This is a genomic window from Herbaspirillum sp. Her2 (assembly GCF_057961375.1).
This window is the reverse complement of sequence record NZ_CM176331.1, coordinates 1373309-1598735: the sequence shown is the minus strand read 5'-3', so window position 1 is coordinate 1598735 and position 225427 is coordinate 1373309. Positions and strand designations below refer to the sequence as shown.

Genomic DNA, 225427 nt, shown 5'->3' with positions numbered 1-225427 from the left:
ATCAGTTCGCGCTTGCCCTGGCTCTCCTCCAGCCCCAGCCGATAGGCTTCGGCGCGCTGGCGTGCCTGTTCGCCAGCGGCGGCCAGGTCGTCGATGCGTTCGGCCACATGCACGGTGGCAGCCGCCAGCGCCGCAAAAGCCTGCAGCGAGGCCATGTCGACGCCATCGAAGCGCCCTGCACCCAACGCATCCAGCGTGACCAAGCCCCACGGGCGGCCATTGACCGAGAGCGCACAGCCCATGCAATCGTGCACTTCCAGCGCGCCGGAATGGGCGTCATTCAAGCCATCGACCAGACCGTCATAGGGATCGGGCAGGCTTGAATCGGCAGGAAAGCGTGTCGGCCCGAAATTGGCCAGCAGCACGCCGAAGCGCGGATGGTCGGCGATGCGGAAACGGCGGCCCAAGGTATCGCTGGAAAGTCCGTCGATGGCCAGCGGCACCAGCAGCTCGCCCTCCAGTCGCAGCAAGGCTGCAGCATCGCAGGGGAACAGCGTGCGCAAGGTCTGCAGCAGGCGGCGATAGCGCTCGCGGTCATCGATCTGGCGCGACAGGTCGGCTACCAGCGGGAGCAAGGCATCGAGCAGGACTTTTGAGGTCATATTGACTTCCAAAGGAAGATTGATTGGTCATTATGACACAGGTCATGAATACACCAACCGCTCGCAAGTTCCTGATTTTATTGGTATTCGAAAGTGGCACGCCTTTTGTAATAGCAAGAGGGTCCCGGACATTCCGGCACTTCCTCCACCGCTTCCAACAGAAAGGTCCCGCATGCTTACCGATGCCCAACTCGCCATCGTCAAATCCACCGTCCCCCTGCTCGAATCGGGCGGCGAGGCGCTGACCACGCACTTCTACAAGATGCTCATGCGCGACTACCCACAGGTTCATCCCCTCTTCAATCGCGCCCACCAGGCCAGCGGCGACCAGCCGCGTGCGCTGGCCAATGGCGTACTGATGTACGCGCGGCATATCGATCGCCTGGAAGAAATGGGCCCGCTGGCCGCGCAGATCATCAACAAGCACGTCGCCGTGCAGGTGCAGCCCGAGCACTACCCGATGGTCGGCGACTGCCTGCTGCGTGCCATCCGTGAAGTGCTGGGCGCGGAGATCGCCACCGATGCCGTCATCGATGCCTGGGCTGCCGCCTATGGCCAGCTGGCCGACATCCTCATCGGCGCCGAACGCCAGCAATATGACGCCAAGGCCGCCGCGCCAGGCGGCTGGCGCGGTGCGCGCAATTTCGTGGTCACGCGCAAGGTGGCCGAGAGCGAGGAGATCACCTCCTTCTACTTCATGCCCAAGGATGGCGGCGCGCTGCTGGACTTTGAGCCGGGCCAGTACATCGGCCTGCGCATGGTGGTGGACGGGCTGGAACAGCGCCGCCAGTATTCGCTGTCGGCCCCGCTGCGCCAGCAGGGGCAGCCGCTGCAATACCGCATCAGCGTCAAGCGTGAAGCCGAGGGCAAGGTCTCGCGCCATCTGCACGACGAGATCCATGTGGGCGCGGTGGTGGAACTGTTCCCGCCGGCCGGCGACTTCACGCTCACGGCCAGTGACAAGCCGCTGGTGCTCATCAGCGGCGGGGTGGGCATTACGCCGATGATGACCATGCTGGCAGCGGCGCTGCCGACCGGTCGCCCGGTGCATTTCATCCATGCGGCGCGCCATGGCGGCGTGCATGCTTTCCGCCGTCAGGTGGAAGAACTGGCGGCGCAACACCCGCAACTGCGGGCGCATTTCTGCTATGAACGGGCGCGCGCAGGCGATCCGGCCCCCTACGCCACCGGCTTCATCGATGCGGCTCTGCTGCAGCAATGGCTGCCGCAAACGCGGGACGTGGACGCCTACTTCGTCGGCCCCAAGCCGTTCATGAAAGCCATCAAGCGTGCGCTGGGCGCGCTGGGTGTACCGGCGGCTCAGAGCCGATATGAATTCTTCGGTCCGGCTGCCGCGCTGGAGTGATCCTGTCTGGCCGAAAGGCGCGCTGAAGGGGCGATGGCGGGCGATCCGCCATCGCCCTTTTGTTCCTTCTGAGCGCCATGCTGCAGCAGCGTGAAGCTCTTTGCAAAATTTACCTGCCTGGCGCTGGCAATCCCTGAAAGATTGATCTTCGACAAGTTTTCCGCGTTGCAGCAAATGCTATCCTGAGGACTCCCCTCCTCCTCCGAAAGACCGCCATGAGCGAAAAGTTGAGCGCCGAGCGCCACACTCCCGAAGAACTGACCCAGGAGCTGGAAGCACTGGACCTGGAGATCGTCCGCTGCGCCGTAATCTGCCAGGTACGCCTGTTCGATCCGGGCGTACTGAACCAGGTCATGGACAACAACGAGCAGGTCTGCGGCCAGGCCCATCCGACTGCTTTCCAGAGTCTGCGCGGACTGCTCTACCTGCATTTCGACATGCATCGGCAGCTGGCGCAGACCTATGGCGCCGACGATGCCGAACACATCATCCAGCGCGTGCATGAACACCTGCGTCCGCGCATCGGCGAGCAGCTCGGCTCGCTGTTCGACGCCGGCCGCCATGCGAGCTGATCAGGCCACCAGACGCTCGCCCAGTTGCTTGCCCGCGGCGAAATCATTCAGGTTGGCGATGGTGGTCTGCATGATCTGGCCGATGGCTTCCTCGGTGAAGAAGGCCTGGTGGCCGGTGACGATGACATTGGGGAAGGAGACCAGGCGCTGGATCACGTCATCGGTGATGATGGTCGAGGACAGGTCCTGGAAGAACAGGCTGGCCTCCTGTTCATAGACATCGATGGCCAGGCCGCGCAACTGGCCGCTCTTCAAGGCGGCAATCGCGGCTTCGGTATCGACCAGCCCGCCGCGGCTGGTGTTGACCAGGATGCAGCCGGGCTTGGCGAGGGCCAAGGTCCCGGCATTGACCAGATAGCGCGTGGCTTCAGTGAGCGGACAATGCAGCGAAATCACGTCACTGGCGGCGAAGAGCTCCTCGCGGCGCACGTAGCGTCCGCCCAGAGCCTCGAAGTCCGGATTGTGATGCACGTCGCTACCCAGCACGGTGCAGCCGAATCCGGCCATGATGCGGGCGAACAGTGCGCCGATCTTGCCGGTACCGATCACGCCCACGGTCTTGCCGTGCAGGTCGAAGCCCATCAATCCTTCCAGCTCGAAATTGCCTTCGCGGGTGCGCATGCTGGCGCGCGCGATTTTTCGGTTCACCGCCAGCAGCAGGCCCACGGCGAACTCGGCCACCGAGTAAGGTGAATAATCGGCCACGCGCGCCACCGTGATACCCAACCGCCGCGCGGCTTGGGTATCGATGTGATTGAAGCCGGTGGAGCGTGTGGTGACGAAACGCACGCCCAGAGCGGCCAGGCGTTCCAGGACGGCAGCACCCAGGTCATCGTTGACGAAGGCCGCCACGGCCTGGCAGCCGCTGGCCAGCTGTGCCGTATCGAGATCGAGACGGTCTTGCAGGAATACCAGTTCATGCGCAGCGCCGGACGCGGTATTGGCGCGCGTGAGCAGGGTCTGGTCGTAGCGGCGGGCGCTGAAGACGGCGGTTTTCATGGGAACCTTTCATGGATGAGCTGGGTTGCGTGAAGTCATGTGCAATGCCGCATTGCACCATAATTCACTTCGGATCGCCTTGACCCACCGCAGCTTGCCGCGCGAACAGCTTTTTGCGATGGAAATGCGCGCTGAAGCTTTCATCCAGCTATCGAAAAAACCGATATTTGCTTGCGCAGCGCCGCAAGTGGGTCCCATGGATCACTTTCGGGCATAGAATCGGCGGCGCAATAGCTGTCCCCACAAAAAAAGATCCTGACACAAGCTGCCGCATGGCAGTACGAGACAGGCGCAAGACCGGAATCAACACGGTCCGCCCAACAGATAACGAGGCACATATCATGACGACATCCACTTCTTCGCAATCGAAGTTTTCCACCGTGCTGCGCGTGACCAGCGGCAACTTCATGGAAATGTTCGATTTCTTCCTGTTCGGTTTCTACGCGACCCACATCTCGAAGGCCTTCTTCCCCAGCGACAACGAGTTCGCCTCGCTGATGCTGACCTTCATGACCTTCGGCGCCGGCTTCCTGATGCGCCCGCTGGGCGCCATCATCCTGGGCGCCTATGTCGACCGCGTCGGCCGCCGCCAGGGCCTGATCGTGACCCTGGCGCTGATGGCCCTGGGCACGATGCTCATCGCTTTCGTCCCCTCCTACGCCACCATCGGCGTGCTGGCCCCGATGCTGGTGCTGGTCGGCCGCCTGCTGCAAGGCTTCTCGGCCGGTGTGGAACTGGGCGGCGTGTCGGTCTACCTGGCCGAAATGGCCACGCCCGGCAACAAGGGCTTCTATGTGAGCTGGCAGTCGGCCAGCCAGCAGGTGGCCATCATCGTGGCAGCGGCCATCGGCTACATGCTCTCGACGACGCTCACTCCGGCCCAGGTCGGTGACTGGGGCTGGCGCGTGCCGTTCTTCATCGGCTGCCTGATCGTGCCGGTGCTGTTCGTGATCCGCCGCTCGCTGCAGGAAACCGAAGAGTTCATGCGCCGCAAGCATCGTCCGAGCACCGGCCAGATCTTCCGTTCCATGATCGAGAACTGGAAGCTGGTCATTGCCGGCATGATGCTGGTGTCGATGACCACCGTGTCGTTCTACCTGATCACGGTGTACACCCCGACCTTCGGCAAGAACGTACTGAAGCTCTCCACCGAAGCGAGCCTGATCGTGACCTTGTGCGTGGGCCTGTCCAACTTCATCTGGCTGCCCATCATGGGCGCGCTGTCGGACCGCATTGGCCGTCGCCCGATCCTGGTGACCTTCACCGTCCTGACCATTCTGACCGCCTACCCGGCCGTGAACTGGCTGGTGCATGACGCCAGCTTCGCCAAGATGCTGATGGTGGAACTGTGGCTGTCCTTCCTGTACGCCAGCTACAACGGCGCGATGGTGGTGGCCCTGACCGAGGTGATGCCGGCTGACGTCCGTACTGCGGGCTTCTCGCTGGCCTACAGCCTGGCTACCGCCGTCTTCGGCGGCTTCACGCCGGCCATTGCGACTGGCCTGATCGAAATGACCCACGACAAGGCAGCGCCTGGCCTCTGGATGAGCACGGCTGCAGTGTGCGGGCTGATCGCCACCCTGATCCTGTATCGCAACAAGGCGGCACGGCAGGCAGTGACGGCCTGAGACAGGTTCTTGTACTAGCTATTGGGATGGGCCGCAGAATTGCGGCCCTTTTTTATGGCCTGCCGGAGAAAATGCCGCTTGCTTAACGCACTGACGCGAGGGGCAAGAACAGCGTGAGCGGTGCATCCTGCAGGGCGATGAAACCATGGTGGCGGTAAAAGGCTGAGGCCTTCGGATCCTTGGCGTCGACCACCAAGACCGCGCCCGGAATCTCCGCCGCGACGGCCCGGCGCAGTGCATTGACCAGCAAAGCACCACCGAGGCCCCGGCCCTTGAATTCCCGGTCGACCGCAAGACGACCGAGACGGATGGCAGGAATGGCGCCATAGCGAGGCAGCTTGCGGCGCATCTCATCGGACAGGCCCACCAGCGGCACGCTGGCGCTGGCCAGCGTGTAATAGGCGGCCACCCGCTGTTCGTCGTCCACTGCGACAAAGCAGGCAGCCACGCGGCGCCGGACATCCTGTGTCACCAGTTCGCGCAAATAGCGGTTCAAGGCAGGCGTGCCGCAGTCAAAGCGGCTAAGGTCGTGAAGGGCGGGATCGAGCGCCGTCACGAGCAACGGCGGGCGCGTCATTCTTCGCTGCGCAGCAGCTTGTCATGGCGCGCCATGGCGCGCTGCAGTGCTGCCGAAGGTGGTGGGGGAGCCAGAAGCGCCTCGGCAAAGCGCTGTTGGTCCTGCAAGGACAAACGGATGACTTCGGCCTGCTCGACCGCCTTCTGCGCCGCTTCCTGGACGGCAGCGATGACAAAGTCGGTCAATGTGCGTCCTTCAATCTCGGCGGCACGTTTGAGCAATTGCTGAAGCTCCGGGCTGATCCGGGCTTCCAGTCGAGCAGTGGCGACAGCTGGCGTCATGCGTTTTCCCATGAAATGAATTGTACGGCATTTTGCCGGACACGAACAAAAAGTGTGTCCACGACAATAGCAGAGTCATGCCAAGGGATTGAGAACGGGGCAGCAATCCTTCGAAAAGCAAAAATTTCTTCAAGTCTTATATAAGAGTTGAAGCATTTCGCCCCGCTTAGGAGTAAACTACCGCTGTTTTTTGCCGCGGCCTTCTGGCAGCAGTACGCCAGCCATGCCGCCCCGGGAGACGAATTTCCGCGCAGCACAGCCGACAAGGAGGTGGCGCCAGCCCAGGCCGACAGAGCCAGGGCGGTCCATCCGGCGCTGCGGGGATCGCACCAACGCACATCAACACACCAACGCAAGGACATCATCGTGACTACTGGCAACCCGACCATCATCTATACGCTGACCGACGAGGCACCCTATCTGGCGACCCACTCGCTCTTGCCCATCGTCAAGAAGTTCACCGCCGCGGCCGGCATCGACGTCGTCGAAAGCGATATCTCGGTGGCTGCGCGTATCCTGGCTGAATTCCCTGAGTACCTCACCGATGAACAGAAAGTCCCCGACAACCTGGCCGCACTGGGCGCACTGACCCAGAGCCCCGACGCCAACATCATCAAGCTGCCCAACATCAGCGCCTCGATCCTGCAGCTGCAAGCGGCCATCCGCGAACTGCAAGCGCGCGGCTACAAGCTGCCCGACTATCCGGAAAACCCGAGCACCGAAGAAGAAAAGGCCCTGCAGAAGCGCTACGCCAAGGTCACCGGCAGCGCCGTGAACCCGGTCCTGCGCGAAGGCAACTCCGACCGCCGCGCGCCCAACGCCGTCAAGAACTACGCCCGCAAGCACCCGCACTCGATGGCCAAGTGGTCCATGGCCTCGCGTACCCACGTGGCGCACATGCACGGCGGCGACTTCTACGCCGGCGAAAAGAGCCTGACCCTGGACAAGGCCGTGGACGTCAAGATGGACCTGGTCACCAAGTCCGGCGAAACCATCGTCCTGAAACCGAAGATCTCGCTGCAAGCCGGTGAAATCATCGACAGCATGTTCATGAGCAAGAAGGCCCTGTGTGCCTACTACGAAGAGCAGATGCAGGACGCCTTCGACACCGACCTGCTGCTGTCGGTGCACGTCAAGGCCACCATGATGAAGGTCTCGCACCCGATCGTCTTCGGCCACGCCGTGCGCACCTACTACAAGGACACCTTCACCAAGCACGCCAAGCTGTTCGCCGAGATCGGCGTGAACCCCAACAACGGCATGTCCGGCGTCTACGAAAAGATCAACACCCTGCCCGAAGACAAGAAGGCCGAAGTGCTGGCCGACCTGAAGGCCGATGAAGCCAAGCGTCCGCGCCTGGCCATGGTGGACTCCGCCAAGGGCATCACCAACCTGCACGCCCCCAACGACGTGATCGTCGACGCCTCGATGCCGGCCATGATCCGTGCTGGCGGCAAGATGTGGAACGCCGCTGGCAAGACCGAAGACACCAAGGCCCTGCTGCCGGAATCGACCTTCGCCCGCATCTATCAGGAAATCATCAACTTCTGCAAGACCAACGGCGCCTTCGACCCGACCACCATGGGTACCGTGCCCAACGTCGGCCTGATGGCCCAGAAGGCAGAAGAATACGGTTCGCACGACAAGACCTTCGAAATCGCCCAGGCCGGCGTGGCGCGCATCGTCACCCTGGATGGCCAGGTGCTGCTGGAGCAGAACGTGGAAGAAGGCGACATCTGGCGCATGTGCCAGGTCAAGGACGCTGCGGTGCGTGACTGGGTCAAGCTGGCCGTGACCCGTGCCCGCCTGTCCGGCATGCCGGCCGTCTTCTGGCTGGACCCGTACCGTCCGCACGAAGCCGAACTGATCAAGAAGGTCAACACCTACCTGAAGGATCACGACCTGACCGGTGCCGACATCCAGATCATGTCGCAAGTGCGCGCCATGCGTTACACCCTGGAACGCGTCATCCGCGGCCTGGACACCATCTCGGTGACCGGCAACATCCTGCGCGACTACCTGACCGACCTGTTCCCCATCATGGAACTGGGCACCTCGGCCAAGATGCTGTCGATCGTCCCGCTGATGGCCGGTGGCGGCATGTTCGAAACCGGTGCCGGCGGCTCGGCCCCCAAGCACGTGCAACAGCTGGTCGGTGAAAACCACCTGCGCTGGGATTCGCTGGGTGAATTCCTGGCCCTGGCCGTCTCCATCGAAGACGTGGGCATCAAGACCGGCAACGCCCGCGCCAAGATCCTGGCCAAGACCCTGGACGCTGCCACCGGCAAGCTGCTGGACAACAACAAGTCGCCTTCGCCCAAGACCGGCGAGCTGGACAACCGTGGCAGCCACTTCTACCTGGCCCTGTACTGGGCCCAGGAACTGGCCGCACAGAAGGACGATGCCGAACTGGCCAAGCAGTTCGCCCCGCTGGCCAAGGCACTGTCCGAGAACGAGCAGAAGATCGTCGAAGAGCTGAACTCGGTGCAGGGCAAGGAAGTCGACATCGGCGGCTACTACCTGCCGGATCGTGAGAAGACCTTCGCCGTGATGCGTCCGAGCGCCACGCTGAACCAGGCGCTGGAATCGGTGTAAAGCGTCGATGCTGGAGGGAGGGATGCATCGCCCTCCCCGCGCAAAAAAGGAAAGGCCGCGAACGTTCGCGGCCTTTTCGTTTTATAGGCATCAGGTCGATGAGGCCTGCCGATGTACTCTCTACCGTTCGGACTGAGTAGCCGCACGCGTGCGGCGTATCGAAGGCGCAAGGACGGCGCGCCTTCGATACGCGGCACGGCCGCTACTCAGGACGAACGGTGAGTGGGGCATCAGCGGGCTGCAATGCGCAATCTCTTCATCGAGCGTCACCGAGCAAAAAGTTGCGCCGCACATCCAGTTCCTCACCCTCGCTGGCCGTCTCATCCTTCAAGGCCACGCCGGACAGAGCACGCTGGTGCGCCTGCGCCATCAGGTAATGCAGCTTGTAGGCGGCTTCCGGATAGGGCAAACCTTCCGGCCGCACATTGGAGATGCAATTGCGGCTGGCGTCGGTGAGTCCGCGCGAGGGCATCCAGGTCAGATAGAGACCCATGCTGTCCGGCGAACTCAGCCCCGGCCGCTCGCCGATCAGGATCACTACCAGCTTCACACCCAGCAACTCCCCGATTTCATCGGCAACCGCCACCCGTCCCTGCTGCACGATCACGGGCGGTGCCATCGACCATCCTTCCGGCGCAATACGCTGCATCACCTCCGCCAGGAAAGGCGCGGCATTGCGCACGATGGCCAGCGCCGACAAGCCATCGGCGATCACGAAGCCTACATCGAAGCGCCGTTGCGGCTCGGTGCCAAAACGCTCAAGCAATTGCTGGCGCGATGTTTCCGACAGCCTGCGCCCGAAGTCCGGCCGCTGCAGGTAGACCAGCCGGTCCGCTGCCGCGCTTTGCACATCGATCACCTCTTCGGCTGCGCAGACACCTTGCTGCTGCAATTGTGCCTTGAGCGCAGCCACATCCAGCGGCAGATGCACGGCATCGCGCGCCTGCGCATGCGCCAGCTGGAAAGCCAGTTGCGGCGCGGTCGGCAGGCTTACGCCACTGCGTCCCAGGGCGATGCGCGCAGCAGTAAAGCGGCGCAATGCCTCCCACGGATTGGCCGTGACGTTTTCTGCACCGGGGCTGACGTTTTCTGCACCTTGCGGTGAAATGGCTTCTTTGTCGTCCATGGTCATTGAAGGCGCAACAAGGTCTCGCGGAAACCGGGGGGCATGTCGGCATGCAGGCGGAATGCCTGCTCCTGGCCACCCGCATTGAAGATCTGCATCCTGTGCAGCCACGCCTCGAACTCCGGCGCCGGCCGCGAACCCAGTACCCGCCGCGCATACAGCGCATCGTGGAAGGAAGTGGTCTGGTAATTCAACATGATGTCATCCGAACCGGGGATGCCCATGACGAAGGTGCAGCCCGCCACGCCCAGCAAGGTCAGCAGCACATCCATGTCGTTCTGGTCCGCTTCGGCATGGTTGGTGTAGCAGACGTCACAGCCCATGGGCAGGCCCAGCAGCTTGGCGCAGAAATGGTCTTCCAGTCCGGCGCGGATGATCTGCTTGCCGTCATACAGGTATTCCGGCCCGATGAAGCCCACCACCGTATTGACCAGCAGCGGCTTGAAGGCGCGGGCCACGGCATACGCGCGCGCCTCGCAGGTCTGCTGGTCGATGCCGTGATGCGCATTGGCCGACAGCGCACTGCCCTGCCCGGTTTCGAAATACATCACGTTGTCGCCGACCGTGCCGCGCTTGAGCGACAGCGCAGCCTCACGCGCCTCGCCCAGGATGGCCAGGTCGATGCCGAAGCCGCGATTGGCCGCCTCGGTCCCGGCAATGGACTGGAACACCAGATCCACCGGCGCGCCGCGCTCGATGGCGGCAATCGTGTTGGTGACGTGGGTGAGCACGCAGGATTGCGTCGGGATCTCGTAACGCGCGATCACATCGGCCATCATGCCGACCAGCTTGACCACCTGCGGGACGTTGTCGGTAGCGGGATTGATGCCGATGACCGCATCGCCGTTGCCATACATCAGGCCATCGAGCATGCTGGCGGCGATGCCGCTGGCGTCATCCGTGGGGTGATTGGGCTGCAGGCGGGTGGACAAGCGGCCGGGCAAGCCGATGGTATTGCGAAAGGCCGTGACCACGCGGCACTTCTTGGCCACCAGGATCAGGTCCTGGTTGCGCATGATCTTGGAGACGGCCGCTGCCATCTCTGGCGTCACCCCGGGTGCCACGGCGGCCAGCACCGTGCTGTCGGTGTCATCGGCCAGCAGCCAGTTGCGGAAATCGCCCACCGTCAGGTGCGCGATCGGCGCAAAGGCGGCACGGTCGTGACTGTCGAGGATCAGCCGGGTGACTTCATCCTCTTCGTAAGGGATCAGCGGCTCGTCGAGAAAAGTCTTCAGCGGCAGGTTCGCCAGCGCCATCTGGGCAATGGCGCGCTCCTCGGCGCTGCCCGCCGCCACACCGGCCAGCAGATCGCCGGAACGCGCCGGGCTGGCCTTGGCCATCACTTCCTTGAGATCACGAAACACGTAGCTGGCGCTACCCACACTGTGCCGGAAACGGTGTTCGGCCATGATGATGCTCCTCCTTGGTCACCGCTGCCCGCTGAGGCAGCGGTGCGTCATGCCCCGCTGCTGTCCGATCAGCTGGTCAGCAGTTGCGGTGCGGTCTTGCCGTATTTGATGCTGGTTTCGGCCGGCAGCCAGTTGCCGGTCGACTCCTGGCGTCCCTGCAGCAGGAAACGCGGCTTGGCGGCACTGATCTGGTCAGCCGCGAGTTTGGACAGCTCACCGATCTTGCCGTTCTTCATGCGATTGACGATGAGGCCATAACGGGTCTCGGGGAAGTCACGCAGCATATCGTAATCGCCATCGCTGTCGCCCGCCACGAACAGCGGACCATACCCCTTTTGCGCCACCAGCACCTGCTTGATGGCGACCGTCTTGCCCGGCCCCCAGGTCAGCGGCCACTCCTTCAGATAGGCATTGCGGAAGCTCTGCCCGCTGCGCTCCAGGCGCAGGCCGATGACGTTTTCACGGGTAACGTGGTAGCCATACTTGGGGTGCGTCGCAAACACGGCCACCACATCTTCCAGCGAGGCGGTACAGACATAGACGTCGATGCCATTGCGGCGCAGGGTGTCCATCAAGGTGGCGATTTCGGTGCACAGGCGGATGCCATGGAAGTGCGACACGCTCACCACGCCCGCCTTGCCCGCACGATCGGCCGGGCTGGTGTACTTGACCTTGGTCAGCGCCGCGCCCAGCGCAGCATCGTTGGAGGCTTCGGCCAGCGCGCTCACTTCGGCCACGCTCATGTTGGCGAAGAAGTAGATCACCCACGGATAACCGACGGCTACGCCATGGGTATCGTTGACGGCTTCATAGAGGTAGTAGAGCTTGGTACGGAAGTCCTGGAACTCCGGCGTGGCGGTGATTTCTTCCAAGCTCTTGCTGCCGGCCATGCCCTTGTAGTTGGCGTACAGGAACGCATAATCCGCATCGAGGTCAGCGCAGATCGCTTCCAGATCCACGATGTTGCCTGCCGCATTCTTGAAGTCCTTGCTGAACGGACCCGGTGGCACATTCTGACGGGTGATGGCCGCGAACTCGTTTGGTGTCAGCTTGAAAGACAGCGTATTGATCTGGTACATCAACAGCGCTTCTTCGCAGTCATTCATGATGCTGGTGTTGTCCCAGTCGAACACGGCATAGGGCCGCTTGCCGCTCTGGTAACCGGATGACAGCTTGCCATGCTCGGCGATCATCTGCGCCACCATCTCGTGATTGCGGGCCGCCCATTTGGCACGGTCCAGCGCGACTTCAGCGCGGGCGGCCGCCTGGCCGGGCGTGGCGATGGTGGCCAGTGCGCCACCGGCCGCAGCCGCCAGCAGGCCGCCCAGGAAGCCACGGCGCTTGAGAGCGGGTGCGGCGGTGTCGGTCGTCGGTTTGTGATTGTTGTTCATGATGGCCCTGTCGAATGATCGGTATGGAGTTATCGGTATAAAAGTTTTATATCGTTCAGAATTCTGCAACCGCCGCCGCCCCTTCCGCACGCTGGCGTGCCGTCGCCAGGAACCAGGCATAGCCCAGTGCCAGCAAGGCGACGAAGATGCCGAAGATCAGCGGGTTGTAACAGATCATGGTGGCCATGCACACCAGCGCACCGAAGAGCGCGAAGGCCGGGAAGTACGGATACAGCGGTGCCCGGAAAGGCCGCTCCAGGCCGGCCTCGGCGCGGCGCAGGCGGAACAGCGAGAGCATCGACAGGATGTACATCAGGATGGCGCCGAATACCGACATGGTGACGATGTTGGCCGTGAGCGTCTGGCCGCCGATCTTGATGAGTTCATCGCTGTAGATGGCGGCGATCCCCACCACCCCGCCGGCCAGGATGGCGCGGTGCGGCGTCTTGAAACGCGGATGGACGCGGGCGAAATACGCCGGCAGGTAGCCTTCGCGGGCCAGCGCAAAGATCTGGCGCGAGTAGCCCAGGATGATGCCGTGGAAGGACGCCACCAGCCCGAACAGGCCCAGCCACACCAGCATGTGCAGCCAGTTGCTGTTGTCGCCGACGATCAGCTTCATGGCCTGCGGCAGCGGGTCGTTGATGTTGGCCAGCTTGGTCCAGTCGCCCGCACCGCCAGCAAAGAGCATCACCCCAATGGCCAGCACCACCAGCGTGAGGATGCCGGTGATGTAGGCGATGGGAATGGAACGCTTGGGGTCCTTGGCCTCTTCAGCCGCCATGGCCACGCCTTCGATGGCCAGGAAGAACCAGATCGCAAACGGGATCGCCGCGAACATGCCCGGCACCGCCGCCATGCTGAAGGCATCACTGCCGGACCAGCCGCCCTTGGTGAAATTGGCCAGCGAGAAGCCCGGCGCCACCACGCCCATGAACACCAGCAGCTCGAAGATCGCCAGCAGCGTGACGAACAATTCAAAGGTCGCCGCGATCTGCACGCCGACGATGTTGAGCGTCATGAACACGAGATACGCCCCCAGTGCCGCCAGCTTGGGATCGATATTGGGGAACTGCACATTCAGGTAGGCGCCGATGGCCAGTGCGATGGCCGGTGGCGCAAAGACGAATTCAATCAGCGTGGCGGCCCCGGCCAGATAGCCGCCGACCGGCCCGAAGGCGCGCTTGCTGTAGGCAAACGGCCCGCCCGCATGGGGAATCGAGGTGGTGAGTTCAGTGAAGCTGAAGATGAAGGTGGCATACATGGACGCGATGAACAGCGCCGTGACCGTGAAGCCCAGCGTGCCGGCGCTGGCCCAGCCATAACTCCAGCCGAAGTATTCGCCGGAAATCACCAACCCGACCGCAATGGCCCAGAGCTGCAGGGTGGACAGGACGGGCTTGAGCGTGTGCCCCTGCCCTGAAGAGCTTGCATTCATCGGATTCTCCCTTTGGCGCGAAGGCGGAACCGCTGCATGGCGGCCCCTGTGAAAGGACGGGCGGGCATGGCGCTTGCTTGATTTCGCGCAATGCGCTGCCCTGCCGACGCAATATAGCAACGGCGATTTCAGCGGCGTTATCGAAATTCGGCAAAACTGCGCGGCTTGCCCGCCGCCCCGTCGATCAAGGAGCCTGTCCATGCCCTCTCTCGCACTGTCCCAAGCTGACACATCTGCCACGCACAGCCAGCGGGCATTGCGCACCGCCGTTGCGCGCGACGTGGATGAGCATGCGCACAACCTGACCGATTGGGAGCAACGCTACGACCAGATCACCTGCGGCGCTTTCGAAGGCGTGCTGCAGGAATGGCAGAGCAGCGGCCTGCAGATCTTCCGCGAGGCCAGCAGCCGTGCGGTACGGCAGTCCTGCCAGGTGTGGCCGGACGCCTTCTGGTTCGGCATCGAGGTGCGCACCAGTGGCATGCGCATCAACGGCCGCCAGGTCGGCGAGGATGTGGTGATGACGCGGCCCGGTGCCTGCGAATTCGAACTGGTCACGCCGGATGCACACGAGATCTATGGCATCGTGGTCCAGCGCGATGCCCTGCAGTCCAGCGCGGCACGCCTGGGCTGCATGGCATCGCTGGACTGGAAACGTCTGGGCCAGGCAGAGTTGCTGAAAGTCGATCACCAGGGGCTGGAGGAGTGCCGCAAGCAGATCGCTGCCCTGCTGACCCTGGCCGGACAGGCCAGCGGTGCCCAAGCGCACGCCGCCCTGCAGCTGCGCCAGGAAGCAGTGCTGGTGGCGCTGCTGGCGATGCTCGATGAAGGCGAGATCGAGGCTGAAGCGGGGGCCAGCTTCCTGCGCCGCCGCCGCATCGTCAACGATGCGCGCGAGTTCGCCATGGCGCATCAGGACAGTCCGGTGACCGTGCCCATGCTGTGTGAAGCGGTCCATGTCAGCCGCCGTACTCTGCAATACTGCTTTGAGGATGTACTGGGCATCAGTCCCATGAGCTATCTGCGGTCGCTGCGCCTGAACGGCGTGCGCCGGGCCCTGTGCGAAGGTGATGGCAGCCAGGCCGTGGGCAGCATCGGCGACATCGCGGCCGCCTGGGGCTTTGCCAATTTCAGCCAGTTCTCCTGCGATTACAAGAAGCTGTTCGGGCAGACGCCGTCGGCCATGCTGCAGGCACGGACCCGGCACTGATCGCCACCCACCGGTACGATGAAACGAGAGGCATGCACGACCGGCCATGCCGCAACGAGGTATATTCTGCACATATGCATTCGCATGCAAGCCTGCACTTGAACCTATGGCACGCCGATGGTCCGCTTAGTCCCCCTGGTCCGCTCAGTCCGATTTTCTACCCTGCTCATCGCCGCCTTGTGGGCGTTGCCAGCAGCAGCCGAGTCCTCATCGTCCTCCCCGCCCGCCCCTGCGCAGGCGCGTCAGGCGCTCTCGCTGGGCAGCACGCCCTACACCATGGCCGTCTATGCCAACGCCGATCTGAACGATCTCCCCAGCCATGTCGAGCGCGCCGTCATCATCGTGCACGGGGTCAAGCGCAATGCGGTTGACTACTTTGCCCTCGGTCAACACCTGCTGCAGCAGGCAGCATTGACCTCAGGCAATACACTGCTGCTGGCACCCAACTTCATGGCCAGCAAGGATGCCGGTCTCTTGCCAGGCATGCCGATCTGGGCCGGCAACGGCTGGATGCAAGGAGCAGCCTCCATTCGAGGCGTTACGGGGATCAGCAGCTTCGCGGCACTGGATGACCTGGTGCGCTGGCTGGCAGAGCCCCGGCGCTTTCCCGACCTGCGCGAGATCGTCCTGATCGGCCATTCCGCCGGGGCCCAGCTGATGCAGCGCTACGCCTTGCTCAATCCGGTCGCGGAGACCTTGCAGGCCGCCGGGATTCAGGTACGCTACATCATTTCCAGTCCTTCGTCCTATCTCTACGTGAGCCCGGAACGTCCGCAGGCAGGCGCATTCGCGGTACCGGCAGCGGCGTCCTGCCCGCATTACGACCACTACCGTTACGGTCTCGTCGAGCCTCCCGCTTACCTGGTGCAGCAGCATCTGGAGGCGCGCCAGCTATGGGCACGCTATGCGGCTCGTGACGTGCGCTACCTGGTGGGCGGGCGTGATGTCGATCCGCAGCATCGCTTCCTCGACCGCTCCTGCGGCGCAGCGCTGCAGGGACCGACGCGGCTGGCGCGGCAACTGGCGTACCGGGACTATGAACAGTTTCTGGCCGGGCAATGGCAGATCCCGATACACCATCCGCAGCAGGTGATTCCGGACGCGGCCCACGGGGCGCCGCGCTTGTATCGTTCTCCGCTGGCGCCGGGCCTGATCTTTGCGCAGCCCGCGCAGGAGCCTCCGGCTCAGCACTAGGCTTGTGGGGGCAACGCATCTCGCAGATTGCATGGGAACAGGCTCCAAAGCACTGGCAGTGATCCCGGAGAGACGGCACAATGCCGGCAGCCCAAGCCCGACAACGAGAACACAATGACGGCCAGCCAAGACAACATTTTCTCCCTGGAAAACTTCGAGTATCTCTGTTACGCGCGCCAGCAGGAACCTGCGGCACGGGAACTGGTGCGCCTGCTGCAACTGATCGACCGCCAGTATGGCCAGCTGGCCGGCAAGTTTTCGCTGCAGGTCTCCCCGGCCGTAACCCAGGCTGAACTGGAACAGCACACGCTGACCCGCATCACCGGTGCCATCTCGGCCCTGCTGTCGGACCCCGGCTTTCACCTGAGCCCCAACGGCTTCGGTCAATTGATCCACTTCCAGCGCTGGCTGGCGGCCCTCTTCGGTGCCAGCCACTTCATCAATGCCGACCACATCCTGCGCTCGCTCAATTTCGGCGGGCCACAGGCCAAAGTGTTTGAGGTCAAGCCGCTGGACCTGGTGAAATTCTGTCTGCTGTATTCGCCCGAGTCGGAGTTGGCACTGGATGTGGAAGCCCTGTGGGCGCAAAACAAGCCGCTGGCCGCTGCCCTCTTCCTGGCGCTGATGTCACCGCGTTTTCTCGGTACGCCGGCGGCGCATTCCAAGCGTGAAGCGCTGCTGCAGTGGCTGCCTGACCGGCTGCCCGAGCTGGAATCGCTGGACGGCCTGCCAGTGGCCGTCCTGCATGATGTCTACATGCACTGCAGCTACGCCGACCTGCCGCAGCGCCATCGCATCAAGGGCGCAATCAACCAGCTGCTGCGCAGGAAGCTGGATGCTGAAGGGCTGGGCGACCTTTCGCAGACCGGCGATGCACGCGTCAATGGCAAGCCGGTGATGCTGGTCTTGCTGGAATGGTTTTCGGGCGGGCATTCGATCTATCGCACCCACTCCAAGACCCTGGAAGCGGCGCGCCGTCATTTCCACGTGGTGGCCCTGGGCTACGCGGCCAATACCGACGAACTGGGCCGTGCCGTCTTCGATGAATTCATCACGCTGGCGCAGCCGGGCAATCTGATGGCCAGCCTGCAGACGCTGCGCGAGATTGCCACGGCGCACCGACCGCGGGTGTTCTACATGCCCAGCGTGGGCATGTTCCCCATCACCATGTTCGCCGCCAATCTGCGCGTGGCGCCCTTGCAGGTGGCGGCGCTCGGGCATCCGGCGACCACCTGCTCGCCGCGCATCGACTACATCAGCGTGGAAGAGGATTTCATCGGCGACCCGGCCTGCTTCAGCGAGCAACTGCTGCGCCTGCCTGCCGACGGACAACCCTACCGGCCCTCGGCCGTGCCCTTCATCGTGCCGCAATTGCAGCGGCGCAATCAGCCGGTAGTGAACGTGGCCGTGGCCGCCACCACCATGAAACTGAACCCGCGCTTCCTGATGGCCTGCCAGCGCATCGTGGAATTGTCGGCGCAAGTGCCAGGTGGTGCGGCGCGCGAAGTGCGGCTACATTTCCTGGTGGGGCAGGCACAAGGGCTGCTCTATCCGCAGCTGCAACGGCTGATCCTGCGCTACGTTCCGAGCGCGCAAGTCTATCCGCACCAGCCTTACCAGCAGTACCTGTCGCTCTTCAACCAGTGCGACATGTTCCTGTCGCCCCTGCCCTTCGGCAATACGAATGGGATCATCGATGCCTTCACGGTAGGACTGCCGGGTGTCTGCAAGACCGGGCCGGAGGTTTTCGAACACATCGATGAGGGGCTGTTCCGCCGTATCGGACTTCCCGACTGGACCATTGCCGCCACGCTGGACGACTACATCCTGGCGGCAGTCCGCATGGCGACCGACTATGCTGCGCGCAGTGCGCTGTATGCGTTGCTGGCCGATCCGCAAGCGCTGCAACGACTGTTCGAGGGACGGCCCGAATCGCTGGGCGATGCGCTGGCCGCACTGTGCGGCGAGGCAGCGGGCGACTGAGCCTCAGGCGGTGGCGAGGGGTGCTGCCTGTTCCGGCGGCAAGGCAGCCAGCGCGGGCAGGTCCAGGGCTGCGCGTCGTTGCTGGCAGGCGGGATTGGGTTGCCCGTCGGGCTCCCAGGGAGAGAATTCACGGCAGGTGCTGGGCCGCTGCGGGTAGATGCGGCATCCCACGCCCGGTTTGCCCAGCTCCCCGACCAGTGCGATGCAGCGGCCATGGCCGTTTTCCGTGCCTTTCATGCAGGCCAGCGTGTCGTTGACCTTGCTGGTGAGTTCCACCGGCACCATGCCGCCCAATCCATCGCTGAGTTCGCCGCAATAGAACGACACCCGGAAATGCGCGCAGCAGCCACCACAGGCAGTGCAGGGATTGTCGGGTGAATCGGCCATGTCGGTGAAGAGACGGTCTTCATCGACGATCCAGTGGAGGGCGGTGTTTTTCGGCATGAAGAAACGTAAGCAAAATGTCGGGCATATTCAAATGACATGCGCCGGCAGGCGAAGACGCGACTGCTTTCAGTCGTCCTCAGGCGGCCACTGCTGCGCGCCATGAAGAAGACGAATGACTTCGATCACACGTTGACGTGGCCGATAACGATAAACAGCAATGAAGGGAGTGCCACTGATGACCAACTCGCGGGTACCGTTTATGCGTCCGGCTCGCCCCAGAAGCGGATGCGCAAGAAGATGAAGAAGTTGATCTTCAATCTTGTCGCCCTGATCAATCGCAGCGCTGAGATTATGTTGAGCGATGTAATCGATCAAAGCATCGCGGTCAAGAAACGCCCTGGGAAGCCAACGTAAAATCAATCACTTCCCCCTCTTCACCTGCCTCAACAAATTGGCCCGTTTTTCGGACCAACTTGCCTGCGCTTGCTCCTGGCTTATCCATTGGGTCGCGGGATCATCGGCTTCGGCCAATCCCTGTTCCACTTGAGCGCGGAACCAGCGATCATGTTCGACGGCTTCATTGGCGTTCTTCATGGCTGCGGCGCGATCGGGCCGTGTACGCGCCAACGGCTTGAGCTCGGGATTCCAGTTGGAAATATCAAATGTGCCTACCATCAGGCCAAGCTTGCGCAACAAGGTAATGGCAGGAAGCGGATTGGGAAACGTACGCGGTTCATCGCTGCGCGCATGCGAAAGTACGGCTTCCGCATTGTTCTTGGTCGTAATCCGGACGTAGAACCCGCCGCCTTCGGCCTGCAACCTGACGGCAGAAACTCCGCCCGCCTCCGTTGCAGTACGCAATTGCTCAAGAGTCCAGCTTTGCATGATGACACCTCGGCGCGAGACCAATAATGATTAATTGTCTGCAAGTTTAACATAAAACGTGCGAATTTTTCAAGACTGAACTTGCATAAGTTGCCTTACCATCTCTGCGATAATCGGCAGCGCGCATCACTGCACACATCGGACCGACAATCTATCCTGGCGAAACACGACGGGTTCGCCTTATTGTGATGAGCTCAACGTCCAAGGATCTGAATCGGATTTCCACATGGCAGCCAAAGCCAAAGACCCGCTCTCTGCTATTCAGAAGACGCACTCCATTCTCTGGATGAGTCTGTGTTTTACGATCATCTTTATCGTCATGGGAAGCTATTCGTACTTCGAAAAGCCAATCGGACTTCCATGCAAGTTCGCCACGAGAACAGGCATTCTCAAGAAAACGGCCAACTCGGATTTCCTGCTGGATGGCACGCATCAATACGCACTTTCCTGGCCACTCCGCCACGGCCATGGGGGTGCATGGAACGCCTTGGAAAACGCCCGCAACGGCATGCATGTCCAGTCGCAGGTATGTGGGAATGACTTGGTGCGGGTGTTCCTGGAAGGTCGTGAGGTCTTCGTCATCCACTCACGAGACACGCGGGCAGAAAACGTCGCCAGTGCCAAACTGGCGTTCGGCATGGCTTTTTTCTGCCTCGTGTTGATGACCACGATGAGGTATCGATTGAAGCATTTGCGCGCCTGAGCTCGCAACTACGTTGCAGCGGCGATCGCCACACACCATACGAAATACACCCCTGTCCGGGGTTGCCGCGTCGAATCAGCTACCCTTGCGCTCCTTGAACACCGGCACGAACATCTCATGCCACACCGCGGGCTTGGTCTTGATGGTGCCGGCTTTGCCCATGAAGATCACGTATTGCATGATGTCCACCGGGGTGCTTGTGAACTCGGTGCCCGGGTCCGCCAGCATCTGCTCCACTTCTTCCTGCGGCAGCTTCAGCTTGGAGACGCGCAGGAAGATCTCGGCTGCGCCCTTGCGGTTCTTGGCGATGTAGGCGTTGGCCTCTTCCTGCGCGGCCATGAAAGCCTGAGTCAGCTTGGGATTCTTGTCGGTGAAGGACTTCAGCGCAAAGACCACGTCAATCGTAATGTGGCCCAGCACGTCGGTGGAATTCAACACACGGGTGATGCCCGGGGCCTTGGCTTCCTGGTAGGAAAACGGCGGCGAGGTGAAGTGCGCCGTGATCTCGGTCTTGCCCGAGACCAGGGACGCCATCGCTTCCGGATGCGACAGGCTCACCGTCAACGGATCCAGCTTGGCGTAGTTCTCGATGCCGAAGGTCTTGGCCGCCGCCATCTGCAACAGCACGGCCGACAGCGAAGTCTTGATGCCGGGAATGGCGATCTTGTCCTTGGGCGTAAAGTCTTTCAGCGACTTGACGTTGGGGTTGTTGGTATTGAGCCAGAGCGGCGAAGTCGACAGCGCACCCAGTCCCACCACTTCCGAACGCGGAATGCCATGCGCCTTGGACCACAGCGTCACGAAGCCCGGTGCGCCGGTGCCGGCGATGTCGAGGTTGCCGGCCAGCATGGCGTCATTGATGACGTTGCCGCCGTCGAGCAGCACCCACTTGGTCTTGACCTCGCCCAGGCCCATGGCCTTGGCGTGCTTTTCCACCAGGTTCTGGTCGCGGATCACCATCAGCGGCAGGTACAGCAGGCCGTAGCCGTGCGAGATGCGCACTTCCTGCGCTTCCGCGCGGGCCGTGCCGGATACGGCGGACAGCGCCAGGGCGCTGGCCATCATGAGGCTGGTGAAGGTACGTCGTTGCATGCTTGTCTCCTGAAGGTCGTCAGTTTATCGGTCTTGTATGGATCGTTGCGTGTTGATGTATGGCTTGCGCGGACCTTGTATGGAGGCAAGGTCCGCAGCCCGGCAGCTCAGTGCTGCATGCCCCAGCGGCGGATGGTGCGCTTCTCGATCTGGGCGAAGATCAGGTTCTCCACCACCAGGCCGATGATGATCACGAAGAACAGGCCCGAGAAGACATTGGCCGTTTCCAGCTGGTTGCGGTTTTCGAAGATGTACCAGCCCAGGCCTCCCGCTCCCGAGGAGACGCCGAAGACCAGCTCGGCCGCGATCAGCGTACGCCAGGCGAAGGCCCAGCCCACCTTGAGGCCGGTCAGGATGCTGGGGAAAGCGGCCGGGATCAGGATCGATTTCACCAGCGAAAAGCGGCGCAATCCATAGTTCTGGCCGACCATGCGCAGCGTGTTGGACACCGCCCGGAAGCCGCCATGCGTATTGAGCGCCACCGCCCACAGCACCGAATGCACCAGCACGAAGATGATGCTGCCGGTACCGAGACCGAACCAGATCAGCGCCAGCGGCAACAGCGCAATGGCCGGCAGCGGATTGAACATCGAGGTGAGCGTTTCCAGCAGGTCATTGCCGATGCGCGAGCTGATGGCCACCGTGGTCAGCAGCCCGGCCAGCAGGATGCCCAGGCCATAGCCGACCAGCAGGGTCTGCATCGACACGGCCGCACGCTGCAGCAGCACGCCGCTGCCGATGCCGGAGAGGAAGGCTTGCACCGTCTCGCTGAAGCTGGGGAACAGCAAGGCATTGTCCAGCCAGCGGCCATAGACTTCCCAGATCAGGGCCAGCACCAGCAGGATCACGGTCTTGCGCAGCCAGCCCATGCGATACAGGGACTCGGAGGCCGACAGCGGCCGCTGCACTTCGGCAGTGGCATGGGGATTGGGGTCCACCAGGATTTCCGGGCGGACGAAGGGCAGATTGGTTTGCATGATGAAGTCTCCGGCGCGGCTCAGTGATGGGCAAACAGCATGTCGTTGATGCGGGTTTCCAGTTCGGCCTGGGCAGCCGTTCCCAGCTGGCCGGGATCGATGCTGTTGAGTTCGGCGCGGACCTGGCCCGGATGCGGTGTCAGCAGCAGGATGCGGGTGCCCACGCGGATGGCCTCTTCGATCGAGTGGGTCACGAAGAGCACCGTGAACTGGGTGTCGTCCCACAGGCGCAGCAGTTCATCCTGCATCTTGCGGCGGGTCAGTGCATCCAGCGCGGCGAAGGGTTCGTCCATCAACAGCACATCCGGCTCCATGGCCATGCCACGGGCAATCGAGACGCGCTGTTTCATGCCGCCGGAGAGCATGTGCGGATAGCTGTCGATGAACTTGGCCAGGCCGACCTTGCCGATGTAGTACTCGGCGCGTTCGGCGGCGGCCTTGCCTTGCAGGCGGCCACTGGCGTGCAGCGCGAATTCCACGTTCTGGCGCACCGTCTTCCAGGGCAGCAGCTGGTCGAATTCCTGGAACACCATCATGCGGTCCGGACCGGGCTCATGCACTTCCCGCCCTTTGAGACGAATCGCCCCCGAGGTCGGCTGCAGGTAGCCGCCGATGGCCTTCAACAGCGTCGATTTGCCGCAGCCCGAAGGACCCAGCAGGATGTAGCGGTCGCCCGGATGGACGTTGAAACTGACGTTCTGGGTAGCGGTGACCAGTGAATCGGTGGTCTTGTATTGCAGGGTGACGCGATCGATTTCCAACAGCGGACGCGATGGGTCGAGGATAGCCGCAGCTTGGGCAGGGTCGCTCATGCCAGTCTCCAAATGATTTATAAGAATTATTGATGCTGGAACGGATGCTAGGCCGCCAAGCTGTAACGAATCTGACTAAATCCTGACGTCTTCTTTTCGTGAGCGGTTCGGCCATACAATGACGACCTGCCCAAGCAGCGTCCAACAGCTGCGGCATCGAAAAACAACACTGGAGATCCCATGCGCATCCTGCTGGTCGAAGACACTGCCGACGTGGCCGAGGCCATCGTTTCCCACCTGGCCCGCATCGGCCACACGGTCGAATGGGAAAGCCACGGCGGCCACGCCGCGCGCCGCCTGGGCGAGGCCTTCGACCTGCTGATCCTGGACGTGATGCTGCCGCAGACCGATGGCTTCGCCCTGCTGGAGCAATTGCGCGCGCGCGGCCAGCACACGCCGGTGCTCATGCTCACCGCCTGCGGCGAGATCGAAGAGCGCGTGCGCGCACTGGACCTGGGGGCGGACGATTACCTGGTCAAGCCCTTCGACTTCCGCGAACTGGAGGCGCGCATCCGCGTGCTCCTGCGCCGGAGCGGCGGCGAATCGACCAACCTGCTGCACTGTGCCAACCTGTGCATCGACCGCAAGAGCCGCACCGCCACGCTGGACGGCCAGCCCATCGAGCTGACCCGGCGCGAGGTGACGCTGCTGGAAATCATTGCGGCAAGGCCGGGGCGCATCTTCAACAAGGATGAGTTGATGGATCGCCTCTTCACGGTCGACGACACGCCCAACGCCAACACGGTCGAGCAATACGTGGCGCGCCTGCGAAAGAAACTGGCCGCTGCCGCCTTCGAAATCCGCACCCTGCGCGGCCTCGGTTATCAGCTGGTGTTGCACGCCCCGGCCGCCGGTGAAGCTTCCGCGTCCACCCCGGCCGCTGCCCTGCACTGATGCTGGGCCGTTCGCCGCACGTCGTCGCCGGACGCTCGCTCTACACGCGGCTGGTGGTGCGCGTAGGCGCGGTGCTGCTGGTGAGCGCCGCCGTGCTGCTCATCGCCATCTGGATCTCGACCCAGCTGGCCGCGCGCCAGGCCTATGACCGCATCCTGGCCGGCAGTGCCTTGCAGATCGCCGAAAACACCTGGTACGACCATGGCGAGGTCAATGTCGATGTGCCGCTGGCGGCGCTGTCGATGCTGGGCACCGGGGACCATGCGATCTATGCGGTCTTCGATCCGCGTGGCCGGGTGATCGCGGGCGATGCCGAATTCCGTCCGGAGATTCCCTGGAACGAGCTGGAACAAGGCCCGCTGTTGCGCGACGGCGATTATCTGGGCACGCCGGTGCGCATGGCCATCATCGGGCGGCGCATGCCGGTCGACAGCGCCCATCCTTGGGCCGTGATCGTGCTGGCACAGACCAACAACGCGCGCATGTCCTTTGCGCAAAGCCTGGGCGGCAAGGCGCTGGTGGTGATCGTGGCCATGAGCGCCCTGACGATTTTGGCAGCGATGTTCACCCTGTACCAGGCACTGGCACCGCTCAAGCGCATCGAGGCGGCCATCCGTGAACGGGACCTGAACGATCTTTCACCCCTGTCGTTAACCGTGCCTGCCGAGACCCATGCGCTGGTCTCGGCCATCAATGCCTTCATGGAGAGGCTGGTGGTCCACCGCGCCACCATGCGCCGCGTGATCGGCGATGCCGCGCATCAATTGCGTACGCCCGTCACCGCCCTGGTGGCGCAGATGGAACTGCTGGCCACCGAGCCTAGCGAGGAGAAGCGCCAACGCCACTTGGCGCTGCTGCGCGAGCGCACGCGCCACCTGGGCGCGCTGGTGAACCAGCTCATCAATCACGCCATGGTCCAGCATCGCAATGACAGCCGCCTGCAGGAACGCATCGATCTGGCCGACCTGGTGCGCTCGCAGATGACGGAAGTGCTTTCCAATCGCGCGCGCACGCCGCACGACCTGGCGCTGGATGTGCCGCCCCTGCCCTGCCTGATCCAGGGCGACCCGATTGCGCTGGGCGAGGCCATCAAGAACATCCTCGACAACGCCGTGCAATACGGTGCGCCGGGGCTGTTGCACGTACGGCTGGACAGCGATGGCCAGCGCCATCGCCTGAGCTTCATCGATGACGGGCCGGGGATTGCTGCCGAGGATTGGGAGCGACTGCGCAAGCCCTTCGCCCCGCGCGGAGAGAACCGCATGGGGGCGAGCCTGGGCTTGTCCATCGTGGAAGAAGTCATGCGCGCGCATGCGGGCGAGATGCGCTTTGCTTACCTGCCCGACGGGCATTTTGCGGTCCTGCTGGATTTCCCGGCCTGGCAGGAGCCGGCCTGAGGCGCTGAGCGCGAATCAGCGCCCTATTTCCATTCCAGGATCGCATTGCGGCGATCCAGCCAATGTACCTTCACACTGCCGGGTGTCACCTTGCGTGCCGCGCAGGCGCTGGCCGCGAGCGCGAAGGAGGCATCGTAGTAACGTCCGCTGGCCGTCGAGCGCAACGGCGTCTGCGGCGCATTGCGGGCAATCCAGTCAGCCGCATTGGTGCGCAGGAAGATCATGCAAGCGCTGCCACTGGTCTCGGCTACCTGGCAGGCGCAGCTGTTGCCGGAGGTGGTGATGGGTTCGCTCAGCTGCGGGTTGCGATTCAGCGCATCCGGCACCGGGACAGGGACCGGTACCGGAACGGGCACCCCCTGCTGCGGACCGTAATGGCCGCCCAGATCGCGGGTGGTGACCTGGGCCGTGGCCGGCAGGAGCAGCGCACCCAACAGCAGCGGCAGGCATCGGATCATGTTCATGGATGGTGTCTCCTTGCTGGCATGAGGTGCGTTCAGGCGCGGGCGCGCAGGCGATACAGGCTGGTGGTTTCCTTGCTGCGCGCCGCATGCAGCGGATCATCGCGATCGACTGCCTTGCCGTGGCGCGGCTTGATGTCGTGCCGTGCCACCACTTCCAACCCGGCCTGGGCAATCGCCTCGGCCAGCATGCCGGGGGCGCGCAAACCCAAGTGTTCGGCGAAGTCGGAGAGAATCAGCCAGCCTTCGCCCTGCGGGGTCAGGTGATCGGACAGTCCCTTCAGGAAGCCCAGCAGCATGCGGCTGTCCGGATCGTAGACCGCGTGTTCAATCGGTGAACTGGGACGCGCCGGCAGCCAGGGCGGATTGCAGACGATCAGCGGTGCGCGGCCTGAGGGGAACAGGTCGGCCTCCTGCAATTCGACCTGCGGCAAGACCCCCAGCCCTTGCAGGTTCTCGCGTGCGCAGGCCAGCGCGCGCGGGTCCATGTCGGTGGCGATGATCTTGCGCACGCCGCGCCGGGCCAGCACGGCGGAGAGCACGCCACTGCCCACGCCGATATCGAAGGCCAGTTCGGTCGAGGGCAGCGGGGCCTTGGCCACCAGGTCCACGTACTCGCCACGCACCGGCGAGAAGACGCCATACCACGGATGGATGCGGCTACCCAGTGCGCCGATCTCGACGCCCTTCTTGCGCCACTCATGCGCACCGATCAGGCCCTGCAGCTCGCGCAGCGAGACCGCAAAGGATGTGCCCTACAGCGAGGGCGCATAGGCTTCGCGGCAGGCGGCCTGCACGTCGGGCGCACGGCGCAGCGGCACCACGAAACCGGGATCGACGGGAATGAGCAGCATGCCCAGGATGCGCGCGCGCTGCGCCTGCATCTGGCGATGATGATGGAAGGCTTGCGCCGGGCTCTCGGCGGTGGCCGCTTTGGATTTGCTCTTGGCCTGGGCGCGCTCGCGGGCGCGGTCCACACGTCGGCCCAGGGCTTGCAGCAGTTGGCGTGCATTCTGGAAGTCGCCGCGCCAAAGCAGGCCCGTTCCCTCGCAGGTCAGCTTGTAGGCGGCATCGGCAGCCATCTGGTCGTCCGCCTCGACGACGCGCTTGGGGGGCGGATTGCCGGCCTCGGAATGCCAGCGCAGTTGCTGTGAAGTGGCACCGGTGGTCCAGGTGATGAAAGCGGAAGTGTCGTCGTGTATGGTCATGAATCAGGGATCAGCGAGCGCGGCACAGGAAGCGCCGTGCAAAAACAGCCGCCAGTGTAACAAAGCATGGCCTGTGCACGGCGCTGCCGGAACTTGTGCCCCGTGGCCGAACCCAAATAGCAGAACTTGATGCCGGGCAAAAACCCGGTGCTTTTTTTGCCGGCCCGGGCGCGATGCGCCTATGATGGAGCCGGTCCATCACCGAAGGAGAATCCATGAGCGAGCCCATGCAAACCCCAGCGTTCGACCACCAGCGCCTGCTGGACATGGTCGGCCAGTTCGAGGCGGAATTGCAGAAACTGCCCGCTGGCAGCACCGAAGCCGACCAGCTGCGCGAAGACATCGCCCGTCTGCGCCAGCACCTGAGCGAACCGCAGCCGCATGCGGGACAGGTCGGCGATACCTGGCACTCCCTGCGCCGAGCCGCCGACAGCCTGGAAAACCAGGTGCTCAAAGACAGCCCCTACATCACCGAGATGGGGCGCATCATCGGGCTGATCTGATCGGTCAGCTCATGAACGGCTGCAACGGCCGATCACAAACCGCCTGTCGCTGGAATGCCGCAGGCGGTTTTGTTTTCAGGTGGTCGGTATCAATTCGATCATCTTGCATGCCTTATCCTTCAAAATCGGTGCAAATTATTCTGCCATAGCAGAATTTATCACTCACCTTCCCGAAATACGTTCCCCCGCAATGAAAAATTCTATTTTGATAGAATATTGAGTGAATTCAGCCATTGAGAAACCTGATATTCTTCTATAGCAGAATACGGAGGGCATATGGCAAAGCCAGAATATTTTGGAAAAATCAACGAAGCAGCAGGTTTCGGCGCTGCCATCCGGGCCGCACGTAAAGCAGCCGGGATGCGAATTGCCGACGTTTGCGCACTGGCGGACGTGTCCATCCAAACCCTGAGTGACATTGAATCGGGCAAGCCGACGGTAAGCATCGGCAAGATGCTTGATGTGGCGGATTGCCTGGGCGTTTCGTTCTTCTCGGTCTCGGCAGAGGAACGACACACTGCGGAGAAAGAACTCCCGCGCTTGTTCCCGGCGTGGCATCGATGAGCATGTTCCTCAACATCTGGATGAGTGGAGTGCGGGTCGGCGAGCTTTGGCACCACACCGATGAGAACCTGTTTTCCTTGCGCTACGACGATGACTGGACGCAATCCGGCCATGCCCTGTCACCGGCCCTTCCCTTGATTCGTCCCGAGGCAGAAAGCAGGGAACGTCACAGCATGGAGGTGCGCAATTTCTTCCAGAACCTGCTTCCGGAAGGAAAGGCGCTGGACGACGCTGTGGCCACTTACCATCTCTCCAAGGCGAACCTGGCGGGTCTGCTGCATGCACTCGGCCGCGAGTCGGCGGGCGCGCTGGTCTTCACCGCCAACGCCGTTACGCCCCACGACAAGGACGAGCGGCAAGCCAGGCGGCTGTCATCGGAGGAACTCTCGCAGCGCATCCGGGCCCGGCCAGAGCATCCTTTCACGGTATGGGATGGCCGGGTCAGGCTGTCCATCGCCGGTTATCAGGACAAACTGGCCGTCCTCCAGCAGGGCGATGCGTGGTTTCTGCCGGAAACGCTGCAACAGTCCTCCACCCACATCCTCAAGCCGGAGCCGGTCAGCCGGCAGCTCGCGGGCATGACCACCAACGAACTGATGTGCATGCTGCTGGCAGGCGCGGTGGGCGTCAGGGCGGCTGCGGTGAGACTGGCGCACGTACCGGAGCCGGTACTGGTGGTTGAGCGATTTGATCGTGTCCCCGCCCGGGGGGACATGCAAGCAGCGCAGGCCGACGGCGCGCAAGTCTTGCGCCGACAATGCATAGACGGCTGTCAGGCCCTGGGACTTCCGGTCGACTTCAAATACGAACGCCCCTTTGGCGATGGCGATGACGTCAAGGAGATACGCGATGGCGCCTCGCTCAAACGCTTCTTCCGCTTGCTTGGTGACCGTGACCTGATGCACTCGACCGGCCCCGCCAAGCTTGGCTTCCTGCGCTGGCTCATCTTCCAGGTATTGATCGGCAATACCGATGCGCACGCCAAAAACCTGAGTTTCTTCAGCGATGCCAATCGGCTGGTCCTGGCGCCAGCTTATGACATGGTGTCGGGATTGGCGCTCATTGACGCTCAGGTGGCCGACCAACTGGCGATGGCGGTGGGCGACAATTTTGATCCGCGCACCATTCGTGCTTTCGACTGGGCCTTGATGGCGCATGAGTGCGCCCTTGCACCGAGGCTGGTCGTCAATGCGCTCAAGGAGCTGGCCACGCTCAGCCTGAAAAAATTGCCGGACATCTGCCACGAAGTGCTGGCGCAGGGAGGAGACCCGCGCATGACGCAGCGCGTGGCGAGCGTCGTGCAATCGCAATGCGAAGCAGCCTTGGCGTGTGCGAAGGATATCCTGACCGTCAATCCAGCCTACCTTTGATCGGACAAAAAACTGCCTGTCGCCGCCAGGGCGACAGACAGTTTTCTTTTTGGATCACGGCGTATCAATGCGCCGGCAGCGGAATCCATTCAGTCTCACCGGGAATATCCGGGAATACGTTCTTGTCACGGCCATTCCACGCCAGCTTGGCCGCTTCGATCTTCTCGCGCGAGGTCGCCACGAAATTCCACCACACGAAGCGCGGACCATCCAGCGGTGCGCCGCCCAGGATCATGAACACCGTTTCTCCCACGGCCTTGAGCGCCACTGCCGCACCCGGTGCCAGAATGGCCAGGGTACCCGGTTCCATGCGCTCGCCGTCCAGCGTCACGTCACCACGGACCACGTAGACCGCGCGTTCCTGTACGTCGGCGGCAATCTCCAGCTCGGCCCCTTGCGTGGTGCTGCCGGCCACATACAGCGTCGGGCTGGCCGTGGCCACCGGCGAACTCACGCCGAACGCCGAACCCGCCAGCACATGCAGACGCGCACCGCCGATTTGCGCCTCAGGCATGTCTTCCGAGGCGTAATGACGGAACAGCGGCTCGCCCTCTTCCTGCTCGGCCGGCAACGCCACCCACATCTGCAGACCATGCACCGGCACCTTCTGCTCGCGAATATCGTCGGGGATACGCTCCGAATGGACAATGCCGCGTCCCGAAGCCATCCAGTTGACCGCGCCCGGGGTGATGCGCTGGACCACGCCCAGGCTGTCACGGTGCATCATGGCGCCCGAGAACAGGTAAGTCACGGTGGCCAGGCCGATGTGGGGATGCGGACGGACATCGCCTTCGGTGGTGCCGGCATCGAATTCCACCGGCCCCATATGATCGAAAAAGACGAAGGGACCGACCGTGCGTGCAGCCGCCGCCGGCAGCAGTCGCCGCACCGGAAAACCGATGTCGCGAGTCAGGCCGTGGATCTGGTGAAGAATGTTGCTCATGGTGCTCTCCTGTGGCGGCGGGCGCACTTGGCTGCCCGCCGCTGGGGTTCGGATGAATCAAGGGTTCAGAAACGACCGGCGCGGAAATCGTCGATGGCGGCTTCCACCTGTTCGCGGGTATTCATCACGAACGGGCCCCACTGGGCAATCGGCTCATTCAAGGGCTTGCCGGCAATCAGCAGGAAGCGGCTGCCCTGCTCTGCCCGCACCGTCACACCGGCGGCGCCCGCCACGTTGGACAGCACCGCCATGCGACCAGCCTCGGCGGCACGGGTCTCGCTGCCTGCCGCACCTACGGCCAGCTTGCCTTCATACACGTAGAGGAAGGCATTGTGCGTGGCCGGGATCGGCAGGTCCAGCGTCACGCCGGCTTCCAGCTTCAGGTCCAGATACAACGGCTCGGTGGTCTCGCGGCTGATGGCGCCAGCCACGCCGAAGGCGGTCCCGGCCAAGACGCGGACCTTCACGCCCGCTTGCGGCTCGGTCTCGGGGATACCTGCCGAGGGGATGTCCTGGTAGCCGGGATCGGTCATCTTGTCCTTGCCCGCCAGGTTCACCCACAGCTGGAAGCCGCTCATGAGGCCGTTTTCCTGTTCCGGCAACTCCGAGTGCACCAGGCCACGGCCGGCCGTCATCCATTGCATGCCGCCCGGTTCCAGCAAGCCTTCGTTACCGGCATTGTCGCGGTGGCGCATGCGGCCGGCCAGCATGTAGGTCACGGTTTCGAAGCCGCGGTGCGGGTGGTCGGGGAAACCGGCCAGGTAATCGCCGGGCTCGTCCGAGTGGAAGGCATCCAGCATCAGGAACGGGTCCAGGCGGCGCTGCAGGTCGTGGGTCAGCACGCGGGTGAGGCTCACGCCGGCACCATCCTGGGTAGGGATGCCGTTGACCAGGCGTTCGATTTGACGGGTGTAGGGGGTGCTCATGCTTGTCTCTCCTGAAGAGGCCCGCACGTCGTGGGTGCGGGCCGGTGAATCATGGTCGATGGTTGGAACGGGCGGCCATCAGGCTCAACGGTTTTCTTCCGGCTGGGCTTGCGGGTCGATCGAAGACACCAGCAGCAGTGCACCGATCAGGGCCACGTTCTTGAGGAAGTGAATCATCTGGCCTTGGGCGGCAGCGCCTTCGAGCGTCCAGAAATGATGGGCCGACAGGGTTGCGCCGACGGTGAAGAGCGCAATCACCAGCGACACCGGACGCACGCCGCGACCGGTCATCAGCAGCAAGCCGCCGCCGACTTCGACCAGGATGGTGACCAGCACGGCCAGGGTCGGTACCGGCAGGCCCAGGCTGCCGAAGTAGCCGACCGTGCCGGCAAAGCCGACGATCTTGAACATGCCCGAAATGACGAACAAGGAAGCCAGCAGGACGCGGCCAATACGGAAAGTGGTGAAGTTGGTAATCATGGTAAGCCTCTCTGATGTTGGGTGAACGACGATGTTTGAATTGTGATGCCGTGTTGCCTTGAATCTTGTTATTGCCTGACGCCAATCTCTGACCGGCTCTCGCGCTGTGCTCTGCCCGGTGATGCATTCGCTGCAGCCAGTGACGACAGAATAGGCAAGTTCGCCTTCGGCTAAAACTGATTATCTTTTTATAATCACGATCTAAATTTTAGATATAGTTGGCACTTCGTCACTTCATCGTAGCTTGAGGGGTCTATGAATATTGAGCGTCTGTCGCTGGATCAGTTGCGGGTTTTCGTGCAGGTGGCCGACAGCGGCAGCTTCCTGGCCGCCGCGCGCAAGCTGTCGCGGGCGCAGTCGGCCGTCAGCTATGCCATCGCCACGCTGGAAGATCAGCTGGGCGTGCTGCTGTTCGACCGCAGCGGCTACCGGCCACAGCTGACCAGCCCCGGCGTGGCTCTGCTGGCTGATGCCCGGCAGGTGCTGGATCACGTGGATTCGCTGCAGGTGCGGGCCAATTCCTATGCGCGCGGGCAGGAACTTGAAGTGTCACTGGCGGTGGATGTGTTTTTTCCTACCGATTGTCTGGTGGACCTCCTGCAGCGCTTTCGCGTGGCCTTCCCGGCGGTGACCGTACGACTGGAGGTGGAAGCACTGGGGGCGGTGGCCGAGCGCGTCATTGACGGACGCTCCATGCTGGGCATCCTGGGGACACTGCCGACCACGCCGCCCAACCTGCTGCGCATCACGCTGCCCAGCGTGCAACTGGTGGCGGTGGTATCACCGGACCATCCGCTGGCCAAGGTAAAGGGAAGGATTTCCGAAAAGCTCCTGCAGCAGCAAACCCAGCTGGTGCTGTCCGACCGCAGCGAACTCACTGCGCGTCAGGATTTCTCGGTGCACTCGCGGCTGACCTGGCGCATGAGTGATCTCGGCACCAAGCACGCCCTGCTGCGTGCCGGCATGGGCTGGGGCAACATGCCGCTGCACGTGGTCAAGAATGACCTGGACCGCGGCCGGCTGGTCAGCATCAGCACCATCCACCATCCGCCGCAAGGAGCGGAACTACCGATCCAGTGTGTTTACAAACCGGACCATCCGGCTGGCCCGGCCCTGTCGTGGTGGCTGGATTCGCTGGCAGCATTGACTGCATTGACGGCGCTGTCGCCAGACGACCCGACACAGCCATGATTACAAGCCAAAGCTGATAATGTTGGTTTATCGTATTTAAACGATAAATACCAAAAACAAGACATTTCTTATATTGTAATTTTATCGCTCTTACCCTATATTTTCCTCAACAGCCGCGCAGCCTGGCCATCCGCCATGCGCACCGTTGCGGCTGCATCCTTGTCTTGAGGAAAACTTCATGGCCAACGATTTTCCCATCAGCCTCTCCATCCAGTTGCGCGAGCATCTGCGTGCCTTGCGCAAGCAGCGGCACATGACCCAGGCGCAACTGGGCGAGCGCATCGGCATCAGCCAGGCGCGCATTGCCGAGATCGAAGCCAATCCGGGTGCAGTGAGCGTGGAGCAGATGCTGTTGCTCCTGTCGACACTGGGGGCCGGTCTCAAGCTGCATGTCCACGCGGCAGACAAGCCGGTCCATGCGGTCGGGGAAGCGGGAGCTGTCTACATCCCCTCACGCAAACAGGGCTCCTGGTAATGCTGCATGCCTGGATGAACGGTGAGCTGGTCGGTACCTGGAGCGTGGAACGCCAGGTGCATCGCTTCCGCTATGCGCCCACGTGGGTGCGCTCGTCGCATTTCCGTCCATTGTCGCTGTCCCTGCCGCTGACCGCCTCGGGCGAGCTGCGCGGCGACAGCGTGCGCAACTATTTCGACAACCTGCTCCCGGACAACGCAGATATTCGCGAACGGCTGCGGCAACGCTATCGCCTGCCCTCCACTGAAGTCTTCGACCTCTTGCAGGCCTTGGGACGCGACTGCGTCGGCGCCCTGCAACTGCTGCCACCGGACCAGGAACCGCAAGGCTGGCGCAGCATCCACTGCGAGCGTCTGGATGAGGCGATGCTCGAACAACTGCTGTATGCCCTGCCCTTGTCTTCGCCCCCGGCCAGCGCACAGGAAGATGCGCTGCGCATCTCGATCGCAGGTGCACAGGAAAAGACCGCTCTGACCTGGCATCGCGGCAAGTGGTGCCGTCCTCTGGGGGCCACGCCGACCACCCACATCATCAAGCTGCCGCTGGGCCTGATCGGCGGCGTGATGCAGCGGGTCGATGCGGGCGACTCGGTCTACAACGAATGGCTGTGCTCCCGCATCCTGGCAGCGATGGGTCTGCCGGTGGCCCCGGCGCGGGTGGAACATTTCGGGCGTCATACGGTGCTGGCGGTGGAGCGTTTCGACCGCGTCAGGATGAAGGAGGGCTGGATCGCCCGCCTGCCGCAGGAGGATTTCTGCCAGGCCTTCGGCCTGCCACCGACGATGAAGTATGAAAGCCAGGGCGGTCCCGGCCTGAACCAGTGCCTGGGCCTGCTCAATGCCAGCAGCCAGGGCGGCGACAAGACGTATTTCCTGCTGGCGCAACTGGCCTTCTTCCTGCTGGCGGCCACCGACGGCCATGCCAAGAATTTCTCGCTGCACCTGCATGCGGGCGGCCGTTACGAGATGACGCCGCTGTATGACGTGCTGTCGATGTGGCCCTACTTCGGCAAAGGGCCGAACCAGTTCCGCGCCCGGCAGGCCGGTCCTGCCATGCTGCTGCGCGGACGCAATCCGCATCGCCACTTCCATACCATCGAAGCCCGCCACTGGCGGCAGCTGGCCTTGCAGCACGGCGGTGAACCAGTGTGGCAGGCGATGCTGGCGCTGGTGCAAGGCGCCGAGCATGCCCTGGCGGTGGCCGAAGGCGAACTGCCGGACGACTTCCCTGCACGCTCCTGGGAGCGCATCAGCGAGGGGGTCCGCCACCACCAGGAGCGTTTCCTGCGAGGCGCAGGGCAGTAAATCACGAGGCCGCGAAGCGCTCGCGGTATTGCCCCGGGCTCACTCCCAGCTGGCGCAGGAAGACCCGCCGCAGGTTCTGTTCTTCCCCGTAGCCGGACTGGCTGGCAATGCGCTTGAGCGGCAACCGGGTTTCTTCCAGCGCCCGGCGCGCCGCCTCCAGCCGCATCAGCTCGACCGTGCGCGCCGGCGTGCGGCCGGTCTCGGCCACATACAACCGCGCGAAGGTACGCGGACTCATGTTGGCCTGGCGCGCCAGGTTCTCGACCCGAAGATCCGCTTCCAGATTGCCGGCGATCCACGCATGCAGCTCGGCAAACCGCCCCGCCCCGGTGGTCTGCGAAGCCAGCGGCGTGCTGAATTGCGATTGTCCGCCCGGACGCTTGATGAACATCACCAGCTGGCGGGCCGTCGCAATCGCAGCGGCGTGGCCCAGGTCCTGTTCCACCAGCGCCAGTGTCAGGTCGATACCGGCGGTGACGCCCGCCGAGGTCCAGATGCGGCCCTGGCGGATGTAGATGGGCTCGCCATCCACGTCCAGTGCGGGATAACGCTGCTGCAAATCTTCGGCCGAATCCCAGTGCGTCGTCACCCTCAAGCCGTCCAGCACGCCCGCCTCGGCGAGGTGGAAAGCACCGGTGCAGACCGAACAGACGCGCCGGGCCAGCGGCGCGGCCGCGCGGATCCACGCGACCAGGGCGGGATCGATGCGGAAGCTGTCCCCCACGCTGCCGCCGGCCGAAATCAAGGTGTGCAGTTCCTCAGCGCGCAGCAGCGCGTCCAGCGCAGACAGCGCTTGCGTCAACACCGGCAGGCCGGCGCTGGTGGTCACCGCGCCGCCCTCTGCCGAGGCCACATGCAGGCGATAGACTTCACGGCCTTGCAGGCGGTTGGTGGTCGCCAGCACCTGCATCGGGCCGGCAAGATCCAGCAGGTTCATGCCGCCATAAGCCAGCAGCACCACATTGCGCGGGGCCTGTGCGGCCTGCGCGGAAAGGACGGGGTTCATTGGAATCATGCTCTGATGTTAGCGCAGGCCCGTCACCAGCGCCGTGCGCGCAGTACGCTGGGCCCACATCCAGCGCAGCGTGACCAGCGCCGACACCAGCAGCACCGGCAGGATAGCCGCATTGAGCGTTTCCCAGCCGAAGCGGGCCAGCAAGGGACCGGCACCCAGCGTGGCCAGCGCCGTCGCGGCATAGCGCATCAACTCGGCCAGCCCCTGGGTCTTGGCGCGTTCCGATGGGGTATAGGACTGCGCCAGCAAGGTAGTGCCACCGACGAACATGAAATTCCAGCCCACGCCCAGCAGCAGCAAGGCAACGTAGAAAGCGGGCAGCGTGGTCGAGAGCATGGCGATGACGGCGCAGCCGAGGTTCATGCCCAGCCCCGCCAGCAGCACAGGCCCCAGGCCAAAGCGCTGGATCAGGCGTCCGGCAAAGAAGGAGGGAGCGTACATGCCCATCAGGTGCCACTGGATGATGGCCGCACCATCATCAATGCCGTGATGGCAGGCCACCGCCGCCAGGGGTGCGGCCGTCATGATGAACATCATCACCATGGAGCCGGCCACGTTGTTGGCAACCGAGGCCATGAAGACCGGCGTACGTGCAATGGCCGATAGCGGGCGCGCGGGGGCGAGGTCAGATTGCGACTGCGCAACGGCCGCCGGTTCGGCCTGATCCCGATAGAACAGCACCAGTACCAGCACCGACAACAGCCCCATGAGCGCCACCACCAGATAGGCCCCGGCAAACAATGCCGTCGGGAACCAATCCTTGCTCCAGGCCGCCAGGGCCGGGCCGACCAGGGCCGCGATGACGCCCCCGGCCAGCACGGTGGAAATGGCACGGCTCTTGGCCGCTTCGGCGACCGCATCGGCGGCCGCCAGCCGGTAATACTGCGCAAACGCCTGAAATACACCGACCAGCGCCGTGCCGACGCAGAAGAACCAGAACTGCCCATGCCAGACCGACCACACCGAGATCAGCCCGCCGACACAGCAACTGGCCGCTCCCAGCACGAAGGACCAGAGGCGACCCAGGCGCTGAATCAAGAACGCCGCAAACCAGGTCACCACGGCACCGGCCACCGTGATGAGGGCGAACGGCAAGGTTGCCAGCGCCTTGTCCGGAGCGAGTTGCCAGCCGGTCAGCGCGGTCAGGGTCAGGTCGATCGAGATGGCGCAGGTGAACAGGCCTTGGCACAAAGCCAGGATGGCGGCATTGCGGCTACCGCCATGGGAATCGGCGGACAAGGAGGCGCGCATGGATTTGCTCCGAAGGGTCAATGATGGAAAAATTGTCGGATTCCCACCCGCTTGGCGTCAATGACACAAGACCTTCAATTTCTGCCAAGCCCACATGACAGGACTTCCATGCTGATCCAGGCTCATCAATCCGCCCTGCTGGTGATCGATCCCCAGGAAAAACTCTTGCCCACCATCCACGAGGGTCAGGCGGTGCTGGCGCAGACCGTGCGCATGGCCGCCATTGCCGGCCTGCTCGGGGTGCCGGTCATCGCCACCGAACAGATGCCGGACAAGCTCGGCCACAACCATCCGGATATTGCCCGCCTGTGCGACAAGACACTCTCCAAGCAGCATTTCGATGCCTGCGCGGACGGCCTGCTGCCGGTCATACCACCGGCCGTACGGCAGCTCATCGTCGCCGGTTGCGAAGCCCACATCTGCGTGCTGCAGACTGCGCTTTCCCTGCTGCAACAGGGCTACACGGTGCTGCCCCTGCTGGAGGCCTGCGGCTCGCGCCGTCCGCTGGACCGCGACGCCGCCTTCGAGCGCATGCGCGCCGCCGGTGCCATCCCGGTCACACTGGAGATGGTGGCCTACGAATGGCTGCAGCACAGCGCGCATCCGCAGTTCCGGGCGGTCCTGAAACTGGTGAAATAACCGGGCCCGCCAAACGCAAACAGGGTGACGTAACCGAAAAGCAAGTTTCCCCTTGCTCCGATGAAAGTTTTGATTGCTCCCCCTGCGTATGCGTTTTGCAGGCAAGAACTGTGGTAAAAGTACGGGAAAAATAGCTGCGCAGCTGCATGACAATGTGGCGCATCACAAATCATCACGCCAAGACCTGGCCAGCCTACGCCGCCACAACATAGAGGAAAATCCAACGCTTATGTCCAGCTTACCTGCCCACACGCCCATTCATTCGCCGCCTCCGCTCACCCTGCACGCCCTGCGCGCCAGCTGCTCGGCCTGCAGCATGCACCAGCTGTGCCTGCCGATGGGGCTGGACCAGGGCGACATGCAGCGGCTGGAACAGGTCATCAACCGCCGCCGCAAGGTCAAGCGCGATGAAAGCCTGTACCGCCTCAACGACAAGTTCGACATGCTCTACGCCATCCGCCTGGGCCATTTCAAGACCTTCCAGGGCAATACCAATGGCGGCCAGCAGATCACCGGTTTCCAGATGGCCGGCGAATTGCTGGGCATGGATGCCATCGGCGCCGGCCACCACCTGTGCGAAGCCGTGGCACTGGAAGACAGCGAAGTCTGCGAGATTCCGTTTACGCGCCTGGAAGAATTGTTCCGCGACATGCCCACGCTGCTGCGCCAGTTCCATCGCATGATGAGCCTGGAAATTTCGCGCGAGCAACGCGTCATGCTGACCTTGGGCAGCATGACCGCGCAGCAGAAGATGGCGGCTTTCATGCTCAACCTGTCCTCGCGCTACGCCAGCCGTGGCTATTCCTCGACCCGTTTCCAGCTGCGCATGACGCGCGAGGAAATCGGCAACTACCTGGGCCTGGCCGTGGAATCCGTGAGCCGGCTGCTGACCAATTTCAAGAAAACCGGCGTCATCGAAGTCAACCACCGCGACGTCGAACTGTGCGACCTGCCTGCCCTGCGTGCCATCGCGCTGGGCAACGATCCCTGCGCCTGACCATACCGGCACCCTCCAGCCCCTTGCCGGGGCACGGGGGGCTGAGGTTAGAATGGCCGGATGACAGAACGACACTCTTCTACCTCTCCCTCCCTCCAGCGTTTCCTGCGCGCCCGCATGGCGCGCGACCACCACCTCGGACTGCCGCTCACCACAGGCCTGATGGCCGCGCTGGCCACGGTCATGCTGTTCGCGCTGATCGCCTACGAAGTCAGCAGCAAGGGCGCGCTCACGCGTCTGGATCAGCAACTGGCGGACTGGTTCAACCAGCATGCCTTCTCGCCGCTGACCGAACTGGTACTCGGCTATACGCATCTGCATGGGACCATCGGCGTGCTGGTCATGGGCGCACTGCTGCTGTGGCACATGGTCCGCAAGCAGCGTTGGGCCTGGGTTACCGACCTGCTGCTGGTGCTGCCCGGCGGCATGCTGTGCAATTTCACGCTCAAGCACATCTTCGCGCGCCTGCGTCCCAGCTTTGACGATCCCATCCTGGTGCTGCACAGCTACAGCTTTCCCAGCGGACACACGATCGGCGCCACCTTGCTCTACGCCATGCTGGCCGCCTACCTGCTCAACCAGCCGGGCGTGACGGCCGCCATCGGTGCGCGCCTGAAGACCGGCGAGCGCGGCGTGCAGGCCGCCGTCATCGGCGCAGCCCTGCTGCTGGTGGCGCTGACCGCTTTCAGCCGGGTCTACCTGGGCGCGCATTTCCTGAGCGACGTACTAGGTGCGATGCTGCTGGGCACGGCCTGGTTCGCGCTGTGGACGACCGTGGTTTTCACCTGGCAGCGGCACTATTACGCGCAGCCGCGCTCCAACGGGCTCTGAAACCACCTTCCTACTCGCCTGCGGATGACAGAACAAGACATGACCCAGGAATTGCCCGCCAGCCAGGGCCGCCCCGACGTGGTGGCCGCCATCAACGCCCGTGCCGGTGGCGGCCACGCCGAGGAACTGGCCGCGCACATCACCGAAGAGTTCGCCCGTCACGGCCTGCACGCCGTGGTGCATCTGGCGCGCAGCGGCGAAGACATGCTGGAGGCCGCCCGCGATGCCGTGCGCAACAAGATCGCGGTGGTCGCCGTGGGAGGCGGCGATGGCAGCGTCAATGCCGTGGCCTCGACCCTGCTGGCCGATCCACACTGCGAGAGCGCGCTGGGCGTGTTGCCGCTGGGCACGCTGAATCACTTTGCCAAAGACCTCAACATCCCGCTGACGCTGGACGAGGCCATCGCCAACATCGCCACCGGGCGCAAGCTGCGGGTCGACAGCGGTGAGGTCAATGGCGCGCCCTTCATCAACAATTCCAGCCTGGGTCTCTATCCCGACATCGTGCGCGAACGTGAAAAGCAGCAGGCTCGCCTGGGCCGTGGCAAATGGCTGGCCTTCACCTGGGCCGCCATGGGCGCGCTGCGGCGCTATCCCTTCCTGCGCGTGCGGCTGTCCATCGACGGCAAGGAACACTGGCGGCGCACGCCCTTCGTCTTCATCGGCAACAACGAGTACCTCATGAGCGGCCTGGACATCGGCAAGCGCTCCACCCTCACCGACGGCCAGCTGAGTCTGTACGTGTGCCACCGCACCGGCCGCCTGGGCCTGCTGCGACTGGCCCTGCATGCACTGTTCGGCCGCCTGCGTGAAGCGCATGACTTCGATGTACTGACCTGCAGCGAGATCCATATCGAGACGCACAAGAAACGCATGCGCGTGGCCACCGATGGCGAAGTCAACCTGATGCAGACTCCGTTGCACTACCGCATCCGTCCGGCCTCATTGACGGTGATCGTGCCGCAGCTCGCCACCCCGCAAGCGGCCGCCCCCCGCGAACCCGGCCTGCTCGACAAATTGCTGGGGGAAAACTGATGCGTACCCTCATCCATCTGTCGGACCTGCATTTCGGGCGCACCGATCCGGAGATCATCGAACCGTTGATCGCCCAGGTCCACGAGCTCAAGCCGGACCTGGTGGTCGTTTCGGGCGACCTCACCCAACGCGCGCGCAGCATCCAGTTCAAGCAGGCCAGGGAGTTTCTCAATGCGCTGCCGCAGCCCCAGCTGGTGGTGCCGGGCAATCATGACGTTCCGCTCTTCAACGTGGCGGCGCGCCTGCTGCAGCCGCTGCGCAAGTACAAGCGCCACATCACGGCCGATCTGCAGCCGCGCTATGTGGACGAGGAAATCGCCGTGGTCGGCATCAATACCGCACGTTCCCTGACCATCCAGGATGGCCGCGTGAACGACAGACAGATCGAACACGCGCGGCGCGAACTGGCTGGCGTGGGCGATCACCTGGTCAAGATCATCGTCACCCATCATCCCTTCGACCTGCCGCCCGGCCCGCAGCATCACGGCTTGGTCGGCCAGGCGGTACCGGCCATGCGTGCCTTCGCGCTGTGCGGCGCCGACCTGCTGCTGGCAGGTCACGTGCATACCAGTTCGGCCGTGAGCAGCGCCGGGCGCTATCACATTCCCGGTTACTCGGCGCTGGTGGTGCAGGCAGGCACGGCCACCTCCACCCGCGGGCGCGGCGAGAGCAACTCCTTCAACGTCTTGCAGGTGGAGGCGCACCAGATCGTGGTGCATCGGCTGGGCTGGAAGCCCGATGTGAAGAGTTTTGCGCTGGCCGCGTCGCAGACCTTCGTGCAACGCGGCAGCGAGTGGTTCGAGCAGACCGCCGATGGCCTGCTCAGTGAATGATCAGACCGTCGCGCGGCGTGCGCGGGAATAACGGATCACATCCACCAGCAGGAACAGCAACAAACTGGCCCCCATCAACGGCAGGCTCCAGCCCAGCAGCAGGGCCAGCACAGCCAGCGTCAGGCGTTGCAGGGGCGCCAGGCGCATCACCGCCTGCGTCAACGGAGCCAGGCTGGCACCCGCCGCCGGGCGGCGCCGCCACCACATCACGTAGCCCAGCACGATGAGCCCGGTCAGGGCCACGCCGAAGAGGGCCATCAGGATCTGGTTCGCCACGCCAAACAGCACTCCCATGTGCGCATCCACGCCCCAGCGGATCAGCTTGGCGATCAATGGAAAATCAGCGAAATCGGCCCGGCTGGTAATGGCCATGCGGTCGGCATCGATGGCCACCGTATCGACCTGGGTCGGCCAGGAGCGATCCACCTCCCGCACCACCCAAGCCTGCTGGGCCGAGCGCGGTGGGCGGATTTCGATCTCGGAAGAGTCGATGCCACCCGCGCGGGCAATCTGCTGCACCATGTCGAAACGGGCCGGGTCACTGGCCTCCGGCATGGGCATCTGCATGCCATGTGCGCCCATGTGATCGGCGTGTTCACCCATGGACATGGCCGGGGCACCGGCCTGCAATTGCGTCGAGACCGAGGGCGTGATCCAGCCCAGCTGCGTGCGCATCTGGCTCACGCGCTCACCGGCCCAGCGTGACCAGGTCAGGCCGGTAGCCGAGAAAAACACCAGCCCCAACACGATCCACAGCCCTACGAGGGCATGCAGCCGGCGCGCGTTCATGGGACGCGGCGCGCGCACCGTACTGCCAGCGCGGCGCTGGCGACCTCGCCACCACAGCCACACTCCGCCCAACGCACCCAGCCACAGCCATGAAGCGGCCAGCTCGCTGTAGTTGCGGCCGAAGTCCCCCAGCATCAGGTTGCGGTGCAGGTAATCCAGCGTAGTGCGCAAAGGCAGCACGCCGCTGGTGCCATAGACGATCAGGTCGCCCTTGACCTGCAGGCTGACCGGATCGACGAAGATGGCCCGGCTTTCCGAGTCGCCCAGGCCGGGCTGGGTGAACATCACGCGGGTATTCCATCCCTGCGCCTTGGCCGGGCGCACCGCGAACAGGCGCGCCTGCGGCCCCAGGAAGGCCTGCGCGGCCTTCACCTGTTCGGCCAGCGGCCGGGCCTCGCCCCGGCTCTGGTTGTAAAGCTGCGAGGCGTAGAGATGCGATTCGATCTGCGGGGTGAGCACGTACAGCGTACCGGTCAGCGCCGCCACCAGGATGAAGGGGCCGACGAACAGGCCGATGTAGAAATGCAGGCGCAGCAGCACGGCGTGCAAGGCGGAGCGATGGGCATCGCCAGTACGAGCGGTCGCGCTGGCGGCGTTGGCGGTGCCATCGCCGGCGGGCTGGAAGGAGGTGGTCATGAAGGCGGGCGGGGAGCGCCGAAAACGGGAACAGGCTCGCGATTGTAGGCCGTACGACGGTCCCTGCGAATGTGGCAATTTGTCGCAGCCCCAATGAAAAAGAGCCGACGGAACACATTCCGTGCGGCTCTTCCTGCCTGTGATCTGCAGCACCGTGGCAACGGCGCGCGGCGGGATCACATGGGATTTTCGTCGATCCAGTCGCCCGAAAAATCGAGGATGTAGGCGATCGCCTCGTCTTCGGTATCGAATTCATTGGTGGGCGCCTTGCGCTGATAGCGCAGCTTGCCGCTGCCATCCTTGCCCTCGTGAATCACGAAGCAAGCCATGAATTTGCCGTTGTCGAGCTTCTTGATCTCCGGGATGACGGCGTTTCCCTTGTACGGGAAGATCTGGGACATGTGATGAAACCTCCTTGTTGCGAGGCGACATGCTAGCACAAGCCGGGCTTTCCTTCCCGCGGACGCCCACTGGCAACCCCTCTCTCAGATGCGTGACCGGCGCGCACACCGCACCCACTATTTGCAACACGGTTGCATTTATGAGATATTCGCAACTCAGTTGCATTTATCTCGAAAAATCTGTCATCAGTTTCGCTGATGGCATCGCTTGCTCCTCCACCCTTACGCTGATTTCACACTCGCCATGACCTCCCTCCAACGCCAGCCCGGCGACCGCCGGCTTCCCGTGACGGTGCTCTCCGGTTTCCTCGGTGCCGGCAAGACCACCCTGCTCAACCACATCCTGCACAACCGCGAAGGCCGGCGCGTAGCGGTGATCGTCAATGACATGTCTGAAGTCAACATCGATGCCGCGCTGGTGCGTGATGGCGGTGCGGATCTGTCGCGCACGGAAGAAAAACTGGTGGAAATGAGCAATGGCTGCATCTGCTGCACCCTGCGCGAAGACCTGTTGATGGAAGTGCGCAAGCTGGCCCGCGAGCGCCGTTTCGACCAGCTGGTGATCGAATCGACCGGCATTTCCGAACCGCTGCCGGTGGCCGAGACGTTTACTTTTACCGATGAAGAGGGGGCCAGCCTGGCCGATGTGGCGCGGCTGGACACCATGGTCACGGTGGTGGACGCCTTCAATTTCCTCAAGGACTACAGCTCTCAGGACAGCCTGCAGGAGCGTGGCGAATCGATGGGCGAGGAAGACGGCCGTACCGTGGTCGACCTGCTGATCGAGCAGATCGAGTTCTGCGACGTGATCGTGCTCAACAAGCTGGACCTGGTCTCGCCGCTTGATCTGGAGCGCCTGCACGCCATCCTGCACAAGCTCAATCCGCGTGCGCGCATCGTCACATCGGAGTTTGGCAAGGTCGCGCTGGACCAGGTCCTCAACACCGGCCTGTTCGATTTCGAACAAGCCAGCCAGGCCCCGGGCTGGCTGCAGGAACTGCGTGGCGAGCACGTCCCGGAGACCGAACAGTACGGCATCACCAGCTTCGCCTGGCGCGCGCGCCGGCCCATGCATCCGCAGCGCTTCCACGATCTGGTCAACAGCGAATGGCCGGGCGTGGTGCGCTCCAAGGGTTTCTTCTGGCTCGCCACCCGCCCGGCCCATGCGGGTTCATGGTCGCAGGCCGGTGCCGTCTGCCGCCACGGGCTGGCCGGCAAATGGTGGGCCGCCGTGCCGCGCGAGAAGTGGCCGCAGGATCAGGAGTCCATCGACTTCATCCTCGAACAATGGGATGACAACGTCGGCGATGCCCGCCAGGAACTGGTGCTCATCGGCATGGACATGGATCAGGCCGCATTGACGGCCAGGCTGGAAGCCTGCCTGCTGAGCGATGCCGAGATGGCGCAAGGTCCGATGGGCTGGGCGCACATGGCCGATCCCTTCCCCGGCTGGGAGTGATCTGCATGACCCTCATCAGCAAGCGCAATTCCCTGCCCGACGTCGCCCGCGATGAACCCGCCAGCATCGCCCTGCCCCTGCAATGGGTAGGCATGTGCGGCATCGCCCTGCCGCTGCGGCTGGCCGACGGCACGCCCCTGCCGGCCAGCGCCGAAGTGGCGGTGGACCTGCCCGATCCGCAGGCCAAGGGCATCCACATGTCGCGCTTGTACCTGCTGCTGGACGCCTTCGCCGCTCGATCGCGCCTCACGCCGGCCGCTGTGCATGAACTGCTGCGCCAGATGCGCGAGAGCCACGCCGATTGCCAGTCACGCGCCGCCTTGCTGCGGCTGGACTTCGCCTTGCTGCAGCAGCGGGCCGCGCTGGTCACGCCGGAGCTGGCTGGATGGAAGAGCTATCCGGTCACGCTGACGGCGCAATTGCGCGATACCACGCTGGCGCTCCGCTTGCAGGTGCGCATCGCCTATTCCTCCACCTGCCCCTGCTCGGCCGCCCTGTCGCGACAGGCCCTGCAGGATGCCTTTGCCGCCGACTTCGCGCAGCACGAGGCCATCGGCCGCGATGCCGCGCTGGGCTGGCTCGCCCGCCATGCGAGTCTGGCCACGCCGCACAGTCAGCGCAGCGAGGCGGAGCTCAGCATTGCCATCACCGGCGATGCCGCGCAGTTCCCGCTGTTGGAATTGATCGATACCGCCGAAGCCGCACTGGGCACGGCCGTGCAGACCGCCGTGCGGCGCGCGGATGAGCAGGCCTTTGCGCTGGCCAATGGGGCCAACCTGATGTACGTGGAGGATGCTGCGCGCCGACTGCGGCAAGCACTGGAAGCGCGCTTTGCTGCCTGCTCCGTCCGTGTGTCGCACTTCGAAAGCCTGCATGCGCACGACGCCGTGGCGACTGCCGTGACACCCGGCTGGCAGGAGCTGCTGCGCTGATCCCGGGCAGCGGCGACTGGCAGCGCCGCCCGAACCGGGGTATCGTTGCCCTTTCTGCTTCCTGTACATGCCACCCGATGACGTCCGATTCCCTTCCTTCTTCCCTGCGCAGGCTGCAATATGCGGCCTTCACGCCCGGCCCGCGCCTGCTGATCCTCGGTGCCGTACACGGCAATGAAACCTGCGGCACCCAGGCCATCACCCGCCTGCAGCGTGAACTCGACAGCGGGCAACTGCGCCTGCAGCGCGGCCTGCTGACGCTGGTGCCGGTGACCAATCCGCTGGCCTATGAAAAACAGCAACGCCAGGGTGACCGTAACCTGAACCGCAACCTGCGCCCGCATCCGGCCCCCGCCAACTTCGAGGACCAGCTCTGCAACGTGCTGTGTCCGTGGATCGACGAACACGAGATCCTGCTCGACCTGCATTCCTTCCATACCGGCGGCATGCCCTTCGCCATGCTCGGCCCGGAAGACAATGACGGCGAGGTCGAACCCTTCGCGCATGCCGCCGCCGAAGCACGCATGGTCGCGCACCTGGGCTGCCAGCGCGTGGTGGAAGGATGGATGGGGGCCTATGTGCGCGGGGTGGAACGCCGCCGCCAGCAAGGCCATGCGGTCTCGCCCGACCTGCTGGACCGGCAGTATGGCGTGGGCACCACCGAATACGCGCGCAGCAAGGGTTTATACGGCGTGACCCTGGAATGCGGCCAGCATGATGATCCGCAAGCGCCGGAAGTCGCCTATCGCGCGATCCTGCAGACGCTGGCACTGCACGGCATGATCGATGCGCCCCCGCAGCCGCCAGTGGCGGATATCCAGCCGATCCGCCTGGTGGACGTGATCGACATGGAACATGCCGAGGACCGCTTCACCCGGGAATGGTCCAGTTTCGACCGCGTGCAGCAGGGTGAAGTGATCGGCCACCGGCACGATGGCCAGGCGGTGCTGGCAGCGGGCGACGGCTACATCGTCTTCCCCAATCCGCGTGCCTTGCCGGGCAATGAATGGTTCTACTTCGGGGTCGACAGCCAGCGCCGGCTGTGAGGCCGCCAGCGCTTCAGCAATCCAGTGCGTAGAAGCGGGTATCCACCACCATCACCGGGAAGGCAGGTGGCAGCGTGCTCTTCTCGATGAGCCGGAAACCGTTTTTCTCGTAGAAGCGATGCGCCGCCAGGAACTTGTCCGTGGTACCCAGGAAGATCTGGCGCACGCCCTGCGCACGCGCCCAGGCGATGGCCCCTTCCAGCAGGCGCGCGGCGGTGCCGTGCTCCTTGCCGCGATGGCTGGCCGCCACGAACATCTTGCGCAGCGCGACCTGGGCGTTGCCGATATCGAGCAGGGAAATGGTGCCGACCACCTTGCCACCATCAACCGCCACCCAGAAATTGCCGAGGCCCTTCTGGTAGAAACCGGCAATATCCTTCAGGTCGGGCTGCCCTTCCAGCGTGATGGGAATACCGAACTCTTCCTGCTGGATGGGCAGGATGACCTCGACCACGCCCTGTGCGTGTTCCGGGCGATAGACTTGAATCTCGATCATGGCAATTCTTTATAAATGATTTAAAACGTTATTTAAGTTCATTTCCGGGCGTGAGCTCCCAGCAGCGGGGGCTGTGGGCGAAACCGATATGGCTGTAGTAGTCGGTGGCATCGGGGGCGGCCAGCAACCGCAGGCGGCAGCGCGGACCGAGGCGGCTGCGGGCGGCGCGGATCAATTCCTTGCCGATGCCCCGGCGCTGGTACTGCTCATCGACGGCCAGCTCCGACATATAGCAGGCGTAGACGAAATCGGTGACGCAGCGCGCCACACCGACCAGCAGTTTGCCATCCCAGGCGGTCGCGGTCAGGCTGGCATGGGTGACCATGGCCTCCATGCATTCGCGGTCCTCGAGCGGACGGCGCGGGCCCAGCGAAGTACGGGAAAGAATGTCGATGAACTGATCGGCGGTCAGGCGAAGGTCGGTACGGTAGGCGATGGACATGGGCGCAGGCGGACGTGACGACGAAGCCGGTCACGTTAACACAAAACGCCGCAGGGCATGCAGCGCTGCGGCGTCCGTTGTGCTTGGCGAAGACCGGCGGATCAGTCCGGCCGCGCGTAGACCTTGTGCGATACGGGCTTGCCGCTGGCATCGACCCGCACCAGCACCATTTCTCCCGAGGCCACACTTTCTCCGGTCCAGCGGCCGATGTTCACGTCATGCGTGACCAGGATCAGCGCCCGGCTGCCCTTGCCCGGCAAAGCCGTGCGCAGGTACTGCTCCAGTCGCTGGTTGGCGGTCTCGCCCTGGGCCGCATCGTTGAAGAAGGAGGCCAGGCCATCCTGCACCTCGGGCGTACCGAAACCCAGCAAGCTGGCGGTCTCCTTGGTGCGGCACCAGGGGCTGCTGGCGACGATGGCGCGGCTTACGCCTTGCTGACGCAGCCAGTTGCCGATCTTGCGCGCCTGTTCGCGGCCTTCATCGTTGAGATTGCGTTGCGTGGCACAGTCATTGAGCGTGAATCCTGCAGGATCGCCAATGCCCGGCGCACGCGCGTGGCGCATGATCAGGACATGATCGGGCTGGGACAATTTGTCCGACAGTTCGGAAGCACCCGCCGCAACGGGCAGGCAGGACAACGTCAGCAGGGAGAACAGAAACGCGGCAATACGTGATGACATGGAAAGCCTCGACGGGATCGGATGGATCAAATGGATCACGTGGATCAAGGCTGCCAGTCTAGCCCAAGGCCATCGCACCACGCCCGCTCCGACGGCGCATTTGCCGCGTCAAAAACAGGTCATGGTGCACAAAACGTCAGGCCATGTGCCGAAACGTTCAGGCGTTTTTCCAGCTCGGCGCGCGCTTTTCGAGGAAGGCATTGACGCCCTCCTTCTGGTCCTGGGTATCGAAGAGATCGACGAAGAGTTCGCGTTCGGTTTGAAGGATAGTGCCCAGCGGATTGTGACGCGCCCCCTGGATCAGTTGCTTGCTGGCCGCGACAGAGGACGGGCTCTGCTTCTCAGCCTGCAAGGCCAGCGCCAGCGCACGTTCGCGCGCCTGGCCCTTGGGCACCACCTCTTCCACCAGGCCGATGCGCAGCGCGGTCTCGGCATTGACGCGTTCGCCGCACAGGATCATGCGCTTGGCCCAGCCTTCACCGACCAGCCACGGCAGGTTCTGCGTGCCGCCCGCGCAGGGCAGCAAGCCCACGGCGGCTTCCGGCAAGGCCATCTGGGCCTGCTCTTCGGCGATGCGGATGTCGCAGGCCAGGGCGCACTCCAGGCCACCGCCCATGGCGTAGCCATTGATGGCCGCAATCGAAACGCCCCGGAAGCCCGACAAGGTCTCGAAGGCTTCCCCGAAGCGGCGCGCCATCTCGCGTGCCATGGCCTTGTCGCCATCGGCGAAGAGCTTGAGGTCGGCGCCGGCGGAAAAGAATTTCTCTCCCTCGCCGGTCACCACCAGGGTGTAGATCTCACGGTCGGCGTTGAGGTCCTTGACCAGGCGCGTGAGGTCGGCCAGGGCTTCACGGGTCCAAGTGTTGGCGGGGGGATTAGACAGGGTCAGCACGGCGGTGTGGCCGCATTTTTCCAGCTTCAGGTTGGTATAGGTGCTCATGCGTTTCCTTGTGAGGGGTCAGCGGATGTCGTCCAGCGTGTCGCGGCCGAGCAGGTTGCGCGAGATGATGACGCGCATGATTTCATTGGTGCCTTCCAGGATCTGATGCACCCGCACGTCGCGGAAATAGCGTTCCAGCGGATATTCGCGGATGTAGCCATAGCCGCCATGCAATTGCAGCGCCTCATTGCAGACGCGGAAGCCCAGATCGGTCGCCAGCCGCTTGGCCATGGCGCAATAGGTGGTGGCTTCGGGCGAGCCGGCATCCAGCTTGGCCGCCGCCAGCCGCACCATCTGGCGCGCGGCCACCAGTTCGGTCTGCATGTCGGCCAACTTGAATTGCAGCGCCTGGAAGTCGGCAATCGGACGGCCGAACTGCTTGCGTTCCTTCATGTAGGCGTGGGCCGCATCCAGCGCTGCCTGCGCCGCACCGACCGAGCAAGTGGCGATGTTGATGCGCCCGCCATCGAGCCCCTTCATGGCGAAGACGAAGCCCTCGCCCTCCTCGCCCAGCAGGTTGCCCACCGGCACCTTGACGTTGTCGAAGCTGATGGTGCGCGTGGGCTGGCTGTTCCAGCCCATCTTGCTTTCCTTCTTGCCGTAGCTGATGCCGGGGGTATCGCCCGGCACCGCGATGGCCGAGACGCCGCGCGCGCCGGGGCCGCCGGTGCGCGCCATCACCACCAGCAGGTCGGTGCTGCCCGCGCCCGAGATGAAGGCCTTGGAACCATTGATGAGATAAAAGTCATCGACCCGGCGCGCCGTGGTCTTGAGCGATGCAGCATCCGATCCCGAGCCCGGCTCGGTGAGGCAGTAGGAGCCGATCTTCTGGCCGGCGGCCAGTTGCTCGCACCATTCTTCCTTCAGTTCGGCATGGCCCCAGGTGGCCACCATCCAGCTGACCATGTTGTGGATGGTGAGATAGGCTGCCGTCGAGGTACAGGCGCGCGCCAGCTCCTCGAAGACCACCGTGGCATCCAGGCGCGAGAGGCCCAGGCCGCCCACCTCTTCCGGGGTGTAGAGGCCGCAGAAGCCCAGTTCGCCGGCCTTGGCGATCACGTCCAGCGGGAAGTGCGCCTCCTCGTCCCACTTGGCGGCGAAGGGGGCCATGGCGCGCGCAGCGAAATCGCGCGCGCTTTGCTGGAAGGCCAGTTGGTCTTCGTTGAGTTCAAAATCCATGCTTGTCTCCTGTTCGTTGTTCTTGCCAGGCAATGCGGGTTGGGCGCTTGGCTTCCCGCTTTGCGCCCAAGCTTAATGGAATTCGCGCCGGACAGTTGTCACCGGCGCGACATTGGCCGATCTCGATGCCGAAGCGGTCAGGGCCGGTCAGGCTGCGGCCGGCGTTGCACTCGGGGCGGCAGGCTTCTTGCCTGCCTGCGCAAACGCTGCCAGCAATTCCGCCTGCCGCCCCTGCATGGCCTGTACCGCCTGCTCCTTGACATGACCGAAGCCGCGCACCTGTTCCGGCAACTGCGCCAGGGCGATGGCCTCGGCCAGGTTGTCCGCCGTCAACGCGGGCAGCAACTGCAGCACCATCTGGCGATATTGCACGATGAGCGCACGCTCCATGCGCCGTTCTGCGGTACGCCCGAAGAAATCGAAGACACCGCCGCGCAGCCCCTTGCAGCGCGCCAGCAGCTTGAAGGCCGTCATCATCCAGCTGCCATAGCGCGCCTTCACCAATCGCCCCTGTCCATCCTTGCGCGCAAAGATCGGCGGTGCCAGGTTGAAGCTGAGGGTGAAATCGCCCTCGAACTGCTGCGCCAGGTCCTTCTGGAACTGGCCGTTGGTGTAGAGCCGCGCCACCTCGTATTCATCCTTGTAAGCCATCAGGCGCGAGAGGCTGCGGGCGACGGCCAGGGTCAGCTTGTCGCTGCCCAGCGGCGCTTCGGCGCCACGCACGGCCGCAACCACTTCGGCGAATTGGGCGGCGTAGGAGGCATCCTGATACCCGGTCAGCAAGGCCACCCGGCGCTTGATCAGTTGGTCCAGCGACTGCGGCAGGTGTACCACCACCGGCTGGGCCGGCACCGCGATCTGCTCCACGCGGCGCAGGTCGACTGCGGCACGGCGGCCCCAGCGGAAGGCGGTCTGGTTGGCCTCGACCGCCACGCCATTGAGTTCAATCGCACGCAGCAGCGCGGCCTCGCTCAAGGGCAGTTCACCGCGCTGCCAGGCATAGCCCAGCATGAAGAGATTGGTGGCGATGGCGTCGCCCATCAGGGCCGTGGCCAGGCGTGTGGCATCGATGAAGTCGGCCTGCTGGTCGACCGATTCCAGGATCAGCGCCTTGATCTCCTCGAACGGAAATTGCCAGTCAGGATTTTTGGCGAACTGGCCCGGCGGCTGCTGGTGCAGGTTGACCACCGCCCGCGTGCGGCCGGGGCGCATCTTGGAAATGGCATCGAAAGCGCCCGCCGTGAGCATGTCGCAACCCAGCACCAGGTCAGCTTCCCCGGTGGCGATGCGCTGCGCGCGGATGGTGTCGCGCCGTGCAGCGATGCGCACGTGCGAGGTCACGGAACCGTTCTTCTGCGACATGCCGGTCATGTCCAGCACCGACGCGCCCTTGCCTTCCAGATGCGCGGCCATGCCCATGAGTGCGCCGATGGTGATGACCCCGGTACCGCCGATGCCGTTGATGAGGATGTTGAACGGCGTCTCGCAAGACGGGATGGCCGGTTCGGGCAGCGCGCCGAAATCGTCAGTCGCGCCTTTCTTGTGGACGCCGGTACGCGACTTCTTCAACTGCCCGCCGGTCACGGTGACGAAGCTGGGGCAGAAGCCCTTCACGCAGGAGTAATCCTTGTTGCAGGAAGACTGGTCGATGACGCGCTTGCGGCCCAGCTCCGTCTCCAGCGGCAGGATCGAAGTGCAGTTGGACTGCACGCCGCAATCGCCGCAACCCTCGCACACGGCCGCATTGATGAAGAGCCGTTCGTTGGGGTCAGGGAATTCTCCCTTCTTGCGGCGGCGGCGCTTTTCGGCGGCGCAGGTCTGGTCGTAGATGATGACGCTCACCCCCGGAATCTCGCGCAGCTCGCGCTGCACGGCATCCATCTCCTTGCGGTCATGCAGGCTCACCGCCGCCGGCAAACCGTTGCGGCCGGTGTAACGGCTGATGTCCTCCGACACCAGCGCGATGCGCTGCACGCCTTCAGCGGCCATCTGCTGCGCGATCATCGGCACCGAGACTGTCCCGTCCACCGGCTGTCCTCCGGTCATGGCCACGGCATCGTTGTACAGGATCTTGTAGGTCATGTTGACCCGCGCGGCCACGGCGGCGCGAATGGCGAGATAACCCGAATGGAAATAGGTGCCATCGCCCAGGTTGGCAAATACGTGCGGCACTTTGGAGAAGGGCGCTTGCCCGATCCAGGGCGCACCCTCGCCGCCCATGTGGGTGGTCAGCTTGTTGAATTCCGGATAGATGGCGGTGGCCATGACGTGACAGCCGATCCCGGCCAGCGCGAAGCTGCCCTCGGGCACGCGCGTGGAGGTGTTGTGCGGACAGCCCGAGCAATAGTAAGCCGGGCGCGGCGGCGTGTTGACGGCCTTGGTCAGCACCGCATCCTTGGCATCGAGGAAGGCCAGGCGCGCCTTGATCAGGTCACTGGTATGGAAGCGCGCAATGCGTGCGGCGATCACGCGGGCGATCTGCGCCACAGAGAAATCGGCCTTGGAAGTCAGCAGCCATTCGCCGCGCGGAGCCACCCATTCGCCCTTCTCGTCGAACTTGCCGATCACGCGCGGACGGACATCGTCGCGCCAGTTGTAAAGTTGCTCCTTCAACTGGTACTCCACCATCTGGCGCTTTTCTTCCACCACCAGGATTTCATCGAGGCCCTGCGCGAATTCGCGCACGCCATCCGGCTCCAGCGGCCAGGGCATGGAGACCTTGAACAGCCGCAATCCGATCTCGGCTGCGAAGGCTTCATCGATGCCCAGTTCCGATAAAGCTTCCAGCACATCGAGATAGGACTTGCCCGAGGCGATGATGCCCAGCCGCGCACGGGGGCTGTCGATCATCACGCGGTTGAGCCGGTTGGCGCGGGCGTAGGCCAGCGCGGCGTAGATCTTGTAATCCTGCATCAGCGCTTCCTGCTTGCGCGCCTGTACGCCCAGGGTATCGGTCGACAGCCGTGCATTGAGTCCGCCCGCAGGCATGACGAAATCGGTCGGCAGACGGATGTCGACGCGGAAAGGATCGGCATCCACCGAAGCGCTCGATTCCACCGTGTCGGCCAGCGCCTTGAAGCCCACTACGCAACCGGAATAACGCGACATGGCCCAGCCATGCAGGCCCAGGTCCAGGTATTCCTGCACGTTGCAGGGATAGAGCATCGGAATCATCGATGCCGAGAAGATGTGGTCGGACTGGTGCGGCAGGGTCGACGAATAGGCCCCATGATCGTCCCCGGCCACCAGCAGCACGCCGCCCTGGGCGGAGGTGCCGGCGTGGTTCATGTGCTTGAGCACATCGCCGCAGCGGTCCACGCCGGGGCCCTTGCCATACCACATGGCATAGACGCCGTCATAGTCGGACGGGCCGATCAGCCTGACCTGCTGCGTGCCCCAGACGGCAGTAGCAGCCATGTCTTCGTTCACGCCCGGCTGGAACTTCACGCGGTGCGCGGCCAGGTGCGCCTGGGCATGCCAGAGGGCTTCATCCAGTCCGCCCAGGGGCGAGCCGCGATAGCCCGAAATGAAACCGGCCGTATTCAGGCCCGCCGCACGGTCGCGGATCTGCTGCAGCATCGGCAGACGCACCAACGCCTGGATGCCGGAGAGGTAGATGGCACCTTCGGTGGCGGTGTATTTGTCGTCCAGACTGACAGGGGCCAGTCCGGAAGTGTCTGAAACTGGTCCGGTACGGTTACCTGTCCGGTCAGTCAAGTGTGCGGTGACGGTATGCAAGCCGTCTGTCGCGGGGGTGCCGGGTGTCTGGTCGAGGACCGGCGAGTGAGCGCTCACTGGGGTCACAGCCTGTGCGCAGTCGCGAACGCCTTCTACGGTTGGCGTCGCCGCTGCGGCAGGCTCAGCTGCCGAACGAAATTGCATTGCTTGTCTCCAAAATTTTTGTTTCAGATAGCGTCTGCCATTACTGCACCGGGTACGGCACATCACTGCCAGACACATCGACCGTGGTAGCGGTCCACACAACAATCTCCGTCTCGAAAACTGCTGTGACTGAAGTCTATCCGCAGGAGCGGGGAAGGCGGAAATACCGAATGAGGATAGGGGTATAAGGAAAAACGATAGCCCTGCACACATGGCGCGCGTCGACTTCCTGCGATTGCCCTGCAGAAACTTGAGTGGACAGCTGCACGCTTGAGCGCATTTTTTCATCGTCCTGACAGCAAGACGCGTTATGCTTGCCGGCAAATTTTTTGTGCTGCCTTGTGGCAGCATTTCCCGACAACAACTCCGTTACCACCACCTCGCGACCAGGAATCATGAGCAACTCGATCCAAGAACAGATGGAACCCGACAGCGCCGTCTACAAAACCCTGCTGGAATCAACCAAGGCGATTCCCTGGAAGATCGACTGGAGCACCATGCAATTCGCCTACATCGGCCCGCAGATCGAACAGCTGCTGGGCTGGACCCCGGAGAGCTGGAAGACGGCCGATGACTGGGCCATGCGCATCCATGCGGAAGACCGCGAGGCCGTGGTCAACTTCTGCATCTCGCAATCCAAGGCCGGTGCCGATCACGAAGCCGACTACCGCGCCCTGACCCGCGATGGTGAGCACATCTGGATCCGCGATGTGGTGCACGTGGTGCGCAATCCCGATGGCAGCCCCAATGCGCTGATCGGCTTCATGTTCGACATCACCGAACGCAAGAAGACCGAAGCGCGCCTGGTCGAGCTGCAAAAGGAACTGGAGGCGCTGTCCTATCGCGACGGCCTGACCAACGTGGCCAATCGCCGCATGTTCGATTCGGCGCTGGAAGTGGAATGGGCCAATGCGGTCAACACGCGTGCGCCGCTGTCGATGATCATGCTCGACATCGATTACTTCAAGCAGTACAACGACCATTACGGCCACATCCGGGGGGACGAGTGCCTCAGGCAAGTAGCCCAGCTGCTGAGCCAGAGCGCGACCCGCAGCCGCGATTTCTTTGCCCGCTATGGCGGCGAGGAATTCGTGCTGATCCTGCCGGATTGCGACGAGAAGGCCGCCCTGCAAGTGGCCCAGCGCTGCCGCGCGATCATCAACGAGGCCGCCATCCCGCACGCCAAGTCGCAGATCTCGACCCACGTCACCATCAGCCAGGGCGTGACCACCATCGTGCCTTCGCCGATGGACCAGCGCATCGCCTTCCTGGAACAGGCCGACCGCCGCCTGTATCGCGCCAAACAGTTGGGCCGTGACTGTATTGGCGTGGGAGACTGAACTGTACCTGTCTCGCAGTGAAGGCCGTGGCTACAATCGGCCTTCCTGCTTCTGCCGATGCGGAAGTTTTATGAACCTGCTGCGAGACCTCCATGCCTGCCACCTACGCCTATCGCCTGCTCAACGTCTTCGCCGAATCCACCTTCGGCGGCAATCCCCTGTGCGTGTTCGAGGATGCACGCGGCCTGGATGAGGCCACCATGCTGGCGCTGGCCCTGCAATTCAATCTCTCGGAAACCACCTTCATCCTGCCCTCGGCGGTGGCCGATGCGCGGGTGCGCATCTTCACCACCGGCTACGAGATGCCCTTCGCGGGCCATCCCACGCTGGGCACGGCGCAGGTGGTGCGTGATCTGCTGGGAACGGGTGACTCGCTGCGCCTGGAGTTCAAGGCCGGCGTGGTTCCGGTGCATGCCCAAGGGGATGTCTGGACCTTCACCGCCCCCTGCCCCGGCGGCCCGCGCACCGCGCCATCGCCGCTTTCGCGTGCCGAAGTGGCCGCCCTGCTGGCGCTGGAGGAAAGCGACCTGGCAGCCGATCCGATATGGGTCGATACCGGCGCCGACCAGTTCCTGATCCCCCTGCGTTCGCCCGCAGCGGTGCGCCGTGCCCGGCCCGACAGCGGGCTGCTGGAGCGCTGGCCGGTGAGCAGTCTGGGACGCAAGACGGCCTATGTGTTCGCCTTCGATGAAGACGCACCAGGCCAGGTGCTGGCCCGCTATTTCTTCACCAAGCAAGGCGGCGGAGTGGCCGAAGATCCGGGCACCGGCTCGGCCTGCGCCAATCTGGGCGGCTGGCTCATTGCCACCGGTGCCACCCTGCCCGCCCACTACGCCATCGACCAGGGCGCGGCGGTCGATCGACCCTCGCGGCTGCGCCTGACCGTCAATGCGGATGGGGCAATCCAGGTCGGCGGACGCGTCATCGAGATCGGACGCGGCACGGTCACCATCGATCCGGCCGGACAGACCATGCTGGCCTGAGCGGGCAGCTCAGCTTGTGAGGCCGCCCTCCTGCGTGAGCGGAAAGATCAGCGCATGCAGCCAGTCCATGAACTCCGCCAGCCGTGCCGGTACATGGCGCCGGCTGGCGTAAAGCAGGTTGATCGGCATGGGCGCCGGACGATATTGCGACAACACTTCCACCAGCTTGCCGCCGTCGAGCATCTTGCGTTTCTGCGCGCCCACCAGCGGCAGCTGGATCAGGCCCAGGCCGGCCTGGCAAGCGGCGTAATAGGTCTCCGTACTGTTGACCGTGACGCTGCCGGCCATGGGCAGCATACGGGTCTGGGTGCCGTCGAACCACTCCCATCCCGGTGAACGTCCGCCCAGCACCTGGCGGTAGTGCACCAGTTGGTGATGGGCCAGATCCTCCAGGGTGCGCGGTGTGCCGTGCCGTTTCAGGTAGGCCGCGCTGGCGCAGTTGATCTGCACCAGATGGCCGATGGGCCGCGCCACCAGCGAGGAATCGTCCAGCGTGCCGGTACGCAGCACGCAATCAAATCCTTCAGCCACCAGATCGACACGACGATCGCTGGCTGACAGCTCGATCTCCAGTTGCGGATGCTGCGCCAAAAAAGTCGGCAAGGCCGGCAGCACCACTTCACGCGCCATGGCACTGGACATGTCGACCCGTAGCTTGCCGCTCAAGGGCTGCCCGCCCGCGCGGAACATGCCGCGCAGGGATTCGAATTCATCCAGCAACTCCTGGCTGCGCCGGTAGAAGGCTTCGCCATCGGCGGTCAGCTGCACGCGCCGCGTGGTGCGCTGGAGCAGGCGCGTGCCCAGCATCTGTTCCAGCTGCTGCACCGCCAGCGAGACGCTGGCATTGGGCAGGCCGAGCTGGCGCGCCGCACCGCTGAAACTGGCCAGTTCGGCCACGCGCTGGAAGATCTTGAGGGTGTCCAACTGGTTCATGTGCCCGCCTGATTATTATTCAATTCTGAAAAGTCTAATAGTAAATCCGAAATTTATTCTGGAATTTCTTCTCAATATACTGGGCTCCGTGGTCTTGCAACATCCCCTGCATTGCTTTCCTCAACGACTTCAGGAGCCTCACATGAACGCAGCAACCGCTTCCAGCAACACTACTCCCCGCATCGCCCTGATCACCGGCGGCAGCCGCGGCCTGGGCAAGAACGCCGCCCTGCACCTGGCCCGCGAAGGCGTGGGTATCCTCCTGACATATGTCGGCAACCGTACTGCTGCCGATGCCACGGTGTCAGAAATCGAAGCCCTGGGTGTACCGGCGGTGGCCCTGCAACTGGACTTGGCCGACAGCGCAAGTGTGCCGGCCTTCGCACAACAAGTGTCCGATGCACTGTACCGGGTGTGGCAGGTCCGCCAATTCAACTATCTGGTCAACAACGGCGGCATGGGCATCTATGGCCCGATCGCCGAGACCAGCGAAGCGGACTTCGATGCGCTCTACAAGGTGCATCTCAAGGGGCCGTTCTTCCTGACCCAGGCGCTCCTGCCGCTGCTGGCCGATGGTGGCCGCATCATCAACATTTCCAGCGGGCTGGCCCGCTTCACCCTGCCGGGCTATGCGGCCTATGCCGCCATGAAGGGCGGCGTGGAAGTGATGACGCGCTACATGGCCAAGGAATTCGGCGCGCGTGGCATCGCCGTCAACACCGTGGCACCGGGCGCCATCGAGACCGATTTCGGCGGTGGCCGCGTACGTGACAATGCCGAACTGAACGCTTTCATCGCCGGCCAGACCGCGCTGGGCCGGGTCGGCGTGCCGGATGACATCGGCGCGGCAATCGCTTCACTGCTGCGTGAGAACAATGGCTGGATCAACGCCCAGCGCGTAGAGGTCTCGGGCGGCATGTTCATCTGAACGGAACAATGCTTCAAGCGATGTCCCTGTCATCCCGACATCAGACATCGTGATCTCCCGAAATCCTCACAGACAGACCGGTGTTTCCATGGCGGAAACTCCGGTTTTTTTGTGCATGACACCCGGCTTTCCTGTCAGCTCATCCATGCCTTTCTGCACTCCCGTGCACATGGCGCGCGGCCGCATCCAGCCTGCCGCAGCAGCGGCGGATGCATTCTGTTGCGCAATGGAATCTGCTCGGGTAACATCGCTCGGCATTTGGTGCAGTGCCGTTTCTGCTGGCGTCTCCAGCATGTCAGCAGAGCTGGTGATCACACCACCGTCTCCACGGACGGCAGAGTCAAAACTACAGGACAGGACACCGCTCTCATGCGGTGATTTCAGGGAAGGACGACACGGCAGTGCGTCGGGCGCGAGATCGCGAAGTTCGCGCCACGCTCGTATTGCTTCGTCCATAGGGTGGCGTCTACATAGGGGGCAGTATTTTCAGTCGACTCTTTCGCAATCGCGCAGTGCGTGCCTGTGCGAATGTGGCCACACTTTTCACTGCCCTGCTGGCTTGTTCCCCTTCCCACGCTGCCGGTCCCGATTGCTCGCGTCCCTATACGCTGGCGCTGCACGATCACGGCCTGCTCTACTCGGCGGCCACCGATACCGGCATCGACAAGGATTTCGCCGATGAGCTGATCCGCCGCAGCGGCTGCAAGGTCAATGTCAGCCTGATGTCGCGTGCGCGCATCTGGCAGCTGATCGAATCGGGGGCACTCGATTTCAGCCTGTCCGGCATTACCAATCCGGAACGCGACAAGTTCGCCGCCTTCGCCTGGTACTTCAGCAACAAGTACTACCTGCTGGTGCGCAAGGATGCCGGCATCACTCAGCTGGCCGACGTCGCGCGCAATGATCGTTTCCAGCTCGGCGTCATCCGCGGCTTCCGCTACAGCAGCAATGCCAACCGCATGGTGGACCAGCTTACGGCTGCCAATCGCGTTACCCTGGCCGGTGGCCTGGAACCGCTTTATGAAGCGCTGCTGCAGAACCGCATCCAGGGCATGATCATGGAGCCCTTCGATTACCCGGTCGTGGAAGAGAAACGCATTCGCGAGGCCACCACCATCATCAGCTTCGAGGATCCTTCCGTACCGCACGGTCTGATCATGTCGCGCAAGGCGCTTGCGCCGGCCGAGCTGGACAAGTGGCGCGCCCTGGTCAACGGCATGCTGGCAGACGGCACGGTGCTGCGCATCTTCCGCAAGTACTTCAATCCTGAACTGGCGGCAGCCATGGTCGAATTCCAGAGCAAGCCGTGAACTGGATACGCCAGATCCTGCTCCCCGTCATCATCCTGGCCACAGGATTGGGCGTCACCTGGACCGCATGGGACCACGAGCGCGAAGCCGCCGCCAAGGAAGTCCACACGCAGTTCGCCTCAGTGCTGCGCGAGACGGTCAGCCGCATCGAGCAGCGCATGGCGTCCTACGAACAGATGCTGCATGGGGTGCAGGGCCTGATCTCGGCCACCGGCAACATCGACCGCAACCAGTTCCGCGATTACGTTGACGCGCTCAACCTGGACGCCAATTTCTCCGGTATCCAGGCCATCGCCATCGAGGAATGGGTACCGGCTGCGCAGCTCGACGCGCATCTGGCCCGCATGGCGCGCCAGGGTATGGCCGATTACAAGATCCGTCCGAGCGGCAGCCGCACTGCCTATGCCCCGACCATCCTGCGCGAGCCCTATGTAGGCCGCAACCGCATCGCCTTCGGCAATGACCAGTGGGCCGATCCGGTGCGGCGCGCCGCCATGGAAAAGGCGCGCGACTCCGGCATGGCGACCGTCTCCGGCAAGATTGAACTGAGTACTGAAGGGCCGGCAGCACCCGCCTTCATGATGTACCTGCCGCTGTACGAGCGCAGCAAACCGCAGTCCACCATTGCCGAGCGCCGCGCCAGCCTGATCGGCTGGGTGCATGCCGTTTTTCGCATGAGCGACGTGATCGCCAGCCTGTATGGCGAAAACAGCCGCACCATTGCCTTCACCCTCTATGACGGCGTGACCCAGGAAGCGCAAGCCCTGCTCTACCAATCGCCGCTGGCCAGCGGACCGATGCATCGCCCGCGCCTGCAGGCCGATGAATACCTGGTGGTGGCCAACCACAACTGGACGCTCTCCATGAGCACCACCGATGCCTTCACCGCCCAGTTCGGGCGCAATGCCGAGCAGCTCATCGCCGTCACCGGCATCGCCATGAGCGTTACGCTGGCGCTGCTGGCCTGGCTCATGATGTCCAGCCGCAAGCGCGCGGTACGCCTGGCGCAGAAGATGACCGTCGAGCTGCGCGCCAGCGAAGAGCAGTTCCGCGCCATCGCCGATTGCACCGTCAACTGGGAAGTCTGGTGGGGCCTGGATGGCCGTCCGCGCTGGATCAATCACGCGGTGCGCGACTACACCGGCTATACCGTGGAGGAATGCCTCTCCATGCCGGACTTCATCGGCAGCATCGTCCATCCGGATGACGAGCGCCGCATCCGCGCCGAACTGGCGCGCTGCATGGATGGCCAGAAGCGCGAAGACGTGGAATTCCGCTGCGTACGCAAGGATGGCACGGTGTTCTGGCTCTCGCTGTCGTCGGCCCCGATTGCCGATGCTCAGGGCAGCTTCACGGGCTTCCGCACCAGCGCGCGCGACATTACCGACCGCAAGCAGATTGAAGCCGAACTGCGCATCTCGGCGGTGGCCTTCGATTCGCGCGAAGGCATGCTCATCACCGACGCCAACAGCAAGATCCTGCGCGTGAACAAGGCCTTCACGGAGATCACCGGCTATACCGCCGAGGAAATCGTCGGCAAGCACCCCAACCTGCTGCGCTCGGACCGCCACGGGCCGGCCTTCTTCCAGGAGATGCGCGAGAGTGTCCGGCGCTTCGGCAAGTGGCAGGGCGAAATCTGGGACCGCCGCAAGAACGGCGAGGTCTACCCCGAATGGCTGACCATCTCCGCCGTCAAGAACAAGGACAACCAGGTCACCCACTACGTCAGCACGCATCACGACATCAGCGACCGCAAGCTGGCCGAGGAACGCATTCGTGAGCTGGCCTTCTTCGATGCCCTGACCCGCCTGCCCAACCGCACCCTGCTGCTGGACCGCCTCAAGCAGGCCATCGCGCTGTCGCTGCGCACGCGCACCTGCGGCGCCTTGCTGTTCATCGATCTGGATCACTTCAAGACGCTCAACGACACGGTCGGCCACGAAAAGGGCGACACCCTGTTGAAACAAGTGGCGCAGCGCCTGCTGGCCAATGTCCGTGAAAATGATACGGTGGCGCGCGTGGGGGGTGACGAATTCGTGGTGGTGCTGGAGGGGCTCAACGACACCCAGCAGGAAGCCGCGACCCAGACCCGCACCATCGGCGAGAAAATCCTGGCAGCACTGGGCCAAACCTACCAGCTCGACGAGGTGGAATACCGCACCACCGCCAGCATCGGCGCCACCGTCTTCCTGGGCCGTGCGGCCTCGGTGGATGAGCTCATGAAGCAGGCCGACCTGGCCATGTACAAGGCCAAGGAAACCGGCCGCAATGCGCTGCGCTTCTTCGATCCCGCCATGCAGACGGCCGTGCTGGAACGCGCCACGCTGGAAGCCGGCCTGCGCAAGGCCATCGAGGGCAACCAGCTGCTGCTGCATTACCAGCCGCAGGTGGTCGAAGGCGGCCGCGTCACGGGTGCCGAAGTGCTGGTGCGCTGGCAGCATCCGCAGCGCGGTATGGTGCCACCGGGCGACTTCATTCCGCTGGCCGAAGAAACCGGGCTGATCCTGTCACTGGGCAACTGGGTGCTGGAGACCGCCTGCACGCAGCTGGCCACCTGGGCCAAGCGGCCGCACATGGCCGAGCTCAGCATCGCCGTGAACGTCAGCGCGCCGCAATTGCGCGAGCATGATTTCGTGCAGACCGTGCTGGACATCATCGACCGTACCGGTGCCAATCCGCGCCGCCTGAAACTGGAGCTGACCGAGAGCCTGCTGGTGGACAACGTCGAAGACATCATCCAGAAGATGTTTGCCTTGAAGGCTTACGGCGTGGAGTTTTCGCTGGATGACTTCGGTACCGGTTACTCGTCCCTGTCCTACCTCAAGCGGCTGCCGCTGAATCAGCTTAAAATCGACCAGTCTTTCGTGCGCGATGTCCTGATCGATCCCAACGACGCCTCGATAGCCAAGACCATCGTCAACCTGGCGCAGAGCCTGGGGCTGGGGGTGATCGCCGAGGGCGTGGAAACCGATGCCCAGCGCTCCTTCCTTGCCGATGCCGGCTGCCACGCCTACCAGGGCTACTACTTCTGCCGGCCGGTGACGGTCGAGGCCTTCGAAAAATTCGCTCAGGACCGCGATCTCCACATATCCGTTGCCTAGGAGTCCGATCTCATGAGTCACGCTTTGTCCGCCTTCGCCATCAATCAAAAATGGCCGGCGCAACATCCCGACCGCATCCAGCTGTATTCGCTGCCCACGCCCAATGGCGTGAAGGTCTCGATCATGCTGGAAGAAACCGGCCTGCCCTACGAAGCTCACCTGGTCAGCTTCGAGACCAATGACCAGCTGTCGCCGGAATTCCTGTCGCTCAATCCGAACAACAAGATCCCCGCCATCATCGACCCCAACGGTCCCAATGGTGCGCCGCTGCCGCTGTTCGAATCGGGCGCCATCCTGCTCTATCTGGCCGAGAAGACCGGCCAGTTCCTGCCGGCCGATCCCGCTGCGCGCTATCAGGTGATCCAGTGGGTGATGTTCCAGATGGGCGGCGTCGGTCCGATGTTCGGCCAGCTCGGCTTCTTCCACCGCTTTGCCGGCAAGGAATACGAAGACAAGCGTCCGCGCGACCGCTACGTCAACGAATCCAAACGCCTGCTGGGCGTGATGGACAAGCGCCTGAGCCAGAGCCAGTGGCTGGCTGGCGATGCGTATTCCATCGCCGATATCGCCACCTTCCCGTGGATCCGCAATCTGATCGGCTTCTACGAAGCGGCCGAGCTGGTCGGCTTCCAGGACTTCCCCCATGTGGCCCGTGCGCTGGAAGCCTTCGTGGCCCGTCCGGCCGTGGTGCGCGGTCTCAACATCCCGGCGCGCGGCTGACCGGCCCTACGTTGATGGCCAGGTCCGAGGCGCAGGGTGTAAATCGCTTTGCGCCACCGTGGCCTGCACGTTAACATGGCGTCCATTCCCGCGACCGCATCCTGCCTGCCATGACGAACCGCTTTCCGTCTCGCCCACCTGATCGCGCCCGCCGCTTGCGCCGCCACTTGCTGGCAGCGCTGTGCGCACTGTGCGCACAGCCGCTGCTGGCCAGCCTGCCGGCACAGGCGATCGATCTTTCCTTGAAGACGATCCGCGTCGGCAATCTCTCACGCGCCTATTTTTCCGAACGCAATGCCGTCGGTGAACCGCAGCCGCTGATCGTCGCACTGCACGCCAGCGGTTCCAGCGGCTCGCTGATGGCGCGCGCTACCGGACTGACCGAGATTGCCGAGGCGGCGGGCTACATGATCGTTTACCCCAACGGCACCGGGCTGGCCATCGACGCCCGTACCTGGAATTCCGGCGGATGCTGCGGTTACGCGCAGATGCACAAGGTGGATGATGTGGCCTTCCTCCGCGCCCTGATCGACAAGCTGGTCAAGGATGGGCTGGCCGATCCGCAGCGCATCTACCTGGTGGGCGTGTCCAATGGCGGCATGATGGCCTATCGCATGGCCGCCGAAGCGCCTGAACTGTTCAAGGCAGTGGCGGTGGTCAGCGCGGTGCTGGATGTGCCGCCCGAGGCCGTCAAAGCCCCCATGCCGCTGCTGCACATCCATGGCAGCGATGATCCCTTCATTCCCTTCCTGGGCGGCATCGGCAAGCAGGAAGTCTCGCAGTTGCCGCGCATCTCGGTGGCGCGCAGCATCGAAGCCTTCGTCAAGGCCGATGGTGCCAACCCGCGCCCGACGGTCACTGACATTCCCGATACCGCCAACGATGGCACCACCATCCGCCAGTACACCTATGCCAGCAAGAGCGACCCGCAGGCCGTGGTGCTCTACGAGGTCAAGGGGGGTGGCCACGCCTGGCCGGGTGGCGTAGTGCCCATCGTCAATGGCGGCAAGTCTTCGCAGAACCTCGATACCTCGCGCACCGTCATCAACTTCTTCAATGCCCACGGCGGTGGCCGCCAGAACGAGCAGGTCGATGAAAACCTGCCACCGGGAGCAACGCCGCTGCCCGCCGCCGCGCCTGCGACCACGGTCACGCCGACGGGCGCTGCTCCGGCCAAGCCTCCTGTGCCGGCTGCCCCGGCACCGACACGGCCCGGCATGAAGGGCCTGTCGCCCGGCTGATGCGCCATCGCAGGTCAAACCGCACTATCATAGGCCCCAGCGTTCAACCCTCCCGCCAAGACAATGAAAAGACTCCTGACCAGCATCCTGATCGCCATCGTCCTGTATTTCCTGCTGCCGTGGATCGGCAAGCTGATTCCGCACTACCGCCTGGCGGTCATCTGCATTACGGCGGGCATCGTTTCCTTTGCGGTCTCGGCGCTGATGGAAAAGATCTGATCCCGTCCGCCTCAGCGCAACCCGCCAACGACAACGGCCGCAACGTTTTCACGTTGCGGCCGTTTCGTTTCATCACTTCAATTCAAATCAAAACCGGCGAGCTTCAGCACTCACCCTTGCGCGCATGGCCCGGCGGGCAGTCGCGCCCGCGTCCCGGACCACGGTGGTCGTCATCGCCATCATCATGACGCGGACCCCTTCCCGGCGGCGGACCACCGCGCCAGCCACCGCGATCCAGTTCCCAGCCGCGCGGTCCCTGGCGCCAGACCGGCTGCGCATAGACGTAGCCGGGACGCTCGCGCACCCAGTGGCCTTCGCGCCAGATGTGGCGGTAGCCATCCCAATCCCAGAAGCCGGGCGCCCAGACATAGCCATGGCGCGGGGGTGGCAGCGGTTCAGCGCGCGGCGGCGGCGGTGCGCCGATGTTGATGTTCACGGAGACTTGCGCTTGGGCAACCGGCAGCACGGCTGCCGACGCGCCCAGCGCGATGAGGCTGGCGAATATTATTTTTTTCATCATATAGAACAGTCAGGGGGTGAAGAATGTTGTATGACACACGCCAGGCCGATGCAGTTCCAGCCTTTACACCGGCCCGGCGCGCGGCCTTCAGCCGCCCTTGGCGTTCTTGAACATGGTCTTGATGCCACGGATGGCCTGGCGGATGCGCGATTCATTCTCGATCAGGGCAAAGCGCACGTACTCGTCGCCATATTCACCAAAACCGATGCCGGGCGAGACGCAGACCTTGGCCTGTTCCAGCAGGATGCGCGAGAATTCGAGCGAACCGAACTGGCGATACGGTTCCGGGATGCGCGCCCAGATGTACATCGAGGCCTTGGGCACATCGACCATCCAGCCCGCCTCATGCAGGCCCTTGACCAGCACGTTGCGGCGTTTTTCGTAATTGGCGCGGATCTCCTCCACGCAGGACTGGTCGCCTTCCAGCGCCGCAATGGCTGCCACCTGCACCGGGGTGAAGCTGCCATAGTCGTGATAGCTCTTGATGCGCGCCAGCGCCGCCACCAGGCGCGCATTGCCGACCATGAAGCCGATGCGCCAGCCGGCCATGTTGTAGCTCTTGGAGAGCGTGAAGAATTCCACCGCGACCTCCCGCGCACCCGGCACCTGCATGATGGACGGCGCTTTCCAGCCATCGAAGGTGATGTCGGCATAGGCCAGGTCATGCACCACCAGGATCTGGTGTTCGCGCGCCAGCTTGACCACCCGCTCGAAGAATTCCAGCTCCACGCATTGCGCGGTCGGATTGGAGGGAAAGCCCAGGATCATCATCTTGGGCTTGGGATAGCTCTCCCGCACCGCGCGTTCGAGTTCATCGAAGAAATCCACGCCCGGGCTCATGCGCACCGAGCGAATGTTGGCACCGGCAATCACCGCACCATAGATGTGGATGGGGTAGCTGGGATTGGGCACCAGCACGGTATCGCCCTTGTCGAGGGTGGCCAGCATCAGGTGCGCCAGGCCTTCCTTGGAACCGATGGTGACGATGGCTTCGCTGTCGGGATCGAAGTCGACTTCGTAGCGGCTGCGATACCAGTGCGCAATCGCCCGGCGCAGGCGCGGGATGCCCTTGGAGGAGGAATAACCGTGGGTATCGGGCCGCTGCGCCACTTCCACCAGCTTCTCGACGATGTGCGGCGGCGTGGGGCCATCGGGATTGCCCATCGACATGTCGATGATGTCCTCGCCCCGGCGACGCGCGGCCATCTTGAGTTCGGCAGTGATGTTGAAGACGTAGGGCGGCAGGCGTTCGATGCGCGGGAAGCTCACCGGGAAGGCGTCCGGGGAAGTAGCAGGAGAAGAGGATACTGCAGGCGTGCGCGAGGGATCGCGCGAATCGGCGGATTGCGTCATGGGTGTCTTTCACGTCAGCGCCCGGAACCGTCCGAGCGACGTTGGAACCAATGTTCCGTTGCCGATTTTATGCGCGAAGCTTCACGTGCACAAGCGCAAATCGCCCGGCATGTTCGATCCCCTGCAAACTCCTTCACCTATTCGTATTTGCGGGCGTCCTCAATGACCTTGCCATCGTTGGGCAAAGTCCCCGGCGCCACCAGCAACACATCCCCTCGCAGCTTGGTCACCTCGCGCAGGCTACCGGCCAGCGCATTGACATCGATGGCCGGATCTTCCGGGTCCCCCACTTCGCAATGCAGGGTCATGATGTCATTGGCCATCTCGCCCGACACCACCAGCCGCGCCCGCAAGACATCGCCATGGCGGCGCAGTACGTCCGCCACCTGCGAGGGATGGACGAACATGCCGCGCACCTTGGTGGTCTGGTCGGCGCGCCCCATCCAGCCCTTGATGCGGGTATTGGTGCGGCCGCAGGGAGATATGCCCTGCACCACCGCCGACAGATCCCCGGTCCCGAAGCGGATGAGCGGATAGTCGGGATTGAAGGACGTCACCACCACCTCGCCGACCTCGCCCGCGGCCACCGGATCGCCGGTGCCGGGCCGCACGATTTCCAGGATAAGCGATTCATCCAGCACCATGCCGGGATGCACCGCGCCCTCGCTCATGGTCTCGTAGGCGATGTTGCCGATGTCGGCCGAGGCATACAGCTGCAGCACCTGCGGCACGCCGTGTTCATGGAACCAGCTGCGCAGCGAAGGCGGCAGCGCTTCGGCGCTGACCAGGGCGCGCTGCACGCTGCTGATATTGGCGCCCATCTCGCGCGCCTTCTCGATGATGATCTTCAGGAACGAGGGCGTGCCGACATAGGCATCCGGCTTCAGCGCTACCATCGCATTGACCTGCAATTCGGTCTGGCCGATGCCGGCCGGGATCACCGCACAGCCCAGCCGCGCCGCCGCGCCCTCGACCATGAAGGCCGCCGGCGTGAAGTGATAGGCGAAGCAGTTCTGCAGGATGTGCCCGCCCTGCAATCCCAGCGCCTTCATGGGACTGGCAAAACGCCACCAGTCCGGCCCCTGCCCCTCGGGATCGAAGATCGGGCCGGGCGACACGAAGAGCCGCCGCAACTGCCGCGCCGGGGTCGTGTTCAGACCGCCGAAGGGGCTCTCGCGGGTCTGCAGTTCCTTGAGGTCGGACTTGCGCGTCACCGGCAGTTGCGCCAGCGCCGCGCGCGAGGTGATCGCCGCCGCGTCCACGCCAGCGAGAATGCGCGCCCAGCCCGGCGCACTTTGCGCGCGCGCCACCAGTTGCGGCAAGGCGCGCATGAGTGCTTGCTCGCGCTGCTGCGGATCGCGCCGCTCCAGCGCATCCAGTTCGGCCAGTACCTGTGTCGGATCGGACATGATGCCCTCCCCTTACGCCAGCCAGCGCTTGCGGCGGCGATAGAACTTCATGTCGCGGAAATTCTTGCGGCCGCCACCGGAGACGCCCAGATAAAATTCCTTCACATCTTCGTTATCGGCCAGTTCACTGGCCGCACCTTCCATCACCACGCGGCCGTTTTCGAGGATGTAGCCGAAGTCGGCATAGCGCAGCGCCACCATGGTGTTCTGCTCGGCCAGCAGGAAGGAGACTTTCTCCTTGCTGTTCAAATCCTTGACGATCTCGAAGATCTCTTCGACGATCTGCGGCGCCAGCCCCATCGAGGGTTCATCCAGCAGGATCATGGAAGGCTTGGCCATCATGGCGCGGCCAATGGCCGTCATCTGCTGCTCGCCGCCCGAGGTATAGCCGGACTGCGATTTGCGGCGCACCTTCAGGCGCGGGAAATAATCGTAAATCTTTTCCAGTTCGTGCTTCACTTCGGCGTTGCTGATGCCGCGCGTGTAGGCACCGGTCAGCAGGTTCTCTTCCACCGTCAGGTGACCGAAGCAATGCCGTCCTTCCATCACCTGGATCACCCCGCGCTTGACCAGGTCATTGGGCGTCATGCGGTCCACGCGCTCGCCCCGGAATTCGATGCTGCCCTTGGTGACGTCGCCACGCTCGGCGTGCAGCAGGTTGGAGATGGCCTTCAGGGTGGTGCTCTTGCCGGCGCCGTTGGCCCCGAGCAGCGCCACGATCTTGCCTTCCGGCACGTCCAGCGAGACGCCCTTCAGGACCAGGATCACGTGGTCATAGATCACTTCGATGTTGTTGATGGCCAGCGCCTTGGCCACCGCTGCCGTAGCGGCGGAAGGCGCGGCACTGGTCTGGATCGGTGTGGCATTCATGGTCGTTCGCATTCCCAAAAAAGCACCGGCGGCCGTGGGAGACGTGCAGAGCCGCCGGCGCAAGCGCCTACTTCATGCAGGCAGGAGTGATGCCTTTTTCTTTTGCGTATTTCGCGGCCGAGGCCTTGAAGAGCGGGTGGATCAGGTTCTTGTTGCCCTCGATCCAGTCCGACACCAGCACCCACTTCGTGCCATCCCATTGCTGGATCTTGACCTTGCCCGAGCCCTCATGGTTGTCGCACGAGGTCTTGATTTCAGGCAGCAGGCCGGTCGCTCCCAAGGCCTTCAGACGGGCATCGGTGATGTTGAGGTTTTCAAAGCCCCAGCGCACCTGCTCGCCGCTCATGACCTTGCCCTTGCCGTATTTGTCCTGGGCCGTGCGCACCGCTTCCACGGTGGCAATGGCCGCCGAGACGCCCCGGTTGTAGAGGATGGAGCCGAGCTTGTTCTTATCCTGCATGTTGCCCTTGCCCGCGCCATAGACCACCTTGTCGATGTCGGCAATCACGGGGACATCCTTGCCGGCCACGTTCCAGGTGGCCGACAGGTAGCCCTTTGCGGCGTCACCGGCGGGGATGGTGTCTTCTTCCGAACCAGCCCACCAGGAACCGACGATCTTGTCACGCGGATAGCCGACCTTCTGCGCGGCCTTCAGTGCGGTCTGGTTCATCACGCCCCAACCCCAGAAGATCACGTAGTCCGGGTTCTCCTGGCGGATGCGCAGCCACTGTGCGCCCTGCTCGTTGCCGGGGTGGGCCACCGGGATTTCCACCAGCTTGAACTTGCCGATGGAGGACTCCGCCTGCAGCGCCACGATGGGTTCCTTGCCATAGGCCGAGTCGTGATACAGGAACACGATCTTCTTGCCCGCCAGCGAACCATTGTTCTTGCCGGCCAGGTATTTCACGATGGCCGAGACCTGCATCTGGTAGGTGGTCACCAGCGGGAAGGCATACGGGAACACCGAGCCATCCACCGCATCGGTACGGCCGTAGCCGATCATCACCAGGGGTACCTTGTCCTCGGCGGTCTTGTCGATGAGCGCATAGGAGATGCCGGTGGCCATGGGGTTGATGGCGGTGCCGCGCGTGACCTGGTTCTTGTTCTTCATGCGCTCGTAGCACTCCACGCCCTTGGCGTTGTTGTACTCGGTCTCGCACTCTTCCCAGGACAGCTTGACGCCGTTGACGCCGCCTTCCTTGAGGTTGATGTAGTTGAGGTAATCGACATAGCCGCCGTAATACGACTGGCCATTGGTGCCATACGGCCCGACCCGGTAGCTGGGGATGGCGATGAACTGGTCGCTGGCCTGCGCCAGGACCGGCGCCGCCGGGGCCAGCAGGCTGGCGGCGCAGGCGGTGGCCAGCAGCCACTGCCGCAGATGCTTCATGGTTTTCATGGTCTCGTCTCCTTGTTGTTGTCGTTGCCGACTTTGATCGGAGACCGGTGTTCCGGTCTCCGCCTACCTCAATCCGGTCCTTGCGGCGCTCAGTGCGGGAACGGCCACAAGCGCAGTTTTTCCTTGGCGATCTGCCACAGCCGCGCCAGCCCGTGCGGCTCGGCGATCAGGAAGAAGATGATCAGGGCACCGAAGACCATCATCTGGATATGCGAGACCGTCGCGTTGGTGAACGGCAGGTGCAACAGCGACGCCAGCGGCGGCAATGCGTTGTCCAGGAAGATCGGCAGCAGCAGGATGAAGGCCGAGCCCAGGAAGGAACCGAGGATGCTGCCCACGCCGCCGATGATGATCATGAAGAGGATGCGGAAAGACAGGTCCAGCGAGAAACCGTCCGGCTCCACCGAGCCCAGGTAGCAGAAGGCATACAGGGCACCGGCCACGCCGCAGTAGAAGGAACTCACGGCAAAGGCGGTCAGCTTGGTGCGCATGAGCGGGATGCCGATCACTTCGGCCGCCACGTCCATGTCGCGCACGGCCATCCAGGCGCGTCCCGTGGAGGAGCGCACCAGGTTCTTGGCCACCAGCGCCAGCACACTCACCACGGCCAGCACGAAGAGGTATTTGCGCACCGGAGTATCGATGGCGATGCCGAAGAAATCGATCTTGGGCGTGCTGATCACGCCGGATGAAGAATTGTTGGAGAACCAGGGAAACTTGGTCAGTGCCCACACCACGAAGAACTGCGCCGCCAGCGTGGCCACGGCCAGGTAGAAGCCCTTGATGCGCAGCGAGGGCAGCCCGAAGAGCACACCCACCATGGCCGCACAGGCCCCCGAGAGCAGCAGCGTGGCAACGATGGGAATACCCTCGACGCGCAACTGGAAGTTGTAGGCCGCATAGGCGCCCACGGCCATGAAGGCCGCCGACCCCAGTGAAAGCTGGCCGGCGTAACCGGTCAGCACGTTCAGGCCCAGTGCGGCCAGCGCAAACACCAGGAACGGCACCAGGATGGCCGAGAACCAGTATTCACTGCCCAACAGCGGCACGCCCACGAAGGCGAACACCATGAAGAGCGTGAAGATGATGCGATCCTGGCGGATCGGGAAGATCTGGCTGTCGGCGATGTAGCTTGTCTTGAATTGTCCTGCTTCACGGTACAGCATTGCGTTCTCCTTGTTCCTGCATGACACCCGTGGCGACATATCGCCAACCTTGGAATCAGCAGATTGTCATACGCGGTCGATATGGCGCTCGCCAAACAGTCCCTCCGGTCGCACCAGCAGGAACAGCAGCGCGAACACGTAAGGGAACCAGCCTTCGATGCCACCGAAGTTGCCGCCGAAGGCATCCTGCATGACCGGCGGGATATAGATCTCGGCCAGTTTCTCGGAAGCACCGATGATGAGCCCGCCCACGATCGCCCCGGGAATCGAGGTGAAGCCCCCGAGGATCAGCACCGGCAGTGCCTTCAGGGCCGTCATGGTCAGCGCGAACTGCACGCCATTGCGCGAGCCCCACAGCAAGCCTGCAATCAGCGCCACGAAGCCGGCCACGCCCCACACCACGGCCCAGATGTGCTGCAGCGGAATGCCCAGTGACAGCGCCGCCTGGTGATCATCGGCCACCGCGCGCAGGGCGCGGCCGACCTTGGTCTTCTGGAAGAACAGCGCCAGTGCCGCCACCAGCGCCACTACCATGCCGGAGGCGAAGAGGTCGAACTTGGAAATGCCGATACCGATGCTGTCCATCACCGACTGGATCGGTTCATCGACGATGCCCAGGTCGATGGGCCGCACCTCACTGCCGAACAGCAAGGGCCCCAGCCCTTCGAGGAAGAAGGTCAGGCCGATGGTGGCCATGAACAGCGTGATGGGCGGCTGGTTGACCAGCTTGCGCAAGACGAAGCGCTCGGTGGCCAGACCCACCAGGATCATCACCACGAAGGCGCCGATGATGGCCGCCCACATCGGCATGCCCTTCTCCATCAGCCCCACCACCGCCAGCGCGGCGAAATACACCATCGCGCCCTGGGCGAAATTGAAGACGCCGGAAGCCTTGTAGATCAGTACGAAACCCAGCGCCACCAGGGAATACATCAGCCCCGAGAGCAAACCGCTCAGGGTGACTTCGAGGAAGAATTGCATGTCGTCTCCTTGCCTGCCATTTCCATATTGTTTTTATTATTTATATTGTTTTCACATTCAGTGGGAAGTCCCGAGATAAGCCTTGATGACTTCCGGATTGCTCATCACCTCATCGGGCGTGCCGTCGCCGATCTTCTTGCCGTAGTCCAGTACCACGACGCGGTCGGAGATATCCATGACCACGCCCATGTCGTGTTCGATCAGGACGATGGTGGTGCCGAACTGGTCATTGACGTCGAGGATGAAGCGGCACATGTCCTGTTTTTCTTCCACGTTCATGCCGGCCATGGGTTCATCCAGCAGCAGCATGTGCGGCTCGGCCGCCAGGGCGCGCGCCAGTTCCACGCGCTTTTGCAGGCCGTACGGCAGGCGTCCCACCGGGGTTTTGCGGATGTGCTGAATTTCAAGGAAATCGATCACTTCTTCGACTTTCCGCCGATGTTCGATTTCCTCGTTGCGGGCCGCGCCCCACCACAGCGCATTGGAAAACAGCCCCGAGCGCATCTTGGTGTTGCGGCCGGTCATGATGTTGTCCAGCACGGTCATGCCCTTGAAGAGCGCGATGTTCTGGAAGGTCCGGGCGATGCCCTGGCGTGCGATGCTGCTGGGATGCATGCCCAGGCGCGGCTGGCCGCGATAGAGGATGCTGCCCTTCTGCGGATGGTAGACGCCGTTGATGACGTTGATCATCGAGCTCTTGCCGGCGCCGTTGGGTCCGATGATGGCGCGGATCTCATGCTCGCGCACATCGAAGGAAATATCGGTGAGCGCCTTCACCCCGCCGAAGGACAGCGAAATGTTCTGCAGGTCGAGGATGACCTCGCCGATACGGCGGCCATTGGCGGCAACCGCAGGGGCTTCGTCATCGGGGCTGGTCACGGGCGGCAGGCCCGCGGGCAGGATTTCGGAAGACAGGTGTCGTTTCATGGTCGGATTCATTCAGCAGTGGTCTGGTCGGGCTACGCTGCAAGCCGGCAGCGATGAAGCCGCCGGGACGGGACTGCGTGCTGCTCAGGCGGCGCTTTGCAGCGTCTTGAAGGTCTTGGCGTCGGCAATCCTGAGGTCGGCCGAGATCATGCCCTGGCGGCCATCCTCGAACTTGACCTGGGTCTCGATGTACTGCGACGCATGGCCCGCATAGAGCGCCTCGATCAGGACCGCATACTTGTCGGCGATGAAGCCGCGCCGGACCTTGCGGGTGCGGGTCAGCTCCTCGTCATCGGGATCGAGTTCCTTGTGCAGGATCAGGAAGCGATGGATCTGCGAATCGGCCAGCAAAGGATCGGCCACCAGGTCGGCGTTGACCTTTTCCACGCATTCACGCACCAGGTCGTAGACCGCCGGATTGGCGGCCAGGTCGGTATAGCCGCTGTAGGGAAGATTGCGGCGCTCGGCCCAGTTGCCCACGGCATCCATGTCGATGTTGATGAAGGCCATGCATTGTTCGCGGCCATTGCCGAAGGTCACCGCTTCCTTGATGAAGGGGAAGAACTTCAGCTTGTTCTCGATGTACTTGGGCGCGAACATGCTGCCGCAGGCCATCTTGCCGACATCCTTGGCGCGGTCGATGATTTTCAGGTGGCCGTCGCTGTCGAAGAAACCTGCATCTCCCGTGTGGAAGTAGCCGTCCTGGTCGATGGCTTCGGCGGTGGCATCGGGCCGCTTGAAATATTCCTTCATCAGGCCCGGAGAGCGCACCAGTACTTCGCCATTGGCATCGATGCGCACTTCCACGCCCTTCATGGGGCGGCCCACGCTATCGAGCTTGACGTCGCCCGAGGGCTGCATGCACACCGTCACGCAGGTCTCGGTCATGCCATAGAGCTGCTTGAGGTTGATGCCCAGCGAACGATAGAAGTCGAACAGGTCCGGCCCGATGGCCTCGCCGCCGGTATAGGCCACGCGCAGGCGCGACATGCCGAGCACGTTCTTGAGCGGTCCATACACCAGCAGGTCGCCGATGGCGTATTGCAGGCGATCCACCAGCGACACGCCCGGCTTGCCATCGAGGATGCGCATGCCGACCCGGCGCGCCACCTTCATGAAACCATGGAACATCTTGCGCTTGATCCAGCCGGCGTCCTCAATGCGGATCATCACCTGCGTGAGGATGTTTTCGTACACGCGCGGAGGCGCAAAATAATACGTCGGGCCGATCTCGCGCAGGTCCGTCATCACCGTATTGGGCGACTCCGGGCAATTGAGGCAGAAGCCGGCCACGTGCTGCTGGGCGAAGGAGTACAGGAAGTCACCGACCCAGGCCAGCGGCAGATAGCAGAGGATATCGTCGTTCTCATCGAGATGATCGAACTCCACCAGCGTGGTGGCCGTGGTGATCATCGCGCGGTGCGAGTGGCACACGCCCTTGGGCTTGCCGGTGGTGCCGGAAGTGTAGAGGATGATGGCCACGTCATCGGGCGAACCCGCCGCCACCTCCTGCTCGAAGTAACCCGGATGCGCACGTTCGTAAGCGCGGCCCAGTTCCTGCACGCGGGCGAAGGACAGCAGCTCGGGCTGGTGGTAGTTGCGCATGCCGCGTTCGTCGTCATAGATGACGTGGGCGATGCGGGGCAGGTTTTCCTTGATCTCGAAGACCTTGTCGACCTGCTCCTGGTCTTCGGCCATGACGAAGTCGACGTTGGCGTCGGCCAGCACGTAGGCCATGTCGGCCGCAGGCGCATCCTGGTACAGCGGCACCGGCATGCCACCCAGCGCCTGGGCCGCGCTCATGGCCCAGTACAGGCGCGGGCAGTTGTTGCCGATGATGGCCAGGCTCATGCCGCGCTTGAATCCCAGGGCCGCCAGGCCGCAGGCAAAGCTGCGCACCTCGTCGGCCACCTGGCGCCAGGTCGTGGTCTGCCAGATGCCCAGGTCCTTCTCGCGGAAGGCCGCCCGTTCGGGCCGTCGTTGGGCATGCGCCAGCAGCAGCCGCGGAAAGGTCGCGGCTTCCTTGTCTTGTCTCGTCTCCACCATTTCCCACCTTCTTGTGCAGGTTCGAAAGATCCGTTTCCTTCATGGGATTGCATGAGGATACGAACCCGGTGTCGGATCAGTCTGTGCTGCCCGGCTTACGCTGCTCTTACTGCGGCAGTCATTGTGTCGGGCATGCCAGCTGTCCTGTCTCTATGATTGGCCAGACTTTTGCCTGGGCCTTTTTTGCGATGATAGTAGAGGCAGTGGTTGCCAGTGGATGTCATCTCACCGACAATTGACAAAACTTTCGATATTGCGACGCATCATCATGGAGACATCAATTCGACGCATGCTGACCAAGAGCATCTGGGCGCAGGCGCTGACCGAAGAACAGCTGGCCCGGGTGGAAGCCGAGGTGGTCAGCCGCAAGATCCCGGCCGGGGGCTACGTCTGCCGCAAGGGCGATCCGGTGGCGCACTGGATCGGCGTGCACGAGGGCTTGCTGAAGATGAGCAGCGTCTCGCCCGAAGGCAAGACCGTCTCCTTCGCCGGCATGGCCAACGGCGGCTGGCTGGGTGAAGGCTCGCTGCTCAAGGACGAACCGCGCAAGTACGACGTGGTGGCCCTGCGCGAAAGTGAACTGCTCTACATGCCCAAGGCCACCTATCTCTGGCTGCTGGACAACAGCATTCCCTTCAACCGCTTTCTCGTGACGCAATTGAACGAGCGCCTGGCGCTTTTCATTTCGCTGGTGGAATACGACCGCATGCTGGAGCCGGATGCCCGCGTGGCCCGCTGCCTGGCGGCGCTGTTCAATCCCTATCTGAATCCCGGCATCGGGCTGAACCTGCAGATCTCGCAGGAAGAAGTCGGCAACCTCTCCGGCACCTCGCGCCAGCGCGCCAACCAGGCCTTGCAGGTGCTGGAAAAGGCCGGGCTGCTGAAGGTCGACTACGGCAGCATCACCATCAATGACCTGGAAGGGCTGCGGCAATTTCCGGGATGAAACGCTGCTGCGGTCCGGAACCTGAGGACATGAAAAAAGCGCGGCCTGGCCGCGCTTTTTCGTTGGGGTAGCGTCGCTCTCAGGGCGTGGACCGGGCGGGCTCATCCCCGCGCGCCGGACGATTGCGGTTGCGCCAGTAAATGCCGGTATCGGCCACCGTGCCCATGAATTCCTTGGGATCCGTGGATTTGACCACGTAGCCATTGGCACCGAGTTCGTAGCTCTGGTTGATGTCGCGCTGGTCGTCGGAAGAAGAGAACATCACCACCGGAATGTGCGAGGTGGCGGCGTTGGACTTGATGATCTTCAGGAAATCGTGACCGCTCATCAGCGGCAGGTTCAGGTCCAGCAGGATCAGGTAGGGATGCAGATCCTTGCGGCTCGCATATTCCCCCTGGAAAAAGAATTCCTCCGCCAGCTCCGCATCGGCAAACCAGGTCAGCTTGTCAGCCAGCTTGCGGCTGCCCAGCGCCAGGCGTGTCAACTCAGCCACTTCCGGGCTGTCGTCGACGAGGATGATGTCATATTGCTCGATATCCATGGATGGATCGCTTTCTTCAATTAATTTCAAGCTGGAACACTTCTTGTCTGGATGACCACATCCCGGCCACCCTGCATCGCGTTGCTGCCGCCTGCCCCGTCCATCCCCGACGCAGCTGCGGGCAGTGCATTTCACTGCTGCCACTGCCCTGCGGCCTGGTTCCAGCCTCGGCGGTCTGCTTGAAACCAGTACCGACGCCGATCTCCGTACTGTCAGGGGATTATTGCACAGGCATTTTCAAAAAAAATCAGAAATTTCCTGAATGTGAAGATCTCTTCACTCAGGTTTTTTGTCACTTGTCCGGCGTGGCAATGCCGGTACGAATCGCATAGCGCACCAGGCCGGGCACGTCGCGGATGTCCAGGCGCTCCATCAGCTGCGCCCGGTGGGTCTCGATGGTCTTGGCGCTGACGTTCAACTGGTAGGCGATCTCCTTGGTATTGTTGCCTTCGGCAATCAATTGCAGGATTTCGCGCTGGCGCGGGGTGAGCACTTCGACCGGCGTGCCGTTTTGTGCAACACGCTTCATATAGTTATCGAGCGCCTCGCGCGAGATGTGCGAATCCAGGTACTGGCGCCCATGTTTTACTTCATACAGGGCTTTTTCCAGCTCGGTGGCGGCCGAATCCTTGAAGAGATAGCCGTTGGCGCCGGCATTCAAGGCCTGCATGACGTATTCCTCGCTGCCGTACATGGACAGCATCAGGAAGCGGATGGTCGGATACTCGCCCCGCAGGCGGCGCAGCGCTTCCAGGCCGTTCATGCCCTTCATGGCGATGTCCAGCAGCACCAGGTCGGGTTTCAGCTGCGGGATCATCTCGATGACTTCGGCACCGTCGGACGCCTCGCCCACCACCTCCACACCCGGCATGGCGGTCAGCAGTGCCTTGATGCCGCTGCGCACCAGCGCGTGGTCGTCGGCCAGCATGATTCGGGTCAGCATTTACATTCTCCTTACGATGGGGGCGACCGGCAGGTGCATGACGATTTCCGTCCCTGCGCCGGGCGCCGAAGTGATGTCCATGGAACCGCCTACCAGCACCGCCCGCTCTTCCATGTTGAGCAGGCCGAAACTGGTACCGGAAATGGCATTGCTGCGGGCACGCTCGATGTCGAAGCCTTTGCCGTCATCGCGAATGCTCAGGTACACCTGGTCCTGCTGGCGGTCGATCTTGACCCAGATGTTCTGGCACTTTGCGTGGCGCAGGATGTTGGTGACGGCTTCCTGCACGATGCGAAAGGCGGTGTTCTCGATGTCGTGGTGCAATTCTTCATCATGCCCGCTGCTCTCGAACCAGCCGTTCACGTTGGCCAGCTTGGACTTCTGTTCCACGTAGGAACGCAGGGCGGCAATCAGGCCCAGATTGTCCAGCTGCGGCGGGCGCAGATCCAGCGACAGGCTGCGTACCTGGGCCAGCACGGCGGTGACGATGTCGATGCCGTTCTGCAGCGACGGGCCTTCCAGCGAGCCGGTCTTCTTGATGGTTTCCAGGTTGATCTTCAGGGCGGTCAACGACTGCCCGACGTCGTCATGCAAGCCGCGCGCCAGGTGCTGGCGTTCGCGCTCCTGCACCTCGATCACGCGCGAGGACAGCAGTTGCTGGCGCTGGATCGCCAGTTCCAGTTCGCGCCGCGACTGTTCGCGCTCGGTGACGTCGATGGCCAGGCCGGCCACCATGTCGCCCTTGCCTTCCCCACTGATCGGGAAACGCACCACGTCGAGGATGCGCGCATTGTGGTTGTGGTCGAACACGGTTTCCTGGGTGTGCAGCTCGCACTTTTCTTCCAGCACCTTACGATCGTACTCACGCGAGGCTTCGGCCCCGCCCGTGGTCATCAGCTCGGCATCGGTCATGCCATCCATGTCGTGCGGGGTCATGCCGTAGAAGGCCGACTGCGCCGGATTGACGTAGCTGTAGCGCAGCTGCGCATCCTTGATCCAGGTCGGCATGGGAGCCGCATTCATGAAGGCATTGAAGCGCGCCTGCATCTCGCGCAGGGCCTGGGCACTGGCGCGCTGCTTGCGCCGCGCCTGGGCGTCGCGCAGTTCGCGGTCGACCGCGTGCGGCAGGCGGGCGATGGCGCTTTTCAGGAAGTAATCCTGAGCCCCCGCCTTCATCACCTCCACTGCCGTCTGCTCGCCGATCACGCCGGAGACGATGATGAAGGGCGTCTGGTCATTGTCGGCCTTGACCAGCTTCAAGGCTTCGACGCCGGAGAACATCGGCATCGAGTAATCCGAGATGACGATGTCCCAGCGCTGCGCCTGCAGCGCCGCCAGCAGGGCCTGTTCGTCGTCGACCCGTTCCCAGGTCGGATCGAAGCCGCCGCGCTTGAGCTCACGCACCATCAGCACGGCATCTTCTTCCATGTCTTCGACGAACAGTACGCGTAGCGGAATGCTCATGGGACCTTGTTCTCCTTCAGGCTCACGGTTGAGTCGGTTCAATTCTCATCGGACGATCGGCGGGCTTCGCCCAGGCTGGGCAGCACGCCCTTGCGCGGCAACGCGAAGTAGAAGCTGGCCCCTTCCCTGGGCTTGCTCTCGGCCCAGACCCGGCCGGTGTGGCGCACCACGATGCGCTGTACCAGCGCCAGGCCAATGCCGGTGCCGGCATATTCCTCCTGACGATGCAATCGCTGGAAGGTGCCGAACAGCTTGTGCGCATAGCGCATGTCGAAGCCGACGCCGTTGTCATGGACGCCGTAGACGTATTCGTCCGCATTGGCCTGCATGGTCACGCACACGCGCGGCTGCTCGCTCTTGCTGCTGAACTTGACGGCATTGGACAGCAGGTTTTCCCATACTTGCGCGATCAGCCCGCGATTGGCGACCGCACCTTCCAGACGCGGCACGTCGAAGATCACGCCGGGGTTTTCCTGCTGCAGACCAGCGACCACCTGTGCCACCAGTTCGTCCATCGAGAAGCGCTGCAAGGTCAGTTCACCGGTGGTGGACTTGGCCAGCTTGAGCAGGTCGTTGATCAGCGCATCCATCTTGCGCACGTTGCGGCGGATCACCTGCAGCTGCTCGCGTCCTTTCTCGTCGATGGCGTGGGCGTAGTCCTCTTCGAGGATCATGGCATAGCCGGAGATGGCACGCAGCGGCGCGCGCAAGTCATGCGAGACCGAATAGGAAAAACTCTCCAGCTCCTTGTTCACGTTGTGCAGGTGCTGGGCCTGGCGCTCCAGGTCGGCATTGAGGGCCTCGATCTCTTCCTCGGCGCGCTTGCGTTCGGAGATGTCGTAGATCACGGTGCGGCTGATGAGCTTGCTGTTGTCGCGGCTGGGAATGGCGGTGGCATTGACCAGCGCGGTGAATTCGCTGCCATCGGCGCGGCGGAAGTTGAGGTCGATGCCGCTGATCTCGCGCCTGAGCAGGAACTGGGGTTGCAGCTCGCGCTCGTAGCGCGCGGCGCTGGCCGGGGCCAGCAGGTCGGCCTGGGTCATGCGGCCCACCACCTGTTCGCGCGTGTAGCCCAGCCATTTCAGTTCGGTGTCGTTGATCTTGATGATGCGCTTGTCGGTCTCGTCGACCGAGTGATAGCCGCAGGGCGCGTTGTTGTAGAGATCCTCGATCTCGTCCGAATAGGCTTGTGCGCGCTGCTGGGCCTCGACCCGGCGCGACATTTCCTTGCGCAGCTTGCGATAAACCAGCAGCAGCAAGGCAATGCTGAGCAGGCTGCCGCTGATGACCATGAAAATGGTCAGATTGGCGCTCATGGCCGTGTCATGCGCGCGCGTGGCCAGCAATGCGTTCTCGTTGCCCTTCATCTGCTCGAAGCCGCCGCGGATCCGCTCCCCCAGTTCCCTGCCTTCCAGCACGCGCGCGCGGCCCTCTTCCTGGCTCAGTTCCATCAGCTGGCGCGACAGCGTCAGGCGCTGCATCACCAGGTCTTCGGTCTGACTGAGCAAAACAGCCTGCCGCGGGTTGTCGCTCAGCAGGCGGCGCAGATCCTGCAGCAGTGCGTTGACATGACGCACCCCGGTCTCGAAATTGTTGCGGTATTCCTGCTCACCCGAAAGCGCAAAGCCGCGCGAACTGCTGACTGCGTCGCGCAGGGTCGAGTTGGCTTCTTCCAGCTTGTTGAGCACCGTGTAGCTATGCTGCAGCCAGACGGCACGCCGCTCGAAGTCACGCACGCTGTGGTACGAAAAAGCTGCCACGCCCAGTGAGAGCAACAGGGCCAGCAGAAAGAAAATGCCGGTGCTGGCGCGGGCCAGTCCGCTTTGTCTGGTTATCGGCATGGTTCACGTTTCATTGGTCTGCCAGTCACGCTTCCGGCTTGCGAGCCGGTTACCCGACCACCTGCCCGAATGCAGCACGCCTTGAGCAGGCTGCTCGGGTATTCATACTGTGTGTTGCCGGGAACCGCGCATGCACACGCACCTGGATGCGGCGTAGCCATTCCCCCCCGCAGCAGCCCGGCCATCCTGTCTGCGCCAGGGTGGTGAGGGGGCGGCTGAAGTGTCTCCTTGCTGCCTGTCCCGATACCGGAATACGGCCTATCCGATATCAACTGTTTTCTTTCTGTCAGCAAATGGAACCAACATCTTCAAATTCGTGGAAAACGCTGTTGCGCAAATGCGCCATGCGATGCGCATCAAGCCCAGCTATCCGGCATTTTCCTATTGTTTATTCGAATTAATTCTATAATAGATTCCGACATTTACCCGTTTTTTCCGGGCTTGGGCCCGAGCTCTGCCGGCGCGTATTTCGATGAAAAATTCACATTCCCTGCTTCTGGCTGCCGGCCTCCTGAGTTGCATCAATCTGGATGCACTGGCTGTTTCCTCCACCGGCAACCTGGAAATTTCCGCCATCGTCCCCTCGCAATGCGCGGTCCAGAGCGCCGCCCTGCCCTTCGGCAGCTATGCAGCCAGCGCCCTGCAGCAGAATGCGCAGATCGGCGTGGCTTGTTCCAACGGCACCAGCTACACCGTGAGCCTGGATGCCGGCACCGGCAGCGGTGCCAACGTCGCCACGCGCAAGCTGAGCACTGCCGATGGCGTCAATACCCTCAACTACGGCCTGTATCAGGATGCTGCGCGCACCCGTTCCTGGGGCAACAGCACTGGCAGCGATACGGTGGCCGGGGTGGGCAACGGCAGCAACCAGAACATCCCGGTCTACGGCTACATCCCGGGTGGCCAGACCGCCCGTGCGGGCAGCTACAGCGACGTGGTGGCCATCACCCTGTCCTATTGATTCGGAGAACGCCGGCGCAGCGCCGGCAGGCCAACACAATGGCGCGGACTCCTCACGGAGACGCGCCATTTTTCTTGCCCGCAGCGCTGTCGCTGGCGCCACCAAGTTACTGATGAGCAAATTTTTTGTTGATTGTTGATCACATTCTGTGGCTGGCTTGCAACTTTCTTCACACTTTTTGACCAGTTTCGTTTTAATCTAGCAAAAAACTGACAACGATCTGACAACCAGAGTGGAGATGTCGCAGCGTGACGAGATCAGCATCCATAGGGGGGCAGCTGGTGCGCGTAATGGCGCTGGCTTGCCTGGCAAGTGCGGGGGGATGGCAGGCGGCCCACGCGTCCAATTTCGAGATCGCTCCGGTGGTGCTGGAGCTGTCGTCCTCGCGCACGGCCGGCGTGATCAAGATCGTCAACAACGACAATCACAATGTCTCCCTGCAACTGCGCGCCTATGACTGGCAGCAGGCCGACAGCAAGGATGAGCTGCAACCCACGCAGAACCTGATCCTCAGTCCCCCCGTGTTCAATCTGGCCCCCGGTGCCTCGCAGGTGATCCGGGTGGTGGCCAAGCAGCCGGCCGCACCGACCGAGATCGCCTATCGCCTGCTGATCGATGAAATCCCCGCCGCCACCGAGGGAGCCACCATCAATTTCAAATTCCGCATTTCCATGCCGGTGTTCATCGCACCGTCCGCCGCGCCCAAGGCCCAGCTGGAGTATCAGCTGCGCGCCGGCAAGCCCTTGCGCCTGCTGGTCGAAAACAGCGGCAACCGCCGCGCACGCCTGCTGGACCTGGCGCTGACGCTGCCCAATGGCAAGAAGCTGAGCGCGCCGGGCGGGGGCAATCCCTACACCCTGGCCGGCATCACCCGGCAATACCTGATCGAGAGCGACACCCCGCTTGCCGTGGGCAGCCGAGTCAAGCTGACTGCCAACAGCGATGCCGGGCCGATTGATGCCGAAATCACCGTGGCACCTTGATTCGCGCGACACGCTGGCTTGCTTCCCTCATCCTGGTCTGCTGCCTGGCCATGGTGGCGCTGGCGCGGGCCGCAGAGCCGGGTGACGAGATCCTGTTGCTGGAGGTTTCCATCAACGGACGCAACACCAGCCTGGTAGCGCAGTTCACGCGCCGCCAGCAGGCACTGTATGCCACGGCATCGGAACTGCGCAGCCTCAAGCTGCGCGTCGATGGCGCGGATGAGGAGCTGATCGCCCTGCGCGCCCTCACGACGGCAGTCGACCTCGACGAGGCCGGTGCCAAGATCAACCTGATGGTCCCGGCCCGTTTCATGAACACCACCGACATCGACGCCGCCAGCATCGCCAGCAAGGTCCCCCTGTCACCCGGCGGACAGGGGCTGGTGCTGAACTACGACCTGCTGGCATCCAGCAGCCAGAACCAGCACGCGCTGGGCGGACTGTTCGATGCGCGCTGGTTCTCCGGTAGCAGCGTGTTCAGCTCTACCGGGCTGGGCTATACCGGCAATAGCGGCGGGGTGTCGGCCCGGCTGGAATCGACCTACACCTATTCGGACCCGGCCACGCTCACCCGCTATCGCCTGGGCGATGTCATCAACAGCAGCCTGGCCTGGAGCCGCTCGGTGCGTCTGGGCGGTTTCCAGTACGCATCGGATTTCAACCTGCGGCCGGACCTGGTGCGTTTTCCCACGCCGTCGCTGGGCGGCGAAACGGTAGTCCCTTCGACCGTCGACCTGTTCGTCAACGGCGTGCGCCAGCTCTCGCAGCCGGTGCCGCCCGGTCCCTTCGAGATCCGCCAGCCGCCCATCGCCAGCGGAGCCGGCCAGATCGCCGTGGCGGTGACTGACGAACTGGGTCGCCAGACCTTCCGCACCATCAACTTCTACGCCACCGACCGGCTGCTGAAACCGGGCCTGTCGTCCTATTCGGCCGAAGGCGGCTGGGTGCGGCGCAATTACGGTCTGCGCAGCAATGACTATGGACAGTTCGCTCTCTCCGGCACGGCCCGCCATGGGATGAGCGACTGGCTCACCCTGGAAGGGCATGCCGAAGCCATGCGCAGTCTCAAGCTGGCCGGCGGCGGCGCGGTCTTCAACCTGGGCAATCGCGCGGTGTTGGCCAGCTCGCTGGCGGCCAGCAGCAGCGAGGGCAATTCCGGCCAGCAAGTCTCGCTGGCCATCGAGCGCAATGCCGATCCGGTCAGCCTGTCGCTGTCGCGCACGCAATCCACGCGGGGCTATCAGGATATCGGTGCGCTGCAGGGGGCCCCGGTCTCGCGCAGCGCCACGCTGGCGACGCTGGGCCTGAACCTGCGTGAATATGGCTCGCTGAGCATGGCCTATGCACGCAGCAAGAGTCCGCTGCTGTTCACCGACCTCGGCACCAGCAATCTGGCAGACAGCGAGACCGTGACGGTGACCTGGTTCAAATCGGTCGGCAACACGTCCAATTTCTATCTCACGGCCTATCGCGACTTTCGCAGCAGCGGCTACGGTGCCACCATCGGGCTGATCATCCCCTTCGGCGGCCGCGACGTGGCCGGGGCCAGCGTGAGCAACAATAACGGTCAGCGCACCAGCACGCTGCAAGCCAGCCGCTCGACGGTGGCCATCGGCGATCTCGGCTGGCAATTGCAGGATACCGAGGGCAGCTATCGGCAGCGCATCGGCCAGCTCAACTACAAGAGCCGCTACGGCAGCGTCAGCGCGGCAGCCTCGCAATCGAACGGTGCCACCAGCCAGCGCCTGGGTGCGCGCGGTGCGCTGGCCTTCATGGATGGCAGCGCCTTCGCCACCGACTGGATCGAGGACAGCTTCGCGGTGGTCAATGCCAGCGGGGTCAAGAATGTCGGCATCTACAACGAAAACCGCTACGCCGGCCGCACCGACGACAACGGCCAATTGCTGCTGACCGACCTGCGTGCCTATGACGTCAACAAGATCTCGGTGGACGTGCTGGACCTGCCGCTGACCCTGCAACTGGACCAGTCAGACCAGTACGTGAAGCCGCGCGACCGCTCCGGTGTGGTGGTGCATTTCAACGCCCGGCGCGCCTCGGACGTGACCATCATCCTCAAAGACGCCGCGGGGGAATTCATTCCGCTCGGCTCCTCCATCCGCGTGCGCGAGAGCGGCCTGCAGGCACCGGTCGGCTATGACGGCGTGAGCTATCTGCAGGAACTGGGGCCGGTCAACACGCTGGACGTACTGCTGCCATCCGGAGCCCGCTGCCAGGCCATGCTGACGCCGCCGGCACGCAGCGAAGGTGGCATGAGCGATGAAATCGTGACCTGCCGTTGAAGGGCGGCCTGCATCGTGGAGAGCACATGAAGAACACTATCCATTCCGTGTCCCTGGCTGCGCTGGCGCTGCTCATCGCATTGGCCGCTGGTCCGGCGCAGGCCCAGCAACTCTGCTCGGCGGCGTCCAATCCGGTGTCCTTCGGCCTCTACGACCCGCAATCCAGCAGCAACCTCGACAACACCGGCAACATCACCATCACCTGCCAGGCGACTGCATCGCTGCTGATCGCCTATACCGTCAAGCTCAGCGCAGGCAGCAGCGGTACCTATGCCCAGCGCAAGATGCTCAGCGGCGCCAACAGCCTCAACTACCAGGCGTATCGCGACGCCGCGCACACCTCCGTGTGGGGCGATGGTTCCTCCAGCACCAGTTTCGTCAGCGACGGCTACCTGCTGCAGGTCCTCACGCCGGTGAGCAGGTCCTACACCGTCTACGGGCGCGTACCGGGCAGCCAGAACGTCAAGGCTGGCAGCTATCTGGATACGCTGACGGTGCTCATCACCTACTGAGCGGAACCGACAAAGCAGGTGGAGAATTGCTGATGTGCTTGATAAACGTTCTCGTTGCGATTCAGGTTTTCCCTGACGAAAATTGACAGGGTGATAGGGAATAGCCGGATGTCTGATCCGGGCTCCAGAAACTAAAGTATCTCCATACCAACGCTGCACAGGGAAGTTCTTGCAAGGGGCGAGGACGGGGCAGCCAGACCAGGAGAAACAAAATGTTCTTCATCAAGAAAAATCGCATCGTCGCTGCTTCCATCGCTGCTGTCGTGCTGGCTTCCAGCGCACCGGCTTCCTTCGCCGCCACTGCCAGTGGCACGCTGACCATCAGCGCCTCGGTGGTCGCCGCCTGCACCGTGGTCGGTTCGGCCATCGCCTTCGGCGCCTACACCCAGAGCGTGGTCAACCAGTCCGGCACCATCACCGTGCTGTGCACCAACGGCACGGCCTACAACGTTGGTCTGGACGCCGGTACCGGCACCGGTGCCAGCGTGAGCAACCGCAAGATGAGCGCAGCCGGCGGCGGCACCCTGAACTATGCGCTGTACCGCGATTCGGCCCGCAGCAACAACTGGGGTTCGACCATCGGCACGGATACCCTGACCGGCACCGGTTCCGGCCTGACCCAGACCCTGACCGTCTACGGCCAGATCCCGGCGGCCCAGACGCCGCTGGCCGGTTCCTACTCGGATACCGTGACCGTGACGCTGACCTACTGAACGACGGAAGTATTCAAGGATTCAAGGATTGAACGCTGACAGGATGGCCTGACGCGCTTTTGACACAAGGATTGCACTGCAAGCATTGCGCTGCAGCTTGACGATCCTGCAAGGCGCGGACTACAACATCAGCTGCGATGCATACCGGGGAAACCGGAGGGGGTGGGCGGTGTACTTCATGATGAAGTACACCGTTTTTTTTCATCCGCCGAGGCTTGGCTTGGCGCGTAGGCCTGATGCGTTCATGCAGGGAATACGGACTGCACCAGCGCCGCCTGCTGGGCATAGTGGCGCGCCTTGGACGCCGTCGGACCGGCATCGGTATCCGGCCGTGTTACGGCCCGCAGACGCACCTGCAACGGCAAGGCCGCTTCGATGGCATCCCGTACGCACAGCCAGGCCCCCTGCTTGCGCTCTTCCTCCTGTACCCAGATCACTTCCTCCAGCTGCGGATAGCTGCGCAAGACAGCACCCAGCGTGTCTTCGGGGAAGGGATGCAGCTGCTCCACGGTCAGCAGGACAGTGCGCGTGTCGCCCGCCTTGCGGCGGCCGTCGGCCAGGTCGTAGCAAACCTTGCCACTGCACAAGACCACCCGCTGCACCTGTGCGGCCGGCGGCGCATCGGCATCCTCCACCAGCGGCTGGAAGTCCCCCTGCAACAGGGCCGACAAGGGCGACTGCGAACGCACTTCGCCATGCAGCACCGATTTGGGCGTGAAGACCACCAGCGGACGGTCGCCCTGCAGTGCCTGCTGACGCAGCAGGTGGAACCACTGCGCCGAACTGGACGGATACGCCACGCGCATGTTCTCCTGCGCGCACAGCAGCAGCATCCGGCTGAGGTAGCCGGTCGAGTGCTCCGGCCCCACGCCTTCATAGCCGTGCGGCAGCAGCACGGTCAGCGCCGAGGGGTAGCCCCATTTGCCGCGACCGGAGGCGATGAACTGGTCGATCATGATCTGGGCACCGTTGACGAAGTCGCCGAACTGGGCCTCCCAGATGACCATCGTACCGGGCCCCGCCTGTACGCTGAATCCATATTCGAAGCCAACCACTGCCTCTTCACTCAGCGGTGAATTGACCACCTCCAGCGCCGTACCGGGCGCAGCCACCTGGCGCAAAGGCCAGAAGGCCTGCTGCACGCCTTGCGCCGCGTCGATCGCATGCCAGACGGCGTGGCGCTGCATGAAGGTGCCGCGTTGCACATCCATACCGGAAATGCGCAGCCCCTGCCCTTCCCACAGCAAGGAGGCATAGGCCATGTTTTCAGCGAAATTCCAGCTGCACGCGTGATCGCTGGAGCTGACGCTGTCCTGCCACTGCGCAACCAGCCGCGTGACTGCAGGATGTGCAGCAAAGCCTTCCGGCAAGCGCGTCATGCGTTCCACGAACTGGCGCAGGCGCAGCAGGTCCGGCGCGTCGGGCTTGACGGCCAAGGCGGGCGCCCTCCGTTGCGCCGCCGGGGCGGATGGACGACTGTTGCGGAAGCTTGCGAGCACTTGCTGGCTGCTCACCGCCAGCAACGTCGCGCCGTCGTCCGAACCGGGCCACCCGGCCTGGGCATAGAGCTGCGTGACCGGCGGATGCTTGTCGATGAAACCGTGCAGCAGGGGCTGGGTCACGGTCGCCGTATCCTGTTCCGCATGCCCCCAGCGACGATAGCCGACCAGGTCGATCACCACATCGGCGCCAAACTGCATGCGATAGTCGAAAGCGATCCGCGCAGCACGCAGTACCGTCTCCGGCTGGTCGGCGTTGACGTGCAGCACTGGCGCGCCGACGATGCGGGCGATGTCGGTGCAGTAGCCATGATTGAGGGGATCAAGCGGATTGGGCGTGGTGAAGCCGATCTGGTTGTTGACGATCACGTGGACCGTGCCGCCCACGCTGTAACCCGGATACAGGGACAGCTTGAGCGACTCCATCACCACGCCCTGGCCGCAGAAGGCAGCATCGCCATGGATCACCACCGAGGCCGGCATGGGTGATTGCGGATGCGCACTGCGGTAGCCGCGCACCATGCCCAACAGCACCGGATAGGCGCTTTCCAGATGGGAGGGATTGTGCGCCATGAACAGACCTAGCTGACCATGGGCGGTGGTGCGCACGGTCTCGGCCCCCAGATGGTAAGGCAGATCCACTGCGCCGGCTGCTGCTGCGGTCGTGCTCGCCGCGTCGAAATACGCCACGATATCGGCCGCCGGCATCTGCATCAGGTTCACCAGCAGGTTGAGACGGCCGCGATGCGGCATGGCCAGGAACAATTGCTCCAGCTGATAGAAACTGCTGCGCTCGGCCAGCGCATCCATCAGTACCAGCAGCGCTTCGCAGCCTTCCAGCGAAAAGCGCTTGGCGTGCGGATAATCTTGCTGCAGGTAGTGCTCCCACTGTTCGGCGGCAGCCAGCCGGGCCAGGATGGCGGCGCGCTCGGCAGTTGCAGGATCGGCACCCGGGTCGCACGCGGCCAGGCGTGCAAACAGCCACTGGCGGCGGGACTCATCACGTACGCCACTGGCATCGAGGCCGAGCGGGCCGCAATACAGCCGACTCAGAAAATGCGTCAATTCCTTCACATTGGTGAGGCCCAGCCCCTCCAGAAAGCGGTGCTGGCCCAGCGCCAGGTCCTCATCCTTCAGATCGTGATGTTGGGGCAGCAAGGCGGGGATCTCGGGCACCGAGAGCGTGCCCAGAGGATCGATGTCAGCGATCCGGTAACCCTCATGGCGATAGGCCTCGATGAAGGATTGTATGCGGGCGTGGGCCAGGGCCTGGCGCGCATCGGACATCTGCTCGGTGCTGCCGGCGTGGGAATGGTGGAGCGTCATGGCTAACCTTTCGGGGCTGGGTCGGGGGCGGACTGCGTGCAGCGCCCTGAGCAGCGGCGACGCACGCAACGGACGTGTCCACTCCTGCCAGCCGGCTGCCAGGCCTTTTCAGGCCGGGTGCGGCAGCAGCGTGCAGGGGGACACTTTGTTGTTGTCGCGCCCGGCGTGACGAAGCGGGCGCGGTCTCCTCGCAGATACCGGTTCAGGCGGCAGGCACGCCGCCCGGGTGAAGCATCAGCCCTGGATCAGCGACAGTTCGGGCTGGATGACCTTTTCGCGCGGACCTTTGCGCGAGGAAGCGGCATGGCCGCCAGCTTGGCCGTTGGCCAGCAACTCGCTGAGCCGGAAGCGGCCCATCAGCGCCGACAGCTGCTCGGCCTGGGATTGCAGTGCCTGGGAGGCGGCCGCATTCTGTTCCACCAGGGCCGAGTTTTCCTGGGTCATCTGGTCCATCTGGCTGATGGCCTGGTTGATCTGCTCGATGCCCTCGCTTTGCTCCTTGCTGGAGGCGCTGATATCGGTGATGAGGTCGGTGGCGTGCTTGATGCTGGCGATGACTTCATCGATGGTGGCGACGGTCTGCTCGACGATGCTGCTGCCGGCCTTCACATGACCGACCGAGCCTTCGATGAGCGACTTGATTTCCTTGGCGGCCACGGCACTGCGCTGTGCCAGGCCGCGTACTTCGCTGGCCACCACCGCAAAGCCACGTCCGTGCTCGCCGGCGCGGGCCGCTTCCACGGCCGCGTTCAGCGCCAGCAGGTTGGTCTGGAAGGCGATGCCATCGATGACCGTGATGATGTCGGCGATCTTGCCGGAAGAGGTGCTGATGGCGGTCATGATGTTGACCACCTGCTCCACCGAGGCACCACCGCGTACCGCGACATCCGAGGCGGAGACTGCCAGTTCGCTGGCCTGGCGGGCATTGTCGGCATTCTGGCGCACGGCCGAGGTCAGCTGCTCCATGGCGGAAGCGGTTTCTTCCAGCGAGCTGGCCTGCTGTTCGGTGCGATCCGACAGGCTCAGGTTGCCTTGCGCCAGTTCGCGCGCGGCCATGTCGATGGCGGAGGTGCCGTTGCGCACGTTGGAGACGGTATCGTGCAGGTTATCGCTCATGTGCTGCAGCGCCTGCAGCAGGCGGCTGATCTCGTCCTTGCCGGCAGCATTGAGGCGATAGGACAGGTCGCCCTGGGCCACCGCTTCGGCCAGCACCACGGCGTGGCGCACGGGGGCGGTGATGGAGCGCGTGATGAGCACGCCGATCACCGACGCCAGTACCACGGCCACGGCGGCCAGCACGATCATCTGGATCACGGCCAGGTGGCCGTCCTCAGCGACCTGGCGGGAATCTTCGACCATTTCCTGGGCCAGCGAATTGACCATCTTGTCGACCATGACGAAGTACTCCGTCTGCAGGCGCGCCAGATCGCCCTGGAAGAGCGTGGTCGCCTCGGCGCGTTCGCCGGTCTTCATCAATTCGAAGAACTTGCGCACGGCTACGCCGTAGGCCGAGCGGGCGGTGGTCTGCTCGGCGTAGAGCGCTTTGGTCTTGTCGGAATCGAGCATGCCTTCGAGCTGCTTGTAGGCCTCGGTGTTGGCCTTTCGCAGGCCGGCGTACTCATCCATGTACTTCGCCGAAGCCTCAGGCGTGGTCGCCAGCAGGATGTTGGACAGCACCGCATTGGCCTTGTAGCCATTGTTCTTGATCTGGTTGCTCAAGGCGATGAGCTGGTACTTCTCGTTGACGATGCTGTTGATTTCAGCGTTGTTGGAAGACTGGTTCCTGACGCCGACCATGGCCGTCACCATGATCAGCAGCAAGACTACTGCAAAAGCGCCGCCCAGGCGGACGCCAATGTTGAAATTGGCGAGCTTCATCGCTACCCCCTTGTTTGTCCCATTTGATGCCCACGTGCAGGCCCTGGCTGAACGACTTTGTCCCGAGTCGTCGCTGATTGCCCTGCGTGCCCATGACACTGCACCACTTTGCGAATCCGCAATGCGTCTCTTGGGTTCTCTTCACATCTTTGGGGAGCGGCTTGTGCCCTTCTTCCTCGGCCTGCTTGCAGGGGCCGGGTTCCCTCAAAAACATTGTTTGCCCCGGCTGTGCCGGTCTCCTGTTTTTTGAGAAATTGCAAATTCCGCTTCAGTGTAAACATTTCCGTGGAGAAAAGTACTTGAAACTCACATTTATTTGATACGTGTCGCGTAATTTTGTCAGGAGAGACAAATGATGCCACCGGGTGGGAATTGATGAGTGGAGTGAAGCTTTTTGCTGCGCAAAAACAAAAACGCCCCGTTCTTGCGAACGAGGCGTTTTATTTGGCGGAGCGGACGGGGCTCGAACCCGCGACCCCCGGCGTGACAGGCCGGTATTCTAACCAACTGAACTACCGCTCCTAAACTGGTGCTGACTGCAAGATGCTGGTGGGCGCTGAGAGGCTCGAACTCCCGACCTAAGCCTTGTAAGGGCTCCGCTCTACCAACTGAGCTAAGCGCCCCGGCAAACTTGTCAGTCTCGTTGCTTTGTTACCTCAGCAACGAAAGAACATTATTTTATAGCATCTTTTAAAGCTTTGCCAGCTTTAAATTTAGGAACCTTCGATGCCTTGATTTTCAGCGCGGCGCCCGTCTGAGGATTGCGGCCCGTACGCGCCGCACGCTTGCCCACTGCAAAAGTTCCAAAACCCACCAGGGTGACCGTGCCGTTCTTCTTCAGCGTGGTCTTCACTGCACCAATGAATGCGTCTACTGCTCGTCCTGCTGCTGCCTTGGAGATGTCTGCCTCGCCGGCAATGTGCTCAATCAGTTCGCCTTTATTCACTTACGCCCCTCGAACAAGTTTCTGGTTTGTTTGATTTCAAACGACGGTGCTTCGGCTCCAACACAGCGCGACAGAGCCCCCCTCACCATCGCTTGCCTGACGGAAATTTTCCGCAGCGGCTATTAAACAAGTCCATCAGCAGCACTGTCAAGCCAAGGTGCAACCATGACGCGATTTTCAGTGAGATTTTTTTATTTCATTCCCATAGCCCGATACATGAATCCTTTTGGGACATAAAAAAGGCACCTCAACTGAGGTGCCTTTCAATGCGGATGACTCCCGCAGGATCAATGCTTCACAACCGGATCCGTCGCGCCTTCCTTCGGCTTCACGGCTGCTTCGACGATCGCTTCCTCTTCCGTCAGCGGCACCGGCTGGCGTTCCAGTGCCACTTCCAGGACCTTGTCGATCCAGCGCACCGGAATGATCTCCAGCTTGTTCTTGACGTTGTCCGGGATCTCGGCCAGATCCTTCACATTCTGCTCAGGAATCAGCACGGTCTTGATGCCGCCGCGATGCGCCGCCAGCAGCTTTTCCTTCAGACCGCCGATGGGCAGCACCTCGCCGCGCAGCGTGATTTCACCGGTCATCGCCACATCAGCACGCACCGGAATGCCGCTGAAGATGGACACCAGCGCCGTGGTCATCGCAATACCGGCCGACGGACCATCCTTGGGCGTCGCACCTTCCGGCACGTGGATGTGGATGTCGCTCTTCTCGAACACCTCATTCTTGATGCCCAGCTTGCGGGCACGGCTGCGAACCACGGTACGTGCGGCCTCGATCGATTCCTTCATCACGTCGCCCAGGGTACCGGTGCGGATGATCTGGCCCTTGCCGGGCATGTTCACCGCTTCGATGGTCAGCAGGTCGCCGCCGACTTCGGTCCAGGCCAGGCCGACCACCTGGCCGATCTGGTTTTCCTTCTCGGCCATGCCGAAATCATAACGACGCACGCCCAGGAACTTGTCCAGGTTGCGCGAGGTGACGGTGACCTTCTTCTCCTGCTTCTTCAGCAGCAGCAGCTTGACCACCTTGCGGCAGATCTTCGAGACTTCGCGTTCCAGCGAACGCACACCGGCTTCACGAGTGTAGTAGCGGATGATGTCGCGGATGGCCGACTCGGCCACGCTGATCTCGCCTTCCTTCAGGCCGTTGTTCTTGATCTGCTTGGGCAGCAGGTAACGCTGCGCAATGCTGGTCTTCTCGTCCTCGGTGTAACCCGACAGGCGGATCACTTCCATCCGGTCCAGCAGCGCCGGCGGGATGTTGAAGGAATTCGAAGTCGCCACGAACATCACGTCCGACAAGTCGAAATCAACTTCGATGTAGTGGTCGGAAAAGGTGTGGTTCTGCTCCGGATCCAGCACTTCCAGCAGGGCCGACGAAGGATCGCCACGGAAATCCATCCCCAGCTTGTCGATTTCATCCAGCAGGAACAGCGGGTTGCGCACGCCGACCTTGGACAGGCTCTGCAGAATCTTGCCCGGCATGGAACCGATGTAGGTGCGGCGGTGGCCACGGATCTCGGCTTCATCACGCACGCCACCCAGGGCCATGCGCACGAACTTGCGGTTCGTTGCGCGGGCGATGGATTGGCCCAGCGAGGTCTTGCCCACGCCCGGGGGACCGACGAAGCACAGGATCGGTGCCTTCAGCTTGTCCACGCGCTGTTGCACGGCGAGGTATTCCAGAATGCGTTCCTTGACCTTCTCCAGGCCATAGTGATCGCCTTCCAGCACCTTCTCGGCATTGGTCAGGTCGTTGTTGACCTTGGACTTCTTCTTCCACGGCAAGGCCACCAGCGTGTCAATGTAGTTGCGCACCACGGTCGCTTCGGCCGACATGGGCGACATGAGCTTGAGCTTCTTCAGCTCGGATTGCGCCTTTTCCAGAGCTTCCTTGGGCATCTTGGCAGCGGCGATCTTCTTTTCCAGCTCTTCCAGATCGGCACCGTCTTCGCCTTCGCCCAGTTCCTTCTGGATGGCCTTGACCTGTTCGTTCAGGTAGTACTCGCGCTGAGACTTTTCCATCTGGCGCTTGACGCGCCCACGGATGCGCTTTTCCACCTGCAGGATATCGAGTTCGCCTTCCAGCTGCCCCAGCAGATGCTCGTAGCGCTTGGTGACGTTGAAGATCTCCAGGATCACCTGCTTCTGCTCCAGCTTCAGCGGCAGATGCGCGGCGATGGTGTCGGCCAGGCGGCCGGCGTCATCAATACCGGCCAGCGAGGTCAGGATCTCGGGAGGGATCTTCTTGTTAAGCTTCACGTACTGGTCGAACTGCTGCACGATGGTACGGCGCATGGCTTCGACTTCGGCCTCGTCGCCCTGCTCGGATTCGACCGGGGTCAGGTCGGCGACGAAGTGGGTTTCCAGTTCGCTGATGTGATGGATGCGGGCACGCTGCGCGCCTTCGACCAGCACCTTGACGGTACCGTCAGGCAGCTTCAGCATCTGCAGGATATTGGCCACGCAGCCAATTTCATAAATGTCTTCGGCCGAAGGCTCATCCTTGGCGGCGGCCTTCTGGGCTGCCAGCATGATGCTCTTGCCCTGCTCCATGGCCGCTTCCAGCGCCTTGATCGACTTCGGGCGGCCGACGAAGAGCGGAATCACCATATGCGGGAAGACAACCACATCCCGTAAGGGCAACAGCGGCAATTGCGATTGTTCTGTGAGTATAGGAGTCGTCATGGCGGGCCTTATCAATAAGTACTGTGAATGATGTTGGCACGAGTGACCAAAACACAAGTCCGGTGGAAGAAATATTCACCAGCTGCGCGTTGTCATGATCGCAACAAAATAAAAAAGCCACACGCGAAGCTAGCTCCGGGTGGCTTTTCGATGGAAGCCAGTTATGTGCGCCGGTTTATTTTACCGTGTTTGCGGTGACCGGACTTCGTGGTGGCTTCTTGCTTCCGGAAGGCCCCACTCGAGGACCTTCCTTTTACTGCTCTTTACATCACTTGCCGGGCAATCAGCCGCCCGAGACCTTGGGTTGGTCGTGATAGATCAACAGCGGTTTGGCACCATTGGTGATGGTGTTCTCGTCGACCACCACCTTGGCGACGTTCTGCTCGCTAGGAAGTTCATACATCACATCCAGCAAGGCGTGCTCCAGGATGGACCGCAGGCCGCGTGCGCCGGTCTTGCGCGCCAGGGCCTTCTTGGCGATGGCATGCATGGCGGCCGGACGGATTTCCAGCTCGGCGCCTTCCATCTGCAACAGCTTGGCGTACTGCTTGATGAGCGCGTTCTTGGGCTCGATCAGGATCTGGATCAGGGCTTCTTCATCCAGCTCGTTCAAGGTTGCGATCACCGGCAGACGGCCCACCAGTTCCGGGATCAGGCCGAACTTGACCAGGTCTTCAGGCTCGGCATTCAACAGCACTTCCGAATTGCTCTTCTGGGTCTGGCTCTTCACGCTGGCCGAGAAACCGATGCCGCTCTTTTCGGAACGGTCGGAAATGATCTTGGCCAGGCCATCGAAGGCGCCGCCGCAGATGAACATGATGTTGGTCGTGTCGATCTGCACGAAGTCCTGGTTCGGATGCTTGCGGCCACCCTGCGGCGGCACCGATGCCATGGTGCCTTCGATCAACTTCAGCAGGGCCTGCTGCACACCTTCGCCGGACACGTCGCGGGTGATGGACGGGTTATCCGATTTGCGGGAAATCTTGTCGATCTCGTCGATGTAGACGATGCCCTTCTGGGCTTTCTCGACTTCGTAATTGCAGTTCTGCAGCAGCTTCTGGATGATGTTCTCGACGTCCTCGCCGACATAGCCGGCTTCGGTCAGCGTGGTCGCATCCGCGATCACGAACGGGACGTTGAGCATGCGTGCCAGAGTCTGTGCCAGCAAGGTCTTGCCGGAACCGGTCGGGCCCACCAGCAGGATGTTGCTCTTGGCCAGCTCGACGTCATCCTTTTTGCCGAGGTGCTTCAGGCGCTTGTAGTGGTTGTAGACCGCCACCGACAGGATACGCTTGGCGGTAGCCTGTCCGATCACGTACTGGTCCAGCAGGTCGGTGATTTCCTGCGGGGTCGGCAGATCCGACTTGGTGCCGGTGACGCTTTCCACGCTGGCGGCTTCATCACGGATGATGTCGTTGCACAGGTCGATGCATTCGTCGCAGATGAAGACCGAAGGACCGGCGATGAGCTTCTTCACTTCGTGCTGGCTTTTGCCGCAGAAGGAGCAATAAAGCAGTTTTTCGCCGCTGGAAGATTTTTTCTCGGACATAGAGCTACTAGAGTAAAAGTTACGACCCGATCATACCCGCGAAATCCGGATTCGTCACGGCTTGGTCATTTTTGCTGTCCCAAATTGCTTCACAGGACTGCCGTATGACCGTTATATGTCAGCCCAGGTGCCATTTATCAAGCAAATAGAACCCGAAAAGCCGCTCTGTGCCAATTTCGTCAAAATTTGGCCAAAAAAAATGCCCGAACCGTATTACGTTCGGGCATTTTTCGCGTTGGATCGTCGCCAATGCGATGACGCAAACTCAAGCGCGCTGGGTCAGCACCTGGTCGATCAGGCCATATTCCGCGGCGGCCTCGGCCGACATGAAATTGTCGCGATCGGTATCCTTGCTGATCTGCTCGACGCTACGGCCGGTCTTCTCAGCGAGGATGGTGTTGAGACGTTCACGCAGGTACAGGATTTCACGTGCCTGGATCTCGATATCCGATGCCTGGCCCTGGGCGCCGCCCAGAGGCTGGTGAATCATGATGCGCGAGTTCGGCAGCGAGAAACGCTTGCCCTTGGCACCAGCAGCCAGCAGGAAAGCGCCCATGGAGGCAGCCAGACCCGTGCACAGCGTCGACACTTGCGGCTTGATGAACTGCATCGTGTCGAAGATCGCCATGCCGGCCGATACCGAACCGCCAGGCGAATTGATGTACAGGGAAATGTCCTTGTCCGGGTTTTCGCTTTCCAGGAACAGCAGCTGGGCCACGATCAGGTTGGCCATCGCATCATTGACCGGTCCGACCAGGAAAATGATGCGTTCCTTCAGCAGGCGCGAATAGATGTCGTAAGCGCGTTCGCCACGGCCACTCTGTTCGATCACCATCGGCACCATGCCGAGCATTTGGGTATCCAGTGCAGATTGCTTCATCAGACCTGTCATGTATGCATCCTTAAGCGTAAGAGTTTTCTGATACTACTAGAGAAAACCGGATTACGCTTGCGCCTGATTACCCATCAGTTCGTCGAACGAAACCGGCTTTTCCGAGACCTTGGCCTTGCCGAGAACGTAGTTGACGACGTTTTCTTCCAAAACAAGAGCTTCGACTTCGGCCAGACGGCGACGGTCGGAGAAGTAGTACTTCAGCACTTGTTGCGGATCTTCGTAGCTCTGGGCGAAGTCTTCGATCTGGGCCTTGACCTGCTCTTCGGTGGCTTCCAGCTTGTTCTGCTTGACCACTTCAGCCAGGATCAGGCCCAGGCGCACGCGGCGCTCGGCTTGGGCGGTGAAGAGTTCCTTGGGCAGTTGCATGACCTTCGGGTCCATGCCGCGCTGGGCCATGTCCTGACGGGCCATTTCGGACAGGCGCTCGACGTCCTGGTCGATCAGGGCCTTGGGCACTTCCAGTTCCGACGCCTTGATCAGGGCGTTCATGACGCTGTCCTTGGTCTTGGCCTTGGTGCGGGCGGTGACTTCACGCTCCAGGTTCTTCTTGATGTCTTCGCGCATCTTGGTCAGATCGCCGTCTTCGATGCCCAGGGATTGAGCGAAGACTGCATCGACTTCAGGCATGTGCGCCCATTCGATCTTCTTGACGGTGATGGTGAATTCAGCGGTCTTGCCGGCCACGTCCTTGCCGTGATAGTCCTCGGGAAAAGCCAGCGGGAAGGACTTCGACTCGCCGACCTTCAGGCCGATGGTGGCTGCTTCGAATTCCGGCAGCATGCGGCCTTCGCCCAGCACGAACGGGAAGGCATCGGCCTTGCCGCCCTGGAATTCGACGCCGTCGATCTTGCCGACGAAGTCCACGGTCACGCGGTCGCCGTTCTGGGCCGACTGGTCGGCACCGCCGTCGCCGTGCGCGCCTTGCTCGCCCTTGACGTGGTAGTGCACGCGCTGCTTGCGCAGGATGTCGATGGTCTTGTCGATTTCGGCGTCGGAGACGGCCGCGGTGGTCTTCTCGACTTCAGCGCCGGACAGGTCGCCCAGGGTGACTTCCGGATAGACTTCGAAGGTAGCGTCGAAGGCCAGCTTGCCTTCGCCGGCTTCTTCGCTGGTCTTGGGTTCGATGCGGGGGAAACCTGCCACGCGCAGGTTGTTTTCGACGGCGGCGTCGTTGAATGCGCGACCGACCTTGTCGTTCAGGACTTCGGTTTCGACCTGGTAGCCGAACTGGGCGGCAACCATCTTCATCGGCACTTTACCCGGACGGAAACCCGGTGCCTTGGCGGTACGGGCGCGCACCTTCAGGCGCTTTTCCACTTCAGCCTGAACATCGGCCAGCGGGAAAGACAGGGTCATACGACGTTCGAGTTTGCTCAGGGTTTCGACTGCAGTTGCCATTTAAATCGTCCAAATGTTAAGAATTCCGTAAGCCGGAGCATGCTGTCTTTCATCCCGATCATCAGACTGCAGACGAAAAGCGCCCTGCCCGGCCGCGCTAAAGCTCGCTATTTTATACGCAAAAAGCGCCGATAGTCCAAAAATGGGCTTGCCACGCTGCAAACAGCCGCAAATCCCCTCCAAAGCCCGCCGGGCCAGCCCCGGCGCGGCCCGCCAACGCATCACCGCCGCCGACGGCTTACCGGCCAGCAAAGTTCCGCGTAAAGATTTTAGAGAATTTCCCTCATTTCACCGGAATCGGCGTGGAAGGTGCCACCGGCACGGCGGTGACGGCATTCATCGGGCTGCCATCGATGAGCTTGTCCGAATAGGTCAGGTAGACCAGCGTATTGCGCTTGGCATCGACCACCCGCACCACGTGCAGGCGTTTGAAGAGAATGGACATGCGCTCGCTGAAGACGTCTTCCTGGACCGGCAGCTTGTCCTGGAATTGCAGGGTCGGCGCCACCTGGCGGCAGGCGATGGAGGCTTCCGACTTGTCCTCGGCCAGGCCGACCGTGCCCTTGACGCCACCGGTGCGGGCACGCGAGACGTAACAGGTCACGCCCTGCACCTTGGGATCATCATAGGCTTCGATGACCACGCGGTCGTTCTTGCCCAGCCAGCGGAAGGCGGTGCTGACATCGGCCAGTTCTTCGGCCGAGGCCACATGGGGAATGGTGGCGGCAAGGGCGAACACGGAGAAGATCGCCCCGGCCAGGACGCGTGCTTGATGTTTCATGAGGATGCCCGAATAAGGTGAATTGAATTTATGAAGGAGTGAAGTAGACCGTCATGCGCGCGCATTGTTCAGCTTGCATCGGCCAGCGACGCGGTTTTGCATCGAATCGCAGCAGCCACCCGTAGCTACGGGCAGGATCAGTCCTCAATCTTTTCGAAACGCGGCACATGCTTGCCATCGACCTCGACCGTTTCGAAGAAGACATCGCGCGGACGCAGCCAAAGGCGGCCATCGGCGGCGCGGTAGATGATCATGGGCGTGAGGTCGGCTTCGAGGATGGCCTCGTCGATATAGTCATAGATGCCGCCCTTGTAGTGACGATAGCGTGTCATGGTAAACCTGCTGGCTGGAAGAAGATGCGGCATGGTACTACCGATCAGCGGCGGCACAAAAATGTCCGCACAGAAAAACGCCCACAGTGACAACACCTTGCAGTACAATGGCGCGCTTTGACAAATTGCTACCTGCATCGGTAGCGGCAGGTCTGCGGCGCAAGCCCTGCCAGACTGCTATCGCACCGGTGCCCGACCCCCTTCAGCGAGGATGGCGAAATTGGTAGACGCACCAGGTTTAGGTCCTGACGCCAGCAATGGTGTGGGGGTTCGAGTCCCCCTCCTCGCACCATGAATTCCCTTTAAAATCAATCACTTAATATCATGACGCTGTCATTATTTTGGGTGTTTTGGGGCTGTTTTGGCTTGAGAATGCCAACATAATGACAACCATATCTCCGGCACCATGATCCTTTACAAATACCTGTCTCTCAGTGCTGGGCTGTTGATGCTCAAACACAGAACGCTGGCGTTCGCTCAGATTCATTCCTTCAACGACCCAACCGAATCCACTGCTGCGGGCTACGACGGAGAGGTACTTGGGATCGGAGGATCCTTTTGGTTGCCACGCAAACTGATGCTTAACGAGTCCTACGGGATTTGCTGCCTCACCAGAACCGCAAAGAACGCGATCATGTGGGCCCATTATGGCGAGCGACATCGTGGCTTAGTTATTGGCATTGACACCAACGAGGCCGGGTTAGAGCAAAGCGACTTCTGCGTGCTGCCGGCGCGTTACGGCTCGATAATATACACAGCATCAAAGCCCAAACATCCTTACGAGTTATCTGAATCGGATGCGATCCGGCGCGGAAAACTAGCAAGCTTCGACGCACAATATCTTGAGGCACTCCAGAGAGCGTTCCTTCATAAAAGTAGCGAGTGGGCCTACGAAGAGGAAGTACGTATTGTTAAGAAACTCGAATATCTGCGAGTTGACGACGCAAATGCGGTCCAGTGGCAGGAGCTGGCCAACGCCGGAATTTTCCTTCAACAGATTCCTGTGACAGCGATCAGATCGGTTCATTTTGGAACGCAAACTCTTTCATTCGGTTGCGACGACACGCTAGATCTTCTGAATCAAATCACGACCGCAGTGCCAAATGCGGAACTACGAAGATGTGAGTTCGCAAAAGACAGTTGGGACCTTGAAGATATCCCTTTCTCAAATTGGAGACGAGAAATTCCGGAGTGGCACAACCCCACGTCCTGATGATGCATTGGTTCTTTTACCCAGCACCAGCGGCACGCTAAATAAAAAGCTACGCCAAAAGTTACGCCGTACGAGAGCTGCTCCAAATGGCAACGGCTCGACTAGTTAGGTCAGCAGCCGAGCCGTCTATATCGATGGTTGCAGCGCAGGATTTGTTCGTAATCTAGTGATCCGATTCGCTAACGCCATTCCTGCCGATATTTCCTAAAAATGGCTGTCCTTGCGCAGTAGCTATGCGCGACGGCTCCTCACGACACGTAGGACAAAAGATCGTCCGGGACTGCATAGGATAGTTGCTCTTCTAAAGCAGGGAAAATATCCAACATCGCAAAACGTCGCCAGGCTTTACGAATGTGTGGCTCTACCGTACTTCGCAGCTGTTCCTTAACCAGCTTTCGCATTTTCAACCCAGGCAACCCAGCCTCTATAAGTCTATCGACGAGGCGCTCCTGTCTCTCAACCCTCGTTCGGCCCTTATTCTGCACTTCGAGGAAATTGCGGATCCCGGCCCAGAAAAAGGTCACTGACAATGCGGAGAAAAATTTTACGCCCAGTTCCTCCGCCTTTGTCAGCATTGCCTGCTTGGCCGGCTGATAGCTTCGAGAGACAAACAACACGGAATAAAAAGTGCCGAATATTTCGCGGCAGTACTCAGCAGAGAGGGGAGTTTCCGGCGCATTTACGCCGAAGACAGGAGCTCTGTCGGAGGGGTTAATAAACGTAATTGACCAAGCGGCTGAACAGGCACCAAAGTTAAGCAACAACCGATTGCCGAGAGCGACGTTTAGCGGTCGCAATATCGCCCAAAAATCGGACCAAGTGAGCATCTCCCCTGCGATATAAATAGCGTTTTCATCAGAATGCGCGTCCACATGAAGAAGAAAAAAGTCACTGGACACAGCGTTTCCCCACCGGAGGATCTCGCTGATAATCAGCTCTTCCAATTGGTCGCGACGCTGCAATTCCATGTAACGGAAGTTGAGCCGTACCTCCGCAGCCAAAAGGTCATCTCTCACAGCATCTGCAGCACGCCTGGCATACCCAACGTCGTCCCCCGTCAGAAAATTCAAGTACAGCAATTCCTGCATACCGCCCCCAATTAATAAATAGTCAACCATTTTAGCGCGCTGCGGTACGCTCGGTTCAGTCTAAAAAGGGGGGCCAGGGTCGATTCGCCCAAATGCGATTTGCCAGGTCTGCCAATAAGCAACGGCTGGACCGTCAACACCGCCGAGTCGCTCGATGCCATAGATGACCATCCCCCGCTCATCAAGCCAGAGGATCTCCGGATTTAACAGACACATCAGCCTAGCGGGAAAGTACCGAAGATGCGGGTCCAGCTGATCATTGAAGCTTAAGAGTTCCGCGATGGATTGAAATTCAGCCCTGTGATGAACCCGCGAGATCTTCAGCTCACCGACCACCGGCACTGCCTGGCGCCGCTGAACAACAGAGAGGTTCACCCCGCGCTCTTTGAGGCATCGCACCGTTACCAGCACTCCGCGGCGTGGCGCCCGGCACATCTGCGCTCCATGACCAGGCCCGGGCGGAGCAGTTAGACCCATATCGTCCGACTGCGGATGTGGGTCCATGTGATCGAAGCTGATGGCCATTGCTCTTCATTTTTACTGTATATATGTACAGGTGCGACCTGAAAGTCGCGGATTCAACCGTTCCACACCAAAACATCGGTGATGGAACCTGCTGTTCTGCCAGCAGTAGCCTACTTAGACGTGCGTAGCTGGTAACGGCTGGGTGCGGAGCTCTGAGGATAAAGTACCGCGGTCGTAAGACCTAAGCCATGCCGTGAGGCGGGTGACATCGGCGAGCATAGCGCGGATGGCTGGGCTTGGCTCGAATGGAAGACGGTTAACACATGTGAACCTTTGCAAGCGTCGTGAATACAGTCCAGCCAAATATGCTGAAAGGCCAACACCAGCGCCGGCACCGTCGCGGCAGGCGTCTCGGTGCGCAGCCTGACGCCGGCACGCGCTACCGCTGAGAGGTGAGCATTCACGGCCTGTCGCGCTGCATCGAGCGTGTCATAGTGGCTCAAGGGGGAATACAGGGCGTACTGGAACACTGCTTCAGCCAGGTCATCACTGGCGGCCGCAATGTCATCAGCAACCGGGACCTCTGCTGGCGTCGTCACGGTGGCCGCCTGCATATCCAAGCTAGGCGTCGTGCTTGCCGTGACAGCCGGTGCCGGAATTGGAACAGCCGCGGCATCGAGCATGCCGTTATAGGTCGCAGCATCCTGCATCAATCCCACCAGGGCGCTCTGCACACCCTGTGCATCCTGCCCACCGGAGACAGGGGCTTGGGCGAGCGCGGTGATCGCCGCTCCGCTGCTCGACACCGAGCTACTGGAACTGCCGAAACTGCTAAACGGCCGTTCCAGATCTGCCAGCGCCGAGAAGACCGTCGCTCCAAAGGAAGACGGAGCGTTCATCAGAGAATCGACCATGGCAGAGGTGGAAGAGAACAGCGAAGACAACGGCTTGATGTAGTTATTGACCGCTCCGTACACGGCCGCCACGTTCGCCTGGATGGCCGCCACCTTCACCCTGGCCATGTTCACCGCCGCCATCGCTTCGGAGAAGCGGCTAAGTGCAGAATCCTTGACTGACTTTGCAGACGTCTGCACCTGCTGCGCGGTATTGGCCGTCGCGATCGGGAAACCGAGTTCACCGGCTTCGACAAAGACCAGCTCGAAGCGCACCACGCCACCCTCGTCCCAGCTATGGCTTGCCGTACAGTCGCTAGTGGCCGTCACCTTCATTCGCCCGTACCAAGGGTGGATGAGCTCCCCCTCGCCCGGCTTGTCCAGTGCGGTCAGCAGGGCGTCGCGCTCGTCCAGGCAAGCTGGGCCGATCACGAAGGCAACAAAGCGGATGGTCCGGGTCTTGCGTCCCATATCCTCCACGCGGGGCTTATCCTTGCCTGGATACTCGAACACCACCACATCCCGGCCGACCGGCGAGGTCTCCGTATTGACACGGAATGGGACGCCTCGAAAGGAGGCCGGCTTGAGCCGCTTTTTCCAATCACTCATTAGTTCCGTCCCAATGTTCTATAGCCGACCTTCGGCGTGATGTTCAGACCTGGCTGGTTGGACTGGCCGCTGTCGGCGCGCATGCCCGCTGGTGCATCTTCGAACCGCACCACCATTTCACCCTTCATGTTCGCGGTCGCACCGGCACGCCCAGCACCAGCGATGAGCTGCTGGCGCCATCCTGCGGGGCCGCCACCTGCGAGCGAAGGTGTATCGCCGGAGCCAGCGCCATCGCCCGCAGCCGTCACCCTCGGGAAAACACCAGGCGCACCAGAGGAAGCAGTACCAGGGCCACCGGCCGCGACCGGCACCTTGCGGCTGAACACGAAATTGAAGCCGTCGATCAAGGGCTGTACATAGGGCCGAATGCGATCCCACATCTTCCGGAACCAGTCGACAATGGGCTCCCAGTTCTTGATGATCATGCCCAGGGGCGTGAAGCTGAACACCGTCTTGATGAATTCCCATCCTGCAGCGAAGCCCGATTTGACGACATCCCACATCTGGCTGAAGAACGGCCCGACCGACCGCCAATTGGCAATCAGGAAGCCGACCGCCAAGGCGATGAGACGCACGGCGATGCCGATAGGCGTCAGGTTCGAGACGGCCAAGAACAGCTTCGTGGCCATCGTTGCACCCAGCACCGCGATACGCAGACCGATGAAACCAATCGCGGCCCCTACCAGCCCTTTGATCAGCCAGGGATTGGCTGCTGCCATCGAGGCGATCCCATCAGTGATCGGGCCGGCGACCGCCAGCAGGCTATTGAGCGGTGGCAGCATCACATTGCCGACATTAATTCCGAGCGCAATCACCCGATTGGTGAACAGCTGGATGTTGTTCGCCGTGGTCGCTGCCCGCGCCGCATACTCCTGATTCATGGAGTTGGCGAACTTGGTGGCGTCGGTGACCTTGTCCAGGTTCTCCTTCAGCTTGTCCAGGTTCGTCAACATCGGCGCAATGGCCTCAATCGACTCTCGCCCGAAGAGCTGCTGCAGCACGGACGCCTGCTTCGGCTTGTCGACTTTGCTCACCGCCGTCAGCACCCGCAGCATCGTTCCCTGGGCGTCCTTCTGCATGTCGACGGCCAGCTTCTTGGCATCGAGCCGCAAGGCCTTGAAGGTCTGCTGCTGTTGCTTAGTAGCCGAGGCCCCGGCCGTCAAGGTCAGGAAGAAGTTCTTCATGCCCGTGGCCGCCACATCCTCCTGGATGCCGACACCCGCCAGCGTGGCCCCCATGGCGGCGATCTGTCCCGAGGCCAGGCCCGCCACCTCGGCCAGCCGCTGCAACGGGCTCGCTGGCCACGCGCTTCACCAGCGATGCACGCTCCAGCTCGGCCGCCACGGCTTCGGGAATGGTGGCCTCCTGCCCCTTACGCAGATCGAGGCGGCCATGCATGAGCGACTGACGCGCAATAACTTTCACATCCATTGAATTCTCCTAAGCCGGCACCTGACGGCACCGGCCTTACGTTGAGCGATAGATCAGCAGCGATCAGGCAACCGGCGTCAGGTCACCCTTCACGAAGGCTTCCGGACGATAGTCCGCCAGCGCCAGGCGCTCTTCGGCCAGGATCGTGACCAGGTTCTTCACGAAGTCGTCTTCGTTCTGCGTGGCGATGGTGACGCTGGCCTGCTCGCGGTCGAAGATCTGCGCCCCCATCTTGAAGGCACCGACCAGGAACTCGTCGACGGTCATGGACTTGGTCGTGACCACCGGGCGGCCCCACAGACCAGGCTGCGCCGTGGACTGCGGATTGGCGAAGATGTAGGCACCCGTGGAGTCCTTCTGCAGTTCGATGGCGGTCCAGTCGGCCGGGTTCAGCACGATGCCAGTGGACGGGTATTCCGCCAGCTCGGCCTGCAGCAGCGCCAGGCGCAGCACATCGATGCGCGTGGGATTGTTGATCACGATGGGCGCGGCGTACTGGCTGGCCTGGGTATAGATGCCGTTCAGGTTGTTGCCCACGCCGGAGCCCTTCAGCAGCTGGGCTTCTTCGATCAACGCCAGGCCATAGCGCAGGCGCGTATCGATGATCGACTGCAGCGCCGGGAAGTCGTTCATGATTTCCGACGAGGCCTTGATGAAGTGGGCAATCTTGGCCACCACCGATTGTGCCTCGGTCATGGTGATGCTCGACTCGGGCTTCTTCGTACCCTCGGCGACCATCGCCGCATTGTTCACGAAGCCGGTTTCCTTGATGTACTGGATCAGGTTCGAGGAAGTACGGCCAGGCGATAGCAGATCGCGCACGGTGAGGCGCTGTTGCGGCAGGGTCACGATGCCCGCCAGGCGATCTGGCGCCACGGCAGCACCGACACTGTTGGCAGCGCTGGTGACGGCCTTCACCTGGATGGTGATGCTCTTCTTGAAGTTGCCTTCCTTGACGTATTCCTTCAGTTCATCGGACTCGACCACCTGGCCGCCGATGGACTTGAATTCGACCGATGCCGGGCCAGTGGTGTGCTTATCGAGCTTCTGCTCGACTTCCTGCAGTCGGGCCTGCAGCTCGCCCTGCTTGAGGAGCAGCTCGTCAGCCGCCTTCTTCGTGTCCTGCGACACCTGGCCGGCCTTCTCGGCTTCCTTCAGCGCCTTCTCGCCCACTTCCTTCACCTGATCGCCGATGCGCTTGAGTTCCTTCATGATCGGTTCGGGGTCGCCTTCGAACAGAATGCCACCGGTGCGCACCATGTAGATGAACAGATAGGCGTGCAGGAACTCGCCGGTATAGGTGATTGCTGCGGCCATCTTCTTGGAGATCGCCGCGTAGATTGCGCGAACTTGATTCATAGTTTTCCTCATGGATTGATATTGAAGGCTTGCAGCGAAGCCAGGATGCCGCCGTCGGTGCCACCGGACTCACTCCGGTCAAGCAGGGTTTTCAGGCCACGACTGGCGACAATCGTGGCCTGACTCTTCGAGAACCCTGCCTCACGCAAGATGCCCTCGAATTCGGGGAGGCTCGGCAGCTTCCCGCCATGCAGGCGGGACTTCACGCTATCGATCAGCGCCTCGGTATTCATGGGGAAGGTCACCGCGCTCACCTCCAGGAGGTCAAGCTCCTTCAGCGAGCGGGTACGCTCCTTCTCGTTCCAGCTGTCGTCCAGGACGTAGTAGCCGATGGACAGGCCTTTGACGATACGGCGCTTCATCAGGGAATGGGCCTGCGCGGCCAGAGGGATATCGTCCTTCAGCAGGAAGCCCTTCACGCGCAGGCCGCGTTCATCCTCCTCCAGCTCGTCATAGCCGCCGATGGGCTGCGTCTCATCGTGCTGCCACAACAGGGGCAGCGGATCGCCCGAGGCTTTCAGCCTTGCGAGGCTCTTAGTGAAAGCACCGGGCAGCACGATGTCTCGGCCGAGATCCACATTGCCGAAGATCGAGGCATAGCCACTGAAGGTGCCGTCGTCCTTCACTTCGTCCGCAATGAAGGGAACGCGCTTGCGCGCCATAGTCTTGAAGCTCATTGTTCTGTCACCTTGTCTTGTGAAAGCCAGGCGTTGAGCGCCTGGCGAACTTGGGTAGCGCCATCGGCACCCAGACCCAGCTGGTCGATAGGAAGAAGATTCGATTGCACGGTCAGTGCATCGGCCTGGCCACCATGGACCGGCAGGTTCTCAAGTCGCCGGCACTCGTCGCGGGTCATGATCCCGTTCTGCACCATCTGGCTGTAGAAGGCGGCTCGTGCCTTGCTGTCACCGCGCAGCAGGCCTTCCAGGGAGATTTCCGCGTAGTAGCGGCGCTTCTCCTCCGGCCGGAGCAGATCCTTGCGAATGGCCTGCTCCAGCTTGACCGCCCATGGCCGCATCGCCAGCGTCACTAACCAGGTCATCTTCTCTTCCAGGCCAGTGCCCCAGTTGCTGTCCTTCCCACCGTGACCGACCAGCGAGGGGTCGACGCGATACCAACGGCAGATCTCCTCGATGTTGAATTTGCGGGTGGACAGCAACTCAGCGTCCTGCGGGTTCATCTGCAGCTGCTGGAACCCGGCACCCTTCTCCATCACCATGACGCTGCCGGTCTTCTGCACCTTGTCCACGTGCTGGCGGATGTCTTCCCGCTGGTCGGGCTTCAGCACCGAATCCATCATCACCAGGCCCGGCGACTTGAGCCCATTGGTGAATGTCTCGGCGCTTGCCTTGTCGGCGGCCAGTGCGGCACCGAATACGTTGGTACCGAAGGCAATCGGCGACAGGCCGTCGACGCCATTCAAGGTGAACGCCGGCACCTCCCACTGATTGGCCGGGGCGATGACGCGCGACGTTCCGAGAATCGGGTCGTTGTAGTGCCACTCGTAGACGCCCGGCGCAATCCGCCGCCGCGAGATGCACTCCGGGACCAGTGGAATCAGCGAGGTGATCGTGCGCCCTGCCATCCGCTTCTCGACCCTGGCCACCCCGTGTAGCAACATGCTCGCCATGAACACCTGCCAAAACGTCGAGGCGGTCATATCGGCATTCGGCTGGGTATGGATCAGGTAATACAGCTGATGATCACTGGCTGCGATGGGCGTGCCGTTCTTGTCCTTCTCATACAGGCCGAAGGGCAGCGTCGAGATCACCTCGGACAGCAGGCGAACGCATGCCATTGCCGTGCTCAGCTGCAGCGTAGAGTTCACCGTCACGCGCTGACCTGAGAAGTTGTTGCCCAACCAGCCGCGCAAGAAGTCGCCATCCGTCAACTGGATCTCTCGACCAAGCCAGCCAGAGACCGCGCCGGCCACCGCCGACTTCATGCGGCGTGGCCAAGTTTGCTTATCTGTTTTCATGCAATGATCGGATTCTTCAAAAAGTCGTCCAGGTCGCCGGAGTCCTCGGGTTCTCCGAGCGTCCCGCCAACCGCCATGACCGCCGCGACCATGCCATCGACACGGCCCGTCGCCCTCTCCTTTGCGATCTTTCGATTGCCCGCTGGATCGGTCAGCAGAACCGCATTCGCCGCGCACCAGGTCATCACGGGATTGCCGTCATGGCGCAGGCGCTGATCGAGCAACATCCGTTCGAACTCATCGATGGCCGGTGCCATGTCCTTGAAGCCCTGCCCAAACGGCAGAAGGGGTGGCAATGCCACCCCTTCTCGGTTGATCAGATGCTGGAAGTCTTCCAAGCGCCAGCGATCGCAATGGATCGCCCGCAAGTCGAATGATGCTGTCAGTGCAGCGGCCCGATTAAGCACCGCGAGACGGTCCACCGCCCGACCGGGCAACGCTTCCAGGTAACCGGCATCGCGCCACACCAGATAAGGCACCCGATCCTTCTCGGCTTTCACGTGCAGCCCATCACCCGGCAACCAGAAATACGGAATGATCCGAGTGACCGGATCTTCCGGCGTGGGGTCCAGCGCCAGCACGAGTGCAGTCAAGTCCTGCGTGCTGGACAAGTCGAGGCCGGCCACGCCGGCCCGGCCGTAGTATGCTTCCAGCGGAAGCTTCTCTTCGTCTTGGCAGGCGAACCACACATCAGCCGAGATCCAGGGACTATCAGCCTCGGTCCACTGGCAGAAGTTGAGGCGACGGACAATGGCCTCTTTCGAGGGCATGCCGCGCGCATCAGTCACCTGCTCGCGCAGGTATTTCAAGCCAGGGATGCCCACCGATAGACTCGGATTTGCCTTTTCCCAGCAGCTCTCATCCTGGAACGGATCGTCGCCAGGATCGAGCGAGCAAATGAAGGCGAACAGACTGTCGTTCTCTTCCGTTCCCGCCGAGACCTTGCAGCCGTATTCGTGATAGCTCCAGCAGACCGACCGCTTGTCGGTACCGGAATTGGTGATCATGAAGATCAGCGCCTGCTTCCGGCTCTTCGTGCCGGCGCGCATCATCTCGATCACCAGCGGCGACTTGTGCTCATGCACTTCATCGATCAGGGCCATGTGTGGCCGTGGGCCGGACTGTCCGTCGTCCGCGCTGATGGTGCGGAAGAAACTGGACGTGGCGTGGTACGCCAGGTTGAATTCCTTCCCTTTGCTTCCCGACGTCACCAGCCGTGCCGCAAGCTGGGGCGACTGCTCGTACATCGCAATCGCGTCCCGGAACAGGATCTGCGCCTGCTCTTTCTTGGTCGCCGCCGCGTACACCTCGGCGCGCTGCTCCCGGTCGGCAGTCAGGCCGAAGAGACCGACGCCCGCCGCTAGCGGTGACTTGCCGCTGCCCTTGGCCGTCTCAATATAGGCCACGCGAAAGCGGCGCAGACCATCCGGCCCCATCCAGCCAAACAGGCTACCCACCACAAAGCATTGCCAGCCGATCAGCAGGAACGGGCTTCCCTCGAAGACGCCACCATTCAGGCAGAGCACCTCCTCGAAGAAGGCGATGGCGTGATTGGCCGCCTCCAGATCCCAGCGCAGGCCACGCTTCTTCCCTTCCTTCAGGTCACGCAAGTGCCTCTTGCAGGCATTGCGCACGTCGGGACCGGCCACCAGCGTGCCTTTAACAACAGCACGCGCGTAGGCGGTCGCTCGATCAGTCGCTGAAGAACTTGTTCGCGGTTTCCTTGGGCTCATTGGGGAAGAGCTCCCCTTGAGGAGCGTTGACGTTCAGGCGCATGCGCGCCGATGGGTTCAGGCCGAACGATGCGCCGGCGGTCCGCATCCGATCCTCGGCGCGGTTCGAGATCTGCATCCAAACAGACATTTGCTTGTAACCGCTGGGCGTCATCTCGGAAAAACCTTGCTCACCCAGCTCGGTGATCTTCTCGCGGGCGCGCTTCCAGTCGCCCCAAGCCTGGCAGTACACCGCCAGTTCGGCCCGGTCGACACGGGACAGCAGCCCCATCACTAGCAGGTCCGCGACGATTCGATTCCATTCTTCGCGCGCATCCTCTGAGAGGAACGCGGGACACTCGGGCGGCGCAGCCGGCGCAACGACGGGGCGGCCCGCGCCAGCCAGTTCAGCCGCGCTTTTTTTACTACGATTGCCGCCAATCAGATGCAGTGCTGCTGGCATCGGCTTGCGGCCAGAGTTCGAATTGCCAGCCATGCTGACCTCCTATGTCGAGATACCCCCCTCCCATATTTCCCGCTCTGAAAAAAAACGGGAGGCGAGCGGTGTGGAAGAGGCGCGGCCGGAACTTTCGACCGGCCCCCGCCTGCTTTTGTTGTGAAAATGCAATATTTAGGAACAAAGGGAGCAACCCCAGGCGGGGCGCGCCTTCCCGGTGGTTGCCCTAGCCTTCAGCAACGTCCAGCGTGACGGCGCACCTAATGCGCCTTTGTTGCCCGGATGGGTGGCGAAATTCATTTGCGGTTCCAGTGATGGTTACGATCCAGAGGCAAACCAGATTCATCGCAGCCGCGCATGACGCCGCTCTTCTCCATCTGCTGCTTGATTGAGTCATGGCATGGCTTACACAAAGACTGCAAGTTCTCGGGATCGTAAAACTTCGCTTCATCGCCACGGTGTGGCTCGATGTGGTCAACGATGGTCGCGGCGGTCACGCGCTTCTGCTCTAAGCAGAAGCGACATAGCGGCTCCTTTTGCAACTGGTGGTGACGTAAGCGAAACCACTGCTTCGTGCCGTACAACCGCTTGTAATCGACCGCCATGCGTTTACAACATCAAATAAAAAAGCCGCGACGATGCGCGGCGAAGCTTCCGATCCAGCCTTCAAAATCGGAAGAAGAAGTTACTAACGATGTTTGCACTACATTTGCAATTCAGAAAAAAATGCCCCGCGAATGCGAGGCATTGAGAATAATCTTTATTTACTCAAACCGAACTAGCTCTTGAACCCAGTGCTGCAGTACGAAACAGAGTAGATGTCTCTTTGCTGCGGGGTACGTTTCTCTGCCTACCTCTCCAAGCGGAGGCATACGCTCAACACCAATCAACTCACCGACATTCGAGATTACGACGGACCAAAGATGCTTGGACGCTTCACCGCGCCCCAATAGCCGAAAGTCATATCGCCCAGCGTATCGTTCCACCCCATCTATGTTTGCCTTGCCAAACTCAAACTCGGCACGAATCGTTCCGAAGACACCAGAGAGATCAAAGTCATGGTCTTCACCCACCCGAGAGAATCCGACAGCTGCAGCCCACGGATCATCCGCCACCACCGAAAAAATCTCCTTCAACACTGCAGCGTGAGCATCAATACGCTCACGCTGTCGAAGAGCACTCTGGATTTCACCCAAGTCGTACATATCCCCTCCTAAGTGGTTGAAGAGCAGATAATGCCTTCACCAACATAGCGGGGCAACAAAAAAACCCCGAAAAATTTCTTTTTCAGGGCTTTGAACGTAAATGCGTCGAGTTTGGCGAAAATATAATTTAACTGTCCCAAATACGTCAACGGTTTTTTTCGATAGTGGATAACTCCTTGGGCAACGGGATAATCCCTTGCTCAACAAAGTGACGCGTCAGTCGCTGATGCGCCGCTGCTTCTAGCTGGCGAACATGATTGCGCACTACTGCGCTCGCCCGATGATATGTGGACTTCGAACACCCAAAGGCCGCCGCGAGGTCACGTACTGAAACTTTGGTCTTCACGTGATTCGCAAACTGACGCGCAAGTAATCCATCTACTGCCATGGCCGGCACGTTCTGCAGAACCGGACGCAGCCAGTCAGAGAGCTCCCTTATCGCTGCAGCTCGTTCATGCGAGAAAGCGTACCGTCGAACGCCATGCACATCTTCATATTCCGTCGAACCAAAACGTGCACGCACAACCATCGCCTCAATCCTAGGCAGGTGGTGATTCACAGAGGCCACGATCATCGCGCACTGCGCACGTATCTCATCGTCAGTTAGCCCGGAGAAATCGATGCTACCTGACGGCGAACCCTTCAATTCCGAGAACCATTCTGCTTGCCCAGGAGTCAACTGGCGCCCCGGCGCTTCAAGATCAATGGTCGTCATCATCTGCAGCAGCATGGAACGCGTCACACATCCTTGACGCGGCTCATTCGAGATCACCAGGAACGCAGTATGTAGTGCGTGGCCGACATCACGAAAAATCGCCCCCTTATTTGCCTCAATTGCTACCAGCATAGTTTTTCCTCACTTATCACTGTTGTTGCCGGTCGATGCCGGCGACTGCTGCTTGTCAGGCCACCGATTCATGACGCACAGCTCTTTGCTGCTCGATTCGATGACGATTTCGATGTAGACGGGAGGCAGCACAATCTCACGCTCCTGGCTAATTCCACGGTCGTCCCAGTAGATCTCAACGGTCCCACGCTTCTGTGGAGTTCCAATGTGCAAGCCATTCTCCTGAGCGTAAAAGACCGACTCTCCCCGGAGCGACCGTCGTATCTGGCGATCCACCGGAAGCAGGCCATACTCCCTTCGCAGCTCGTCGATCATGCTGGCGACCACTGGCATTTCCTGACGCAGATCGCTCATCCGAGCGCCCCCGAAGACTGGGCCGGCGATGAGCAATTCCAGGGCGGCTACTGGATGCTGGTGGAGATCGACCTGTCGCGCGTCAATACCAAGGCCGTGCGGCTCAATGTGAGCTTGCCCCAGGGCCTGCTGGCACGTATTGACGCGGTGGCACAGGCGCGCAGGATGTCACGCTCGGCGTTCCTGGCGTTGGCTGCTGAGCATGAAATGCAAGCAACAGACCGCTAAGCCGCACATCCGGCACAGGCCGCACCGGCATGAAAAAAATATCATGCCCCCTCCCCGCCTCCCCCTCTTCCAGTCCTCACTGCCACCGCTTTGAACGACCATCAGTCCCCTCACGTTGGCATTTCCGTTCCAGCCAGCTCTTGTCAACCGGCCAATGGCACTTTTGTGCGATTTACCGAAGCATTTCAATCCGATTGAATCGCCCCGGGACAACAAAATTCATATAGCAAGCTTGCTGCACCGTGCCAGCCCGGCGCTGGCACCTTCCGGCCAGCGTCAGGGCCAGGCGGCATGGCAGGCAACACGTCCCCGGGGAAAGACGCAGCATGCGCAGACTCTCCCCGAACGCCTTCGCCTTTACCGGCGTAATTGAAAGGGAACCCGTGTCAACCACCACCTCGCAGGATCAACCCAAGGCAGCATCGTCGCTTTCGCATCCGGTCATCACCCGTATCGACAAGCGCTTCGTCCAGATCAAGACCGGCAGCGTCACCAAAATCATCTTTGCGCCGATCTCTCCCGACATCAAGCTCTTCGATCCACCGGAAAAGACCGCCGCCACACCACCGGCCACCAAGCAGCCAGCCATTGCGAGCAAGCCCGTCGTCGCGCCGCCCTTGGCCAGCCCCACCAAACCGGCAGCAGCCAAGCCGTCGCCCATCCAAACGCCGGTCAACGTCAAACCGGATATCGCACCGCCACCCATCACCAGCAAGCCCGCAAGCAACAAGCCCGTCAGCGTCGACGCGCCCGCCAGCCTCCAAAAGCCCGTGACTCCTGACAAGTCCATCAGCCTCGACAAGCCGGTCAGCCCCGCCAAACCTGCCGTTACCCCAACATTGGCCCCGGTTTCGCCGCCGCCGGTGGTGATCCCACCCAGCGCCCATGCCAACCCTCCTGCAGCCGTCGGCAGCAAGCCTGCCCCCGCTGCGCCGGCACCAGCCGCCCTGCAGATACCAGCGCCCGCCAACCTCAAGCCGACCACCCCGGAAAAACTGCCAGTCCCCACGACCATGCCAGCCCAGCGCGACAAGATCGACGGCAAGGACGTGCTGGTCTACGGCAACCCGAAGTCCTATGTAGACCTGGACTATGCCCAGGGCGATGCCGTCCCGGGCTACATGGGTACCTGCTCGGAAACCAGCATCGCCAACCTGCTCATGATCGCCGGTCGGGATGTGACCGAAAAGGACGTCGTCCAGAGAGCCATCGACAACGGCTGGTGTGACACCGTCAGCTCCAATCCCGGCCAGCGCGGTGGTACCGTCGCCGGGCTGCAACGCCTGCAGCTGGAAAGCTTTGGCATGCCCGTCGAGGCCATCACGGATTACGATCCCAACAAACTGGCCGCCCTCATCAAGGAGGGCAGAGGTGTGCTCATGGGCGTGAACGGCTATGAGCTGTGGGGTGCCGATCTGGACAAGAATTTGCTGGAACTGATCAACGTCAATCACATGATCAACCTGACCGGCGCCGTCTATGCGGCCGACACCGGTGCCCTGCAAGGCTTCTATATTGTCGACTCGGGACGCGGACGGTCCGGCGATGCCGCACGCTACGTTTCACTGAGCGAACTGGACAAGGCCGCGCACTTCCAGTCCGGTTGCTCGGGTTTCTATACTGTCGATCCGATCAAGAAGCTGGCGCTGCCCGAGGATCCCAGGATGGCCGACCCGGCCAAACCGCAACACAAGCTCATCACCGGCCCGGATGTGCTGACTTATGGCAATCCCTTTGCCTTCTCCCATGATCTCGACTACCACCAGGGGGATGCGGTCGCCCGCTATGAAGGGACGTCGGGCGAGGTCTGCATCGCCAACCTGGCCACCATCGCCGGCATGTCCGTAACGGAAAAGGACGTCGTCAACAAGGCCATCGCCGAAAAACTGTGCGATACCACCAGCAAATCCACCACCAAGCGCGGCACCATCAGTGCGGAAAACGAACTGATCCTGCTCAAGGAATTTGGCCTGACCTCGACATTGACTCAGGGTTTCGACGAAAACGCTGTGGCACGCGACATCCTCGCGGGCAAAGGCGTCATCGTCACGGTCAATGGCAGCAACCTCTGGGCCAAGAACATTCCGGAAAACGTCGGCATGACCGATCACATGATCGCCATCATCGGCGTGGGCTACGGCGCGCAAACCGGCGCGGTGGACGGTTTCTACATCACCGATTCCGGCCGGGGGCGCGATACCGACACCTGCCGCTACGTCAGTTTGCAGACGTTGCGCGATTGCACCAACGCCAGCGGCTCCGTCACCATCACCACCAATGACGCCATCAAGCCCTTCAACAGGGCCAATGGCGGGGCCGGCACCGCCCTGGATCAAGCCGCAGCCGATGGCAAACTGCCCCCCCAGACCGGGCTGACCGCACCGGCAAAGCCTGCTGCATCCGGCGGCAATGCACTGGCAGCGCACTACCTGGACAGCTTCACCGCCCCCGCCCCGTTCGGCGACGACGAAGGCTCGCAACACAAACTGCCCGGCGTCAAGGTCAGGAAGCACATCGCCCTGGCCAGCGACAAACAGGACCTGGCACTGGAAGCCGACAACCTCGATGCCACCGGCAATGCGCAGAACAACCGGCTCACCGGCAACGACCGCAACAACATCCTCGATGGCCTGGGCGGTGCCGACACCATGACCGGCGGCAAGGGCGACGACAGCTATTACGTCGACAACAGCGGCGACCGCGTGGTCGAGAAGGCGGGCGAAGGCATCGATACGGTCTATGCGACGGCCAGCACCACGCTTGCCGACAATGTCGAGAACCTGGTCCTGATCGATGCCACCAAGCCGCAGAGCGCGGTGATCAATGGCGTCAACGTGCTGGTGTACGGCATGCCGAAGTCCTACCAGCTGGACTACGCGCAGGGCGATGCCGTCCCCGATTTCCTGGGTACCTGCGGCGAGACGGTCGTGGCCAACATGAGCGTGCTGGCCGGTCGGCCGCTCACGGAAAAGGAAGTGGTCACCCGCGCCATCGACGAAATGCTCTGCGACGTCATCGCCCCCTTGCCAGAGCACCGGGGCGGCACCTACACGGAGGGCCAGCAAGCCCTGCTCAAGGATTTCGGTATTGACGCTACCATCACGCATGGTTTCGATGAAATGGCAGTCGCCCGGAGCATCAAGGAGGGCAAGGCGGTCGGCCTGAGCGTCAATGCCAGCCGGCTCTGGGACATGCCCATGGCCAGCAACAACCGCAGCAACCACTGCATCACGGTTACCGGGGTGGCCTACGCCGTCGATACCGAGCAGATTGCCGGCTTCTTCATTGCCGACTCCGGACGCGGCAGAGCGGACGACATGAGCCGTTACGTCACGCTGCGGCAATTGCGCTACGCCACCGATGTCACCTCGGCCGACACCCTGACCACCGACCAGGCGGTCAAGCTCTTTGGGCAGAACGTGAATGCCACCGGCAACGGCCTTGACAACATCCTGGCCGGCAACGGCGGCGACAATGTCCTCACAGGCGGCAAGGGCAATGACCTGCTCATCGGCGGGGCTGGCAACGACAGCTATCGCTTCGCCAAGGGCGACGGCCAGGATGCGGTTTACGACCACGATGCCACCAAGGGCAATGTCGACACGCTCAGCTTCACCGACGCCCGGCAGGACAACCTGTGGTTCAGCAAGACCGGCCAGGACCTGCGCATCAAGGTGCTGGGCACGACCGACCAGGTGACGGTGAAGGACTGGTATGCCGGCGCTGCCGGGACGACCGACAACCACATCGAGCGCATCAAGACCGCCGACGGCAAATCCTTGCTGGACACTGATGTCGAGAAGCTCGTGCAAGCCATGGCCAGCTTCGCTCCGCCGGCAGCGACCCAGACTACCTGGGCGCAGGCACAAGGAGGCGACGGCAAGGTCTTGCTGGCGGTCAGCCATTGATGGAGGGACCGATTGGGGCCATTGCGCATTGAACGGCAGGCCCCAGGCAAGCCGGTAGCGAATCAGACCTCGCTGCCGGCTTCCGTTTTTTTGCAAATTGCTTCACCAGCTCTGTAGGCTGCTGCCCCCGGCGGGCGGCGGCAAGGGGCTCCCGGAGAAAACTTCATTTCCCGGCTTTTTTTTCACGATCCACGTGCCCCGGGGCCGATTGCACACCGCCTGCGCGCAGCGGCGTGCTGAACTGCTACAATCCGCGCCTTTGCTGGCTGGTGCGCGAACCTTTCCTGCACCAGCCGCGCCATCCAGCGAGGACCCGCCATGCCCACCCAGGAAGAATTCGACGCACTCAAGCAAAGCCACAACGCCTTGCTCAACAAGTTCATCGAGAACAATACCGCTGACCAGATCCTGTTCTCCACCCTCTTCACGGCAGCGGCCGTGCTGTCCAAGGATGGCAAGCAGTTCACCGAAGGCGCCATGGGCATCGCCCGCTCGCTGGCCGCGCAGTTGAATGCCGGTGGCACCATGCCCAAGGCCCTGCTGGAGACGGTCGAAACCCGCATCGCCACCATCGAGGCGCTGCTCAAGGACAAGTTCGACTGAGTCGCGCGCCCCATGGCCGTCGATCACTACGAGAACTTCCCCGTTGCCTCGCTGCTGCTGCCGGCGCGCCTGCGCCCGGCCGTCACCGCCATCTATGCCTTCGCCCGCAGCGCCGACGACATCGCCGATGAAGGCGACGCCCGGCCCGAAGAGCGGCTGGCCGCGCTGCATGCCTACGACGCGCAGCTCGACCTGATCCAGCAGCAGTTGCCCTGCACCCATCCGATCTTCAAGCGGCTGCAGCAGACCATCGTCGACCATGCCCTGCCGTTGCAACCCTTCCGCGACCTGCTCTCAGCCTTCCGCCAGGATGTGGTGACCACCCGTTACCCCCGCTATACGGACCTGCTGGACTACTGCCGCCGGTCTGCGAACCCGGTAGGAAGCCTGATGCTTCACCTGTACGGTGAGGCAAATGAAGAAAATCTCCAGGATTCGGATGCCATCTGCAGCGCCTTGCAGCTCATCAACTTCTGGCAAGACGTCGCCATTGACTGGGAAAAGACGCGCATCTACCTGCCACTCGAGGACCTGGAGCGCTTCGAAATCAATGAAAACGACATCGCCCAAGCCCGCAGCGACCAGCGCTGGCAGCAACTGATGCAGTTCGAGGTCACGCGGGCGCGGGAACTGATGCTTTCCGGTGCCCCGCTGGCGCGCCGCCTGCCGGGCCGTATCGGACTGGAACTGCGCATGGTGGTACAAGGCGCACTGCGCATCCTGGAGCGCATCGAGGCGGTGCAAGGCGATGTCTTCCGCCAGCGCCCCAAGCTGGGCAAGCCGGACTGGCTTATCATCGGCTGGCGCGGCCTGACCCGATAAACCGCAGCCGGAATGAAAAAGCCCCGCCCGGCACATTGGCCAGGCAGGGCTTCAAGAAGAAGCGGTCGCGTACTGGTTCAGACCAGCAAGGCAGCGGTCAGGGTGCGGATCTGCTCTTCGGAATCATCCAGCATCTCGCGCAGCGAACGGTCCCCGATGTAATCATCCACCAGGTTCTCGCCACCGATGCCGGCTTCGGCCACCACGGTGCGTTGCAGCGGCGAGGGCACCGGCGACAGTTCCTTGGCCAGCAGCAGCACGTCGCCGATGGTCTGCGGCGGCAGCACCCGCACGCCGTGCCACAGGGATTCGATGGCATCGACCACCGGCTGCGGCACGCCCAACTTCTTGAGCACGGCGCGGCCGATCATCTTCTCCCCGTATTCCATCCAGTCCTCGGTGCCGCCGTCGAGCAGCCCGGGGAAGTCATCCGTGCGCGAAAGCAGGTAGAAGCCACCCACTTCATGCACGATGCCGGCAAACATCGCCGTCTCCGGATCGGCCTTGGTCAGCTTGGAGGTCAGCACATAGGCGGTGGCCGCCACGTGGGCGCAGTGCTCCCACAGCTGGGCCGACTTGATGCGCATGCCGGGATTGTTGATGGTCCGCCCCAGCTGGCGCACGATCACCGAGGTGGTGATGGTGTTGAGGGTGCGGAAGCCCAGCCGCATCACGGCCGCCCGCACGTTGTTGATCTCGCCGCCGGAACGGTTGTAGGCCGCCGAATTGGCAATGGCCACGGTACGCGCCGACACCAGCGGCTCGGCCATCACCAGCTTGGCGGCCAGCTCCAGGTGGCATTCCGGGTCGGCCAGGGCCTTTTGCAGCTTCAGCGAAGCGCTGACGTTGGCCGGGAACACCAGCTCGCCGCGACCAGCCTGCGAGGCGATGTTGCGAAAGATTTCCAGTCTGTCCATATTGTCTCCAGCCTCCAGGGGGCCATCGTCGATGGCCGGGGTTGCCGATGTGCCGCGCTGCAAGCGGGGTTGACCACTGCAGCGCCACGTCTGGTTAGATTAACGGCAGAATTCATCCGGATTTGATGTCATGTGAATTTGTTTTTCCGGAATGCGCTTGACCCGAGCTTAATGGACAACGCCGGGGGCCGCAATAGACGGGTTTCAGGCCCCGTTTCAACGCCGGGTCAACGGCAGCCGGCATTTGCCCTGCCGGGCGCACTCGGCTAGCATAGCGCCTTTGCCGCAGGGGGCCGTCAGGCTACCTGCCCCATGCTTCAACCGCCCGCCACGCATCCATGTCTCCAGACGAATACTGCCAGCAGAAGGCCGCCGCCAGCGGTTCCAGTTTTTATTACAGCTTCCTGTTCCTGCCGCCGCAGCGCCGGCTGGCGATCACGGCGCTGTACGCCTTTTGCCGCGAGGTCGACGATACCGTCGACGAAATCGAAGACGCCATGGTGGCCCGCACCAAGCTCATGTGGTGGCGCAAGGAAATCGCCGCCATGCTCGAAGGCCAGCCCACGCACCCGGTCACCAAGGCCCTGCATCCGCACGTGGCGACCTACCAGCTCAAGGGAGAACACCTGCAAGCCATCATCGATGGCATGGAAATGGACCTGGACCAGACCCGCTACCTCGACTATCCCGGCCTGCAGCGCTACTGCTGGCACGTGGCCGGGGTGGTCGGGGTGCTCTCGGCCAGCATCTTCGGCCATACCCAGCCCGGCACCCTGCTCTTTGCCGAAAAGCTGGGGCTGGCCTTCCAGCTCACCAACATCATCCGCGATGTCGGCGAGGATGGCCGCAAGGGCCGCATCTACCTGCCCGTCAATGAATTGCAGCAATTCAACGTCACCGCCGCCGACATCCTCAACGCCCGCCACAGCGAGCGCTTCGAGGCACTGATGAAGTTCCAGGTCGAGCGCGCCCAGGCGGTCTATGACGAAGCCTTCGCCCTGCTGCCCAAAGAGGACCGCCGCGCCCAGCGCCCCGGCCTGATGATGGCCGCCATCTATCGCACCCTGCTGGACGAGATCACGCGCGACGGCTACCACGTGCTCAACCAGCGCATCTCGCTCACCCCCATCCGCAAGCTCTGGCTGGCCTGGAAGACCTATGTCTTCGGCTGAACAGGTGTTTTCCCGATGAACGCCCCGCGTCACTACGCCGTCATCGGTGCCGGCTGGGCCGGGTGCGCTGCTGCCGTGGCGCTGGCCGCCGGCGGCCATCGCGTGAGCCTGTTCGAAGCTGCCCGTACGCTGGGCGGCCGCGCGCGCCGGGTAGAACTGGACGAGCGCACGCTCGACAATGGCCAGCACATCCTGCTGGGGGCCTATCGCTCGACATTGGCGCTGATGAAGCAGGTCGGCGTCGATCCGGCCAGCGCCTTGCTGCGCCTGCCCTTGCAGATGCGCTATCCGCTGGCCACGGGGGCCGAGGGCATGGATTTCGTGGCACCCCGCCTGCCGGCCCCCTGGCATGTGGCCGTGGCGCTGCTGCGGGCCAAAGGGCTGGCGCATGAAGACAAGATGGCGCTGGCGCGCTTTTCCACCACGGCGCGCTGGATGGGCTGGCAGCTGCATCAGGATTGCAGCGTGGCCGAGCTGCTGGAACGTTATGAGCAGACCGCGCGCCTGATCCGGCTGATGTGGCGTCCGCTGTGCATCGCCGCGCTCAATACCGCGCCGGAACGGGCTTCGGCGCAAGTCTTCCTGAACGTGCTGCGTGACAGCCTGGGCGCGCGCCGCGCCGCCTCCGACATGCTGATCCCCCGCGTTGACCTGAGCGCATTGCTACCCAATGCGGCGGCGGCCTATCTGGGCAAGCGCGGCGGTCTGGTGCAGGCAGGCGTGGCCGTGGCACGCCTGCTGCCGGGCAATGACGAGGGCAGCTGGCGGCTGGAAGACCGCGCCGCTGAAAGCCTGGGCGAATTCGCCGGGGTGGTGCTGGCCACCGGCCCCGACGCCGTCGCCCAGTTGCTGGATGGTCTGCATGACACGGCGCTCCTGCAAGCACTGGAACACGAACCGATCACCACCTGCTACCTGCAATACCCGTCTGGCGTGCGCCTGTCCGCCCCGTTCCTGGCGCTGGCCGATGATCCGCAGCGCCAGGCCTGGGGCCAGTTCGTCTTTGATCGCGGACAACTGGGCGGTGAGGCAGGCTTGCTGGCCGTCGTCGTCAGCGCTGCCGGCCAGGCCATCGCCGAGGGCCACGCGGCACTGACTGCAGGCATCACACGCCAACTGGCCAGCGACTTCGGCGACGCGGCCCTGGCCACGCCCGGCTGGAGCCGCGTCATCACCGAAAAGCGCGCCACCTTCGCCTGCACACCCGGCCTGCAGCGGCCCGACAATACCGGCATGCCCGCCGGACTGGCACTGGCCGGGGATTATGTGGCAGGTGACTACCCTGCCACGCTGGAAGGCGCGGTGCGCAGCGGCATGGCGGCGGCGCGGCTGCTGGCGGCCTGACCGTAAAATTTTCATGGATGGCGGCAAAGGGATTCACCCCAAGCCCAGCGGGTATGCACTAGCATAACGGGCATTCTGCAGTCCTTTTGTCCGCAGCCCGATTCCGGTTCGTGTCTGCAAGCCCAACACAAGGCGGCCCTCGCCGCCCACCATAACAACGGAGAAAACACCATGCCGGTCATGACCTGTGTCGAAGACTTCCGCCTGCTGGCCAAGAAGCGCGTTCCCAAGGCTTTTTACGATTACGCCGACAGCGGCTCCTACACCGAGAGCACCTATCGCGCCAACACCAAGGATCTGGCCGCCTTGAAGCTGCGCCAGCGCGTTGCCATCAATGTCGATGAGCGCAGCACCCGCAGCACCATGATCGGCCACGACGTGACCATGCCGGTGGCCATCGCCCCGACCGGCCTGACCGGCATGCAATGGGCCAATGGCGAGATGCTGGGTGCCATCGCGGCCGAGAAATTCGGAATCCCCTTCACCCTCTCCACGATGAGCATCTGCTCCATCGAGGACGTGGCCAGCGTGACCACGAAACCCTTCTGGTTCCAGCTCTACGTGATGCGCGACCGTGGCTTCGTGCAGTCCCTGATCGACCGCGCCAAGGCCGCCAAGTGCTCGGCCCTGGTACTGACGCTGGACTTGCAGATCCTCGGCCAGCGTCACAAGGACCTGAAAAACGGCATGTCCGTGCCCCCCAAGCTGACCCTCGACACCCTGCTCGACCTGGCCAGCAAGCCCGGCTGGGCGCTGCGTGCACTGGGCGGCCGCAAGACCTTCGGCAACCTGGCCGGCCACATCAAGGGCGGTGAAGGTGCCGGCGGCGTGCAGACACTGTCCAAGTGGACCGCCAGCCAGTTCGACCCGACCCTGAACTGGGAAGATGTCGCCTGGATCAAGCAGCAATGGGGCGGCAAGCTGATTCTGAAGGGCATCCTCGATGTGGAAGATGCCAAACTGGCCGTGCAAAGCGGTGCCGATGCCATCGTGGTCTCGAACCACGGTGGCCGCCAGCTGGATGGGGCCATGTCCTCCATCGAAGCCCTGCCCGCCATTGCCGAAGCCGTGGGCGACCAGATCGAAGTCTGGTTCGACGGCGGCATCCGCTCCGGCCAGGATGTGTTGAAGGCGGTCGCCCTGGGCGCACGCGGCACCATGATCGGCCGCGCCTTCCTCTACAGCCTGGGCGCCATGGGCGGCGATGGCGTGTCGCAGATGCTGGAAATCATGCGCAAGGAACTCGACGTCAGCATGGCCCTGACCGGTACCAAGGACATCAAGGACGTCGGTCCGCAGATCCTGGTGCGCTGAAGCAGCCGACCATGTAAAACGTCCCGGTCCACCGTGAGGTGGCCGGGACGTTTCCTTTTGCGGGACCGAATGTGCGGCTTACTGGCGCGGTTTGACGTTGAGCACGTCGATCACGCCCTCCTGCCCGTAGCGGCGGGCCAGGTCCATGGCAGTCAAGCCATCCTTGTTCTTGAGCGTGAGGTCAGCGCCGTTGTCGCGCAGCACTTCCACTGCCGCAACGCGGCCGCGCATGGCGGCCAGCATGACGGGCGTCATTTTGTCATCGGGGGACTCGGCATCGACATAGGCCGAGGCATCCAGCAGCAGCTTGACGATCTCGGAGCTGCCATTGATGGCGGCGTAATGCAGGGCGGTCCAGCCGGGACGGTTGACTTCGACCTCACGCGCCAGCAACAGCTTGACCACCGGAATATTGCCGTAGAAGGAGGCCAGCATCAGCGGCGTGTCACCGTTGGTGGCCTGGGCTTCCAGGTTCACATCGGGCGCATTGACCAGCACGTCGAAAGCCTTCATCGAATCTTCGCGGATGGCCAGCATCAGGCCAGTATAGCCGCGCTTGGGCTCGATCAGGTTGGGCCCCATGCCACGCTGCATCAACTGCTTGAGGAAATAGACGTTGTCCATGCGGATGGCCTGGAAATAATCTTCATACGCCCCCGCACGGGCGGCTCCCGGCAACAGCAGCGAGGTATAGAGGACGATACGGCCGATGCCGCCGAAGCGGGCGCGCAGCTTTTCCAGCAGGGTCATGGCTTGATTCCGAACAGCTTGAAGAAATTGTCAGAGGTCTGGCGCGCCACTTCGGCCGCGCTGATGCCGCGCAGGTCGGCGATGAATTCACCGACATGGCGCACGTAACCTGGCTCGTTGGTCTTGCCCCGGAACGGAACCGGTGCCAGGTAGGGCGAATCGGTTTCGATCAGCATGCGCTCCAGCGGAATGGTGCGGGCGACTTGCTGCAGGTCCTTGGCCGACTTGAAGGTGACGATGCCGGAGAAGGAAATGTAGAAACCCAGTTCAATGGCCGCATCGGCCACCGCCTGTGATTCCGTGAAGCAATGCATGACCCCGGCCACGCCGCCCGCCTTCGGGCTGGCACCTTCTTCCTGCAGGATGCGGATGGTGTCTTCCGACGCTGAGCGGGTGTGGATGATGAGCGGCTTGCCAGTCGCCCGAGAGGCGCGGATATGGGTGCGGAAGCGTTCACGCTGCCACTCCAGGTCACCCTGAAGGCGGTAGTAATCCAGCCCGGTTTCACCGATGGCCACGATGCGCGGATGGTCCGCCAGGCGGATCAGCTCGTCGAGCGTCGGCTCGGGGGTGTCTTCGTAGTCCGGATGCACGCCGACCGAGGCGTAGACGTTGGGATATTGTTCGGCCAGGGCCAGCACCTGCGGGAAATCCGGCAGGTCCACCGAGACGCACAGGGCATGGCTGACCTGGTTGTCGGCCATCTTGCCGAAGATCTCGGGCAAGCGCGCCGCCAGGTCGGGAAAATTGATGTGGCAATGGGAATCGATATACATGGCCGCTATTGTAAAGCCATGCCGACAGGCTGTCGCCCCTGCTTGCCGGGCGCTTACCTTTCGTTACAGAGCCCCGCGATGTCGGCTCAGCGTGCTACCGGCCGCTTGGCCAGCTTGCGCTGCAGGGTGCGGCGGTGCATGTTCAGCGCCCGTGCGGTGGAGGAAATATTGCCTTCATGCTCGGCCAGCACGCGCTGGATGTGCTCCCATTCCAGACGTTCCAGCGACAATGGCGATGCCTCTTCCACCGGCAATACGGGCTCATCGACTGCCTCGCCTTCGGCCACGTACGACAGCGCCGAGAGGATGGAATCCACATTGGCCGGCTTGGCCAGGTAGTTATCTGCGCCGGACTTGATGGCCTGCACCGTGGTGGCGATGCTGGCATAGCCGGTCAGCACCAGCAGGCGCGCCTCCGGCAGCGCCTGGCGCAGCGGCCCGACCCATTGCAGGCCGGAATCCTTTTCCAGCTGCAGGTCAATGGTGACGTAGTCGAAACGCTCGCGGCGCGCGGCATCCAGGGCCTCTTCGCCGGTATGGGCGACGACGGCACGAAAGCCGCGCCGTGCCAGCGAACGTGCCAGCGTGCTGGCAAAGACGTCATTGTCATCGAGGATCAGGAAGGCGGCACTCATGGGGATATCCGTAAAACCAGAAGAATGAAGGATGGCGGTTCAGACCAGGGGGAAGCGCAACTGCGCGACCGTGCCCTGCCCCGGCGACGAGCGCAGCTTCAGCTTGCCGCCCAGGTGGGTGGCGCTGGCCGTGGCCAGCATCAGTCCGATGCCGGAACCGCCCGAACTGCTGGCCACCGGCCCGTGGCCCAGGCGCTGCAACAGTTCCGGGCTGATGCCTGCGCCATTGTCGGAGACCTCGATGATCGCCATGGTGCGCCCCGGCTTGCCGGAGGCGGCAGATCCGCCCTCGCCCGCCTCGGCCGGTGCCAGGCGGATGCGGATTTCGCCCTGGTGGCCGAGGCCGCGCACGGCATGGGCCGCATTGTCCAGCAAGGTCAGCAGGATCTGCGACAGGTCCTGCAACTGGCTGGCCTTCCAGCCCGGCTGATGCACCTCAGCTACCAGCAGCACGGCAGGATGGCGCAGCCGCCAGCCTTCCAGCAGGCTGGTGAGCCAGGGTGTGATGGGCGCGCTGTCTTCATTGCGCAACTGGGCATCGGCGTCGAGCCGCATGTTTTCCAATGCGGCCTTGCAGACGGCAATCTGTTCCTCGACCACCCGCACGTCTTCCTCATAGGCCGCCAGCGCGGGATTGCTGGCCATGTCGCGGCGCATTTCGCCAGCGATCACTGCTACCGTGGACAGCGGTGTATTGAGCGCATGGGCGGCACCGGCAGCCTGGGTGCCGAGAGCGACGATGCGATGACTCTGCAGCTGGCGCTCGCGGGCCTGTGCCAGCTGGCCGTCGCGCAAGCGCACGGCCGCTGCGATGCGGCTGACGAACCAGGTGATGAGCAAGGCCGAGATCGAGAAGTTGATCCACATCCCGGCCAGGTGATAGGCCATCGCCTGCCCGTGGTCGTGGATGTGCAGCGGCTGGTAAAAGTACACCAGCCCCGAATAGCATCCCAGCGCACACAGGGCCAGCAGCAAGGCATAGGGCCAGGCCAGCGTGGCAGCGCCTGCCGCCAGTGCCGGCAGGTAGAAGGAAACGAAGGGGTTGGTCGAACCGCCCGAAAAATACAGCAGCGCCGTCAATACCGCCACATCCAGCAGCAATTGAATGAACAGTTCGACCTGCTCGGCCGGCCGCGCCCAGCGCATGCGCAGCCAGGTGGCAGCGTTGATGAGGGCCTGCAGGCCGATCAAGGCCAGCAGCGCCGGCAAGGGCAAGGCGATATGCAGCCAGGCATGCGCCCCGGCCAGCACCAGCAGCTCGCCCGCCACCATGGCCCAGCGCAGCCAGAACAGCCGCGACAGAAGCAGGTGCTGCGGCTGGTTCATCTGCTCGGAGACGGGAATGAAGAAGGAGGTCAGCGACATCATGCCGGAATTATACGGTCCGGCACGCCGCTTCCCCCCAGGCGCGGCGATTTGCCGCAGGCCCGGCCTGGTCGACGCGGCGTCAATCGAACAAGCGCGCGTAATCGATCAGCATTTCCTCAATGAACAGCTTGGCCGACAAGGGATGATCCGCAATGGCGCGGCGATCGCCCATGCCGCGCAAGGCCTTGGACACGGCCAGCGCATCGACCCGTTCGGCCAGACGCCCCAGTTCCTTGCCATACCGCGGGTAGTAGCGCACCACCCCGGCCGACTTCAGCGACAGCAAATCATACAGCCAGCGCTGTACCCAGCCGACCAGGTCGGCGGCCGGCGTTTTCTGCAGTTTGTCGGCAGCGCGCAAGGCGCCGTCCACGCCGGGCTGGGCCAGGTGGCGCAGCAATTCATCCAGGGCATCACGGCCCTCGCCCTGGGCGGCTTCCAGCGCGGCCAGCGGTGCCCCGCCCTGCTCGGCCAGCCAGGCATCGGCATCCTTGACGCCCTGCTGCTTGAGCCAGGCCAGCGCTCCGTCATGGCCGGGTGCGGTCAGGGCGAACTTGCGGCATCGCGACAGAATGGTCGGCAGCAGGCGGTCCAGGCGATTGGACAGCAGCAGGAACATGGTGCCCGGCGGCGGTTCTTCCAGCGTCTTGAGGAGCGCATTGGCGGCCGCCGTGTTGAGCGCTTCGGCCGGATACAGCATCACCACCCGCAAGCCCGAGCGGTGGGTGGAAACGTTCATGAAATCGGCCAGCGCACGGATCTGGTCGATCTTGATGTCCTTGGAGGGGGCCTTGCTGGCCTTGGCGGTTTTCTTTTCTTCACCTGCCTCGTCTTCGGCGGTCTCATCGTCCAGTACTTCAGGGCGCACGCGCCGGTAGTCAGGATGATTGGATTGCGAGAACCAGTTGCAGGAGGCACATACGCCGCAGGCATGGGCCTCTGGCGTGGGCGATTCGCACAGCAGGGACTTGGCGAAGGCTTCGACGAACTGCGTCTTGCCGGTGCCGGCCGCGCCATAGAACAGCAGCGCATGCGGCAGGCGTTCACGCAGCTGCTGCAACTGGCGCCAACTCTCGCCCTGCCAGGGCAGCAATATCTCGGAAACGGTCACGGACATGCAGCCTCCCTCACAGCTTTGCCACAATGGCGCGCAGTTCTTCCTGGATCACCGGGATGGGACGCGTGGAATCGATCAGGCGGAAACGCTGCGGGAACTGCGCGGCGCGGCGCAGGTATTCGGCGCGGGTGTTGGCGAAGAAATCGGCCTTTTCCTGCTCGAACTTGTCCAGCGTGCGTTCGGCATCCAGCCGCGCCCGCGCCACTTCCAGCGGCACATCGAAGAGCAGCGTCAGATCCGGTTGCAGATGGGGATGGACCCACTGTTCGAGGCTGTCCAGCTTGTCCAGCGCCAGCTTGCGGCCGCCGCCCTGGTAGGCGAAGGTGGCATCGGTAAAACGATCCGAGATGACCCAGTCGCCGCGCGCCAGGGCCGGCTCGATGACCTGGGCCAGATGCTCGCGGCGCGAGGCGAACATCAGCAGGGCTTCGGTTTCCAGATGCATCTTGTGATGCAGGACCAGCTCGCGCAGGCGTTCGCCCAGGTCGGTGCCGCCGGGTTCACGGGTGGCGACCACAGTCATGCCGCGCTCGCGCAGCAGCTGGGTCACGAAAGGAATGTGGGTCGACTTGCCAGCGCCGTCGATGCCTTCGAAGGTGATGAATTTGCCTGATGCCATGAAGGTATCGCTACTCAATGAATAAAACGGTAAAAGGAAGACCGGCTCAACGCTGGTAGCGGTTCACGGCCTGGTTGTGTTCGTTCAGGTTGCTGGAGAAATGGCTGGTGCCATCCCCGCGCGCCACGAAGTATAAGGCCTCGGTCTTGTCCGGGTTCAAGGCGGCCGCCAACGAAGCGGCGCCGGGCAAGGCAATCGGCGTGGGCGGCAGACCGGCGCGCGTGTAGGTGTTGTACGGGGTGTCGGTGAGCAGGTCGACTTTGCGGATCTTGCCCTGGTAACGGTCGCCCATGCCATAAATCACGGTCGGATCGGTCTGCAGCAGCATGCCGGTGCGCAGGCGATTGACGAAAACCCCGGCCACCATGCCGCGCTCCGATTTCTGCCCGGTCTCCTTCTCGACGATGGAAGCCATGGTCAGCGCCTCATAAGGCGTACGGTAAGGCAGCGACAGGTCGCGCCGCGCCCAGGCTTCGTTGAGCTTCTTGCTCATGAGGGCGAAGGCCTGTTTGTAGACCTGCATATCGCTGGCCCCCTTGGCGAAGAGGTAGGTATCGGGAAAGAACAGTCCTTCCGGATAGGTGTATTCGTTGGTCAGCTTGGCCAGGATCTGCTGGTCGGTCCAGGTGGCGGTATCGTGCTTGAGAGCGGGCTGGTCGGCGATGGCTTTGCGCATCTGCTTGAAGGTCCAGCCTTCGATGACGGTCAGCGCTTCCTGGGCAAATTCCCCGCGCACCAGTTGCAGCAGCAGGCGCTGCGGCGTGTAGCCGGGCTTGATTTCATAGCTGCCGGCCTTGATCCGGCCGCCTTCGCCGGACAGGCGCGCATACAGCGCAAACAGGTCCGGATTGACCGGCACCCCGGCCGCGGCAATCTGCTGGGCAGCGCCGTTGACGCCTGCGCCCGGCGTGATGGTGAAGGCAATCACTTGTCCGTTCGGCTCCACGATGGGCTGCTTGGACCAATAGACGCCTGCCCCCGCCACCAAGGCTGCCAGCACCAGCAATGTCACAAATAACTTCTTCATACCAGAGGCGAAATCCTTGTTGCTCCGACGCGATTTTTCGGAGATCACTATAATCGAGGCATCAATGATAATCGCTGGCACGACAGTTGCCTAATTTGCCGGACCGACCGACCCGGCAAGACGTAATCCGTAAAAGATTTCCTTTATGACAGACATGACTTCTTCGCCCTCCGGCTGGCGTGACTTTCTGGCGCAACAAGGCGCCCAGTTCGACGCCGAGAGTGGCGACATCACGGGCTTTGGCCCGACCGCCCCGGCACCGCAAAGCCTGGAAAGCTTCATGGCCCCGCTCACCAGCCTGGGCCTGATCACAGCCACCGGCGAGGACGCCGCCAGCTTCCTGCATGGGCAGCTCACCAATGATGTGCAACAGCTCGACAGCAGTGCGGCCCGCCTGGCCGGCTATTGCTCGCCCAAGGGCCGTCTGCTGGCGACTTTCCTGATGTGGCGCGACGAGCAGGCCATCTGGCTGCAACTGCCGCGCAGCCTGCAGCCCGCGATCCAGAAGCGTTTGCAGATGTTCGTGATGCGTGCCAAGGCAAAACTGGCCGATGCCAGTGCCGAACGTGCCGTGCTTGGCCTGGTCGGCCCGGCCACGGCCAATGCCCTTGCTGAATGGTTTCCGGTCTTGCCGGCGGCCCCCTACGCCAAGATCGACAACAGCCACGGCACCCTGATCCGCCTGGCCGATGCCGCCGGCAGCCCGCGCTACCAGTGGATCGCGCCGGTCGACATCCTCACCGCCGCCTGGCCCAAGCTGGCCCAGCATCTGACCCCGACGGCCAGCCTGGCCTGGCGGCTGTCGGAGATCCGTGCGGGCGTGCCTGGGATCGTGCAAGCCACGCAGGAGCAGTTTGTACCGCAGATGATCAATTTCGAACTGATCGGCGGCGTCAACTTCAAGAAGGGCTGCTATCCCGGCCAGGAAATCGTGGCGCGCAGCCAGTACCTGGGCAAGCTCAAGCGCCGTACCATGCTGGCCACCATTGCCAGCGCCGAGGCACGCGCCGGGCAAGAAGTCTTCGCTGCCGCCGATCCGGGGCAGCCCTGCGGCATGGTGGTCAACGCCGAAGCGCTGGATGCGGAGCACGCACTGGCTTTGGTGGAAATGAAACTGGCCGCTGCCGAGGATGCCGTGCATCTTGGTGCCGCCGATGGCCCGGCCCTGCATTTCCACGCCCTTCCCTATGAGCTGGCCGATCCGCAATAAGCGGCGCGCCGCCTGAGCCACACCGCAGCCATAGGGACGCATCCATGGATCTCTACATTTACTATCGGGTCGACAGTGCGAACGCGACTACCCTGTTCGGCAAGATCAAAGGCGTGCAAGCCATGCTGCAAGCGCGCCTGGGCATCGCCGGCGCGCTCAAGCGTCGTCCCGGCGAACAAGACGGCCTGCAGACCTGGATGGAAATCTACCAGGGCATCCTGCCCGCTTCCGCTGAGGACTTCACCCGGACCCTGGACCGCGCGCTGGCAGATTCCGGCGCAGCGGCGCTCATCAGCGGCGAACGCCACGTCGAGCACTTCGAGGATGTCGCGCCATGTGCCTGATCATCTTCGCCTGGAAAGTGATCCCCGGCATGCCGCTGATCCTGGCGGCCAACCGGGACGAGTTCTATGCCCGCCCCGCCGCCGATGCCGGCTGGTGGAACGACCATCCCCACATTTACGCCGGGCGCGATCTGCAAGGCGGCGGTACCTGGCTGGGCGTGACCCGGGACGGACGTTTTGCGGCGCTCACCAATGTGCGCGCACCTTCGGAGCGACGGGCCGATGCGCCCACACGCGGGCAACTGGTGGCCGACTATCTGGCCGGAGACCTTGATCCGCAAGCCTACTTGCGCCAGATCGAACCGCAAGCGCAACGCTACAACGGCTTCAACCTGCTGCTGGGCAACCGGGAAACGATGGTGTGGTATTCCAACCGGGGGCAGGAGGATCCGCGCAACGGACAGCCTTTGGAGTATGGCGTCTACGGCGTTTCCAACGCCTTGCTCGACACTCCCTGGCCCAAGCTCACCCGTGCCAAAGCCCAGTTCGCCAGCCTGCTGTGCCAAGGCGCGCCGGAAGAGACCTTCTTCGAGATGCTCACCGATGGCACTCGCGCCAATGATTGCCGCTTGCCCGATACCGGGGTGGGGCTGGAGAAGGAGCGCATGCTCTCGCCCATCTTCATTCGCTCTCCGGACTACGGTACCCGCTGCTCGACGGTGATGCGCGTGCCCATCGTCGGTGAGCCGGTGCTGACCGAGCACGTGGTCGATCCTATGGCGATGCAATATAGTGCCGAGCCGGCCACGGACAAGGCTTGCAAGATTCCGTGCAAACCACGTGTGCAGGAAGCTTCACCAGAAGACGGGCTGCAGGGTGAAACCACACGCCCGGCGTGATGATTCGGCTTCACATGAGCCCATCGAGAAATAAGCAAATCGAATATCTGATATACGAAAGATAAATTGGCTGAATTTGGTGCGGAGCAGTAAAGTTGCACCTGTCTCCTCCAATTTCCTCCTAAAGAATTGGATTGAAGCCCACACCGCAAGGTCGTGGGCTTTTTTTTCGTCCATACCTGGCGATACCGGTCCAACGGGATTGCTCCCGCCGCCCGGTGCCGCTCTCAACGCAACTTCTTGCGCTTCAACCACGCCAGCAATCGCTGCGGTTCATCGGTCTGGATAATGCTCACCCCGCTGGCGATGAGCTTGCCCCACACTTGCTCGGGATGAACCACCGCCACCGTATCGAGGTAAGGTCCGGCCAGATCCATGGGCCGGCCGCTGTCGATGTCGATCGCCATGGTGTTGACCAGCAGGCGTACCGGCCTGCGCCCGATCGCCTGAACTGCCTCGCCGACTACGGCGGGATCACGGAAAATGATCTGCAACACCGTCGGCTCCTGTCGGGCCATGGTTTGCAATTGCCCGCTGCGCGCTGACGCTCCGGTCTTTTCATCGAAATACAGCGTCTGCACGGCAATGCCCAGCGAACGGGCCCAGGCCACCTGCTGCGCATCGACACCTGCATTGATGTTCAGCAGCACGTCGCGCGCGGTATCCGTCTCCAGGATCGCCGCCACCATCGGCCCGATGTCCGCCGCCTTCACATCCAGATTGAGCAGGATGCGCCCGCGCGCCGCAGCCAACGCTTCTTGCAGCGTAGGCACCCGGCGCGCGGTCAGGGACGCGCCTTTGCCACCGCCGCGCGCATACAGCCGCAGGGCCTGAATCTCGGCCAGCGTAAGGTCGGCCACCGCGCCATGTCCGTTGGTCGTGCGATCCACGGTCTCATCGTGCATCAGCACCAACGCGCCATCGCGCGTGGTGCGGACATCGATTTCTCCGATATCGATGCCCTCGGCGATGCAGCGACGGATGCCATCGAGCGAATTCTCCGAGGTTTCAGTCCAGCAGCTGCGGTGCGAGGACACCAGCACCGGGCCGGTCGCGGTGGTCAGCGCCGACTGACGCCAGGCAAGGGGTGCTGCTTGTGCGAGAGCTTGATCCATGAGCAGGCAAAAGGTACAGGTGAGGAGAAAACGGCCAAGAGAATGCATGAAAACTTCCTGGTAGATGAATGAATGTAAAAATGGGCTGTCCTGAAATGACCCATGAAGAAATGACTAGGTGACGAAAAAGGACGGACGCCCGGTCTCCACATGGCCCGCCAGGCGGCGCGCAAAACCCGGCCTGTCCTCGCTCTGAACCAGCAGGTCGTACCAGTGGTGACTGTTTTGCAGCGGCCATCGCAGCGTGGCCGACTGCCCCGGTGCCAGCGCAGCCGTACGCGCAGGCTGCCCGTAGGCCTGATCCCGCAGCACCAGGCGCACGGCTTGCGCACCCGGATTGGTCAAGGCCAGTACCAGCTCGCCACGCTCGCCATCATGGCGCACCTGCACTACCGGCCCGGCATCGCCGCCAGCGTCCAGGCTGCCTCGCAGCTCGCGCAGGAAACCGTTGGGGCCGTACACCTTCAGGTCGTAGACGCCCGCCGGCCCGACGCCGCGCCATTGCGCCGTCAGTGCCTTGCCCGGCTGTACGGTGAAGGTCTGGTAGCGTTCGCTCTCCTGACGGGCATACACCTGATAGACCACACCCGCCTTGCCGGGGTTGAGGAACTCCAGCTGCAGAGCGCCCCCTTGTGGCAGCGGCCGGTCATCCACCGCCAGCACATACGGCAAGGCCCGCGCCGGCCGCATGCCGCGCTCCTGCTGCGGCATCATCGGACTGGCAGGCGCAACGGGTGCGGGCAGGCGGGCCTGCGCATCCGACAGCGCGCGATAGGCCGAGGTGTCGGGCAAGACCGGACTGGCCACGTCGCGGCGACTGAAATCGAAGGCCGAGGTCAGATCCCCGCACACCGCGCGCCGCCATGGGCTGATGTTGGGTTCGTGCACATCGAAGATCTGCTCCAGGAAACGGATGACCGAGGTATGGTCGAACACTTCCGAGCACACATAGCCGCCCTTGGACCAGGGCGAGATCACCATCATCGGCACCCGCGCCCCCAGCCCGGCGGGCAGGTCATCGGCCGGGTTGACGTAGTCGCCCAGCCGATGGAATTCGCCGCTGACCTCTACCGTGGACTGCCCCTGCCCCGCATGCAGCGGCGGCGTGGGCGGTGCCACGTGGTCGAAGAAGCCATCGTTCTCGTCGTAGTTCACCAGCAGTACGGTGCTGCTCCACAGCGCCGGATTGGCGGTGAGGATGTCCAGCACCTGGCTGATGTAATGCGCGCCGTAGCCGGGAGTGCGGTCGGGATGCTCGCAACTGAGCTTGGGCGGCATCAGCCAGGATACCTGCGGTAGCGTGCCGCCGTTGACATCTCGCGCCAGGTCGGCCAGCGTGAACTTGCTGCAGGCCTTCTGCCACAACGGCGAATCGGGCGCGGCATTCTGGTACTGCGTGAAAAAATACTGCAGCACGTTGAAGTCGCTCGGATAGTCGCCGTGGTCCTTGTGCAGGTCATCGGTCCCCTGATACACCTTCCACGACACGCCATGCTGCTCCAGCCGCTCCGGATAGGTGGTCCAGCGGAAGCTGTCGGCACCGTTGCGGCGCTCGCCCGGCACCCCGGACCAGCTGCCGGTACGCGGCTGGAAGGTCATGGGTCCACCTGCCCTGCCCTGCAGGTCGATGCCGCCGCTCATCATGTGAAAGCGATTGGGATTGGTCGACCCCAGCACCGAGCAGTGATAGGCATCGCAAATGGTGAAGGCATCGGCCAGCGCGTAGTGGAAAGGCAGGTCTTCGCGCGTGAAGTAGGCCATGGTCACGGTGTCCTTCTTGGCCTCGATCCACTTGTCATAGTCGCCGCGGTTCCAGGCCGCGTGCTGATCCTTCCAGGCATGCGGCAGATTGCCGCCGGCGCGCCCGGCACTGGTGGTGGCCATCTCCATGCGATACGGCAGCACCAGCCGGCCCTGCGGATCGCGCTGGTGGAACACCGGACTGCCGTCCGGCAAGGGACGCGGGATAGGATCAGCGAAGCCGCGCACGCCCTTCAAGCAGCCGAAATAATGATCGAAGGACCGGTTCTCCTGCATCAGGATCACCACGTGTTTCACATCCTTGATGGTGCCGGTCGGTGACGAGGGGGCCACTGCCAGCGCCTTGCGGATGCTGGCTGGCAAGGCCGTCAGTGCCAGCGCCGCGCTGCCGGTGCGGGCAGCACTCTTGAGGAAATGGCGGCGGCCGGGGGATTTTCTGTTCATCGGCGAATCTCGCAATCTTCGTATTGTTACGCTCAGTTCAGACTGAAGCGCAGTTCGACCTCACCCAGCACCGGCTCATCGGTACGTGAGAACTTCCATTGCATCAACGCCTTGGTCGCGGCCTGGTCGAACAGCTTGGGCGGCTGCGCGCGCACGATCTGCACGGCGCTGACCGAGCCATCCTTCTCGATGGTCAGGTGGGCCACCACCACACCTTCGGTATTGCTGGCCAGGGCTTTGGGCGGGTAGTCCGGCTCAACCCGCTTCAGCGGCACCAGACCGCGCCGTACCTCGCCGGGCAGGGCCTTGGGCGCAGGCGCCGCCGGTGCCGGCGGCGTACTGGGCGCAGCGGCAGCAGGGGCAGGCTGACTGGGAGACACCGGGGCCGGCGCCTCCTGAGACGGCGCGCTCGGTGCGGGCACCACCGGAGCCGGCTTCGGCGTGGGCGCTGGCTTGGGCGGGACCGGTTTGGGCGGCGGCCTGGGCGTCGGAGGTACCGGTGTCGGCGGTGTGGGCGCAGGCAACGGCGGTGCCTCGGCAATGCTCACCAGCTTCATCACCTTGACCGGTTCGGGTGGAGGTTCGGGCACCTGTGCCTTGGGCCAGGCCAGCAGCACGATGGCGCACTCGACCGCCACCGCCACGCCGACCGCCAGCGGCCAGCGCAGGGCGCTGCCGGCGGGTACGGCGGGTGGCTGATCCTGCCAGGAAGATGACGGCGCGGCGGACCGCGGCAGGGTCATGGAATGACGCATATCCACCTCAATGCTTGGCCGCAATGCCGATGTCTTCGACCCCGGCAGCGCGGGCCACATCCATCACGTGCAGCAGGTTTTCCAGCGATACATCCTTGTCGCCCGCCACCAGCACTTCCAGCTTGGCGGTCCGGGCGCGCTCTTTCAGTTGGTCAACCAGCGCATCATGCTCGACCGGCTTGCCTTCGAAGAACATGGCCCCCGTCTTGTCCACCACGATGGTGAGCGACTTGCTGGGCAGCGTGGCGGCACTGGCGGCTTGCGGAACGTTGATCTTGAGTCCGCTCACATCGATCATCTTGAGCATCGTCACCATGAAGAAAATGAGCAGGAACATCATGATGTCGATCATCGGGATGATCTCGATATGCGGCTCATCCGACTGCAGGTAGCGGGTGCGGCTCATGATGCGGCTCCGGCATAGACGACCTCGGCGGCGCGCTTGATGACGGGCTTGCCCTGCCCGGCGGCTGGCGACTCTCCGGCCTGACGCACCACGATGGATTCTTCCAGCAGACAGTGCTGCTTGATGAAGACCAGTTTGATCAGATCCAGCTCCAGCAGCGCCAGGCGCACTCGCTTGGAGAAGTAACTATTGGCCGCCACCCCGGCGATGGCCACCAGCAAGCCGCAGCCCGTGGCCAGCAAGGAGTGGCCGATCCCGTTGGTGACCGCCCCGCTGCTGCTGCCGGCGGTGCCCAGCACGTTGAAGGATTCGGTGATGCCGATGATGGTACCGAGCAGGCCGATCAGCGGGCCCAGCGTAATGGCCGCACCCAGCAGCCACAGTGCGCGGTCCAGTTCGGGCATGGTCCGTACGATGGCCTCGTCGATGTAACGATCCATGGCCTCGCCCGAGGCCAGTGCACGCGACTCCACGGCCGCATGCAGGGTCGGGCCGAAGACCGTGTTGCGATAGCGCTGGGCGATCTCCTGCAAGGCGGCGTCGCTGCGGTGATCGGCGCGCAGCAGCGCCTGGTCGATCTGCTTGCCCGACGGCAGGCAGCGGGCAAAGAAGATGAAGCGCTCGACCGAGACGGCCAGCACGACCAGCAGCAACAGGGCCAGGACGGGAATGATGCCCATCGATTGGCGGCTCAGTTCCAGGAGTTGTTCAAGATTGGACATGGCGTTTCCTTACAGGGGGAGGTACAAAGGGTGAGTCAAACGAAACAGGGCATCACAGGTTCTTGGGGCTGTAGTTCACCCCGAGCCAGATCATCCGGCCCATGGAGAAGGTGTCCTTGAGCTGGTCCTTGTTGGGACCAGTGACGCTGGTCACCGGCGAATTGGTCAGGTTGGCCACCTCGGCAAAGGCGCGCCAGCCACCGCCCAGGTCGTAACGGGCCTGCAGGTCGATCTGCTTGCGGGCCTGCCAGTAGACATCCTGGCTGGGCAGGCTGGCGTCGACCAGGCGCAGGCTGCGGCCGGTCCAGTTGTAGGCGGCCGAAAGATCCAGCTTCTGGTAGTTGTAGAACACGGTAAGGTTGCGGATCTGGTCGGGCTGGTTGACCAGGTTCTGGATGGTGCGCGTACCGCCACTGCTGGTGGCGGCGTTGAGCCGGCCGTCCAGGAAACTCAGGTTGGCGCTGAAGCCCAGGCCTTGCAGGGCCGGGCTGATCCAGCCCAGCGAACTCTGCACGTAACTCAGTTCCACGCCGTTGATACGCGAGCTGGAGGCATTGACCGGCTGGGTGATCGAGGCCGCACGGGTCGCGCCGTTGTAGAACAGAGTGCCCTGGCTGGAAAGGGTGTAGATCTCGTTCTTGATCTTCTTGTTGAACACCGCCAGCGACACCAGGCTGGAATTGGGCAGGTACCACTCGGCCGATGCATCGAGATTGGTCGATTCGCGCGGCTTGATGTCCGGATTGCCCTGGGTCACGGTGACCGAGCCATCGGTGTTCTGGCTGATCGTGGTGTTGGGTGCATAGGCATCGTAGTTGGGACGGCCAATGGTCTGGCTCGCCGCCAGCTTCAGCTTGACGGCATCGGTGGCGCTGAAGACCAGCGACGCCGCCGGCAGCAGATAGTTGTAGCTGGAATCCTTGGTCTGCGACACCCAGGTGGTGCTGCCATTGCTGACGTTGCGCACGTTACCGGTGGTGGAAAGATTCGTATTGTCCTGGCGCAGGCCGAACAATGCGCTCCAGCGATCGGTCCGGTAGGACCCCATCGCATACAGCGCGGCGGTCTGTTCACTGTGCGAGTAATTGCTCTGCAGGCTGTTGACGCTGTTGGCGCTGCTGGCGGCGATCTGTCCCTGGTTGGCCGCGAACTGCTGCCAGGCCTGGGCACCGTTGACCAGGATGAAGGGCAAGCCGCCGCTGTAGGGCATGATGGTGCCGGATACCGAACCATTGCCGGCCAGCGTCAGCCCGCCCGAGGTCGGGAAGTACTGGTTGTTGACGTAGTCATAGCTGTGCTCCAGGCGGCGATAATCGACGCCCACGCCGGCACCCAGGCCGCGGGCATCCTGATCCATGTTCCAGCGGTAATCCAGCTTCACGTCGCCGACCTGATCATCGATGCTGACCATCTCCTTGCGCCAGTAATAAGCCTGCCAGTTGTTCAGGTTGGTGAAGTTGGAAGGATTGTTCAGTGCGACCGAAGGCTCGAAACCGGAGGTGTTGTAGCTCATGGCCAGCGCATTGGTACCGCTCAGGACCGGTGCCGATCCCCCCCCCGGATAGGAGAAATTGGCGAAGATGTACTTGGCCAGCTCGCGCGGCTCGCGGTGCTGGGCTTGCGAGTAGGAAGAACGCAGCGAGAGCACTTGGCTGTCGTCCAGCTTCCAGTCCAGACCGCCCTGCAGGGCCGATGTGGTGCGCTTGATGGTGGAGGCAGCATAGCCGGCTTCGGCCTCGCCGCGCGCGAACTGCCCGCTGGTGGCGGTCTGGTTCAGGACCGGATTGTTGCCGGTGCTGCGGCTGTCGTCGATGAAGGTTTCATTGCGCAGGATGTGGGTGGAATCGCTGTTGTAGCCAAAACCCAGGAAGCCGTAGACATCCGGGGTGAAGCGCCCTTCCAGCTTGGCATTGAAGCCGCTGGTCTCGCTGTTCTTGAGGTGCTGCCAATACTTGAACTGCTGCGGCACCGGGAAACCGTTGCCGGTGTTGGGCCCACCGGATGCCGCCGGATTGGCGATGCTGCCGTTGGCGTTGTAATAGTTGTAGAAGATGTTGTCGGTGGTCATGTGACCGATCGAAACCGTATTTTCCTTCTCGAAATTGGCCGAGATCACGTAGCCGAAGCGATTGTCCGGACCAAAGGTGTTGCTGAAGGTGACATCCGACTTCTTGGCCAGACCCTCCGCGCCCGAAGCGACCTTGCCGCTGCCGCCGGCGTGGCCGAGGGCACCGGTGGCGCTGAACATGGGTTTGCCGCCGTTATCGAAGGCGCTGCGGCTGACGATGTTGACCGAGCCGCCGACCGCATTGGGATCCATGTCGGGAGTCCAGGTCTTGAAGACCTGCACTTCCTTGACCATCGAGGCCGGCAGCATGTTGGTACGGGCGCTGCGGGTGGTCTGGTCGACCGAGGCCAGCGGCGCACCGTTGATGGTGACGTTGTTGTAGCTGCCATCGAGACCGCGAATGGCGATGAACTGGGCCTTGTCACGACCGTTCACATTATCCTGGTTGAAACTGACCGATACGCCAGCCACGCGCTTGACCACATCGGTCACCGTGGAATCCGGCAGACGCTCCACCTGCTCGCGGGTCACGCTGTCCATCACACGCTCTTCCACCTGCTTGCCGGCCACTGCTGCACTGGTCTGGCTGCGCTTGCGCGTGACCACCACGCTGTCAAGGCGCTTGACGCTCCCATCCTGGGCTGCCGGCACGCCATCGGCCTGGGCCGTGGTAGCGGGCGGGGCGGCGTCATCGGCTGCCCGCGCCAGCAGCGGCAGCACCGACAGCATCGCCAGGCTCATCAAAGACAAACGTCGGTACTGCGGACTTCCACTGCGGTAAGACATGGTATTCCCCTGAAAAACAAGTCATGGCGAGAAGGCGTGCGCATCCGGATCAGCCACGGCGGCGGGATGCGAAGCGGGCTATCATTTATAGAACGTTCTAATTTCAGAAAGAAAAAAATGGCAGTCTTTACAATAAGCCCCTGCCATTATTCTTTTTTAGCAACTTTATTTCAGTTGCTTTACATTAGAACGTTCCAATAGACTCGTATTTTCTCGAAGATTTGTGACCTCGTGATTACATCCGATGCCCTTGTCGCAAAAACATTTTTGGCGGAGAGCCGGTCCGGTTGTGCATGGCGTCATATATGATTGCGCAGCGCGGCACGCTCTTGCGCCGCCGCAACCCGACGCCGACCTGACATGACTTGCCTGCTCCGCTCCTCCCCGTCCTCGCTGCGCTTGCGCCAACCGCTCCGTTCATGAGTCGCCTCACCATCAAGGATGTCGCCAAGGCGGCCGGTGTCAGTTTCCAGACCGTCTCGCTGGTGCTGAACCACCCGGAGAAAGTCGCCCCGAGGACGCGCGAGCTGGTGCAAGCGGCCATCGATTCGCTCAATTTCATCCCCAACGTGGCCGCCCGCTCGCTGCGCAACATTTCCACGCGCACGCTGGCCTGCGTGATGTTCAATGGTTCGTCCTACGACGAACGCTCCGAGCGCACCCAGGACACCCACTACCACAACGTGGTGCAGACCCTCACCCGCGCAGCCGATCGCGCCGGCTATACGCTCCTGCAACGCAATCTGATGCGCGAAGACGAAGCCTCGCTGGTCTATGTGCGCGACCTGTTCCTGGCCGGACGCATCGACGGCATGATTGCAATGGTCAATCGCGCCGGCAATCCGGTGGTGAATGAATTGCATCGGCTGGGCTACCCCTGCGTGGTCTATGGCATGGCCGACCCGGCTTGTCACCACGTCGTGCAATCGGACCGGCAGGCCGGGCTGGCCGTGGTCGAACACCTCTATCGCACCGGCTGCCGCCGCATCGCCCTGGTGACCGGGCCGCACAAGGATCATGAACAGGGAAAATCGCGCGAGGACGGCGTACCGACTTCCAGCGAAGCGCGCTATTTCGGTTATCTCGACGGACTGGAAAAGTGCGGCCTGACGCCGCGCCCGGAATGGATAGTGACCGGAGACTGGTCGCTGGAAAGCGGCTATCGCGCGGCCGCCCAGCTCTGTCACCAGTCCGAGCGTCCGGACGCCATCTTCCTCGGCAATGACCGCATGGCGCTGGGCGCGCTCAAGGCGCTCTACGACCTTGGCGTGAAGGTGCCGCAAGAGATCAGCGTGGTGGGCTTCGACAACATGCGCTATGCCGACTTCAGCATCCCGTCCCTCACCAGCGTGGACGCGCCCATGCTGGAGATGTGCGAGTTTGCCGTGAAGCTGCTGCTGGAACGCATCGAGCTGCGCCAGGAGCAACGCAACCAGTCCGGTGATGCGGCCGCCGCCCAGGCGGCCCTGGTGCAGAAGATGTTCTCGACGCACCTGGTGATCCGCGACAGTACCCGCCCGGTGATGTGAAACATCCTGCACGTCAAGGCCGCGCAGGCTGCCGCCTCTCCCTCTTACGGCACGGCATGGCATTGCTGCTGGTCCTGGCGGCGGCGCGCGCGCAGTCGGCCAGCTTCGAATTCTGGAGCAGTCACAGCGGTCCCATGGCGCAGGCCGTGCGGCAACTATGCGCCGACTTCAATGCCGCCCAAAAGCAGCATCAGGTACGTTGTGTCACGCCCGGCTCCTATGAGCAGACCATGCAGAAGACCATCGCCGCCTATCGCGCCGCGCAACAACCTGCGCTGGTGGAAATCTACGATGTCGGCACGCTGGACATGATGCTGAGCGGAGCCATCGTGCCGGTCCACCAGTTGATGGCCGCGCATGGCTACCACGTGGACTGGCAGGATTACCTGCCCGCGATCCGCAGCTATTACACCGATGCCAAGGGGCAGTTTGATTCCCTGCCCTTCAATGTCTCCACCGCTGTTCTGTACCTGAACACTGCCAGGCTGCAGCAGGCCGGCATCAACACCCTGCCCGCCACCTGGAGTGAACTGGAGCAGGCCGCACGGCAGTTGCGCGCGGCTGGCCAGACCTGTCCGCTGGTGAGCGACTTCAATCCCTGGATCCTGCTGGAGCAGGTCAGCACCATCGAGGGCGCACCGCTGGCCGACCAAGACAACGGCCACCGGAGCCTGGCCACCCACTATCTGTTCGACCAGGGACTGCATCTGCGCTTCATGCAGCAGGTACAGCGCTGGCATCAACAGCATCTGCTGGTGGAAGCCGCCGCCACCCGCACCGGGCGTCATACCCTGGCCTTCACTACCGGGGAATGCGCCATGCTGCTCGACTCCACCAGCGCCTGGCATGCCGTGGCGCGCAGCGGCCTGCCCGGACTGGCAGTACTGCCGCTGCCGGTGCATGCCGGGAGCGCGCGCCACAACAGCGTACCCGGCGGCGCCTCGCTGTGGGTGATGAAGGGATTTGACGACCAGGTCTATGCGGCCGTGGCGGCCTTCATCGCTTATCTGCAGCAACCGCAGAACCAGCGTCTGCTGGTGCGGCAGACCGGTTATCTGCCCGTTACCCGCCAGGTGGCAGCCCAGATCATGGACGACGCGGGGCACTATCCGGCGTCGGTGGTGGCGGGCATTCATTCGCTGGATGCGAACGCTGGCCAGCCAGGAGTCGGACCGCGCCTGGGCTTCTTCCCGCAGCTGCGGCTGGCCTGGACCGAGCAGGTGCAGACCGCACTGGCCGGCCAGCAGGACATGGCGAGTGCCCTGGCCAAGGCGCGCCGCCGGGGGGATGCCTTGCTGCAGCGTTTCCGCCTCACCTATGCCCCCGCCGATTCCCCTGCACCGCGGCGCTAGCACACATCATGGATACCCGCCCCGCCTTCCCTGCCCGCTGGTTCCCCCTGCTGCTGGCCGCGCCGCAGATGCTGATCGTGTTTGTATTCTTCCTGTGGCCGGCCGTCAAGGCGATCGCCTGGTCCTTCTATCTGGTACGTCCCTTCGGCAACGGTTCGCGCTTCGTCGGACTGGACAACTACCTGCGCATCCTCACCGATGACGGCTTCTATGCCTCCCTGCGCGCCACGCTGGTCTTCACGGCCGGCAGCACCCTGCTCGCCGTGACCCTCGCCCTGGCACTGGCGGCCTGCCTGGAACTGGATGTGCGCGCCAAGCGCCTGCTGCGCAGCATCTTCATCTGGCCCTATGCCGTGGCCGGGGTAGTGGTCGGTATCGTGCTGAAGGTCTTGATCAATCCGGTTACCGGTTTGCTGGCTTTTCTCAACCACCTCTGGCCGGGCCTGTGGGCACCCCATCTGGCTGGCCAGCAAGCCATGCTGGTACTGATCGCGGCCTTCGCCTGGACCCAGGTGCCGCTGAACTTCATCCTGTTTTCTGCCGCCTTGCAGCGGATTCCTGCCGATCTGACGGGAGCCGCCGCCATCGATGGGGCTGGCCCGTGGCGGCGCTTCGTGGATATCCAGTTGCCGATGATCGCACCGGCACTGCTGCTGGCCGGTGTCCTGAACGTGATAGAGGCCTTTACCCACGGCTTCGGGCTGGTGGACGCACTGACCCAAGGCGGACCCGGCCGCAGCACGGCGATCCTGGCCTATCAGATCTATTCGGATGGCTTCATCGGGCTGGACCTCTCGGGCTCATCGGCCTTGTCGGTGATCCTGATGCTGTTCATCGTGGCGCTCACGGTGTTGCAGCTGCGCTTCTTCCGCCAGGGAGCAGGACGATGGTAGAGCGCCATCCGCGCATGACCGCGCTGGCCTACTGCATCCTGGGGCTGGGCGTAGTGCTGGCCTTGGGGCCGCTGTACCTGATTCTGTGCTCGGCCAGCGTCTCCAGCCAGCAGTGGATCAGCCAGGGCATGCCGCTCATGCCAGGCACCGCGCTGCCGGACAATCTGCGCGAAGTGGGGCAGCGCATCGACCTGTGGCGCCATCTCTTCAACAGTCTGCTGGTGGCCGCCCTGGTGGTGACCGGCAAGCTGCTGCTGTCCTCGGTCACGGCTTTTGCAGTGACCTACTTCCAGCCGCGCTGCCGGGGCCTGATCCTGGCCTTGCTGTTCAGTGCCCTGCTGCTGCCGCTGGAAGTACGCATCGTCCCGACCTATGCAGCGGCCTCCGACTTGTTCGAACCGCTGCGCAGCCTCTTGCAGGCGCTGGGCCTGAGCGGACAGCATGCGGTGCCGTCGATCAGCCTGATCAATACCTATGCAGGCCTGTCCTTGCCGCTGGTGGCGTCCGCCACGGGAACCTTCCTGTTTCTGCAGTTCTACCGCACCATCCCGCCCGAACTGGTGGAAGCGGCGCGCATCGACGGGACCGGGCCGTGGCGCTTTTACGTAGATATCCTCCTGCCGCTGTCGAAAACCAATTTTGCGGCGCTGGGATCCATCGTCTTCATCAATACCTGGAAAGACTACATGTGGCCCCTGGTCATCACCAGCCATGACCAGATGCGCACCATCACCCTCGCGCTGGCCAGCTTCCTGCCGGTGGAAAGCGGGCAGATGCCGCAGTGGAACCTGCTGATGGCGGCGGCCCTGGTGGCCATCGTGATCCCCGCCGTGTTCGTGGTGGCGGCGCAGCGCTGGTTCGTCAAGGGCATCGTCGGCACGGAAAAATAAAGGCCCGCCCCGCATGGGACGAGCCTTTCAACCAGCAGACGACAGGAAAAATCAGGCACCCAGTTCCAGCGCTTCCAACAACATTTCAGCCACGCGCTCGGAAGACTGCGGATTCTGGCCGGTGATCAGCTGGCCGTCACGGATGGCAAACACCTGCCAGTTGTCGGTCCCCTCAAAGACGGCACCCAGTTCACGCAGACGGCTCTCCAGCAGGAAGGGCACGACCTCGGCCAGTCCCACTTCGCGCTCTTCGGCATCTGTGAAGGAATTGACACGCTTGCCAGCCACCATCGGCTTGCCATCGGCCTTCACGGCCGACACCAGGCCAGCGGCACCGTGGCAGACTGAAGCAATGAACTTGCCGGCGGCATAGGCGCTCTCGACGGTCTTCTTGACGTTGGCATCGGTGGGCAGGTCCCACATGGTGCCATGGCCGCCGGGGAAGAACACCGCATCAAACGCGCCGACTTCGATCTCGCCCAGCGCACGCGTGGCCGCGATGCGCTGCTGCAGTTCCGCATCGGCCAGCATGCGTTCGACGATGGCATCGTTCTGGCCTTGCGGCTTGAGGCTGCCCGGATCGATCGGCGTCTTGCCACCGGCGGTGGAGGCGATGACGACCGAGGCACCGGCATCCACCAGGGCGTAGTACGGGGCTGCCAGTTCTTCGGCCCACAGGCCGGTGGGCTTGTCGGTGTCACCCATGCGGCTGCTGGAGGTGACGATCATCAGGATGTTGGGCTTCTTCATGGTGTTCCTTTCTTCACGAGGGAGGGACGGCATCTGCAGCAAAGCGGCATTGCCAGACTGCCGATCACTGTATTCCCATCACAAACAAAGATAAACTCCATTCCTCTCAATTCATTCATTACATCATTGAACAAATGCGCAACTTCGATCCCGTCCAGTTAGGCAGCATCGAACTGTTCTGCAAAGCCGCCGAACTGGGCAGCTTCACGGCCGCCGCCGAGGCGCTGGGCCTGACGCCGGCCTCGGTGAGCCGTTCCATCAGCCGGCTGGAAGCTCGTCTGGGCGTACGGCTGTTCGCCCGGACCACGCGCCAGATCCGGCTGACCCGCGAGGGCGAGCTGTATCACGAGCAGTGCCGCCAGGCGCTGGAACAGATCGCCGAGGCCGAACGCATCCTCACCGGCCAGCAGAAAGTGCCCAGCGGCCCGCTGCGCATCAGCGTCGGCACGCCTTATGCGCACTATCGGCTGCTGCCGTTGCTGCCGCGTTTCCAGGCGGCGTTTCCGCAGATCGAGGTGGAATTGAGCATTACGAACCGCGTCATCGATTTCGTCGAAGAGGGTTATGACCTGGCGATCCGCCTGGGCGTGCCGCAGGATTCGCGACTGATCGCGCACACGCTGGAGGATGCCACGCTGGGCGTCTTTGCGGCGCCCTCCTATCTGGCCCGGCGCGGCACGCCCGGCGACGTGGAAGCGCTGAAACAGCACGACTGCATCCAGTTCATCCTGCCCAGTACCGGACGCGCGATGCCGTGGATCTTCAAGGACGGACAAGGACGCGACATGGATTTTCATTTCCGGAGCCGGCAGCGCATCCATGACGACGTACTGGGCTGCGTCAACTGGGCCATTGCGGGCGGGGGCCTGTTCCAGATCTATCACTTCATCGCGCAAGCCGCCGTGCAACGGGGCGAGCTGGTGGAAGTACTGCAGTCGGCCGGGCATCGTACCCGGCGTTTCTCCATCTTGTATCCGCACAATCGCCATCTGTCGGCGCGGGTACGGGCGTTCGTGGATTTCGTGATGCAGGCGGTGCGGCCATAAAACATCGGCCCCATCGCCACGCCAACTAAGACGCGAGGATGGGGCCGACGAGGCAATGGGTGCGGGAATGCTTCCCGCCTCCCTGCTTAGTGATGCATCTTGGCTTCGGTACGATCCAGGACGGCTTCAGGGGCTTGCGCGTCTTCCACGGTCTCGTTGTTCAAGACCTTGGTCAGGCGTTCGCTGTCCAGTTCACCGCTCCACTTGGCGACCACCAGGGTGGCCACGCCGTTGCCGATGGTGTTGGTCAGTGCGCGAGCTTCCGACATGAAGCGGTCGATACCCAGGATCAGCGCCAGACCGGCCACCGGCACGTGGCCCACGGCCGACAGCGTCGCCGCCAGCACGATGAAGCCCGAACCCGTGATGCCGGCTGCCCCCTTGGAGGTCAGCAGCAGCACGCCCAGAAGCGTCAGTTCCTGCACGAAGGTCATGGGGGTGTTGGTCGCCTGGGCGATGAACACGGCGGCCATGGTCAGGTAGATCGCGGTACCGTCCAGGTTGAAGGAGTAACCCGTCGGGATCACCAGGCCGACCACGGTCTTCTTGGCACCGGCGTTTTCCATCTTGGCCAGCATGCGCGGCAGCACCGATTCCGAGGACGAGGTACCCAGCACGATCAGCAGTTCTTCCTTGATGTACTTGACGAACTTCCAGATCGAGAAGCCGTGCAGGCGGGTGATGATGCCCAGCACCACGAAGATGAACAGCAGGCAGGTCAGGTAGAAGGTGCCCATCAGCTTGGCCAGCGAGAACAGCGAACCGACGCCGTACTTGCCGATGGTGAAGGACATTGCGCCGAAGGCTCCGATCGGGGCTACCTTCATGATCGCGCCCACCACCGAGAACAGCACGTGCGAGATCTTTTCGATGAAATCGAACACCAGCGTGCCGCGGCCACCGAACTTGTGCAGCGCGAAGCCGAACAGCACTGCCACCAGCAGCACCTGCAGCACGTCACCCTTGGCAAAGGCGTCCACCATGCTGGTGGGGATGATGCCCAGCACGAAGTCGGTCACCGAACCCATCTTGCCCGGGGCGGTGTAGGCGGCGATGCTCTTGGTATCCAGCGAAGCCGGATCGACGTTCATGCCCACGCCCGGTTGCAGGAAGTTCACCAGCAACAGGCCGATGATCAGTGCCACGGTGCTGACGATTTCGAAATACAGCAGGGCCAGGCCGCCGGTTTTGCCGACCTTCTTCATGTCTTCCATGCCGGCGATGCCGATGACGACGGTACAGAAGATGACCGGCGCGATGATCATCTTGATCAGCTTGACGAAGCCATCGCCCAGCGGCTTCATGGCTTCACCGGTAGACGGATAGAAGTGACCCAGCGCGATACCGATCACGATGGCACACAGGACCTGGAAATACAGGGATTTGTAAAGGGGCGGTTTTTGCGCCGACATAGTGCTTTCTCCTTGAAACATGGATGACCGGCGGGTCCGTGGAGACCTGCCGCCTGCCGTTGTCGGATCGTCGTCCGTTCTGGCGGGTACTTATTGTTTGTCCGGGAGAACTCCCCCTCCCCGGTTCGGCCGCAAGTATCTCGCAGTCATTTCCGGGCGGGTATTGTGGGAAACCACATAGCGTCACTAAAGAGGCACGCAAACTGCTTTATTCTTCATTCTGCATAGCAACAAAATTCGCTATATTCTGTGCCGGACTGAACGGTTCATTCTTTCTCCGGATGCAGTCGGCACTTACAAGGAAAACATCGTGCAACGAAAACTGACGGTCACCGCCCGCCTGGCGATCCTGGTGGCGGTACTGTGCGGCAGCGTAGTCCTGCTGGCCTGGCGCGACATACAGGGCATGGCATCCAGCAACGACAAGCTGCGCTACGTCTATGAAGACCGCACCATGGCGCTGATCCACATCGCCCGGGTGCGCGACGCGCTCTACCTGAACCGCGACGTCATGGGCCGCGCCCTGATGATCGCCAACCTGCCCGCTCCGGCCATTGACGACAGCAACGGCACCAGCAGCGATCGCATCAAACCCCTGCTGGAACGCATCCCGGCGCTGGATGCGACCTTTGAGCAAGGCTGGCAAGCTTACCGGGCGACGCGGCTGGAACCTCAGGAACAGACCGAGGCGGAACGCTTCGAGCAGAGCTGGCGGCGCTACGTTGCCGAGCGCGCCGTGGTGCTGGACCTGTTGCGCAGCAACGAGCCGCTGCAGGCCAACCGCCGCTGGACCCCGCTGACCAGCGAGCTGGCCGGCCTGGCGACGCAGCTGGCCACCCTGGGCCAGTTGCAGGAAAGTTTTACGCGCACCTCTTATGAGGCGGCGTTGCAGGACTATCGGCAACTGCGCACCCACAACCTGCAGATCGCCGGACTGGCGCTGGCCATCGGCGTGTCCATTGCGCTGTGGATCATGATCAGCCTGCGCCGCCAGCTCGGTGGAGAGCCGGATTACGCCGCCCACATCGTGCATCAGATCGCCGAAGGCAATCTGGGCGTGGCGGTCACCCTGCGCCGCCGGGACCGCAGCAGCCTGCTGTACGCGATGCAAGGCATGCGCGAACGGCTCACCGACATCCTGCGCGGCGTCACGCTTCTGACGCAGGCCCTGGGCGACTCTGCCCGCCAGCTCAATGCCACTGCCCAGGACCTGGCGAGCGCTTCCAACGAGCAGGCGGCCGCCGTGGAAGAAGTACACAGCGCCATCAGCAACATCAGCCTGGCCATCCAGCAGACCGGAGAACATGCCCGCCGCACCGACCAGATCGCCCTGAACGCTGCTGCCGATGCCGACCAGAGCGGCGCGGCCGTCCAGAGCACGGTGGCGGCCATGCGCGGCATCGCGCGCCAGGTCGGCGTAATCGACGACATCGCCTACCAGACCAATCTGCTGGCCTTGAACGCCGCCATCGAGGCGGCGCGCGCGGGAGAACACGGACGCGGATTCTCCGTGGTGGCGGCTGAAATCCGCAAGCTGGCCGAGCGCAGCCAGGGCAGCGCGCAGGAGATCAGCGTGATTGCCCAGCAAAGCGTGGAATTGGCCGAGGCCACCAGCCAGCGCCTGGCCGCCGGTACGCTCAACGGCATCCGTGAAGCCTCGCAGCAGATCAACCAGATCACGCTGTCGGCGCGCCTGCAGGAGGAAGGGGTGCAAGAAATCGGTTCGGCGGTGATGCAGCTCAATGACACTACTCAGCGCAACGCGGCCGCCTCCGAGGAACTGGCCACCACTGCGGAAATGGTGGCCGAACGGGCGCGCGAACTGACCGCCCAGCTGTGCTACTTCAGACTGGACGAGAGCCGTCCGGCGATGCCGCCGCCGGCCTCGCAAGCTTGAGCAGGACGATCAAGCGGCCGACCCTTGCAGTCGCGCGCGCATGGTGATGTGGGGGATGCCGGCTTCCATGAATTGCTCACCCTCGCGGGCAAAACCATGGCGCTGGTAGAAGCCCTCGGCATGCACCTGGGCATTGAGGATGACTTCGGCGTCACCGCGTGCACGAGCCGCGGCAATCAAGGCCTGCAAGACGGCGCCGCCCACGCCTTGGCCGCGCCCGGCCTTGCGCACGGCCATGCGGCCGATGTGCCCGTCCGGCAGCAAGCGGCCGGTCGCCAGCGGCTGGCCAGCATCGTCATAGGCCACGGCGTGTACGCAATGCGGGTCCATCTCATCGAGCTCGATCTCGGCGGGCACCTTCTGTTCATCGACAAAGACCTCGAAGCGAATCGGCTGGGCCTGCGCACGCAGCTGCTCCCAGCTGCCGGTGGTGATTTTCATGGTGGATTTCCTGCAAAAAAAGAACAGCGTGCTCCGCTCACTCCTGATCCAGCTTGCGCGAGATATCCAGGCGGCGAATCAGCTTGAAGGTGCCCATGGCCTTGGCCACCAGGCGATCGCCGTTGAACAGTTCGGCCTGGCAGAAGCACATGGTGGTGGAGCGGTGATAAGTGTGGCCGCGCGCGATGATGGTGTCCCCTGCGTGCCCGGCCGGCTGCAGGAAACTGGTGCTCATCTCGACGGTCGCGGAGGATTTGGCATCGGGAGCGCCGGCGCGGGCCGACAGGCCCATGGCAACGTCCAGCAAGGTCATGCTGATGCCACCCTGGGCCACATGCCAGCTGTTCATGAACTCGGGCTTGAGCTTCAGTGCCATGACGGCGCGGTCATTGCCGTATTCCAGCACCACCACGCCCAGTGCTTCCAGATACGGATTCCCCTGCGGGAAGATGTCAGTAATGGACAGACTCATGCCGGCCTCAGAACGCATGATTCACGTAGTGATGCACCTGGCGCAGCAGCGTGGTGGCCGGATCGGCGCTTTCTGCATGATCCTTCAGTGTCAACATGGCGATGGGCTTGATCACGGTCGCGCTTCCTGGTCAGAAAATGAACAATCCGTAATGATAAGCCAAAGCCTCCGCGACAGTGGCCGCGGTGTCAGGCGCGCTGGGCGATCTTCATGAAGGAACCGACCAGGCGCCCTTCGCGGCGCTCGGCCAGGCAATAGACGTAGGTATGCGTGGACACCGGATCCCCCGCGATGCGCACCATCCGGAAACGTTCATCTGGAATGAACTCTGCCTCGGACACGGCCCCCAAGCCCAGGCCCCGCGCCACCGCCTCGCGCAACGCTTCACGACTGCCGATTTCCATGACCACCTGCGGCTGCGCATCGGCCTGCTGCAAGGCCTGCTCCAGCGCCAGCCGCGTGGTAGAACCTTGCTCCCGCATGATCAGCGGCTGCTGGTCCAGTTCGGCCAACGACACCGCCTCGCGCTGGTAGAACGGATGGCTGCGATGGGCGAACAGCACCACCGCGTGATCAGCATAAGGAACAGAATGAAAGCGCGCATCATCATTGAAGCTGGCCAGCACCGCCACATCGGTCACGTAATTGGCCAGGTCGGCCAGCGACTGCGCCGAATTGCCCAGCTTGATCGACAGTTCGACCTTGGGATAGCGGGCGCGATAGGCATCGACCATCTCGATCACGTGGAAAGGACCGACTGCACCGATGCGCAGATGGCCTACGTGCAGCGCGCCCGAATTGACCAGCAGGTTCAACGCATCGAGTTCCAGTTCTGCGATGTTCTGGGCGATCGGCAACAGTCGCTGTGCGGTTTCGGACAGATCCACGCGCCGGCCCCGGCGGAAAAACAGCTCCACGTTGTGCTCGCGCTCCAGCGATTGCACCTGGGTCGTCAGCGTGGGCTGACTCACGCCCAGCGCCCGGGCCGCCGCCGAAAAGCCGCGATGGCGCGCCACGGCCAGGAAAGCGCGTAGTTGGGAGGGTGTCATCTATAGATCCTATCAATAGTATCAAGCAATTTCATGGATTATATCGATAACAAGCCCGTCACAAACAGGGGTTAAGCTCTTCTCCATCCCGGCGGCCACCTTCACAGGCCTGCCTTGCCTGCTTGTCCGCCATCGTCACTGCATTTCCAAGGAGAATCCATGATCCCCGCCTCCGGCCCCGGCCGCACCTTGCAAGCCGTCATCTTCGACTGGGCGGGCACACTGGTCGATTTCGGTTCGCTGGCGCCGACGCAGATCTTCGTGGATGCCTTCCAGAGCTTCGGCATCGCGCTGACGCTGCAACAGGCGCGGGGGCCCATGGGATTATCCAAGTGGCAACACATCCGTCTGCTGCTGGAGGAGCCTTCGCTGGCGGCGCAATGGCAGCAACGCACTGGCCATGCCCCTACGGAGGCGGATATCGATGCCATCTATGCCCGCTTCATGCCGATGCAGATCGCCAAGGTCGGCCAGTATTCGCAGCCCATCGCGGGCGCGGCGCAGGTGCTGGCCTGGCTGCGCGGCCAGGGTCTCAAAATCGGTTCCTGCTCCGGCTATCCGCGCCAGGTGCTGAATGTGCTGCTGCCGATGGCGGCCGAGGAAGGCCTGCGCCCCGACCACGTGGTGGCCGGCGACGAACTGGAGGCCGGTGGCCGTCCGGGCCCCTACATGGCGCTGGCCAACGTACTGGCGCTGCAGATCGATGACGTGGCCTGTTGCATCAAGGTCGACGATACGGTGCCGGGAATTGAGGAAGGTATTCGCGCCGGCATGTGGAGCGTTGGCCTCTCCCTTTCGGGCAATGAAGTGGGGCTTACGCGTGCCGAACTGGACGCCTCGCCGACCGAGGAAATCGAGCGCCTCAAGACACACGCCGAAACACGCCTGCTCGCCGCCGGCGCGCACTACGTGATCGATTCGGTGGCCGACTTGCCGCAGATCGTGGCCCACGTCCGGGCACGTCTGGCAAGGGGTGAACGCCCCTGAAAACAGGCGAGATCGGCTGCCGCGCCCCCTTTTGCGGTCGTTGACAAGCCCGTCGCCGGGCTCATAGAATTGCCCGGCAGATAATTCACACAAGAGACCATCTGCAAGATGGTCTCTTCACGCGCGCAGTGCGCAGGCCTCTTGCAGTCAACTTCAGGAGAGCCCTGTGCACACCGCAGTCCCCTCGCGCGACATCGACGATGTCGCCGCCTTGATTGACTCCCGCCCCTACCGCTCCGGCCACGCCACCGCCAGCAGTGCGCCCGTTCCTGTCGACAGAAGCCGCCATGAAAAGCCGTGACGGGATCCTCGCCATCGACGCCGGCAGCTCCAGCACCCGCGCGGCGATCGTGACGGCCGATGGCCTGGTCTCCTGCCTGCAACGACGCCCCTTGCGCACGCACTCCGCGCGCAGCGGCGTGGTGGAACAGGATGCGGCCCTGATCTGGCAGCAGACCCTCACCGCGTGCCGCGCCAGCCTGCAGCAGGCGCGCCAGAAGGGGCTGCGGGTGCGCGCCATCGGCCTGTGCAACCAGCGCGCCAGCGCCGTGGTGTGGGATACCGTGAGCGGAGAACCGCTGGCACCGGCACTGTCCTGGCAGGACAGCCGGCACGCGGCCGAACTGGCGGCACTGGCACCGCACTGGGATCAGCGGCTGCGACCGCGTCTGGGGCGACCGGTCGGCAGCCGCTCGCCCTACCTCTGGGCGGCCCATCTGCTGCGCCATCAGCCGCGCGTGGCGCGTGCCTGGGCGCAAGGACGGCTGGGCTTTGGCGGCATTGACACCTGGCTGCTGTGGCAACTGAGCGGCCGCCGCCTGCTGGCTACCAGCGCGACCAATGCCACGGCCTGCAATGCCTATGTGCTGGACGCGCATGCGTATGCGCTGGACTGGCTGGAGGCGCTCGGCTTCCCCGCCACGCTGCTGCCAGCGCTGTGCCAGGATGCCGACGACTACGGCCGCAGCGACGCTGCCCTACTCGGTACCGCCCTGCCGATTCGCGCCTGCGCCGGAGATCAACTGGCCGCTGCCATCGGGCAGGGTTGCCTGGAACCCGGCCAAGCGCTGTGTCAGCACGGCACCGGCAGCTTCATCGACGTGCTGGTCGGCCCGCGCGTTGCACTCGCCCCCGCCGACAGCACCGCCGAGGGCAGCGTAGTAGTCACCGCCAGGCGTCAGAACGGCGTCTCCCACTTCGCCCTCGAAAGCTACACCGCCACCACCGGTGCCGCCCTCACCTGGGCCTGCCAGCGCCTGCGCTGGTTTCCGGATGCGCGCCAGCTGCTGGCCCTGGCGGCCAGCGTGAGCTCGGCCGGCGGCGTCAGCTTCCTGCCGGCGCTGGCCGGGATGCAGTCACCGCAACGCCAACCCGCAGCGCGAGCAGCCCTGCAGGGGATGTCGCTGGCCACGGGCCGCGCCGAAGTGGCACATGCGCTGGTGGAGGGAATCGCGCAATCGGTGACCGCGTGCGTCAGTGCCAGCGCCGACACGGCCGGACTACCGGTCTCGCGGATCATGAGCGGCGGCACGCTGGCCAGCAGCGACCTGCTGCTGCAGTTGCAAGCCGACCTGTCGGGCGTAACCACCTGCCGCACCCACCAGAGTGCGCACGCCAGCCTGCGCGGCATCGCTTTCCTGGCCGGCAGCCATGGCCTGCTGTGGGATGACTTGCACCAGGCCTGCGCCCGGACCCGGTTGCAGGCCGTCTTCAAGCCACGCATCGACTACGCCGAGCGTGCCTGCCGCCGTGCCCGGTGGCAGGCACGGCTGTGTGCCGAACTGGACCATGTGCGCCAGGAAACCGCACCTTAGCCACGCGTTTTCCATTCGCCTTTCTTTCTTGCTTCTCATTTTTTACTCTGGAACCTTGCATGCGCTCTCCCTCTCCCCCTCGTTCCCCGGCACGCGCCGCCGCCGCGCCGGCCTTCCCGCCCGCCTCCTCTGACGACCGCTCCCTGCAAGCCAGGCTCAGGCGGCATCCGGTCATGGCAGCGGTCTATGGAACCCAGCACCTGCCTGCCTTTCTCGCCAGCGACGCTGAAGTCGGCATCGTTGCCAACGTGGAGTTGCGTGAGTTGCAGGCGCTCAGCACCCGTGTCCGGGATGCGGGCAAGTTCCTGATGCTCAATGTGGATACCTGTGAAGGACTGGCGCAGGACAAGGCCGCCATCGATTATCTGGTCGCCCTGGGCGTACCGTCGCTGGTGTCAACGCGGGTGGCCACGCTGCTGCGGGCCAGCCGGGCCGGCATGATCACCATGCAGAAGGTTTTCGTGACCGATCGCACCACCTGGCCGCGCAGCCTGAAGGCGCTCGAACAGAGCGAACCCAACCTGGTGCAACTGATGCCGGCACCGATGCTCACGCAACTCAAGCCGGCGGACCGCGCCGTGCTTCCGCCCATCGTCGCGTCGGGCTTCGTCTGCAATGCAGACGATGCGCGTGCGGCATTGGCGGGTGGCGCGGTGGCCTTGTCCACCAGCGAGCAGGCCATGTGGAACCTGCCCGCCGGGACTTTCGGCAAGCCATGACGACCATCCGACCGGGGCAACGTGAACCCCGGCCTTGAGCATTTCAACTGCGCTTGGAGCGCGTGCGCGCCGGTGTGCCGCTCCGGGTGGTCTTGACGGTCCCCGTGGCTTTGGCGACAGGCGCAGACTTCGTTGTCTTGGCAGAGGTCTTGGCCTTGGCGCTGGCAGGCTTGGCCGAAGGCGCGCTGTTGACCGGCTTTCGCGGCGCACTCGCCTTGGCCGGCTTGGCCACGGGCGCAGGCGCGCGTGCCGCCCGCTTGCGCGGTGCGGCCGCCGGTCGCGCCGGTTCCTCGTCGGACGACGGCAAGGTCAGCGCATCACCGTCTTCACCAATGGCCTTGGTCAGCTTGCGGGCCAGCGCAATCACGCGATCGGGATCAACCTCCAACGTTCCGACCAGCAGTTCAATGATTTCCGAGCGCGGATTGGCCAGCGTCGGTTCGATCATCATCACAGCCGCTGCCAGCGCCAGCGCGCGCTCGCGCGAGGCCGCATCGGGCAGCATCTGCCCGAGTGCATTGAGCGCCTCCACCGGGGCCACCGCCGTAATACGCGCTTGCTCCTTCAACAGTTGCACCCAGTTGGTCTGGGGCGACACGCTGGCATGCATGTTCGGCAGTTGCGCCAGCAGCCTGGCCAGACGCAGGCTGCGCCGTTCGAACGCACCGATGGAGACCATGCCGGCGATGACGATCCGGCAAACCGCTTCGGCAAAACCGCCGTCGGCTATCTGGCCAATGACCGTATCACGGTAGCTTCCCAGCTCCTGCTGCGCCCAGCGCTGGGCCAGATCGGCATCCGGCTCGCGCGGCGGCAGCCAGGCACCCAGTCCGGTCGGACCGAACAGCTGGCGCGTCATCCGTACCGTGCGGGCATCGCGCTGGTCGCGCCAGGCATTGAGCTCGTCGGTGATCTTCTGCGCCATGCGGCGTTCGTATTGCTTCAGCGGATGGTCGGGGTCGAGTTGTACCCGGTGCGTGCGCGCGGCAGCAGCTTGCTGGCGAATGAAGGCGGCGGCCGGATGCTTGTCCGAGAACAGTTGCCGCTGCATGCGCAAGGGATTCATTCGCATCAGCGTATTGGCGCTGTCGCGGGTCGCCGTCATGCGCACCCAGGGCCGGACCCAGGTCTTGTACCACTGCGCATTGAGCTGCGACCACTGGCTGATGGTCGAGAACAGCGACTCTTCCTCGCGGCCCTCGGGATTGAGCTTGCGCAGGTCTTCCATGGTGCGGTGCTCGTAGTGCACCGTGTAATCGCCAGGCTCCAGCGCATCCCAGCGCTGGGCAGTGCGGCCATCCTTGCGTTCCAGCTTCATTTCGTAGAGACCTGGCGGCAGGCTCTCGATCACGTCCAGCGAGCTGACCAGCTGGTCATGCTCCTTCAGGGCCACCGAGCCACCCACGAAGATGCCCAGATGGCCCACGCTCTCGTGCAGCACATAGATGATGGTGCGGCCGGCGGCGGCGATGGCGCGCTCGTCGCCCCAGACATCGATGATCCAGTTCAACGCCTGCGGCGGCGGCGTGATGTTGTCCCCCCAGGAGGCGAAGACCACGATGGGCGCAGTGATGTCGCGCAGATTGACTGCCCTGCCCTTGACCTCCAGCTCTCCGCGCGCCAGCTTGTTGCCCACGAACAGATTCTCGGTGATGGCCTCGATCTCGGCCCCGGTCATGCGGAAGAAACCGCCCCACCAGCGTTCGAATTCCAGGAAACGCGCTGCCTCCTGGTCGACTCCGGCCCAGAGGTTGTAATACTTGCTCCAGAAGGTATTGGCCGGATTGAGCTTCTCGAAGTTCTCGACCAAGTAGGCGCCATCGAAGCGGTCAGCCCCGAGATCGGCGGCCAGCGAGGCCAGCCAGGTCCCGCCGAGGTTGGCACCGCTGTAACGCATGGGATTGAGCGTGGAGCTGCCGGCCCAGTAGGAGGCCGGGGCACCGACCATCATCAGCGGCCCGAACAGCTCGGGCCGCACGGCATCAAGCGTCATCATGGCCCAGCCGGCCTGGCAATTGCCGATCACTACCGGCTTGGCCGGGCATTGCGGATGGCGGCGTATCACTTCTTCGAGGAAGCGCGCCTCCGCATCCATCACGGTGACCAGCGTCTGGCCCTCCTCGGGCTCGGGCCGGAAAGTGACGAAATACACGGTATGCCCGGCCTTCATCGCCATGCCCACTTCCGAATCGAACTTGAAGCCGCCAATACCGGGGCCGTGTCCGGCGCGCGGATCGACCACCACCACCGGTCGTGCCTGCGGATCGACCGGCAGGCCCGGCGGCGGTTGCAGGCGCAGCAAGGCGTAGTTGCTGGGCTGCGGCAGGTCGTGACCGTCCAGCACCAGTTCGTGATCGAATTTCAGGAGCGGCGGCGTGCCCTGCTCCAGATGCTCCAGGTAATCATTGCCACGGTCGAGCAAGGTATCGAGGAAAAGGAAACTGCGCTGTACGCAATCCTGCACATAATTCGGTACATCTCCCCACGCCCCGGCGGGCGTGACGGGCTGCTCGGGAGGATGCGGGTCGGACGTCTTGCGGCTTGCCATGGGTGCACTCCGGTCAAGTGAGACTTCCATCATACTGACCTGGATCGTCAGCAAATCGTCCGAACTCTGCGACAATGGAACCGCAATTCCCGGAATTGCCTGCAAAAACCACACAAACCATTGCATGGAGGAACTGTCATGGAGCTCAAGAGCCTGGTAGACCAGCCCGGCAAGCTGCCGACCATCCCCAAGGTCGTGCAGCAGCTGATGACCAGCTTCAACAGCGAGGAAGTCTCGGCCCAGGATATCGCCCACCAGATCGCGGCCGACCCGACGCTCACCGCCAAACTGCTGCGACTGGCAAACTCGGCGTTCTTCCACGCTTCGCGCACCATCGGCACGGTCGATGATGCGCTGCGCATGCTGGGTTTCATCATGGTGCGCAATCTGGTGCTGGGCAATGGCATGGTGGCGGCTTTCAAGAGCACGCGCGGCATGGAGCTGCCGCAGTTCTGGCGACATACCCTCTACACCGCCGTGGCAGCGCGCTGGCTGTCCATGCACGCCGGCATCCACGGCGAAGACAATGGCGACGCTGTCTTCACCGTCGGCATGATGCATGGCATCGGCCAGTTGCAACTGCATGCGGTGGCCGCCGCGACAGTCGCCCCGCTGGACAAGCAATGCAACGTGCTCGACGCCGACCGCGCCGAACGGGAAAAGCAGACCTGGGGCTTTCACTACGCCGATGTCTCGGCCGAACTGGCGGCGATCTGGAATTTCCCTGAAGCGCTGGTCACGGCACTGCGCTCGGTGCCTGATCCGCTGGCGGCAGGCCGGCTCGACCGCGCCGCTGCCTGGGTACACCTGGGCGCGTGGGCCGCGCGCGTGACCGTGCTGTCACTGGATGACGAAGCCGCACTGGCCACCTATCCGGTGGCCGTGGGCAAGAAGCTGGGGGTGGATCCGGCCTGGATGCCGGTGCTGGTGAAGCGCAATCCCGACAAGGCCGAGCGTGCCATGCCCTCGCTCACCGAACTGGCGGCGGGCCTGGACGCCATGCTGGAGTAACTGGCGCAATCCGGCCGGCCTCAGGTCGCGCAGATGCTGCAGCTGTGTCCCTTGCAGTTGTGCAGCACGCTGCTGCGGCCTGCCCCTGCATGGGTGCCCGGCCCGGTCGCCCCCTGCCCGGCCAGTTGCTCGGCACCGTTGCGCGGCTGCCAGCGATGCTTGACCTGCAAGCCGACATGACCGCCCGTGGGCATGGGTGAGGCGGCCGTCTCCTCTTTGCAATAGGGACAGCAAGTCTGGCCGTGCAATCCCTGCAAGGGGATCAGGCGTTCGAAGATGCCTTCGCAATGGCTGCAACGAATGTCATACAAGGGCATGGGGACTCCTTCACCAATCCGTTATCACGAAAAAACCCGGCCAGGCCTGCGCCCGGCCGGGAACACACACGTCACTGCGTTGTTGGCTAGCCCTTGCGGCCCCAATAGGATTTGTCGTTGAGCATGCCCTTGGGCGTGATGTCCTGATCGAAGATGGAGGTCGGCAAGGCCACCGTGCAGGCGCAATTGGGAATGTCGACGATGCCGCCGATGCGCCCTTCCACCGGCGCGGCCGTCAGCAGCATGTAGGCCTGGCTGCCGGTGTAGCCGAAGTGGGTCAGGTAGTCGATGGCCTTCAGGCAGGCTTGACGATAGGCCACGGTGGCGTCGAGATAGTAGTTCACACCGTTTTCCACGCTGATGCCTTCGAAGGTCAGCCACTGCTCGTAATGCGGCTTGACGATGCTGGGCATGAAGATGGGCGAGGTGATGTTGTACTTGGCCATGCCGCCCTTGATGAGATCGAAGCCGACGTGGCTCACGCCATCCATCTCGATGGCGCCGCAGAAACCGATCTCGCCGTCACCCTGCGAGAAGTGCAAATCCCCCATCGAGAAGCCTGCGCCCTTCACGTACACCGGGAAGAAGATGCGGGTGCCCGCCGACAGGTCTTTGATGTCGGTGTTGCCGCCATGCTCGCGCGGCGGCACGGTGCGGGCGGCGACCTTGGCCATCTCGTCGAACTTGGCACCGGTCAGGCCGCGCAGCACGGCGGTGCTGGGGTTGGGCGGCTGCGCCAGGCCCTTGGCGGCCAGTGGCGCTTCGCGGCGGTTCCATTCGGCCAACAGGTCATGCGAAGGCAGGCAACCCATCAGACCAGGGTGAGTCAGGCCTGCGATGCGCACGCCCGGAATATGGCGCGAGGTGGCATACAAGCCTTTCAGGTCCCAGATGGCCTTGTCGGCTTCGGGGAAATAGTCGGCCAGGAAGCCACCGCCGTTTTCCTTGGCAAACACGCCCGAGAAACCGACCGGTGTGACCGGCTTGATGTCCAGCAGGTCGATCACCAGCAGGTCACCCGGCTCTGCGCCCTCGACATGGAAGGGACCGGTCAGCGGATGGGCGCGGGTGAGGTCGACGTTCTTGACGTCGGAGACATCGTCGGTGTCCTGGATCTGCGCGTCGAGGAAGTCCAGCGACTCGATCAGGATGGATTCACCCGGCTTGACCGAGGCCAGGAACGGCAGGTCCGGGTGCCAGCGATTGTGACCCAGTTCAGCCTGCTCTGCCAGCGGGACGCCGGGCTTGATCTTGAAGTGTTGCATGCGATCTCCTTGGTGGTGGATGTGTGATGAGGCCTTGCGCCTTCGGCCTCAGGCTGCCGGCTCGGTGGGAATCCCCGGCATCGGGCATTCGGGCGTACCGGCACTGTTGCGCGTCAATGCCTCGACCTGGGCGCGCGCAGCCTGCGGGTCGTTGACCCAGGTGCGATAGAAGTCGAAAGGACACTCGGCCACGCCCGCCGGCGATTCGCCCGAATTGATCTTGCCGGTGTAGCCGCGATGCAGGAGCTTGTAGAGGTGGTTTTGCGACTGCCAGTTGCGGCGTGCATCGCGGATGGCCGAGACCGACAGTTCGGCATACTGGATGCCCATCTCCTCGGTCCCGCACTCGCCCAGCGTGCGGCCATCGAAACCGACGATGGCCGAATGGCCGAAGTAGGAATAGACGCCATCGAACCCTGATGCATTGGCCACGGCCACATACAGGTTGTTCATCCAGGCCATGGCCTTGGAGACCATGATCTGCTGTTCCTTGGCCGGATACATGTAGCCCTGGCAGCGCACCACCAGTTCCGCACCCTTCATGGCGCAGTCGCGCCAGATCTCGGGATAGTTGCCGTCATCACAGATGATGAGGCTGATCTTCAAGCCCTTGGGACCGTCGCAGACGTAGGTGGTATCGCCCGGATACCAGCCCTCGATGGGCGTCCACGGCATGATCTTGCGATACTTCTGCACGATCTCGCCCTGGTCGTTGATGAGGATGAGCGTGTTGTAGGGCACCTTGCGCGGATGCTCCTCATGGCGCTCGCCGGTGAGCGAAAAGACGCCCCACACGCCGGCGATGCGGCAGGCTTCCGAAAAGATGGCGGTCTCGTCGCCGGGGATGGTGGCGGCGGTCTCGAACATTTCTTCACGGTCATACATGATGCCGTGGGTGGAATACTCCGGGAACACCACCAGGTCCAGCCCCGGCAATCCCTGCTTCATGCCGACCAGCATGGCGGCGATCTTCCTGGCGTTCTCCAGTACCTCGCCGCGCGTGTGCAGGCGCGGCATCTTGTAGTTCACCACGGCCACGCCGACGGCGTCGCGGCTGGCTGAAATGTCTCCGTGTCGCATGGGCTTGCTCCTCTGAAAAGACGGTCGGATCAGACCGACAGATACTTGCTGATGGTGGGCGCATCGACGTTCTCGCGCGTGTCCTCGTAGACGAAGCGGCCCTTGTCGATGACCAGGAAACGGTCCGCAATCTCCAGCGTGAAGCTCAGCACCTGCTCCGAGACCACGATGGTGAGCGCACGGATCTTGCGGATTTCCTTGAGGCTTTTGGCGATGTCCTTGATGATGGAAGGCTGTATCCCTTCGGTCGGTTCATCCAGCAGCAGCACGCGCGGGTTGGTCGCCAGTGCGCGCGCAATGGCCAGTTGCTGCTGCTGCCCGCCGGACAGATTGCCGCCCTTGCGGGTGCGCATGTCATACAGCACCGGGAACAGCGAATACAGTTCATCGGGCACCTTGCCCTTGGCCGATGCGGGCAAGCCGGTCTGGATGTTTTCCAGCACCGTCATGTGCGAAAAGATCATGCGCCCCTGCGGCACGTAGGCCACGCCGCGCTCGACGCGCTGGTGGCTTTCCAGGCCACCGAGTTCGATGCCATCGATGCTGATGCTGCCGCCGCGCAGCGGCAGGATACCCATCAGGGTCTTGAACAGCGTGGTCTTGCCCATGCCGTTGCGGCCCATGACGGCGACGATTTCTTCCTTGGCCACCGACAGATCGACATCGTGGATGACCTTGCTCTGGCCGTAGCCGGAGGCGAGTTGCGAGACTTTGAACATGGCAGGCTCCGAGGGTGAGGAAAGTTCAGTGACCGAGATAGACATCGATCACCTTGGGATCGGACTGCACCTTCTCCATGCTGCCTTCAGCCAGGATTTTTCCCTGGTGCAGCACGGTGACCTTGTGGGCGATGCTCTTGACGAAATCCATGTCGTGCTCGATCACTACCACCGAGCGGCCCTGGCTGATGCGGCCCAGCAGCTCGGCGGTCTTTTCGCGTTCGGACACGCTCATGCCGGCCACCGGTTCATCTAGCATCAAGAGCTCCGGCTCCTGCATCAGCAGCATGCCGATCTCCAGCCACTGCTTCTGGCCGTGCGAGAGCAGGTCGGCTTGCGTATGCAGCTGTTCGTCCAGGAAGATCTCTGCGGCCACCGCTTCCACCCGCGCCACCACATCCGGCGAACGCTTGAAAGTCAGCGCGCCGAACACCTTGCGGCCACGCGGGAAGGACATCTCCAGGTTCTCGAAGACGGACAGGTTCTCGTAGATGGAAGGGGTCTGGAACTTGCGTCCCACGCCTACCCGCACGATGGCGTGCTCGCTCATCTTCGTCAGTTCGTGATTGTTGAACTTGATGCTGCCGGAGGTAGCGCGGGTCTTGCCGCAGATCAAGTCCAGCACCGTGGTCTTGCCCGCACCGTTGGGGCCGATCACCACGCGCACCTCATTGCGCTGCACGTAGAGATTGAGCTTGTCGACTGCCTTGAACCCATCGAAAGACACGGTCAGGTCTTCGATGGCCAGGACCGGATGGGCATCCGATTCGAAACCGATGGCGTTCTCGCTCATTTGCTGGCCTCCAGGGTGGCGCCCGGCTCGATGCCATCGCGCTTGGGTTCAGGGGTAGCTGCTCGGGAAACCGGCTTGGCGGCTTCTGCAGCAACAGGTGCTACCGGCTTGGATTGACCGCGCAGCTTGTCCATCAGGCGCTTGCCCTGGGTCTGCCAGAGACCGGCCAGGCCATTGGGGAAATACATCACCACCGCGATGAAGAGACCGCCCATCAGGAACAGCCACAGTTCGGGGAAGGTTTCGGAGAAGTAGGTTTTGCCAAAGTTCACCAGCAGCGTTCCATACACCGCGCCCAGCAGCGACATGCGGCCACCCACTGCAGCAAAGATCACCATTTCGATGGAGGGCACGATACCGACGAAGGACGGCGACATGAAACCCACCTGCAGCGTGAACATGGCCCCGCCGATAGCCGAGAACATGGCCGCCGCACAGAAGACGAAGACCTTGAAGCTGGCCACGTCATAGCCGGAGAAGCGCACCCGTTCTTCCTTGTCACGCATGGCCACCAGCAGGCGGCCCAGCTTGGACCCGAGCACGTAACGGCCGAACAGGATGCAGCCGAACAGCAGTCCCGCATTGACGAAATACAGCACCAGCTTGGCATGGTCGGTGCGGATATCCCAGCCCATCAAAGTCTTGAGGTCGGTGATGCCATTGACGCCGCCGGTCAGCCCCTGCTGGCCGATGATGAGGATGGACAGGATGGCCGCAATGGCTTGCGTGACGATGGAGAAATACACATCCCCCACGCGGCGCTTGAACATCGCCAGCCCGATCAGCATGGCCAGCGCGGTCGGCACCACCAGCACGGCAAGAATCGTGAAGGCAAAACTATGGAAAGGCTCCCACATGGCCGGCAAGGCGGTGATCTGGTTCCAGTCCATGAAGTCGGGGATGCCCGGCGTGGACTGGATTTTGGTGCTGATGGGGTCAGAGGCTTCGAGCTTGAGGAACATGGCCATGCAATAGCCGCCCAGGCCGAAGAACACGCCCTGCCCCAGGCTGAGGATGCCGCCGTAGCCCCAGCACAGCACCAGGCCCACGGCCACGAAGGCGTAGGACAGGTATTTGCCCACCAGGTTGAGACGGAACATGTCCATCGTCAGCGGGAACACCACCAGCAGCAGTACCGCCATCACCAGCAGGCCAAGCGCACCGGAGCGCCCGCCCAGCAGTTTTTCACAGGCTGCATTCATCATCGGACCTCGCTCATGTAGTTGGATCGGGAGTGGCCATCTTTCAGATTCATTTGCGCACCTTCGCCGAGAACAGCCCTTGCGGACGCAACATCAGGATCAGGATCACCGCCGACAAGGTCAGCACCTTGGCCATGGAACCGGTCAGGAAGAATTCCGCCGTGGACTGCGTCTGTGCAATCGAGAAGGCCGAGGCGATGGTGCCGATGAGGCTTTGCGCGCCACCGAAGACCACCACCAGGAAGGTATCGACGATGTAGAGCGATCCGCTGGTCGGGCCGGTGGAGCCGATGGTCGTGAAAGCCGCACCGGCCACGCCGGCGACCCCGCAACCGAGTGCAAAGGTGGTGCGGTCGACCTTGCGGGTATTGATGCCCACGGCCCCGCTCATGACACGGTTCTGCATGGTTGCCCGCACCTGCAAGCCCCAGCGTGAACGGAACAGCAATACGAAGATGGCACCGGTGAGCAGCACCGTGAGGCCCATCATGAAGAGACCGTTCAAGGGGATGTCGATGGCATCGGTCGGCTTGAAGGAACCCATGAGCCAGTCCGGCAAGGTGGCGCTGACTTCCTTGGCGCCGAAGATGGAACGGAAGGTCTGCTGCATCGCCAGCGACAGGCCCCAGGTCGCCAGCAAAGTATCGAGCGGACGCTTGTAGAGGCGGCTGATGAGCAGCAGCTCGGTGAGATAACCCACGCCATAGGCCACGGCGAAGGACAGCACGATGGCCACGAAGAAATAGAACGGCTGCAAGGCCGGCGCATAGGTGGTGGTCAGGTGCGACAGCAGGTAGGTGATGTAGGCGCCGATGGTGAGGAATTCACCGTGGGCCATGTTGATCACGCCCATCTGCCCGAAGATGATGGCCAGGCCCAGCGCCATCAGCAGCAGCACGCAGAAAACCGAGAGGCCATTGAAGCCCTGCATGGCGAAGATGGCGCCGAATTCGGATAGAGAAACCATGATGACTCCCGACGGGGCAGAGTTGCCGATTGGAGAAATGGGCGGCAGCGCCCGCATGTCACTACAGACGCCGCCGCTTTGCTGCACGAAGGGCCGGTGCGGCACCGGCCGGACCGCCTTACTGGTAGCCCTTGGGGAAGGGATTCGGCTCGATCAGCTCGGACTCGTAGACCACCTTGAATTGGCCATCCTTCTGCGCCTCGCCGATGCGGGTCTTGCTCCACAGGTGATGGTTTTCGTGGACCTTGACGTAGCCTTCGGGCGCGGTCTTGAGTTCGATGCCGGGCGAAGCGGCCACCACCTTGTCGACATCGAAGCTGCCGGCCTTTTCCACGGCAGCCTTCCACAGCCAGGGGCCAAGATAGGCTGCTTGGGTGACGTCGCCGATGACCGAATTGGCACCGAACTTGGCCTTGAATTCGGCCACGAATTTCTTGTTGTTGGCGTTGTCGAGACTCTGGAAATACTTCATCGAGGCAAAGAAGCCTTCCACGTTCTCGCCGCCGATGCCCAGCATTTCATCCTCGGTCACCGAGATGGTCAGCAGGTTCTGGGTCTTGGCGGTGACGCCCGCGGCCTTCAACTGCTTGTAGAAAGCGACGTTGGAGCCACCGACCACGTCGGCAAAGATCACGTCGGGCTTTTTCAACTTGATCTTGTTGATGAGCGAACCGAATTGCGTGTTGCCCAGCGGGTAGTATTCCTCGCCCACCACCGAACCCTTGAGCACGTTCTCGATGTGCTTGCGGGCGATCTTGTTGGAAGTACGCGGCCAGATGTAGTCCGAGCCGACCAGGAAGAAGGTCTTGGCCTTCTTTTCCTTGGCCACCCAGTTCAGGCCTGCCAGCACCTGTTGCGTCGCCTCCTGCCCGGTATAGAACACGTTCTTGGATTGCTCCAGGCCTTCATAGAAGGTCGGGTAATACAGCAGGCCGTTGTCCTTCTCGAACACCGGCAGCACGGCCTTGCGGGAGGCCGACGTCCAGCAGCCGAAGACGGCGGCCACGCGGTCGTTTTCCAGCAGCTTCTTGGCCTTTTCGGCGAAGGTAGGCCAGTCGCTGGCACCGTCTTCCTGGATGATCTTGATCTTGCGGCCGAGGATGCCGCCCATGGCATTGATCTGGTCGATGGCCAGGCGCTCGGCCTGGATCGAACCGGTTTCGCTGATGGCCATGGTGCCGGTGGCCGAGTGCAGCTGGCCGACCGTGACTTCAGTGTCGGTGATGGCCAGCTTGGTGGTGTTGACCTTGGCGGTCGGATACTGCTGGGCCGAGGCCATGCCCGGCAGGGCCGCTGCTGCCGCCCCGGCGGCCAGGCCCATGAGGATCTTGCGGCGCGGGAGCGAGGGAGGATTGGAAGACGAGGAATGCGACATGCGGTACTCCTTTCGGGCGTTGTTGTTGGACTCGGTCTGGGCCATCGTGGCGTCATGCAAGCGGTGAAACGAAGACCGGACAAGTCACTGCCCCGGCAGTGGCGCAGCTCGGGAAACCCCTTCCATCACACGATTCCGGCGCTTCGTTCTGAGGCGCAGAATAGGTTCGCAGGTGCAGCGCAACAATACGTTGTTTGACGTAAGCCCCCTGCTGGTGCGGCCTGCCGGCCTGCACAGCTTTTGCTCATGGCTTGCCTGCTGTTGGTGCGCACTTTGCGTGCGGGGCGTCGGGATGCGGCGACGGCGTTCATGCCGGCTGCCTTTTCTTGGTGAATTCTCATGTCATGCAGACAGGCATCTACGTCATTTGACGTATGCCCTCTTGCCCCGAATGGTTTGAAAATTGCTTGGACATAAACACGAGCCAGGCAGCCCGTCTGCGCTGCAGCACACTGACAGAATGCTGACGGACATGAGCCACCGGAACCCCCGACCCCACCAAGAGCCAACGTGACCCATCCCGCCACACAACGCATCGTCAAGGTCAGGCGCGACTACAACACCTGGGTCGCCAACGAGACGCTGGAAGACTACGCGCTGCGCTACACGCCGCTGTCCTTTCGCCGCTGGTCCGAATTTCGCCTGGCCAACACGGCGCTGGGGGCCACCTCCTTCCTGGCGCTGGAAGCCATCAGCGGGGCCATCACCCTGAGCTATGGCTTCACCAATGCCTTCTGGGCCATCATCTGCGTGATGGTGCTGTTCTTCGCGACCGGCCTGCCCATCAGCTATTACGCGGCGCGCTACGGGGTGGACATGGACCTGCTCACGCGCGGCGCCGGCTTCGGCTACATCGGCTCGACCATCACCTCGCTGATCTATGCCAGCTTCACCTTCATCTTCTTCGCGCTGGAAGCGGCGATCATGGCGCAGGCCATCGAGATCTATTTCGGCCTCCCGCTGGTGTATGGCTATGTGCTCTGTTCGCTCATCATCATCCCCATGGTGGCCTACGGCATCACCCTCATCAATCGCCTGCAGATGTGGACCCAGCCCCTGTGGCTGGTGCTGCTGGTGCTGCCCTATGCCTGCGTGCTGTACAAGGAACCGGAGGCACTGTCGAACCTGATGAGCTTCGCGGGCCGTGCCGAAGAAGGCAGCTCCTTCAACCTCACGCTCTTCGGCGCTGCCGCCACGGTGGCCTTCTCGCTCATTGCGCAAGTGGGCGAACAGGTGGACTTCCTGCGCTTCCTGCCGCAGAAGACCGCCGCCAATCGCGGCCGCTGGTGGAGTGCCCTGCTGCTGGCCGGACCCGGCTGGATCCTGCTGGGCGGGGCCAAGATGCTGGGCGGCACGCTGCTGGCATTCCTCGCCATCCAGCATGAAGTGCCGATGGCACGTGCCGTGGAACCGACCCAAATGTACCTGATCGGCTATCAGTACGTGTTCGGCAATCCGGCCTTTGCGCTGGGGGCGGTGGTGCTGTTCGTGGTGGTGTCGCAGATCAAGATCAATGTCACCAACGCCTATGCCGGCTCGCTGGCCTGGTCCAACTTCTTTGCGCGCCTCACGCACAGCCATCCGGGGCGCGTGGTGTGGCTGGTCTTCAACGTGCTGATCGCGGTGCTGCTCATGGAGCTGGGGGTGTTCAATGCGCTGGAACACGTGCTGGCGCTCTACAGCCTGGTGGCCATCTCCTGGATCGGGGCCGTGGTGGCCGATCTGGTCATCAACAAGCCGCTGCGCCTGAGCCCGGCGCACATTGAATTCAAGCGCGCTCACCTGTATGACGTGAATCCCGTTGGTGTCGGTTCAATGGTGATTGCCACCCTGCTCTCCACACTGGCCATGTCGGGCGTGATGGGCAAGACCATTGCCGCGATGGCCCCCTTCATCGCATTGGGGACGGCGCTGGTGACGGCGCCGCTGATCGCGCTGGCCACCGGCAGCCGCTACTACATCGCGCGGCGCGATACGCTGTGCGAGCAGAACTATCGGCCCGTCACACCCGGACAGGCGCACTCGGTACTGGATTGCGTGATCTGTGGCAATGCGTTCGAGACGCCGGACATGGCGCATTGTCCAGCCTACCAGGGGGCCATCTGTTCGCTGTGCTGTTCACTCGATGCACGCTGCAAGGACCGCTGCAAGACGCCCCGCGCACGCCTGCCCAACCAGATTCTTCATACGCTGCGCCAGCTGATCCCTGCGCGCTTCGCACTCAAGCTCAATACGCGTATCGGGCATTACCTGAGTGTCTTCGGGCTGCTGGCAGGCGGGCTGGCCATCGTGTTGTGGATGCTGTATTTCCAGCAGATGGCCGATCTCTCCGGGCTGAGCTTATCTGCACCGGATTCGTTGCGGGGCGTCTTCATCAAGCTGTTCTGCCTGCTGCTGGTAGTGGTTGGCGTCGGTGCCTGGTGGCTGGTGCTCACCAATGAAAGCCGCGCCGTGGCCCAGGAAGAATCGGAGCGCCAGACCAACCTGCTGCTGCAGGAAATCGAAGCCCACAAGCAGACCGATGCCGAACTGCAGCGCGCCAAGGAAGCCGCCGAATCGGCCAACCTGGCCAAGAGCCGCTTCGTGGCCGGCATGAGCCACGAACTGCGCACGCCCTTGAACAGCATCCTCGGCTATGCACAGATCCTGCACGTGGACGCCACCATCCCGCCGGCCCGCAAGGAAGCCATCGCCATCATCCGCCGCAGTGGAGAACATTTGCTGAGCCTCATCGATGGCCTGCTCGACATCGCCAAGATCGAAGCCGGCAAGATGCGGCTGGCCTCGGACGAGCTGGCGCTGGAAGCCTTCCTGGAACAGATCGTCGGCATGTTCGCGCCACAGGCCGAACAGAAGGGCCTGCACTTCCGCTTCGAGAAATCCGGACGCCTGCCGCAGATCGTGCACGCGGACCAGAAGCGGCTGCGCCAGATCCTCATCAACCTGCTGGGCAATGCGGTGAAATTCACCGATCACGGCGGCGTCACGCTCAAGCTGCGCTACGCCCGCGAGATCGCGTATTTCGATGTGATCGACAGCGGCATCGGCATTGCCGACGAGGACCTGGAACGCATCTTCCTGCCCTTCGAGCGCAGCAGCGCCGCCAATCTGCGCGAAGACATCGGCACCGGCCTGGGCTTGGCCATCAGCCGCATGCTGGTGCACATCATGGGCGGCGAACTGAGCGTGCAGAGCAGGGTCGGCCACGGCAGCAGTTTCCATCTCAAGATCTACCTGCCTGAAATACACGTCCCGCGCCCGCGCATCAAGCTGGAAGACCAGATGTCGGGCTACACGGGTCCTTCTCGCCACATCCTGGTGGTGGACGACCAGGCCTCGCAACGTCGCCTGCTCAGGGACATGCTCATGCCCCTGGGATTCGTGGTGAGCGAAGCCGACAGCGGACTGGCCTGCATGGAGCGTCTGGGACGCGAAGTCCCGGACCTGATCCTGCTGGATATCGCCATGCCGCAGATGGATGGCTGGACGGTGGCCCGCGCCATCCGCGCACGCGGGCTCACGCAGCTGCCCATCCTGCTGGTCTCGGCCAATGCCTTCGAGAACCTGCATGAGCGCAACGAACCGCCGCTGGTCAATGACTTCGTAGTCAAGCCGGTCTCGTATCACGAATTGCTGGGCAAGATCCGCCAGCATCTGCAACTGGATTGGGTGGCGAGCATCCTTCCTGCTGTGCCGGCAGAAGTGCCGCCGACACCTGCGGCGCCACAGGCCCTGATGCTGGTGCCACCGCAAGACAAGCTGGCCACCCTGCTGGAACTGGGCAGCATCGGCTACGCCAAGGAAATCCTGCGCCAGCTCGACGCCATGGAGCGCCAGCAGCCGGCCTACCTGCCCTTCACCACCGAGCTGCGGCAGCTGGTCAAGCAATTCCGACTGAACGAATACGTCACCCGCATCAAGGAGCTGATCCGACATGATCTCAACGACGTTCGATAGACACGTGGTACTGATCGTCGATGACATGCCCGACAACCTGGCCATGTTGTCCGACGCGCTCGATGAGAGCGGCCACATCGTGCTGGTCGCCACCGACGGCCTGGCGGCGCTGGAGCGGCTGGATCACATCACGCCCGACCTGATCCTGCTGGATGCGATGATGCCCGGCATCGATGGCTTCGAGACCTGTCGCCGCATCAAGCAGGTCAAGCGCGTGGCGCATGTCCCGGTGGTGTTCATGACGGGCCTGTCGGAGACCGAGCACGTGGTGCGCGGCTTCGAGGTCGGCGGCATCGACTACGTGACCAAGCCGATCCGTCCGCAGGAGGTAGTGGCGCGCATTGGTGCGCATATCCGTACTGCGCGCATGATGACGCAGACGCGCGGCATGCTGGAACATGCGGCAAATGCAGTGATCGTTCTGGGCGGCAATGGCTTGCCAATGTGGCAGACCAGCAAGGCCTCACAGTGGCTGGAAAAATACTATGGTCCGGCGGCACCGGCCAGTCACAAGCTGCCCGGGCCCTTGCAGGTCTGGCTCAACGAGCAGCTGGTACGGCAGCGCCAGGGCGAGAGCCTGGATCACGTACCGCCGTTGATCGTGCGCCAGCAACAGGATGAACTGCACATCACCCTCTCCGGTCCGGGCCAGGGTCATGGCGTGAGCCTGGTGCTGGAGGAGAAGATAGCCGGCTCGGCGCATCGCGGCGAAGAGCTCATGGTCCTGCCGGCCACTCTGGAAGGCGCACGCCTGACGCCGCGCGAAAGCGACGTGCTGCTCTGGCTGGGCAAGGGCAAGACCAACCGCGACATCGCCGAGATCCTCGGCATGAGTCCGCGTACCGTCAACAAGCACCTGGAACATATCTTCGTGAAGCTGGGGGTGGAGACGAGATCGGCGGCGGCGGTGCTGGCCAGCAGTATCGCGGCGGCCAGCGGTACCAGCAGCGGCAGCCAGTTGCTGCAATGAACCCGGCCCAATAAAAGTGCGCACGCATGGCCGGTTTGGCCTATCCTTGCACAGGGCACTCACGCCCATCATTACCGAAGCAAAGGAGTCAACATGCCCAAGAAAGAGAAACTGGACCCGGAAACCGAAGCCCTGATCCAATGGTGTACCGAAGTCGAGCAATTCCTGGTCAAGGGCGGTGCCACGCTGGACCAGGCACAAGAGCACATCGAGGAACAGGTCGAATGGTTCACTGACCTCTACTACGATGGCCTCACCCCGGAAGAAGCCGCCAAGGAAGCCCTCGCCTGATTCTTATCCGCCACTCCCCCAACCGCATCCCGGCCCGCAAGGCCGGGATTTTCTTTGGCTGACACGCCGCACCGTGACACCGGGGCCGCCGGGGCAGGCCACCATTCACAGGACAAGGCAAGTGAAACGTCTGTGATCTGAGCTGAACCCGGCCAACGTAACGCAGTCAGAGGACGAGCCTGGTTCAGTGATGCCAGGCTTTGCAGGACACTCCACTATCGCCCCTTCACGCGCACACCATGCTGACAATTTTCTTGCAGACCACCCGAACCACACTGCGTACCGCCTTGCTTTGCCTGTGCGCGGGATGCACGCCGCTGGCGCTGGCCGAAGGCAGCGCCTTCGTTCATCCGGGCGGCCTGCACACCACCGCCGATTTCACCCGGATCAAGACCCGCCTGGCCGCCATGGACCAGCCCTGGACTGCAGGCTGGCAGCGCCTCACCGGCAACCGCCACGCCGGCCTCGACTGGCAGCCGGCGGCGGTCCCCGTGATCTATCGCGGCAAGGATGGAGCCGGACATGCAGAAAACTACAGCCGCCTCTTCAACGATGCGGCCGCAGCCTATGCCCTGGCCCTGCGCTGGAAAATCAGCGGCGACGATCGCTATGCCGCGCGCGCGACGCTCCTGCTTGACGCATGGGCCAGCACCTTGCAAGCCATCGACGGCAGTTCGGACCGTTTTTTGGCATCGGGCATCTATGGCTACCAGCTGGCCAACGCGGGAGAACTCCTGCGCGACTATCCACATTGGCCGGGCGGCGGCTTCAACGCGTTCAAGGACATGATGCTGCGGGTCTTCTACCCGATGAATCACGACTTCCTCACCCGCCACAATGGAGCCCGCATCGATCACTACTGGGCCAACTGGGACCTCGCCAACATGAGTTCGATGATGGCGATCGGGATCCTGGCCGATCGCCACGATCTCTACCAGGAAGCCGTCCGCTACTTCAAGCAGGGAGCCGGCAATGGTGCCATCAACAATCTGGTCTGGACGCTCTATCCCGACGGTCTTGGCCAGATCCAGGAAAGCGGTCGCGACCAGGGACACAGCCTGCTGGACCTGGCCCTTGCCGGCGCGTTCTGCCAGATGGCCTGGAACCAGGGTGATGACCTGTTCGGCTACGAGAATAACCGGCTGCTGCGCGGTGCCGAATATGTGGCGCGCTACAACCTGGGCGATACCGTTCCCTTCACGCCTTATCACAACAGCGACGTGACGCAGGAGACCATCTCACCCGCAGGCCGTGGCGAACTGCGTCCGATCTGGGAACTGCTGTACCAGCACTATGTGGTGCTCAAAGGCCTGCCCGCGCCCGCCGTGCAACGCTTCGCCGAGAAGGTGCGGCCAGAGGGAGGCGGCGGCGACTACGGACCCAACAGTGGTGGTTACGATCAGACCGGCTATGGCACCCTGATGTACACCTTGCGTTAGCAAGCCGCCCTTCCGGCAGCGCCAGGCAATCAGACGTGCGTCTGGCCTGCCGTATTACTTCAGCGCAAACCGCGTCGGCACCCGCTGCAGGGCGTCATACAAGGGCCGGCAGGACTCGGCCAGACGCTCCAGGCTGGCCTCGCGCAGCGCGTCCAGATCCACCGGCGCCGTTCCCGCCAGTCCGGCCCAGGCCAGCAGCGCACCGAAGGCTTGCGGCGTATCGAACATGCCATGCAGGTAGCTGCCCAGGATCTGACCATCTTCCGATTGCGCACCCTCGCCGCGCCCGTCGATCACGAACGCAGGACGCCCCAGCGCCGGGCCGGAGGACACGCCCATGTGGATCTCGTAGCCACTGACCGTTGCAGCCGTCTCTCCGAAGGCACACTGGCCGCTGACCTGCAGCAGTTTCTTCTCACGCGTCAGTTCGGTACGCATGGGCAGCAAGCCGAGGCCGGCACTGCTGCCGGGCGCACCTTCCACACCATGCGGATCGTCCACGCTCTCCCCTAACATCTGGAAGCCGCCACAAATGCCGATGAGCTTGCCGCCATAGCGCAGGTGCCGTGCGATGGCCGTGTCCCAGCCATGTTCCCGCAGCCAGCGCAGGTCGCCGCGCGTGTTCTTGCTGCCGGGCAAGATGATGAGATCGGCGGGCGGCACCGGCTGACCCGGCCCGATGAAACACAGGTCCACACCGGGATGGGCACGCAGCGCGTCAAAGTCGGTGTGGTTGCTGATGCGCGGAAAGACCGGCACCACAATGCGGAAATCGCCCTTGACTTCCTGCGTGGCCGCCACGGCATCCTCGGCATCGAGATGCAGTCCGTGCAGGTAAGGCAGCACCGCCAGCACGGGCTTGCCGGTGCGGGCTTCGAGCCAATCCAGGCCGCCCTGCAAGAGACTGATATCGCCCCGAAAACGATTGATGACGAAGCCGATCACGCGCTCGCGCTCACTCTCGGAAAGGCAATCGAGCGTGCCGGTCAGATGGGCGAAGACGCCGCCCCGGTCGATGTCGGCCACGATGATGACCGGACAATCGACCGCTTCCGCAAAGCCCATGTTGGCGATGTCACGCGCGCGCAGGTTGATCTCGGCCGGACTGCCCGCGCCCTCCACGATCACGCAGGCATATTGCGTGCGCAGGCGCTCGTAGGATTGCAGCACGGCCTGCATGGCTTCGGTCTTGTAGCGGTGATAGTCACGGGCGTTCATATCCGCGCGCACCTTGCCATGCACGATGACCTGAGCGCCGGTATCGCTGGAAGGTTTCAGCAGCACCGGATTCATATCGGTGTGGGGCGCGATGCCGGCGGCCTGGGCCTGCAGGGCCTGGGCCCGTCCGATCTCGCCGCCATCCCTGGTGACGGCGCTGTTCAGGGCCATGTTCTGCGGCTTGAAGGGGGCGACGCCGATGCCATCCTTCTTCAGCAGGCGACACAGCGCAGCGGCCAGGGTGCTCTTGCCGGCATCCGACGTGGTGCCCTGAATCATCAAGGTGTGAAAGGGAAAATCAGCCACGTTGGCTCCATGTGTTCAAGGCATCTTGCAGACGCGTCCAGCCCGCTTCATCCGGCGGCAGGCCGAGCCGGATGCCACCGGCACCGCGCGTGAAGAGGCGCACCCAGATGCCGGCACGCGCCATCGCTTCATGAAACGCCTGCGCCCTGGACTCGGGCCACCACTGGAACAGCGCCGTACCACTGGCGCGGATGCCGTGCTGCGCCAGCAGCGCATGCAGGCGTTCGCCTTCGGCCAGCAAGGTCCGCAACGTGGCCGCCTGCCACGGTCGATCACACAGCGCGGCGCTGCCGATCTGCTGCGCCGGGCCGCTGATGGACCAGGGACCGAGCCAGTCGGCCAGCGCCTCCAGCACGGCGGGCGCAGCCCCCACGAAACCCAGCCGCAAACCGGCCAGGCCAAAAAACTTGCCGACCGACCGCAGCACGATCAGGCCAGGCTGGTCGCTGTGGGCGGCCACGCTGTGGCCCTGCACGGTGTCGCCAAAAGCCTCATCCACCACCAGCCAGCCACCGCGTGCGGCCAGCAGCGTCGACCAGCGTAATACATCCTCCGGTGCCGCCATGGCACCGGTCGGGTTGTTGGGATTGCACAGCACCAGCACCTCGCAGCGCGACTCACGGACCGCCTCATCCAGATCGTCATACGGCACCTCCCGCACGGCATGCCCTGCACGCCGCCAGCAGTGGGCGTGTTCGGCATAGATGGGGGCCGCGACCACCACCTGTGCCGGTCGGCCTTGCTGTTGCAGGCGCAGTTGCGGCAATGCCTGTATCGCCGCTTGCGTGCCCGCCACGGCCAGCAGGCGGGGCGCGCCGTAATACGCGCAGGCGGCCTGTTCCAGCGCGTGCGAGGGCTCGGGCAGGCGATGCCATGCATCGGGCGCAGGTGCAGGGGCCGGGTAAGGACGCGGATTGATGCCGGTGGAGAGGTCCAGCCAGTCACTGCGCGGACGGCCATAATGGCGTGCCGCGTCGTTGAGATTGCCGCCGTGTTCAAGCATGGTGCGCTCCCATTCCGGTAGCCAAACTCAGCAGCGCCAGCGCACAGACCACGGCCACCCACAGCGCCGTGCTCATCGCCACCAGACGCCAGGCACGCACGATGTCCGGCCCTTGCGGCGGCAGGCCGCGTCCCAGCGGAGGGCGCTCTTCCACTTCACCGTCGTAGATGGCAGGTCCGCCCAGGGCCAGGCCCAGTGCGCCTGCTCCGGCAGCCATCACGGGGCCGGCATTGGGGCTGCTCCATGCGGGTGCCTGTGCTTTCCAGCAATCCAAAGCCTGGCGGCGCTGGCCCAGCCACGCGTAGGAGAACGCGGTCAGGCGGGCGGGCAGCCAGTTGAGGGCATCATCGATGCGGGCGGCAGACCAGCCAAAATACCGGAAACGCGCATTGCGATAGCCCCACATGGCATCCAGCGTATTGGCCAGCCGGAACAACAACGCCCCCGGACCGCCCGCCACCAGAAACCAGAACAAGGTGCCGAAGACGGCATCGTTGCCATTCTCCAGCAGGGATTCAACGCCCGCCTTGGCCAGCTCGCCCTCGCAGGACTCACGCGTATCACGGCTGACGATGTACGAGGTCAGCCGCCGTGCCAGTGGCAGATCGCCTTGCGCCAGCGCCTGCGCAATCGGCAGCGTATGTTCGCGCAGGCTGCGCAGGCCGATGCAGAAATACAGCAGCGCCGCATGCGCCAGCGCGGCCAGCCATCCCGGCAATACGGAGAGCAGCCAAGCGCAAGCCAGCACCGGCGGCAACACCGCCAGGCACCAGGCCAGCACGCCGCGCAGACGCAGCGCGGGAGCGTGATTGAGCCTGCCCTCGATGCACTTGGCCAGGTTGCCGAAGCCGACCAGCGGATGCCAGCGCCGCGCCTCGCCCAGCAGCAGGTCCAGCGCGATGCCCAGCGCCATCAATGCGCCCAGCGCGGGCCACGACAGCCCGCTCAACATGGATGGTCCTTGAAGGTCAGCGGCAGGCCGGCCGCCACCCATTGCACGCGTTCGCACAGGGCCGCTACAGCCTGGTTCAGGCGCCCTGCCTCATCGACGAACCAGCGCGAGATCGCCCCCTGCGGCACGATGCCCATACCCACTTCATTGGAGACCAGGATCACGCTACCCTGCGCGTCCTGCAAGGCGCGCAGGAAATCCGCGCGCTGCTGCGTAAAGGCCAGCGGCGGCGTGATCGGCCCTACCTCCGGATAGTCCACGCCCTCGGCGAAGAGCAGGTTGGCCAGCCAGACGGTGAGACAGTCGACCAGCACCACGGACTCGGGCCGGCTCAGGCTGCGCAGCGCCTGACCCAATGCCAGCGGTTCTTCCACGGTGCTCCAGTGGCCGCCCAGCGCGCGGCGGCGCCGCTGGTGATGGGCGATGCGTTCCTGCATCTCGGCATCGTCGCGGCTGGCGGCGCGATTGGCGGTGGCCAGATAGACGATCTCCTGCGGACCGGACTGCGCCGCCGCCAGGGCCAGGCGTTCCGCGTGGGCACTCTTGCCGCTGCGGGCGCCGCCGAAGATGAGGCTGCGATGTCGGGTTGAGATTGGGGAAGTCATGCTTGTGATGCTCCTTGCGCGGGCCAGCGGTCTTCAAAGACCAGGTCCTGCAGACGTTGGCGGGTCGCCCATTGCTCCTGCTCCAGCATGGGCTTGTCATAGAAAGCGGGCACGTGGCCCAGGCACAGCACCGCCACCGGTTCGGCGCCTTCCGGCAGATGCAGCAATTGCGCCAGTGCCACCGGATCGAAGAGCGACACCCAACCCATCCCCAGCCCTTCGGCACGGGCGGCCAGCCACATGTTCTGCAGCGCGCAGGACAGCGAAGCCAGGTCCATCTGCGGCAGGGTGCGGCGGCCGAAGATATGGGCCTCGCGCTGGTCCATCAGGGCTGCGACCAGCACCTCGCCACACTCGCGGATGCCTTCCACCTTCAGTCGCATGAATTCGTCTTCGCGCTGATCCAGTGCGCGGGCAGTGGCGATGCGTTCCCGCTCCACCAGGGCATGGATCTGCTGGCGCAGCGCCTGGCTGCGGATGCGAATGAAACGCCACGGCTGCATGAAGCCCACACTGGGACCGTGATGGGCCGCCTGCAGCAGGCGTTCCAGCAGTTCAGGCGCGACCGCATCGGGCAGGAAATGGCGCATGTCGCGCCGCTCGCGAATGACACGGTAGACCGCATCGATCTGCGCCTGCGGATAGCGGTGAGAGACGCCCTCGCTCATGAGGCCGCCCCTCCCAGCAGCGCCGCCACCGTGCGCGGCGCCGAACGGAAATAGGCGTGCAGATAGCTGGCGGTGACCTGGCCACGGCGATAGACCACTTCCCCTTCGGAAGAATCAAAGAGACGCTCGCCGCGTGCGATGAATTCCGCCCCGACCACCGCACGCGAATAGTGGAAGGTATGGCAGCGCAGATGCTCGCCGACTGCGCCGGGCAGGTTCAGTTGCAAGGTCTGGTAACCGAGTCCCTGCAGGCGCGGCTGCACCGTGGCCTGGCCGGGCAGGATGCCGCACAGCTGGCCGCTGCTGCCGTCACCGGCAATGACCGTCTCCAGCAGGAACAGCATGCCGCCGCATTCCGCATAGAGCGGCTTGCCGGCCCCGGCATGCGCGCGCAGGCAGGACTGGGTACGTTGCGCGGCCTGCAGGGCTGGCAGGTGCAGTTCCGGATAACCGCCCGGCAGCCAAACCGCGTCGCACTCCGGGACCGCTTCATCGGCCAGCGGCGAGAAGAAGGTCACGGTGGCGCCCATGAGCGCCAGCAGATCGAGGTTGGCGGGGTAAATGAAGGAAAACGCCAGATCGCGCGCCACGGCGATGGTCTTGCCCTCCAGCAGGCGCGGGAATGCGCGTTCCGGCGGGGGCGTGCCGAAGTCCACTTCCGGAGGCAGATTGGCCAGTGAAGTAGCGGACATTCTTTCGGCCACGGCATCCAGGCGCGCATCCAGATCGGCGATCTCGGGCGCAGCCACCAGGCCCAGGTGGCGCTCCGGCAAGGCGAATTGCATGTCGCGCTGCAAGCCGGTCAGCAGCGGCACTGAAGGCCGTGCATTCTGCAGGCCCTGGCGCAGCATCTGCGCATGGCGCGGACTTGCCACGCCATTGGCCAGCACCCCCGCGAACTTGAGCTCGGGACGATAGGCCAGCAAGCCTTGCGCCAGCGCGCCGATGGTCTGGCCCATACCGCGCGCATTGATGACGGCCACGATGGGAATGCCCAGCAACTGCGCCAGATCGGCACTGCTGGGCTCGCCATCGAAGAGGCCCATCACGCCTTCCACCAGCAATACATCGGATTCGGCGGCGGCCAGTGCCACCTGGCGGCGGCAGTGATCCTCCCCGCCCAGCCACAGGTCGAGGTTGGCCACCGGCTGGCCGCTGGCCTGCTGCAACACCATCGGATCGAGGAAATCCGGTCCGGTCTTGAACACCCGCACCCGCTTGCCCTGGTGCCGGTACAGGCGTGCCAGGGCGGCGGTGATGGTGGTCTTGCCGTGGCCCGAGGCCGGGGCCGAGATGAACAGGGCCGGGCAACGATATTGCGGGGCAGACATCAGAACTCCACGCCTTTCTGCGCCTTCACCCCCTGCTCCTTGTAGGGATGTTTCAGCGGGCGCATCTCGCTGACCAGGTCGGCCTGTTCAATCAAGGCCTCCGGCGCATGGCGGCCGGTGACGACGATGTGCAGCATCTCGCGGCGTGCCGCGAAGACACTCAGCACTTCCTCCAGATCGAGGTACTGGTATTTCAGGACGATGTTGAGTTCATCCAGGATCACCATGTCGTAGCTCGGATCCCCGATCATGCGCACGGCCTCGTCCCAGCCGCGCGCGGCGGTGCGCATGTCGGCGTCGCGGTCCTGGGTATCCCAGGTGTAGCCTTCGCCGACGACGTGGAAGTCACAGTTGGCGTGCCCGCCCAGGAAGTCGCGCTCGGCGCTGTAGAGCGCGCCCTTGATGAACTGCACCACGCCCAGCTTCATGCCGTGGCCGAGGATGCGCATGCCCATGCCGAAGGCGGCACTGGACTTGCCCTTGCCGGTACCGGTGTTGACGATCAGCAGACCCTTTTCCTTCTGGGCGGCGGCCTTCTTCTTTTCGAAGCCCTCCTTGTGACGCTGGGTCATGCGCTTGTGCGATTCGGGATCGGTTTTCATGGTGAGGTTCTTTCCTGGTACTGCAACAAATTCAAATCCATTCGGTGCCGGTCAGCGACGACAGCAACTGCGCCACACGCGTGCGACTGGGGTGGTAGCCAATGAAGACCAGTTCCGATCGTCCCGCGCTCTTGCCGCCCTGCGCGCCGGCCACGACGGCCCGCGCACGCACGGCTTGCAGCAATTGCGTGCTGCCCTCGGCAGTGGCGATGAAACCCTTGGTGCGCAGGATGGGCTGGTCCAGCGCCACGGCCACCACGGCACGGCGCAGGGACTCCGGCTCCTGCGCTGCCTGGCTGCGCAGCGTAAAGGATTGCCAGCCGGGATCCTGCTCATGGAAATGCTTGTGGGTGGACAAGCCATGGCTGTGCGCGCCCAGCCCGGAGTGTGCATGGCCATTGAAGCGCCACTGGTCCGCTGCCACGGTGGAGCGTTCGCCCGGCATGCCCACCGGCGTGTAATGGTGATGCACGGTGCTGCCTGCCTGGTGCAGGCGCAAGCCGAGTGCGAGACGGATGTCCAGCCTCGCTCCATAGGCCAGCTCCAGGAAACGCACGTTCGGTGCCAATGCGCGCACGGTCTCCTCAGCCTGCAGCAGCGGCGCTTCTTCCATGCCATCGATCTTGTTCAACACCACCACGTCAGCGCATTCCAGCTGCTGGCGGAACAGCTGCGCCGTCGCATCGCGCACGGCGTCGCCGCTGGCAAAGGCTTCTTCCAGCAGCAGCGGCGTGTCGACCACGGCCAGCGTGGCATCGAGCACGAAGTGCGGGGCCAGTTCCGGCGATTGCAGCACTTCCATGACGGCACTGGGCAGGGCCAGGCCGGAGGTCTCGATGAGCACGTGATCGATCTGTGCCCGCCGTGCGGCCAGGGCCAGCATGGCGGGGACGAAATGTTCATCGTCGCCATAGGCGATGAGGCCATGGGCAAAATCCTGGATCTGTACATGACCCTGCGCATCTCCTTCGGCACGCAGCAGGTCGCCATCGATGGCGACCTCACCGAATTCATTGATGAGCAAGGCCAGGCGGCGCGACTGGCGACGCTGGACCAGGCCGCGCAGCAAAGTGGTCTTGCCGGCACCGAGGAAACCCGTCACCACTGTTACTGGTATCGGCGGCAATGGTGGCGGCAAGGAAGGTAAGACGCTGGCCATCTTCAGCCCCCGGCCAGTGCCGCCAGTTGCGCCTGCAGGGCCGGCACATCATGGGCCACCTGCGGATAGGCCAGCGCTGGCCGGCGCACCGTCAACAGCGGGATGCCCAAGGCGCGCGCCGCCTCCAACTTGGCCCGATAGCCACCGGCCTCGCCCGAATCCTTGGTGACCACGCAGTCGATGCCCCAATCCCGCCACAGCGCTTCATTGAAGGCCTGCGAGAACGGTCCCTGCATGGCGCACAGGTGGGCGCGCGGCAAGCCCAGTTCCAGCGCGCGCTTGATGAAGTCCGGATCGGCGGTGACGCGGGCGAACCATTGCTTGTCGGCCGCACCGGGCGCCTGCAGGAAGCTGCCCAGGTCCTTGGAGCCGGTGGCCAGGAAGATGCGGCGGCCCATGGCGATGGCGCGGGTGGCGGCTTCTTCCATGTCGGCGCAGGCGTGCGGATCATCGGCGGCCAGGTCGCTAGCACGTTCGTAGCGCAGATACGGTATCGCCAACTCCTTGGCCAGTGTCATGAGTTGCTGCGACATCTGCACCGCAAACGGATGCGTGGCATCCACCAGCACGCGCGCCTGACTCTCGCGCAAGGCCTGGCGACGCGCTTCCACGCCCTGGCGGCCGGACCAGACGTGAGCCCCCGGACAATCCTGGCTGGCCAGTTCGCCGCCATAAGCGGTCGCCGTGGAGATCACCACCCGCTCGCCCTGCCCGGCCAGCTCGCGTGCCACCAGATTGCCATCGCTGGTACCGGCAAAGACCCACACCGCCTGCGGCGGCAGTTGCGCCACTTCAGCGGCCTGTGATTCTTCGCTCCAGTCGTTGTAGCCGCGCGGCGTAAAGATCCAGTCGCGCTTGCGCTGGGTAAAGCGGTTGCCGATGACGATCGAGGTCAGCATGTCGAACTGCAGGCCCGGCAATTCATCCAGGCGATGAATGGACACCTGCTGGCCCGGACGATAGGCGTTGCGCACGACCCCGCACAGGGTATGCGGAGCCTTGTGTTGCAGCATCAGCTGCAGGATGCGATAGACGCCCTCCTGCCGCCCGGCACTCTGCACGTTGTAGAGCACGCAGGCCAGGTCGGCCTGGGCGATGTGGCTGGCGCGCTGTTCGATCCAGGACCACGGGCACAGCAGATTCGACAGCGACAGCGTGGCGAAGTCATGCGACAGCGGCGACCCCAGCAGCGAAGCGCAGGCATTGGCCGAGGTCACGCCGGGAATGACGTTGACCTCATAGGTATCGTCCTCGCGCATGTCGTCGAAGGCCAGCGCGGCCATGGCGTAGATGCCGATGTCACCGCTGGAGATGAGCGCCACGCGGCGCCCGGCGCGGGCCTGCTCGATGGCCAGCAAGGCGCGCTCGCGCTCTTGCGTGAGGGGCGGCGTGTGGATTTCCTTGCCTTCGATGTGCGATGCGATCCAGCGCAGGTACAACTCGTAGGCGACGATGACCTCGCTGTCGCGCAAGGCCTCGATGGCGCGCGGGATGATCATCTCTTCAAAACCGGGGCCTACGGAGACCAGGTTCAATACGCCTTTTTTCTTGACGACTTCCATCTGCATACTTTCCATGTTTTACAGCTTGTCTTTGAATGTCCGCCAAGCATCGGCGTCATCCACCACGGCCACGGTCACCCCGTCCAGCGCGGTCTTGCCCAGCAACAGACGGCCACGCGGGCTGGCGATCAAGGCCGCCGGTTCGCAGACGCCGTCCACGCCGACATTCTGGCGCACCCACTCCGAGGGCTTGCCGACCCAGGCGCGCTGGGCGATCTGCTCGCGTGCAATCACGCGCAGCGGCAAGTCATGGGTGGCGCAAAAGGCCAGCAGGCCGGGCTCTTGCGCCTTGATGTCGATGGTGGCCACTTCGCGCACCTGGGCCAGCAAGGTGCCGGGGCACAGGTCCAGCGCCTGCGCCACGGCAAGGGCAATCTGTTCCGCCGAGGCCAGCTTGCGGCAACCGATGCCCAGTACCAGCGGCTTGACCGCTTCCGTGGCGGTCGTCACCACCGGCTGCGCCCCCGTCAGTTGCGCTACGCGGTAGGCCAGTCCGTTGGCCCCGCCTTCATGTCCGGCCAGCAAGGCGATGGCAAAACGGGCCACCTCATCGACCACCACCAGCGCCGGATCGCTGTGCTTGTCCTGCGGCAGGCCGTCCAGGAAGCGCACGGCAATGCCGGTGGCGCCGATCATGATCCATTGACGATGGCGGCGATAGGCCAGCGCAAACTGCTGCCGCTGCGACAGTCCGCCCTCGGCCTGCAGCCACGGCTGATACAGCTCGCCGCCCAGCCTGTCCTGCAGGTAAAGAGCCAGCGCCGCCGCCTCGGCACGCACCGGCCACAGGCCGAGTTCAGCCGGGGCGACGGGGGGATTCATGCGGCGTCCTTGTTCTTCTTGACCACGCGGAAGAGGTGCGTGAAGTCCTTGGAGTAGAGACTGGATTCGGCGACCTGCTCCTTGTTCAGGGCGGCACCCACCAGCATCATGGTGGTCAGGTTCCACTCGCCGCGCTTGTTCTCTTCCAGCACCTTGTCGAGCGAGCCCTGATAGATGCGCTGCTCCGGCCATGTCGCACGATAGACCAGGGTCACGGGCGTTTCCGGCGGATAGTGCAGCAGCAGGTCGTTGACGATCTTCTTGAGGTGCGGACCGGAAAGGAAGATGCACATGGTGGCCCGATGTGCCGCCAGCGAAGCGATCGACTCCGATTCCGGCACGGCTGAAGCACGTCCCGACACCCGCGTCAGGATCACGCTCTGCGACACCTCCGGCTTGGTCAGTTCAGCCGACACCGCCGCTGCCGCAGCGGTGAAGGACGACACGCCCGGCACCACTTCATAGGCAATGCCCAGCGCATCAAGGCGGCGCATCTGCTCGGCAGTCGCGCCGTAGATGGCAGGGTCACCTGAATGCAGGCGCACAACGTCAATGCCCTGCTCCTGCGCACGCACGTAGCAGGCTTGCTGCTGCTCCAGATCGAGGGCGGCGGTATCGATGATCTCGGCCTCGGGGTGGCAATGTTCCAGCAAGGCGGTCGGCACCAGCGAACCGGCATACAGCACCATGCGCACCTGGCCCAGCAGGCGCGCACCGCGCAGGGTGATGAGGTCGGCCGCACCGGGGCCGGCCCCGACGAAATAAACTTTCATGCATTTCCTTTCGAATTCTCTTGGGGCGCACGATGGCGCTGCGCCTGCGCCGTCTTGCGGATCAGCAGCACGGCGAGATAGCCGCTCGCTTCTGCCGCATCCAGCGCGGTGAGGTCACTGGCCAGCACTTCGCCCTCCAGACCGATGCGACGGGCGAAGCCGCAGTGCTGCGCAATGCCCATCTCCCGCAGCAAGGCCAGCACCCAAGGCAGGCGCGCGCCGACTTTCATCAGCACGACGATGTCATGGCCTTCGATCTCGGCGCGCAGGGTGGCGGCGTCTTCCGGACAGGGCAGGATCAACGTGCGCTCCTTGCCCACCCCCAGCGGCCATTCCAGCGCGGCAGCAGCAGCGGCATAGCTGGTGATGCCGGGCAGCGTCACGCAATCACACCCGGGATACAGGTCACGCACGGCCGCCAGCACATAGCCGTAGGTCGAATAGGTCAGCGCATCACCGATGGTGAGATACACCACCTGCAGCCCCTCACGCAGTTGCGCCGCCAGTTGCTGGCCCAGTTGCGCGTAATGTTCCTGCAGGACCTGGCGGTCCGGGTCCATGTTGAATTCGATCTCGCACAGGCGGCTGCGGTCGAACTCCACGCCTTCCAGGCATTGCAGGGCCACCGACAAGTCCGCGCCACGCGCACGCGGAATGTAGATCACATCGGCCGACCGCAACGCTGTGAGCGCCGCCAGCGGCAGATAGCCGGCCGGACCGGGACCGACACCGATCCCCGTGAGACGCCCGCTCATGCGCCCTCTCCCAGTTGCCGTCCGTCCAGATCGAACAGCCGCACCACGATGCGTTCAACCGCCGGCACGCGCGCCTGGGTGAGCGCCGCAATGCGGGCTTCGATCTCGCACCAGAGGCGGCGCGACAACGCGGCATCCTGCTGGCGCACCAGTTCTATGATTGCTTCCACCGTATTGGCTTCCTTCATCTGCTGCAGCAGGGCGGCGTCAAAGCAGACGCCCTGCCCCGCCGCGTTCATTTCTTCGGCCACGCGGGCCACGCCCTGCATGGCCATGTTGCTCTTGCTGGAGTGCGTATCCCATACACCATCCAGCACCTTGGCCAGTTTGCCCGGATGCCCCGCCAGCCACAGCAGCGGCAGCGTGCGTCCCTCTTCGGCCAGCGCCTTTTGCGTGAAGTCCAACGCATCGCCGAGGAAATTGGCGATCTGCACGCTGCGCTTGTCGGGCAGGCCCAGCGTCTGTGCCACGAAGACACGGCCGATCTTGCCCGGCAGGTAGGCCACCGCATCGCCCGGCGCACAGGCGGCCAGGGCGACGCGGATGTAGACCTCGATGGAGGCAATCCAAGAGGCCATCGACATCGGCTCCACGATGCCCGAGGTGCCCAGGATGGAAATGCCACCGACGATGCCCAGCTTGGGATTGAAGGTTTTGGGCGCAATCGAGAGACCTTCGCGACAGCCGATGGTGAGGTCGAATCCCCAAGAGCTTGCCTCAGGCTGCAGCTCCGCCAGCACCTCCGTCACGGCCGCGCGCATCATGGCACGCGGCACCGGGTTGATGGCCGGCTCACCGACCGCTACGCGCAGGCCGGGCATGGTGGCCGTGCCGACGCCCTCGCCCGCGAAGAAGCGGATCTCGCCCCCGGCATTGCGCCGCACCTGCGCCACAATGGTCGCACCGTGCGTGTTGTCGGGATCATCGCCACCGTCCTTGAGCACTTCCGCCTGCGCGGTATCGGCATCGATCATGCTCACGGACTGGATCGGCACACTCAGGTAATGCAAGCCATCCGGCAGGCTCACTTCGGTCTGCTGTACCGTCATGCCTGCCAGCAGACGATACAAGGCCGCACGCACCGCAGCGGTGGCGCAACTGCCGGTACTGCGTCCGCGCCGCAGGCCATTGGGCGCCAGCACGGACAGGTCGTACTCGGCACGCTGCAGCTCGCCGCTGGCCTCCTTCACTGCACGCCTTCGCTCTGCGCTTCCTGCGCGACCAGCCAGGCGATGGCATCGATCATCAGTGCATTGACCACGCTGGCCGCCCAGGGCGAGCCGCCGCGCGTACCGCTGTTGGTGATGCGCGGCACCTGCAGGCAGCGGCGCAGTTCATCCTTGCTCTCGCGCGTGCCGACAAAGCCGACCGGCAGGCCGATCACCAGTTGCGGCCGCCAGCCGTGTTCGCGGATCAGGCGCACCGCCTCGGTGATGGCTGTCGGCGCATCACCGATGGCCAGCACCATGTCGTTGCCAAACTTCTGCCAGGCGCGGCGGATACCGGCGGCCGAGCGGGTCATGCCGAGGTTCTGCGCCATCAGGTGCGATTCGGGATCGTGCACGCCGCACCAGGTTTCCACGCCCAGCTGTTCCAGCACGGCGCGCTTGAGGCCGGTCTGGACCATGGTCACATCCGTTACTACCCGCTTGGTGCGCAGCAAGGCCTTCATGCCGGCCTGTACGGCACCGGCGGAAAAATAGATTTCATCGGCCACGGCGAAGTCGCCGCTGGTGTGGACCAGGCGCTGCAAGACCGTCAGGTGATCGGGCGGGAAGCCGCTCCAGTCGCGTCCGGCCTGGATGATCTCCATGCTTTCCGCTTCGATGGGATGGGGCACGTAAGGGGCCGTGCCTGCCGTGGCCTGCGCCAGCTGCTCGCGCGCGGACAGATCGCGCACCTGCAGGTGATGCGCGCGCTGCGGCTCGCCGACCTGCTGCTCGAAGCCGACGATCTGCACCCGGTACTTGCAGAGCGTGCAGTTCATGGCGGCACGGCCTTCAGCGGCATCACGCGCGCGTTCCAGCATCACATCGGCCACGTGCGCATGCACGCCCAGATAGGCGGCCTTGAGCACTTCCACGCCTCGCTCGCGCTGTGCCAGTTCATCGGCAGCAGCGTAGATACGCTTGACCAGCACGCCATCGAAGAGGAAGAACGGCAACACCACCAGACGCTGCCAGCCTTCGCCAGCGGCCTGGGACAAGCCGTCCCGCACCAGCGGCGTGGCCGTGCCCGAGAAGCAGACCTTGACGCCGCCAAAGCCCATGCCTTCCTGCACCATGCGCGCCAGCTTGGCGATCTCGCCATTGGCGTCCGGGTCGGTGGTACCACGGCCGACCAGCACCAGGCAGGCATCCTGGCGATGGATGATTTCTTCCGAACCGGCTTCGGCTTCCACCACGCGCTGCTGCACCAGTTGCAGCAGCAGCGGGTGCAGGTCCATGGGCGCGCCGAAATGGAAATCGACCTGCGGATAATCGCGGGCCAGGGCCAGCAGTTCGGCCGGCATGTCGTTCTTGGCATGGCGTGCGCCCAGCAGCACGCCGGGCACCACCGCCACTTCGGTGGCACCGTCGGCCACGCAGGCAGCGGCCGCTTCCGAGATCGTGGGGGCCGCAAATTCCAGATAGCCATGGCGCACGATGCGGCCCTCGGCACGATCCCGCACCAGCGCGACCAATGCCTCGAATTCTCGCAGGGCATCGGGATCGCGGCTGCCGTGGCCGGCGATCACGACAGCCGATTGGCGCGTGGCGCTCATGCCGGGGCTCCCGCTGCCACCTTCTCCGGCGGCGGTTCGATCTGGCTGTCCATGGGCGTCAAGGTACGGATGAGCATGATGCTCATGTCGCTGAATTCCTTGTCGGCACAATCGGCCAGCTTGCCGTGCCACTCGGCGTCGCCCCGGGTCAGGTTTTCCCAGACTTCCGTGGGATGTTCGGGATTGACGCCCTGCTGCAGCAGATAAGTCGCAATGTGACGCGGCATGAAGGAGCGCGCCGCATCCCACGGACAAGGGATGACGATGGCATTGCGTCCATCGTTCAATACGTTCACCAGATGGCGCTTGAAAGGCTCCAGATCGCCGCGCCGGTGGAAGGTAATGAAGGTCGTTTCATCAAAGCACACGCGCGCCCGGGAAGCGAGGATCTGCGCCGAGGAAATGCCCGGCAACGTCTCCACGCGATGGCCGCAGGCACGCTCCACGCGCTCCAGGTACTGGAAACCGCTGAAATGGATATCGCCCATGAAGACCACTACGCAGCGCTTGCCCGCGTGATGCAGGGCGGCGACTTCGTCGAGTTTGGCAACCTGGTCGCGATAACCCATCAGCACGACCTGCGCGCTGGCGGGGATGAGGTCCTTGACCACATCGACCACGGCATTGAAGCCGGCCACCACGTCAGCATTGCGGATCAGTTCCGCGCCGCGCATCGTCAGGTAGGAATGGTCGCCGGGTCCGGCACCGATGCAGATGATCATGTGTTTTCCTTGTTCAGCGCACGCCCAGTTGCGCACGCACGGTCAACGCCAGGGCGTCGCCGGTCAATTGTTCGAGGGTCAGGCAAGGCGCACCCAGCGCCTCGGCCAACTGGGCCGCACGGCCCAGGCGCAGGTAACCGGCTTCGGTGTCCAGCACCAGGGCCGGCACACCCTGTGCGGCCAGCGTCTGTGCAGCTTGCAGGGTTTCGGTCCAGGGGTCGCCGCTGCTGCCGGGCAGGCTGACGTTGGCCTTGCCGTCGGAGAGGATCACCAGCAGCGGCGGTGCTTCCTGCGCGCTCTGTTGGGCGGCTTGCTGCAGCACTTGCGCCGCCAGTTGCAGCGCATGCGGCAAGGGCGTGCGGCCGCCGGTCGGCAGTTCACGCAAGCCTTGCTCGGCCAGATCGGCGCTGCGCGTCGGGGCCAGCAGCAATTGTGCCTGCTCGCCACGGAAGGCGATCACGGCCAGTTGATCGCGGCGCTGATAAGCATCGGTCAGCAGCGCAAGCACCGCGCCCTTGACCGCTTCCATGCGCCGTTGTGCGGCCATGGAGCCGGACGCATCGACCACGAAGACGATCAGGTTGGCACCGCGCCCGCTGCGGACCTGGCGATGCAGGTCATCACGCGTGACGGTGAGGGGCCCATCCGTCTCGCCCGCCAGCGCGCCGCGCACGGCGGCACTGCGCAGAGTAGCACCGATGGCCAGGCGGTCAGGATTCGCGTCGGGCACGGCGCGCACGGCGTTGCCCCGGTTGGCATCGGCGACTGCGCTGCGGCGGCCGCTGGCTGCATTGGCGGCCGATTGCGGCGTCGCAGCCACGCTGATTCTGCGGGCCGTACCCGCTGCAGCAACGGCGAAGGTCTGTTGTCCGCCCTCGCCTTCCTGCTCCTGTTCCTGCTGCGGCTCATCGGAGGGAGGCGTCTCTGCCGCATCTTCGCCTCGGGTATCGCCATGTTCAGCTTGCGGCGGCGGCTCGGGCTGGCGCGCCTGATCGACCAGGTCATCCAGCTTGTCCTCGTCCATGCCGGTCTGCTCGAAGGGCTTGCGGCGGCGACGATGCGGCAGCACCAGCAAGGCGGCTTCGCGTACATCGTCCGGTGTGACCCGCGTGCGGGCCTGCAGGGCAGCGATGGCACGTGCGGTCTTGTGCATGACGATATCGGCCCGCAGGCTGGCCACTTCGAACTCGCAGCAGAGATGGCTGATCAGCTCCAGCATGGCATCGTCCAGCACCACGTCCGGGAGCAGGCGCTGAGCCTCGGCCACCTGCGCAAGCAAGGCGTCCTGCTGCGGCTGCCAGCGCTGCGCAAAGGCGGCGGGATCGGTCTCGAAGGCGATGCGTCGGCGTACCACCTCGGCGCGCACGGTCTTGTCGGTCGGTGCGCTCACTTCCACCATGAGGCCGAAGCGGTCCAGCAATTGCGGCCGCAGATCGCCCTCTTCCAGGTTCATGGTGCCGATCAGCGTGAAGCGCGCCGGATGGCTGATCGAGATGCCCTCGCGCTGCACTGAATTGACGCCCATGGCGGCCACATCGAGCAGCACATCGACCAAGTGGTCGGCCAGCAAATTGACTTCATCGATGTAGAGGATGCCGCGATGGGCCGCAGCCAGCAGGCCGGGCTGGAACGCGCGCTGGCCACCTTGGAGCGCCTGCTGCAGGTCGAGCGAACCAAGCACGCGGTCTTCGGTGGCGCCAAGTGGCAAGGTCACGAAGGGCACGGTGTCCTGGCGCTGTACCGGGTCTGTATTGCAAACTGTACAGGCACTGGCCGGCTGGCCCGGTGCGCACTGGAATGCACAGCCTTCGGTCAGGGTGATCGGTGGCAGTACCTGGGTCAGCCCACGGGCAGCGGTACTCTTGGCCGTGCCCTTGTCGCCGCGCACCAGCACGCCACCGATGCCGGGATCGACCGCGCACAGCAGCAGCGCCTGCTTCAGCAGGGGCTGGCCGACGATGGCCGCGAAGGGATAGGCATTGAACGCCGTCATTGCATGTCCTTGGTGTGTTCGCTGCCGCGCACGGTTTCACCGCGTGCTTCCAGCAGGGCTTCACTGTGCAGGTACAGTGAGCGCAACTGTTCGATGGTCTGTACTGCAGGTGTCTGCCACATGCCACGGCTGGCGGCTTCCAGCAGACGCTCGGCGATGGCGTTCTGGGCCCAGGGATTGGCCTGTTCCAGGAACTCGCGCATGGCCGGGTCGAAACCATAGGTCTCGGCCAGTTGCTGATACATCCAGTCTTCCATCACTTGCGCGGTGGCATCGTAGCCGAACAGGTAATCGACGGTGGCCGTCAACTCGAGGCCGCCCTTGTAGCCATGGCGGCGGATGCTGGCCAGCCACTTGGGGTTGACCACGCGGGCGCGGAAGACGCGCAAGGTTTCTTCCTTCAGGTCGCGCACGGCGGCGCGCTGCGGGTCGTGGCTGTCACCGAAATAGTGGCGCGGCTGCTGGCCGGACAAGGCGCGGATGGTGGCGATCATGCCGCCGTGATATTGCAGGTAGTCGTCACTGTCGAAGATGTCGTGTTCGCGGTTGTCCTGGTTGTGCAAGGCCACTTGCACACCGGAGAGACGCTGGCGGAAGGCCTCGCGCTGGTCCGCGCCCTGCACCTTGCGGCCGTAGGCGTAGCCGCCCCAGTTGATGTAGGCCTCGGCAAAATCGGCCTGGTCCTGCCAGTTCTTTTCCTGGATCAGCGGCAGGATGCCGGCGCCGTAGCTGCCGGGCTTGGCCCCGAAGACGCGATAGGCCGCCTGCGCCGCCGCCTCGGCCTGGCCCAGTCCGCCTTGCATGGCCTGCTGCAGATCGCGCAGGTAGTGCTTGCGCACGAAGTTCAGGTCTTCCGGCTCGTCGGCGGCGATGGCCAGCTGCACAGCATCGTCGATCAGTTCGATCAGCTGCGGGAAGGCATCGCGGAAGAAGCCGCTGATGCGCGTGGTCACGTCGATGCGCGGACGCTGCAATTGATCCAGCGGGATCAGTTCGACCCCGGCCACCTGCCGGTTGCCTTCGCGCCAGACCGGCTGCGCGCCCATCAATGACAGGATCTGCGCCACATCGTCGCCATGGGTCCGCATGGCGCTGGTGCCCCAGATGCTGATGGCCACGCTCTCGGGATAGTCGCCGCTCTCGCGGTGATGGCGCTCCAGCACTTCGTGCGCCAGTTGCTGGCCCACGCGCCAGGCCGATTGCGAGGGCACGCTGCGCGGATCGACCGAGTAAAAATTGCGCCCGGTCGGGAGAATATGCGCCATGCCGCGCGTGGGCGAACCGCTGGGTCCGGCCGGAATGTAGCCGCCGCGCAGGCCGTTGAGCAGGTTGCTGATTTCTTCATCGGTGCGCTGCAGGCGCGGTACCAGTTGCTCGCAGGCGAAGCTGAGGATGCGGCGTACTGCGCTGGTGTCGGTAGCCTTGATCGGAGCAGCCGGTGCTGCGCGCTTGACCGGCGCAGCCGGTCGCGCCATGGCACGCATGCCGCCGAGCACGCTGCCCGCACTTTTTTGCAGGGTCGGTTGCAGGCGCGGTTTTTCTTCGGCCGGGGCGCTGAACAACGGCGCGAACAAGGCCTGGATCACGGCCTCGATGGCAGGCACTGCAAAGCCGTGCTGCTGCAGGGCCTGCATCAGCGACAGGCACAGCGCATCGATGGCTTCGAGCGCGTCGGCGCGGGTGACGATGGCGCGCCCGGCCGTGCGAGCCAAGGCATCGTCGATGTTGAGGCGGCGGCCCTTGTGTTCCAGCAGCATATCCAGCGACAGGCCGAAGAGCCGCGCCACTTCTTCCTGCAGGCCCGGCAGGTCCTGGTTGGGCAGGCGCGTCAGGGCCACCAGCATGTCCGGCAGTTGCTGCGCATCGGGCATGCGGCCGAGGATGTGCAGGCCGTCGCGGATCTGGGCGGCACCCAGTTCGCACAGGTAGCCGTCGAGATCCTCGATCAGGTGCGCCACACCGGCACCATCCAGTTCGCTCAGCGCGTGCGGCAGCGCGCCGTCGTCGTGCGCATGGTCATGGTCGTGATGATGGTCATGGTCATCGTGATGATGATGTCCGTGATGATGGTGATGCCCATGGTCGTGCCCGTGCTCATGGTCATGATCGTGGTCATGATGCAGCAGCTTGTATTGCAGGTCCGTATCCAGATTGGTCTGCCGCACCAGCTCCCAGATCTGCTGCTGCAGCAGAGGCAGCTTGGCCGGATCGAGCACCTCGACCTGGTAATACTCGTCCACGAGCTGCGTGAGCTGGGCCAGCGCGCCGTAGCTGTCGGCGGTGGTCATGGGCGGCGTCAGGTGGTCCACCACCACGGCATGGGCGCGGCGCTTGGCCTGCGAGCCTTCGCCGGGATCGTTGATGATGAAGGGATAGAACAGTGGCACGTCGCCCAGCAAGGCATCCGGGAAGCATTCTTCAGACAGGCCCACGCCCTTGCCCGGCAACCACTCCAGGGTGCCGTGCTTGCCGACGTGGACGATGGCATCCGCGCCCCATTCTTCATCCAGCCAGCGGTACAGGGCGTAGTAGTGATGCGTGGGCGGCAGGTCGGGCTGGTGATAGATGGCGTCCGGATCCATGCCGTAGCCGCGCGGCGGTTGCAGGGCCACGAAGGCATTGCCGAGGTCGAGCCCGGCGATCACCAGATGCTGGTCGTGCACGTAAGCCTCGCCGGGCGCGGCGCCCCATTGGCGCTGCATCCTGGCCTGCAAGGCGGCGGGCAAGGCGGCGAACCATTGCGCATAGCGCGCCGCCGGGATGCGCGCGGCAGCACGGCGCAGCTGGTCTTCGGTGAGCAGGATGTCGTCGTAGGAGCAGTGGTCCACCAGTTCGTGGATCAGGGCCGTACCGGTGTCGGGCAGATCGCCGATGGCATAGCCATCTGCTGCCAGCGCGCGCAGCACGGCCATGAGCGACTCGGGCGCATCCAGCCCCACGGCATTGCCGATCTGCGCGGCCTTGCTGCTGGAATTGGTGAAGATGAAGGCGATGCGCTTTTGCGCATTGGGCGTGCAGCGCAGGCGCACCAGCCGCTGCGCCAGCCCGGCGATGCGGCGCACGCGGTCCGGCAGGGCCTGGTACTGCACCACGCCCGCTTCACTGGTGTGCTTGAAGGACAGCGGCACACCGATGATGCGGCCGTCGAATTCGGGCAGGACCACGTTCATGGCCGCATCCAGCGGATTCATGCCGCGCGTGGAATGCTGCCACTGGTCCTGCGTCATGCCGCTGGTGATGGCCTGCAGTACCGGGCGGTTCAACTGTTCCAGCACCGAGACCGACCAGCCCGCCGGCGTGATGCCGCCTGCCGTAATCTCGCCCATGGCGAAGCTGGTGGTGTTGATGATGAGATCGACCCGGCCCTCGGCGAAATACGCCAGCGCAGGCGGCAGCGTTGCCCCACTGCTGGCCGACACCCGCAGCGAGGAAGTAAACACTGGCAGCACATCCATGCCGCGCGCCTCCAGCGCCGCCACCAGCGCATCGATGAAGGCGGTATTGCCCGAGAGCCAGTGCGCCCGGTAGAAGATGATGCCCACCGCCGGCTTGCCCGCCGGGGCCTGTGCGCGCAGGGCCAGCCAGTCGTCGAGGCGGGCATCCTGTTCGAGGTCGGGATGGTAGAGGCCGTGTTCGGGCAAGGCCTGCGCGGGCTCGTAGCCGTAGCCGCTCAGCAGCAGGCGATCCGACAGGCAGCGCAGCAGCTGCGCCAGGTTGACGCTGCCGCCGCCGTTGAAATACGCCAGCGCCTGCTGTTGCACGTCAGGTGCGGCAGTGGAAGCCGCGGCCAGTTCGGCATCGGGCTCGCCGGTACCCGACAGCACGATCAGCTGCCGCCCTTCGGCGCGCGCGGCCCGCAGCAATTCAGGAAAACCGGCCACTGCACCCAGCCGTCCGAGTACGCGTAGCACGATCACCTGCGCGCTGGCCAGCTCCGCGCGCAGCAGGGTCGCCAGCGTGCGCAGCGGCTGACCCTGCTCATCGGTGCCGGATTGCAGGGCTTGCAGGTCGTAGCCCGCCACGGCGGGGAATTCCGCCGGCAACTGCGCGCGTGCAGCAGCCAGCAGCGCCAGGTCGGTCGGGGCGTGCGTCAGCAGGACGATGCGGGCCATGGGATCAGGCATCGGAGACCTCCGCTTCCGGCAACACATCGCCGCTGCCCAGGCGATGGAAGACCAGGTCACTCACTTCGCGTCCGCCTTCCAGATGCTCCTCCACCACGCGCTCGATGGCGGCGGCATCCTCGCAGCGATACCACACGCCCTCGGGATAGACCACCACCACCGGGGCCTGCGCCTTGCAGGCCACCATGCAGTGGGTACGGGTACGCTTGACGCGCAGCTCGGGGCGAGCGTCGATCTGTTCGCCCAGCACGCCGAACATGGCTTCGGCCAGCACGCCGTTTTCGGTACAACGCGGACCCACGCACATGAGCACGTGACGATGATGAGTTCTCATGGCTTTGATGCTTTACTTTCCCCGGCGCAGCAACGCCGGACAGGGGCCCGTCAGGGCCGGCCCATCAGCCGAAGCGGCGATAGAAGAAACCGGTCAACCCGCCCAGCGCCAGCCAGAACACCGCATTGGCTGCCGCCGTGGCGCGGATGAAGGCCTGTGCCAGTTCTTCCGGGGCCACGCTGCCATGCACTTCCGGCTGCGGAGCGCCGATGAAATGCGGCACCACCAGCAGCATGACGCCAGCCAGCTTCCACAGCCAGCCACGGGTGAAGACGAACAAGCCCAGGCTGGCCGCCGTCATGGCGGCGGTCATCACCCACCAGAGCTGGCGCGCCTGCAGCGGTGCGGCCAGGGTACCGGGGACTTCCGGCGGCAAGCCCAGCGAGGGCGCGACGAAAAACACGCCATAACCGGCCAGGCCCCACAGCAGACCGCTGCGCCAGCTGATCTGGCGTCCGCTCAGGGCAAAGGCCGCCACCAGCATCAGGGCGAAACCGACCGCCATGCTGACATTGGCCAGCACGGTGTAGCCGGTGCGCTCGGCGCCGTCGGCCGGCTCCCAGGCATTGGCGTCATGCGCGTGTTCGTGCTCATGTGCGTTCGCATGCGAGTGCTCGTGCGCAGCCGCCTGGGCGGCGGGTTCGTGGGCGTGGTCATCGGCCGCGGGGGCCGCCGATTCGCCGGCCTTTTCATATTCCTCTGCCTTGAGGATGATCTTTTCGACCTGGAATTGCTGCACGCCCGACAGCAGCACGCCCGATAAAGCGCCCGCCACCACCACTGCCGACGCCATGCGCCGGAACACGGTCCAGTTCATCGTCCGCTCCTCAGTGGCAGGGGAAACCGGCCGAGTGGCGGCCATCGTGAGCGGCATTGTGCAGCTCGACCTTGGAGGCGAAGCCGGCGCCGTAGATCAGCGCCACGCCCAGCGCGAAGGCCAGCAGCGAGGGCGCGATGCGGTCGCGCCAGACCTGGCTGCCGGCGTGGCTGGAAGAGGAAGAATCAGCGGTGTGACGGGCGTCGAGACCGGAGGGAGTGGACATGCGCTTTCCTTGGCAGGTGGATGAAACGAAGGAAGCCACACGGCGAGCGCCCAAGCACAATCCCGCCGTCGGCTGACGGCACCGGTTCACACCAGCGGGAAATGATGGAAGCTTTCCGCATGATCGCCCTCCGCGATGCATTCAAGAACTTGCCTCGGGCCGGTCTCCGGGCTGGCGAGGGGAAGCCTGGGGCTTCGGGACAGGCGCCTTCCCATGCGCGGGGCACAGTGGCGTAGTGCGTGTCCTTCCTCGCTTACCGTTGCGGGGGCAGCGCCGGCTTTGGCCCGATGCTGTGGCACCGGCCGCACCGGCTTCCCGTTTCAATCCCGGGCGCGGGTGCGCACGGAATACCAGAAGCAATGCTAAGGGGCGAAGTATAAAGGCGGGGGCGGGCTTGGGCAACCTGCATTGTCAGCCTGTACGGGGCTGGCGGCAACTTCAGCGGGGCAAGGCGGGCTGGAGCGGTGAGGAGGATGAGGGGGAAGCACTGGAGGAAGCAGCCGGCAGTTGCGGCAAGGCAGGCGAAGCGGCCAGCTTGTAATACAGGCTCATTTCCGCCCCCATGCGGGTGGGAATGCGCGCCACGTACACCGAGCGCTGGCCGGACCGGGGACCGTGCCCGTGCACTTCCATCAGGCACAGGTAGCGTTCCCCCAGGAAGCCCAGCACGGCAAACGAGGCCTTTTGCGGGCGGGACAGCCGGGGGGCGCGCTCCGGTGACAGGCCGATGGCCCGGTCAAGGTAGCCGCGATGGGAATTGACGAACAGATAGTCACGTCCGGGGGGCTTGCCGCTGGCATAACCGATGCGCCACTGGCGATTGTCGCCATCGGGCAGATACAGGCTGTAGGGGGATGCCGGGCCGCTTTCCATCACCTCGACCCGCCCTGCGACCGGATCGATGCTGACCCGGCTGAGGGGAAAATGGTCTACGGCCAGGCAACTGGCCAGCACTTCTTCGGGCGGCGAAGGCGGACCGGGCAGCGCCGCCAGACAGACGAACAGCAGGACCAAGGGCAGGCAGCGCAGCGCGCTCTTCTTCCAGGGAGAGGCATGGGCAAGGAAGCAAATCATTGACAGCTCCTTCAACAGACGGCGGATCAGATCGGCTGCAGCAGAAACACAACCGGCCACCATGGTTGCAGAAGGGCAATGCCATGGATATCAGAAAACTCTCAATGAGCAGGAACAAGTCACTTGCCATGGACGGCGTGCGCCCTGTTGTGCGCCCGGTGCCAATGCCGGAAGGCCGATGTCGCCTCGCGACGGCCTCAGCGCGGCCCGGCGACCATCTCGGCAAGAAAATCGAGGGCGACGAAGTGCCATTGCGCCGATTCGGCGTCATACAGCGCGATCTGGTTGATTTCCCGGCCCGGTTCAGTGCGGCCCGGGATGCGCTCCATGGCCCGCTCGGCATGCCGGTGGCGCTGCTGCGGGTTCAGTTGTTCCAGCCGGGCCGCTGTCTCCGCATGGGCGTAGAGACCGGCGCACTCCCATAGCCGGGCGTGGCATTCGAGATCGGCCAGTCCAATGTCCAGCGGGATGCTGTCGATGCTCGCCGACACCTGGGCCACGCGCGCCGACGACAGCCGCACCGGGTCGCCCTGCGCGCGCACGGCGATGCGGCCATCGTGCGCGCCCCATGCCAGATGCAGGCAGTACGGCAAGTGGCCCTGATGACGCGCCACCAGTTCATCGGGGGAAAAGGACGCCACCGGCAGTACCTGGTAATCCTCCACGGCCAGACCCAGCCAGAGCGCATCGAGATGCGCATCAAAGGGAGACAGGTAGAGCACCATGGCCTGCGCACCGGCAGCCGGCCCGGCCTTGACCGGCTCGCACAGCACCCGGGCGGTGCTGCTGCCGCTTGGCTGCAGGCGTACCAGCACATGCAGGGGAAGCGCCGCCAGCACGGTGTGGCGGCGGCCAGCGGGAAAACCCATGGACTGCGGAGGATAGGGATACAAGGTGCCACTCCTGACAAGGACGGCGGAGGTGGCAGTCCTGCTCAATTCATCTGCGGTCTCCGCAAAAAGCAGATGCTTTCACAAATGCAAAGCGGCTTGAACGAGAAAAGTCTCAATCAACGCGAAAGAATCGCAGGCGGGATGGAACACTGCAGCGGTGTCAGTGAGGGCCGGAATCACGGCGGTTTCGGGGCGATATGAAAGAAAAGGACAGTGCGCAGTCGCAATGGCCGCGCAACGGCAGGTTGCACGCTCAATAGCTGGCAAGAGATGAACGAAAAAGCAAAAAGCAAGGTCGCGACCGGCGGCAGGAAGCGTACCGGAGAACGGCGCGCCTGCCTCGCAAGCGCTGTCTGCCGCTCTGCAACAGTTACCTACATACGCAAAGGCTTGTCGGAAGGCCGAGGATTGTCGGGCGGATCTTGCACCGGTACCGGCTCATCATCGGGCAGTGCCGGCGGCGGCAGGTTGGGCTCGTTGACCGGCGGGGTTTCTTGCGGGGTGTGCAGGGAATGATTCAAACAGACCTCCTCGGGCAAGGCAATCCTGGTGGCAGATCCGGCAGGCAAGCTCAACCCTGGCCGGCCATCGGGTTCTGATGGGGAATCGGGTCCTGGGGCGGCGTCGGATCCAGCGGCGGAACCTCGACCGGCGGGGTGTCTTGGGGCTTGTGCATGGTGTTCTCCTCTGAGGGTAAAGGGGTCGGGTGGTCGCCGGGCCGTGCCGGCAGCATGGGCAGCAAGCCATCATCGGCATTGGCCAGCGGGTCTTCGGTGCCGTCGGGCTCAACGACATGGCCGGGATCGGCCACGATGTGATCCGGCACGGGCGCGCCTGACGGCGCAGGCGGCGTGCCGGGTGGACGCAGCAGTGCGGCTGCCGGGGTTTCCGGTGGTCGCGCGCCCTGCGCTGCAGCGGACTCTGCAGCGAGATCCGGACGAGGCAGGTTCATGGCGGTCCTCCTGACAAGGTGGCAAACAATACCTCATCTTACGAAGCCCCTGCCCTGCCCTCAGCCAGACATCGGCCCATTCGCCTGTAGGAAGGCCGGAAAAAAAACGCCGCCAGCCCCAAGGGGTGGCGGCGTCATCGGCATGCGCAATGCAGGACGTCAGCGCATTCAGCTGGCCTTGAGCGCGCGCGTCACGATTTCTTGCGCTTCGGCGAAAATGCGGTCCAGATGCGCCTGGTCGCGGAAGCTCTCGCCATAGATCTTGTAGATGCTCTCGGTGCCGGAAGGACGGGCCGCGAACCAGCCATTGTCGGTGACGATCTTCAGGCCGCCGAAGGGCTTGCCGTTGGCCGGTGCGATCGTCATCACCTCGCGGATGGTCTCGCCGGCCAGCTCGGTCGACGTCACATCCTGCGGCGACAGTTTGGACAGGCGCGCCTTCTGCTCCGGCGTGGCGGCGGCTTCCTTGCGGCCATTGACGGGCGCACCCAGCTGGCGGGTCAGGTCCTGGTAGATCTGGCCGGGATCATTGCCGGTGCGGGCGGTCATCTCGGCGGCCAGCAAGGCGGCGGTGATGCCGTCCTTGTCGGTGCTCCAGGGCTGGCCGTCGAAACGCACGAAGGAGGCGCCAGCGCTTTCCTCGCAACCGAAGCCCAGGCTGCCGTCGTACAGGCCATCGACGAACCACTTGAAACCGACCGGCATCTCCAGCAGCTTGCGGCCCAGGTGATCGGCCACGCGATTGATCATCTGGCTCGACACCAGGGTCTTGCCCACGGCCGCATCGGCACGCCAGGCCGGACGATGGCGGAACAGGTAATACACCGCCACCGACAGGTAGTCGTTGGCCGGCAGCAGGCCGGTGCTTTTGGCGACGATGCCGTGGCGGTCATGGTCGGTGTCGCAGGCCATGGCGACGTCGAAGCGGTCCTTCAGGGCGATCAGCTCGCTCATGGCATAGGGCGAGGACGGATCCATGCGGATCTGCGCATCCCAGTCCAGCGGCACGAAGCGGAAGCTGGCATCGACATCGGTGTTGACCACTTCCAGGTTGAGCTTGTAGCGATCGGCGATGGCCGACCAGTAATGCAGGCCGGCACCGCCCAGCGGATCCACCCCGATCTTGACGTTGGCCGCCGAGATGGCACCCAGGTCGATGATGTTGGGCAGGTCGCCCACGTAGTTGTCGAGATAGTCGTAGCGGCGCGTGGTCTCGGCCTTCAGGGCCTTCTCGAAGCTGATGCGGCGCACGCCTTCCAGCTTCTGCTCCAGATAGCCATTGGCGCGCTTCTCGATCCAGCTGGTGACGTTGGAATCCGAGGGGCCGCCATTGGGCATGTTGTACTTGAAACCGCCATTGTCCGGCGGGTTGTGCGAGGGCGTGACCACGATGCCATCGGCCAGCTTGTCACGGTGTACGCGGTTGTGCGTGAGGATCGCGTGCGAGACGGCTGGCGTGGGCGCATAGGGGCTGCCCGCAGCCAGCATGGTCACCACTTCATTGGCGGCCAGCACTTCCAGTGCGCTGTGCCAGGCCGGTTCCGACAGGGCGTGCGTATCGATGCCCAGGAACAGCGGCCCCTTGAAACCCTGCTCCTTGCGGTAGTCGCAGATGGCCTGGGTGATGGCCAGCACATGCCATTCATTGAAGCTGTGCAGATTGGCATTGCCGCGATGGCCGGAGGTACCGAAAGCCACACGGTGGCTGGCTTCGGCCACATCAGGACGCAGGCTGTAGTAGTTCGACAGCAGCACCGGCAGGTTCACCAGGGCTGAGGGTGCGGCACGCTTGCCGGCGAGGGGATTGACGCTACTCATAGGTTTGTTCTGGATGAATGGATATCTGAGGAAACGAGGTGGCACGGCCACTTCGCTACTTGATCTTTTTTCAACGTCCCGGACATTGTAACGCCAGGATGGCGCGCTGCAGCATCGATATGAAGATTCTTGCAGAAAGCTTGCCGCGAGGCACTGTTCACGGGGCTTTGCGGGCCACGGCGATGCGCGGGTGCCGCTGACGCATGAAGCTTCTTGCCGAAAAGCAAAACGCGTCCGGGCCAAGGCACGGACGCATTCGGTCAGGGCAGAAACACCGGCCGCGCCCCTTCAGGCGTGGCCGCGTGCAGGCATGGTCAGGCTCGCCGGAAGGCGCGCACGATCACCAGCAGCACGATCGCACCCAACGTCGCCGTGACGATGGAGGCCAGGATGCCGCCACCCACGGCGATGCCCAGCAGGCCGGCGAGCCAGCCACCGATGACGGCACCGACGATACCGATGAGGATGTCAGCCAGCAGACCGAAGCCGCCACCCTTGACCAGCACACCGGCCAGCCAGCCGGCAACGGCACCAATGATCAGCCATGCGATGAGTCCGTGTTCCATGATGTTCCCTTTCAATCGTTCTGTCGTTCTTGGGTTGATGTCGGAAACCGTGCAATGCAGGGGCTTCCTCTTGCTTCCACTTCTCTGCAAGCGCTCTGCGCAACAGATGAGGTGATGATAGAAAAGCGCGCGTGGGCAAGGTATCGGACAGCGGCCCATTTCCTTGTAGGACAAGCCCGGCATGTGGCGCTCTTGAGCCGATCAGCGCCAGGCCACGCTGGTTTGCGGCGCGCAAAGCGGTCACGGCCGTGCCTTCCTCTTTTCCTACATCGCAAAAGGCGGCATTCCTATAGAGAGGAAGCGCGAGTTTTTTTACTCTTGCTGCACATAAGCGCAGTGCAGCATCGAACCCAGCCTCCATCGCTTGCCGCCGCGCCTGCCCAATACCGCATTCGCCAGCCCGATTTCCAAGAGAGCCGCCATCATGTCCGCCACCGAAACCAGTGCCCGTCCGTCACCCGTTTTTGCCAATGCCTTCGCGCTGAACACCTTCGGCACTGCACCGCAGGCCGCCGAGGGCGCTGATTTCGTCGAACACTATGCCCGCTACGCCCGCGAATCGGCCGAGATGCTGCATCAGATTTCGATGAAGGCACCACAGCTGGCTTCGGTGCTGGACCAACTCAACGAAGGCAGCCTGCCGCAGCGCATCGCGCTGGTCGATGAGCAGGCAGCGGCCGCTGTACCGGCAACGCGCCGTCAGCCGCGCGCTTCCCTTCTGGAGACTGCGGCGCATGCATTGAGCCACGCCTTCCCCGGCGTCGCGCCCCTGTTTCAGGGATGCCGCGCGTTTTTGCAAATGAAGATGATCAAGAACAACAGACAGGCGTGAGGAGGCGCGAGTCGCTAGCAAGCCTGCATTGTGTGCCTTTGGGTGTCACGCCCTTCACTCAACCAAAACTGGACTTACCATGAAAAAAATCACCAAAGCCGTTTTCCCCGTCGCTGGCCTCGGCAGCCGCTTCCTTCCCGCCACCAAGGCACAGCCCAAGGAAATGCTGCCCATCGTCGACAAGCCGCTGATCCAGTACGCCGTTGAAGAAGCGGTGGAAGCGGGCATTACCGAAATGATCTTCATCACCGGCCGCAACAAGCGCGCCATCGAAGACCACTTCGACAAGGCCTATGAGCTGGAATCCGAACTGGAAGCCGCCGGCAAGGTGAAGCTGCTGGAAACCATCCGCAACGTCATTCCCAAGCACATCAACTGCGTCTACGTTCGCCAGGCCGAGCCGCTGGGCCTGGGCCACGCCGTGCTGCTGGCCAAGCCGCTGGTGGGTGACGAGCCCTTCGCCGTGCTGCTGGCTGACGATTTCATGGATGCCGCTCCCGGCCAGAAAAACGTGATGGCACAGATGACCGAACTGTACGAACGTGAAGGCAAGAGCCTGCTGGCCGTGCAGGACGTACCGCGTCCAGAAACCCGCCAATACGGCATCGTCAGCGGCACTGCACACGGCGAGCGTACCGAGCTGCTGAGCGGCATCGTCGAAAAGCCGTCGCCGGAAGACGCACCGTCGACCCTCGCCGTCGTGGGCCGCTATGTGCTGACCCCGGCCATCTTCGAGCGCCTGGAAAACATCGGCACCGGTGCCGGTGGCGAAATCCAGCTGACCGATGCCATCTCTGCCCTGCTGGAACAGGAACAGATCCTGGCCTATCGCTACGAAGGCCAGCGTTTCGACTGCGGCTCCAAGCTGGGCTACCTGAAGGCAGCCGTCGCCATGGGCTTCAAGCACAAGGAAGTCGGCACCGGCTTCGCCCAGTTCCTGCAGGAATTCACCAGCCAGAACGATCTGGCGCAGGCTGCCCAGCCCAAGGGCCCGGCCACCGTGACCCCACTGAAGACTGCTGCCGGCAACCAGCCTGGCAGCACACCGGTCTCCAGCGATAAGTTGCCAGCCGTCGCCAACAGCATCATGTAAGTCCCCGGTAGAGAGCGTTGTTGATTGCAGTCCGTCCGCAAGGCCGGGCTGCTTTTTTTTGTGGCTTTGCGCTTCGTATAAATTGTTTTGACCTTTGTCACAGAGTTTTAACCTGGACTTGCTAGCATCGCGGCCATGAATCTGGAGAAGTTCATTTCGCCCGGGACAAGTAATTCGCCGCAATACGGCCAGGCGCGTATGCTGTGGTCACCGCACCCCTGAAAACGTTTGCAACATCGAAATACGACGATGAAATCGTTGCCAGGCGGCAGGAATGTTGCGGCAAAGGCGCAAAAAATATATATTGTTTATATCAATTTTCAGAGGAGCGTTCATGGCCACCAGAGTTCAAGCCGCAGCAGCAACCGAAACCAAGAAACCTGTCGCCAAGCCGGCAGCCCCCAAGCCCGCCGCGGTGAAGAAACCAGCCGTCAAGCCCGCCACCCGCGCAGCCGCCAAGCCGGCCGCTGCAGCAGCTGCACCGGCAGCCCCCAAGGCCGACAAGAAGGTCGAGAAAGTCGCCAAGCCTGAAAAGGCCGACAAGCCGGTCAAGGCCGAGAAGGTAGAGAAGGTAGAAAAAGTCGAGAAAGCCCCCAAGGCCAAGAAGGTCAAGCAAGTGCGCGACAGCTTCACCATGCCCGAGAACGAGTACGCCGTGCTGGCCCAGGTCAAGAAGACCTGCCTGAAGTCCGGTGTCGAGATCAAGAAGAGCGACCTGCTGCGTATCGGCGTGTCGCTGATCAAGAACCTCAAGATCAACGAATTGAAGGACATCCTCGGCAGCCTGACCCCGCTGAAGGTGGGACGTCCCAAGAAGTAAGCCCCCCCTGCTCTTCGCAAACAGCAATGCCGCCCGGTTCATCCGGGCGTCATTGTTTTTGGCAGCGACAATGTTCTTCGAATTCTTCGATCGCCCTCAACTCCTGTCCGGATTGCCGATGCTGCGCACGACGCGCCACCGTCCGCCACTGACGCGATACAAGGTAAATACGGGATCGCGCAAGTTGCCTTGGGCATCGAAGGCGATCGTGCCGGAAATCCCCTTGTATCGAATCCGGTGCAGACTGGCCGTGACCTTGGCCGGCTCCACCGAATCGGCCTCGCGCATGGCGGCCGCGATGACGCGCACGGCATCATAGGCAAAGGGCGCATAGAGATAGATCTCGTCCTGATAACGCGCCTTCCAGGCTTGTTCGAAATGGCTCCACTGCGGGCCCTTGTAGGAAGGCAGTCCCGGTTCCACCACGCTCACCCCCTCCCCGGCGGCACCGGCCAGCTTGAGGAAGGTCGGCCCCACCAGTCCACCGATCCCCACCAGCGGGGCGCGGATCTGCAGACGCCGCAGGTCCTGTACCAGTTGCGCGGCCTGGGCATCGAGTCCGGCGAAGAAGACCACGTCGGGATGGCTGTCGCGGATGCTGCGCAGGATGCTGTTGAAGTCGGAGGTCTTGCTGCTCACCGCATAGCGTCCCGTGACCCTGCCCTGCAAGGCCGTCAGCGACTTGACGAATTCATCGGCGTAAGTGGAGCCAAACACCGTGCTGTCATCGATCACGGCGACGTTGACGCCTTTCAGTTCGCGCACCACATAGTCCGCAGTCAGGCGCGCGCCCTCGCCGTCGTGCGGCACGATGCGAAAGGCACTGGCGTCGCCCTGCTGCGTGTAAGCCGGGGCCGTTACGGCGGGGGCCACGTGCGGAATGCCGGCAGCAGCATAGATGCGTGCAGCGGGGATGCCCACGCCACTGTTCCAGTGACCGACTACGGCGGCCACCTTGCTCTTGACGAAGTAATCGGCGATCAGCTCGCCCGTGCGCGGATCGGCCCGGTCGTCCTGCGGCAGCAGCTTGAACAGCACCGGCTCGCCGGCGATGACGGGCTTGCTGTTGTTAAGGTCGTCCACCGCCAGTTGGGCGGCGCGTTCCAGGCTCACGCCCGTGCTGCCGGACGGGCCGCTCATGGGCGCGGCCAGGCCGATCAGCACGGTACGTGCCTGGGCCCCAGCGCTGCCGCTGGCAAAAAAGCACCCCGTGCCCGCCAGAGCCAGGGTGAGCAGGAGGGATTGTCGCAATGCCTTGATCATCTTGTTCCTTGCTGCGGTACTGCCGAGATGGCTTGAGTCTGGATTGAGATTGACGGGGCTACCCGCCGGGACGCTCAGAAATTCAGTTCCCACTCGCAGGCTTGGCCGACCTCGATCACGCCGCCCTCCCCGCCGATCACGATGGCGTTCTGGCCGAAGGTGAGACCGCCATTCACCCTGGCATTGGCACGATAGGTGGCCAGCGTGTCCATGGGTTCATTGGGCCACTGCGGATCGCGCTGGCCGCTGTGCTGGTCGATGCCGGGGATCGGACATCTAGCACAAGGCTTCACCAGCTTCAGTTGTACCGGACGGTCTTCACTGCCCAGGCGCACGGTATCGATGAAGTCTTCTTCATAGGCCTCCCAACCGGCGATCACCAGGTTGGGACGGAAGCGATCCATGGGCAAGGCCGGTGCGCCCTTGGCGGCGAGCCGGGCGTTGAGGTCATCCAGCGAAGCCTGGCCGATCACCAGCAGCGGATAGCCATCCGAAAACTGCGTCGTGGCCCGATGCTCGCCGGTCCAGCGGGTACTGCAGGCGCGCTTGACGGCCGGATTGAAGCGCACCAGGCGGGCGTCATCCTGCAGGTAGGCGGAGAACCACTCGCGCGCCTGCTCCCCTTGGTCGAGCGCTTCGACCCGGCTGTCCCAGACCTTGACGGCGAGCGTGGCACCATCCTGGCCGGCGGCGGCCAGCTGCAGCGCGGGCATGCCGGGCGCACGCAGCACCAGGGCATCGCCCTCGAAAGCGGGCGTGATGCAGGCCATCGCCGGATGCGTGCGCTGGGTCAGGAACTGGCCCTGGCGGTCCACCAGCATCCAGTGGCGGTCCAGCGCCAGGCCCAGCGGACTGATCTCGGCGCGGCTCAGGGAGAGCGCGCCGCAGGATTTGATCGGATAGAAGAAGATGGCACTGAGCGTGGTGCCGCTGAAGCTCGTATTCGACATGGTGTGACCGTCCCCCCGGATGGCGGCGCAAAAAAGCGCCCGATGAGTGAGTAGTATTGGTGATGAAGTTTCTGCAAGACATTACCACAAGCTGGCGGTTTCGCCCGGCTGACGATACGCCGTGTTCCCACTCATGCGACAATGCGCCACGGATGCATATGAACTTTTCTGACGGGAGCGCCATGCTGTTTGCCAAATTCTTCCATCTGCTGGGCCTGACGATCTGGGTCGGCGGCATGTTCTTCGCCCACATGGCCCTGCGCCCCGCGCTGGGCGTGCTGCATCCGGAGCAGCGGCTGAGCCTGATGGCGGCCGTGCTGGCCAATTTCTTCATCTGGGTCTGGGTCGCCATCGCACTGGTGCTGGGCAGCGGCCTGCACATGATGGCCATGATGGGCGCTGGCGCTGCCAAGTTGCCGCCCTATGTCCACGCCATGACTGGCATCGGCATCGTGATGATGCTGATCTTCGCCCACATCTTCTTCGCCCCCTTCCGCCGACTCAAGCTGGCGGCCGCCCAGCAAGACTGGGACCGCGCCTCGCGCGCACTGCGCCAGGTGCGCATGCTGGTAGGCATCAACCTGTGCCTGGGCCTGCTGACCATCGCCATCGGCGCACTCGGCCCCTTGAGCGTCTGAACACAAGCCTTCATTTTGGGGAGACCGCCGTGCTGACCGATTCACAATGCCAGGAAGCCGCCGACCAGCTGTGGGACTGCTGGGCGCACAACCGCCGCATCCCGCAATTGCCGGCGCATCTGCAGCCGGGGGACCGGCGTCAGGCCTATGACATCCAGCGCCGCCTGGAAGCGCGCAGCTTCGCGCCGCTGGCCGGCTGGAAGAACGCCGCCACCGGTCCCGGCGGACAGCAATTGCTCAAGGTCGACGCGCCACTGGCTGGCCGCCTGCTGGCCGAGCGCATTCACCGCAGCGGTGCCCGCATCACGCTGGGCGACAACCTGATGCGCGTGGCCGAGGTGGAAGTGGCCTTCCGCATGGGCAGCACGCTCGCGCCACGCAATACGCCTTACACGCAGGAAGAAGTGATGGCGGCCGTCGCCACGGTGCATCCGGCCATCGAGATTCCCGATACCCGGTATGACCTGTTCCGCGAAGTGGGCGCAGCGCAGCTGATCGCCGACAACAGCTGTGCCGACCAGTTCGTGCTGGGCGCACCGGCCAGCATCGACTGGCGCAGCCTGGACCTGTCCACGCTGGCGACCTCGGCCACCATCGAAGGCGGTGAAAGGCGCACCGGCAGTGGTGCCCAGGTGCTGGGCGATCCGCGCGTGGCGCTGACCTGGCTGGCCAATGAATTGCGCGAGTACGGCCTGACGCTGGCGGCCGGACAGCTGGTTGCCACCGGCTCCACCATCGTGCCCATGCCGGTGCGGGCAGGACAGACTGTGCTGGCCGAGCTGGGCGTGCTTGGCTCGGTAGTGGTGCATCTGGACTGAGCGCCAGTCCGGCCGGAATCAAAAAAGGGGATGAGCACAGGCTCATCCCCTTTTACATTGCGCGATCCGAAAGGCTCAGTTGGCCTTGTCCGTGCCGGGCTTGACTTCCTCGTAGCGGCGCGCCAGTTCCTGGCGCAGCGACTTGCGGATCACGGCGGCGTCAAAGCGGCGCTTTTCTTCCTGCGAGAAGGGTCGCAGCGGCGGCACCGGGATCGGCTTGCGCTGGTCGTCCACGGCCACCATGGTGAAGAAGCAGCTGTTGACGTGGCGCGTTTCCTGGGTGCGGATGTTCTCGGCCACCACCTTGATGCCGATTTCCATGGACGACTTGCCGGTGTGGTTGACGCTGGCCAGGAAGGTCACCAGCTCGCCCACGTGGATGGGCTGGCGGAACATCACCTGGTCCACCGACAGGGTCACCACGTACTGGCCGGCGTAGCGGCTGCCGCAGGCATAGGCCACCTGGTCAAGCAGCTTGAGGATGGTGCCCCCGTGCACGTTGCCGGCGAAGTTGGCCATGTCCGGGGTCATCAGGACCGTCATGGTGAGTTGGTGAGATGGCAGATCCATGGTGCGTGGCTCTCTCTGTAGTGTGATGGCGATGGGTTGATCTTGGAATGAAATGACACCGGGGTGCCGTGCGCCGGCACGCTCCCCCGAGCGCGCGCAGGCGACCGGCCGGGACGCTCTCGTGGAGGAAAGCACCCCGGCCGCGGCCGACATTATCGGCCAGCCAGCCCGGCTATGGCAAAAAAACTCGCGTCAGCTGTCGCGCAGCCGCCCGCTCAGGCCCGCACCACCGGCTCGGCTGCCGCGAAATGCTCCTCGCAATTGCGCAGGAACTGGCGCACGGAGGCACTGATGGCTTCCGGCGACCAGCCGGCGATGTGCGGCGTCAGGACCACATTGGGCAGGCCGATCAGGGCGGCCGGCGGCTTGGGCTCGCCTTCGTAGACATCCAGCCCGGCGCCGGCCAGGCGGCCGGCCGACAGGGCCGCGGCCAGGGCCTCGGTATCGACGATGCTGCCACGGCCGATGTTGACCAGGTAGCCCTTGGGACCGAGTTCTTCCAGCACGCGTGCATTGATGAGGTGATGGGTCTGGGCGCCGCCGGGCGCTGCCACGATCAGGCAGTCGGCCCAGCCGGCCAGTTGGGCCACGTCCGGGAAGTAGTGGAAATCGACGTCATCACGCTTCTTGCGGTTGCAATAAGCGATCTCGGCATCGAAGGCGGCAGCGCGGCGGGCGATCTTCTTGCCGATATTGCCCATGCCGACGATGCCTACCCGCTTGCCCGCCAGCTGCGGTTGCAGGGGGATGGTCTCGCGCCAGCCGCCGTCGCGGGTGTAGCGGTCCAGCACCGGGATGTTGCGCAGGATGGCCAGCAGCAGGCCCAGCGTATGGTCGGCCACGCAGTCCTCGTTGGTACCGGCACCGGTGGCGATCTCGATGCCATGCGCCTTGGCGTGGGCGGCATCGATGTTTTCAAAGCCGGCGCCCAGGGCACACACCAGCTGCAGATGCGGCAAGGCGCGCATTTCGTCGGCAGTCAGGCCGGTGGAGCCGTTGGTCAGCACCACCGCCACCTTTTTGGCCGGGCCGGCGATCATCGCGTCACGGCGCTGGCGATCCGGCGCGTAAAGGATGTCGTAGTGGGCGGCGATGGTGGCAGTGCTTTCTTCGGAAAGATGAATCAGGACGAGCAGAGGCGGTTTCATGAGGGGGACCTGGCCGGACGAGGAAAAGGAAGACGTGAAGGAAAATGCAATCAACGCCATTTTATTGCGAAACAGCAGAGTGAGCAGCCTGCCACTCATCAGCCGCTGCCGTCAGCATGCGAATTCCATGCCATCAGCGTCCAATCAATGCGAAGAAGCCCGATGCGCCAACAGGCGGATCGGGCTTCTTTAGTGGGAAACGGCGGTCAATGCCGCGCTGTCTGCTTCTCCAGCAGGTCATGCGCAGCCTGACGCGCGCCCTCCTCGGCCGCCTTTTCATCGGCGAAGGTCTGGTCCGGCAGCACGCGCTGCACCGGGAACACCGGATTGCGATGCATGGGATTGGTGGAATGGCCGAAGATGGCCACCTGGGCCACCCATTCGTCGCCGCCGATGAGGCGCACGCCAGCGTATTCCACTTCGTAATCGCCTACTTGTTCAGTGGGCATGATGGTCTCCTCTGCGGATGGGCCGATAGCCTGGGGTCTCAGGCCGCGCCGTCGCCGCTGCGTTGGTCCAGATGGGTGATGGCGTAGCCTTTCTCGCCGATCTGCATGAAGGCATCTTCCGGCTCCAGCGTGAAATGCCGCTTGCCGTCGCGCTCAAAGTCCACGTTTTGCTCGTGGAGCTGCCAGTCGGTATTGGTCACCTCTTCCGGCATCGGCTTTTCGTGGGGCAGGACGAGGTAGGAAAACAAACCGTCGCCGTCCGGGCGCTTGTACACATCGACTTTCATCTTGGGGCCTCCTGGTCGGGTTGAACATGGGCACTGCTTCAAGATGCGACTGAGGGTTCGGGCATTGGTTCGCCGCCGCGATGGACTGAACTGCACAAAGCGGGTTGCGCTGTCAGCCGGATCCGACAGGCGCATGGACAATCGAAGAATTCTTCATTTCACGATAGCACCAGCATGGCGCAGAAGCCAGCCGAGGGCGGACCGCGCGCCGATTCAGTCAGTTTGCCGACGCAGCCATGCCAGCGCGCCCGAGAGGCTGCGGAAGTCCGCCAGCGAACGGCAGGCCATCTGCGGATGGCGCTCGCGCAGCATGCGCGACAGTGCCGCGCCAGGCCCCAATTCCAACGCGACCGTCACGCCACGCTCAGCCATGGCATCCATGCAGCCGGCCCACTGGATGGGCGCGACCAACTGTCGCACCAGCAGTGTCCGCGCCTGCGCTGCATCGGCAATCGCCTGCCCGGTGACACCCGCCAGCAAGGCCGGACCGGGCGAGCGCAGCTGGAGTGCGGCAAGCTCTGCCGCAAACAAGTCCGTGGCCGCCTGCATCAATGGGGTGTGCGAGGCCAGCCCGACGGGCAGGGATGAAGTCCGCGCACCGGCGGCAGCAAGCTCATCCGCAGCGGCTTGCAGGGCCTTCCCGGTGCCACCGGCGATGAGCGTGTCTTCGCCAGTGACGATGGCCACGTAACCACCATGCCGCGCCAGGCATTCCTGCGCCACGGCAAGCGGCAGTCCACCAATGGCCATCAAGCCTTGTTCCGGTTGCACGCTGGCCGCCTCGGTCATCGCTGCAGCGCGTCGTGCAGCCAGCGCGACGGACTGCGCGGGATCGAGGACCCCGGCCACCGCATAGGCGGCCAGTTCGCCCACGCTGTAACCCGCCACCACCAAAGGCGCACCCGCGAAGGCTGACAACGGCTCCCGCAACGCTTGCCATGCGGCGAGTTGCGCCGCGACGATCAGCGGTTGGGCGTTGCGATTGGCGTACAGCTGCGCAGGATCGTTGAGCACCGTTTCCACCGGCGCTTGCAGATGCGACGACAGATCGCTTTGCGTCAGGAAAGCGCTGGCCACGGGATCCTCGCGCAGCAGATCGAACATGCCCGCATGCTGCGCGCCCTGCCCCGGACACAGGATAGCCAGGCGCAGACTCATAAGTTGCAAACCTCATGGACCAGGCAAGCCGCCGCCAGCAGATCGGCCGCGCCGCCCGGCGACAGGCGGCGGGTGACGAACTCGCGATGGCAGTCCAGCGCACGCGCTTCCCAATTGGCAAGCGCAGTACCGCCCGCCGCCAGGAAGGCCGCACTGCGACTGCGAACCAGGTCAGCGCCCTCGGCCCCGCCGCGATGGTAGACATTGGTATCGCTGAGATGCGCCATCAGCGCAAAGAGCGCATCGATACGGGCGTGATACAGATCGCGTCCGGTCGCCAGCGTGGCCTGCAATTGCGGCAAGGCCACCTCGAACACCGCCGGGAAGCCCAGCGCGCCCTCCTCTCGCGCCCCGCCCACGGCATGCTCGGCGGCCACGCGCTGGCCATGGCTGTGCTGGCCGCACGGCATCGCTGCCGCGCTATGGCGGGCCAGTGCATCGCCCCACTGGATCAGCAAGGTGGCGCGGATAGTGGCGGGTTGCAGGGGCATGTGACGGCCCCGCGCATATCCGATGGCCGCGCACAGCATGCCCAGCGCGAAGATCGCGCCGCGATGCGTGTTGATGCCGTTGGTGGCGCGCATCATGCGCTCTTCGGCACGAATCGCCAGAGTCTGCAGGGTGGGGAAAGACGCGCCGTCGAGGCCTGCGGCGGCGATCTGGAAAAAGTAATGGCGCAGCGCGAACAGACTGCGCAGGAAGGTCTCGGCCGTCATGTCGGTGTGACTGCCATTGTCCACGCGCGAGACCAGGCCCGGCTTGGGATAGAGCACCAGTTCCTGGTACAGGCTGCGCACCGCCAGGCGCGCCAGCTGGCGACAGAAGGCCTGGTTCTCGCGGGCGGCCCGGCGCTTCTGCGTGTGGTGCAGCGGCCGGGCCAGCGTATCGGGATGCTGCATCAGGCGGCGCACGTTTGCTCCTGCGGCAGGCTGGCTCGCAGTGCGCCCACGCGTTCGAGCGCTACGCTGGACGGCCGCTTGACCAGCACCTGGCCTTCGGGATGGCTGCCCAGCACCGCGACCTGTCGCCATTCCTTCCACGACACGGCGGCCCCGTCGGGAAACACGATTTCTCCATCCAGCGGCAGGAACATCGCCTGCCAGGCCAGCAGCCTTACGCCTGCTTCCAGCTGGGCCTGGCTGCGCGGCTGGAACAGCAGGTCGATGTCGGAACTGCTGCGCAGATAAACTTGCGCCGTCACCGCCTGCCAGGCCAGAGAACCGAATACGGAGAGAGCAATACCGGCGCGCTCCATGTGCTCCTGCAACTCCGCCAGCCCAGCCTGCCACGCGGCTGGCAGACCGGCCAGACGTGCAGCGACTATGTCGCGCAGCAGGAAAGGTGCGCGGCTTGACGCCACTTCATCGGCCCTGACCCGCAGCGCGATGCGCGGCTTGTTGCCCTGCGCATCGGGCGGCAAGGCGATGCCGACACAGATCTCTTCGTCCTTGGCCTCCACGTCGCGGCGACGCACGATCAGCGGCCAGCGCATGCGCTGCCAGCGCTGCAGCGTGGCCTGCTGGCGTGCATCACTGCCACCGGCCAGCAGGCGCGACCAACCCGCCTCGCTCAGCCAGAGCAGGTGATGACGCGAGTCGGCCAGAGCGAACGCGGACGGCATGCTCATCCGCTCAAGGGCGTATCGTTGGCGACCGCATCGATGACGCGTTGCGCCCACTTGCGCCCGCCCCGTTCGAGACCCGTGGCCGCACGGGTGTCGGCACTGCGGTCCTGGGACAGCGCATCGGCCAGCGCCTTGGCGGGGTCGCCATTCCAGATCTCGGCAACGCCGCCCATGCGCAAATAATTTTCAGGTCCGGGCGCAAACACCGGATTGCTCTTGGCCAGCTCGGTCAGCCGTTCTTCCGGCACCTTGGTAATGCGTGCCATCGCGGGCAGGCCCATGACGCGAATGGTCGCCTCCGGCAAGGCATAGCAGGCATCGGCGATCAGGCCGCTGGTGATGAAGCCGCCCGAAAGCGCCTGGTCATACACCAGGCCGACCACGCGATGGCCCTGGCGGCGCGCCAGTTCCACGCATTTGCCCAGATGCGCCATATAGCTGTTGATGCCCAGCATTTCATCGCGGTGGCGCAGGCGCTGGCCCTGGGTATCGACCAGGATCACGATGGGCCGGCCGGGATGTTCACGCACCGTCTGCAGGATCGCACTGGCCTGGGCCAAGGCAATCTCGATGCCGATGGGCGTATGCCCGGTGGTACCGACCACCGTGACGGTACGGCCATCCACCTGCGCCGTACCGGAGAGGAAGTGATCCTGCTCGGTGATCGCATGGCCTTGCGGGAACAGGTCCTGCGCCAGTGCGCGCCAGTCGACCTGGGGTTGAGTAACAGTCTGGTTCATGAATTCCTCTCAGGCCTTGGAGACGATGCGCAGGCGCTCGGCCATGGCGGTAAAGGCAGCGGCTTCCAGCATCGGTACCGTTTCCGGTCGGGCCACGCCCAGCTCGGCCCAGATATCCATCGGGTCCTCGGCATGGCCGAAAGTGGCGATGCGACGGCGCAGCATCTCCTGCTCGGCTTCCAGCCCGGCCAGCGTGAGCTTCGCGTCGCTGACGGCGGACAACGCGGCGATGGCTGCCGTGCGGAAGGCGTCAATGTCGTCGCTCACCAGTTGCTGGCCATCGCCGATCAGGTAGCGATGCTTGCCGCCGGTGGTACGCCAGACCAGGGCACGGTCGCGCGAATCGAATTCCTCGACGCCATTGGCAGTCTCGATCACTTCCGGACCGGACATGGCCAGCCGCCCTTCCTCGGACATGATGATGGTATTGGCACAGCGCGCCACAATGCCCATGCCGCCGAAACAGCCATTGGCGCCACCGATCAGCACGATCACCGGGATGCCAGCGGCACGGGCTTCCAGCACTGCACGCATCACTTCGGAGACGGCGATGAGCCCGGCATTGGCTTCATGCAGGCGCACGCCGCCGGTTTCCAGCAGCAGGATCACGCCTGCGGCCTGCCTGGCCATGGCGCGCTTGAGCAGGCCCACCAGCTTGGCACCATGCACCTCGCCCACGGCCCCGCCCATGAATCCGCCTTCCTGCGCGGCGGCCATCACGGCGCTTCCACCCAGCAGGCCTTCGCCGATGATGACGCCATCATCGAAGGAGACCGGTGCATCGAGCTGACCCAAATGGGGGCTGACTACGCGCTGCGCGGGCGGCAGCAGTTCCTTGAAGCTGCCGGCGTCGAGCACCGCCAGGATGCGCTCGCGCGCCGTGGCTTCCAGATAGCTCGCACTCATGCGCCCTCCTCCACCATGGCTTCCACGGCCTGGTCCAGGCGCAGGCTGACCACGGCCGGCGTGGCCCCCATGTCGTTGATGGAGATGCGGGTATCGGCCAGTTGCCAGCGTTGCTGGAAGTCGGTCATCACCGCTTCCCAGATGGTGCCGAAGCCGCGCGCAGCGGTCTTGACCTCGATGGCGCAGGCACCGTTGAGCGCCGCATGCTCGATCAGTACTTCCAGATTGCCCGAGCTGACCACGCCGACCAGTTCAGGCGTGGCCTTGAGGCGACGCTGGCCGTGCTCGAAGCGAAAAGTCAAAGTTTCCATAGTGTCGCTTTCATTGCGGGAAAATCACCAGTTGCGGAAGCGCTTGGGCGGGTTGTACAACCCGCCGGAGGCCCGCACCAGGTCCTTCATGTTCTTGGCCGCCAGCAGGTCGCGGGTGGCCATGCGCTTGTCGATGCCCAGGTCTTCGGCGCGGCGGATGATGCCACGGTCGCGCAGGTTTTCCACCATGCGCTTGTCGCGGCCCATGCCGACGGCCGTATAACCGGCCACGCCGCGGATGGCCTGCTCGCGCTCTTCTTCGGTACGGCACAGCAGCAGGTTGGCGATGCCCTCTTCAGTGAGGATGTGGGTGACATCGTCGCCATAGATCATCACGGGAGGAATCGGCATCTTGGCCTGCTCGCCCAGCTGCCACGCGTCCAGCTTCTCGACGAAGGCCGGCTGCATGTGCTCGCGGAATGTCTCCACCGTCTGCACCACCAGCTTCTGCCCGCGCGGAATGGTATTGCGTCCGGCGCGCGCCTGCTGGCCGGCCTTGAGCCAGGCTTCGCTGGCATGGCGGCGTCCGCGTGCATCCGCGCCCATGTTGGGGGCACCGCCAAACCCGGCGATGCGGCCCAGCGTGGCCGTGGAGGAATTGCCCTGCAAGTCGATCTGCAAGGTCGATCCGATGAACATGTCACAGCCATAGTGGCCGGCCGTCTGCGAGAAGGCGCGGTTGCTGCGCATGGAGCCATCGGGTCCGACGAAGAAGACATCGGGCCGTGCGCGAATGTAATCTTCCATGCCCAGCTCGGAGCCGAAGGAGTGCACGGATTCCACAAACCCGGCCTCGATGGCAGGAATGAGTGCAGGGTGCGGATTGAGTGCCCAGTGCTTGCAGATCTTGCCGCGCAGGCCCAGCGATTCGGCATAGGTGGGCAGGATCAGCTCGATGGCGGCGGTATCGAAACCGATGCCGTGATTCAAGCGCTGCACGCCGTATTCGGCATAGATGCCCTTGATGGCCATCATCGCCATGAGCACCTGGATCTCGGAAATCTGCGCCGGGTCGCGCGTGAAGAGCGGTTCGATGTAATGGGGCGTGGGGGCCTTGATGGCAAAGCTCACCCAGTCGGCCGGGATGTCCACGCGCGGCAGCTCATCGACGATTTCGTTCACCTGCGCAATGACGATGCCGCTGGAGAAGGCCGTCGCTTCGGCAATGGCGGGCGTATCTTCCGTATTGGGCCCGGTATAGAGATTGCCGTGGCGGTCGGCCGCCTGCGCCGCCACCAGCGCCACGCGCGGCGTCAGGTCGACGAAGTAGCGACCAAACAGCTCCAGGTAAGTATGGATGGCACCGATGTTGAGCTTGCCGGCCGAGGCCAGTTTGGCCAGGCGGCCGGCCTGCGGACCGGAGAAGGAAAAATCGAGCCGGTCGGCAATGCCCTTCTCGAACACGTCCAGATGTTCCGGCAAGGCCAGCACCGAGAACAGCATGTGCAAGCCGTTGACCCGCGCCGGATCGAGTGCCGCCAGGCCCTTGGCCAGGAAATCGGCCTGCTTCTGGTTGTTGCCCTCGACACAGACCCGGTCGCCGCTTTCCAGCACCGCATAGAGCAGCTCTGCCAGCTTGTCCGCAGGCGCGATCTTGCCCTGCAACTGGCTACCCAATGCGGCGGTGACGCGCGCCAGCCGCTGTTCACGGTTCTTCTGGCGCGCATTCCACACGCGTTCGCTACTACTCATTTACTTGGCTCCCATCAACAGATCAGGCAATACGGTCGCGATGCCCGGGAACATGCACAAGAGCAGGACCGCGAGAAACATCAGCGCCAGGAAAGGAATCGTACCCTTGATGACATCGCCTAGCGCGATATCGGGTGCGATGTTCTTGATCACGAACAGATTCAGCCCCACCGGCGGGTGAATCAGGCCCATCTCCATCACCACCGTCATGACGATGCCGAACCAGATCAGGTCGAAACCGGCGGCCTTGAGCGGCGGCAGGATGATGGGCGCGGTCATGAGGATGATCGACACCGGCGGCAGGAAGAAGCCCAGCACGATCACCATGCCCAGGATCACGGCCAGCAGCAGCCACTTCGACAAGTGCAGGTCGACCACCCATTGCGCCGCCGACTGGCTGATGTGCAGGTAGCTCATCACGTAGGAATACAGCAGCGACATGCCGATGATGAGCAGCAGCATCCCCGATTCCTTGATGGTGGAACTGAGGAAGGGCGCGATCTCTTTGGGCTTGTAGATGCGATAGACCACCGCGATCAGCACCAGCGCCAGCAGCGCGCCCAGGCCAGCAGTTTCGGAAGGTGTGGCCAGTCCGCCATAGAGAGCGACCATCACGCCGATCAGCAAGATCAGGAAAGGCAGCACGCGCGGCAGCATTTCCACTTTCTGGGCCAGCGTGAAATGTTCGTCATCCAGATAGGCCGACTTGGCCCCACCGGCGGTGTAGACGGCATGCGCCAGCTTGTATTCCTTGCGCGCCCGGAAGACCGCATAACCCGCAAACAGGATCACCAGCAGCACGCCCGGCCCGATACCGGCCAGGAACAGGCGTCCCAGCGACTGCTCGGCAGCCACGGCATACAGGATCATGGTGATGGACGGCGGCAACAGGATGCCCAGCGTGCCACCGGCGGCGATGATGCCCGCGGCAAACCCCGGTGAATAGCCGCGACGGCGCATCTCGGGAATGCCCGCCGAGCCGATGGCCGAGCAGGTCGCCGGCGATGAACCGGCCATGGCGGCAAAGAGCGCGCAGGCAAACACGTTGGCGATGCCCAGCCCGCCCGGCACCTTGTTCAACCAGGCGTGGATGGCCGAATACAAGTCCTTGCCCGCAGGAGATTTGCCGATGGCCGCCCCCTTCAGGATGAAGAGCGGAATCGACAGCAGCGTGATGGAAGCGATTTCTTCATAAACGTTTTGCGTGATGGTATCCAGCGACGATTCCGGCATGAAGAAATACATGAAACCGGTCGCCACCACGCCCAGCGCAAAGGCGATCGGCATGCCCGAACACATCACCAGGATGGTGACCACGCCATAGAGCACACCCAGGGTCAGCGGACTCATTGCGCACCTCCGGACGTTGCCGCAGGCACGGTGCCGGTGATGCGCGTGAGCACCTGCACCAGCAATTGCAGCGTCAGCATGCTCATGCCCAGCGCCATCAGGGAATACGGAATCCACAGCGGCGGCGCAAAGGTGGACGACGTGGTCTGCCCCTCCACCCAGGCTTCATGGAACAGCGTCCACGACTTCCAGGTGAAGAAGGCGCAGAACAGGAAGGACACCACATCCACGATGAACATGCGCACCTTGTTGGCCAGCGGCGAGAGCAAGCCGGCCAGCGCCTCGATGCCGATGTGCCCGCGCAGCGACTGCACATAAGCCGAGCACAGGAAGATCACGCCAACCAGCATGAAGACCGAGGCTTCATCCTGCCAGTCGGTCGGCTGATGGAAGAAGTAACGCACCACCACCGAATAGGTGAGGATGCAGGAGGTCACCAGCAGCGCAATCATTCCCAGGAACACGGCCACGCGGTGGTAGCCCTGCAGGAAGGCCGCCAGCCAGGCCACCGGGGCGCTGGCCGGCACGGCCGGGCGCGTGGCCGCCGCGCCGGGCATCTCGAAGCCGTGGCTCATACGGTCTTCTCCGCCAGGGCCAGCAGCTTGGCGCAGTTGGCATTGCGGGCCGCGAAGTCCTTCCAGGCGGTATTGCGGGCGATGTCCTGCCACTTCTTGACGACCTCGGCGTTGAGGTCAACCACCTTGGCACCGGCCTTCTGGTAGACCTGGGCCACGGCGATGTCGTCGGCCTGGGCAGCCTTGGTGGCGAACTGTTCCATGTCTGCACCGACGGACATGATGACGGCCTGCTGGTCCTTGGGCAGACGTTCGAACACGGCCTTGGACATCATCAGCGGCTCGAACATGTACCAGTAAGCCTTGTCGCGCCCGGTAGTGAGGGACTTGGCCACCTCCTCCAGGCGGAAGGACATGAAGGAAGTCGACGAAGTCATCGCCGCATCCATCGCGCCGGTCTGCATGGCGGCGTAGATCTCATTGGAAGGCAGGGTCACCACGGCGGCCCCCGCTTCCTTCAGGATCAGGTCCATCTCGCGCGAACCGCCGCGCACCTTCATGCCCTTGGCATCGGCCGGATCGACGATGGGCTTGCCGCGCGAGGCCACGCCGCCCGCCTGCCAGATCCAGCTGACGATGACCACGCCCTTCTCGCCCAGGATGCGGGCCAGTTCCTTGCCCACTTCGGCATTCTTCCAGGCGGCGCCCTGCTGGTAGGAGGTCACCAGGCCGGGCATGAGGCCGATGTTGGTTTCCGGGACTTCCCCGCCTGCATAGTTCAGCGGTACCAGCGACATGTCCAGTGCGCCCTTGCGCAGGGCGGAGAACTGGGCATTGGTCTTCATCAGCGACGAGCCGGGATAGATCTCGAACTTCAAGGCCCCTTTGGTCTTTTCGTTCACCTGCTGGGCGAACATGCGCACCAGGCGGTCACGGAAGTCGCCTTCTGTCAGGGTGCCACCGGGAAACTGGTGAGAAATCTTCAGGCTGGCCGTTTGCGCCCAGGCGGCGGGCAGGGCGGCGGCAAGCGGTGCAGCGGCCAGGGTGCCAAGGAAATGGCGACGGGTAAATGCGGTCATGCTGGTATCTCCTCCAGGAATTGATGGAACTACTGTGTTTTTATGCTCTCATCGTGTATACAATTTCAGGCGAAACGCATACATTGTCAAGCATTAATCCCGTGGAGGCTCTTCCCTTTACAATGCTTGTTTTAGAGGCAACACACCATGGACACGCCAAAGACCCGTTCTGAAACCCTGCGCGAATCGATTGAAGAGCTGATCGCCGTCGGCAAGCTGGCGCCGGGCCAGCATCTGGATGAAACCTCGCTGGCCGAGGAATTCGGTGTTTCGCGCACGCCCATCCGGGAGGCGCTGATCCAGCTGGCCTCGATGGGCATCGTCGAGATGCGGCCGCGCCGGGGGGCCATCGTGGCCGAGATCGGCCCGCAGCATTTGATCGAGATGTTTGAAGTGATGGCCGAATTCGAAGCCATGTGCGGCCGCCTGGCGGCGCGCCGCATGACGCCGGCCGAGCATGCCGAGCTGCTGGCGGCGCACCAGGCCTGCCAGGCGGCGCGCGATGCCAGCGATCCGGATGCCTATTTTTACCTGAACGAAGCCTTCCACGACCACATCTATGCCGGCAGCCACAATGGCTTCCTGGCCGAGCAGGCGCGCGCCCTGCACCGCCGCCTGCGGCCGTATCGCCGCCTGCAGTTGCGGGTGCGGGATCGTCTCAGGATGTCCTATGACGAACACCAGGCCGTGGTGGATGCCATCATCGCCGGCGACCCGGAACGCACCGTCGAGGTGCTGCGCCAGCACATCATGATCCAGGGACAGCGCTTTGCTGACCTGGTGGCATCCCTGCATCAGCTCAAGTCGGCCGCCTGATCGGCGTTACCGCATCGGCTACAGGCTGCGCTGGCTGACGAAATGCCGCTCGCTGCCATCGAGCGGATCGATGAAGAACAGGGAACGGGCCAGCAGTTTGAGGGGCTTGTCCAGATCATCGGCCACGCCCACGGGCACGGCGTGCGGATAGAACAGATCGTTGAGGATGGGAATGCCCAGCGAGGCCATGTGCACCCGCAACTGGTGACGCCGTCCGGTGACCGGTTCCAGCTGGTAGAGGCCGAATTTTCCCCGCTGCTCCAGCAGGGAAATGTGGGTTTCCGAATTGGGCGTACCTTCGGCCTCATGCATCTTGAAGAACTGTTCAGGGATCTCTTCCACCCGGCTGCGGTGCACCCGTGGCAACGCCAGATCCGCCCGCAGCGGGGCAATCGCTTCATAGACCTTGAACATGGACCGTTGCTGGAACATGGACTGATACTTGCCCCGGCTGGCAGGCTGATGCGAAAAGACGATCACCCCGGCCGTCTCCCGGTCCAGGCGGTGGATGGGGACCAGGTCCTGCAGGCCGGTGGCCTTCTTGAGCCGTACCAGCAGGGTTTCCTGCACGAAGCGGCCAGTCGGGATCACCGGCAGGAAATGCGGTTTATCGGCTACCAACAAATGGTCGTCCAGATGCAGAATCTTCTCTTCCACCGGAATGCGCGCTTCACCCTCGGGTAATTCGCGGTAGTAGAAAATGCAATCGCCGCTGCGATAGGGTGACTCCGGGCGCAATGCTTCACCCTGCTGGTTGCGCACCTCCCCCCGCAGCAGGCGCTCGCGCCAGATCGATTCGGGGACGGCCGTAAAGCGCTCGCCCAGGAAGGACAGCATGTCGCGCCAGGGCCCAGGTTGCAGCCACAGGTAGCTGGGCGACAAGCCCTCGCGCATGGGCAGGGTGGGCGTGGGCCTCATGCGCCCTCCGCGCTGGCAGGCTTCCTGCGCGCGGCGCGGCGGCGCCAGGCGGCCACGCTGGCATTGGCCTCCAGATGCGCCAGCAGCTTGCCTCGCTGTGCGTCGGTGAAGGGCAGGCTCTCAATCAGGGCCGGCCATTGCGTCATGGCGCGTTCCACCGTGTCCACCAGCACCGCCTGCAAGCGTGGCTCCGGTAGCCGCCACAGGTTGGCGAGCTGGCGCAGGATGGCGGGCGTGAGCAATTGCTTGCCCTTCTGTCCCGGTACGAAGGCCAGCGCATGGCCATCGCCACCCACGTAAGCGGCGTAGGCAACGATGTCATAGGCCGGCGACAGCGCGGCCTGCTGGGGCGTGTGGTACAGCAGGCTGAAATTCTTCAGGTGCGCATCGAAATTGCCGAGCAGCTCGTTGACCTTGATCCGCCGCAGCAATTCGTAGACATCCTCGGCACCGCGCGTACTGCGCTCCAACAGCACCACGCCGATGGCCGCATAGGTGCCGACATACTTGGCCGCCGGCGCGGTACCGGTGACCTGGGCGAAATCTTCCATGTGCAAGCGTCCGGTCGGCGTGGGTGCATCGCGATCAAAGCGCTGCACCAGCAGGAAACGGCTGGCGTCGTTGCGCAGGCCGAACGGCAGATGATCGCCGATGGCCGACAGCGGCTCCAGGCTGAACCGGCAAGTCTGCACGCCAGCGGCAGCGGCCAGGGTGAGCGAGGCAAACTCCACCTGCGGCATGTTGGAATAGTCGGTAGCCGGCAGCTTGGCGATGAAATGGCTGCCCTGGCTATCCTTGGAACGCATGACGTAGCGCCCCCCGCTCTCCCGCACCAGCGCCAGCTTGGGCTGCACGCCGGAGAGCGATTCCCCGCCGGGTACCGGCAACTGGCCGGAACTCATCTCGTAGCTGTCATGACCCTGCCCTAGCAGGCGGCCGAGACCGCGTTCATCCAGTTCTTCGGCCAGCGCCGAGACATCGCCGGGCAGATCGCGTCCGCAGTAGGCCAGCAGGCCAAATTCATCGTCCGGAGCGAGACCGGCGCGCTGGATCAGGTGTTTGCGCAACTGCCCTTCGGGCAGGAGATTCTGGAAGAAGGGAGGCAATCCGCCACGGCCATCCCCCCGGTTGGCCGCCAGCGTGGGATCGAGCAACTGGGCGCGGGTACGCTCTTCAGTGGAGGCCAGATAAAGCTGCGAGAGGACGGGACGATCGTCCCCCTGCAAGGCATAGGCGTCATCGAAACGGAAATAGCAGCGCCCGTCATCCAGGGCGAACAAGGAGCCGACCTCGGTCTGCCCGAGGCGGAGGCGCAGGGAACGCAGCATGCTCATGCCTCGCCTCCTTCGCCCATGAGCGCTTGCAGCCGCGCCCCCAGTTCGGTCTGGCTGCCAGCGCCTTGCGCCTCGGCGGCGCGCAGCGGCGCTGCTTGGCGCGGCAACAGCAGCAGGTCCAGCTCCAGCTCCTCGCACAGGGCCAGCAGCTTGACCAGTTCGATGTTGCCGCGCCCGGTTTCCAGCGCCAGCAAGGTGTTGCGGTGCATTCCGGCCAGCGCGGCCAGCGCGACAGCCGTCATCCCCCGTGCCTTACGCGCGGTGCGGATGCGGCGGCCGATGTCTTGCAGATTGGTCATCAGAAGATCCAATTAAATGGTTCTTTTTACATATAACCATTATATTAGACATCCGCACGAAATCAAGAATAATAGATTATGCATTTAATTAAACGAACAATATATTGTTCTTTTGAAGAATTGGCAGAGGCGGCGATCCGACGATGCGCACAAAAAAAATCGCAGTCCGGCGAGGACTGCGATTTCAAGAGGACGGTGTTCAGGCAGTGGTATTGACGTTGCGCCCGATGTTCGGGTTGGCCGGCAACGGCGGCAATGCCTGCAACAGGCCCACGGCAGCAGAAGCCTGGCTGTCGAGCGCTTTCTTCAGCATCAGTACGTTGACCGAATCCGAAGTCTTCGCCGCAGCCATGCTGGTGGCCAGTGATGCGATTTGATTGACATCCATGGTGCTCTCCTTTTGGGGGATACCGGGAAACAGGATGCGTCGCCCGGTGCCTTGATTACGGCATTGGACGCTGTTTCTTTACATCAATCAAGAAAAATTTCGAGATACTCACACGCGAACGTCGACTCGTATCAAGGTTGTTCGAGAACTTCCCATTAAAAATCGCAGCCAGCTAGCCATTTACCTGAACAGGTATAGCCTGCTACGATGTTTATCAATGAGAAACCACTCGAATGGATCGCGAGCAGCTACAAGGATCTGCTGGCATTGCCAGCGGAAGTCCGCCAACGTTTCGGCTTCGCATTGTCGCTGGCGCAAATGGGCGAGCGCTATGAAAAAACCAAGATATTGAACGGTTTCAGCGGTGCCGGCGTGCTGGAGATTCTGGAAGACCATATTGGCGACACCTTCCGGGCTGTCTACACCGTGAAGTTCGAAGAAGCCGTGTTCGTACTGCACTGCTTTCAGAAGAAAAGCAAAAGCGGAATAGCCACACCCCAGCCGGACATGGAAATCATCCGGACCAGACTCAAGATCGCTACTGCCAGAGCCGAGGAGCTACGTCATCATGCAAAAAACAATCGTTGAGGGAACCGACATCCTCCGCAGCAGCGGCAATGTCTTCGCCGATCTTGGTCTGCCGGATGCCGACAAGCTGCGCATCAAGACTGGTCTGGTCATCGAAATCCGCAAGGCGATGCGTTCACTGGGACTGAGTCAACAGGCGGCGGCGCAACGCATGGGGATTCCACAACCAAAAGTGTCGGGCATGATGCGCGGCGACTTCAGCAACCTGTCCGAGCGCAAGCTGATGGACTGTCTGACACGGCTGGGCTACGACATCGAGATCCAGGTGCGGCCTGCAGCCGCCTCCCTCGGATGCCTGACCTTGACCGTAGCCTGAAAAGCCCCCAAAGCCCGCACAAAAAAAATCGCACCCCGAAGGGTGCGATCAAGCGAACGCCAAGGCAGCAAGCCCTGGCCACCTAGACGATGGTATTGATGATGCGTCCAATGTTGACATTGGCCGGCAGGCGCGCCACAGTCGTCGCGACACCTACCACATCATCCACTGCCGCCTTGGCGACCTTGCCCAGATCGATGCCGACGGACTGCGCCGCCTTGTCGACCAGCCAGGCCGTTGCTGCACCGCTGGCGATAGTTGCTA

General features: G+C 63.3%; 212 protein-coding genes, 3 tRNA genes, 1 pseudogene and 1 riboswitch (2 of these 217 cut by a window edge). Of the genes and pseudogenes, 73 read left to right on the top strand and 143 right to left on the bottom strand.

From position 1 onward, the window contains the following. Nucleotides 1–602: the 5' end (the start) of a nitric oxide reductase transcriptional regulator NorR gene (gene norR, locus ACWHXP_RS07330; RefSeq protein ID WP_489634136.1), read on the bottom strand. Its footprint begins 976 nt before the window's first position; only the first 602 of its 1578 coding nucleotides appear in the window; its start codon is at nt 600–602; the stop codon falls past the left edge of the window. 172 nt (nt 603–774) lie between these two features. Between norR and hmpA the strand changes: the two genes are divergently transcribed. Next, complete coding sequence (hmpA, locus tag ACWHXP_RS07325; RefSeq protein ID WP_489634137.1) at nt 775–1968, top strand: NO-inducible flavohemoprotein; 1194 nt, start codon at nt 775–777, stop codon at nt 1966–1968. Nucleotides 1969–2183: 215 nt separating this feature from the next. Beyond that, nucleotides 2184–2540 carry a hypothetical protein gene (locus ACWHXP_RS07320; protein ID WP_489634138.1) on the top strand — a complete coding sequence of 119 codons (357 nt, stop codon included), beginning with the start codon at nt 2184–2186 and terminating at the stop codon, nt 2538–2540. Here the strand turns inward: ACWHXP_RS07320 and ACWHXP_RS07315 are convergent, their stop codons facing one another. Then, nucleotides 2541–3539 carry a 2-hydroxyacid dehydrogenase gene (locus tag ACWHXP_RS07315; RefSeq protein ID WP_121045610.1) on the bottom strand — a complete coding sequence of 333 codons (999 nt, stop codon included), beginning with the start codon at nt 3537–3539 and terminating at the stop codon, nt 2541–2543. Between the two features lie 341 nt (nt 3540–3880). Here ACWHXP_RS07315 and ACWHXP_RS07310 point away from each other — a divergent pair, with 341 nt between their 5' ends. Further along, the gene (locus ACWHXP_RS07310; RefSeq protein ID WP_121045611.1) at nt 3881–5167 is read left to right on the top strand and encodes an MFS transporter; all 1287 of its coding nucleotides are present in this window, start codon (nt 3881–3883) and stop codon (nt 5165–5167) included. Between the two features lie 82 nt (nt 5168–5249). Here ACWHXP_RS07310 and ACWHXP_RS07305 read toward each other — a convergent pair whose 3' ends face one another. Both ACWHXP_RS07305 and ACWHXP_RS07300 read right to left on the bottom strand, forming a co-directional pair. Beyond that, complete coding sequence (locus tag ACWHXP_RS07305; protein WP_489634139.1) at nt 5250–5744, bottom strand: GNAT family N-acetyltransferase; 495 nt, start codon at nt 5742–5744, stop codon at nt 5250–5252. After that, the gene (locus ACWHXP_RS07300) at nt 5741–6025 is read right to left on the bottom strand and encodes a type II toxin-antitoxin system TacA family antitoxin (RefSeq protein WP_209582272.1); all 285 of its coding nucleotides are present in this window, start codon (nt 6023–6025) and stop codon (nt 5741–5743) included. The genes ACWHXP_RS07305 and ACWHXP_RS07300 overlap by 4 nt, the downstream gene beginning before the upstream one ends. 366 nt (nt 6026–6391) lie before the next feature. Here ACWHXP_RS07300 and ACWHXP_RS07295 point away from each other — a divergent pair, with 366 nt between their 5' ends. Continuing rightward, entirely contained in the window at nt 6392–8620 is a 2229-nt protein-coding gene (locus ACWHXP_RS07295) for an NADP-dependent isocitrate dehydrogenase (protein ID WP_121045616.1), read from the top strand. Between the two features lie 256 nt (nt 8621–8876). On the opposite strand, the gene eutC is transcribed toward ACWHXP_RS07295, so the two are convergent. The 4 genes from eutC to eat all read right to left on the bottom strand — a co-directional run bounded on the left by eutC (nt 8877) and on the right by eat (nt 13984). Continuing rightward, on the bottom strand, nt 8877–9752 hold the full coding sequence (gene eutC / locus ACWHXP_RS07290) for an ethanolamine ammonia-lyase subunit EutC (protein WP_489634140.1): 876 nt from the start codon (nt 9750–9752) through the stop codon (nt 8877–8879). Continuing rightward, nucleotides 9749–11155 carry an ethanolamine ammonia-lyase subunit EutB gene (locus ACWHXP_RS07285; RefSeq protein WP_034330614.1) on the bottom strand — a complete coding sequence of 469 codons (1407 nt, stop codon included), beginning with the start codon at nt 11153–11155 and terminating at the stop codon, nt 9749–9751. The genes eutC and ACWHXP_RS07285 overlap by 4 nt, the downstream gene beginning before the upstream one ends. A gap of 68 nt (nt 11156–11223) precedes the next feature. Continuing rightward, complete coding sequence (locus ACWHXP_RS07280; protein ID WP_489622967.1) at nt 11224–12546, bottom strand: HAD family hydrolase; 1323 nt, start codon at nt 12544–12546, stop codon at nt 11224–11226. A gap of 55 nt (nt 12547–12601) precedes the next feature. Continuing rightward, complete coding sequence (gene eat, locus ACWHXP_RS07275; RefSeq protein WP_489634141.1) at nt 12602–13984, bottom strand: ethanolamine permease; 1383 nt, start codon at nt 13982–13984, stop codon at nt 12602–12604. A gap of 199 nt (nt 13985–14183) precedes the next feature. On the opposite strand from eat, the gene ACWHXP_RS07270 reads away from it, so the two are divergent. From ACWHXP_RS07270 to ACWHXP_RS07260, 3 genes are all read left to right on the top strand, one after another. Beyond that, nucleotides 14184–15194: a helix-turn-helix domain-containing protein gene (locus ACWHXP_RS07270; RefSeq protein WP_489634142.1), complete on the top strand. Its 1011-nt coding sequence runs from the start codon at nt 14184–14186 to the stop codon at nt 15192–15194. A 117-nt stretch (nt 15195–15311) separates the two neighbouring features. Next, entirely contained in the window at nt 15312–16388 is a 1077-nt protein-coding gene (locus ACWHXP_RS07265; RefSeq protein WP_489634143.1) for an alpha/beta fold hydrolase, read from the top strand. A gap of 114 nt (nt 16389–16502) precedes the next feature. Next, nucleotides 16503–18371 carry a peptide transporter gene (locus ACWHXP_RS07260; RefSeq protein WP_489634144.1) on the top strand — a complete coding sequence of 623 codons (1869 nt, stop codon included), beginning with the start codon at nt 16503–16505 and terminating at the stop codon, nt 18369–18371. A 3-nt stretch (nt 18372–18374) separates the two neighbouring features. On the opposite strand, the gene ACWHXP_RS07255 is transcribed toward ACWHXP_RS07260, so the two are convergent. From ACWHXP_RS07255 to ACWHXP_RS07245, 3 genes are all read right to left on the bottom strand, one after another. Next, the gene (locus ACWHXP_RS07255) at nt 18375–18815 is read right to left on the bottom strand and encodes a YkgJ family cysteine cluster protein (RefSeq protein ID WP_489622972.1); all 441 of its coding nucleotides are present in this window, start codon (nt 18813–18815) and stop codon (nt 18375–18377) included. Between the two features lie 69 nt (nt 18816–18884). Then, on the bottom strand, nt 18885–19178 hold the full coding sequence (locus tag ACWHXP_RS07250; protein WP_083859711.1) for a type II toxin-antitoxin system RelE/ParE family toxin: 294 nt from the start codon (nt 19176–19178) through the stop codon (nt 18885–18887). Beyond that, on the bottom strand, nt 19179–19643 hold the full coding sequence (locus ACWHXP_RS07245) for a hypothetical protein (protein WP_034335887.1): 465 nt from the start codon (nt 19641–19643) through the stop codon (nt 19179–19181). A gap of 226 nt (nt 19644–19869) precedes the next feature. Here ACWHXP_RS07245 and ACWHXP_RS07240 point away from each other — a divergent pair, with 226 nt between their 5' ends. Next, entirely contained in the window at nt 19870–20346 is a 477-nt protein-coding gene (locus ACWHXP_RS07240; protein WP_134136470.1) for a hypothetical protein, read from the top strand. 75 nt (nt 20347–20421) lie between these two features. On the opposite strand, the gene ACWHXP_RS07235 is transcribed toward ACWHXP_RS07240, so the two are convergent. The 3 genes from ACWHXP_RS07235 to ACWHXP_RS07225 all read right to left on the bottom strand — a co-directional run bounded on the left by ACWHXP_RS07235 (nt 20422) and on the right by ACWHXP_RS07225 (nt 23227). Then, nucleotides 20422–21438 (bottom strand): ABC transporter substrate-binding protein, encoded by a 1017-nt coding sequence (locus ACWHXP_RS07235; RefSeq protein ID WP_310837699.1) that lies wholly within the window; start codon nt 21436–21438, stop codon nt 20422–20424. Between the two features lie 107 nt (nt 21439–21545). Beyond that, nucleotides 21546–22415: an ABC transporter permease gene (locus tag ACWHXP_RS07230; RefSeq protein WP_489634145.1), complete on the bottom strand. Its 870-nt coding sequence runs from the start codon at nt 22413–22415 to the stop codon at nt 21546–21548. Nucleotides 22416–22435: 20 nt separating this feature from the next. Further along, a complete protein-coding gene (locus ACWHXP_RS07225; protein WP_134136471.1) occupies nt 22436–23227 on the bottom strand; it encodes an ABC transporter ATP-binding protein in 792 nt (263 codons plus the stop codon). 180 nt (nt 23228–23407) lie between these two features. Here ACWHXP_RS07225 and ACWHXP_RS07220 point away from each other — a divergent pair, with 180 nt between their 5' ends. Beyond that, nucleotides 23408–24121 (top strand): response regulator transcription factor, encoded by a 714-nt coding sequence (locus tag ACWHXP_RS07220; RefSeq protein WP_134136473.1) that lies wholly within the window; start codon nt 23408–23410, stop codon nt 24119–24121. Continuing rightward, nucleotides 24121–25518, top strand: a complete 1398-nt coding sequence (locus ACWHXP_RS07215) for a sensor histidine kinase (protein WP_489622974.1) — start codon at nt 24121–24123, stop codon at nt 25516–25518. Before ACWHXP_RS07220 ends, ACWHXP_RS07215 begins: the two co-directional genes overlap by 1 nt. A gap of 23 nt (nt 25519–25541) precedes the next feature. On the opposite strand, the gene ACWHXP_RS07210 is transcribed toward ACWHXP_RS07215, so the two are convergent. Both ACWHXP_RS07210 and ACWHXP_RS07205 read right to left on the bottom strand, forming a co-directional pair. Next, nucleotides 25542–25982, bottom strand: a complete 441-nt coding sequence (locus tag ACWHXP_RS07210; RefSeq protein ID WP_489634146.1) for a hypothetical protein — start codon at nt 25980–25982, stop codon at nt 25542–25544. A gap of 32 nt (nt 25983–26014) precedes the next feature. Then, a pseudogene (locus ACWHXP_RS07205) lies at nt 26015–27187 on the bottom strand (50S ribosomal protein L11 methyltransferase). Nucleotides 27188–27402: 215 nt separating this feature from the next. Here ACWHXP_RS07205 and ACWHXP_RS07200 point away from each other — a divergent pair. The 3 genes from ACWHXP_RS07200 (at nt 27403) to ACWHXP_RS07190 (ending at nt 29624) form a co-directional block, all read left to right on the top strand. Beyond that, nucleotides 27403–27690, top strand: a complete 288-nt coding sequence (locus ACWHXP_RS07200; RefSeq protein WP_034335895.1) for a hypothetical protein — start codon at nt 27403–27405, stop codon at nt 27688–27690. Nucleotides 27691–27966: 276 nt separating this feature from the next. Beyond that, complete coding sequence (locus ACWHXP_RS07195; protein WP_121045632.1) at nt 27967–28254, top strand: helix-turn-helix domain-containing protein; 288 nt, start codon at nt 27967–27969, stop codon at nt 28252–28254. After that, nucleotides 28251–29624, top strand: coding sequence for a HipA domain-containing protein (locus ACWHXP_RS07190; protein ID WP_489634147.1), 1374 nt, complete (start codon nt 28251–28253; stop codon nt 29622–29624). Before ACWHXP_RS07195 ends, ACWHXP_RS07190 begins: the two co-directional genes overlap by 4 nt. A gap of 64 nt (nt 29625–29688) precedes the next feature. On the opposite strand, the gene ACWHXP_RS07185 is transcribed toward ACWHXP_RS07190, so the two are convergent. From ACWHXP_RS07185 to ACWHXP_RS07175, 3 genes are all read right to left on the bottom strand, one after another. Further along, nucleotides 29689–30567 carry a pirin family protein gene (locus ACWHXP_RS07185; protein ID WP_489634148.1) on the bottom strand — a complete coding sequence of 293 codons (879 nt, stop codon included), beginning with the start codon at nt 30565–30567 and terminating at the stop codon, nt 29689–29691. Nucleotides 30568–30632: 65 nt separating this feature from the next. After that, complete coding sequence (locus ACWHXP_RS07180; RefSeq protein ID WP_489622978.1) at nt 30633–31493, bottom strand: pirin family protein; 861 nt, start codon at nt 31491–31493, stop codon at nt 30633–30635. A gap of 84 nt (nt 31494–31577) precedes the next feature. Then, nucleotides 31578–31973 carry a DoxX family protein gene (locus tag ACWHXP_RS07175; protein ID WP_489634149.1) on the bottom strand — a complete coding sequence of 132 codons (396 nt, stop codon included), beginning with the start codon at nt 31971–31973 and terminating at the stop codon, nt 31578–31580. 255 nt (nt 31974–32228) lie between these two features. On the opposite strand from ACWHXP_RS07175, the gene ACWHXP_RS07170 reads away from it, so the two are divergent. The 3 genes from ACWHXP_RS07170 to ACWHXP_RS07160 all read left to right on the top strand — a co-directional run bounded on the left by ACWHXP_RS07170 (nt 32229) and on the right by ACWHXP_RS07160 (nt 34943). After that, entirely contained in the window at nt 32229–33164 is a 936-nt protein-coding gene (locus tag ACWHXP_RS07170; protein ID WP_121045637.1) for a LysR family transcriptional regulator, read from the top strand. 178 nt (nt 33165–33342) lie between these two features. Next, a complete protein-coding gene (locus tag ACWHXP_RS07165) occupies nt 33343–33639 on the top strand; it encodes a helix-turn-helix transcriptional regulator (protein ID WP_489622979.1) in 297 nt (98 codons plus the stop codon). Continuing rightward, nucleotides 33633–34943, top strand: a complete 1311-nt coding sequence (locus tag ACWHXP_RS07160; RefSeq protein ID WP_489635869.1) for a HipA domain-containing protein — start codon at nt 33633–33635, stop codon at nt 34941–34943. The genes ACWHXP_RS07165 and ACWHXP_RS07160 overlap by 7 nt, the downstream gene beginning before the upstream one ends. Before the next feature lies 1 nt (nt 34944). On the opposite strand, the gene ACWHXP_RS07155 is transcribed toward ACWHXP_RS07160, so the two are convergent. Beyond that, the gene (locus tag ACWHXP_RS07155; RefSeq protein WP_489634150.1) at nt 34945–35949 is read right to left on the bottom strand and encodes a GlxA family transcriptional regulator; all 1005 of its coding nucleotides are present in this window, start codon (nt 35947–35949) and stop codon (nt 34945–34947) included. 18 nt (nt 35950–35967) lie between these two features. Then, the gene (locus tag ACWHXP_RS07150) at nt 35968–37209 is read right to left on the bottom strand and encodes an MFS transporter (RefSeq protein ID WP_489634151.1); all 1242 of its coding nucleotides are present in this window, start codon (nt 37207–37209) and stop codon (nt 35968–35970) included. Nucleotides 37210–37317: 108 nt separating this feature from the next. On the opposite strand from ACWHXP_RS07150, the gene ACWHXP_RS07145 reads away from it, so the two are divergent. The 5 genes from ACWHXP_RS07145 (at nt 37318) to ACWHXP_RS07125 (ending at nt 41544) form a co-directional block, all read left to right on the top strand. After that, nucleotides 37318–37848: an isochorismatase family protein gene (locus ACWHXP_RS07145; protein ID WP_489634152.1), complete on the top strand. Its 531-nt coding sequence runs from the start codon at nt 37318–37320 to the stop codon at nt 37846–37848. Nucleotides 37849–38077: 229 nt separating this feature from the next. Next, nucleotides 38078–38845: a fumarate/nitrate reduction transcriptional regulator Fnr gene (gene fnr / locus ACWHXP_RS07140; RefSeq protein ID WP_121045643.1), complete on the top strand. Its 768-nt coding sequence runs from the start codon at nt 38078–38080 to the stop codon at nt 38843–38845. Nucleotides 38846–38905: 60 nt separating this feature from the next. Further along, the gene (locus tag ACWHXP_RS07135) at nt 38906–39676 is read left to right on the top strand and encodes a phosphatase PAP2 family protein (protein WP_489622981.1); all 771 of its coding nucleotides are present in this window, start codon (nt 38906–38908) and stop codon (nt 39674–39676) included. 39 nt (nt 39677–39715) lie between these two features. Continuing rightward, nucleotides 39716–40711, top strand: a complete 996-nt coding sequence (locus tag ACWHXP_RS07130; RefSeq protein ID WP_489634153.1) for a diacylglycerol/lipid kinase family protein — start codon at nt 39716–39718, stop codon at nt 40709–40711. Next, nucleotides 40711–41544, top strand: a complete 834-nt coding sequence (locus ACWHXP_RS07125; protein ID WP_402708319.1) for a metallophosphoesterase family protein — start codon at nt 40711–40713, stop codon at nt 41542–41544. Before ACWHXP_RS07130 ends, ACWHXP_RS07125 begins: the two co-directional genes overlap by 1 nt. On the opposite strand, the gene ACWHXP_RS07120 is transcribed toward ACWHXP_RS07125, so the two are convergent. Both ACWHXP_RS07120 and ACWHXP_RS07115 read right to left on the bottom strand, forming a co-directional pair. Then, nucleotides 41545–42969 carry a PepSY-associated TM helix domain-containing protein gene (locus ACWHXP_RS07120; protein ID WP_489634154.1) on the bottom strand — a complete coding sequence of 475 codons (1425 nt, stop codon included), beginning with the start codon at nt 42967–42969 and terminating at the stop codon, nt 41545–41547. 176 nt (nt 42970–43145) lie between these two features. After that, nucleotides 43146–43370 carry a hypothetical protein gene (locus ACWHXP_RS07115; protein WP_034331366.1) on the bottom strand — a complete coding sequence of 75 codons (225 nt, stop codon included), beginning with the start codon at nt 43368–43370 and terminating at the stop codon, nt 43146–43148. 244 nt (nt 43371–43614) lie between these two features. On the opposite strand from ACWHXP_RS07115, the gene zigA reads away from it, so the two are divergent. The 3 genes from zigA (at nt 43615) to ACWHXP_RS07100 (ending at nt 46807) form a co-directional block, all read left to right on the top strand. Beyond that, nucleotides 43615–44829, top strand: a complete 1215-nt coding sequence (gene zigA / locus ACWHXP_RS07110; protein WP_489634155.1) for a zinc metallochaperone GTPase ZigA — start codon at nt 43615–43617, stop codon at nt 44827–44829. 5 nt (nt 44830–44834) lie between these two features. Further along, nucleotides 44835–45761, top strand: a complete 927-nt coding sequence (gene folE2 / locus ACWHXP_RS07105) for a GTP cyclohydrolase FolE2 (protein WP_199725147.1) — start codon at nt 44835–44837, stop codon at nt 45759–45761. 77 nt (nt 45762–45838) lie between these two features. Beyond that, nucleotides 45839–46807 (top strand): M14 family metallopeptidase, encoded by a 969-nt coding sequence (locus ACWHXP_RS07100; protein ID WP_489634156.1) that lies wholly within the window; start codon nt 45839–45841, stop codon nt 46805–46807. 13 nt (nt 46808–46820) lie between these two features. On the opposite strand, the gene ACWHXP_RS07095 is transcribed toward ACWHXP_RS07100, so the two are convergent. The 6 genes from ACWHXP_RS07095 to ACWHXP_RS07070 form a co-directional block, all read right to left on the bottom strand. Next, complete coding sequence (locus tag ACWHXP_RS07095; RefSeq protein ID WP_121045650.1) at nt 46821–47303, bottom strand: GNAT family N-acetyltransferase; 483 nt, start codon at nt 47301–47303, stop codon at nt 46821–46823. 28 nt (nt 47304–47331) lie between these two features. After that, on the bottom strand, nt 47332–47745 hold the full coding sequence (locus ACWHXP_RS07090; protein ID WP_489634157.1) for a GNAT family N-acetyltransferase: 414 nt from the start codon (nt 47743–47745) through the stop codon (nt 47332–47334). A gap of 101 nt (nt 47746–47846) precedes the next feature. After that, complete coding sequence (locus ACWHXP_RS07085) at nt 47847–48425, bottom strand: histidine phosphatase family protein (RefSeq protein WP_489634158.1); 579 nt, start codon at nt 48423–48425, stop codon at nt 47847–47849. Nucleotides 48426–48582: 157 nt separating this feature from the next. Further along, entirely contained in the window at nt 48583–49365 is a 783-nt protein-coding gene (locus ACWHXP_RS07080) for an enoyl-CoA hydratase (RefSeq protein ID WP_039787174.1), read from the bottom strand. An 18-nt stretch (nt 49366–49383) separates the two neighbouring features. Beyond that, nucleotides 49384–50544, bottom strand: coding sequence for an acyl-CoA dehydrogenase family protein (locus ACWHXP_RS07075; protein ID WP_121045654.1), 1161 nt, complete (start codon nt 50542–50544; stop codon nt 49384–49386). A 147-nt stretch (nt 50545–50691) separates the two neighbouring features. Further along, nucleotides 50692–54282 (bottom strand): indolepyruvate ferredoxin oxidoreductase family protein, encoded by a 3591-nt coding sequence (locus ACWHXP_RS07070; protein ID WP_489635870.1) that lies wholly within the window; start codon nt 54280–54282, stop codon nt 50692–50694. Between the two features lie 563 nt (nt 54283–54845). Between ACWHXP_RS07070 and ACWHXP_RS07065 the strand changes: the two genes are divergently transcribed. Then, entirely contained in the window at nt 54846–55766 is a 921-nt protein-coding gene (locus ACWHXP_RS07065) for a GGDEF domain-containing protein (protein ID WP_134136537.1), read from the top strand. Nucleotides 55767–55858: 92 nt separating this feature from the next. Next, nucleotides 55859–56749, top strand: coding sequence for a PhzF family phenazine biosynthesis protein (locus tag ACWHXP_RS07060; protein WP_489634159.1), 891 nt, complete (start codon nt 55859–55861; stop codon nt 56747–56749). Nucleotides 56750–56758: 9 nt separating this feature from the next. Here the strand turns inward: ACWHXP_RS07060 and ACWHXP_RS07055 are convergent, their stop codons facing one another. After that, nucleotides 56759–57682 (bottom strand): LysR family transcriptional regulator, encoded by a 924-nt coding sequence (locus tag ACWHXP_RS07055; RefSeq protein ID WP_489634160.1) that lies wholly within the window; start codon nt 57680–57682, stop codon nt 56759–56761. A 142-nt stretch (nt 57683–57824) separates the two neighbouring features. On the opposite strand from ACWHXP_RS07055, the gene ACWHXP_RS07050 reads away from it, so the two are divergent. After that, nucleotides 57825–58610: an SDR family NAD(P)-dependent oxidoreductase gene (locus ACWHXP_RS07050; protein ID WP_489622991.1), complete on the top strand. Its 786-nt coding sequence runs from the start codon at nt 57825–57827 to the stop codon at nt 58608–58610. A 66-nt stretch (nt 58611–58676) separates the two neighbouring features. On the opposite strand, the gene ACWHXP_RS07045 is transcribed toward ACWHXP_RS07050, so the two are convergent. Beyond that, nucleotides 58677–58925, bottom strand: a complete 249-nt coding sequence (locus ACWHXP_RS07045; protein ID WP_489622992.1) for a hypothetical protein — start codon at nt 58923–58925, stop codon at nt 58677–58679. Nucleotides 58926–59140: 215 nt separating this feature from the next. Here ACWHXP_RS07045 and ACWHXP_RS07040 point away from each other — a divergent pair, with 215 nt between their 5' ends. The 5 genes from ACWHXP_RS07040 (at nt 59141) to ACWHXP_RS07020 (ending at nt 65201) form a co-directional block, all read left to right on the top strand. After that, nucleotides 59141–59920: a substrate-binding periplasmic protein gene (locus ACWHXP_RS07040; RefSeq protein ID WP_240733717.1), complete on the top strand. Its 780-nt coding sequence runs from the start codon at nt 59141–59143 to the stop codon at nt 59918–59920. After that, nucleotides 59917–63021 (top strand): bifunctional diguanylate cyclase/phosphodiesterase, encoded by a 3105-nt coding sequence (locus ACWHXP_RS07035; protein WP_489634161.1) that lies wholly within the window; start codon nt 59917–59919, stop codon nt 63019–63021. Before ACWHXP_RS07040 ends, ACWHXP_RS07035 begins: the two co-directional genes overlap by 4 nt. Before the next feature lie 12 nt (nt 63022–63033). Continuing rightward, nucleotides 63034–63741: a glutathione S-transferase N-terminal domain-containing protein gene (locus tag ACWHXP_RS07030; protein WP_039787184.1), complete on the top strand. Its 708-nt coding sequence runs from the start codon at nt 63034–63036 to the stop codon at nt 63739–63741. A gap of 110 nt (nt 63742–63851) precedes the next feature. Then, nucleotides 63852–64982 carry a CE1 family esterase gene (locus ACWHXP_RS07025; protein ID WP_489622994.1) on the top strand — a complete coding sequence of 377 codons (1131 nt, stop codon included), beginning with the start codon at nt 63852–63854 and terminating at the stop codon, nt 64980–64982. Between the two features lie 63 nt (nt 64983–65045). Next, the gene (locus tag ACWHXP_RS07020; RefSeq protein ID WP_166675069.1) at nt 65046–65201 is read left to right on the top strand and encodes a hypothetical protein; all 156 of its coding nucleotides are present in this window, start codon (nt 65046–65048) and stop codon (nt 65199–65201) included. A 103-nt stretch (nt 65202–65304) separates the two neighbouring features. On the opposite strand, the gene ACWHXP_RS07015 is transcribed toward ACWHXP_RS07020, so the two are convergent. The 9 genes from ACWHXP_RS07015 to ACWHXP_RS06975 all read right to left on the bottom strand — a co-directional run bounded on the left by ACWHXP_RS07015 (nt 65305) and on the right by ACWHXP_RS06975 (nt 75872). Further along, nucleotides 65305–65718, bottom strand: a complete 414-nt coding sequence (locus ACWHXP_RS07015) for a YXWGXW repeat-containing protein (RefSeq protein WP_371925459.1) — start codon at nt 65716–65718, stop codon at nt 65305–65307. A gap of 90 nt (nt 65719–65808) precedes the next feature. Continuing rightward, nucleotides 65809–67074 (bottom strand): alanine transaminase, encoded by a 1266-nt coding sequence (alaC, locus tag ACWHXP_RS07010; RefSeq protein ID WP_034331604.1) that lies wholly within the window; start codon nt 67072–67074, stop codon nt 65809–65811. A gap of 137 nt (nt 67075–67211) precedes the next feature. Continuing rightward, nucleotides 67212–68483 carry a phenylacetate--CoA ligase family protein gene (locus ACWHXP_RS07005; RefSeq protein WP_489634162.1) on the bottom strand — a complete coding sequence of 424 codons (1272 nt, stop codon included), beginning with the start codon at nt 68481–68483 and terminating at the stop codon, nt 67212–67214. Nucleotides 68484–68495: 12 nt separating this feature from the next. Continuing rightward, the gene (locus ACWHXP_RS07000; RefSeq protein WP_187697641.1) at nt 68496–69353 is read right to left on the bottom strand and encodes an ABC transporter ATP-binding protein; all 858 of its coding nucleotides are present in this window, start codon (nt 69351–69353) and stop codon (nt 68496–68498) included. Between the two features lie 67 nt (nt 69354–69420). Continuing rightward, on the bottom strand, nt 69421–70752 hold the full coding sequence (locus ACWHXP_RS06995) for an ABC transporter substrate-binding protein (protein WP_204726489.1): 1332 nt from the start codon (nt 70750–70752) through the stop codon (nt 69421–69423). Nucleotides 70753–70841: 89 nt separating this feature from the next. Next, entirely contained in the window at nt 70842–71918 is a 1077-nt protein-coding gene (locus tag ACWHXP_RS06990) for a branched-chain amino acid ABC transporter permease (RefSeq protein ID WP_039787190.1), read from the bottom strand. A gap of 66 nt (nt 71919–71984) precedes the next feature. Beyond that, the gene (locus ACWHXP_RS06985) at nt 71985–72899 is read right to left on the bottom strand and encodes a branched-chain amino acid ABC transporter permease (protein ID WP_013234543.1); all 915 of its coding nucleotides are present in this window, start codon (nt 72897–72899) and stop codon (nt 71985–71987) included. A 57-nt stretch (nt 72900–72956) separates the two neighbouring features. Further along, complete coding sequence (locus tag ACWHXP_RS06980) at nt 72957–73838, bottom strand: ABC transporter ATP-binding protein (RefSeq protein ID WP_034334319.1); 882 nt, start codon at nt 73836–73838, stop codon at nt 72957–72959. 72 nt (nt 73839–73910) lie between these two features. Then, complete coding sequence (locus tag ACWHXP_RS06975) at nt 73911–75872, bottom strand: AMP-dependent synthetase/ligase (RefSeq protein WP_489622996.1); 1962 nt, start codon at nt 75870–75872, stop codon at nt 73911–73913. 289 nt (nt 75873–76161) lie between these two features. On the opposite strand from ACWHXP_RS06975, the gene ACWHXP_RS06970 reads away from it, so the two are divergent. After that, nucleotides 76162–76818, top strand: a complete 657-nt coding sequence (locus tag ACWHXP_RS06970; protein WP_489622997.1) for a Crp/Fnr family transcriptional regulator — start codon at nt 76162–76164, stop codon at nt 76816–76818. A 79-nt stretch (nt 76819–76897) separates the two neighbouring features. Here ACWHXP_RS06970 and ACWHXP_RS06965 read toward each other — a convergent pair whose 3' ends face one another. The 4 genes from ACWHXP_RS06965 to ACWHXP_RS06950 form a co-directional block, all read right to left on the bottom strand. Next, the gene (locus tag ACWHXP_RS06965) at nt 76898–77359 is read right to left on the bottom strand and encodes a response regulator (RefSeq protein WP_134222571.1); all 462 of its coding nucleotides are present in this window, start codon (nt 77357–77359) and stop codon (nt 76898–76900) included. A gap of 292 nt (nt 77360–77651) precedes the next feature. Next, on the bottom strand, nt 77652–78302 hold the full coding sequence (locus tag ACWHXP_RS06960; protein WP_008329401.1) for a response regulator: 651 nt from the start codon (nt 78300–78302) through the stop codon (nt 77652–77654). Further along, nucleotides 78303–79766 (bottom strand): hybrid sensor histidine kinase/response regulator, encoded by a 1464-nt coding sequence (locus ACWHXP_RS06955; protein ID WP_034334328.1) that lies wholly within the window; start codon nt 79764–79766, stop codon nt 78303–78305. A 38-nt stretch (nt 79767–79804) separates the two neighbouring features. Continuing rightward, a complete protein-coding gene (locus tag ACWHXP_RS06950) occupies nt 79805–81607 on the bottom strand; it encodes a sensor histidine kinase (RefSeq protein ID WP_489634163.1) in 1803 nt (600 codons plus the stop codon). A gap of 472 nt (nt 81608–82079) precedes the next feature. On the opposite strand from ACWHXP_RS06950, the gene ACWHXP_RS06945 reads away from it, so the two are divergent. The 5 genes from ACWHXP_RS06945 (at nt 82080) to ACWHXP_RS06925 (ending at nt 87076) form a co-directional block, all read left to right on the top strand. Beyond that, nucleotides 82080–82568, top strand: a complete 489-nt coding sequence (locus ACWHXP_RS06945) for a Csu type fimbrial protein (protein ID WP_204726493.1) — start codon at nt 82080–82082, stop codon at nt 82566–82568. A 248-nt stretch (nt 82569–82816) separates the two neighbouring features. Further along, nucleotides 82817–83551, top strand: coding sequence for a fimbrial biogenesis chaperone (locus ACWHXP_RS06940; protein ID WP_489622999.1), 735 nt, complete (start codon nt 82817–82819; stop codon nt 83549–83551). After that, complete coding sequence (locus ACWHXP_RS06935; protein WP_489623000.1) at nt 83548–85851, top strand: fimbria/pilus outer membrane usher protein; 2304 nt, start codon at nt 83548–83550, stop codon at nt 85849–85851. The genes ACWHXP_RS06940 and ACWHXP_RS06935 overlap by 4 nt, the downstream gene beginning before the upstream one ends. Nucleotides 85852–85877: 26 nt before the next feature. Then, nucleotides 85878–86363, top strand: a complete 486-nt coding sequence (locus ACWHXP_RS06930) for a Csu type fimbrial protein (RefSeq protein WP_489634164.1) — start codon at nt 85878–85880, stop codon at nt 86361–86363. Nucleotides 86364–86575: 212 nt separating this feature from the next. After that, nucleotides 86576–87076: a Csu type fimbrial protein gene (locus tag ACWHXP_RS06925; RefSeq protein WP_039787206.1), complete on the top strand. Its 501-nt coding sequence runs from the start codon at nt 86576–86578 to the stop codon at nt 87074–87076. Nucleotides 87077–87318: 242 nt separating this feature from the next. Here the strand turns inward: ACWHXP_RS06925 and ACWHXP_RS06920 are convergent, their stop codons facing one another. The 11 genes from ACWHXP_RS06920 to ACWHXP_RS06870 all read right to left on the bottom strand — a co-directional run bounded on the left by ACWHXP_RS06920 (nt 87319) and on the right by ACWHXP_RS06870 (nt 100376). Further along, entirely contained in the window at nt 87319–89901 is a 2583-nt protein-coding gene (locus ACWHXP_RS06920; protein WP_489634165.1) for a 2-oxoglutarate dehydrogenase E1 component, read from the bottom strand. A gap of 234 nt (nt 89902–90135) precedes the next feature. Continuing rightward, nucleotides 90136–91779: a methyl-accepting chemotaxis protein gene (locus ACWHXP_RS06915; RefSeq protein WP_489623003.1), complete on the bottom strand. Its 1644-nt coding sequence runs from the start codon at nt 91777–91779 to the stop codon at nt 90136–90138. Between the two features lie 445 nt (nt 91780–92224). Further along, nucleotides 92225–92301: transfer RNA gene (locus ACWHXP_RS06910), tRNA-Asp, on the bottom strand. A gap of 25 nt (nt 92302–92326) precedes the next feature. Further along, nucleotides 92327–92402, bottom strand: a tRNA-Val gene (locus tag ACWHXP_RS06905). Nucleotides 92403–92452: 50 nt separating this feature from the next. Continuing rightward, nucleotides 92453–92725, bottom strand: coding sequence for an HU family DNA-binding protein (locus ACWHXP_RS06900; RefSeq protein WP_008329418.1), 273 nt, complete (start codon nt 92723–92725; stop codon nt 92453–92455). A gap of 287 nt (nt 92726–93012) precedes the next feature. Further along, nucleotides 93013–95421 carry an endopeptidase La gene (gene lon / locus ACWHXP_RS06895; RefSeq protein ID WP_134222577.1) on the bottom strand — a complete coding sequence of 803 codons (2409 nt, stop codon included), beginning with the start codon at nt 95419–95421 and terminating at the stop codon, nt 93013–93015. Nucleotides 95422–95704: 283 nt separating this feature from the next. Next, nucleotides 95705–96970: an ATP-dependent Clp protease ATP-binding subunit ClpX gene (gene clpX / locus ACWHXP_RS06890; protein WP_121045673.1), complete on the bottom strand. Its 1266-nt coding sequence runs from the start codon at nt 96968–96970 to the stop codon at nt 95705–95707. Between the two features lie 265 nt (nt 96971–97235). Next, nucleotides 97236–97862 (bottom strand): ATP-dependent Clp endopeptidase proteolytic subunit ClpP, encoded by a 627-nt coding sequence (gene clpP / locus ACWHXP_RS06885; RefSeq protein WP_034341328.1) that lies wholly within the window; start codon nt 97860–97862, stop codon nt 97236–97238. Nucleotides 97863–97913: 51 nt separating this feature from the next. Then, nucleotides 97914–99263 (bottom strand): trigger factor, encoded by a 1350-nt coding sequence (gene tig / locus ACWHXP_RS06880; protein WP_034350407.1) that lies wholly within the window; start codon nt 99261–99263, stop codon nt 97914–97916. Between the two features lie 283 nt (nt 99264–99546). Further along, nucleotides 99547–100044, bottom strand: coding sequence for a CreA family protein (locus ACWHXP_RS06875; protein ID WP_489623004.1), 498 nt, complete (start codon nt 100042–100044; stop codon nt 99547–99549). Between the two features lie 137 nt (nt 100045–100181). Next, nucleotides 100182–100376 (bottom strand): DUF1653 domain-containing protein, encoded by a 195-nt coding sequence (locus tag ACWHXP_RS06870; protein WP_489634166.1) that lies wholly within the window; start codon nt 100374–100376, stop codon nt 100182–100184. A 205-nt stretch (nt 100377–100581) separates the two neighbouring features. On the opposite strand from ACWHXP_RS06870, the gene ACWHXP_RS06865 reads away from it, so the two are divergent. Then, nucleotides 100582–100668: transfer RNA gene (locus ACWHXP_RS06865), tRNA-Leu, on the top strand. Between the two features lie 114 nt (nt 100669–100782). Then, nucleotides 100783–101589, top strand: a complete 807-nt coding sequence (locus ACWHXP_RS06860) for a DUF2971 domain-containing protein (protein ID WP_489634167.1) — start codon at nt 100783–100785, stop codon at nt 101587–101589. A gap of 248 nt (nt 101590–101837) precedes the next feature. Here the strand turns inward: ACWHXP_RS06860 and ACWHXP_RS06855 are convergent, their stop codons facing one another. The 9 genes from ACWHXP_RS06855 to ACWHXP_RS06815 form a co-directional block, all read right to left on the bottom strand. Further along, nucleotides 101838–102707 (bottom strand): hypothetical protein, encoded by an 870-nt coding sequence (locus ACWHXP_RS06855; RefSeq protein WP_489634168.1) that lies wholly within the window; start codon nt 102705–102707, stop codon nt 101838–101840. 30 nt (nt 102708–102737) lie between these two features. After that, on the bottom strand, nt 102738–103202 hold the full coding sequence (locus ACWHXP_RS06850) for a hypothetical protein (protein ID WP_489634169.1): 465 nt from the start codon (nt 103200–103202) through the stop codon (nt 102738–102740). 110 nt (nt 103203–103312) lie between these two features. Then, nucleotides 103313–104644 carry a DNA circularization protein gene (locus ACWHXP_RS06845; protein ID WP_489634170.1) on the bottom strand — a complete coding sequence of 444 codons (1332 nt, stop codon included), beginning with the start codon at nt 104642–104644 and terminating at the stop codon, nt 103313–103315. After that, nucleotides 104644–105933: a phage tail tape measure protein gene (locus ACWHXP_RS06840; RefSeq protein WP_489634171.1), complete on the bottom strand. Its 1290-nt coding sequence runs from the start codon at nt 105931–105933 to the stop codon at nt 104644–104646. Before ACWHXP_RS06840 ends, ACWHXP_RS06845 begins: the two co-directional genes overlap by 1 nt. Nucleotides 105934–106138: 205 nt before the next feature. Beyond that, on the bottom strand, nt 106139–107434 hold the full coding sequence (locus tag ACWHXP_RS06835) for a phage major capsid protein (protein WP_489634172.1): 1296 nt from the start codon (nt 107432–107434) through the stop codon (nt 106139–106141). A gap of 8 nt (nt 107435–107442) precedes the next feature. Beyond that, the gene (locus ACWHXP_RS06830) at nt 107443–108111 is read right to left on the bottom strand and encodes an HK97 family phage prohead protease (RefSeq protein WP_039784712.1); all 669 of its coding nucleotides are present in this window, start codon (nt 108109–108111) and stop codon (nt 107443–107445) included. Beyond that, entirely contained in the window at nt 108108–109412 is a 1305-nt protein-coding gene (locus ACWHXP_RS06825) for a phage portal protein (RefSeq protein ID WP_489634173.1), read from the bottom strand. Before ACWHXP_RS06825 ends, ACWHXP_RS06830 begins: the two co-directional genes overlap by 4 nt. Beyond that, nucleotides 109409–111022 carry a terminase large subunit gene (locus tag ACWHXP_RS06820; RefSeq protein WP_489634174.1) on the bottom strand — a complete coding sequence of 538 codons (1614 nt, stop codon included), beginning with the start codon at nt 111020–111022 and terminating at the stop codon, nt 109409–109411. The genes ACWHXP_RS06825 and ACWHXP_RS06820 overlap by 4 nt, the downstream gene beginning before the upstream one ends. Nucleotides 111023–111104: 82 nt before the next feature. Continuing rightward, nucleotides 111105–111620: a phage terminase small subunit P27 family gene (locus ACWHXP_RS06815; protein WP_039784710.1), complete on the bottom strand. Its 516-nt coding sequence runs from the start codon at nt 111618–111620 to the stop codon at nt 111105–111107. On the opposite strand from ACWHXP_RS06815, the gene ACWHXP_RS06810 reads away from it, so the two are divergent. Next, complete coding sequence (locus ACWHXP_RS06810) at nt 111619–111744, top strand: hypothetical protein (RefSeq protein ID WP_489634175.1); 126 nt, start codon at nt 111619–111621, stop codon at nt 111742–111744. The genes ACWHXP_RS06815 and ACWHXP_RS06810 overlap by 2 nt on opposite strands. A 133-nt stretch (nt 111745–111877) precedes the next feature. Here ACWHXP_RS06810 and ACWHXP_RS06805 read toward each other — a convergent pair whose 3' ends face one another. The 4 genes from ACWHXP_RS06805 to ACWHXP_RS06790 all read right to left on the bottom strand — a co-directional run bounded on the left by ACWHXP_RS06805 (nt 111878) and on the right by ACWHXP_RS06790 (nt 113846). Then, entirely contained in the window at nt 111878–112186 is a 309-nt protein-coding gene (locus tag ACWHXP_RS06805; protein ID WP_489634176.1) for an HNH endonuclease, read from the bottom strand. 159 nt (nt 112187–112345) lie between these two features. After that, nucleotides 112346–112786 (bottom strand): hypothetical protein, encoded by a 441-nt coding sequence (locus ACWHXP_RS06800; protein ID WP_489634177.1) that lies wholly within the window; start codon nt 112784–112786, stop codon nt 112346–112348. A gap of 145 nt (nt 112787–112931) precedes the next feature. Next, a complete protein-coding gene (locus tag ACWHXP_RS06795) occupies nt 112932–113633 on the bottom strand; it encodes a hypothetical protein (RefSeq protein ID WP_489634178.1) in 702 nt (233 codons plus the stop codon). A 9-nt stretch (nt 113634–113642) separates the two neighbouring features. After that, nucleotides 113643–113846 (bottom strand): hypothetical protein, encoded by a 204-nt coding sequence (locus ACWHXP_RS06790; RefSeq protein WP_489634179.1) that lies wholly within the window; start codon nt 113844–113846, stop codon nt 113643–113645. Between ACWHXP_RS06790 and ACWHXP_RS06785 the strand changes: the two genes are divergently transcribed. The 4 genes from ACWHXP_RS06785 (at nt 113841) to hpnC (ending at nt 119548) form a co-directional block, all read left to right on the top strand. Continuing rightward, nucleotides 113841–114215, top strand: a complete 375-nt coding sequence (locus ACWHXP_RS06785) for a type II toxin-antitoxin system HicB family antitoxin (protein WP_489634180.1) — start codon at nt 113841–113843, stop codon at nt 114213–114215. The two genes, ACWHXP_RS06790 and ACWHXP_RS06785, sit on opposite strands and share 6 nt — an antisense overlap. A 383-nt stretch (nt 114216–114598) precedes the next feature. Then, complete coding sequence (locus ACWHXP_RS06780; protein WP_489634181.1) at nt 114599–118123, top strand: calcium-binding protein; 3525 nt, start codon at nt 114599–114601, stop codon at nt 118121–118123. Between the two features lie 318 nt (nt 118124–118441). Next, nucleotides 118442–118726, top strand: a complete 285-nt coding sequence (locus tag ACWHXP_RS06775) for a hypothetical protein (protein WP_006463927.1) — start codon at nt 118442–118444, stop codon at nt 118724–118726. Nucleotides 118727–118738: 12 nt separating this feature from the next. Continuing rightward, a complete protein-coding gene (gene hpnC, locus ACWHXP_RS06770; RefSeq protein ID WP_489634182.1) occupies nt 118739–119548 on the top strand; it encodes a squalene synthase HpnC in 810 nt (269 codons plus the stop codon). A 77-nt stretch (nt 119549–119625) separates the two neighbouring features. Here hpnC and ACWHXP_RS06765 read toward each other — a convergent pair whose 3' ends face one another. Beyond that, nucleotides 119626–120465, bottom strand: coding sequence for an HDOD domain-containing protein (locus ACWHXP_RS06765; protein WP_489634183.1), 840 nt, complete (start codon nt 120463–120465; stop codon nt 119626–119628). A 338-nt stretch (nt 120466–120803) separates the two neighbouring features. Here ACWHXP_RS06765 and hpnD point away from each other — a divergent pair, with 338 nt between their 5' ends. The 3 genes from hpnD to ACWHXP_RS06750 all read left to right on the top strand — a co-directional run bounded on the left by hpnD (nt 120804) and on the right by ACWHXP_RS06750 (nt 124295). Further along, nucleotides 120804–121637 carry a presqualene diphosphate synthase HpnD gene (gene hpnD / locus ACWHXP_RS06760; RefSeq protein ID WP_034331572.1) on the top strand — a complete coding sequence of 278 codons (834 nt, stop codon included), beginning with the start codon at nt 120804–120806 and terminating at the stop codon, nt 121635–121637. 15 nt (nt 121638–121652) lie between these two features. Continuing rightward, on the top strand, nt 121653–122981 hold the full coding sequence (gene hpnE, locus ACWHXP_RS06755) for a hydroxysqualene dehydroxylase HpnE (RefSeq protein ID WP_489634184.1): 1329 nt from the start codon (nt 121653–121655) through the stop codon (nt 122979–122981). A gap of 171 nt (nt 122982–123152) precedes the next feature. Further along, complete coding sequence (locus ACWHXP_RS06750; protein ID WP_034331575.1) at nt 123153–124295, top strand: alpha-hydroxy acid oxidase; 1143 nt, start codon at nt 123153–123155, stop codon at nt 124293–124295. A gap of 78 nt (nt 124296–124373) precedes the next feature. On the opposite strand, the gene ACWHXP_RS06745 is transcribed toward ACWHXP_RS06750, so the two are convergent. From ACWHXP_RS06745 to mltG, 7 genes are all read right to left on the bottom strand, one after another. Further along, a complete protein-coding gene (locus ACWHXP_RS06745) occupies nt 124374–125045 on the bottom strand; it encodes an ankyrin repeat domain-containing protein (RefSeq protein WP_034331576.1) in 672 nt (223 codons plus the stop codon). Next, complete coding sequence (locus ACWHXP_RS06740) at nt 125042–125821, bottom strand: TatD family hydrolase (protein ID WP_134222583.1); 780 nt, start codon at nt 125819–125821, stop codon at nt 125042–125044. The genes ACWHXP_RS06745 and ACWHXP_RS06740 overlap by 4 nt, the downstream gene beginning before the upstream one ends. 86 nt (nt 125822–125907) lie before the next feature. Next, nucleotides 125908–126456: a response regulator transcription factor gene (locus ACWHXP_RS06735; protein ID WP_034331579.1), complete on the bottom strand. Its 549-nt coding sequence runs from the start codon at nt 126454–126456 to the stop codon at nt 125908–125910. A 39-nt stretch (nt 126457–126495) separates the two neighbouring features. After that, nucleotides 126496–127824: an ATP-binding protein gene (locus tag ACWHXP_RS06730; RefSeq protein WP_489623009.1), complete on the bottom strand. Its 1329-nt coding sequence runs from the start codon at nt 127822–127824 to the stop codon at nt 126496–126498. Nucleotides 127825–127903: 79 nt separating this feature from the next. Beyond that, a complete protein-coding gene (locus ACWHXP_RS06725) occupies nt 127904–128941 on the bottom strand; it encodes a DNA polymerase III subunit delta' (RefSeq protein WP_489634185.1) in 1038 nt (345 codons plus the stop codon). A 10-nt stretch (nt 128942–128951) separates the two neighbouring features. Next, nucleotides 128952–129560 (bottom strand): dTMP kinase, encoded by a 609-nt coding sequence (tmk, locus tag ACWHXP_RS06720; RefSeq protein ID WP_489634186.1) that lies wholly within the window; start codon nt 129558–129560, stop codon nt 128952–128954. Between the two features lie 46 nt (nt 129561–129606). Then, the gene (gene mltG, locus ACWHXP_RS06715; RefSeq protein ID WP_039787874.1) at nt 129607–130587 is read right to left on the bottom strand and encodes an endolytic transglycosylase MltG; all 981 of its coding nucleotides are present in this window, start codon (nt 130585–130587) and stop codon (nt 129607–129609) included. A gap of 145 nt (nt 130588–130732) precedes the next feature. Between mltG and ygfZ the strand changes: the two genes are divergently transcribed. The 3 genes from ygfZ to ACWHXP_RS06700 are packed head-to-tail and all read left to right on the top strand — an operon-like array spanning nt 130733 to nt 132980. Continuing rightward, nucleotides 130733–131797 carry a CAF17-like 4Fe-4S cluster assembly/insertion protein YgfZ gene (gene ygfZ / locus ACWHXP_RS06710; RefSeq protein WP_121041465.1) on the top strand — a complete coding sequence of 355 codons (1065 nt, stop codon included), beginning with the start codon at nt 130733–130735 and terminating at the stop codon, nt 131795–131797. Between the two features lie 44 nt (nt 131798–131841). Continuing rightward, nucleotides 131842–132141 (top strand): DUF4936 family protein, encoded by a 300-nt coding sequence (locus tag ACWHXP_RS06705; RefSeq protein WP_489623013.1) that lies wholly within the window; start codon nt 131842–131844, stop codon nt 132139–132141. Beyond that, entirely contained in the window at nt 132132–132980 is an 849-nt protein-coding gene (locus ACWHXP_RS06700; RefSeq protein ID WP_489623014.1) for an NRDE family protein, read from the top strand. The genes ACWHXP_RS06705 and ACWHXP_RS06700 overlap by 10 nt, the downstream gene beginning before the upstream one ends. 227 nt (nt 132981–133207) lie before the next feature. On the opposite strand, the gene ACWHXP_RS06695 is transcribed toward ACWHXP_RS06700, so the two are convergent. The 6 genes from ACWHXP_RS06695 to ACWHXP_RS06670 form a co-directional block, all read right to left on the bottom strand. Beyond that, entirely contained in the window at nt 133208–134095 is an 888-nt protein-coding gene (locus tag ACWHXP_RS06695; RefSeq protein ID WP_134135800.1) for a glycerophosphodiester phosphodiesterase family protein, read from the bottom strand. Nucleotides 134096–134209: 114 nt separating this feature from the next. Further along, entirely contained in the window at nt 134210–136300 is a 2091-nt protein-coding gene (locus ACWHXP_RS06690) for a phosphocholine-specific phospholipase C (protein WP_489634187.1), read from the bottom strand. 32 nt (nt 136301–136332) lie between these two features. After that, nucleotides 136333–137043 (bottom strand): energy transducer TonB, encoded by a 711-nt coding sequence (locus ACWHXP_RS06685; protein WP_489634188.1) that lies wholly within the window; start codon nt 137041–137043, stop codon nt 136333–136335. A 19-nt stretch (nt 137044–137062) separates the two neighbouring features. Beyond that, on the bottom strand, nt 137063–137461 hold the full coding sequence (locus ACWHXP_RS06680; RefSeq protein ID WP_134222592.1) for an ExbD/TolR family protein: 399 nt from the start codon (nt 137459–137461) through the stop codon (nt 137063–137065). Continuing rightward, nucleotides 137458–138183: a MotA/TolQ/ExbB proton channel family protein gene (locus tag ACWHXP_RS06675; protein WP_039787888.1), complete on the bottom strand. Its 726-nt coding sequence runs from the start codon at nt 138181–138183 to the stop codon at nt 137458–137460. Before ACWHXP_RS06675 ends, ACWHXP_RS06680 begins: the two co-directional genes overlap by 4 nt. Before the next feature lie 52 nt (nt 138184–138235). Continuing rightward, nucleotides 138236–141037, bottom strand: coding sequence for a TonB-dependent receptor (locus ACWHXP_RS06670; protein ID WP_489634189.1), 2802 nt, complete (start codon nt 141035–141037; stop codon nt 138236–138238). 419 nt (nt 141038–141456) lie between these two features. On the opposite strand from ACWHXP_RS06670, the gene ACWHXP_RS06665 reads away from it, so the two are divergent. The 4 genes from ACWHXP_RS06665 to ACWHXP_RS06650 are packed head-to-tail and all read left to right on the top strand — an operon-like array spanning nt 141457 to nt 145701. After that, the gene (locus tag ACWHXP_RS06665; protein WP_121041483.1) at nt 141457–142566 is read left to right on the top strand and encodes a LacI family DNA-binding transcriptional regulator; all 1110 of its coding nucleotides are present in this window, start codon (nt 141457–141459) and stop codon (nt 142564–142566) included. A gap of 56 nt (nt 142567–142622) precedes the next feature. After that, the gene (locus tag ACWHXP_RS06660; RefSeq protein WP_489634190.1) at nt 142623–143918 is read left to right on the top strand and encodes an extracellular solute-binding protein; all 1296 of its coding nucleotides are present in this window, start codon (nt 142623–142625) and stop codon (nt 143916–143918) included. Nucleotides 143919–143926: 8 nt separating this feature from the next. Then, nucleotides 143927–144811 (top strand): carbohydrate ABC transporter permease, encoded by an 885-nt coding sequence (locus ACWHXP_RS06655; protein WP_489634191.1) that lies wholly within the window; start codon nt 143927–143929, stop codon nt 144809–144811. Then, the gene (locus tag ACWHXP_RS06650; protein WP_489623021.1) at nt 144805–145701 is read left to right on the top strand and encodes an ABC transporter permease subunit; all 897 of its coding nucleotides are present in this window, start codon (nt 144805–144807) and stop codon (nt 145699–145701) included. Before ACWHXP_RS06655 ends, ACWHXP_RS06650 begins: the two co-directional genes overlap by 7 nt. Nucleotides 145702–145752: 51 nt before the next feature. Here ACWHXP_RS06650 and ACWHXP_RS06645 read toward each other — a convergent pair whose 3' ends face one another. Next, a complete protein-coding gene (locus tag ACWHXP_RS06645) occupies nt 145753–146451 on the bottom strand; it encodes a type 1 glutamine amidotransferase domain-containing protein (RefSeq protein WP_034329554.1) in 699 nt (232 codons plus the stop codon). A gap of 134 nt (nt 146452–146585) precedes the next feature. Between ACWHXP_RS06645 and ACWHXP_RS06640 the strand changes: the two genes are divergently transcribed. Then, on the top strand, nt 146586–147497 hold the full coding sequence (locus ACWHXP_RS06640) for a LysR family transcriptional regulator (protein ID WP_489634192.1): 912 nt from the start codon (nt 146586–146588) through the stop codon (nt 147495–147497). Nucleotides 147498–147583: 86 nt separating this feature from the next. On the opposite strand, the gene ACWHXP_RS06635 is transcribed toward ACWHXP_RS06640, so the two are convergent. Then, nucleotides 147584–148909, bottom strand: a complete 1326-nt coding sequence (locus tag ACWHXP_RS06635) for a dicarboxylate/amino acid:cation symporter (RefSeq protein ID WP_121041495.1) — start codon at nt 148907–148909, stop codon at nt 147584–147586. Nucleotides 148910–149219: 310 nt separating this feature from the next. On the opposite strand from ACWHXP_RS06635, the gene ACWHXP_RS06630 reads away from it, so the two are divergent. Beyond that, a complete protein-coding gene (locus ACWHXP_RS06630) occupies nt 149220–150806 on the top strand; it encodes a methyl-accepting chemotaxis protein (protein WP_489634193.1) in 1587 nt (528 codons plus the stop codon). A gap of 9 nt (nt 150807–150815) precedes the next feature. Here the strand turns inward: ACWHXP_RS06630 and ACWHXP_RS06625 are convergent, their stop codons facing one another. The 3 genes from ACWHXP_RS06625 to ACWHXP_RS06615 all read right to left on the bottom strand — a co-directional run bounded on the left by ACWHXP_RS06625 (nt 150816) and on the right by ACWHXP_RS06615 (nt 152768). Beyond that, nucleotides 150816–151247 carry a GNAT family N-acetyltransferase gene (locus tag ACWHXP_RS06625; protein WP_134222603.1) on the bottom strand — a complete coding sequence of 144 codons (432 nt, stop codon included), beginning with the start codon at nt 151245–151247 and terminating at the stop codon, nt 150816–150818. Nucleotides 151248–151284: 37 nt separating this feature from the next. Next, entirely contained in the window at nt 151285–151719 is a 435-nt protein-coding gene (locus ACWHXP_RS06620; RefSeq protein ID WP_489623024.1) for a PaaI family thioesterase, read from the bottom strand. Nucleotides 151720–151907: 188 nt separating this feature from the next. Then, a complete protein-coding gene (locus ACWHXP_RS06615) occupies nt 151908–152768 on the bottom strand; it encodes a LysR substrate-binding domain-containing protein (protein WP_489623025.1) in 861 nt (286 codons plus the stop codon). 159 nt (nt 152769–152927) lie between these two features. On the opposite strand from ACWHXP_RS06615, the gene phnX reads away from it, so the two are divergent. The 3 genes from phnX to ACWHXP_RS06600 all read left to right on the top strand — a co-directional run bounded on the left by phnX (nt 152928) and on the right by ACWHXP_RS06600 (nt 156288). Next, a complete protein-coding gene (phnX, locus tag ACWHXP_RS06610; protein WP_489623026.1) occupies nt 152928–153755 on the top strand; it encodes a phosphonoacetaldehyde hydrolase in 828 nt (275 codons plus the stop codon). A gap of 287 nt (nt 153756–154042) precedes the next feature. Next, nucleotides 154043–155569 carry an FGGY family carbohydrate kinase gene (locus ACWHXP_RS06605; protein WP_489634194.1) on the top strand — a complete coding sequence of 509 codons (1527 nt, stop codon included), beginning with the start codon at nt 154043–154045 and terminating at the stop codon, nt 155567–155569. A 173-nt stretch (nt 155570–155742) separates the two neighbouring features. Next, nucleotides 155743–156288, top strand: coding sequence for a glycerol-3-phosphate responsive antiterminator (locus tag ACWHXP_RS06600; RefSeq protein WP_489635871.1), 546 nt, complete (start codon nt 155743–155745; stop codon nt 156286–156288). Between the two features lie 43 nt (nt 156289–156331). On the opposite strand, the gene ACWHXP_RS06595 is transcribed toward ACWHXP_RS06600, so the two are convergent. After that, nucleotides 156332–158836, bottom strand: coding sequence for a DUF3141 domain-containing protein (locus ACWHXP_RS06595; RefSeq protein ID WP_489634195.1), 2505 nt, complete (start codon nt 158834–158836; stop codon nt 156332–156334). Nucleotides 158837–158974: 138 nt separating this feature from the next. On the opposite strand from ACWHXP_RS06595, the gene ACWHXP_RS06590 reads away from it, so the two are divergent. Beyond that, complete coding sequence (locus ACWHXP_RS06590; protein ID WP_489634196.1) at nt 158975–159847, top strand: HDOD domain-containing protein; 873 nt, start codon at nt 158975–158977, stop codon at nt 159845–159847. Nucleotides 159848–159867: 20 nt separating this feature from the next. Here the strand turns inward: ACWHXP_RS06590 and ACWHXP_RS06585 are convergent, their stop codons facing one another. From ACWHXP_RS06585 to urtA, 8 genes are all read right to left on the bottom strand, one after another. Next, complete coding sequence (locus tag ACWHXP_RS06585) at nt 159868–160164, bottom strand: FmdB family zinc ribbon protein (RefSeq protein ID WP_034333572.1); 297 nt, start codon at nt 160162–160164, stop codon at nt 159868–159870. 86 nt (nt 160165–160250) lie between these two features. Continuing rightward, nucleotides 160251–161429: a formamidase gene (fmdA, locus tag ACWHXP_RS06580; RefSeq protein WP_013234603.1), complete on the bottom strand. Its 1179-nt coding sequence runs from the start codon at nt 161427–161429 to the stop codon at nt 160251–160253. A 48-nt stretch (nt 161430–161477) separates the two neighbouring features. After that, complete coding sequence (locus ACWHXP_RS06575) at nt 161478–162509, bottom strand: aliphatic amidase (protein WP_209534742.1); 1032 nt, start codon at nt 162507–162509, stop codon at nt 161478–161480. Between the two features lie 29 nt (nt 162510–162538). Next, nucleotides 162539–163228 (bottom strand): urea ABC transporter ATP-binding subunit UrtE, encoded by a 690-nt coding sequence (gene urtE, locus ACWHXP_RS06570; protein WP_489634197.1) that lies wholly within the window; start codon nt 163226–163228, stop codon nt 162539–162541. A 25-nt stretch (nt 163229–163253) separates the two neighbouring features. Beyond that, nucleotides 163254–164021, bottom strand: coding sequence for an urea ABC transporter ATP-binding protein UrtD (gene urtD / locus ACWHXP_RS06565; protein WP_034332310.1), 768 nt, complete (start codon nt 164019–164021; stop codon nt 163254–163256). Then, nucleotides 164018–165223 carry an urea ABC transporter permease subunit UrtC gene (urtC, locus tag ACWHXP_RS06560; RefSeq protein ID WP_489625565.1) on the bottom strand — a complete coding sequence of 402 codons (1206 nt, stop codon included), beginning with the start codon at nt 165221–165223 and terminating at the stop codon, nt 164018–164020. The genes urtD and urtC overlap by 4 nt, the downstream gene beginning before the upstream one ends. A 49-nt stretch (nt 165224–165272) precedes the next feature. After that, the gene (urtB, locus tag ACWHXP_RS06555) at nt 165273–166190 is read right to left on the bottom strand and encodes an urea ABC transporter permease subunit UrtB (RefSeq protein WP_039787923.1); all 918 of its coding nucleotides are present in this window, start codon (nt 166188–166190) and stop codon (nt 165273–165275) included. A 118-nt stretch (nt 166191–166308) separates the two neighbouring features. Next, entirely contained in the window at nt 166309–167565 is a 1257-nt protein-coding gene (gene urtA, locus ACWHXP_RS06550; protein ID WP_039788032.1) for an urea ABC transporter substrate-binding protein, read from the bottom strand. 510 nt (nt 167566–168075) lie between these two features. On the opposite strand from urtA, the gene ACWHXP_RS06545 reads away from it, so the two are divergent. The 4 genes from ACWHXP_RS06545 (at nt 168076) to ACWHXP_RS06530 (ending at nt 174222) form a co-directional block, all read left to right on the top strand. Continuing rightward, nucleotides 168076–171522, top strand: a complete 3447-nt coding sequence (locus tag ACWHXP_RS06545; protein WP_489634198.1) for a hybrid sensor histidine kinase/response regulator — start codon at nt 168076–168078, stop codon at nt 171520–171522. Continuing rightward, nucleotides 171500–172492, top strand: a complete 993-nt coding sequence (locus tag ACWHXP_RS06540) for a response regulator (protein ID WP_489634199.1) — start codon at nt 171500–171502, stop codon at nt 172490–172492. The genes ACWHXP_RS06545 and ACWHXP_RS06540 overlap by 23 nt, the downstream gene beginning before the upstream one ends. A gap of 93 nt (nt 172493–172585) precedes the next feature. Further along, nucleotides 172586–172783 (top strand): hypothetical protein, encoded by a 198-nt coding sequence (locus tag ACWHXP_RS06535; RefSeq protein WP_008329502.1) that lies wholly within the window; start codon nt 172586–172588, stop codon nt 172781–172783. A 239-nt stretch (nt 172784–173022) separates the two neighbouring features. Then, on the top strand, nt 173023–174222 hold the full coding sequence (locus ACWHXP_RS06530; protein ID WP_489634200.1) for an alginate lyase family protein: 1200 nt from the start codon (nt 173023–173025) through the stop codon (nt 174220–174222). Between the two features lie 54 nt (nt 174223–174276). Here the strand turns inward: ACWHXP_RS06530 and ACWHXP_RS06525 are convergent, their stop codons facing one another. The 26 genes from ACWHXP_RS06525 to ACWHXP_RS06400 form a co-directional block, all read right to left on the bottom strand. Further along, nucleotides 174277–175746 carry a cobyric acid synthase gene (locus ACWHXP_RS06525; RefSeq protein WP_489634201.1) on the bottom strand — a complete coding sequence of 490 codons (1470 nt, stop codon included), beginning with the start codon at nt 175744–175746 and terminating at the stop codon, nt 174277–174279. Beyond that, nucleotides 175739–176749, bottom strand: coding sequence for a threonine-phosphate decarboxylase CobD (gene cobD / locus ACWHXP_RS06520; protein WP_489634202.1), 1011 nt, complete (start codon nt 176747–176749; stop codon nt 175739–175741). Before cobD ends, ACWHXP_RS06525 begins: the two co-directional genes overlap by 8 nt. Continuing rightward, entirely contained in the window at nt 176742–177701 is a 960-nt protein-coding gene (gene cbiB / locus ACWHXP_RS06515) for an adenosylcobinamide-phosphate synthase CbiB (protein WP_489634203.1), read from the bottom strand. Before cbiB ends, cobD begins: the two co-directional genes overlap by 8 nt. Further along, nucleotides 177695–178306, bottom strand: a complete 612-nt coding sequence (cobU, locus tag ACWHXP_RS06510; RefSeq protein WP_489634204.1) for a bifunctional adenosylcobinamide kinase/adenosylcobinamide-phosphate guanylyltransferase — start codon at nt 178304–178306, stop codon at nt 177695–177697. Before cobU ends, cbiB begins: the two co-directional genes overlap by 7 nt. Beyond that, entirely contained in the window at nt 178303–178974 is a 672-nt protein-coding gene (gene bluB, locus ACWHXP_RS06505) for a 5,6-dimethylbenzimidazole synthase (RefSeq protein WP_489623042.1), read from the bottom strand. Before bluB ends, cobU begins: the two co-directional genes overlap by 4 nt. After that, on the bottom strand, nt 178971–180305 hold the full coding sequence (locus ACWHXP_RS06500) for a cobyrinic acid a,c-diamide synthase CobB (protein ID WP_489634205.1): 1335 nt from the start codon (nt 180303–180305) through the stop codon (nt 178971–178973). The genes bluB and ACWHXP_RS06500 overlap by 4 nt, the downstream gene beginning before the upstream one ends. Next, nucleotides 180305–180907, bottom strand: coding sequence for a cob(I)yrinic acid a,c-diamide adenosyltransferase (gene cobO, locus ACWHXP_RS06495; protein ID WP_489623043.1), 603 nt, complete (start codon nt 180905–180907; stop codon nt 180305–180307). Before cobO ends, ACWHXP_RS06500 begins: the two co-directional genes overlap by 1 nt. Nucleotides 180908–180938: 31 nt before the next feature. Continuing rightward, on the bottom strand, nt 180939–182066 hold the full coding sequence (locus ACWHXP_RS06490; protein WP_121041546.1) for a CobW family GTP-binding protein: 1128 nt from the start codon (nt 182064–182066) through the stop codon (nt 180939–180941). 2 nt (nt 182067–182068) lie between these two features. After that, complete coding sequence (gene cobJ / locus ACWHXP_RS06485; protein WP_489635872.1) at nt 182069–183628, bottom strand: precorrin-3B C(17)-methyltransferase; 1560 nt, start codon at nt 183626–183628, stop codon at nt 182069–182071. 18 nt (nt 183629–183646) lie between these two features. Next, nucleotides 183647–184450, bottom strand: a complete 804-nt coding sequence (locus ACWHXP_RS06480) for a cobalamin biosynthesis protein (RefSeq protein WP_489623044.1) — start codon at nt 184448–184450, stop codon at nt 183647–183649. Further along, nucleotides 184447–185223, bottom strand: coding sequence for a precorrin-4 C(11)-methyltransferase (gene cobM, locus ACWHXP_RS06475; RefSeq protein WP_034339136.1), 777 nt, complete (start codon nt 185221–185223; stop codon nt 184447–184449). Before cobM ends, ACWHXP_RS06480 begins: the two co-directional genes overlap by 4 nt. After that, entirely contained in the window at nt 185220–185978 is a 759-nt protein-coding gene (gene cobI, locus ACWHXP_RS06470; RefSeq protein WP_489634206.1) for a precorrin-2 C(20)-methyltransferase, read from the bottom strand. Before cobI ends, cobM begins: the two co-directional genes overlap by 4 nt. Continuing rightward, on the bottom strand, nt 185975–187168 hold the full coding sequence (cbiD, locus tag ACWHXP_RS06465) for a cobalt-precorrin-5B (C(1))-methyltransferase CbiD (protein WP_489634207.1): 1194 nt from the start codon (nt 187166–187168) through the stop codon (nt 185975–185977). The genes cobI and cbiD overlap by 4 nt, the downstream gene beginning before the upstream one ends. Beyond that, the gene (locus ACWHXP_RS06460; protein ID WP_209534714.1) at nt 187165–188742 is read right to left on the bottom strand and encodes a precorrin-8X methylmutase; all 1578 of its coding nucleotides are present in this window, start codon (nt 188740–188742) and stop codon (nt 187165–187167) included. The genes cbiD and ACWHXP_RS06460 overlap by 4 nt, the downstream gene beginning before the upstream one ends. Then, a complete protein-coding gene (locus ACWHXP_RS06455; RefSeq protein ID WP_252695857.1) occupies nt 188739–189464 on the bottom strand; it encodes a cobalt-precorrin-7 (C(5))-methyltransferase in 726 nt (241 codons plus the stop codon). Before ACWHXP_RS06455 ends, ACWHXP_RS06460 begins: the two co-directional genes overlap by 4 nt. 13 nt (nt 189465–189477) lie before the next feature. Continuing rightward, nucleotides 189478–191457, bottom strand: a complete 1980-nt coding sequence (locus tag ACWHXP_RS06450) for a putative cobaltochelatase (protein ID WP_489634208.1) — start codon at nt 191455–191457, stop codon at nt 189478–189480. Beyond that, nucleotides 191454–195581: a cobaltochelatase subunit CobN gene (locus ACWHXP_RS06445; RefSeq protein WP_489634209.1), complete on the bottom strand. Its 4128-nt coding sequence runs from the start codon at nt 195579–195581 to the stop codon at nt 191454–191456. Before ACWHXP_RS06445 ends, ACWHXP_RS06450 begins: the two co-directional genes overlap by 4 nt. Continuing rightward, on the bottom strand, nt 195574–195915 hold the full coding sequence (locus tag ACWHXP_RS06440) for a (2Fe-2S) ferredoxin domain-containing protein (RefSeq protein ID WP_489634210.1): 342 nt from the start codon (nt 195913–195915) through the stop codon (nt 195574–195576). The genes ACWHXP_RS06445 and ACWHXP_RS06440 overlap by 8 nt, the downstream gene beginning before the upstream one ends. A 64-nt stretch (nt 195916–195979) precedes the next feature. After that, complete coding sequence (locus tag ACWHXP_RS06435; protein ID WP_489634211.1) at nt 195980–196732, bottom strand: CbtA family protein; 753 nt, start codon at nt 196730–196732, stop codon at nt 195980–195982. A 10-nt stretch (nt 196733–196742) separates the two neighbouring features. Next, nucleotides 196743–196958, bottom strand: a complete 216-nt coding sequence (locus ACWHXP_RS06430) for a CbtB domain-containing protein (protein ID WP_134222638.1) — start codon at nt 196956–196958, stop codon at nt 196743–196745. 140 nt (nt 196959–197098) lie between these two features. Beyond that, nucleotides 197099–197328: riboswitch (cobalamin riboswitch) on the bottom strand. A 68-nt stretch (nt 197329–197396) separates the two neighbouring features. Then, on the bottom strand, nt 197397–198032 hold the full coding sequence (locus tag ACWHXP_RS06425) for a hypothetical protein (RefSeq protein WP_310839648.1): 636 nt from the start codon (nt 198030–198032) through the stop codon (nt 197397–197399). 197 nt (nt 198033–198229) lie between these two features. Next, nucleotides 198230–198925, bottom strand: coding sequence for a hypothetical protein (locus tag ACWHXP_RS06420; RefSeq protein ID WP_199725068.1), 696 nt, complete (start codon nt 198923–198925; stop codon nt 198230–198232). Nucleotides 198926–199299: 374 nt separating this feature from the next. After that, nucleotides 199300–199446, bottom strand: coding sequence for a hypothetical protein (locus ACWHXP_RS06415; RefSeq protein WP_489634212.1), 147 nt, complete (start codon nt 199444–199446; stop codon nt 199300–199302). 50 nt (nt 199447–199496) lie between these two features. After that, nucleotides 199497–199877 (bottom strand): hypothetical protein, encoded by a 381-nt coding sequence (locus ACWHXP_RS06410; protein WP_489634213.1) that lies wholly within the window; start codon nt 199875–199877, stop codon nt 199497–199499. Nucleotides 199878–200045: 168 nt separating this feature from the next. Next, nucleotides 200046–201695, bottom strand: coding sequence for a phosphoglucomutase (alpha-D-glucose-1,6-bisphosphate-dependent) (pgm, locus tag ACWHXP_RS06405; protein WP_489634214.1), 1650 nt, complete (start codon nt 201693–201695; stop codon nt 200046–200048). A 314-nt stretch (nt 201696–202009) separates the two neighbouring features. Further along, the gene (locus tag ACWHXP_RS06400; RefSeq protein WP_017450312.1) at nt 202010–202261 is read right to left on the bottom strand and encodes a GlsB/YeaQ/YmgE family stress response membrane protein; all 252 of its coding nucleotides are present in this window, start codon (nt 202259–202261) and stop codon (nt 202010–202012) included. 424 nt (nt 202262–202685) lie between these two features. On the opposite strand from ACWHXP_RS06400, the gene ACWHXP_RS06395 reads away from it, so the two are divergent. The 3 genes from ACWHXP_RS06395 (at nt 202686) to ACWHXP_RS06385 (ending at nt 205006) form a co-directional block, all read left to right on the top strand. Further along, the gene (locus tag ACWHXP_RS06395) at nt 202686–203093 is read left to right on the top strand and encodes a hypothetical protein (protein WP_198516508.1); all 408 of its coding nucleotides are present in this window, start codon (nt 202686–202688) and stop codon (nt 203091–203093) included. 79 nt (nt 203094–203172) lie between these two features. Beyond that, on the top strand, nt 203173–204186 hold the full coding sequence (galU, locus tag ACWHXP_RS06390) for a UTP--glucose-1-phosphate uridylyltransferase GalU (RefSeq protein ID WP_121041574.1): 1014 nt from the start codon (nt 203173–203175) through the stop codon (nt 204184–204186). 334 nt (nt 204187–204520) lie between these two features. After that, nucleotides 204521–205006 carry a hypothetical protein gene (locus tag ACWHXP_RS06385; protein WP_489634215.1) on the top strand — a complete coding sequence of 162 codons (486 nt, stop codon included), beginning with the start codon at nt 204521–204523 and terminating at the stop codon, nt 205004–205006. A 96-nt stretch (nt 205007–205102) separates the two neighbouring features. On the opposite strand, the gene ACWHXP_RS06380 is transcribed toward ACWHXP_RS06385, so the two are convergent. Together ACWHXP_RS06380 and ACWHXP_RS06375 are read right to left on the bottom strand one after the other, a co-directional pair. Continuing rightward, a complete protein-coding gene (locus tag ACWHXP_RS06380; protein WP_489634216.1) occupies nt 205103–206269 on the bottom strand; it encodes a branched-chain amino acid ABC transporter substrate-binding protein in 1167 nt (388 codons plus the stop codon). Between the two features lie 74 nt (nt 206270–206343). Next, nucleotides 206344–207219, bottom strand: coding sequence for an MOSC domain-containing protein (locus ACWHXP_RS06375; protein ID WP_134222643.1), 876 nt, complete (start codon nt 207217–207219; stop codon nt 206344–206346). A gap of 182 nt (nt 207220–207401) precedes the next feature. Between ACWHXP_RS06375 and ACWHXP_RS06370 the strand changes: the two genes are divergently transcribed. Together ACWHXP_RS06370 and ACWHXP_RS06365 are read left to right on the top strand one after the other, a co-directional pair. After that, nucleotides 207402–207857 (top strand): CopD family protein, encoded by a 456-nt coding sequence (locus ACWHXP_RS06370; RefSeq protein WP_134222644.1) that lies wholly within the window; start codon nt 207402–207404, stop codon nt 207855–207857. Nucleotides 207858–207886: 29 nt separating this feature from the next. Further along, nucleotides 207887–208675: a 2-keto-4-pentenoate hydratase gene (locus ACWHXP_RS06365; RefSeq protein ID WP_489634217.1), complete on the top strand. Its 789-nt coding sequence runs from the start codon at nt 207887–207889 to the stop codon at nt 208673–208675. A gap of 75 nt (nt 208676–208750) precedes the next feature. On the opposite strand, the gene ACWHXP_RS06360 is transcribed toward ACWHXP_RS06365, so the two are convergent. The 14 genes from ACWHXP_RS06360 to dctP all read right to left on the bottom strand — a co-directional run bounded on the left by ACWHXP_RS06360 (nt 208751) and on the right by dctP (nt 220504). Beyond that, complete coding sequence (locus tag ACWHXP_RS06360; RefSeq protein ID WP_034334157.1) at nt 208751–209245, bottom strand: acyl-CoA thioesterase; 495 nt, start codon at nt 209243–209245, stop codon at nt 208751–208753. 215 nt (nt 209246–209460) lie between these two features. Further along, the gene (locus tag ACWHXP_RS06355) at nt 209461–210393 is read right to left on the bottom strand and encodes a 2-hydroxyacid dehydrogenase (RefSeq protein ID WP_121042316.1); all 933 of its coding nucleotides are present in this window, start codon (nt 210391–210393) and stop codon (nt 209461–209463) included. Between the two features lie 206 nt (nt 210394–210599). Then, entirely contained in the window at nt 210600–210842 is a 243-nt protein-coding gene (locus ACWHXP_RS06350; RefSeq protein WP_034334153.1) for a hypothetical protein, read from the bottom strand. Nucleotides 210843–210880: 38 nt separating this feature from the next. After that, on the bottom strand, nt 210881–211129 hold the full coding sequence (locus tag ACWHXP_RS06345; RefSeq protein ID WP_039785709.1) for a DUF6139 family protein: 249 nt from the start codon (nt 211127–211129) through the stop codon (nt 210881–210883). Between the two features lie 213 nt (nt 211130–211342). Next, the gene (locus ACWHXP_RS06340) at nt 211343–212287 is read right to left on the bottom strand and encodes an ACP S-malonyltransferase (RefSeq protein ID WP_134135848.1); all 945 of its coding nucleotides are present in this window, start codon (nt 212285–212287) and stop codon (nt 211343–211345) included. Continuing rightward, nucleotides 212284–213198 (bottom strand): triphosphoribosyl-dephospho-CoA synthase MdcB, encoded by a 915-nt coding sequence (gene mdcB / locus ACWHXP_RS06335; RefSeq protein WP_489634218.1) that lies wholly within the window; start codon nt 213196–213198, stop codon nt 212284–212286. Before mdcB ends, ACWHXP_RS06340 begins: the two co-directional genes overlap by 4 nt. Next, nucleotides 213186–213908, bottom strand: coding sequence for a malonate decarboxylase holo-[acyl-carrier-protein] synthase (mdcG, locus tag ACWHXP_RS06330; RefSeq protein WP_489634219.1), 723 nt, complete (start codon nt 213906–213908; stop codon nt 213186–213188). The genes mdcB and mdcG overlap by 13 nt, the downstream gene beginning before the upstream one ends. 2 nt (nt 213909–213910) lie before the next feature. Then, complete coding sequence (gene mdcE / locus ACWHXP_RS06325) at nt 213911–214651, bottom strand: biotin-independent malonate decarboxylase subunit gamma (RefSeq protein WP_489634220.1); 741 nt, start codon at nt 214649–214651, stop codon at nt 213911–213913. A 9-nt stretch (nt 214652–214660) separates the two neighbouring features. Beyond that, nucleotides 214661–215557 (bottom strand): biotin-independent malonate decarboxylase subunit beta, encoded by an 897-nt coding sequence (locus ACWHXP_RS06320; protein ID WP_489634221.1) that lies wholly within the window; start codon nt 215555–215557, stop codon nt 214661–214663. After that, the gene (mdcC, locus tag ACWHXP_RS06315) at nt 215554–215868 is read right to left on the bottom strand and encodes a malonate decarboxylase acyl carrier protein (RefSeq protein ID WP_121041600.1); all 315 of its coding nucleotides are present in this window, start codon (nt 215866–215868) and stop codon (nt 215554–215556) included. The genes ACWHXP_RS06320 and mdcC overlap by 4 nt, the downstream gene beginning before the upstream one ends. Nucleotides 215869–215892: 24 nt before the next feature. Next, nucleotides 215893–217560: a malonate decarboxylase subunit alpha gene (mdcA, locus tag ACWHXP_RS06310; RefSeq protein WP_489634222.1), complete on the bottom strand. Its 1668-nt coding sequence runs from the start codon at nt 217558–217560 to the stop codon at nt 215893–215895. Beyond that, nucleotides 217561–218910 carry a TRAP transporter large permease gene (locus ACWHXP_RS06305; RefSeq protein WP_121041604.1) on the bottom strand — a complete coding sequence of 450 codons (1350 nt, stop codon included), beginning with the start codon at nt 218908–218910 and terminating at the stop codon, nt 217561–217563. It lies immediately after the preceding gene. Then, nucleotides 218907–219485 (bottom strand): TRAP transporter small permease, encoded by a 579-nt coding sequence (locus tag ACWHXP_RS06300; protein ID WP_134135853.1) that lies wholly within the window; start codon nt 219483–219485, stop codon nt 218907–218909. The genes ACWHXP_RS06305 and ACWHXP_RS06300 overlap by 4 nt, the downstream gene beginning before the upstream one ends. Then, entirely contained in the window at nt 219482–220504 is a 1023-nt protein-coding gene (gene dctP / locus ACWHXP_RS06295) for a TRAP transporter substrate-binding protein DctP (RefSeq protein WP_489634223.1), read from the bottom strand. The genes ACWHXP_RS06300 and dctP overlap by 4 nt, the downstream gene beginning before the upstream one ends. Nucleotides 220505–220651: 147 nt before the next feature. On the opposite strand from dctP, the gene ACWHXP_RS06290 reads away from it, so the two are divergent. After that, nucleotides 220652–221320, top strand: coding sequence for a GntR family transcriptional regulator (locus ACWHXP_RS06290; RefSeq protein WP_489634224.1), 669 nt, complete (start codon nt 220652–220654; stop codon nt 221318–221320). Nucleotides 221321–221338: 18 nt separating this feature from the next. Here the strand turns inward: ACWHXP_RS06290 and ACWHXP_RS06285 are convergent, their stop codons facing one another. The 4 genes from ACWHXP_RS06285 to ACWHXP_RS06270 form a co-directional block, all read right to left on the bottom strand. Beyond that, entirely contained in the window at nt 221339–222238 is a 900-nt protein-coding gene (locus ACWHXP_RS06285) for a pseudouridine synthase (protein ID WP_489623065.1), read from the bottom strand. Beyond that, nucleotides 222235–223572: a type II toxin-antitoxin system HipA family toxin gene (locus tag ACWHXP_RS06280; RefSeq protein ID WP_489623066.1), complete on the bottom strand. Its 1338-nt coding sequence runs from the start codon at nt 223570–223572 to the stop codon at nt 222235–222237. Before ACWHXP_RS06280 ends, ACWHXP_RS06285 begins: the two co-directional genes overlap by 4 nt. Continuing rightward, nucleotides 223569–223871, bottom strand: coding sequence for a helix-turn-helix transcriptional regulator (locus tag ACWHXP_RS06275; RefSeq protein WP_489623067.1), 303 nt, complete (start codon nt 223869–223871; stop codon nt 223569–223571). Before ACWHXP_RS06275 ends, ACWHXP_RS06280 begins: the two co-directional genes overlap by 4 nt. Nucleotides 223872–224070: 199 nt before the next feature. Further along, a complete protein-coding gene (locus ACWHXP_RS06270) occupies nt 224071–224259 on the bottom strand; it encodes a YjfB family protein (protein WP_039785682.1) in 189 nt (62 codons plus the stop codon). A 207-nt stretch (nt 224260–224466) separates the two neighbouring features. Here ACWHXP_RS06270 and ACWHXP_RS06265 point away from each other — a divergent pair, with 207 nt between their 5' ends. Continuing rightward, nucleotides 224467–224847 carry a type II toxin-antitoxin system RelE/ParE family toxin gene (locus ACWHXP_RS06265; RefSeq protein ID WP_489623068.1) on the top strand — a complete coding sequence of 127 codons (381 nt, stop codon included), beginning with the start codon at nt 224467–224469 and terminating at the stop codon, nt 224845–224847. Then, complete coding sequence (locus ACWHXP_RS06260) at nt 224828–225163, top strand: helix-turn-helix domain-containing protein (protein WP_489623069.1); 336 nt, start codon at nt 224828–224830, stop codon at nt 225161–225163. Before ACWHXP_RS06265 ends, ACWHXP_RS06260 begins: the two co-directional genes overlap by 20 nt. A gap of 82 nt (nt 225164–225245) precedes the next feature. Here the strand turns inward: ACWHXP_RS06260 and ACWHXP_RS06255 are convergent, their stop codons facing one another. Beyond that, nucleotides 225246–225427 carry the 3' portion of a hypothetical protein gene (locus ACWHXP_RS06255; RefSeq protein ID WP_034331488.1) on the bottom strand. It continues 7 nt past the right edge of the window, so the window shows 182 of its 189 coding nt (coding positions 8–189); the start codon falls outside the window, past its right edge; its stop codon occupies nt 225246–225248.

Coding starts and splice junctions, on each gene's coding strand:
- ACWHXP_RS06410 (WP_489634213.1), bottom strand. CDS start 199,877: ATGAACCTGCCTCGTCCGGATCTCGCTGCAGAGTCCGCTGCAGCGCAG.
- hmpA (WP_489634137.1), top strand. CDS start 775: ATGCTTACCGATGCCCAACTCGCCATCGTCAAATCCACCGTCCCCCTG.
- ACWHXP_RS07115 (WP_034331366.1), bottom strand. CDS start 43,370: ATGTCCCAGATCTTCCCGTACAAGGGAAACGCCGTCATCCCGGAGATC.
- ACWHXP_RS06945 (WP_204726493.1), top strand. CDS start 82,080: ATGAAAAATTCACATTCCCTGCTTCTGGCTGCCGGCCTCCTGAGTTGC.
- ACWHXP_RS06435 (WP_489634211.1), bottom strand. CDS start 196,732: ATGAACTGGACCGTGTTCCGGCGCATGGCGTCGGCAGTGGTGGTGGCG.
- eat (WP_489634141.1), bottom strand. CDS start 13,984: ATGAATGCAAGCTCTTCAGGGCAGGGGCACACGCTCAAGCCCGTCCTG.
- hpnE (WP_489634184.1), top strand. CDS start 121,653: ATGAACGCCCCGCGTCACTACGCCGTCATCGGTGCCGGCTGGGCCGGG.
- ACWHXP_RS06960 (WP_008329401.1), bottom strand. CDS start 78,302: ATGCTGACCCGAATCATGCTGGCCGACGACCACGCGCTGGTGCGCAGC.
- ACWHXP_RS06640 (WP_489634192.1), top strand. CDS start 146,586: ATGCGCAACTTCGATCCCGTCCAGTTAGGCAGCATCGAACTGTTCTGC.
- cobM (WP_034339136.1), bottom strand. CDS start 185,223: ATGAAAGTTTATTTCGTCGGGGCCGGCCCCGGTGCGGCCGACCTCATC.
- ACWHXP_RS07030 (WP_039787184.1), top strand. CDS start 63,034: ATGAGTCACGCTTTGTCCGCCTTCGCCATCAATCAAAAATGGCCGGCG.
- ACWHXP_RS06535 (WP_008329502.1), top strand. CDS start 172,586: ATGCCCAAGAAAGAGAAACTGGACCCGGAAACCGAAGCCCTGATCCAA.
- ACWHXP_RS07065 (WP_134136537.1), top strand. CDS start 54,846: ATGGAACCCGACAGCGCCGTCTACAAAACCCTGCTGGAATCAACCAAG.
- ACWHXP_RS06860 (WP_489634167.1), top strand. CDS start 100,783: ATGATCCTTTACAAATACCTGTCTCTCAGTGCTGGGCTGTTGATGCTC.
- ACWHXP_RS06980 (WP_034334319.1), bottom strand. CDS start 73,838: ATGAATCCGACCATGAAACGACACCTGTCTTCCGAAATCCTGCCCGCG.
- tmk (WP_489634186.1), bottom strand. CDS start 129,560: ATGGCATCAGGCAAATTCATCACCTTCGAAGGCATCGACGGCGCTGGC.
- ACWHXP_RS07315 (WP_121045610.1), bottom strand. CDS start 3,539: ATGAAAACCGCCGTCTTCAGCGCCCGCCGCTACGACCAGACCCTGCTC.
- ACWHXP_RS07195 (WP_121045632.1), top strand. CDS start 27,967: ATGGCAAAGCCAGAATATTTTGGAAAAATCAACGAAGCAGCAGGTTTC.
- ACWHXP_RS07025 (WP_489622994.1), top strand. CDS start 63,852: ATGACGAACCGCTTTCCGTCTCGCCCACCTGATCGCGCCCGCCGCTTG.
- urtC (WP_489625565.1), bottom strand. CDS start 165,223: ATGAATGCAGCCTGTGAAAAACTGCTGGGCGGGCGCTCCGGTGCGCTT.
- ACWHXP_RS07245 (WP_034335887.1), bottom strand. CDS start 19,643: ATGCAAAGCTGGACTCTTGAGCAATTGCGTACTGCAACGGAGGCGGGC.
- ACWHXP_RS06285 (WP_489623065.1), bottom strand. CDS start 222,238: ATGAGGCCCACGCCCACCCTGCCCATGCGCGAGGGCTTGTCGCCCAGC.
- clpX (WP_121045673.1), bottom strand. CDS start 96,970: ATGTCCGAGAAAAAATCTTCCAGCGGCGAAAAACTGCTTTATTGCTCC.
- ACWHXP_RS06645 (WP_034329554.1), bottom strand. CDS start 146,451: ATGAAGAAGCCCAACATCCTGATGATCGTCACCTCCAGCAGCCGCATG.
- urtD (WP_034332310.1), bottom strand. CDS start 164,021: ATGAGCGAGAACGCCATCGGTTTCGAATCGGATGCCCATCCGGTCCTG.
- ACWHXP_RS07185 (WP_489634148.1), bottom strand. CDS start 30,567: ATGAGCAACATTCTTCACCAGATCCACGGCCTGACTCGCGACATCGGT.
- ACWHXP_RS06615 (WP_489623025.1), bottom strand. CDS start 152,768: ATGACACCCTCCCAACTACGCGCTTTCCTGGCCGTGGCGCGCCATCGC.
- bluB (WP_489623042.1), bottom strand. CDS start 178,974: ATGAGCGAGGGCGTCTCTCACCGCTATCCGCAGGCGCAGATCGATGCG.
- ACWHXP_RS07000 (WP_187697641.1), bottom strand. CDS start 69,353: ATGAATGCCACACCGATCCAGACCAGTGCCGCGCCTTCCGCCGCTACG.
- ACWHXP_RS06995 (WP_204726489.1), bottom strand. CDS start 70,752: ATGAAAACCATGAAGCATCTGCGGCAGTGGCTGCTGGCCACCGCCTGC.
- urtE (WP_489634197.1), bottom strand. CDS start 163,228: ATGTTCAAAGTCTCGCAACTCGCCTCCGGCTACGGCCAGAGCAAGGTC.
- ACWHXP_RS06965 (WP_134222571.1), bottom strand. CDS start 77,359: ATGGATATCGAGCAATATGACATCATCCTCGTCGACGACAGCCCGGAA.
- ACWHXP_RS07050 (WP_489622991.1), top strand. CDS start 57,825: ATGAACGCAGCAACCGCTTCCAGCAACACTACTCCCCGCATCGCCCTG.
- ACWHXP_RS07255 (WP_489622972.1), bottom strand. CDS start 18,815: ATGCCGAAAAACACCGCCCTCCACTGGATCGTCGATGAAGACCGTCTC.
- ACWHXP_RS07055 (WP_489634160.1), bottom strand. CDS start 57,682: ATGAACCAGTTGGACACCCTCAAGATCTTCCAGCGCGTGGCCGAACTG.
- ACWHXP_RS06955 (WP_034334328.1), bottom strand. CDS start 79,766: ATGAGCATTCCGCTACGCGTACTGTTCGTCGAAGACATGGAAGAAGAT.
- ACWHXP_RS07180 (WP_489622978.1), bottom strand. CDS start 31,493: ATGAGCACCCCCTACACCCGTCAAATCGAACGCCTGGTCAACGGCATC.
- ACWHXP_RS06605 (WP_489634194.1), top strand. CDS start 154,043: ATGAAAAGCCGTGACGGGATCCTCGCCATCGACGCCGGCAGCTCCAGC.
- ACWHXP_RS07135 (WP_489622981.1), top strand. CDS start 38,906: ATGACAGAACGACACTCTTCTACCTCTCCCTCCCTCCAGCGTTTCCTG.
- ACWHXP_RS06585 (WP_034333572.1), bottom strand. CDS start 160,164: ATGCCCTTGTATGACATTCGTTGCAGCCATTGCGAAGGCATCTTCGAA.
- ACWHXP_RS06375 (WP_134222643.1), bottom strand. CDS start 207,219: ATGTCGAATACGAGCTTCAGCGGCACCACGCTCAGTGCCATCTTCTTC.
- lon (WP_134222577.1), bottom strand. CDS start 95,421: ATGACGACTCCTATACTCACAGAACAATCGCAATTGCCGCTGTTGCCC.
- ACWHXP_RS06845 (WP_489634170.1), bottom strand. CDS start 104,644: ATGAGTGATTGGAAAAAGCGGCTCAAGCCGGCCTCCTTTCGAGGCGTC.
- ACWHXP_RS06460 (WP_209534714.1), bottom strand. CDS start 188,742: ATGAGCGCCACGCGCCAATCGGCTGTCGTGATCGCCGGCCACGGCAGC.
- ACWHXP_RS06985 (WP_013234543.1), bottom strand. CDS start 72,899: ATGCAATTCTTCCTCGAAGTCACCCTGAGCGGTTTGCTCTCGGGGCTG.
- ACWHXP_RS06805 (WP_489634176.1), bottom strand. CDS start 112,186: ATGGCGGTCGATTACAAGCGGTTGTACGGCACGAAGCAGTGGTTTCGC.
- cbiB (WP_489634203.1), bottom strand. CDS start 177,701: ATGTTGAGCGGGCTGTCGTGGCCCGCGCTGGGCGCATTGATGGCGCTG.
- ACWHXP_RS06745 (WP_034331576.1), bottom strand. CDS start 125,045: ATGACCCTGCTGGAAAAGCTGCGCGCCCGCTTCGGCGGCATCGGCCGT.
- ACWHXP_RS07060 (WP_489634159.1), top strand. CDS start 55,859: ATGCCTGCCACCTACGCCTATCGCCTGCTCAACGTCTTCGCCGAATCC.
- ACWHXP_RS06675 (WP_039787888.1), bottom strand. CDS start 138,183: ATGTCCAATCTTGAACAACTCCTGGAACTGAGCCGCCAATCGATGGGC.
- ACWHXP_RS06685 (WP_489634188.1), bottom strand. CDS start 137,043: ATGACCCTGCCGCGGTCCGCCGCGCCGTCATCTTCCTGGCAGGATCAG.
- ACWHXP_RS06725 (WP_489634185.1), bottom strand. CDS start 128,941: ATGTCCGTGACCGTTTCCGAGATATTGCTGCCCTGGCAGGGCGAGAGT.
- ACWHXP_RS06660 (WP_489634190.1), top strand. CDS start 142,623: ATGGCATTGCTGCTGGTCCTGGCGGCGGCGCGCGCGCAGTCGGCCAGC.
- ACWHXP_RS07320 (WP_489634138.1), top strand. CDS start 2,184: ATGAGCGAAAAGTTGAGCGCCGAGCGCCACACTCCCGAAGAACTGACC.
- ACWHXP_RS07085 (WP_489634158.1), bottom strand. CDS start 48,425: ATGTCATCACGTATTGCCGCGTTTCTGTTCTCCCTGCTGACGTTGTCC.
- folE2 (WP_199725147.1), top strand. CDS start 44,835: ATGACCCTCATCAGCAAGCGCAATTCCCTGCCCGACGTCGCCCGCGAT.
- ACWHXP_RS07240 (WP_134136470.1), top strand. CDS start 19,870: ATGGCAGCCAAAGCCAAAGACCCGCTCTCTGCTATTCAGAAGACGCAC.
- zigA (WP_489634155.1), top strand. CDS start 43,615: ATGACCTCCCTCCAACGCCAGCCCGGCGACCGCCGGCTTCCCGTGACG.
- ACWHXP_RS06430 (WP_134222638.1), bottom strand. CDS start 196,958: ATGTCCACTCCCTCCGGTCTCGACGCCCGTCACACCGCTGATTCTTCC.
- dctP (WP_489634223.1), bottom strand. CDS start 220,504: ATGACCGCATTTACCCGTCGCCATTTCCTTGGCACCCTGGCCGCTGCA.
- ACWHXP_RS06795 (WP_489634178.1), bottom strand. CDS start 113,633: ATGCTGGTAGCAATTGAGGCAAATAAGGGGGCGATTTTTCGTGATGTC.
- ACWHXP_RS06400 (WP_017450312.1), bottom strand. CDS start 202,261: ATGGAACACGGACTCATCGCATGGCTGATCATTGGTGCCGTTGCCGGC.
- ACWHXP_RS06500 (WP_489634205.1), bottom strand. CDS start 180,305: ATGTCTGCCCCGCAATATCGTTGCCCGGCCCTGTTCATCTCGGCCCCG.
- ACWHXP_RS06970 (WP_489622997.1), top strand. CDS start 76,162: ATGCTGACCAAGAGCATCTGGGCGCAGGCGCTGACCGAAGAACAGCTG.
- ACWHXP_RS07075 (WP_121045654.1), bottom strand. CDS start 50,544: ATGGATTTTGAACTCAACGAAGACCAACTGGCCTTCCAGCAAAGCGCG.
- ACWHXP_RS07285 (WP_034330614.1), bottom strand. CDS start 11,155: ATGGCCGAACACCGTTTCCGGCACAGTGTGGGTAGCGCCAGCTACGTG.
- ACWHXP_RS06275 (WP_489623067.1), bottom strand. CDS start 223,871: ATGACCAATCTGCAAGACATCGGCCGCCGCATCCGCACCGCGCGTAAG.
- pgm (WP_489634214.1), bottom strand. CDS start 201,695: ATGAGTAGCGTCAATCCCCTCGCCGGCAAGCGTGCCGCACCCTCAGCC.
- ACWHXP_RS06540 (WP_489634199.1), top strand. CDS start 171,500: ATGATCTCAACGACGTTCGATAGACACGTGGTACTGATCGTCGATGAC.
- ACWHXP_RS06480 (WP_489623044.1), bottom strand. CDS start 184,450: ATGAATCCCCCCGTCGCCCCGGCTGAACTCGGCCTGTGGCCGGTGCGT.
- ACWHXP_RS07150 (WP_489634151.1), bottom strand. CDS start 37,209: ATGCGCGCCTCCTTGTCCGCCGATTCCCATGGCGGTAGCCGCAATGCC.
- ACWHXP_RS07175 (WP_489634149.1), bottom strand. CDS start 31,973: ATGATTACCAACTTCACCACTTTCCGTATTGGCCGCGTCCTGCTGGCT.
- ACWHXP_RS07165 (WP_489622979.1), top strand. CDS start 33,343: ATGGCCAACGATTTTCCCATCAGCCTCTCCATCCAGTTGCGCGAGCAT.
- ACWHXP_RS06705 (WP_489623013.1), top strand. CDS start 131,842: ATGGATCTCTACATTTACTATCGGGTCGACAGTGCGAACGCGACTACC.
- ACWHXP_RS06810 (WP_489634175.1), top strand. CDS start 111,619: ATGCTGACCTCCTATGTCGAGATACCCCCCTCCCATATTTCCCGCTCT.
- galU (WP_121041574.1), top strand. CDS start 203,173: ATGAAAAAAATCACCAAAGCCGTTTTCCCCGTCGCTGGCCTCGGCAGC.
- ACWHXP_RS06455 (WP_252695857.1), bottom strand. CDS start 189,464: ATGATCATCTGCATCGGTGCCGGACCCGGCGACCATTCCTACCTGACG.
- ACWHXP_RS06385 (WP_489634215.1), top strand. CDS start 204,521: ATGGCCACCAGAGTTCAAGCCGCAGCAGCAACCGAAACCAAGAAACCT.
- ACWHXP_RS06740 (WP_134222583.1), bottom strand. CDS start 125,821: ATGTATATCGATTCCCATTGCCACATCAATTTTCCCGACCTGGCGGCG.
- alaC (WP_034331604.1), bottom strand. CDS start 67,074: ATGACGCAATCCGCCGATTCGCGCGATCCCTCGCGCACGCCTGCAGTA.
- ACWHXP_RS06950 (WP_489634163.1), bottom strand. CDS start 81,607: ATGCCGATAACCAGACAAAGCGGACTGGCCCGCGCCAGCACCGGCATT.
- hpnC (WP_489634182.1), top strand. CDS start 118,739: ATGGCCGTCGATCACTACGAGAACTTCCCCGTTGCCTCGCTGCTGCTG.
- ACWHXP_RS07020 (WP_166675069.1), top strand. CDS start 65,046: ATGAAAAGACTCCTGACCAGCATCCTGATCGCCATCGTCCTGTATTTC.
- ACWHXP_RS07200 (WP_034335895.1), top strand. CDS start 27,403: ATGAGCGAGCCCATGCAAACCCCAGCGTTCGACCACCAGCGCCTGCTG.
- ACWHXP_RS06350 (WP_034334153.1), bottom strand. CDS start 210,842: ATGCCCACTGAACAAGTAGGCGATTACGAAGTGGAATACGCTGGCGTG.
- mdcC (WP_121041600.1), bottom strand. CDS start 215,868: ATGGAAACTTTGACTTTTCGCTTCGAGCACGGCCAGCGTCGCCTCAAG.
- ACWHXP_RS06680 (WP_134222592.1), bottom strand. CDS start 137,461: ATGAGCCGCACCCGCTACCTGCAGTCGGATGAGCCGCATATCGAGATC.
- ACWHXP_RS07005 (WP_489634162.1), bottom strand. CDS start 68,483: ATGTCCGATCCGACACAGGTACTGGCCGAACTGGATGCGCTGGAGCGG.
- ACWHXP_RS06775 (WP_006463927.1), top strand. CDS start 118,442: ATGCCCACCCAGGAAGAATTCGACGCACTCAAGCAAAGCCACAACGCC.
- ACWHXP_RS06655 (WP_489634191.1), top strand. CDS start 143,927: ATGGATACCCGCCCCGCCTTCCCTGCCCGCTGGTTCCCCCTGCTGCTG.
- ACWHXP_RS07305 (WP_489634139.1), bottom strand. CDS start 5,744: ATGACGCGCCCGCCGTTGCTCGTGACGGCGCTCGATCCCGCCCTTCAC.
- cobU (WP_489634204.1), bottom strand. CDS start 178,306: ATGACTTCCCCAATCTCAACCCGACATCGCAGCCTCATCTTCGGCGGC.
- ACWHXP_RS06670 (WP_489634189.1), bottom strand. CDS start 141,037: ATGTCTTACCGCAGTGGAAGTCCGCAGTACCGACGTTTGTCTTTGATG.
- ACWHXP_RS06370 (WP_134222644.1), top strand. CDS start 207,402: ATGCTGTTTGCCAAATTCTTCCATCTGCTGGGCCTGACGATCTGGGTC.
- ACWHXP_RS06620 (WP_489623024.1), bottom strand. CDS start 151,719: ATGAGTCTGTCCATTACTGACATCTTCCCGCAGGGGAATCCGTATCTG.
- ACWHXP_RS06850 (WP_489634169.1), bottom strand. CDS start 103,202: ATGGCCATCAGCTTCGATCACATGGACCCACATCCGCAGTCGGACGAT.
- clpP (WP_034341328.1), bottom strand. CDS start 97,862: ATGACAGGTCTGATGAAGCAATCTGCACTGGATACCCAAATGCTCGGC.
- phnX (WP_489623026.1), top strand. CDS start 152,928: ATGATCCCCGCCTCCGGCCCCGGCCGCACCTTGCAAGCCGTCATCTTC.
- ACWHXP_RS06395 (WP_198516508.1), top strand. CDS start 202,686: ATGTCCGCCACCGAAACCAGTGCCCGTCCGTCACCCGTTTTTGCCAAT.
- ACWHXP_RS06700 (WP_489623014.1), top strand. CDS start 132,132: ATGTGCCTGATCATCTTCGCCTGGAAAGTGATCCCCGGCATGCCGCTG.
- ACWHXP_RS07280 (WP_489622967.1), bottom strand. CDS start 12,546: ATGAACAACAATCACAAACCGACGACCGACACCGCCGCACCCGCTCTC.
- ACWHXP_RS07270 (WP_489634142.1), top strand. CDS start 14,184: ATGCCCTCTCTCGCACTGTCCCAAGCTGACACATCTGCCACGCACAGC.
- ACWHXP_RS06765 (WP_489634183.1), bottom strand. CDS start 120,465: ATGGACAGACTGGAAATCTTTCGCAACATCGCCTCGCAGGCTGGTCGC.
- ACWHXP_RS06590 (WP_489634196.1), top strand. CDS start 158,975: ATGGAGCTCAAGAGCCTGGTAGACCAGCCCGGCAAGCTGCCGACCATC.
- ACWHXP_RS07190 (WP_489634147.1), top strand. CDS start 28,251: ATGAGCATGTTCCTCAACATCTGGATGAGTGGAGTGCGGGTCGGCGAG.
- mltG (WP_039787874.1), bottom strand. CDS start 130,587: ATGAAGAAGTTATTTGTGACATTGCTGGTGCTGGCAGCCTTGGTGGCG.
- ygfZ (WP_121041465.1), top strand. CDS start 130,733: ATGACAGACATGACTTCTTCGCCCTCCGGCTGGCGTGACTTTCTGGCG.
- ACWHXP_RS06665 (WP_121041483.1), top strand. CDS start 141,457: ATGAGTCGCCTCACCATCAAGGATGTCGCCAAGGCGGCCGGTGTCAGT.
- ACWHXP_RS06360 (WP_034334157.1), bottom strand. CDS start 209,245: ATGGATCTGCCATCTCACCAACTCACCATGACGGTCCTGATGACCCCG.
- ACWHXP_RS06345 (WP_039785709.1), bottom strand. CDS start 211,129: ATGAAAGTCGATGTGTACAAGCGCCCGGACGGCGACGGTTTGTTTTCC.
- ACWHXP_RS07225 (WP_134136471.1), bottom strand. CDS start 23,227: ATGAGCGACCCTGCCCAAGCTGCGGCTATCCTCGACCCATCGCGTCCG.
- ACWHXP_RS06690 (WP_489634187.1), bottom strand. CDS start 136,300: ATGAACAGAAAATCCCCCGGCCGCCGCCATTTCCTCAAGAGTGCTGCC.
- mdcE (WP_489634220.1), bottom strand. CDS start 214,651: ATGAACCAGACTGTTACTCAACCCCAGGTCGACTGGCGCGCACTGGCG.
- ACWHXP_RS06735 (WP_034331579.1), bottom strand. CDS start 126,456: ATGAGTGCCGCCTTCCTGATCCTCGATGACAATGACGTCTTTGCCAGC.
- ACWHXP_RS06990 (WP_039787190.1), bottom strand. CDS start 71,918: ATGCTGTACCGTGAAGCAGGACAATTCAAGACAAGCTACATCGCCGAC.
- ACWHXP_RS06835 (WP_489634172.1), bottom strand. CDS start 107,434: ATGAATCAAGTTCGCGCAATCTACGCGGCGATCTCCAAGAAGATGGCC.
- ACWHXP_RS07120 (WP_489634154.1), bottom strand. CDS start 42,969: ATGACCACCTCCTTCCAGCCCGCCGGCGATGGCACCGCCAACGCCGCC.
- hpnD (WP_034331572.1), top strand. CDS start 120,804: ATGTCTCCAGACGAATACTGCCAGCAGAAGGCCGCCGCCAGCGGTTCC.
- ACWHXP_RS06260 (WP_489623069.1), top strand. CDS start 224,828: ATGCAAAAAACAATCGTTGAGGGAACCGACATCCTCCGCAGCAGCGGC.
- mdcG (WP_489634219.1), bottom strand. CDS start 213,908: ATGCCGTCCGCGTTCGCTCTGGCCGACTCGCGTCATCACCTGCTCTGG.
- ACWHXP_RS06830 (WP_039784712.1), bottom strand. CDS start 108,111: ATGAGCTTCAAGACTATGGCGCGCAAGCGCGTTCCCTTCATTGCGGAC.
- ACWHXP_RS06930 (WP_489634164.1), top strand. CDS start 85,878: ATGAAGAACACTATCCATTCCGTGTCCCTGGCTGCGCTGGCGCTGCTC.
- mdcA (WP_489634222.1), bottom strand. CDS start 217,560: ATGAGTAGTAGCGAACGCGTGTGGAATGCGCGCCAGAAGAACCGTGAA.
- eutC (WP_489634140.1), bottom strand. CDS start 9,752: ATGACCATGGACGACAAAGAAGCCATTTCACCGCAAGGTGCAGAAAAC.
- ACWHXP_RS06265 (WP_489623068.1), top strand. CDS start 224,467: ATGTTTATCAATGAGAAACCACTCGAATGGATCGCGAGCAGCTACAAG.
- ACWHXP_RS06625 (WP_134222603.1), bottom strand. CDS start 151,247: ATGAAAATCACCACCGGCAGCTGGGAGCAGCTGCGTGCGCAGGCCCAG.
- ACWHXP_RS06915 (WP_489623003.1), bottom strand. CDS start 91,779: ATGAAGCTCGCCAATTTCAACATTGGCGTCCGCCTGGGCGGCGCTTTT.
- ACWHXP_RS07300 (WP_209582272.1), bottom strand. CDS start 6,025: ATGACGCCAGCTGTCGCCACTGCTCGACTGGAAGCCCGGATCAGCCCG.
- ACWHXP_RS06270 (WP_039785682.1), bottom strand. CDS start 224,259: ATGGATGTCAATCAAATCGCATCACTGGCCACCAGCATGGCTGCGGCG.
- cobJ (WP_489635872.1), bottom strand. CDS start 183,628: ATGGAAGTCGTCAAGAAAAAAGGCGTATTGAACCTGGTCTCCGTAGGC.
- ACWHXP_RS06530 (WP_489634200.1), top strand. CDS start 173,023: ATGCTGACAATTTTCTTGCAGACCACCCGAACCACACTGCGTACCGCC.
- ACWHXP_RS07080 (WP_039787174.1), bottom strand. CDS start 49,365: ATGAGCACCTATACCAACCTGAAGCTGGAAAAATGCGGCCACACCGCC.
- ACWHXP_RS06750 (WP_034331575.1), top strand. CDS start 123,153: ATGCCGGTCATGACCTGTGTCGAAGACTTCCGCCTGCTGGCCAAGAAG.
- ACWHXP_RS06870 (WP_489634166.1), bottom strand. CDS start 100,376: ATGACACGCTATCGTCACTACAAGGGCGGCATCTATGACTATATCGAC.
- ACWHXP_RS07265 (WP_489634143.1), top strand. CDS start 15,312: ATGGTCCGCTTAGTCCCCCTGGTCCGCTCAGTCCGATTTTCTACCCTG.
- ACWHXP_RS06875 (WP_489623004.1), bottom strand. CDS start 100,044: ATGAAACATCAAGCACGCGTCCTGGCCGGGGCGATCTTCTCCGTGTTC.
- ACWHXP_RS06355 (WP_121042316.1), bottom strand. CDS start 210,393: ATGAAACCGCCTCTGCTCGTCCTGATTCATCTTTCCGAAGAAAGCACT.
- ACWHXP_RS07130 (WP_489634153.1), top strand. CDS start 39,716: ATGACCCAGGAATTGCCCGCCAGCCAGGGCCGCCCCGACGTGGTGGCC.
- ACWHXP_RS06975 (WP_489622996.1), bottom strand. CDS start 75,872: ATGGTGGAGACGAGACAAGACAAGGAAGCCGCGACCTTTCCGCGGCTG.
- ACWHXP_RS06825 (WP_489634173.1), bottom strand. CDS start 109,412: ATGAAAACAGATAAGCAAACTTGGCCACGCCGCATGAAGTCGGCGGTG.
- ACWHXP_RS07015 (WP_371925459.1), bottom strand. CDS start 65,718: ATGAAAAAAATAATATTCGCCAGCCTCATCGCGCTGGGCGCGTCGGCA.
- ACWHXP_RS06635 (WP_121041495.1), bottom strand. CDS start 148,909: ATGTCGGCGCAAAAACCGCCCCTTTACAAATCCCTGTATTTCCAGGTC.
- ACWHXP_RS06380 (WP_489634216.1), bottom strand. CDS start 206,269: ATGATCAAGGCATTGCGACAATCCCTCCTGCTCACCCTGGCTCTGGCG.
- ACWHXP_RS07215 (WP_489622974.1), top strand. CDS start 24,121: ATGCTGGGCCGTTCGCCGCACGTCGTCGCCGGACGCTCGCTCTACACG.
- cobI (WP_489634206.1), bottom strand. CDS start 185,978: ATGAGCGGGCGTCTCACGGGGATCGGTGTCGGTCCCGGTCCGGCCGGC.
- ACWHXP_RS06320 (WP_489634221.1), bottom strand. CDS start 215,557: ATGAGTGCGAGCTATCTGGAAGCCACGGCGCGCGAGCGCATCCTGGCG.
- fmdA (WP_013234603.1), bottom strand. CDS start 161,429: ATGCAACACTTCAAGATCAAGCCCGGCGTCCCGCTGGCAGAGCAGGCT.
- ACWHXP_RS07230 (WP_489634145.1), bottom strand. CDS start 22,415: ATGCAAACCAATCTGCCCTTCGTCCGCCCGGAAATCCTGGTGGACCCC.
- ACWHXP_RS07095 (WP_121045650.1), bottom strand. CDS start 47,303: ATGATCGAGATTCAAGTCTATCGCCCGGAACACGCACAGGGCGTGGTC.
- ACWHXP_RS06290 (WP_489634224.1), top strand. CDS start 220,652: ATGGACACGCCAAAGACCCGTTCTGAAACCCTGCGCGAATCGATTGAA.
- ACWHXP_RS06650 (WP_489623021.1), top strand. CDS start 144,805: ATGGTAGAGCGCCATCCGCGCATGACCGCGCTGGCCTACTGCATCCTG.
- ACWHXP_RS06600 (WP_489635871.1), top strand. CDS start 155,743: ATGGCAGCGGTCTATGGAACCCAGCACCTGCCTGCCTTTCTCGCCAGC.
- ACWHXP_RS07145 (WP_489634152.1), top strand. CDS start 37,318: ATGCTGATCCAGGCTCATCAATCCGCCCTGCTGGTGATCGATCCCCAG.
- ACWHXP_RS06450 (WP_489634208.1), bottom strand. CDS start 191,457: ATGACGGCGTTCAATGCCTATCCCTTCGCGGCCATCGTCGGCCAGCCC.
- ACWHXP_RS06440 (WP_489634210.1), bottom strand. CDS start 195,915: ATGAGAACTCATCATCGTCACGTGCTCATGTGCGTGGGTCCGCGTTGT.
- ACWHXP_RS06490 (WP_121041546.1), bottom strand. CDS start 182,066: ATGGCCAGCGTCTTACCTTCCTTGCCGCCACCATTGCCGCCGATACCA.
- ACWHXP_RS06925 (WP_039787206.1), top strand. CDS start 86,576: ATGTTCTTCATCAAGAAAAATCGCATCGTCGCTGCTTCCATCGCTGCT.
- ACWHXP_RS06800 (WP_489634177.1), bottom strand. CDS start 112,786: ATGTACGACTTGGGTGAAATCCAGAGTGCTCTTCGACAGCGTGAGCGT.
- ACWHXP_RS06595 (WP_489634195.1), bottom strand. CDS start 158,836: ATGGCAAGCCGCAAGACGTCCGACCCGCATCCTCCCGAGCAGCCCGTC.
- ACWHXP_RS06300 (WP_134135853.1), bottom strand. CDS start 219,485: ATGAGCCACGGCTTCGAGATGCCCGGCGCGGCGGCCACGCGCCCGGCC.
- ACWHXP_RS06425 (WP_310839648.1), bottom strand. CDS start 198,032: ATGATTTGCTTCCTTGCCCATGCCTCTCCCTGGAAGAAGAGCGCGCTG.
- ACWHXP_RS07170 (WP_121045637.1), top strand. CDS start 32,229: ATGAATATTGAGCGTCTGTCGCTGGATCAGTTGCGGGTTTTCGTGCAG.
- ACWHXP_RS07310 (WP_121045611.1), top strand. CDS start 3,881: ATGACGACATCCACTTCTTCGCAATCGAAGTTTTCCACCGTGCTGCGC.
- cobD (WP_489634202.1), bottom strand. CDS start 176,749: ATGCTTGAACACGGCGGCAATCTCAACGACGCGGCACGCCATTATGGC.
- ACWHXP_RS06855 (WP_489634168.1), bottom strand. CDS start 102,707: ATGGTTGACTATTTATTAATTGGGGGCGGTATGCAGGAATTGCTGTAC.
- ACWHXP_RS06920 (WP_489634165.1), bottom strand. CDS start 89,901: ATGACGCTCCACCATTCCCACGCCGGCAGCACCGAGCAGATGTCCGAT.
- urtA (WP_039788032.1), bottom strand. CDS start 167,565: ATGTCGCATTCCTCGTCTTCCAATCCTCCCTCGCTCCCGCGCCGCAAG.
- ACWHXP_RS06445 (WP_489634209.1), bottom strand. CDS start 195,581: ATGCCTGATCCCATGGCCCGCATCGTCCTGCTGACGCACGCCCCGACC.
- ACWHXP_RS06305 (WP_121041604.1), bottom strand. CDS start 218,910: ATGAGTCCGCTGACCCTGGGTGTGCTCTATGGCGTGGTCACCATCCTG.
- ACWHXP_RS07235 (WP_310837699.1), bottom strand. CDS start 21,438: ATGCAACGACGTACCTTCACCAGCCTCATGATGGCCAGCGCCCTGGCG.
- ACWHXP_RS07260 (WP_489634144.1), top strand. CDS start 16,503: ATGACGGCCAGCCAAGACAACATTTTCTCCCTGGAAAACTTCGAGTAT.
- ACWHXP_RS07155 (WP_489634150.1), bottom strand. CDS start 35,949: ATGAACCCCGTCCTTTCCGCGCAGGCCGCACAGGCCCCGCGCAATGTG.
- fnr (WP_121045643.1), top strand. CDS start 38,078: ATGTCCAGCTTACCTGCCCACACGCCCATTCATTCGCCGCCTCCGCTC.
- urtB (WP_039787923.1), bottom strand. CDS start 166,190: ATGGTTTCTCTATCCGAATTCGGCGCCATCTTCGCCATGCAGGGCTTC.
- ACWHXP_RS07125 (WP_402708319.1), top strand. CDS start 40,711: ATGCGTACCCTCATCCATCTGTCGGACCTGCATTTCGGGCGCACCGAT.
- tig (WP_034350407.1), bottom strand. CDS start 99,263: ATGGCAACTGCAGTCGAAACCCTGAGCAAACTCGAACGTCGTATGACC.
- ACWHXP_RS06575 (WP_209534742.1), bottom strand. CDS start 162,509: ATGCGACACGGAGACATTTCAGCCAGCCGCGACGCCGTCGGCGTGGCC.
- ACWHXP_RS06340 (WP_134135848.1), bottom strand. CDS start 212,287: ATGAGTCTGCGCCTGGCTATCCTGTGTCCGGGGCAGGGCGCGCAGCAT.
- ACWHXP_RS06695 (WP_134135800.1), bottom strand. CDS start 134,095: ATGGATCAAGCTCTCGCACAAGCAGCACCCCTTGCCTGGCGTCAGTCG.
- ACWHXP_RS06815 (WP_039784710.1), bottom strand. CDS start 111,620: ATGGCTGGCAATTCGAACTCTGGCCGCAAGCCGATGCCAGCAGCACTG.
- cobO (WP_489623043.1), bottom strand. CDS start 180,907: ATGAAAACCGATCCCGAATCGCACAAGCGCATGACCCAGCGTCACAAG.
- ACWHXP_RS07100 (WP_489634156.1), top strand. CDS start 45,839: ATGACGTCCGATTCCCTTCCTTCTTCCCTGCGCAGGCTGCAATATGCG.
- ACWHXP_RS06280 (WP_489623066.1), bottom strand. CDS start 223,572: ATGAGCATGCTGCGTTCCCTGCGCCTCCGCCTCGGGCAGACCGAGGTC.
- ACWHXP_RS07090 (WP_489634157.1), bottom strand. CDS start 47,745: ATGTCCATCGCCTACCGTACCGACCTTCGCCTGACCGCCGATCAGTTC.
- ACWHXP_RS06730 (WP_489623009.1), bottom strand. CDS start 127,824: ATGATGTCGCTGACCTCCTTCTTCATTCCCGTCTCCGAGCAGATGAAC.
- ACWHXP_RS07210 (WP_489634146.1), bottom strand. CDS start 25,982: ATGAACATGATCCGATGCCTGCCGCTGCTGTTGGGTGCGCTGCTCCTG.
- ACWHXP_RS07220 (WP_134136473.1), top strand. CDS start 23,408: ATGCGCATCCTGCTGGTCGAAGACACTGCCGACGTGGCCGAGGCCATC.